At 68.4% G+C, this 225001-nt stretch carries 217 protein-coding genes, 2 tRNA genes and 7 pseudogenes (1 of these 226 cut by a window edge); 90 read left to right on the top strand and 136 right to left on the bottom strand.

Annotated features, from left to right (window positions below):
* Window positions 1-41: 41 nt before the first annotated feature.
* The 4 genes from ppk2 to JHW48_RS09100 all read right to left on the bottom strand — a co-directional run bounded on the left by ppk2 (window position 42) and on the right by JHW48_RS09100 (window position 4202).
* Window positions 42-923: a polyphosphate kinase 2 gene (ppk2, locus tag JHW48_RS09115; RefSeq protein ID WP_119886233.1), complete on the bottom strand. Its 882-nt coding sequence runs from the start codon at window positions 921-923 to the stop codon at window positions 42-44.
* A 3-nt stretch (window positions 924-926) separates the two neighbouring features.
* Window positions 927-1853, bottom strand: a complete 927-nt coding sequence (locus tag JHW48_RS09110; RefSeq protein ID WP_119886232.1) for a homoserine O-succinyltransferase — start codon at window positions 1851-1853, stop codon at window positions 927-929.
* 1 nt (window position 1854) lies between these two features.
* Window positions 1855-2718 (bottom strand): ATPase, encoded by an 864-nt coding sequence (locus JHW48_RS09105; protein ID WP_119886231.1) that lies wholly within the window; start codon window positions 2716-2718, stop codon window positions 1855-1857.
* A gap of 281 nt (window positions 2719-2999) precedes the next feature.
* Window positions 3000-4202, bottom strand: coding sequence for an OmpP1/FadL family transporter (locus tag JHW48_RS09100; protein WP_119886230.1), 1203 nt, complete (start codon window positions 4200-4202; stop codon window positions 3000-3002).
* A 212-nt stretch (window positions 4203-4414) separates the two neighbouring features.
* Between JHW48_RS09100 and guaB the strand changes: the two genes are divergently transcribed.
* Window positions 4415-5863 (top strand): IMP dehydrogenase, encoded by a 1449-nt coding sequence (guaB, locus tag JHW48_RS09095; RefSeq protein ID WP_119886229.1) that lies wholly within the window; start codon window positions 4415-4417, stop codon window positions 5861-5863.
* Between the two features lie 118 nt (window positions 5864-5981).
* Here the strand turns inward: guaB and JHW48_RS09090 are convergent, their stop codons facing one another.
* Complete coding sequence (locus JHW48_RS09090) at window positions 5982-7370, bottom strand: ferredoxin reductase family protein (RefSeq protein WP_147388093.1); 1389 nt, start codon at window positions 7368-7370, stop codon at window positions 5982-5984.
* A 131-nt stretch (window positions 7371-7501) separates the two neighbouring features.
* Between JHW48_RS09090 and JHW48_RS09085 the strand changes: the two genes are divergently transcribed.
* Together JHW48_RS09085 and JHW48_RS09080 are read left to right on the top strand one after the other, a co-directional pair.
* Entirely contained in the window at window positions 7502-8230 is a 729-nt protein-coding gene (locus JHW48_RS09085; protein ID WP_240637842.1) for a cytochrome c oxidase assembly protein, read from the top strand.
* Window positions 8227-8724 carry a CopD family protein gene (locus JHW48_RS09080; protein ID WP_119886227.1) on the top strand — a complete coding sequence of 166 codons (498 nt, stop codon included), beginning with the start codon at window positions 8227-8229 and terminating at the stop codon, window positions 8722-8724. The genes JHW48_RS09085 and JHW48_RS09080 overlap by 4 nt, the downstream gene beginning before the upstream one ends.
* An 8-nt stretch (window positions 8725-8732) precedes the next feature.
* On the opposite strand, the gene JHW48_RS09075 is transcribed toward JHW48_RS09080, so the two are convergent.
* Window positions 8733-9254 (bottom strand): DUF2231 domain-containing protein, encoded by a 522-nt coding sequence (locus tag JHW48_RS09075; RefSeq protein ID WP_119886226.1) that lies wholly within the window; start codon window positions 9252-9254, stop codon window positions 8733-8735.
* Window positions 9255-9317: 63 nt separating this feature from the next.
* On the opposite strand from JHW48_RS09075, the gene coxB reads away from it, so the two are divergent.
* The 5 genes from coxB (at window position 9318) to JHW48_RS09050 (ending at window position 16292) form a co-directional block, all read left to right on the top strand.
* Entirely contained in the window at window positions 9318-10010 is a 693-nt protein-coding gene (coxB, locus tag JHW48_RS09070; RefSeq protein ID WP_240637841.1) for a cytochrome c oxidase subunit II, read from the top strand.
* Window positions 10007-12565, top strand: coding sequence for a cytochrome c oxidase subunit I (locus tag JHW48_RS09065; protein ID WP_119886224.1), 2559 nt, complete (start codon window positions 10007-10009; stop codon window positions 12563-12565). The genes coxB and JHW48_RS09065 overlap by 4 nt, the downstream gene beginning before the upstream one ends.
* Complete coding sequence (locus tag JHW48_RS09060) at window positions 12565-12876, top strand: hypothetical protein (protein WP_119886223.1); 312 nt, start codon at window positions 12565-12567, stop codon at window positions 12874-12876. Before JHW48_RS09065 ends, JHW48_RS09060 begins: the two co-directional genes overlap by 1 nt.
* Window positions 12877-12973: 97 nt before the next feature.
* Window positions 12974-14122 (top strand): RsmB/NOP family class I SAM-dependent RNA methyltransferase, encoded by a 1149-nt coding sequence (locus JHW48_RS09055; protein ID WP_119886222.1) that lies wholly within the window; start codon window positions 12974-12976, stop codon window positions 14120-14122.
* 58 nt (window positions 14123-14180) lie between these two features.
* Window positions 14181-16292: a hybrid sensor histidine kinase/response regulator gene (locus JHW48_RS09050; RefSeq protein ID WP_170152286.1), complete on the top strand. Its 2112-nt coding sequence runs from the start codon at window positions 14181-14183 to the stop codon at window positions 16290-16292.
* Here JHW48_RS09050 and JHW48_RS09045 read toward each other — a convergent pair.
* A pseudogene (locus JHW48_RS09045) lies at window positions 16289-16931 on the bottom strand (integrase core domain-containing protein); the annotation flags it as partial. The gene JHW48_RS09050 and the pseudogene JHW48_RS09045 overlap by 4 nt on opposite strands.
* A 10-nt stretch (window positions 16932-16941) precedes the next feature.
* Between JHW48_RS09045 and JHW48_RS09040 the strand changes: the two are divergent.
* A pseudogene (locus JHW48_RS09040) lies at window positions 16942-18107 on the top strand (IS3 family transposase).
* 30 nt (window positions 18108-18137) lie between these two features.
* On the opposite strand, the pseudogene JHW48_RS09035 reads toward JHW48_RS09040, so the two are convergent.
* Together JHW48_RS09035 and JHW48_RS09030 are read right to left on the bottom strand one after the other, a co-directional pair.
* Window positions 18138-18593, bottom strand: a pseudogene (locus tag JHW48_RS09035) (transposase family protein); the annotation flags it as partial.
* A 148-nt stretch (window positions 18594-18741) separates the two neighbouring features.
* A pseudogene (locus JHW48_RS09030) lies at window positions 18742-19939 on the bottom strand (IS3 family transposase).
* 145 nt (window positions 19940-20084) lie between these two features.
* On the opposite strand from JHW48_RS09030, the pseudogene JHW48_RS09025 reads away from it, so the two are divergent.
* Together JHW48_RS09025 and JHW48_RS18665 are read left to right on the top strand one after the other, a co-directional pair.
* Window positions 20085-20906 (top strand): annotated as a pseudogene (locus JHW48_RS09025) (IS5 family transposase).
* Between the two features lie 44 nt (window positions 20907-20950).
* Entirely contained in the window at window positions 20951-21319 is a 369-nt protein-coding gene (locus JHW48_RS18665) for a hypothetical protein (protein WP_147388138.1), read from the top strand.
* A gap of 89 nt (window positions 21320-21408) precedes the next feature.
* Here JHW48_RS18665 and JHW48_RS09015 read toward each other — a convergent pair.
* Window positions 21409-22166, bottom strand: a protein-coding gene (locus JHW48_RS09015; protein ID WP_119887477.1) for an IS5-like element ISPaes2 family transposase whose coding sequence is annotated in 2 segments (ribosomal slippage) — window positions 21409-21842 and window positions 21842-22166 — 759 coding nt in all. Because the reading frame shifts where the segments join, the coding sequence is not laid out codon by codon here.
* A gap of 191 nt (window positions 22167-22357) precedes the next feature.
* Between JHW48_RS09015 and gph the strand changes: the two genes are divergently transcribed.
* Together gph and JHW48_RS09005 are read left to right on the top strand one after the other, a co-directional pair.
* Window positions 22358-23023: a phosphoglycolate phosphatase gene (gph, locus tag JHW48_RS09010; RefSeq protein WP_119887476.1), complete on the top strand. Its 666-nt coding sequence runs from the start codon at window positions 22358-22360 to the stop codon at window positions 23021-23023.
* A 55-nt stretch (window positions 23024-23078) separates the two neighbouring features.
* Entirely contained in the window at window positions 23079-23507 is a 429-nt protein-coding gene (locus JHW48_RS09005) for a protein tyrosine phosphatase family protein (RefSeq protein WP_119887475.1), read from the top strand.
* A gap of 3 nt (window positions 23508-23510) precedes the next feature.
* Here the strand turns inward: JHW48_RS09005 and JHW48_RS09000 are convergent, their stop codons facing one another.
* The 5 genes from JHW48_RS09000 to JHW48_RS08980 form a co-directional block, all read right to left on the bottom strand.
* Window positions 23511-23855, bottom strand: a complete 345-nt coding sequence (locus JHW48_RS09000; RefSeq protein ID WP_240637952.1) for an arsenate reductase family protein — start codon at window positions 23853-23855, stop codon at window positions 23511-23513.
* A 143-nt stretch (window positions 23856-23998) separates the two neighbouring features.
* Complete coding sequence (locus JHW48_RS08995) at window positions 23999-25303, bottom strand: DUF3422 family protein (protein WP_119887473.1); 1305 nt, start codon at window positions 25301-25303, stop codon at window positions 23999-24001.
* 124 nt (window positions 25304-25427) lie between these two features.
* The gene (locus JHW48_RS08990) at window positions 25428-26870 is read right to left on the bottom strand and encodes an NAD(P)(+) transhydrogenase (Re/Si-specific) subunit beta (RefSeq protein WP_119887472.1); all 1443 of its coding nucleotides are present in this window, start codon (window positions 26868-26870) and stop codon (window positions 25428-25430) included.
* A gap of 10 nt (window positions 26871-26880) precedes the next feature.
* Window positions 26881-28455, bottom strand: a complete 1575-nt coding sequence (locus JHW48_RS08985) for a Re/Si-specific NAD(P)(+) transhydrogenase subunit alpha (RefSeq protein ID WP_119887471.1) — start codon at window positions 28453-28455, stop codon at window positions 26881-26883.
* A gap of 198 nt (window positions 28456-28653) precedes the next feature.
* Entirely contained in the window at window positions 28654-29277 is a 624-nt protein-coding gene (locus JHW48_RS08980) for a hypothetical protein (protein ID WP_205961976.1), read from the bottom strand.
* Between the two features lie 182 nt (window positions 29278-29459).
* Between JHW48_RS08980 and pepN the strand changes: the two genes are divergently transcribed.
* On the top strand, window positions 29460-32033 hold the full coding sequence (pepN, locus tag JHW48_RS08975; RefSeq protein ID WP_272835582.1) for an aminopeptidase N: 2574 nt from the start codon (window positions 29460-29462) through the stop codon (window positions 32031-32033).
* A gap of 16 nt (window positions 32034-32049) precedes the next feature.
* Complete coding sequence (locus JHW48_RS08970) at window positions 32050-32961, top strand: 1-acyl-sn-glycerol-3-phosphate acyltransferase (RefSeq protein WP_240637946.1); 912 nt, start codon at window positions 32050-32052, stop codon at window positions 32959-32961.
* Here the strand turns inward: JHW48_RS08970 and proB are convergent.
* Window positions 32958-34073: a glutamate 5-kinase gene (proB, locus tag JHW48_RS08965; protein WP_205961972.1), complete on the bottom strand. Its 1116-nt coding sequence runs from the start codon at window positions 34071-34073 to the stop codon at window positions 32958-32960. The two genes, JHW48_RS08970 and proB, sit on opposite strands and share 4 nt — an antisense overlap.
* A complete protein-coding gene (gene obgE / locus JHW48_RS08960; protein WP_119887423.1) occupies window positions 34061-35095 on the bottom strand; it encodes a GTPase ObgE in 1035 nt (344 codons plus the stop codon). Before obgE ends, proB begins: the two co-directional genes overlap by 13 nt.
* Before the next feature lie 109 nt (window positions 35096-35204).
* Here obgE and JHW48_RS08955 point away from each other — a divergent pair, with 109 nt between their 5' ends.
* The 3 genes from JHW48_RS08955 to eno all read left to right on the top strand — a co-directional run bounded on the left by JHW48_RS08955 (window position 35205) and on the right by eno (window position 38681).
* Window positions 35205-36590 (top strand): protein adenylyltransferase SelO, encoded by a 1386-nt coding sequence (locus tag JHW48_RS08955; protein ID WP_119887422.1) that lies wholly within the window; start codon window positions 35205-35207, stop codon window positions 36588-36590.
* A gap of 75 nt (window positions 36591-36665) precedes the next feature.
* A complete protein-coding gene (locus tag JHW48_RS08950; RefSeq protein ID WP_119887421.1) occupies window positions 36666-37346 on the top strand; it encodes an endonuclease/exonuclease/phosphatase family protein in 681 nt (226 codons plus the stop codon).
* 60 nt (window positions 37347-37406) lie between these two features.
* Window positions 37407-38681, top strand: coding sequence for a phosphopyruvate hydratase (gene eno / locus JHW48_RS08945; protein WP_119887420.1), 1275 nt, complete (start codon window positions 37407-37409; stop codon window positions 38679-38681).
* 30 nt (window positions 38682-38711) lie between these two features.
* Here eno and JHW48_RS08940 read toward each other — a convergent pair whose 3' ends face one another.
* Window positions 38712-40124, bottom strand: a complete 1413-nt coding sequence (locus tag JHW48_RS08940; protein ID WP_119887419.1) for an aminotransferase-like domain-containing protein — start codon at window positions 40122-40124, stop codon at window positions 38712-38714.
* A 237-nt stretch (window positions 40125-40361) separates the two neighbouring features.
* On the opposite strand from JHW48_RS08940, the gene JHW48_RS08935 reads away from it, so the two are divergent.
* Complete coding sequence (locus JHW48_RS08935) at window positions 40362-41480, top strand: TRAP transporter substrate-binding protein (RefSeq protein ID WP_119887425.1); 1119 nt, start codon at window positions 40362-40364, stop codon at window positions 41478-41480.
* A 54-nt stretch (window positions 41481-41534) separates the two neighbouring features.
* On the opposite strand, the gene JHW48_RS08930 is transcribed toward JHW48_RS08935, so the two are convergent.
* The 5 genes from JHW48_RS08930 to cobU form a co-directional block, all read right to left on the bottom strand.
* On the bottom strand, window positions 41535-43322 hold the full coding sequence (locus JHW48_RS08930) for a TRAP transporter large permease (protein WP_272835581.1): 1788 nt from the start codon (window positions 43320-43322) through the stop codon (window positions 41535-41537).
* Window positions 43319-43948, bottom strand: coding sequence for a TRAP transporter small permease subunit (locus tag JHW48_RS08925; protein WP_119885447.1), 630 nt, complete (start codon window positions 43946-43948; stop codon window positions 43319-43321). Before JHW48_RS08925 ends, JHW48_RS08930 begins: the two co-directional genes overlap by 4 nt.
* A 105-nt stretch (window positions 43949-44053) precedes the next feature.
* Window positions 44054-44776, bottom strand: coding sequence for an adenosylcobinamide-GDP ribazoletransferase (locus JHW48_RS08920; protein WP_240637741.1), 723 nt, complete (start codon window positions 44774-44776; stop codon window positions 44054-44056).
* Window positions 44769-45722, bottom strand: a complete 954-nt coding sequence (gene cobT, locus JHW48_RS08915; protein WP_119885449.1) for a nicotinate-nucleotide--dimethylbenzimidazole phosphoribosyltransferase — start codon at window positions 45720-45722, stop codon at window positions 44769-44771. The genes JHW48_RS08920 and cobT overlap by 8 nt, the downstream gene beginning before the upstream one ends.
* Window positions 45709-46239, bottom strand: coding sequence for a bifunctional adenosylcobinamide kinase/adenosylcobinamide-phosphate guanylyltransferase (gene cobU / locus JHW48_RS08910; protein ID WP_119885450.1), 531 nt, complete (start codon window positions 46237-46239; stop codon window positions 45709-45711). The genes cobT and cobU overlap by 14 nt, the downstream gene beginning before the upstream one ends.
* A 131-nt stretch (window positions 46240-46370) precedes the next feature.
* Here cobU and JHW48_RS08905 point away from each other — a divergent pair, with 131 nt between their 5' ends.
* The 6 genes from JHW48_RS08905 to JHW48_RS08880 all read left to right on the top strand — a co-directional run bounded on the left by JHW48_RS08905 (window position 46371) and on the right by JHW48_RS08880 (window position 53893).
* Window positions 46371-47972: a peptide ABC transporter substrate-binding protein gene (locus tag JHW48_RS08905; protein WP_119885451.1), complete on the top strand. Its 1602-nt coding sequence runs from the start codon at window positions 46371-46373 to the stop codon at window positions 47970-47972.
* A gap of 81 nt (window positions 47973-48053) precedes the next feature.
* Window positions 48054-48977 (top strand): oligopeptide ABC transporter permease OppB, encoded by a 924-nt coding sequence (oppB, locus tag JHW48_RS08900; RefSeq protein WP_119885452.1) that lies wholly within the window; start codon window positions 48054-48056, stop codon window positions 48975-48977.
* Between the two features lie 4 nt (window positions 48978-48981).
* On the top strand, window positions 48982-49908 hold the full coding sequence (locus JHW48_RS08895) for an ABC transporter permease subunit (protein WP_419182380.1): 927 nt from the start codon (window positions 48982-48984) through the stop codon (window positions 49906-49908).
* 1 nt (window position 49909) lies between these two features.
* On the top strand, window positions 49910-51022 hold the full coding sequence (locus JHW48_RS08890) for an oligopeptide/dipeptide ABC transporter ATP-binding protein (RefSeq protein WP_119885453.1): 1113 nt from the start codon (window positions 49910-49912) through the stop codon (window positions 51020-51022).
* Window positions 51019-52041, top strand: a complete 1023-nt coding sequence (locus JHW48_RS08885) for an oligopeptide/dipeptide ABC transporter ATP-binding protein (RefSeq protein WP_119885454.1) — start codon at window positions 51019-51021, stop codon at window positions 52039-52041. The genes JHW48_RS08890 and JHW48_RS08885 overlap by 4 nt, the downstream gene beginning before the upstream one ends.
* 1 nt (window position 52042) lies before the next feature.
* Window positions 52043-53893, top strand: a complete 1851-nt coding sequence (locus JHW48_RS08880; protein ID WP_119885455.1) for an ABC transporter ATP-binding protein — start codon at window positions 52043-52045, stop codon at window positions 53891-53893.
* On the opposite strand, the gene JHW48_RS08875 is transcribed toward JHW48_RS08880, so the two are convergent.
* Complete coding sequence (locus JHW48_RS08875) at window positions 53890-55266, bottom strand: GntP family permease (RefSeq protein ID WP_119885456.1); 1377 nt, start codon at window positions 55264-55266, stop codon at window positions 53890-53892. The two genes, JHW48_RS08880 and JHW48_RS08875, sit on opposite strands and share 4 nt — an antisense overlap.
* A gap of 68 nt (window positions 55267-55334) precedes the next feature.
* A tRNA-His gene (locus JHW48_RS08870) sits at window positions 55335-55411 on the bottom strand.
* Window positions 55412-55512: 101 nt separating this feature from the next.
* Here JHW48_RS08870 and JHW48_RS08865 point away from each other — a divergent pair.
* Window positions 55513-55722 carry a DUF6324 family protein gene (locus JHW48_RS08865; protein WP_119885457.1) on the top strand — a complete coding sequence of 70 codons (210 nt, stop codon included), beginning with the start codon at window positions 55513-55515 and terminating at the stop codon, window positions 55720-55722.
* Here the strand turns inward: JHW48_RS08865 and JHW48_RS08860 are convergent.
* Window positions 55703-56164 carry an MmcB family DNA repair protein gene (locus JHW48_RS08860; protein WP_119885458.1) on the bottom strand — a complete coding sequence of 154 codons (462 nt, stop codon included), beginning with the start codon at window positions 56162-56164 and terminating at the stop codon, window positions 55703-55705. The genes JHW48_RS08865 and JHW48_RS08860 overlap by 20 nt on opposite strands.
* A gap of 99 nt (window positions 56165-56263) precedes the next feature.
* Here JHW48_RS08860 and JHW48_RS08855 point away from each other — a divergent pair, with 99 nt between their 5' ends.
* Entirely contained in the window at window positions 56264-56611 is a 348-nt protein-coding gene (locus tag JHW48_RS08855) for a RidA family protein (RefSeq protein WP_119885459.1), read from the top strand.
* Here the strand turns inward: JHW48_RS08855 and lpxB are convergent.
* The 8 genes from lpxB to JHW48_RS08815 form a co-directional block, all read right to left on the bottom strand.
* Window positions 56595-57749, bottom strand: a complete 1155-nt coding sequence (gene lpxB, locus JHW48_RS08850; RefSeq protein WP_119885460.1) for a lipid-A-disaccharide synthase — start codon at window positions 57747-57749, stop codon at window positions 56595-56597. The two genes, JHW48_RS08855 and lpxB, sit on opposite strands and share 17 nt — an antisense overlap.
* 63 nt (window positions 57750-57812) lie before the next feature.
* A complete protein-coding gene (locus tag JHW48_RS08845; protein WP_119885461.1) occupies window positions 57813-58619 on the bottom strand; it encodes an LpxI family protein in 807 nt (268 codons plus the stop codon).
* Window positions 58616-59404, bottom strand: coding sequence for an acyl-ACP--UDP-N-acetylglucosamine O-acyltransferase (lpxA, locus tag JHW48_RS08840; RefSeq protein ID WP_119885462.1), 789 nt, complete (start codon window positions 59402-59404; stop codon window positions 58616-58618). Before lpxA ends, JHW48_RS08845 begins: the two co-directional genes overlap by 4 nt.
* Window positions 59397-59873 carry a 3-hydroxyacyl-ACP dehydratase FabZ gene (gene fabZ / locus JHW48_RS08835; RefSeq protein WP_119885463.1) on the bottom strand — a complete coding sequence of 159 codons (477 nt, stop codon included), beginning with the start codon at window positions 59871-59873 and terminating at the stop codon, window positions 59397-59399. Before fabZ ends, lpxA begins: the two co-directional genes overlap by 8 nt.
* A gap of 61 nt (window positions 59874-59934) precedes the next feature.
* On the bottom strand, window positions 59935-62013 hold the full coding sequence (locus JHW48_RS08830; RefSeq protein WP_119885464.1) for a hypothetical protein: 2079 nt from the start codon (window positions 62011-62013) through the stop codon (window positions 59935-59937).
* The gene (locus JHW48_RS08825) at window positions 62010-64754 is read right to left on the bottom strand and encodes a DUF4159 domain-containing protein (RefSeq protein WP_119885487.1); all 2745 of its coding nucleotides are present in this window, start codon (window positions 64752-64754) and stop codon (window positions 62010-62012) included. Before JHW48_RS08825 ends, JHW48_RS08830 begins: the two co-directional genes overlap by 4 nt.
* Complete coding sequence (locus tag JHW48_RS08820) at window positions 64754-65641, bottom strand: DUF58 domain-containing protein (RefSeq protein WP_119885465.1); 888 nt, start codon at window positions 65639-65641, stop codon at window positions 64754-64756. Before JHW48_RS08820 ends, JHW48_RS08825 begins: the two co-directional genes overlap by 1 nt.
* Complete coding sequence (locus JHW48_RS08815; RefSeq protein ID WP_119885466.1) at window positions 65638-66645, bottom strand: AAA family ATPase; 1008 nt, start codon at window positions 66643-66645, stop codon at window positions 65638-65640. Before JHW48_RS08815 ends, JHW48_RS08820 begins: the two co-directional genes overlap by 4 nt.
* 64 nt (window positions 66646-66709) lie before the next feature.
* Between JHW48_RS08815 and JHW48_RS08810 the strand changes: the two genes are divergently transcribed.
* The 9 genes from JHW48_RS08810 to metK all read left to right on the top strand — a co-directional run bounded on the left by JHW48_RS08810 (window position 66710) and on the right by metK (window position 74845).
* Window positions 66710-67255 carry a DUF1285 domain-containing protein gene (locus tag JHW48_RS08810; RefSeq protein WP_119885467.1) on the top strand — a complete coding sequence of 182 codons (546 nt, stop codon included), beginning with the start codon at window positions 66710-66712 and terminating at the stop codon, window positions 67253-67255.
* Window positions 67255-68025 (top strand): hydroxypyruvate isomerase family protein, encoded by a 771-nt coding sequence (locus tag JHW48_RS08805; RefSeq protein ID WP_119885468.1) that lies wholly within the window; start codon window positions 67255-67257, stop codon window positions 68023-68025. Before JHW48_RS08810 ends, JHW48_RS08805 begins: the two co-directional genes overlap by 1 nt.
* 82 nt (window positions 68026-68107) lie before the next feature.
* Window positions 68108-68239 carry a hypothetical protein gene (locus tag JHW48_RS08800; protein WP_272835580.1) on the top strand — a complete coding sequence of 44 codons (132 nt, stop codon included), beginning with the start codon at window positions 68108-68110 and terminating at the stop codon, window positions 68237-68239.
* A 9-nt stretch (window positions 68240-68248) separates the two neighbouring features.
* A complete protein-coding gene (locus JHW48_RS08795; RefSeq protein WP_119885469.1) occupies window positions 68249-68428 on the top strand; it encodes a hypothetical protein in 180 nt (59 codons plus the stop codon).
* A 29-nt stretch (window positions 68429-68457) separates the two neighbouring features.
* Window positions 68458-69138: a hypothetical protein gene (locus JHW48_RS08790; RefSeq protein WP_119885470.1), complete on the top strand. Its 681-nt coding sequence runs from the start codon at window positions 68458-68460 to the stop codon at window positions 69136-69138.
* Between the two features lie 366 nt (window positions 69139-69504).
* Window positions 69505-71325 carry a translational GTPase TypA gene (gene typA, locus JHW48_RS08785; RefSeq protein WP_119885471.1) on the top strand — a complete coding sequence of 607 codons (1821 nt, stop codon included), beginning with the start codon at window positions 69505-69507 and terminating at the stop codon, window positions 71323-71325.
* Window positions 71326-71553: 228 nt separating this feature from the next.
* Window positions 71554-72213, top strand: coding sequence for a TetR/AcrR family transcriptional regulator (locus tag JHW48_RS08780; RefSeq protein WP_119885472.1), 660 nt, complete (start codon window positions 71554-71556; stop codon window positions 72211-72213).
* Between the two features lie 66 nt (window positions 72214-72279).
* Window positions 72280-73665 carry an adenosylhomocysteinase gene (ahcY, locus tag JHW48_RS08775; protein WP_119885473.1) on the top strand — a complete coding sequence of 462 codons (1386 nt, stop codon included), beginning with the start codon at window positions 72280-72282 and terminating at the stop codon, window positions 73663-73665.
* 4 nt (window positions 73666-73669) lie between these two features.
* On the top strand, window positions 73670-74845 hold the full coding sequence (metK, locus tag JHW48_RS08770) for a methionine adenosyltransferase (protein ID WP_119885474.1): 1176 nt from the start codon (window positions 73670-73672) through the stop codon (window positions 74843-74845).
* A gap of 34 nt (window positions 74846-74879) precedes the next feature.
* On the opposite strand, the gene JHW48_RS08765 is transcribed toward metK, so the two are convergent.
* Together JHW48_RS08765 and JHW48_RS08760 are read right to left on the bottom strand one after the other, a co-directional pair.
* Window positions 74880-75236 carry a DUF4870 family protein gene (locus JHW48_RS08765; protein WP_205961865.1) on the bottom strand — a complete coding sequence of 119 codons (357 nt, stop codon included), beginning with the start codon at window positions 75234-75236 and terminating at the stop codon, window positions 74880-74882.
* Window positions 75233-75703: a type II toxin-antitoxin system RatA family toxin gene (locus tag JHW48_RS08760; protein WP_119885475.1), complete on the bottom strand. Its 471-nt coding sequence runs from the start codon at window positions 75701-75703 to the stop codon at window positions 75233-75235. The genes JHW48_RS08765 and JHW48_RS08760 overlap by 4 nt, the downstream gene beginning before the upstream one ends.
* Before the next feature lie 70 nt (window positions 75704-75773).
* On the opposite strand from JHW48_RS08760, the gene JHW48_RS08755 reads away from it, so the two are divergent.
* The 5 genes from JHW48_RS08755 (at window position 75774) to JHW48_RS08735 (ending at window position 81270) form a co-directional block, all read left to right on the top strand.
* A complete protein-coding gene (locus JHW48_RS08755; RefSeq protein WP_119885476.1) occupies window positions 75774-75956 on the top strand; it encodes a hypothetical protein in 183 nt (60 codons plus the stop codon).
* A gap of 258 nt (window positions 75957-76214) precedes the next feature.
* Window positions 76215-76793 (top strand): YqaA family protein, encoded by a 579-nt coding sequence (locus JHW48_RS08750; RefSeq protein WP_119885477.1) that lies wholly within the window; start codon window positions 76215-76217, stop codon window positions 76791-76793.
* Window positions 76790-77284, top strand: coding sequence for a disulfide bond formation protein B (locus tag JHW48_RS08745; protein WP_119885478.1), 495 nt, complete (start codon window positions 76790-76792; stop codon window positions 77282-77284). The genes JHW48_RS08750 and JHW48_RS08745 overlap by 4 nt, the downstream gene beginning before the upstream one ends.
* A gap of 137 nt (window positions 77285-77421) precedes the next feature.
* Window positions 77422-80118 (top strand): DNA gyrase subunit A, encoded by a 2697-nt coding sequence (gene gyrA / locus JHW48_RS08740; protein ID WP_119885489.1) that lies wholly within the window; start codon window positions 77422-77424, stop codon window positions 80116-80118.
* A gap of 63 nt (window positions 80119-80181) precedes the next feature.
* Window positions 80182-81270: an AI-2E family transporter gene (locus JHW48_RS08735; protein ID WP_240637744.1), complete on the top strand. Its 1089-nt coding sequence runs from the start codon at window positions 80182-80184 to the stop codon at window positions 81268-81270.
* A 4-nt stretch (window positions 81271-81274) separates the two neighbouring features.
* On the opposite strand, the gene JHW48_RS08730 is transcribed toward JHW48_RS08735, so the two are convergent.
* The 4 genes from JHW48_RS08730 to JHW48_RS08715 form a co-directional block, all read right to left on the bottom strand.
* Window positions 81275-83770: a DUF3772 domain-containing protein gene (locus JHW48_RS08730; protein ID WP_119885479.1), complete on the bottom strand. Its 2496-nt coding sequence runs from the start codon at window positions 83768-83770 to the stop codon at window positions 81275-81277.
* A gap of 8 nt (window positions 83771-83778) precedes the next feature.
* Window positions 83779-84810 carry a cysteine synthase A gene (locus tag JHW48_RS08725; RefSeq protein WP_119885480.1) on the bottom strand — a complete coding sequence of 344 codons (1032 nt, stop codon included), beginning with the start codon at window positions 84808-84810 and terminating at the stop codon, window positions 83779-83781.
* An 83-nt stretch (window positions 84811-84893) separates the two neighbouring features.
* Complete coding sequence (locus JHW48_RS08720; RefSeq protein WP_119885481.1) at window positions 84894-85964, bottom strand: NUDIX domain-containing protein; 1071 nt, start codon at window positions 85962-85964, stop codon at window positions 84894-84896.
* Window positions 85961-86812 (bottom strand): hypothetical protein, encoded by an 852-nt coding sequence (locus JHW48_RS08715; RefSeq protein WP_119885482.1) that lies wholly within the window; start codon window positions 86810-86812, stop codon window positions 85961-85963. The genes JHW48_RS08720 and JHW48_RS08715 overlap by 4 nt, the downstream gene beginning before the upstream one ends.
* A 109-nt stretch (window positions 86813-86921) precedes the next feature.
* Between JHW48_RS08715 and JHW48_RS08710 the strand changes: the two genes are divergently transcribed.
* Together JHW48_RS08710 and JHW48_RS08705 are read left to right on the top strand one after the other, a co-directional pair.
* A tRNA-Ser gene (locus tag JHW48_RS08710) sits at window positions 86922-87011 on the top strand.
* 92 nt (window positions 87012-87103) lie between these two features.
* Entirely contained in the window at window positions 87104-87403 is a 300-nt protein-coding gene (locus JHW48_RS08705) for a DUF6538 domain-containing protein (protein ID WP_336390877.1), read from the top strand.
* A 3-nt stretch (window positions 87404-87406) separates the two neighbouring features.
* Here JHW48_RS08705 and JHW48_RS08700 read toward each other — a convergent pair.
* Window positions 87407-88164, bottom strand: a protein-coding gene (locus tag JHW48_RS08700; protein ID WP_119885484.1) for an IS5-like element ISPaes2 family transposase whose coding sequence is annotated in 2 segments (ribosomal slippage) — window positions 87407-87840 and window positions 87840-88164 — 759 coding nt in all. Because the reading frame shifts where the segments join, the coding sequence is not laid out codon by codon here.
* A gap of 145 nt (window positions 88165-88309) precedes the next feature.
* Here JHW48_RS08700 and JHW48_RS08695 point away from each other — a divergent pair.
* From JHW48_RS08695 to JHW48_RS08685, 3 genes and pseudogenes are all read left to right on the top strand, one after another.
* Window positions 88310-89941 carry a terminase large subunit gene (locus tag JHW48_RS08695; protein WP_119885485.1) on the top strand — a complete coding sequence of 544 codons (1632 nt, stop codon included), beginning with the start codon at window positions 88310-88312 and terminating at the stop codon, window positions 89939-89941.
* A gap of 156 nt (window positions 89942-90097) precedes the next feature.
* Window positions 90098-91290: pseudogene (locus JHW48_RS08690) on the top strand (IS5 family transposase).
* Between the two features lie 172 nt (window positions 91291-91462).
* A pseudogene (locus JHW48_RS08685) lies at window positions 91463-92241 on the top strand (integrase core domain-containing protein).
* A gap of 10 nt (window positions 92242-92251) precedes the next feature.
* On the opposite strand, the gene JHW48_RS08680 reads toward JHW48_RS08685, so the two are convergent.
* From JHW48_RS08680 to JHW48_RS08655, 6 genes are all read right to left on the bottom strand, one after another.
* Window positions 92252-92986 (bottom strand): COG3904 family protein, encoded by a 735-nt coding sequence (locus JHW48_RS08680; RefSeq protein WP_119887925.1) that lies wholly within the window; start codon window positions 92984-92986, stop codon window positions 92252-92254.
* A 4-nt stretch (window positions 92987-92990) separates the two neighbouring features.
* A complete protein-coding gene (locus JHW48_RS08675; RefSeq protein WP_272835852.1) occupies window positions 92991-94184 on the bottom strand; it encodes a hypothetical protein in 1194 nt (397 codons plus the stop codon).
* A 209-nt stretch (window positions 94185-94393) separates the two neighbouring features.
* The gene (locus tag JHW48_RS08670) at window positions 94394-95167 is read right to left on the bottom strand and encodes a Crp/Fnr family transcriptional regulator (RefSeq protein ID WP_170152216.1); all 774 of its coding nucleotides are present in this window, start codon (window positions 95165-95167) and stop codon (window positions 94394-94396) included.
* 214 nt (window positions 95168-95381) lie between these two features.
* Window positions 95382-96395: a GGDEF domain-containing protein gene (locus tag JHW48_RS08665; protein WP_119885059.1), complete on the bottom strand. Its 1014-nt coding sequence runs from the start codon at window positions 96393-96395 to the stop codon at window positions 95382-95384.
* Window positions 96395-96961, bottom strand: a complete 567-nt coding sequence (locus JHW48_RS08660; RefSeq protein ID WP_119885060.1) for a heme NO-binding domain-containing protein — start codon at window positions 96959-96961, stop codon at window positions 96395-96397. Before JHW48_RS08660 ends, JHW48_RS08665 begins: the two co-directional genes overlap by 1 nt.
* 70 nt (window positions 96962-97031) lie before the next feature.
* A complete protein-coding gene (locus JHW48_RS08655) occupies window positions 97032-97322 on the bottom strand; it encodes a DUF3572 family protein (RefSeq protein ID WP_170152217.1) in 291 nt (96 codons plus the stop codon).
* 109 nt (window positions 97323-97431) lie between these two features.
* Between JHW48_RS08655 and JHW48_RS08650 the strand changes: the two genes are divergently transcribed.
* The 3 genes from JHW48_RS08650 to JHW48_RS08640 all read left to right on the top strand — a co-directional run bounded on the left by JHW48_RS08650 (window position 97432) and on the right by JHW48_RS08640 (window position 99953).
* Entirely contained in the window at window positions 97432-98817 is a 1386-nt protein-coding gene (locus tag JHW48_RS08650) for a diguanylate cyclase domain-containing protein (protein ID WP_119885061.1), read from the top strand.
* A gap of 66 nt (window positions 98818-98883) precedes the next feature.
* Window positions 98884-99291 (top strand): DUF983 domain-containing protein, encoded by a 408-nt coding sequence (locus JHW48_RS08645; RefSeq protein WP_119885062.1) that lies wholly within the window; start codon window positions 98884-98886, stop codon window positions 99289-99291.
* Entirely contained in the window at window positions 99234-99953 is a 720-nt protein-coding gene (locus JHW48_RS08640; RefSeq protein ID WP_119885063.1) for an NUDIX domain-containing protein, read from the top strand. The genes JHW48_RS08645 and JHW48_RS08640 overlap by 58 nt, the downstream gene beginning before the upstream one ends.
* Window positions 99954-99956: 3 nt before the next feature.
* Here JHW48_RS08640 and JHW48_RS08635 read toward each other — a convergent pair whose 3' ends face one another.
* The 8 genes from JHW48_RS08635 to JHW48_RS08600 all read right to left on the bottom strand — a co-directional run bounded on the left by JHW48_RS08635 (window position 99957) and on the right by JHW48_RS08600 (window position 109298).
* Window positions 99957-100727: an enoyl-CoA hydratase-related protein gene (locus tag JHW48_RS08635; protein WP_119885064.1), complete on the bottom strand. Its 771-nt coding sequence runs from the start codon at window positions 100725-100727 to the stop codon at window positions 99957-99959.
* Between the two features lie 68 nt (window positions 100728-100795).
* Window positions 100796-101257, bottom strand: a complete 462-nt coding sequence (locus JHW48_RS08630) for a cytochrome c-type biogenesis protein (RefSeq protein ID WP_119885065.1) — start codon at window positions 101255-101257, stop codon at window positions 100796-100798.
* Window positions 101254-103221 (bottom strand): heme lyase CcmF/NrfE family subunit, encoded by a 1968-nt coding sequence (locus JHW48_RS08625; RefSeq protein ID WP_119885066.1) that lies wholly within the window; start codon window positions 103219-103221, stop codon window positions 101254-101256. The genes JHW48_RS08630 and JHW48_RS08625 overlap by 4 nt, the downstream gene beginning before the upstream one ends.
* 102 nt (window positions 103222-103323) lie before the next feature.
* Window positions 103324-103860: a holin family protein gene (locus tag JHW48_RS08620; protein WP_119885067.1), complete on the bottom strand. Its 537-nt coding sequence runs from the start codon at window positions 103858-103860 to the stop codon at window positions 103324-103326.
* Window positions 103851-104462: a holin-associated N-acetylmuramidase gene (locus JHW48_RS08615; protein WP_119885068.1), complete on the bottom strand. Its 612-nt coding sequence runs from the start codon at window positions 104460-104462 to the stop codon at window positions 103851-103853. The genes JHW48_RS08620 and JHW48_RS08615 overlap by 10 nt, the downstream gene beginning before the upstream one ends.
* A 94-nt stretch (window positions 104463-104556) precedes the next feature.
* Entirely contained in the window at window positions 104557-105006 is a 450-nt protein-coding gene (gene ccmE, locus JHW48_RS08610; protein WP_119885118.1) for a cytochrome c maturation protein CcmE, read from the bottom strand.
* A 25-nt stretch (window positions 105007-105031) separates the two neighbouring features.
* The gene (locus JHW48_RS08605) at window positions 105032-105844 is read right to left on the bottom strand and encodes a glutamate racemase (RefSeq protein ID WP_119885069.1); all 813 of its coding nucleotides are present in this window, start codon (window positions 105842-105844) and stop codon (window positions 105032-105034) included.
* 64 nt (window positions 105845-105908) lie between these two features.
* Window positions 105909-109298, bottom strand: coding sequence for an indolepyruvate ferredoxin oxidoreductase family protein (locus tag JHW48_RS08600; protein WP_119885070.1), 3390 nt, complete (start codon window positions 109296-109298; stop codon window positions 105909-105911).
* Between the two features lie 161 nt (window positions 109299-109459).
* Here JHW48_RS08600 and JHW48_RS08595 point away from each other — a divergent pair, with 161 nt between their 5' ends.
* The 5 genes from JHW48_RS08595 to JHW48_RS08575 all read left to right on the top strand — a co-directional run bounded on the left by JHW48_RS08595 (window position 109460) and on the right by JHW48_RS08575 (window position 114962).
* Window positions 109460-110365, top strand: a complete 906-nt coding sequence (locus tag JHW48_RS08595) for a LysR family transcriptional regulator (protein WP_119885071.1) — start codon at window positions 109460-109462, stop codon at window positions 110363-110365.
* A 312-nt stretch (window positions 110366-110677) separates the two neighbouring features.
* The gene (purL, locus tag JHW48_RS08590) at window positions 110678-112858 is read left to right on the top strand and encodes a phosphoribosylformylglycinamidine synthase subunit PurL (protein ID WP_119885072.1); all 2181 of its coding nucleotides are present in this window, start codon (window positions 110678-110680) and stop codon (window positions 112856-112858) included.
* Window positions 112855-114000 carry a bifunctional 2-C-methyl-D-erythritol 4-phosphate cytidylyltransferase/2-C-methyl-D-erythritol 2,4-cyclodiphosphate synthase gene (locus tag JHW48_RS08585; RefSeq protein WP_119885073.1) on the top strand — a complete coding sequence of 382 codons (1146 nt, stop codon included), beginning with the start codon at window positions 112855-112857 and terminating at the stop codon, window positions 113998-114000. Before purL ends, JHW48_RS08585 begins: the two co-directional genes overlap by 4 nt.
* Window positions 114001-114003: 3 nt before the next feature.
* Window positions 114004-114495: a phosphatidylglycerophosphatase A family protein gene (locus JHW48_RS08580; protein ID WP_119885074.1), complete on the top strand. Its 492-nt coding sequence runs from the start codon at window positions 114004-114006 to the stop codon at window positions 114493-114495.
* On the top strand, window positions 114492-114962 hold the full coding sequence (locus JHW48_RS08575; RefSeq protein WP_119885075.1) for a CinA family protein: 471 nt from the start codon (window positions 114492-114494) through the stop codon (window positions 114960-114962). The genes JHW48_RS08580 and JHW48_RS08575 overlap by 4 nt, the downstream gene beginning before the upstream one ends.
* Here the strand turns inward: JHW48_RS08575 and JHW48_RS08570 are convergent.
* The 11 genes from JHW48_RS08570 to JHW48_RS08520 all read right to left on the bottom strand — a co-directional run bounded on the left by JHW48_RS08570 (window position 114959) and on the right by JHW48_RS08520 (window position 124706).
* The gene (locus JHW48_RS08570; protein ID WP_119885076.1) at window positions 114959-115999 is read right to left on the bottom strand and encodes a threonine aldolase family protein; all 1041 of its coding nucleotides are present in this window, start codon (window positions 115997-115999) and stop codon (window positions 114959-114961) included. The genes JHW48_RS08575 and JHW48_RS08570 overlap by 4 nt on opposite strands.
* Window positions 115996-116436 carry a YcgN family cysteine cluster protein gene (locus tag JHW48_RS08565; RefSeq protein WP_119885077.1) on the bottom strand — a complete coding sequence of 147 codons (441 nt, stop codon included), beginning with the start codon at window positions 116434-116436 and terminating at the stop codon, window positions 115996-115998. The genes JHW48_RS08570 and JHW48_RS08565 overlap by 4 nt, the downstream gene beginning before the upstream one ends.
* Window positions 116436-117365, bottom strand: a complete 930-nt coding sequence (locus JHW48_RS08560; protein ID WP_119885078.1) for a bifunctional riboflavin kinase/FAD synthetase — start codon at window positions 117363-117365, stop codon at window positions 116436-116438. The genes JHW48_RS08565 and JHW48_RS08560 overlap by 1 nt, the downstream gene beginning before the upstream one ends.
* Before the next feature lie 31 nt (window positions 117366-117396).
* A complete protein-coding gene (locus JHW48_RS08555; RefSeq protein WP_119885119.1) occupies window positions 117397-117840 on the bottom strand; it encodes a MaoC family dehydratase in 444 nt (147 codons plus the stop codon).
* Between the two features lie 106 nt (window positions 117841-117946).
* Window positions 117947-118816, bottom strand: coding sequence for a TIGR01459 family HAD-type hydrolase (locus tag JHW48_RS08550; protein ID WP_119885079.1), 870 nt, complete (start codon window positions 118814-118816; stop codon window positions 117947-117949).
* Complete coding sequence (locus tag JHW48_RS08545) at window positions 118816-119733, bottom strand: manganese-dependent inorganic pyrophosphatase (RefSeq protein ID WP_119885080.1); 918 nt, start codon at window positions 119731-119733, stop codon at window positions 118816-118818. Before JHW48_RS08545 ends, JHW48_RS08550 begins: the two co-directional genes overlap by 1 nt.
* Before the next feature lie 134 nt (window positions 119734-119867).
* Entirely contained in the window at window positions 119868-120377 is a 510-nt protein-coding gene (locus JHW48_RS08540; RefSeq protein WP_119885081.1) for a CarD family transcriptional regulator, read from the bottom strand.
* Window positions 120378-120639: 262 nt separating this feature from the next.
* Entirely contained in the window at window positions 120640-120978 is a 339-nt protein-coding gene (gene fdxA / locus JHW48_RS08535; RefSeq protein WP_119885082.1) for a ferredoxin FdxA, read from the bottom strand.
* A 57-nt stretch (window positions 120979-121035) separates the two neighbouring features.
* Window positions 121036-121311, bottom strand: coding sequence for an RNA-binding S4 domain-containing protein (locus JHW48_RS08530; protein WP_119885083.1), 276 nt, complete (start codon window positions 121309-121311; stop codon window positions 121036-121038).
* A 1-nt stretch (window position 121312) separates the two neighbouring features.
* Window positions 121313-124189: a helicase-related protein gene (locus tag JHW48_RS08525; protein WP_119885084.1), complete on the bottom strand. Its 2877-nt coding sequence runs from the start codon at window positions 124187-124189 to the stop codon at window positions 121313-121315.
* Between the two features lie 10 nt (window positions 124190-124199).
* Window positions 124200-124706 carry a tetratricopeptide repeat protein gene (locus JHW48_RS08520; RefSeq protein WP_147388045.1) on the bottom strand — a complete coding sequence of 169 codons (507 nt, stop codon included), beginning with the start codon at window positions 124704-124706 and terminating at the stop codon, window positions 124200-124202.
* A gap of 130 nt (window positions 124707-124836) precedes the next feature.
* On the opposite strand from JHW48_RS08520, the gene JHW48_RS08515 reads away from it, so the two are divergent.
* Together JHW48_RS08515 and JHW48_RS08510 are read left to right on the top strand one after the other, a co-directional pair.
* The gene (locus JHW48_RS08515) at window positions 124837-125121 is read left to right on the top strand and encodes an SCP2 sterol-binding domain-containing protein (RefSeq protein WP_119885086.1); all 285 of its coding nucleotides are present in this window, start codon (window positions 124837-124839) and stop codon (window positions 125119-125121) included.
* 5 nt (window positions 125122-125126) lie between these two features.
* Window positions 125127-126065 (top strand): alpha/beta fold hydrolase, encoded by a 939-nt coding sequence (locus JHW48_RS08510; protein ID WP_119885087.1) that lies wholly within the window; start codon window positions 125127-125129, stop codon window positions 126063-126065.
* A gap of 7 nt (window positions 126066-126072) precedes the next feature.
* Here JHW48_RS08510 and JHW48_RS08505 read toward each other — a convergent pair whose 3' ends face one another.
* The 4 genes from JHW48_RS08505 to alr all read right to left on the bottom strand — a co-directional run bounded on the left by JHW48_RS08505 (window position 126073) and on the right by alr (window position 129711).
* Window positions 126073-126963, bottom strand: coding sequence for a hemolysin family protein (locus tag JHW48_RS08505; protein ID WP_119885088.1), 891 nt, complete (start codon window positions 126961-126963; stop codon window positions 126073-126075).
* Complete coding sequence (gene ybeY, locus JHW48_RS08500) at window positions 126960-127457, bottom strand: rRNA maturation RNase YbeY (protein WP_119885120.1); 498 nt, start codon at window positions 127455-127457, stop codon at window positions 126960-126962. Before ybeY ends, JHW48_RS08505 begins: the two co-directional genes overlap by 4 nt.
* Window positions 127450-128526, bottom strand: a complete 1077-nt coding sequence (locus JHW48_RS08495) for a PhoH family protein (RefSeq protein ID WP_119885089.1) — start codon at window positions 128524-128526, stop codon at window positions 127450-127452. Before JHW48_RS08495 ends, ybeY begins: the two co-directional genes overlap by 8 nt.
* A 168-nt stretch (window positions 128527-128694) precedes the next feature.
* The gene (gene alr, locus JHW48_RS08490) at window positions 128695-129711 is read right to left on the bottom strand and encodes an alanine racemase (RefSeq protein ID WP_119885090.1); all 1017 of its coding nucleotides are present in this window, start codon (window positions 129709-129711) and stop codon (window positions 128695-128697) included.
* 135 nt (window positions 129712-129846) lie between these two features.
* Here alr and JHW48_RS08485 point away from each other — a divergent pair, with 135 nt between their 5' ends.
* From JHW48_RS08485 to JHW48_RS08455, 7 genes are all read left to right on the top strand, one after another.
* Entirely contained in the window at window positions 129847-131379 is a 1533-nt protein-coding gene (locus JHW48_RS08485) for an acyl-CoA carboxylase subunit beta (RefSeq protein ID WP_119885091.1), read from the top strand.
* A 193-nt stretch (window positions 131380-131572) separates the two neighbouring features.
* Entirely contained in the window at window positions 131573-131725 is a 153-nt protein-coding gene (locus JHW48_RS08480; RefSeq protein WP_170152219.1) for a hypothetical protein, read from the top strand.
* Window positions 131726-131824: 99 nt separating this feature from the next.
* A complete protein-coding gene (locus JHW48_RS08475; protein ID WP_119885092.1) occupies window positions 131825-132238 on the top strand; it encodes a hypothetical protein in 414 nt (137 codons plus the stop codon).
* Window positions 132239-132365: 127 nt separating this feature from the next.
* Complete coding sequence (locus tag JHW48_RS08470; protein WP_119885093.1) at window positions 132366-132605, top strand: hypothetical protein; 240 nt, start codon at window positions 132366-132368, stop codon at window positions 132603-132605.
* Window positions 132606-132671: 66 nt separating this feature from the next.
* Window positions 132672-132884, top strand: coding sequence for a hypothetical protein (locus tag JHW48_RS08465; RefSeq protein ID WP_170152220.1), 213 nt, complete (start codon window positions 132672-132674; stop codon window positions 132882-132884).
* 125 nt (window positions 132885-133009) lie between these two features.
* Complete coding sequence (locus JHW48_RS08460) at window positions 133010-135055, top strand: acetyl-CoA carboxylase biotin carboxylase subunit (protein ID WP_119885094.1); 2046 nt, start codon at window positions 133010-133012, stop codon at window positions 135053-135055.
* Window positions 135052-135408: a hypothetical protein gene (locus JHW48_RS08455; protein ID WP_119885095.1), complete on the top strand. Its 357-nt coding sequence runs from the start codon at window positions 135052-135054 to the stop codon at window positions 135406-135408. Before JHW48_RS08460 ends, JHW48_RS08455 begins: the two co-directional genes overlap by 4 nt.
* A 4-nt stretch (window positions 135409-135412) precedes the next feature.
* Here the strand turns inward: JHW48_RS08455 and JHW48_RS08450 are convergent, their stop codons facing one another.
* Entirely contained in the window at window positions 135413-135799 is a 387-nt protein-coding gene (locus JHW48_RS08450) for a DUF4174 domain-containing protein (RefSeq protein WP_119885096.1), read from the bottom strand.
* 47 nt (window positions 135800-135846) lie between these two features.
* On the opposite strand from JHW48_RS08450, the gene JHW48_RS08445 reads away from it, so the two are divergent.
* A complete protein-coding gene (locus tag JHW48_RS08445; protein WP_119885097.1) occupies window positions 135847-136509 on the top strand; it encodes a hypothetical protein in 663 nt (220 codons plus the stop codon).
* Here the strand turns inward: JHW48_RS08445 and JHW48_RS08440 are convergent.
* A complete protein-coding gene (locus JHW48_RS08440; RefSeq protein WP_119885098.1) occupies window positions 136475-136672 on the bottom strand; it encodes a hypothetical protein in 198 nt (65 codons plus the stop codon). The two genes, JHW48_RS08445 and JHW48_RS08440, sit on opposite strands and share 35 nt — an antisense overlap.
* A 108-nt stretch (window positions 136673-136780) precedes the next feature.
* The gene (locus JHW48_RS08435; RefSeq protein WP_119885099.1) at window positions 136781-137350 is read right to left on the bottom strand and encodes a DUF4174 domain-containing protein; all 570 of its coding nucleotides are present in this window, start codon (window positions 137348-137350) and stop codon (window positions 136781-136783) included.
* Window positions 137351-137407: 57 nt separating this feature from the next.
* Between JHW48_RS08435 and scpA the strand changes: the two genes are divergently transcribed.
* Together scpA and JHW48_RS08425 are read left to right on the top strand one after the other, a co-directional pair.
* Window positions 137408-139540, top strand: a complete 2133-nt coding sequence (scpA, locus tag JHW48_RS08430; RefSeq protein ID WP_119885100.1) for a methylmalonyl-CoA mutase — start codon at window positions 137408-137410, stop codon at window positions 139538-139540.
* A 74-nt stretch (window positions 139541-139614) separates the two neighbouring features.
* Window positions 139615-140904, top strand: coding sequence for a homoserine dehydrogenase (locus tag JHW48_RS08425; protein ID WP_119885101.1), 1290 nt, complete (start codon window positions 139615-139617; stop codon window positions 140902-140904).
* A gap of 72 nt (window positions 140905-140976) precedes the next feature.
* Here the strand turns inward: JHW48_RS08425 and JHW48_RS08420 are convergent, their stop codons facing one another.
* Complete coding sequence (locus tag JHW48_RS08420; protein ID WP_119885102.1) at window positions 140977-141903, bottom strand: class I fructose-bisphosphate aldolase; 927 nt, start codon at window positions 141901-141903, stop codon at window positions 140977-140979.
* 200 nt (window positions 141904-142103) lie between these two features.
* On the opposite strand from JHW48_RS08420, the gene JHW48_RS08415 reads away from it, so the two are divergent.
* The gene (locus JHW48_RS08415) at window positions 142104-142346 is read left to right on the top strand and encodes a hypothetical protein (RefSeq protein WP_119885103.1); all 243 of its coding nucleotides are present in this window, start codon (window positions 142104-142106) and stop codon (window positions 142344-142346) included.
* On the opposite strand, the gene JHW48_RS08410 is transcribed toward JHW48_RS08415, so the two are convergent.
* Window positions 142340-143542 carry a phosphoglycerate kinase gene (locus JHW48_RS08410; RefSeq protein WP_119885104.1) on the bottom strand — a complete coding sequence of 401 codons (1203 nt, stop codon included), beginning with the start codon at window positions 143540-143542 and terminating at the stop codon, window positions 142340-142342. The two genes, JHW48_RS08415 and JHW48_RS08410, sit on opposite strands and share 7 nt — an antisense overlap.
* Window positions 143543-143698: 156 nt before the next feature.
* On the opposite strand from JHW48_RS08410, the gene JHW48_RS08405 reads away from it, so the two are divergent.
* From JHW48_RS08405 to JHW48_RS08390, 4 genes are all read left to right on the top strand, one after another.
* A complete protein-coding gene (locus JHW48_RS08405; RefSeq protein ID WP_119885105.1) occupies window positions 143699-144205 on the top strand; it encodes a peptidylprolyl isomerase in 507 nt (168 codons plus the stop codon).
* Window positions 144198-144827 (top strand): peptidylprolyl isomerase, encoded by a 630-nt coding sequence (locus JHW48_RS08400; RefSeq protein WP_119885106.1) that lies wholly within the window; start codon window positions 144198-144200, stop codon window positions 144825-144827. Before JHW48_RS08405 ends, JHW48_RS08400 begins: the two co-directional genes overlap by 8 nt.
* Before the next feature lie 83 nt (window positions 144828-144910).
* A complete protein-coding gene (locus JHW48_RS08395) occupies window positions 144911-147451 on the top strand; it encodes a putative PEP-binding protein (RefSeq protein ID WP_119885122.1) in 2541 nt (846 codons plus the stop codon).
* Window positions 147452-147721: 270 nt separating this feature from the next.
* Window positions 147722-148381, top strand: coding sequence for a cell wall hydrolase (locus JHW48_RS08390; protein WP_240637703.1), 660 nt, complete (start codon window positions 147722-147724; stop codon window positions 148379-148381).
* 6 nt (window positions 148382-148387) lie between these two features.
* On the opposite strand, the gene JHW48_RS08385 is transcribed toward JHW48_RS08390, so the two are convergent.
* From JHW48_RS08385 to JHW48_RS08360, 6 genes are all read right to left on the bottom strand, one after another.
* Window positions 148388-148906, bottom strand: coding sequence for an N-acetylmuramoyl-L-alanine amidase (locus JHW48_RS08385; protein ID WP_119885107.1), 519 nt, complete (start codon window positions 148904-148906; stop codon window positions 148388-148390).
* A 170-nt stretch (window positions 148907-149076) separates the two neighbouring features.
* Window positions 149077-150207 (bottom strand): flavodoxin-dependent (E)-4-hydroxy-3-methylbut-2-enyl-diphosphate synthase, encoded by a 1131-nt coding sequence (ispG, locus tag JHW48_RS08380; RefSeq protein WP_119885108.1) that lies wholly within the window; start codon window positions 150205-150207, stop codon window positions 149077-149079.
* Window positions 150208-150267: 60 nt separating this feature from the next.
* Window positions 150268-150921: a thiamine diphosphokinase gene (locus tag JHW48_RS08375; protein WP_119885109.1), complete on the bottom strand. Its 654-nt coding sequence runs from the start codon at window positions 150919-150921 to the stop codon at window positions 150268-150270.
* Window positions 150918-151127: a DUF2842 domain-containing protein gene (locus tag JHW48_RS08370; protein ID WP_119885110.1), complete on the bottom strand. Its 210-nt coding sequence runs from the start codon at window positions 151125-151127 to the stop codon at window positions 150918-150920. Before JHW48_RS08370 ends, JHW48_RS08375 begins: the two co-directional genes overlap by 4 nt.
* A gap of 85 nt (window positions 151128-151212) precedes the next feature.
* Window positions 151213-152505 (bottom strand): adenylosuccinate synthase, encoded by a 1293-nt coding sequence (locus tag JHW48_RS08365; RefSeq protein ID WP_119885111.1) that lies wholly within the window; start codon window positions 152503-152505, stop codon window positions 151213-151215.
* Window positions 152506-152667: 162 nt separating this feature from the next.
* Window positions 152668-152886, bottom strand: coding sequence for a SlyX family protein (locus JHW48_RS08360; RefSeq protein ID WP_119885112.1), 219 nt, complete (start codon window positions 152884-152886; stop codon window positions 152668-152670).
* Between the two features lie 58 nt (window positions 152887-152944).
* On the opposite strand from JHW48_RS08360, the gene hisS reads away from it, so the two are divergent.
* From hisS to hisG, 3 genes are read left to right on the top strand one after another with little or no spacing between them, the layout of a single operon-like run.
* A complete protein-coding gene (hisS, locus tag JHW48_RS08355) occupies window positions 152945-154426 on the top strand; it encodes a histidine--tRNA ligase (protein ID WP_119885113.1) in 1482 nt (493 codons plus the stop codon).
* A complete protein-coding gene (locus JHW48_RS08350; RefSeq protein WP_419182379.1) occupies window positions 154423-155484 on the top strand; it encodes an ATP phosphoribosyltransferase regulatory subunit in 1062 nt (353 codons plus the stop codon). Before hisS ends, JHW48_RS08350 begins: the two co-directional genes overlap by 4 nt.
* Window positions 155481-156155 (top strand): ATP phosphoribosyltransferase, encoded by a 675-nt coding sequence (gene hisG, locus JHW48_RS08345; protein ID WP_119885114.1) that lies wholly within the window; start codon window positions 155481-155483, stop codon window positions 156153-156155. Before JHW48_RS08350 ends, hisG begins: the two co-directional genes overlap by 4 nt.
* On the opposite strand, the gene ccoS is transcribed toward hisG, so the two are convergent.
* The 6 genes from ccoS to JHW48_RS08315 form a co-directional block, all read right to left on the bottom strand.
* Window positions 156152-156313, bottom strand: coding sequence for a cbb3-type cytochrome oxidase assembly protein CcoS (gene ccoS / locus JHW48_RS08340; protein ID WP_119885115.1), 162 nt, complete (start codon window positions 156311-156313; stop codon window positions 156152-156154). The two genes, hisG and ccoS, sit on opposite strands and share 4 nt — an antisense overlap.
* Window positions 156313-158472 carry a heavy metal translocating P-type ATPase gene (locus tag JHW48_RS08335; RefSeq protein ID WP_419182378.1) on the bottom strand — a complete coding sequence of 720 codons (2160 nt, stop codon included), beginning with the start codon at window positions 158470-158472 and terminating at the stop codon, window positions 156313-156315. The genes ccoS and JHW48_RS08335 overlap by 1 nt, the downstream gene beginning before the upstream one ends.
* Complete coding sequence (locus JHW48_RS08330) at window positions 158469-158933, bottom strand: FixH family protein (RefSeq protein WP_119887278.1); 465 nt, start codon at window positions 158931-158933, stop codon at window positions 158469-158471. Before JHW48_RS08330 ends, JHW48_RS08335 begins: the two co-directional genes overlap by 4 nt.
* Complete coding sequence (gene ccoG, locus JHW48_RS08325) at window positions 158930-160348, bottom strand: cytochrome c oxidase accessory protein CcoG (RefSeq protein ID WP_119887279.1); 1419 nt, start codon at window positions 160346-160348, stop codon at window positions 158930-158932. Before ccoG ends, JHW48_RS08330 begins: the two co-directional genes overlap by 4 nt.
* 68 nt (window positions 160349-160416) lie before the next feature.
* The gene (locus JHW48_RS08320) at window positions 160417-161316 is read right to left on the bottom strand and encodes a nickel/cobalt transporter (protein WP_119887280.1); all 900 of its coding nucleotides are present in this window, start codon (window positions 161314-161316) and stop codon (window positions 160417-160419) included.
* Window positions 161313-161981, bottom strand: coding sequence for a DUF1007 family protein (locus tag JHW48_RS08315; RefSeq protein WP_119887281.1), 669 nt, complete (start codon window positions 161979-161981; stop codon window positions 161313-161315). Before JHW48_RS08315 ends, JHW48_RS08320 begins: the two co-directional genes overlap by 4 nt.
* A gap of 120 nt (window positions 161982-162101) precedes the next feature.
* Between JHW48_RS08315 and JHW48_RS08310 the strand changes: the two genes are divergently transcribed.
* From JHW48_RS08310 to parE, 3 genes are all read left to right on the top strand, one after another.
* Entirely contained in the window at window positions 162102-163079 is a 978-nt protein-coding gene (locus tag JHW48_RS08310; RefSeq protein WP_240637936.1) for an alpha/beta fold hydrolase, read from the top strand.
* Between the two features lie 64 nt (window positions 163080-163143).
* Window positions 163144-163794 carry a glutathione S-transferase family protein gene (locus JHW48_RS08305; protein ID WP_119887282.1) on the top strand — a complete coding sequence of 217 codons (651 nt, stop codon included), beginning with the start codon at window positions 163144-163146 and terminating at the stop codon, window positions 163792-163794.
* A gap of 76 nt (window positions 163795-163870) precedes the next feature.
* Window positions 163871-165832 carry a DNA topoisomerase IV subunit B gene (parE, locus tag JHW48_RS08300; RefSeq protein ID WP_119887289.1) on the top strand — a complete coding sequence of 654 codons (1962 nt, stop codon included), beginning with the start codon at window positions 163871-163873 and terminating at the stop codon, window positions 165830-165832.
* Here parE and JHW48_RS08295 read toward each other — a convergent pair.
* Both JHW48_RS08295 and hemF read right to left on the bottom strand, forming a co-directional pair.
* A complete protein-coding gene (locus JHW48_RS08295) occupies window positions 165829-166545 on the bottom strand; it encodes an AbiU2 domain-containing protein (protein WP_119887283.1) in 717 nt (238 codons plus the stop codon). The two genes, parE and JHW48_RS08295, sit on opposite strands and share 4 nt — an antisense overlap.
* Before the next feature lie 6 nt (window positions 166546-166551).
* Window positions 166552-167409 carry an oxygen-dependent coproporphyrinogen oxidase gene (hemF, locus tag JHW48_RS08290; protein WP_205961964.1) on the bottom strand — a complete coding sequence of 286 codons (858 nt, stop codon included), beginning with the start codon at window positions 167407-167409 and terminating at the stop codon, window positions 166552-166554.
* Between the two features lie 70 nt (window positions 167410-167479).
* On the opposite strand from hemF, the gene JHW48_RS08285 reads away from it, so the two are divergent.
* Window positions 167480-167890: a hypothetical protein gene (locus JHW48_RS08285; RefSeq protein WP_119887284.1), complete on the top strand. Its 411-nt coding sequence runs from the start codon at window positions 167480-167482 to the stop codon at window positions 167888-167890.
* Here the strand turns inward: JHW48_RS08285 and JHW48_RS08280 are convergent.
* Genes JHW48_RS08280 through clpS form a run of 3 tightly spaced genes read right to left on the bottom strand, consistent with a single transcriptional unit; the run spans window position 167887 to window position 170010 of the window.
* Window positions 167887-168690 carry an SDR family NAD(P)-dependent oxidoreductase gene (locus tag JHW48_RS08280; RefSeq protein ID WP_119887285.1) on the bottom strand — a complete coding sequence of 268 codons (804 nt, stop codon included), beginning with the start codon at window positions 168688-168690 and terminating at the stop codon, window positions 167887-167889. The two genes, JHW48_RS08285 and JHW48_RS08280, sit on opposite strands and share 4 nt — an antisense overlap.
* A complete protein-coding gene (locus JHW48_RS08275; protein ID WP_119887286.1) occupies window positions 168687-169688 on the bottom strand; it encodes a class I SAM-dependent methyltransferase in 1002 nt (333 codons plus the stop codon). The genes JHW48_RS08280 and JHW48_RS08275 overlap by 4 nt, the downstream gene beginning before the upstream one ends.
* Window positions 169689-169692: 4 nt before the next feature.
* Window positions 169693-170010 carry an ATP-dependent Clp protease adapter ClpS gene (gene clpS / locus JHW48_RS08270; protein ID WP_119887287.1) on the bottom strand — a complete coding sequence of 106 codons (318 nt, stop codon included), beginning with the start codon at window positions 170008-170010 and terminating at the stop codon, window positions 169693-169695.
* A gap of 352 nt (window positions 170011-170362) precedes the next feature.
* On the opposite strand from clpS, the gene JHW48_RS08265 reads away from it, so the two are divergent.
* The 4 genes from JHW48_RS08265 (at window position 170363) to JHW48_RS08250 (ending at window position 175207) form a co-directional block, all read left to right on the top strand.
* On the top strand, window positions 170363-171937 hold the full coding sequence (locus JHW48_RS08265) for a D-alanyl-D-alanine carboxypeptidase family protein (RefSeq protein ID WP_419182415.1): 1575 nt from the start codon (window positions 170363-170365) through the stop codon (window positions 171935-171937).
* Window positions 171938-172234: 297 nt separating this feature from the next.
* On the top strand, window positions 172235-172789 hold the full coding sequence (locus tag JHW48_RS08260) for a GbsR/MarR family transcriptional regulator (protein ID WP_119886338.1): 555 nt from the start codon (window positions 172235-172237) through the stop codon (window positions 172787-172789).
* A gap of 11 nt (window positions 172790-172800) precedes the next feature.
* Complete coding sequence (locus JHW48_RS08255; protein WP_119886337.1) at window positions 172801-174189, top strand: cytochrome ubiquinol oxidase subunit I; 1389 nt, start codon at window positions 172801-172803, stop codon at window positions 174187-174189.
* Between the two features lie 7 nt (window positions 174190-174196).
* Window positions 174197-175207: a cytochrome d ubiquinol oxidase subunit II gene (locus tag JHW48_RS08250; RefSeq protein WP_119886342.1), complete on the top strand. Its 1011-nt coding sequence runs from the start codon at window positions 174197-174199 to the stop codon at window positions 175205-175207.
* A gap of 36 nt (window positions 175208-175243) precedes the next feature.
* Here JHW48_RS08250 and ychF read toward each other — a convergent pair whose 3' ends face one another.
* Window positions 175244-176341: a redox-regulated ATPase YchF gene (gene ychF / locus JHW48_RS08245; protein WP_119886336.1), complete on the bottom strand. Its 1098-nt coding sequence runs from the start codon at window positions 176339-176341 to the stop codon at window positions 175244-175246.
* Between the two features lie 143 nt (window positions 176342-176484).
* Between ychF and trpA the strand changes: the two genes are divergently transcribed.
* From trpA to JHW48_RS08225, 4 genes are all read left to right on the top strand, one after another.
* Entirely contained in the window at window positions 176485-177282 is a 798-nt protein-coding gene (gene trpA / locus JHW48_RS08240; protein WP_119886335.1) for a tryptophan synthase subunit alpha, read from the top strand.
* 3 nt (window positions 177283-177285) lie between these two features.
* Window positions 177286-177768, top strand: a complete 483-nt coding sequence (locus tag JHW48_RS08235; protein WP_119886334.1) for a GNAT family N-acetyltransferase — start codon at window positions 177286-177288, stop codon at window positions 177766-177768.
* A 141-nt stretch (window positions 177769-177909) separates the two neighbouring features.
* Window positions 177910-178575: a molecular chaperone DjiA gene (locus JHW48_RS08230; protein WP_240637853.1), complete on the top strand. Its 666-nt coding sequence runs from the start codon at window positions 177910-177912 to the stop codon at window positions 178573-178575.
* Between the two features lie 37 nt (window positions 178576-178612).
* Window positions 178613-178966, top strand: coding sequence for an AAA+ family ATPase (locus tag JHW48_RS08225; RefSeq protein ID WP_119886332.1), 354 nt, complete (start codon window positions 178613-178615; stop codon window positions 178964-178966).
* Here the strand turns inward: JHW48_RS08225 and JHW48_RS08220 are convergent.
* The 9 genes from JHW48_RS08220 to JHW48_RS08180 all read right to left on the bottom strand — a co-directional run bounded on the left by JHW48_RS08220 (window position 178963) and on the right by JHW48_RS08180 (window position 191135).
* On the bottom strand, window positions 178963-180870 hold the full coding sequence (locus tag JHW48_RS08220; protein ID WP_119886331.1) for a 3'-5' exonuclease: 1908 nt from the start codon (window positions 180868-180870) through the stop codon (window positions 178963-178965). The genes JHW48_RS08225 and JHW48_RS08220 overlap by 4 nt on opposite strands.
* Entirely contained in the window at window positions 180867-181232 is a 366-nt protein-coding gene (locus JHW48_RS08215) for a response regulator transcription factor (RefSeq protein WP_119886330.1), read from the bottom strand. The genes JHW48_RS08220 and JHW48_RS08215 overlap by 4 nt, the downstream gene beginning before the upstream one ends.
* Window positions 181225-181728, bottom strand: a complete 504-nt coding sequence (locus JHW48_RS08210; RefSeq protein WP_119886329.1) for a hypothetical protein — start codon at window positions 181726-181728, stop codon at window positions 181225-181227. The genes JHW48_RS08215 and JHW48_RS08210 overlap by 8 nt, the downstream gene beginning before the upstream one ends.
* On the bottom strand, window positions 181725-183536 hold the full coding sequence (locus JHW48_RS08205) for a DUF294 nucleotidyltransferase-like domain-containing protein (protein WP_119886328.1): 1812 nt from the start codon (window positions 183534-183536) through the stop codon (window positions 181725-181727). The genes JHW48_RS08210 and JHW48_RS08205 overlap by 4 nt, the downstream gene beginning before the upstream one ends.
* Before the next feature lie 67 nt (window positions 183537-183603).
* Window positions 183604-185415 carry a sodium:solute symporter family protein gene (locus tag JHW48_RS08200; protein WP_119886327.1) on the bottom strand — a complete coding sequence of 604 codons (1812 nt, stop codon included), beginning with the start codon at window positions 185413-185415 and terminating at the stop codon, window positions 183604-183606.
* A 10-nt stretch (window positions 185416-185425) separates the two neighbouring features.
* Window positions 185426-185683 (bottom strand): DUF4212 domain-containing protein, encoded by a 258-nt coding sequence (locus JHW48_RS08195; protein ID WP_119886326.1) that lies wholly within the window; start codon window positions 185681-185683, stop codon window positions 185426-185428.
* Window positions 185684-185806: 123 nt separating this feature from the next.
* On the bottom strand, window positions 185807-187762 hold the full coding sequence (acs, locus tag JHW48_RS08190; RefSeq protein ID WP_119886341.1) for an acetate--CoA ligase: 1956 nt from the start codon (window positions 187760-187762) through the stop codon (window positions 185807-185809).
* Window positions 187763-187942: 180 nt separating this feature from the next.
* Window positions 187943-189460, bottom strand: a complete 1518-nt coding sequence (locus JHW48_RS08185) for a SulP family inorganic anion transporter (RefSeq protein WP_119886325.1) — start codon at window positions 189458-189460, stop codon at window positions 187943-187945.
* Between the two features lie 97 nt (window positions 189461-189557).
* A complete protein-coding gene (locus JHW48_RS08180; protein WP_119886324.1) occupies window positions 189558-191135 on the bottom strand; it encodes a lysine--tRNA ligase in 1578 nt (525 codons plus the stop codon).
* Between the two features lie 89 nt (window positions 191136-191224).
* On the opposite strand from JHW48_RS08180, the gene JHW48_RS08175 reads away from it, so the two are divergent.
* Entirely contained in the window at window positions 191225-191647 is a 423-nt protein-coding gene (locus JHW48_RS08175; RefSeq protein ID WP_119886323.1) for a tellurite resistance TerB family protein, read from the top strand.
* Here JHW48_RS08175 and JHW48_RS08170 read toward each other — a convergent pair.
* From JHW48_RS08170 to JHW48_RS08160, 3 genes are all read right to left on the bottom strand, one after another.
* The gene (locus tag JHW48_RS08170; protein ID WP_272835578.1) at window positions 191644-193032 is read right to left on the bottom strand and encodes a D-alanyl-D-alanine carboxypeptidase; all 1389 of its coding nucleotides are present in this window, start codon (window positions 193030-193032) and stop codon (window positions 191644-191646) included. The genes JHW48_RS08175 and JHW48_RS08170 overlap by 4 nt on opposite strands.
* Window positions 193029-193622, bottom strand: coding sequence for a nicotinate-nucleotide adenylyltransferase (locus tag JHW48_RS08165; RefSeq protein ID WP_119886321.1), 594 nt, complete (start codon window positions 193620-193622; stop codon window positions 193029-193031). The genes JHW48_RS08170 and JHW48_RS08165 overlap by 4 nt, the downstream gene beginning before the upstream one ends.
* 68 nt (window positions 193623-193690) lie before the next feature.
* On the bottom strand, window positions 193691-195289 hold the full coding sequence (locus JHW48_RS08160; protein ID WP_119886320.1) for a bifunctional metallophosphatase/5'-nucleotidase: 1599 nt from the start codon (window positions 195287-195289) through the stop codon (window positions 193691-193693).
* Window positions 195290-195439: 150 nt separating this feature from the next.
* Between JHW48_RS08160 and JHW48_RS08155 the strand changes: the two genes are divergently transcribed.
* Both JHW48_RS08155 and JHW48_RS08150 read left to right on the top strand, forming a co-directional pair.
* Window positions 195440-195772, top strand: a complete 333-nt coding sequence (locus JHW48_RS08155; RefSeq protein WP_119886340.1) for a DUF952 domain-containing protein — start codon at window positions 195440-195442, stop codon at window positions 195770-195772.
* A complete protein-coding gene (locus tag JHW48_RS08150) occupies window positions 195772-196830 on the top strand; it encodes a quinone-dependent dihydroorotate dehydrogenase (RefSeq protein ID WP_119886319.1) in 1059 nt (352 codons plus the stop codon). The genes JHW48_RS08155 and JHW48_RS08150 overlap by 1 nt, the downstream gene beginning before the upstream one ends.
* On the opposite strand, the gene cysE is transcribed toward JHW48_RS08150, so the two are convergent.
* The 31 genes from cysE to JHW48_RS07995 form a co-directional block, all read right to left on the bottom strand.
* Window positions 196827-197630: a serine O-acetyltransferase gene (gene cysE, locus JHW48_RS08145; RefSeq protein WP_205961908.1), complete on the bottom strand. Its 804-nt coding sequence runs from the start codon at window positions 197628-197630 to the stop codon at window positions 196827-196829. The genes JHW48_RS08150 and cysE overlap by 4 nt on opposite strands.
* 107 nt (window positions 197631-197737) lie before the next feature.
* Window positions 197738-198448: a DUF2793 domain-containing protein gene (locus JHW48_RS08140; protein ID WP_272835577.1), complete on the bottom strand. Its 711-nt coding sequence runs from the start codon at window positions 198446-198448 to the stop codon at window positions 197738-197740.
* Window positions 198438-202319, bottom strand: coding sequence for a baseplate multidomain protein megatron (locus tag JHW48_RS08135; protein WP_119885734.1), 3882 nt, complete (start codon window positions 202317-202319; stop codon window positions 198438-198440). Before JHW48_RS08135 ends, JHW48_RS08140 begins: the two co-directional genes overlap by 11 nt.
* A gap of 24 nt (window positions 202320-202343) precedes the next feature.
* Window positions 202344-202772 (bottom strand): NlpC/P60 family protein, encoded by a 429-nt coding sequence (locus JHW48_RS08130; protein WP_119885735.1) that lies wholly within the window; start codon window positions 202770-202772, stop codon window positions 202344-202346.
* Complete coding sequence (locus JHW48_RS08125; protein WP_119885736.1) at window positions 202765-203598, bottom strand: DUF2163 domain-containing protein; 834 nt, start codon at window positions 203596-203598, stop codon at window positions 202765-202767. The genes JHW48_RS08130 and JHW48_RS08125 overlap by 8 nt, the downstream gene beginning before the upstream one ends.
* Window positions 203595-204227 carry a DUF2460 domain-containing protein gene (locus JHW48_RS08120; RefSeq protein WP_119885737.1) on the bottom strand — a complete coding sequence of 211 codons (633 nt, stop codon included), beginning with the start codon at window positions 204225-204227 and terminating at the stop codon, window positions 203595-203597. Before JHW48_RS08120 ends, JHW48_RS08125 begins: the two co-directional genes overlap by 4 nt.
* Window positions 204228-204241: 14 nt before the next feature.
* Window positions 204242-204871 carry a phage tail tape measure protein gene (locus JHW48_RS08115; RefSeq protein WP_119885738.1) on the bottom strand — a complete coding sequence of 210 codons (630 nt, stop codon included), beginning with the start codon at window positions 204869-204871 and terminating at the stop codon, window positions 204242-204244.
* On the bottom strand, window positions 204864-205106 hold the full coding sequence (locus tag JHW48_RS08110) for a rcc01693 family protein (RefSeq protein ID WP_119885739.1): 243 nt from the start codon (window positions 205104-205106) through the stop codon (window positions 204864-204866). Before JHW48_RS08110 ends, JHW48_RS08115 begins: the two co-directional genes overlap by 8 nt.
* A complete protein-coding gene (locus JHW48_RS08105; protein WP_119885740.1) occupies window positions 205103-205417 on the bottom strand; it encodes a gene transfer agent family protein in 315 nt (104 codons plus the stop codon). Before JHW48_RS08105 ends, JHW48_RS08110 begins: the two co-directional genes overlap by 4 nt.
* Window positions 205417-205830 (bottom strand): phage major tail protein, TP901-1 family, encoded by a 414-nt coding sequence (locus JHW48_RS08100; RefSeq protein ID WP_119885741.1) that lies wholly within the window; start codon window positions 205828-205830, stop codon window positions 205417-205419. The genes JHW48_RS08105 and JHW48_RS08100 overlap by 1 nt, the downstream gene beginning before the upstream one ends.
* Before the next feature lie 12 nt (window positions 205831-205842).
* Entirely contained in the window at window positions 205843-206262 is a 420-nt protein-coding gene (locus JHW48_RS08095; RefSeq protein WP_119885742.1) for a DUF3168 domain-containing protein, read from the bottom strand.
* Window positions 206259-206597, bottom strand: coding sequence for a head-tail adaptor protein (locus JHW48_RS08090; protein WP_119885773.1), 339 nt, complete (start codon window positions 206595-206597; stop codon window positions 206259-206261). The genes JHW48_RS08095 and JHW48_RS08090 overlap by 4 nt, the downstream gene beginning before the upstream one ends.
* Window positions 206597-207211 carry a head-tail connector protein gene (locus JHW48_RS08085; RefSeq protein WP_119885743.1) on the bottom strand — a complete coding sequence of 205 codons (615 nt, stop codon included), beginning with the start codon at window positions 207209-207211 and terminating at the stop codon, window positions 206597-206599. Before JHW48_RS08085 ends, JHW48_RS08090 begins: the two co-directional genes overlap by 1 nt.
* Before the next feature lie 190 nt (window positions 207212-207401).
* Complete coding sequence (locus JHW48_RS08080) at window positions 207402-208565, bottom strand: phage major capsid protein (protein ID WP_119885744.1); 1164 nt, start codon at window positions 208563-208565, stop codon at window positions 207402-207404.
* A 110-nt stretch (window positions 208566-208675) separates the two neighbouring features.
* Entirely contained in the window at window positions 208676-209206 is a 531-nt protein-coding gene (locus tag JHW48_RS08075; RefSeq protein ID WP_119885745.1) for an HK97 family phage prohead protease, read from the bottom strand.
* Between the two features lie 3 nt (window positions 209207-209209).
* Window positions 209210-209440, bottom strand: coding sequence for a GTA head formation protein, RCAP_rcc01685 family (locus tag JHW48_RS08070; RefSeq protein ID WP_119885746.1), 231 nt, complete (start codon window positions 209438-209440; stop codon window positions 209210-209212).
* Between the two features lie 4 nt (window positions 209441-209444).
* Window positions 209445-210629, bottom strand: coding sequence for a phage portal protein (locus JHW48_RS08065; protein ID WP_119885747.1), 1185 nt, complete (start codon window positions 210627-210629; stop codon window positions 209445-209447).
* A gap of 79 nt (window positions 210630-210708) precedes the next feature.
* Window positions 210709-211965, bottom strand: a complete 1257-nt coding sequence (locus JHW48_RS08060; RefSeq protein WP_119885774.1) for a DNA-packaging protein — start codon at window positions 211963-211965, stop codon at window positions 210709-210711.
* Window positions 211966-211999: 34 nt separating this feature from the next.
* Window positions 212000-212407 (bottom strand): permease, encoded by a 408-nt coding sequence (locus JHW48_RS08055; protein ID WP_119885748.1) that lies wholly within the window; start codon window positions 212405-212407, stop codon window positions 212000-212002.
* A 222-nt stretch (window positions 212408-212629) separates the two neighbouring features.
* On the bottom strand, window positions 212630-213265 hold the full coding sequence (locus JHW48_RS08050) for a phosphoribosylanthranilate isomerase (RefSeq protein WP_240637790.1): 636 nt from the start codon (window positions 213263-213265) through the stop codon (window positions 212630-212632).
* A gap of 4 nt (window positions 213266-213269) precedes the next feature.
* The gene (locus tag JHW48_RS08045) at window positions 213270-213668 is read right to left on the bottom strand and encodes a lipopolysaccharide assembly protein LapA domain-containing protein (RefSeq protein WP_119885750.1); all 399 of its coding nucleotides are present in this window, start codon (window positions 213666-213668) and stop codon (window positions 213270-213272) included.
* A 25-nt stretch (window positions 213669-213693) separates the two neighbouring features.
* The gene (gene ihfB, locus JHW48_RS08040) at window positions 213694-213978 is read right to left on the bottom strand and encodes an integration host factor subunit beta (protein ID WP_119885751.1); all 285 of its coding nucleotides are present in this window, start codon (window positions 213976-213978) and stop codon (window positions 213694-213696) included.
* Window positions 213979-214190: 212 nt separating this feature from the next.
* Entirely contained in the window at window positions 214191-215870 is a 1680-nt protein-coding gene (gene rpsA / locus JHW48_RS08035; protein ID WP_119885752.1) for a 30S ribosomal protein S1, read from the bottom strand.
* A gap of 188 nt (window positions 215871-216058) precedes the next feature.
* Entirely contained in the window at window positions 216059-216850 is a 792-nt protein-coding gene (locus tag JHW48_RS08030; protein ID WP_119885753.1) for a metallophosphoesterase family protein, read from the bottom strand.
* 1 nt (window position 216851) lies between these two features.
* Entirely contained in the window at window positions 216852-217808 is a 957-nt protein-coding gene (locus JHW48_RS08025) for a diacylglycerol/lipid kinase family protein (protein ID WP_119885754.1), read from the bottom strand.
* A 58-nt stretch (window positions 217809-217866) separates the two neighbouring features.
* On the bottom strand, window positions 217867-218067 hold the full coding sequence (locus JHW48_RS08020; protein ID WP_119885755.1) for a formate dehydrogenase subunit delta: 201 nt from the start codon (window positions 218065-218067) through the stop codon (window positions 217867-217869).
* Window positions 218057-218881, bottom strand: a complete 825-nt coding sequence (gene fdhD / locus JHW48_RS08015; protein ID WP_119885756.1) for a formate dehydrogenase accessory sulfurtransferase FdhD — start codon at window positions 218879-218881, stop codon at window positions 218057-218059. Before fdhD ends, JHW48_RS08020 begins: the two co-directional genes overlap by 11 nt.
* 3 nt (window positions 218882-218884) lie before the next feature.
* On the bottom strand, window positions 218885-221818 hold the full coding sequence (gene fdhF, locus JHW48_RS08010; RefSeq protein ID WP_119885757.1) for a formate dehydrogenase subunit alpha: 2934 nt from the start codon (window positions 221816-221818) through the stop codon (window positions 218885-218887).
* Window positions 221815-223332, bottom strand: a complete 1518-nt coding sequence (locus JHW48_RS08005; RefSeq protein ID WP_119885758.1) for a formate dehydrogenase beta subunit — start codon at window positions 223330-223332, stop codon at window positions 221815-221817. Before JHW48_RS08005 ends, fdhF begins: the two co-directional genes overlap by 4 nt.
* On the bottom strand, window positions 223329-223802 hold the full coding sequence (locus tag JHW48_RS08000; RefSeq protein ID WP_119885759.1) for a formate dehydrogenase subunit gamma: 474 nt from the start codon (window positions 223800-223802) through the stop codon (window positions 223329-223331). Before JHW48_RS08000 ends, JHW48_RS08005 begins: the two co-directional genes overlap by 4 nt.
* Window positions 223803-223886: 84 nt before the next feature.
* A complete protein-coding gene (locus tag JHW48_RS07995; RefSeq protein ID WP_119885760.1) occupies window positions 223887-224768 on the bottom strand; it encodes a LysR family transcriptional regulator in 882 nt (293 codons plus the stop codon).
* A 62-nt stretch (window positions 224769-224830) separates the two neighbouring features.
* Between JHW48_RS07995 and JHW48_RS07990 the strand changes: the two genes are divergently transcribed.
* A protein-coding gene (locus JHW48_RS07990; RefSeq protein WP_119885761.1) for an alpha/beta fold hydrolase crosses the window boundary here: on the top strand, window positions 224831-225001 show its beginning. It continues 480 nt past the right edge of the window; the window shows 171 of its 651 coding nt (coding positions 1-171); the start codon lies at window positions 224831-224833; its stop codon lies off the right edge, out of view.

The raw sequence follows: 225001 nt of genomic DNA, 5'->3' as shown, positions 1-225001 counted from the left end.
TCTGGTCCCGCTTCTGGCACGGCGCGGCGGTGCCGCCAAGATCAGTCGCGCAGCAGCTCCGGGCCGCCGGCGATGGCGGGGTCGATGGCGCCGATCGCGTCCCGGTCCTTGCCCGCGTAATCCACCGCCGTCAGGATGGTCTGGATCGCCGCGATGCGCGCGCGGCGCTTGTCGTCGGACCGGATCACCGTCCACGGCACCAAGGGGCTGTGCGATCGCTGCAGCGTGTCGCGGATGGCCGTGCTGTAGTCGTCCCATTTCGCCAGCCCGTCCACGTCGATCCCGCTCAGCTTCCATTGCTTCAGGGGGTCGGCCTCGCGGTCCAGGAACCGGCGCAGCTGTTCGGCGCGGCCCACGTTCAGCCACAGCTTGACCAGGATGATGCCGTCATCGACCAGCATCTGTTCGAACCCCGGCAGCTGGCGGAAGAAGGCCGCGCGCCGCGCCGCGTCGACAAAGCCGAAGACATGTTCGACCACGCCGCGATTGTACCAGCTGCGGTCGAACAGCGCGATCTCGCCCTGCGCGGGCAGGCGTTCGGCATAGCGCTGGAAATACCACTGGCCGGCCTCGCGTTCGGTGGGCTTGGGCAGGGCCACGACATAGGCGGAACGCGGGTTCAGGTTGTCGCGCACCCGGTCGATGGTGCCGCCCTTGCCGGCCGCGTCGCGCCCCTCGAAGACGACGACGACGCGCTTTCCGGTCTCGATCACATCATGCATCATCCGCACCAGCTGCAGCTGCAGCTGGTCCATCCGGGCATCGTATTCGGCCCGGTCCATGCCGGTGGCATAGGGATAGTCGGGGTCGGGAATGTCGCGCGGCCCGGCGGCCTCCAGACGCGCGCGCAGCGCGGCGGGGGCCGCGTCGCGCAGATAGTCGGTGATGCGGCCGACCAGCGGCATCAGGGGGTCGCCCGCCATGCCTCAGCCCTCGCCGATGCGCGAGATGTCGTACCAGGTGGTCTGGTAGATCTCGTTGATCCAGTTGCCATAGAGGAGATGCGCATGGCTGCGCCAGCGGTTCGAGGGCATCCGCGCCGGGTCGTCGTCGGGATAGTAGTTGCGCGGCACCGCGATGGGTTTTCCGGCCTGGGCGTCGCGGTCGTATTCCTCCTTCAGCGTGGTGCTGTCATATTCGAAATGGTTGAAGACATAGAGCGCGCGATGCCCCGGATCGGCCAGCAGGCAGGGCCCCACATCCGCGCTGGCCAGCAGCGTGGTCAGGGCCGGGCGGGCATCGACATCGTCCTGTCGCACCTCGGTCCAGCGGCTGACGGGGACCAGCACCTCGTCGGAAAAGCCGCGCAGATAGGGCGATGCGGGGGCCAGGTTCTGATGGCGGAAACAGCCGAAGGCCTTTTCGGGCAGGGGGTGCTTGGGCAGGCCGTGGAAATGCCAGGCCATCGCCATGCCGCCCCAGCAGACGCCGAAGGTCGAATGGACATGGGTCCGGGTCCAGGCGAAGACGCGGGTCAGCTCGTCCCAATAGGTGACCTGGTCGAAGGGCAGATGTTCGATGGGCGCGCCGGTGATGACCAGGCCGTCGAATTTCTCGCCCGTGGCCTCGACCTCGCGGAAGGGGCGGTAGAAGCTTTCCAGATGGCCGGCGGCGGTGTTGCGGCTTTCATGGTCCGACATGCGGATCAGCTGAAAGTCGATCTGCAGCGGCGTGGCGCCGATCAGCCGGGCGAACTGGTTCTCCGTCTGGATCTTCTTGGGCATCAGGTTCAGCAGGCCGATCCGCAGGGGGCGGATGTCCTGGGTCGCGGCGCGGCCGGGCGACATGACCATGACGCCTTCGTCGGACAGGATGCGATAGGCGGGCAGGCTCTCGTTCAGGGTGATGGGCATGTCAGGCCTCCTTGCGCGCGATGGCCTGCGCGATCAGGTCGGTGAAATCCTCGGGGCTGCGGACCTGGGCGACCTCCTCGGCCAGGACGGTGACGCCGCGCCGCGCCATGGCCTCGTAGCGGGGCTGGCGATGGGCGAGGGCGCGGGCATAGGTCCAGCGGATGAAGTCGTCGGGATTGACCTGGTCGGGCTCCAGCCCCTTTTCGACGCGATAGGCGATCCAGGCGCGTTCCAGGAATTGCGGCTGATAATACATGGGTTTGGGGGCGCGGTCGAAGCGGCGGACCAGTTCGGCGGTATGTGCGTCGCTGCCCTTGATCCAGACCAGCAGCAGGTCGCGTTCCAGCGCGGCCAGGACCGGATCGTCGGGATCGGCCGGGTCCACGACCTCGCAGATCGAGCCGCCGCTGTCACAGACGAAATGGGGCAGGGCATAGATGTCGTGGGCACGTTCCATGAAGTCGCGCGTGTCCAGAAGGGCCGCGATCTCGGCCCGGCGGTGCTGGTCCTGGCGGCGGCAATAGTCGTCGAAGGGCAGGCCGCCGCGCGAGGGGCTGCCGGGTTTGCCCAGATAGGTAGACAGAGGGGCCAGGTTGTCGAAGGTGATGTTCGAGGCGATGTAGACGCTGTCCGACATCAGCAATTCGCGCAGAAAGGGGACCTTCATCGCCTCGCGCTTGAAGTTGTCGGCGATGTATTCGCCCATGTAGCGGGTGCCGATGCGGTAATCGACGCTGTAGTGAAACCAGTCGCCCGTCCCGCGTAGCATCGAGGCGAGATAGGTCTTGCCCAGGCCCGACATGCCGAACAGGACCACCCGGCGGCTGGTGGCGGAACGCCAGTCCTCTGCGCTGCGATAGATCATGGGGGTCCTTCCTGCCTGTCCGGGCCCCTTAGGTAATCCGGCGCGGGCGGCAAGGAAAGGCCCCAGCACCACCGCCCCGATTGCGTCCCGCGACGGCCGGGGGGCCGGCCCCCCGGACCCCCCGCTGCCGTGATCGGGGCGACGGGGCGGAGTGCCCCGCGCAGGGGCTCCGGGGGGGAGCGAACTCCCCCGGCCACCGCCCCCGGCAAGGTCCCGCGGGTGGAACGGAACACGGCCCCGCCATGGATGGGGGGGCCGTTTGGTCGCGAAAGGGTCGTCCGTCAGAACCGGTAGCCGACGCGCACGCCGATGCCCAGGGCGTCGCTGCCCTCCATCCGCGCGCGGGCGGTGTCGGGGGTGCCCGTCTCGGGGCTGGCATCGCCCAGCTTGGTGTAGTTGATGCCCGTCGTGACCCGCAGCGGTCCCTGGTTGTATATAGCGGCCAAGGTGATGCCGCGGCGCCCGTTGGTCGGGGCCAGGGGCGAGACCAGGTCATCGCCCTTCTTCTCGAAGGTGAAGGCGGCCGAGCCGGACCAGGTCTCGTTGAACTGGCGGCCGACGCCCAGGGTGTAGGTCGTCGTGTCCTCCAGCTCGACCAGCCCGCCGCCGGTCACCGCGACGAAGCGTTCCGGATCGACGCGGAAGGCGCTCCATTCCACCCAACGGACCGAGCCGAAGACCAGCGTGCCGGGCGCCACGCCCGACTGGAAGTCCAGGTTCCAGCTTTTCGGGGTCGAGACGGTCAGGGTCGACGTCCCCTCCAGGAGCGGCAGGGCCGGGATCGGGCCGGGCCCGTCGGGATCGACCAGCGGGCCGGTCTCGCGGATGCGGAAGTCGTGATCGACCTTGGAATTGTAGGTCAGGGCCACGCGCGCCGCAATCGCGGGCAGCTCGTAGGCCGCGCCTGCGACGAAGCCGGTCGCGGTGTTGGATTCCAGCACCACGTTGTAACCTTGAACCCCTCCAGAGCACGGCGTTGGAAGCAACGGGTTAGAGTATGCACATCCGTTCAGCGTCACCTCGCCATCGGCGCGCGAGCCGCGCAGGCCGCCATGGACCGAGAAATTGTTCTGGAACTGATACCGCCCGATCGCCGTGAAGGTCGTCGAATCGACCCGCGCCGCGGTGCCGCCCAGAAGGACCGAGCCCTCGTCCTCCGGGTTCGGCGGAAAGCCGGGCTGGGTGGGATAGCGGATGTCGGCGCCGAAGGGCTGCTCGATGATGATGGCGCCCGAGATGCCGGGCGTGAACTGGTGCTTGTAGGCCAGACCCCCGAAGCCGTAGCCCTGCGCCACGTCGCCGGTGCGGAAGCCCGCGGTGTCGCGGCCCTCGACCGTCGGATCGACGCCGCCGAAGCTGAGCTCGACGTAGTTGCCCTGTTCGAACAGCGGCGCCAGCGATTGGGGCGCGCGTTCGATCCCCCCGGCCAGAACCGGGGCCGTCCCCAGCAGCAGCGCGGCGGTGCCCGTGATTGCGAATTTCATGTTGTCCTCCCTCGGTCGGGCCTTACCGCCCCCCTGATCCCACCCTAGCGCGGGAAATCCACCGATCAATTGTCTGATCAAGCTGACGTTACGTTCGCGTCACCGACCCTGCGCGGGCGTTGCGCCGCTGCAACGGCTGCCTGCGGGCTGGACAAAGCGGACGGTCCGTGAAAGGGGAAACTGCCAAACGAGATTGCCGCAAGGACACCCCCATGCAGATTCGTGAGGCTCTTACTTTCGACGACGTGCTTCTGGTTCCGGCCGCCTCGACGGTGCTGCCGTCGACAGCCGACGTGACCACGAACGTCACCCGCACCATCCGGATGAACATCCCGCTGCTGTCCTCGGCCATGGACACGGTCACCGAAAGCCGCATGGCCATCGCCATGGCGCAGGCGGGGGGCATGGGCGTCATCCATCGCAACCTGACCATCGACCAGCAGGCCGCCGAGGTCAGCCGCGTCAAGCGGTTCGAGAGCGGCATCGTCTATGACCCGATCACGCTGCGCCCCGACCAGACCCTGGCCGATGCCAAGGCGCTGCAGGACCGCTACAACGTCACCGGCTTTCCGGTGGTGGACGAACAGGGCCGCGTGCTGGGCATCGTGACGAACCGCGACATGCGGTTCGCCAGCGACGACCGCACCCCGGTCCATGCGATGATGACCGGCGACAACCTGGCCGTCCTGCGCGAACCCGCCGACCGGGCCGAGGCGATCAGCCTGATGAAGTCGCGCCGCATCGAAAAGCTGCTGGTCACCGACGGGCAGGGCAAGCTGACCGGCCTGCTGACGCTGAAGGACACCGAAAAGGCCGTCCTGAACCCGCTTGCCTGCAAGGACGATCTGGGCCGGCTGCGCGTGGCCGCCGCATCGACCGTGGGCGACGAAGGCTTCGAGCGCAGCCAGGCGCTGATCGAGGCCGGGGTGGACATGGTCGTCATCGACACCGCGCATGGCCATTCGGCGGGCGTCGCGCGGGCGGTGGAACGGGTCAAGGCGTTCTCGAACCAGGTTCAGGTCGTGGCGGGCAATGTCGCCACCGCCGAGGCGACGCGCGCCCTGATCGGCGCGGGCGCGGATGCCGTCAAGGTCGGCATCGGGCCGGGCAGCATCTGCACCACCCGCATCGTCGCGGGCGTGGGCGTGCCGCAGCTGACGGCGATCATGGATGCGGTCTCGGGCGCGGACGGGGTTCCGATCATCGCCGATGGCGGGATCAAGTATTCGGGCGATTTCGCCAAGGCCATTGCCGCCGGCGCCAGCTGCGCCATGGTCGGCAGCGCCATCGCCGGGACGGATGAAAGCCCGGGCGAGGTCATCCTGTATCAGGGCCGCAGCTTCAAGTCCTATCGCGGGATGGGGTCCCTGGGGGCGATGGCGCGCGGTTCCGCCGATCGATATTTCCAGAAGGACGCCGCCAGCGACAAGCTGGTCCCCGAGGGGATCGAGGGCCAGGTCCCCTACAAGGGATCGGCGGGTGCGGTCGTGCATCAGCTGGTCGGCGGTCTGCGCGCCGCCATGGGCTATACCGGCTGCGCCACCGTCGAGGAGATGCGCGCGAATTGCCAGTTCGTACGCATCACCGGCGCGGGGCTGAAGGAAAGCCACGTCCATGACGTGCAGATCACCCGCGAAAGCCCGAACTACCGCCTCGGCTGACGGATCCTGCTGCTGCCCGTCACACGGTGGGCAGCAGCCAGGCAAACCCCGCGGCGAAAGCCAGGGCCAGGGTGAAGATCATCGCGGCCAGCGCGCGGGCAAGCAGAGGTCTCATGGGTCACACCATCTCGAAGATTTCGCTGTCGATGCGCGCCAGCGGCACGCCCTTGTCGCGCAGGGCCTTGCGCACCGCCTCCAGCATCGGCGCGGGACCACAGAGCATGTGGGGCCAGTCGCGGCTCTCGTCGGGCAGCAGATCGGCCAGCAGATCGGCGTCGATCATCCCCTCGCGCGTCTCGTGGTCTTGGGGCGGCCAGTCATCCTCGGGCGGGTCTTGGATGACATGGATCACGCGCAGGTCGATGTCCCGGGCGATGCGGCGCAACTCCTCGCGGAAGGCGATCTCCTCCCAGTCCTTGCTGGCATAGAGCAGGATGACCGGCCGCGGGTCGCGGCGTTCCTGCAACGCATGCAGGTTCGCGATCAGCGGCGTGATGCCCACCCCGCCCGCGATCATCACGAAGCCGCCCGAATCCGCCTCGCGATCGATCGAGAAGGTGCCATAGGGCCCGTCGACATAGGCGATGGTGCCCTCGGGCGTTTTGGACAGGCGTTCGCTGTCATCGCCCAGAGGCTTGATCGAGATTGACAGCTCCGGCCCCTTGTCGGGCGCGGTCGAGATGGTGAAGGGATGTTCACGCAGCGCGAAGGGCGATGTGCCGACGGCCAGCCAGGCGAACTGGCCCGGGCGCCAGCCGGTCAGGGGCCGTCCCTCGGGGCGCAGGACCAAGGTGCGCACACCGTCGCCCTCGTCGCGGTTCTGGACCACGCGCCAGGGGTTGCGCCATTGCTGCCACGGGCGCCACAGCCGGGTCCAGGCGATCAGGCCCAGCCAGGCCAGCGTCGCGCCCAGCCACAGCCCGCGCGTGCCGTCGCGCCCGGTGAAATGGCCCGCGCCCAGCACGTGCCAGATTGCCGCACCAAAGCCCAGCAGTGCCAGCGCGACATGCAGCCTGCGCCACCACAGATAGTCCAGCCCCAGCCTCTGGCGCAGCTCCGAGCTGGCGACCAGCGCCACGAAGCAGCCCATCGCGACGCGGCCCGCCGTCATATGCGGTTCGGCATGCATCGGGTTCAGCACGCCCAGATCGTCCTGGTGCCAGATATAGAGGATGGCGAAATGCCCCAGCATCAGCGCCACCAGTCCCCAGCTGAGAAAGCGGTGGAACACCACCACGATATCGGCCCCGAACGGGTGCAGCAGCGGCTTGATCCGACCGGTCAGCGCGAATTGCATCCCCGCCAGAGACAGGGCCGAAAACCCCAGCCCCAGTGAGAAATCGCGCAGAAAGCCCCGTGCGGCGGGCGGGTCGCCCGCCAGGATCACCACGAAGGGCAGGGCGATCAGGATGACCGCCAGCAGGATCCACGCGATGGCGCGGCTCCATACGGCAAGGTCATGGTCCTCGGGGCGGATATGGCGGGCCGGATGGGCGTGCTGGGTCATGCCGCCCAACGTGGCGGGGCGGGGCCGGTTCCACGACCTTTTGCCGCGCGTGGAACCCACGCGGGAACAGGGGGTTGCACCAGTGACCCCGCAGGCTGGCGGGGACGTGACGACAGGGACACCATGCAGACATGACCGACGCGCCGATGCCCTATTGCGGCCCCGCGCCAGTTCCCGGCGACCTCTGGTCCAGCTGGAACCTGGATCCGATCCTGATCGCCGGGCTGGCGGTCTTTGGTGCCGTGCTGTTCTGGCGCGCGGGCCCGGGCGACCGGGGCATGGCCGCGGTGGCGATGGCGGGGCTGATCGCGGCCTTCGTCTCGCCGCTCTGCGCGCTGACGGTGGCGCTGTTTTCGGCAAGATCGGCGCATCACCTGATCCTGATCACCGCGGTCGCGCCCGCGCTGGCGGTGGCCTGGCCCATCGCGCGGCGCATCCCCGCGCGCCTGTCGCTGGCCGCGCTGAGCGTGGCGATGATCGCGTGGCACCTGCCTTCGGTCTATGCGGCGATGTGGGGGTCGGACCTGATCTATTGGCTGCTGCAGGCGGCGATGCTGCTGCCGGCCTGGGCCTTCTGGTCCAAGGTGTTGGCGCGCGGCGCATCGTCGTCCGAGGCGCTGTCGGGCGCGCTGATGGTGGGCAGCCTGGCGGGGGTGATGGGCTTGCTGGGCGCGGTGCTGACCTTTGCCCCGGGTCTGCTCTATCTGCAGCATGTGGATGGGGCGATTGCATGGGGCATGACGCCCTTGGCCGACCAGCAGCTGGCCGGGCTGATCATGTGGGTGCCGGGCTTCGTGCCGCTGGCGGCCTTGGCGGGGCTGATGCTGCGGCGCGGCTGGCTGGCGGAGACGCGAGCATGATCGCGGCGCTGAAATATCTGCATCTGGCGTCGATGCTGTGCTGGGTCGCGGCGATGATCGCGCTGCCGCTGCTGCTGAGCTTTTACGGCAACACCTGGCGCACGAACCATGGTGGCGAGAAGCGCCAGGCCCGCTATGCCGAATTCCGGCTGATCACCCATTACGGCTATATCGCCTTCGCGACGCCCGCGGCGGTGATCTCGATCGCGGCGGGCACGGCGCTGATCTTTGCGGCGGATGTCTATGACCTGTGGTTCGCGGCCAAGCTGGCGCTGGTCTCCGGGATGGCGCTGGTCCATGCTTGGATCGGGCATTTCGTGGTCATGTCGGCCGAAAACCGGGGCATCGACAAGATGCCGTCGCCGCTGATCGCCCTGGGCCTGGGAATCCCGCTGATGGCGGGGGTGCTGTGGCTGGTGCTGGCCAAGCCCGAACTGGCGGGCCTGGCCGACTGGCTGCCGCAATTCATGCTGCAGCCGAGGGGGCAGGAGTGATGATCAGATCATGTTCCGCTCGGGCGCTTGGTGCCGATCTGATAGTCGAAGACCAGCTTGCCGCCATGCCAGCCGGTGATCCCCGTCATCAACGCCGCCAAGGCCGAGATCATGATGCCCCAAGGCAGGACCGCCTCGACCGGGTCGTTCAGCCGGAAGCCCCAGTTCAGGCCCAGGACCGACAGCAGCATCACCGCCAGGATGAAATGCGTCCAGCTGGCGCTGCGGATGCGGATGCCGGGCACCATCAGCAGCTCGACCGTGCCGGCGATGCCCGCCAGCACCCCCATGACGAAGCCCACCCCGCTGGCCCAGAGCGCGACGCGCGGCCAGAATTCATCGGCGGTCAGCCAATACATCCCGTCCACCGCCAGGACCGAGAAGGCCAGGGCGATCGGAAAGGCCACCATCATCGCGTGCAGCGGGTGGCCCGAGATCGCGATCTTGGTCTCGGTATCGTCGAAGGCGACATGCTCCTCGATCGGGTCGGTCAGGCGGCGCCTTTGTTTCCACGTATATTTCCCGCGCATCTGAGGTCCCTTCTGCTACGCAATCAGTTCCATAAGCCCGCATCTTTGCTGGCGGTTCCGCTGTTGGCCGCCTGTGGCGGCCCGCTGAGCACCCTGGACCCATCTGGCCCGGCGGCGCGCCAGATCGCAACCCTGTGGTGGGTGATGCTGCTGGGCAGCGCCGCGATCACGCTGCTGGTGGGGGTGATGATCTGGATGGCCTTCCGCCGCCATGCCGACCCGGACGCGCCGCGCGAGCGTTCGGCGCGGTTCTGGATCTTTGGCTGGGGCCTGGGCTTCACGTTGACGGTGCTGACGCTGCTGCTGGGCTATGCGCTGTTCGTGGGCGAGCGGATGCTGGCGCGCGACGACGACACGATCCGCGTCGGCGCCGAGGCCCGGCAATGGAGCTGGAGCTTCGTGCAGCCCGACGCCACAGGCCAGCCCGTCACGACCGAGGGTGTCCTCTATGTCCCCGCGGGCGAGCCCTTCGACGTGGCCATCACCGCGCAGGACGTGATCCACAGCTTCTGGGTGCCGCAGCTGGGCGGCAAGATGGACGCCATTCCGGGCCGCACCAACCTGCACCGCCTGATGGTCGAACAGCCCGGCACCTATGAGGGCCTCTGCGCGGAATTCTGCGGCATCGGCCATAGCGGGATGCGCTTTCTGGTCGTGGCCTATGACCCGGCGCTGCCCTTGCCCGAATTCCTCGATGCCGACCAGCTGGAGCTGGCCGCGCAGGACGACATGACCGCCCAGGAGACCCGCCCATGACCGACGCCACCCATTCCGGCACGGCCTCCGGCGTCCTGCCCGACGGCACCGCCATCGACCGCGCGGATATCGCAACGAACCCCCCGCAGCGCGCGCTGCACCTGCATCGCGAGCTGGACCGGGTCTGGGCGGACCTGCCCGGCTGGCGGGGGTTCTTCACCTCGGTGAACCACGGCACGATCGGGCTGCGCTTCATGGCGACGTCCTTCGTCTTTTTCGCGATCGGCGGCGTTCTGGCCATGCTGATCCGTGCCCAGCTGGCCACCCGCGAGGGGGCCTTCCTGGACACGGATCTGTACAACCAGATCTTCACCATGCACGGCACGATCATGATGTTCCTGTTCGCCATCCCCATGCTGGAAGGGCTGGGACTGTGGCTGTTGCCAAAGATCCTGGGCGCAAGGGACATGGCCTTTCCCCGGCTCTCGGCGCTTGGTTATTTCTGCTATCTGTTCGGCGGATCGGTGATCGTTCTGTCGCTGCTGTTCGGGGTGGCGCCGGATGACGGCTGGTTCATGTACACGCCGCTGTCGGACCGGACCCACTCGCCGGGCGTGAATGCCGATGTCTGGCTGCTGGGCGTGACCTTCGTCGAGATCAGCGCCATGGCCGCCGCGGTCGAGATCACCGTCACCATCCTGCGCTGCCGCGCGGCGCATATGCCGCTGACCCGGATGCCGCTGATGGGGTGGTATCTGCTGGGCACCAGCGTGATGATGCTGGTGGGCTTTCCGCCGCTGATCCTGGGATCCATCCTGCTGGAGGTGCAGCGCGCCTTCGACTGGCCCTTCTTCGACGTGGCACGGGGCGGCGATCCGCTGCTGTGGCAGCACCTGTTCTGGCTGTTCGGCCATCCCGAGGTCTATATCATCTTCCTGCCCGCCGCGGGTGCGCTGTCGACGATCATTCCGGTCCTGTCGCGCACGACGATCCTGGGCTACGGCGCCATCGTGGCGGCGATCATCGGGCTGGTCTTTCTGTCCTTCGGGCTGTGGGTGCACCACATGTTCACGGTGGGCATCCCGCATATGGCGCTGGCCTTCTTCAGCGCCGCATCCGCGCTGGTGGCGGTGCCGACGGCGGTGCAGATCTTTGCCTGGATCGGCACGATGTGGGACGGCAAGGTGCAGATGCGGCTGCCGATGCTCTATGTCATGGGGTTCTTTGCGACCTTCGTGATGGGCGGGCTGACGGGCGTGATGCTGGCCATGGTGCCCTTCAACTGGCAGGCCCATGACACGGCCTTCGTCACGGCGCATCTGCATTACGTGCTGATCGGCGGCTTCGTCTTTCCGATGCTGGCGGCGGTCACCTACTGGATGCCGCTGATCTGCGGGCGCTGGCGCATCCGCGGCCTGGGCGAGGCGGCCTTCTGGCTGATCCTGATCGGGTTTCACGGCACCTTCTTCCTGATGCACCTGACGGGCCTTCTGGGCATGCCGCGCCGCATCGACGTCTATCCGGGCAATCCGGAATGGGAATGGCTGAACCTGACCTCCTCGGTCTTCGGGATGATCCAGTCGGCGGGCTTTGCGCTGTTCGCCTTCGACATCATCATGCAATGGCTGTTCGGGCGGCGCAGCTGGCGCAACCCGTGGAAGGCGCCGACGCTGGACTGGGCGATGCCGGTGCCGTCGCCCTCCTACAATTTCGCCTCGTTGCCGGGGCCGCGCCAGCCCGACGCGGATGCGATCCTGCCCTTGGCGCGGGGCGAGGGGTTGCTGCCCGGCGCGCCGCGCGGCCTGCGCGAGACCTTGGTCGTCGAGCCCGCATCCGGCCGACCCCAGCATGTCGCGGTCCTGGCCACGAACACGGCCCTGCCGGTCCTGACATCGGCCGCGATCGGCAGCTTCTTCGGCGCGATGCTGCTGGGGTTCTATTGGCTGGCGCCCTTGGGCATCCTGGCCACGATCATCGTCGCATGGCGGTGGGGGGCGATCATGGGATCGACCGAGGATCGGGCGCCCGCGCAGGTGGCCCCGGACCTGCATCTGCCGCTGCATTTCCAGGTCCGCAACACGCTGGCCCTGACGGGGGCGGTGGCGCTGCTGGTGGGGGATGCGACGCTCTATGCCTCGCTGCTGTTCGGGGTGGGCTTTCTGACGGTCGTGGCCCCCGGCTGGCCCGCCCCGCCGAGCGGGCTGGAGATGCCGGTCCTGGTCGCGGGGCTGGCCGCCGTCGCCGCGATGGCGGTCGGATCGGTCGCCGCCCGTCTGGCCGAGGCGAACCGCGCCCGCCCCTCGGGGCATCTGTGGACGCTGGTCGGCACCGGCATGGCGGTCCTGGCGCTGGTCATGCTGGGCGTGGTGGCGATGGGCCTCGATGATCCGACGCGTCATGCGCGCGACGCGCTGCGCGGTGTGGTTGTCGGCTTTGCCGTGGCGCATGGGGTGATCGCTGGCCTTTTGGCGCTGCGGTCGCATCTGGACCACCGGCAGGGCCGGGTCGGGGCGAACCGCTATGGCGCGATCCCGGGATGGCGGCTGTTCCAGGACTTCTGGCTGGCGACCTCGGCCATCTCGCTGGCGGTGGTGCTGGCGCAGGAGGTGCTGTGATGGGATGGGTCGCGCGCGCGCTGGCAGGCCCGACCCTGTGGGCGGTGCTGTTTTCCGTGGTCTATGCGCTGCACGGGACGGGCTGCAACCTGGGCTGGACGGACCGGTCGGTGCTGTTCACCGATCTGCATCATGCGGCGATGTGGGTGGCTTGGGGGTTGGGGCTGGTCCTGCACGGGGCGCTGGTGGTCACCATGCCAAAGGGGCAGGAGGGGCGGCGGCGCTGGATCATCGTGGCGGGGGCCTGGATCGGCCTCGTCTCCAGTGTCTTTACGCTGTTTCCGGTCATCGCGACGTCCACCTGCTTCTAGATTGAGGATGGGGCCGCCCCTGTGCTAGGGCGGCCCCATTCCATCGGTCAGAGGGTCGGGTCATGACGCAGAACCGCCGCAGCGCCGGGGCCGGGCCGTGACCCCCGGCGCGCGCATCGCCGCAGCCATCACCGTGCTGGACGCGATCCTGTCGGGGCAGGCGGCCGAACGGGCGCTGCTGCGCTGGTCGCGGGCCAGCCGCTTTGCCGGATCGGGCGACCGGGCGGCGCTGCGCGACCTGGTCTTCGGCGCGCTGCGCAGGCGCGACAGCCTGGCCGCGATGGGCGGGGCGATGACGGGCCGGGGGCTGATGATCGGCCATCTGCGCGCGGCGGGGATCGACCCGGCCACGGTCTTCACCGGCGAGGGCCATGCGCCCGCGCCCCTGACCGGGGCCGAGGCCGCGGTGCAGCACCCCGATCCCTTGCCCGACGATCTGCCCGATTGGCTGCGCCCGGTTTGGGGCGCCTCGCTCGGGGCGGATGCGGGGGCGGTGGCCGCCGCGATGACCGATCGCGCGCCGGTCTGGCTGCGCGTGAACCCCCGGCGCGCCACGCCCGAGGCCGCCGCGCGCGCCCTGGCCGATGAGGGGATTGTCACCGAGCCCGCCCCCGATCTGCCCGGCGCCTTGCGCGTCACCGCGAATGAACGCGCCGTCGCGCGCTCGCAGGCCTATCGCGACGGGCTGATCGAGCTGCAGGACCTGTCGCCGCAGCGCGCCTGCGCGGCGCTGGCGCTGGATGACGGGATGCGGCTGCTGGATTACTGCGCGGGCGGGGGCGGCAAGGCGCTGGCCTTGGCCTCGCGCCAGCCGGGGATGCAGGTCGAGGCGCATGATGCCGATCCGCGGCGGATGACGGATATTCCCGCGCGCGCGGCGCGGGCGGGGCTGCGGATCACCGTGACGCAGGCGCCGCGGGGGGATTTCGATCTGGTCGTAGCGGATGTGCCCTGTTCGGGGTCGGGGACGTGGCGCCGGACGCCCGACGCGAAATGGCGCCTGACCCCGCAGGCCCTGGGCGACCTGCAGGCGCTGCAGGCCCGGATCCTGGACCAGGCGGCGGGGCTGGTCGGGCCGGGCGGGCGGCTGGCCTATATGACCTGCTCGCTGCTGGATGGCGAGAATGGCGACCAGGTGCAGGACTTCCTGGCGCGGAACGGCGGTTTCCGGCGGCTGGATCAGCGGCGCTGGACGCCCTTGGACGGCGGGGACGGGTTTTTCATGGCGGTCTTGGGCAGAAATTAACGCTATCTTAAGCATGCCGGGCTATGTCTGGGGAAACGGGCGGGCAAGGAAGGCTGTGATGGCGCATCTGGATGATCGGGCGGGATTGCCGCGTTCGGCGCTGGCGGCGCTGCCGGTGCTGCTGGCGCCGATGGCGGTCGGGGCAGGGGCCTTGGTCGCCTATCCCGAGGCGGTGACGGGCAAGGCCGCGGTGCTGGCCTCGACCGTGGCGGTGGCGTGGTATCTGATGGGCGGCGCGGTCAGCCTGGGACATCTGTCGCGCGGCGTGGCCGCACGCCGGGCCCTGCGCGCCATCCGGGGCGAGGTCGCCGCCGCGCCCGAGCCGATCTGGCTCTGCGACGATAACGGGCAGGTGCTGTTCCAGAACGCCGCCGCCCAGGACGAGTTCGAGGATCTGACCGGCCGTCCGATCCTGGCCCTGATCGCCCGGCTGCGCGCCGATGCCGAGGGGCAGCTGTCCGAACTGACCGCCCGGGCCATGCGCCACGGCAATGCCGATCTGGAACTGGCCGAGGGCGAAGTGCTGTCGCTATCCTGCCTGGCCGATGCGCCGCTGCAGATCTGGTCCTTTCAGCGCGCGGGCATCCAGCCCGACGGGTTCGAGCTGGCGGCCGCGATGGAGGATGACCAGCCCCAGGACGAATTCGACGCGATCCCCGTGGCGATGCTGCGCTTGGCCGCGGATGGGCGGATCCACCGTGCGAACGCCGCCGCGCGCCAGCTGCTGGACGGGCTGATCGCCGAGGATGAGCGCAGCCAGAACCTGGCCGAGCTGCTGGAGGGTCCGGGCCGACCGCTGGCCGGATGGCTGGCGGACCTGGCCGCCGGGCGCGGGGCCAAGGGGACCGAGATGCTGCGCCTGCGCCATCCCGACAGCCGCCAAGGCGAGATGCGCGACCGCCATTTCCAGCTGTCCATGGCGCGCGACCCGTCCGAGCTGGGCCAGCTGATCGCCGTCCTGCATGACGCCAGCGCGCTGAAGACGCTGGAGGCGCAGTTCGTCCAGAGCCAGAAGATGCAGGCCATCGGCCAGCTGGCAGGCGGTGTCGCCCATGATTTCAACAACTTGCTGACCGCGATCAGCGGGCATTGCGACCTGCTGATGCTGCGCCATGACAAGGGCGATCCCGACTATGCCGATCTGGACCAGATCAGCCAGAACGCCAACCGCGCCGCCGCCCTTGTCGGCCAGCTGCTGGCCTTCTCGCGCAAGCAGACCCTGCGGCTGGAGACGATCGACCTGCGCGATACCTTGGCCGACCTGACCCATCTCTTGAACCGTCTTGTCGGCGAGCGGGTGGGCCTGTCGGTGACCTACGACCCCGTGCTGCGCGCGATCCGCGCCGACAAGCGCCAATTGGAGCAGGTGATCATGAACCTCGTCGTGAATGCGCGCGATGCGATGCCGCAGGGGGGCGACATCTCGGTGCGGACCGAGAACGTCCACTTGACCGAGGCGATGAGCCGCGACCGCGTGACCCTGCCAAAGGGCGACTATGTCCGCATTTCGGTCGCCGACATGGGCTGCGGGATCGCGCCGGATCACCTGGGCAAGATCTTCGAGCCGTTCTTCACCACCAAGCGCGTGGGCGAGGGGACGGGCCTGGGCCTTTCGACCGCCTATGGGATCGTCAAGCAGACGGGCGGTTTCATCTTCTGCGACAGCACCGTGGGGCAGGGCACGACCTTCTCGATCTACTTCCCCGCCCATGCGCGAGTGACCGCCCTGGCCGAGCGGATCCCCGCGCCGCGCCCCGCGCCCGAGCTGGCCGCAGGTCCCAAGGGCACCGTGCTGCTGGTCGAGGACGAGGCCCCCGTCCGCGCCTTCGCCGCCCGCGCCTTGCGGCTGAAGGGTTACGAGGTGCTGGAGGCCGATTCAGGCGAGGCTGCGCTGGCCATCCTGAACGAGAAGGGCGCCGCGGTGGACGTCTTCGTGACCGATGTGGTGATGCCTGGGATGGATGGCCCGACCTGGATCCGCGAGGGCAGAAAGATCGTCCCCGAGGCACGGGTGATCTTCATGTCCGGTTATACTGAGGACATCTTTATCGACGGGCAGGTCCCGGTTCCGAATGCTCAGTTCCTTGCTAAACCTTTCACATTGAATGAACTTTTGGGCGTAGTAGCCGTGAAGTTTGCGAGCGGGCCTGAAAGTGCGACATCTCACTAGTTGTTCAGTCCCAGCATCTGGCGGATCGGGTTGATGATGAATCTGTCAGGCTCTGAAGTCCATACCTTGCGGATGTATTCGTAGGGTGTGAGGCCGTTCAGGGTCTTGAGTCTGCGGGCGAAATTGTAAGCTGCAATGAAGTCGGCGAGGTGCGCGCGCAGCTGGTCGTGACTGGCGTAGTGATAGCGCTTGAGTGTCGCGTCCTTGATCGTGCGGTTCATTCGCTCGACCTGGCCATTTGTCCACAGGTGGTTGGGCTTGGTCAGGCGGTGTTCGATACCGCTAGACCATTGTCCTCGGACCGTTGGCGGACAAGGTCTCGCCCTCGCAGATCATGTCGAAGCGCATGGGCCGGGAATAAGGCGTCTTCCGGTTGCAAGGCTGCTCTGCGAACTGGATACCGTTGTCGGTCAGGATCGTATGGATGCGGTAAGGCACGACGTCCAGAAGGTGCTCCAAGAACTCCCAAGCGGTTTTCCTGTTGGCCTTTTCAACCAGTTGAACGACGGCAAACTTGCTCGTGCGGTCAATGGCTACAAAGAGGAAGAGCTTGCCCTCGGCCGTCTGCACCTCGGCAATGTCGATATGGACCTGCATCGGTTTCGTTCCGGTCTTTTGAGAGCGATAGTCGCCATCAATAAGACCGGATATGGCAGCGATACACAGCGACGAGTTCAAGCGGGATGCGGTTCGCATCGCGCTTACCAGTGGCCTGACACGGCGTCAGGTTGCATCTGATTTGGGGATCGGGCTTTCGACGCTCGGCAAGTGGGTTCGGGCGGTTTCGGAGAAAGCCAAGGTGCCCTCGCAGGATGCCGGTCTTCTGCGCGAGAACGAGCGGCTTCGCAAAGAGAACCGCATTCTCCGGGCGGAGAGGGAGGTGCCAAAAAAGCGGCGATGTTCTTCGCGGATCAAAGGCCGTGAAGTTTCAGCATATTGACGAGTATCGCGGCCCCCTGACCCGTAGCCATCTGTGCCGCCTGATGGGAGTTTCGGAACGCGGGCTTTATGCCTGGAAGCACCGGCCTCCATCGCATCGCCAGCGGCGCGACATGGTGCTCTTGGCTCATATCCGCGATCAGCATCGGTTAAGCCTGGGCAGCTAGGGCCGACCACGGATGACCGAGGAGCTGAACGAGCTGGGCATCCGCGTCGGCCAGCGCCGTGTGGGCCGTCTGATGCGCCAGAACGGCATCCAGGTCATTCGCAGCCGAAAGTTCAGGCGCACCACCGACAGCGATCACGCCTTCAACATCGCGCCCAATCTCCTGCAGCAGGATTTCACGGCGAGCGGGCCGAACCAGAAGGGGGCTGGTGACATCACCGTCGCCATTGTCGCTCGGACCGATGGCGCAACAATGGCGACTCTGGACGCGCGAGGGGCGGGTTTATCTGGCCGTGATCATCGATCTCTTCTCAAGGCGGGTCGTGGGCTGGGCCATCAGCAACCGCATGAAGCAGGATCTGGCCTTGCGGGCCCTGAACATGGCGATCGCGATCCGGAGGCCACCGCCAGGTTGCATTCATCACACGGATCGCGGGTCGCAATACTGCGCTCACGACTATCAGAAGCTGCTGCGCAAGCACGGGTTCAAGGTGTCGATGAGCGGGAAGGGCAACTGCTATGACAATTCTGCCGTCGAGAGCTTCTTCAAGTCGCTCAAGGCCGAACTCGTCTGGCGCCGCAACTGGCAAACCCGTCGCGAGGTCGAGATCGCCCTCTTCGAATACATCAACGGCTTCTACAATCCGCGCCGGAAACACTCAGCCCTCGGCTGGAAATCACCCGTGGCCTTCGAACAAAGGGCCGCTTAACATGAGCGCCTGACCGGAACAGAGGCGGCGCAGGTCCAATACGGAAAAACCGATCGGGTAGCGCTTGAACTTCGCACGCTTGAGCTTGTCACCGCCCACGTCCGGCAGTCGCGAGATGCCATGCCGCTGCGGGCATCGGTACAGCGCCGAGCGCGTCAAATGCGGGATCGAGGGCTGAAGTGCGTATAGGCAGTGGTCCAGCGGCAGCAGCGTATGGCGCCGAAACGCGACGATTGCTGCTTCCTCGGCCTCACTCAAGACCGTGGAGCGCGGTTCCTTTTGGCCCGGTCTTGAGGTCCTCGACCGTTTGGCGCTTGCTCCACTTCGCGACGGTCTTGGGATTCATGCTCAGCTCCCGGCTCAGTTGCGCGCGCGAAGCTTGCGATCATTCGGGCCAAGCCTTCGGACCGATGGCGAGCCGGCCCTCATTATTGCAGCTCTGACAGCGTGCGTGGTCGTGGCGCTCCCGTGACGAACTCGTCCCATAATGCCTCCTTCCATTCCCACGAAAGGATTGCACCATCAAACCGTGGGATCAAACAACTAAGCTCCAGACCCATTGATCCTACGGTCTCTAAGTGATTCTGGCTTTGCATGGAAACCTAATTGATGAGCGACTGACTGGCCATTGGTCTTAATAGCCCCGTGTTTCTCGGACGCTTTCACGTCTCATGATCTGCCGTCGCTCGAACTCCGCGGGCGACAGCATTCCGTTTCTCGCGTGCTTGCGCCTCGGGTTGTAGAACATCTCGATGTAATCGAACACGTCCTGCCTGGCGTTTTCGCGCGTCCGGTAGGTCCTCCGCCTGATCCGCTCGCGCTTGAGCAGGTTGAAGAAGCTCTCCGCAACGGCATTGTCATGGCAGTTGCCGCGGTGGCTCATCGAATGCTCAAGATTGTGTGCGCGCAGAAACGCAGCCCAGTCCATGCTGCTCAACTGACTGCCTTGGTCCGAGTAGATCAGCACCTTGTTCTTAGGCCTGCGCCGCCAGACAGCCATGAGCAGGGCCTGCAAGACGACATCTGTCGTCTGACGGCTTTGCATCGACCAGCCGACCACGCGCCGGGAATACAGATCGATGACGACCGCAAGGTAAGCAAAGCCCTCCTGCGTCCGGATGGAGGTGATGTCGGTCACCCAGACCTTGTCCGGGGCCTCGACATCAAACTGCCGGTGGCGGGTGCTATCGACCACGACCGACGGCTTGCCGCCCTAACTGCCGGGGCGGCGCTTATAGCCGATCTGCGCCCTGATTCCCGCAAGCTGCGCCAGTCGGGAAACGCGGTTCGGACAGATACTCTCGCCCTGTTCGACCAGATCGTCATGCCGCTTGCGGTAGCCATAGACCTTGCCGCTCTCCGCCCAAGCCATCTGCAGCAGCTTGGTCTGGCGCCTGTCTTCCTGCGCCCGCTGGCTCACCGGTGTCTTCAGCCACGCGTAGAACCCGCTCGGCTGGATGCGCAGGCACCGGCACATCGCCCGAACCGAAAACTGGCCCCGATGCTCGGCCACGAACGCCGTCGCCATCGGGCTCGAACCAATGGCGCTCCTATGGCTCCACTCACTTTGCATCCCTGGCGAAATACGCGGTGGCCTTTTTTAAGATGTCACGCTCCTCGGACACCCGCACCAGCTCCCGCTTCAGTCGCCGGATCTCGGCATCCTTCTCTTTGTCACCCGACACTGCCTTCGCGAACTTGCGCTTCCAGGCATAGAGCGAGTGCGTGCTCACACCGAGCCGCTCTGAAACCTCCTTCGCCGGATAACCCCGTTCCGTGATCTGCGCGACAGCATCGCGCTTGAACTCGTCCGTGAAATTACCTGTGCCCATCATGGCCTCCTTGCCTCAAAGTTAGCGAAGAAAGCGTCCAGGAAACATGGGGCTATTCAGCTCAGAAACACAACCCGATCAGTAGGCTCTGTTGACAAAAGGGATTCACACCGCAGCGTGGGCGTGATTCAAGCTGGTATCTGCAATGGAAGCCAGCTTGGCACGAGACCTGATGTCGGATGAGGAATGGAAGTTCTTTGGACGGTTCATCCTGACAGTCCGCGCCCCGAACGGACGCAAACCTACCAACCACCACCTTGTTCTTGATGGGATTTTCTGGATCGCGCGCACGGGCTCTCCCTGGCGCGATCTGCCGGAAGGGTTCGGGAAGTGGTCAAGCGTCTACCGCCAGTTCCGGCGTTGGACGCTGGCGGGGCTCTGGGAGCAGATCATGGACGCCCTGAACGAAAGCGGCGCGGTCCCGCATGCACTGCAAATGATCGACAGCACCGTGGTTCGCGCCCATCATCAGGCAGCGGGCGCAAAAGGGGGCTGAGCCATGAGGCGCCACTGGTTCAAGCCCATGGCGAAGGCGACAGGGTTTTGGCCGTTCGCGTGGTGGCTTCACGACCAAGATCCACCTCCTCGTCAACGCAGCAGGGCTGCCTATGAGGACGGAGATCACCGCCGGGCAAACCTCCGACTATCTCGGCTTCGATCTGGTCATGGCCGACAATCTGCCGACACCAAGTGTTCTGCTGGCCGACCGAGGCTATGACGCTGACAGCATTCGAAAGTCCATGGGAAAACGCGATGTCTTGCCCGTCATCCCCATGCGCAAATCGCGAAAAAAGCGCATTGCCGTCGACCGGTCCTTGTATCGTCTTCGAAACCTTGTGAACGGTGCTTCAACAAGCTCAGGAACGCCCGCCGCGTTGCCACCCGTTACGACAAGACTGCGGAGAGCTTCCTAGGCTTCATCGATATCACGTCGATACGCCTTTGGGTCCGCCATTTGTTAACATAACCTAGAAACGGATCAAAGCTTAAAAAGCGCCAGATCCGGCCTAAATGATGGGAAGCACCTACGCTTGCTGTCGTGAACCTGCCCTCGGCATTCCGCATCTTGCAGCCGAACGAGCGTTCGAACTTACGAATGCGGTCCGCCATCTGTCAGGCAATGTTATTGCTGGTAGTGTCATTGTCCTCGGACCCGGTGACACTGCCCCCTTCGAGCATGAGCTGCCGGAAACGCCACTGCAGGTTCGGCTCAGCAGGGTTATGGCGCGCTACAATCGAAATGCTGGCACGATCACCCTGCGTCTCTTCGACAATCTACCGCTTTTCGAGGGTTGTCCGGCACTGTCGACGGCCGCCATCGCGGAAGATTTCGATATCAGACAAAATAGAACCCACCGCGAAGACTATAAAGGGGTATAGTCTGTATTATGTATCATTACCGGTAGGCTCAGGACTTCGGTAACGGGGTTGTCTCAGTCAAGCGGTTTAGGCTCCAGACTCATTAAGTTTCACAGCCAGAACAAGACGGTTGCGGCGAGCATGATCGCTGAGAAGAACGTTTCCGGGCAGCGGTCATAACGGGTTGCGACGCGCCTCCAGTCCTTCAGACGTCCGAACATGATTTCGATGCGGTTACGCCTTTTGTAACGCCGCTTGTCGTATTTGACGACCTTCTTGCGGGACCTCCGTCCGGGGATGCAAACCTTTATCCCCTTGTCTTTCAAAGCGTCTCTGAACCAATCAGCGTCGTAGCCCCTGTCGGCCAGAAGCCACTCAGCCTTCGGCAGGCTGCCCAGCAGCGCCGCCGCGCCGGTGTAATCGCTAACCTGGCCGGCCGACATGAAGAACCCGATCGGCCGCCCCTTCGCATCGGCGACAGCGTGCAACTTGGTGTTCATACCGCCTTTGGTGCGCCCGATCTGGCGCCCGCGCCCCCCTTTTTCACCCCAAGGCTCGAGGCCGTGCGGTGTGCCTTGAGATAGGTCGCGTCAATCATGATCGTCTTGTTCTCGGCGCTCTCGGCGGCAAGGCCGACCATGATCCGGGCAAAAACCCCGTTATCGCTCCAGCGCTTCCAGCGGTTGTAGAGGGTTTTGGCCGGGCCGTATTCCTTCGGCGCGTCACACCACCGCAACCCATTACGATTGATGAAAATTATGCCGCTGAGAACGCGACGATCATCGACCCGGGGCTTGCCATGGCTCTTGGGAAAGAACGGTTTCAGACGCTCCATTTGGGCGTCGCTCAGCCAGTAAAGATTACTCATCGATCAGGTCTCCTTGAGGAGCCTGAATCATGCAAAGACCGTAAGATCAATGGGTCTGGAGCCTAGGGCCTTCGTCTATGTATTTAGTGCCTTCAAATTATCGGTATTTCCTGATGTTGTGAAAGTGACGCAGCTCCTCCTCTGGGAGCAGATGACCTGCCATGACGCGATAGTAGAAAGGCCCCCTGACGATGCCCAACCCCTGCCCCATCGTTCTGGACCTCGACGGCACGCTGATCGACAGCGCGCCGGATATCCATGCCTGCGTGAACGCGGTCCTGCGGCAGCATCGGATCGCGCCGCTCGGCCTGCCCCGGGTGCGCAGCTTCATCGGCGGCGGGGTCGAGCTGCTGTGGTCGCGCATCATGGCCGCCTGCCGGATCGATCCGGCGCATCGGCCCGAACTGATCGCGGCCTTCATGGCGCGCTATCACGACGCGACGGCGCTGACGCGGCTGTTTCCCGGCGTGACCGAGGCCTTGGGGCGGCTAGCCGATGACGGGCACCCGCTCGGGATCTGCACGAACAAGCCGATGGGGCCGACGCGCCATGTGCTGCAGCATTTCGGGTTGTCGCAGCTGTTTCCCGTGGTCATCGGCGGGGACACGCTGCCGAAGCGCAAGCCCGATCCTGCACCGCTTCGGCTGGCCTTCGATCAGTTGGGGGGACCGGGCCTCTATGTCGGCGACAGCGAATTCGACGCCGATTGCGCGGCCGCCATGCCAGCGCCCTTCCTGCTCTTCACCGGCGGATATCGGCTGAAGCCGGAGGCCGAACTGCCCCATCTGGCGGCCTTCGACCGGTTCGAGCAGCTGCCCACCTTGGTGGCCGATGCGGCGATGACGCGACCGGCTTGACAAAAGGCTGGGAAAGACGGCACTTCGAACCCGTTCCGACCTGAAAGGCCAGCCGATGGATTTGCGTCAACTCAGCCCGACATTGGCGGTCTCGCCGCAGATCCAGCCGCAGGACCTGCCCGCGCTGGCCCAAGCCGGATTCAAGGTGCTGGTCAACAACCGCCCCGATGACGAGGTCGGCCCCGAGATCGACCATGACGTGATGGCCCAGGCCGCCGCGGATGCGGGGATGCGCTATCACTACCTGCCCTTCCATCCGGGCCAGATCACCCCCCAGCTGATCGCCGAATTCGGCGAGGCGACAGCGGGCCAGGCGCCGGTCATCGCCTATTGCCGGTCAGGCAACCGCTGCACGGTCCTCTGGGCGCTGAACCAGGCCGGCCGCATGCCCGAGGAGGAGATCCTGCAGACCGCCGATCAGGCCGGATACGACCTGACCGGCATCCGCCCGCTGATCGCCTCGCTGGCCAGCCGCAAGGCGTGACGGTCAGGCGGGCACGCCGAAGGCGCGCTTGACATTGGCCGTCCAGCCCAGGGTCCTCTGATCGCCCGCGCGGATCGCCGGGCGCTTCATGACCGATGGCTTGTCGCCCATCATCGCGACCGGATCGGCGGCGCGCTCCTCCTCGGACATGCCGCGCCAGGTCAGGCTGGCCCGGTTCACGATCTTGTCGCCGAAATCGCGGACCAAGGCCGCGCGTTCGTCGCGGTCCAGCGGCTCGGCCTGGACGTCGCGGAAGGTCACACTCCAGCCATGCTCCTCCAGCGCGGCCTGCGCCTTCTGGCAGGTCGAACAATGGGCCAGGCCGTACATGGTCAGGGTCTTGGACATGGCGCGCCTCAGATGAAGGGGACGAAGGGGACGCCGCAGGCCGACAGGCCAAGGGTCGCCAGCAGGGCAAGGGTCAAGCGCATCGGGTCATCCTTTCATGCGGGTCTGCGCCCGTTATTGCCAGCCGCGCGGGCGTCGACAAGTCAGATCTCGTCATCATGGGGATGGTGCAGGCGCTTGCGGATGCGGCGCATCGCCCACCAGACGGCCAGGATCACCGGCGGCGTCAGCACCGCCACCAGCAGGGCCTTGTCCACCCCCCCTGCCCCCGCCACCGGCGCCAGCGCATAGCCCAGCAGCCCGAGCGCGTAATAGCTGATCGCCACGACCGACAGCCCCTCGACCGTGTGCTGCAGGCGCAGCTGCAGGTCGGCGCGGCGGTCCATGCGATGCATGATCTTCTGGTTCTGGGCGCTGCGTTCCACATCGACGCGGGTGCGCAGCAGCTCGGCCGCGCGGGCGGTGCGTTCCAGCATCGTGCCCAAGCGCCGCTCGGCCGATTTCGCGGTGCGCATCGCGGGCTCGTAGCGGCGGCGCATGAATTCGGTCAACATCTGCAGGTCCATGAACCGTTCCTCGCGCAGGGCCGCGATGCGGTCATGCACGATCGCCTCATAGGCGGCATTCGCGCCGAAGCGGAAGGAATGCTGGACCGCCTGCGCCTCCAGCCGGGTCGAGACCGCCAGCAGATCGTGCAGCAGCTGATCGGCGGGGCGCGCATCATCGGCCATGGATGCCAGGATCGCGGTCAGCTGCGGCTCGAGCTCGTTCAGGTGCCGTGTCAGGTCGCGAGCGCGCCCCAGCCCCAGCATCGACATGGCACGATAGGTCTCCAGCTCGACCAGGCGGTGGACCAGCCGGCCCACGCGGCTGTCCGAGGTGCCGGGCCGGACAAAGACCGCAAAGCGCATCCAGCCATCCGCATCGATCCGGAAATCCCCCGCGATCAGCGCCGTGCGGTCCAGGACCCAGATCGCGGCCAGGCTGTCGGGGGCGAACCAGCCCGCCATCCGCTCGCGCGCCTCGGCCGGATCCTCGGGCAGCAGGTCCACCTGGACCATCACCGCCGCGATGCGCCGCCCCGGCGCGGCCTGCTGCCAGCCCTCGGCAAAGATCGCCGCAGCCGAGGGGTCGAACGGCCGGATCGGCAGGCCCGGCACGGTGGCCATGTAGGACACGAATTCCGTATGGCTTTCCCATTTCAGCGCATGCCGCCCCAGCACCCCCTGGTAATGGCTGCCGGAGGGATCGGGGCGCGGGCCGCCATGGCGTTCGACCAGCTCCTCCAGATGGGCCATGTCCAGGTCGGCATCCCGATTGGCGGCGTCGCGCGGCTCCTTGAAGGCCACGAAGACGGCGGTCCCGGGGGCGGCCAGCCGCGGCGAGGGCCGGGCATGCAGCTCATTGGCCAGCGCATAGCGCAAGGGATGTTCGGTGGCCGGGCTCATCGCATTCCCCCTGTGACGGTGCCCGATGATCGGCCAGGCCCGTGGCCGCGCGCAAGGCCCCCGGATGAAAAAAGGCCCGCCGGTTGGGTGAACCGGCGGGCCTTCCATGCGACGGTCTCGCGGATCAGTCGACCATGGGCAGCAGCTTGTTGATGCTGTCCTTCGCATCGCCATAGAACATCCGCGTGTTCTCCTTGAAGAACAGGGGGTTCTCGATCCCGCTATAGCCGGTGCCTTGGCCGCGCTTGCTGACGAAGACCTGCTTGGCTTTCCACACCTCCAGCACCGGCATGCCGGCGATGGGGCTGTTCGGATCGTCTTGGGCCGCGGGGTTCACGATGTCGTTCGACCCGATGATGATGACGACATCGGTCGAGGGGAAGTCCTCGTTGATCTCGTCCATCTCCAGTACGATGTCATAGGGGACCTTGGCCTCGGCCAGCAGCACGTTCATGTGGCCCGGCAGGCGTCCGGCGACGGGGTGGATGGCAAAGCGCACCTCCTTGCCCGCGGCGCGCAGCTTGCGGGTCAGCTCGCTGACCGCGCCCTGGGCCTGGGCCACGGCCATGCCGTAACCCGGAACGATGACGACGCTGTCGGCCTCGTTCAGGGCGGCGGCCACGCCATCCGCGTCGATGGCCACCTGTTCGCCCTCGATCGCAGCGGCGGGGCCGGTTTCTCCGCCAAAGCCGCCCAGGATAACGCTGACGAAGTTGCGGTTCATCGCCTTGCACATGATATAGGACAGGATCGCCCCCGAGGACCCGACCAGTGCCCCCGTCACGATCAGCAGGTCATTGCCGAGCGTGAAGCCGATCGCCGCGGCCGCCCAACCGGAATAGCTGTTCAGCATCGACACCACGACCGGCATGTCCGCGCCGCCGATGCCCATGATCAGGTGATAGCCGATGAAGAAGGCCAGGAGCGTGATGACGATCAGCCAGAAGATCGCCGGCCCCGTGCCGGTGAAATAGAGCACGCCCAGCAGGATCGACAAGGCCAGCGCGCCCGCGTTCAGCATATGCCCGCCGGGCAGCTTCTTGGGCTTGCCGTCCACGCGGCCCGACAGCTTGCCGAAGGCCACGACGGACCCGGTGAAGGTCACCGCGCCGATGAATACGCCCAGGAACACCTCGATCTTCAGCATGGCGATCTCGGCCGGGGTCTTGTCGGCCAGCAGGGCGGCGAAGCCGGTCCAGACCTGCTCGACCCCCTCGGCGCGGGCGCGCAGCACGCGGCCCAGCTCGATCTGGGCGTTGAAGCCGACGAAGACCGCGGCCAGGCCCACCAGCGAATGCATGGCTGCGACCAGCTGGGGCATCTCGGTCATCTGGACACGCTTGGCGATCAGCCAGCCCGCGGTGCCGCCGATGGCGATCATCACGACCGACAGGAACCAGTTGCCCGCGCCCGGCCCGAACAGCGTGGCGATGACGGCCAGCGCCATGCCCGCGATGCCGTACCAGATGGCGCGCTTGGCGCTTTCCTGTCCCGACAGCCCGCCCAGGGCCAGGATGAAGAGGACCGAGGCGACCACATAGGCCGCAGTGGTGAATCCGTATTCCATTCCTGTCCCCTTACGACTTCTGGAACATGGCCAGCATCCGGCGCGTGACCAGGAAGCCGCCAAAGATGTTGACGCCCGCCATCAGCACGGCCAGCGCGCCCAGCAGCACGACCCACCAGGACCCCGACCCGATCTGCATCAGCGCGCCCAGGATGATGATGGAGCTGATCGCGTTGGTGATCGCCATCAGCGGCGTGTGCAGCGAATGGGCGACGTTCCAGATCACCCGGAAACCGACGAAGCAGGCCAGCACGAAGACGATGAAATGCGACATGAAGCTGGCCGGCGCCACCAGCCCGATCAGCAGCAGCAGCAGGCCGCCCCCCACCAGCAGCTTCAGCTGGTTGGCGGTGTCGGCCTTGAAGGCCGCGGCCTCGGCAGCGCGACGTTCCTCCGGGGTGGGGGCCTTCTTCTTCTCCTTGGGCTTCTGGGCCGCGATGGCTGCGACCTTGGGCGGCGGGGGCGGCCATGTCACGTCATGGTCATGGACCACGGTCGCGCCGCGGATCACGTCATCTTCCATGTTGTGATGGATGACCCCGTCCTTGCCCGGCGTCAGGTCGGCCAGGAAATGCCGGATGTTGTTGCCATAGAGCTCGGAGGCCTGCGCCCCCATGCGCGAGGGAAAGTCGGTATAGCCGATGATGACCACGCCGTTTTCGGTCACGATGCGCTCGTCCGGCACGGTCAGGTCGCAATTGCCGCCCTTTTCGGCCGCCAGATCGACGATGACGCTGCCCTGCCGCATCGCGGCGACCATGTCCGCGGTCCACAGCTTGGGCGCGTCGCGGCCCGGGATCAGCGCCGTGGTGATGACGATGTCCATCTGGGGGGCCAGCTCGCGGAACTTGGCCAACTGCTTTTCGCGGAATTCCGGGCTGGAGGGCGCCGCATAGCCGCCCGTCGCCGCACCGTCCTGCACCGGTTCGTCGAATTCCAGAAAGACGAATTCCGCCCCCATGGATTCGATCTGCTCGGCCACCTCGGGGCGCACGTCGAAGGCATAAACCTGCGCGCCCAGGGACACGGATGCCCCGATCGCCGCCAGGCCCGCGACGCCCGCGCCCACGACCAGCACCTTGGCCGGGGGCACCTTGCCCGCCGCGGTCACCTGGCCGGTGAAGAAGCGCCCGAAATTGTTCGCCGCCTCGATCACCGCGCGATAGCCCGCGATATTGGCCATCGAGGACAGCGCGTCCATCTTTTGCGCCCGGCTGATCCGGGGCACCATGTCCATCGCGATGGCGGTGATGCCCTGATCCTTGGCCTGCGCCAGCAGATCCGCGTTCTGCGCCGGATAGAAGAACGAGATCACCGTCTGACCCGCGCGCATCTGCCCGATCTCGGCCTCGGTGGGCTGGCGCACCTTGGCCAGCACGTCCACCGCGCCGATCAGCGCCGCCGCATCGGGCAGGACGGTGACGCCCGCCTGGCGGTAATCCTCGTCGCGGAACCCGGCCCGCGCGCCGGCGCCGCTTTCCACGAAGACCTCGTGCCCCAGCTTGCCGAGATGCCCGGCCGAGGCCGGGGTGACGGCCACCCGCGCCTCGTTCTCGAAGCCCTCTTTCAATGCGCCAATCTTCATGGCTTCCAATGCCCCCCGGATGGTTGTTCTCGCAGTTGCAGAAGACATAGCACCACGAAAGAATGTTTCACAAGTCCGCCCTCGATATGGCGTGACGTAAGCGCGACCAAGGTCGGAACGTTCCGATCCATGCGCCGGACGTGAAAAGGCCCGGATGCGGCTGCATCCGGGCCTGTCTGGATCGGGCGTGGTGCCGGATCAGTTGGCGGGCGTCGTCGCCGGGGCGGGGCCTGCATCCGGGGTCGCGGCACCGGTGCCGGGCGCGGCCGAGGTGGTGGGTTCGGTCGCATCCGTGCCGGTGGCCGGGGCGGCCGTGTCAGCGGGCGCTTCCTCGATGGTGATCGCCTCGTCAACCGGATCGGCCGCGGGGGCCTCGGTCGCGGGGGTCTCAGCCGCCGGTGCTTCGGTCGCGGGCGCCTCGGTCGTCGTATCGGCCGCGGGCGCTTCGGTCGCCGGTGCTTCGGTGGCGGGCGTCTCGGTCGCCGGTGCGGGGGCCGGAGTCACGGGATCGGTGGTGGTGTCCTCGGTCTCGACCTCGTCCGTGCCGGTGGCGACGGGATCGGTGGCCGGGGGCGTGCCGGTGGTCGTCACGGTGGTCGTGTCGCCTTCGACAACCGTCGAATCATCGGTCATGAAGCGCTGCAGAACGAAATAGGCCAAGGCCAGCGCCAGCAAGACGCCGATGATCAGCGGCAACGCCGAGGACTTGCGCTCGACCGGCTCGACATAGGTTTCACGCTGTGCGGACTGGGTGGGATCGACCGGTTCGACCGGATCGACGGGCTGGCGCGGACGGTTCGGATCGTTGGGATCGTAGCTCATGCTGGGCCTCCAATTCTGCTTGTCTTTTGACCGGGTTAGCTTGCAGTCCTTGGCGCGTCACCGCCCGGCTGTCAATGCCGAGCCCCGATGCCCCGCCTTGCGAGCCGGCGTTCAGGCGATTAACACAGGGGAAAGGCCGGGGTTCCGCCCGACGGCCGGATTTTTGAGGAAAGGCGCTGACCATGTCCGCGACGAAACCGCAGCCCGTCCAATATCTTGCCGATTACAGACCCTGGCCGTTCCTGCTGTCGCAGACCCGGCTGGACATCACCCTGAGGCCCCGCGGAACCACCGTGCGGGCCGAATTGCACCTGGCCCCGCGCGACGGCGTGGTGGACCTGGAACTGGATGGCGGCAAGGGGCTGGATCTGGTCTCGATCGGCATCGACGGGCGGCCCCTGGACCCCGCCCATCAGCGCCGCGACGACGAAAGGCTGACCATCGCGGCGGCCGCCCTGCCCCGCGGCCCCTTCGTGCTGACCACCGAGGTCCGCATCGACCCCGAGGACAACACCGCCTTCGAGGGGCTCTATCTGTCCGGCGGGATCTTCTGCACCCAATGCGAGGCCGAGGGCTTTCGCCACATCACCTTCTATCCGGACCGCCCGGACGTGATGACGGTCTTTCACGTCACCTTGCACAGCGACCTTCCCGTGCTGCTGTCGAACGGCAACCCGGTCGCGCAGGCACCCGGACGCGCCGAATGGCACGACCCCTGGCCCAAGCCCAGCTATCTGTTCGCGCTGGTCGCGGGGGATCTGGTCGCGGTCAGCGACCGCTTCACCACCCGGTCGGGGCGGGACGTGGCGCTGAATGTCTGGGTCCGGCCCGGCGATCAGGGCCGCGCGGGATTCGCGATGCAATCGCTGATCCGGTCGATGGAATGGGACGAAAAGGTCTATGGCCGCGAATATGACCTGGATGTGTTCAACATCGTCGCGGTCGATGATTTCAACATGGGGGCCATGGAAAACAAAGGGTTGAACATCTTCAACTCGAAACTGGTCCTGGCCTCGCCCGATACTGCGACCGATACCGATTACGAACGGATCGAGGCGGTGATCGCGCATGAGTATTTCCACAACTGGACCGGCAACCGCATCACCTGCCGCGACTGGTTCCAGCTCTGCCTCAAGGAGGGGCTGACCGTCTATCGCGACCAGCAGTTCACCAGCGACCTGCGTTCCGCCGCGGTCAAGCGGATCGAGGATGTCCGAACCCTGCGCGCCCGCCAGTTCCGCGAGGATCAGGGCCCCCTGGCCCATCCGCCCCGGCCCGACCGCTACGAGGAGATCAACAATTTCTACACCGCCACGGTCTATGAAAAGGGCGCCGAGATCATCGGCATGCTGCGCGCCCTGGTCGGGCCCGAGGCCTATGACCGCGCGCTGACGCTCTATTTCGACCGACATGACGGCCAGGCCGCCACGATCGAGGATTGGCTGGCGGTCTTTCAGGACGCCACCGGCCGCGACCTGACCCAGTTCAAGCGCTGGTACACCGATGCCGGCACCCCCGTCCTGACGATGGAGGAGGACTGGGCCGATGGTCGCCTGACTGTCAGCTTCACCCAATCGACCCCGCCCACCCCCGGCCAGCCCGACAAGCCCGCCCGGGTGATCCCCATCGCCCTGGGCCTGATCGCGCCTTCGGGCGCCGAGATCCTGCCCACCACCCTGCTGGAGATGACGGAGGAACGGCAGGATTTCACCTTCGACGACCTGCCCGAGCGGCCGGTCCTGTCGGTGCTGCGCGGTTTCTCGGCCCCGGTGATGCTGCGCCGCGTGCTGGACGACCGGACGCGGGCGTTCCTGCTGGCCCATGACACCGACCCCTTCGCCCGGTGGGAGGCGGGGCGCGAACTGGCGCTGTCCGCCTTGGGCCAGATGGCCACGGGCGGGCAGGCGGGCGCGGATTTCGTCGATGCGATCGGCGCGCTGATCGCCGATGACGCCGCCGATCCGGCCTTCCGCGCCCTGTGCCTGGCCCTGCCATCGGAGGACGAGATCGCGACCCATCTGGCCGACCGCGACCTGACCCCCGATCCCGACGCGATCCATGCCGCGCGCGAGGCCTTGGCCCAACGCATCGCCCAGACCCATCAGGGCCTGCTGGCGGCGGTCTATGACGCGATGACGGTGGACGGCCCCTATTCCCCCGATGCCGATGCGGCGGCGCGGCGGTCGCTGCGCATCGCGGCGCTCGGCCTTCTGAACCGCATCGACGGCGGCGACCGGGCCGAGGTGCTGTTCGGCATCGCCTCGAACATGACCGAACGCATGGCGGCGCTGACCTGCCTGATCCGCATCGGCCGCGGCACCGCCGCCCTGCGCATGCTGGAGGAGGAGTTCGGCGACAACCGCCTGGTCATGGACAAGTGGTTCGCCGTCCAGGTCATGGCCGCGCCCCCCGACCGGGCGGTCGCGGTGGCCCGGGACCTGTCGCGCCGGGCGGATTTCGACTGGCGAAATCCCAACCGCTTCCGCGCGCTGCTAGGCGGGCTGGCGGCCAATCACGCGGGCTTTCACGCGGCCGACGGGACGGGCTATGCCTTCACCGCCGACTGGCTGATGCGGATGGATGCGGCCAATCCGCAGATCGCGGCGCGCATGTCCACCGCCTTCGAGACCTGGCCCCGCTATGACGCCCCCCGGCGCGCCCATGCGCAGGCCGCGCTGGAACGGATTGCCGCGGTCGAGGGTTTAAGCCGCAACACGCGCGAGATGGTGTCGCGCATGATCGCCGCCGGTCGGTGATTTTTGGGGGGATGTCATGTCCGAAAACCTGTCCGCCCGCGCCGAGATGCAGGCGCGCCTGGACCCGCTGATCGCCGAACGGGCGCCCTGGCTGTTCTCCGGTCGCCTGCATCACCGCGCCGCACGCCATGCGATGATGGCGCTGCTGCGCTATCCGCGCACCGTCCAGCTAGGGGCCGAGTTCCGTGACCTGCCCTCGGCCGAGATCTTTCGCCGCATGTCCGAGATGATCGTTCGCGACCTGACCGTCGAGGGGCTGGAGCATATCCCCGCCACGGGCCCCGCCCTGATCGTCGCCAACCACCCGACCGGCATCGCCGACGGCATCTTTCTGAACGCGGTGATCTCGCAGCTGCGCGACGATCTGTTCATCTATGCCAATCACGACATGGTCCGGGTCCTGCCGCAGATGATCGACATGATCGCCCCCGTCGAATGGCGGGTCGAAAAGCGCAGCCATGCCAAGACCCGCGCGACGATGGACTACACCCGCGACGCCATCATGGCGGGGCGGATCGGGCTGATCTTTCCCTCGGGCCGACTGGCGAAACGCCGCGGCCTGACGCTGACCGAGCGTCCCTGGATGGCCAGCGCGGCGATGATCGCGCGCAAGTTCGACCTGCCGGTGATCCCGCTGCGCATCCGGGCGCGCAATTCGGGGCTGTTCTATCTGTTCGACAGGCTGCATCCGACGCTGCGTGACGTGACGCTGTTCAACGAGGTGCTGAACAAGTCCCAAGCCAGCTATCGCGTGACCATCGGCGCGCCGATCCCCGCCGCCGAGCTGCCGCGCAGCAGCGACGAGGCGATCCTGGCGCTGCGGGATCATGTGCTGTCCCTGCCCGCGCCGGGCCCCGCCGCCGGGCATCTGGGCCCCGCGCGCAGCTGGCTGCGCCGTCAGCTGGCCCCCACGCCGGTGCGCGGCTAGGTCACCATGTCGTCGCGATGGACCAAGGCCGCGCGACCGGGATAGCCCAGGATCGTCTCGATTTGGGCGCTGTGATGGCCGGCGATGCGCCCCGCCTCGTCGGCGGTATAGCGCGTCAGCCCCGTGGCCAGCCTTTCGCCCCCCGGCCCGGTGATCGCCACCGGATCGCCGCGGCCAAAGGCGCCCTCGACCCGGGTGATCCCGGCGGGAAGCAGCGATTTGCCATGCGCCAGCGCGCGGGCGGCGCCGTCATCGACATGCAGCACGCCCTTGGGCTTCATTGCCGCGATCCAGCGCTTGCGCGCCAGCTGGGGGTCGGCCTCGGGCAGAAACCAGCTGGCCCGCGCGCCTTGGGCCACGGCGGTCAGCGGGCGCAGGACCGATCCTTCGGCGATGGCCATGGCGCAGCCGCCCGCCACGGCGGTGCGCGCGGCCATTAGTTTCGTCTTCATCCCGCCCTTGGACAGGCCCGAGACCGGGTCCCCGCCCATCGCCTCGATCTGGGGCGTGATCGCCTCGATCACCGGCAGGTGCCGCGCCGAAGGGTCGGTCTTGGGATTGGCAGTATAAAGCCCGTCCACATCCGACAGCAGCAGCAGCTGATCGGCCCCGCAGGTCACCGCGATCTGGGCGGCCAGCCGGTCATTGTCGCCAAAGCGGATCTCATCGGTGGCCACCGTGTCGTTCTCGTTCACGATGGGCACGACGCCCAGGGACAGCAGCGTCTGCATCGTGGCGCGGCTGTTCAGGTAGCGGCGGCGGTCGGCGCTGTCCTCCAGCGTCAGCAGGATCTGGGCTGTGGGCACGCCATGGGGCGCCAAGGCCTCCTCATAGGCGCGGGCCAGGCGGATCTGGCCCACGGCGGCGGCGGCCTGCGCCTGTTCCAGGGGCAGCGCGCCGGGCGCCAGCCCCAGCACCCGCCGCCCGAGCGCGATCGACCCCGAACTGACCAGCACCACGTCGCAGCCCCGCGCCCGCCACGCGGCCACGTCGTCGCACAGCCCCCGCAGCCAGTCGCCGCGCAGCCCGTCCGGCCCAACCAGCAGCGCCGATCCGATCTTGACCACCAGCCGCCGCGCGGCCTCCAGCCGGGGCGCGGTCACGGCTGCCAGGTTCCTTCCGGCGTCTCGGATGGCGCCGGCGCGCGCGAGGGCGCGACATGGGACCAGAGCGCGCGCAGCACCTCGGTCACCCCGGTCCGCGCCACGCCCGACATCAGCATGACCGGATGGCCCAGCTCGGCCTCGACCTGGGCGCGGCGTTCGGCGATCTCGTCATCGTCCAGCGCGTCGATCTTGTTCAGCGCGGTCACCCGGGGCTTGTCCATCAGGACGGGGGAATAGGCCTCCAGTTCGGTCAGGATGGTGCGCGCATCCTCGGCCGCGGTCTCGGAGGTGCCGTCGATCAGGTGCAGCAGCACGCGGCTGCGTTCGACATGGCCCAAGAACTGGTCGCCCAGGCCCCGGCCCTCGCTGGCGCCCTCGATCAGGCCGGGAATGTCGGCCATCACGAATTCATGCCCGTCTACCCCCACGACGCCCAGATTGGGATGCAGCGTGGTGAAGGGGTAATCCGCGATCTTGGGCCGCGCGTTCGACACCGCAGCCAGGAAGGTCGATTTCCCGGCATTGGGCAGACCCACCAGCCCCGCATCCGCGATCAGCTTCAGCCGCAGCCAGATGGTGCGCTCGATCCCCTCCTGGCCGGGATTGGCGGTGCGCGGGCTGCGGTTGGTGGCCGACTTGAAATGCAGGTTGCCCCAGCCCCCGTTGCCGCCCTTGGCCAGCAGCACGCGCTGGCCGACCTCGGTCAGGTCGGCGATGACGGTCTCCTCGTCCTCGTCCAGGATCTCGGTGCCGACGGGGACGCGCAGGACCACGTCATCGGCGGATTTGCCGGTCATCTGGCTGCCCATGCCGTGCTGGCCGGATTTCGCGAAGAAATGCTGCTGATAGCGGAAATCGATCAGCGTGTTCAGGCCCGGCACCGCCTCGGCCCAGACATCGCCGCCGCGGCCGCCGTCGCCGCCGTCCGGGCCGCCATATTCGATGAACTTCTCGCGCCGGAAGGACACGCAGCCCGCGCCACCCCCGCCCGAGCGGATATAGACTTTGGCGAGGTCGAGAAACTTCATGGCAGGGCTCCTTTTGCGGCAGCGGATACGCCCTTGCGGATCGTGGCGCAAGGGCGGCGGTCTGGCAATGCCGCAGCGGCTGCCTATGTTTGGATCAAAGGAGACCGCCATGATCCGTTTCGACAACAGCTATGCCCGGATGCCGCAGGGGTTCTTTCAGCGCGTGGACCCGGTGCCGGTGCGCGCGCCGCGCCTCTTGGCACTGAACGCCCCGCTGGCCGCCAGGCTGGGGCTGGACGCGGATGCGCTGGATGCGGCGATGCTGGCGGGCAACACCGTCCCCGAAGGCGCGGCCCCCCTGGCCCAGGCCTATGCGGGCCATCAGTTCGGCGGCTTCGTCCCGCAGCTGGGCGACGGCCGGGCGGTCCTGCTGGGCGAGGTCGTGGCCCCCGACGGGGCGCGCTTCGACATCCAGCTGAAAGGGTCGGGGCCGACGCCCTTCTCGCGCCGGGGCGACGGGCGGGCCTGGTTGGGGCCGGTCCTGCGCGAATACCTGGTCAGCGAATACATGGCCGCGATGGGCGTGCCCACCACCCGCGCCCTGGCCGCCGTGGCCACGGGCGAGACGGTGCTGCGCGAAGGCCCCCTGCCCGGCGCCGTCCTGACCCGCGTGGCGGCCAGCCATATCCGCGTGGGCACGTTCCAGTATTTCGCCGTGCGCGGCGATACGGATGCGCTGGCGGCACTGACGGATCACGTCATCGCCCGGCATTACCCGGATGCGGACGGGCCCTTGGCGCTGCTGGATGCGGTGGTGGCGGCCCAAGCCCGCACGGTGGCGCGCTGGATGGGGCTGGGCTTCATCCACGGGGTGATGAACACCGATAACATGGCCATCTCGGGCGAGACGATCGATTACGGCCCCTGCGCCTTCATGGACGGCTATCACCCCGGCACGGTCTTCTCCTCAATCGACCGCCAGGGGCGCTATGCCTGGGCCAACCAGCCCAATATCGCGGTCTGGAACCTGGCCCAGTTCGCCACATGCCTGATCCCCCTGATGGGCGAGGAAGGCCCCGCCGTCGAGGCCGCGACCGAGGCCGTGCACCGCTTTGCCCCCCTTTATCAGCAGGCCTGGATGGAGGGGTTCGGCGCCAAGCTGGGCATCGATGGCGACGCGCATCGCCCGGTGATCGAATCGCTGCTGCAGATGATGGCCGTCCAGCGGGCCGATTTCACTCGCGTCTTCGCCGGGCTCGCCTGCGGGACGGCGCGCGACGAATTCACCGACCGCGGGGCCTTCGATGACTGGGCGCGCGGCTGGCGGGCGCTGGATCCCGACCTTGGCGCGATGGCCCGCGCCAATCCGCGCCGCATCCCGCGCAACCACCGCATCGAACAGGCCATCGCCGCCGCCGTCGCGGGCGATATGGCCCCGTTCCAGCGGCTGTCGCAGGCGCTGATCCACCCGCTGGAGGATCGCGCCGAATGGGACGACCTGGCCCGCCCGCCCTTGGCCGGCGAAGCGGTGCATCAGACCTTTTGCGGCACCTGAATGGCGGCGCGGTGAACCCGCCCTTGCGGTTGCCGCGTTCCTGTCCATGATCGCCTGCAAGACCGCGGAGACCGGATGCTGAAGCTCGCCAGCTACAACCTGCACAAATGCCGCGGCATGACCGGCCCGCATGCACCCGAACGCAACCTGGCCGTGATCCGCGCGCTGGACCCCGACATCATCGCCCTGCAGGAGGTCGATTTCCGCTATGGCGTCCGCCCCGAGGCCCTGCCGCGCAAGCTGATCCAGGCCGAGACGGGGCTGGTCCCCGCCGACATCTTCGGCACCACGGAAAGCAGCCTGGGCTGGCACGGCCAGACCATCCTGATGCGCCCGCATCTGGCTGCGCAGGCGGTGCTGCGCCGCCTGCCTTTGCCGGGGCTGGAGCCGCGCGGCGCCATCGCCCTGCGCCTGCCGGGGCTGACGGTGATCGGGGCGCATCTGGGCCTGGCGCGGTCCTCGCGCCGCGCGCAGCTGGCGCGGATCACCGCCCAGGCCGCCCGCATCGCCGAGGATCACATCGTCCTGATGGGCGATTTCAACGAATGGCGCGACGACCGGGGCCTGGAATCGCTGGCCGGGTTCCGGGTGATCGCGCCGGGGCCCTCCTATCCCGCGCCCCTGCCCCAGCTGCGGCTGGACCGCATGGCGCTGACGCGCAATCTGGACGTGCTGGAAACGGGCGTCTTCACCCAGGCCGGCGCGCGCGAGGCGTCGGACCACCTGCCGATCTGGGCGCGCATCAAGCTGCCGTGATCATTGCGGAACCGGCCCCGCGCCGCTAACAAGGCGCCGAGCATCAACCGGAGTGCCCCAATGACCGCCATCATCGACATCTTCGCCCGCGAGATCCTGGACAGCCGCGGCAACCCGACCGTCGAGGTCGACGTCACGCTGGAGGACGGCACGATGGGCCGCGCGGCGGTCCCCTCGGGCGCATCGACCGGCGCGCATGAGGCGGTGGAAAAGCGCGACGGCGACAAGGCGCGCTATATGGGCAAGGGCGTGCTGGAGGCCGTGGCCGCCGTCAACGGCGAGATCGCCGAGAACCTGGTGGGCGAGGACGCGACCGAGCAGCGCGCCATCGACACAATGATGATCGAGCTGGACGGCACCCCCAACAAGGCGCGCCTTGGCGCGAACGCCATCCTGGGCGTCTCCATGGCGGTGGCCAAGGCCGCGGCGGATGCGACGAACCAGCCGCTCTATCGCTATGTGGGCGGCACGGCCGCGCGCATCCTGCCGGTGCCGATGATGAACATCATCAATGGCGGCGAACATGCCGACAACCCGATCGACATCCAGGAATTCATGATCATGCCCGTCGCCGCGGAAAACATCCGCGAGGCCGTGCGCATGGGATCCGAGATCTTTCACACGCTGAAGAAGGAGCTGTCGGCGGCGGGCCTGTCCACCGGCATCGGCGACGAGGGCGGCTTTGCCCCGAACCTGTCATCCACCCGCGACGCGCTGGACTTCATCCTGAAGGCCATCGAGAAGGCCGGCTACAAGCCCGGCGACGACATCATGCTGGCCTTGGACTGCGCCTCGACCGAATATTTCAAGGGCGGCAAGTACGAGATGAAGGGCGAGGGGAAATCCCTGTCGCCATCCGAGAATGTCGATTACCTGGCCGCGCTGTGTGACGCCTATCCGATCCTGTCGATCGAGGATGGCTGCGCCGAGGATGACTGGGACGGCTGGAAGATGCTGACCGACAAGCTGGGCGACCGCATCCAGCTGGTGGGCGACGATCTGTTCGTGACCAACCCCCGCCGCCTGGCCGAGGGCATCGAGAAGGGCTGCGGCAACAGCCTGCTGGTCAAGGTCAACCAGATCGGCACCCTGTCGGAAACGCTGGACGCGGTGCGCATGGCCGACCGCGCGGGCTTCACCAGCGTGATGTCGCACCGTTCGGGCGAGACCGAGGATGCGACCATCGCCGATCTGGCCGTCGCCACCAATTGCGGTCAGATCAAGACCGGCTCTCTGGCCCGGTCCGACCGGCTGGCGAAATACAACCAGCTGATCCGCATCGAGGAGATGCTGGGCGCCACCGCGGAATATGCGGGCCGGTCGATCCTGCGCTGAGACTTGGGCGGCCGGGGCGATCCGGCCGCCTCAATCCCCCGCATCGGGGGATGACGCCACCAGCTGCGCCAGGCTGCGCAGCGCGACCTCCAGCCGGTCGCGCGGCATCCGGCAGTTCAGCGCGATGCGCACCCCCTGGGGCAGCGCCACGCCCTGCCCCGCGAAATCCGAGGCCGGGCGCACGATCACCCCCGCCGCCGCCGCCCGCGCCACGAAATCCACCGCCTGCCAGCGCGGCGGCAAGGGCAGCCACAGCACCGGCACGCCGGGCTGGCTGCGCAGGCCCGCCCCGCCCAGGATGTCCTGGGCCAGGGCCAGCCGATCCTCGACCAGCGCCTGCACCTCGACCGCGATCCGCGCCCCGTCGCCCGACCGCAGCAGCCGCGTGACCAGCCCGGTGATCGGCTGCGACAGGCCCATATGGCTGTGCTGGGCGGCGACGCGGCCCGCCTGGCCCATCCCCTCCGGGCAGAGCAGGATGCCAAATCGCAGCCCCGCCGCGATGATCTTGGACAGGCTGGTGACATGCCAGACCCGTTCCGGCGCCAAGGCGCGCAGGCTGGGGGGCATGCCCGCCCCCGGCGCGGGGGCATAGCATTCATCCTCCAGGATCTGCAGGTCATGGCGGCGGGCGACGGCGACGATGGCGGCGCGGCGATCCTCGCCCATCCCGGCCAGGGTCGGGTTCTGGGCCGATGGCGTCAGGCAGACCAGCCGCGCGCCGCTGGCCCGCGCGACCCGGTCCAGCGCCTCGGGGACCATGCCCTGATCGTCCAGCGCCACGGGCAGCGTGCGCGCCCGCATCAGCCGCGCGGCATGGGCGATGCCGGGATAGGTCAGCGCCTCGACCATGACCTGCGGCGCCTGATCGGCCAAGGTGATCGCCATGACCAACGTGATCGCGTGCTGGCCGCCATGGGTCAGGACCAGATCCCCGCGCAGCACCGGCCCCAAGGCCCGCCCGCCCAGCCAGTCCGTCGCCGCGTCCCGGCAGTCCTGGTCGCGGCTCAGCGGCGTGTAATCCAGCAGATCGGCATCCAGATCGGCGGCCAGCGCCGTCAGATGCCGCGCCAGGACCCGCGCCTGCCCGCAATCGGGCAGCTGCGGGATGCGCAGATCCACCAGGTCCGACTGGCCCGCCGGATGATCCAGGCTTTCATAAAGCAGCGGCTGCGGTGCAGGCCGCGGCGGCCGGGGCGCGGCGATGAAGCTGCCGCGCCCGACATGGCTTTCGACCACGCCCTCGGCCGCGGCGACCTGATAGGCGCGCGCCACCGTGCCGGGCGTCACCTTCAGCCGCCAAGCCAGATCGCGCATCGGCGGCAGGCGCGTCCCCGGCGCCAGCTGGCCCGACCGCGCGGCCTCGCGCAGGGCATTGGCCAAGGCGCGGAACTTGGGGCCGGGCTGGCCGGTCAGGTCGGGCTGCCAATCCTCGATCCCCATCTGTGGTTCCTTTCCGTGGGCTGTCAGCCTTGTGTTAATGCGCGGGAAATGCGGGCACAATCACCCGCCGCCCGCGCCGTGCCCCGGACATGCGAAAATATCGTCGGCGGAAAGGCGCTCGGCACTCGACAGATCGGGAACCGGGGCTAAACTGCCCCGCATGCCGGGCGGGCAGACCAGGGGTCAGAGGGGCCCCCCGCCCCGAGCGGAGGAGAAAGAATGACTGAACGCAAACCGCTGGACCGCCGGTCCTTTCTGACGCGCGCCTCGATCGGGGGTGCGGCCGCGGCTGCAGGGACCGTGCTGGCGGCCCCCGCCATCGCGCAGGAGGCGCCGCAGATCACCTGGCGCATGGCCTCCAGCTTTCCCAAGTCGCTGGACACCATCTATGGCGGCGGCGAGGAGATGGCCGAACGCCTGGCCGAGGCCACCGATGGCCGCTTCCAGATCCAGGTCTTCTCGGCGGGCGAGATCGTCCCCGGCCTCGACGCGATCAACGCCACCGGCGACGGCACGGTCGAATGTTCGCATTCGGTGGGCTATTACAACTGGGGCCGCGACCCGGCCTTTGCCTGCGGGGCGGACCTGCCCTTCACCTTCTCGGCCCGGGCCAAGAACGCCTACAACTATCACGGCGGCGGCATCGACCGCTACAACGAGTTCCTGGACCAGTACAACCTGATCAGCTATCCCGGCGGCAATACCGGCGTGCAGATGGGCGGCTGGTACCGGCGCGAGATCAACAGCCTGGCCGACCTGCAGGGGCTGAAGATGCGCATTCCGGGCCTGTCGGGCCGGGTGCTGGAAAAGCTGGGCGTCGTGCCCCAGCAGATCGCGGGCGGCGACATCTATCCCTCGCTGGAACGCGGCACGATCGACGCGGCCGAATGGGTCGGCCCCTATGACGACATCAAGCTGGGCTTCCAGCGGGTCGCGCCCTATTACTACTATCCCGGTTTCTGGGAGGGCGGCCCGACGGTCAGCTTCTTCGTGAACAAGGGCCAATGGGACCAGCTGCCCGAGGGCTACAAGTCGGTCTTCCGCACCTGCGCGCAGGCCGTGGACCAGAACATGCTGGCCAAGTACGACTATCTGAACCCGACCGCCCTGAAGGAGCTGGTGGCCACCGGCGCCCAGCTGCGGTCCTTCAGCGAGGAGATCCTGGAGGCCTCGTTCCAGGCCGCCCAGGAGGTCTATGCCGAGGTCTCGCAGGAGAACGAGTCCTTCAAGACCCAGTACGAGGCGATGCTGCAGTTCCGTGACGACTGGTATCTATATCAGCAGACGGCGGAATACACCTTCGACACCTTCATGATGATCCAGCAGCGCAATGGCGGCCTGGTCAGCGAAGGCTGATCGCGCGTCACCGAATGCCAAGGGGGCCGGCGATCGCCGGCCCCCTTTTCCGTGTCAGTTTCCACCCAGACCCGGCGGCGGGCCGCCCAGGCCCAGCCCGCCACCCAAGCCACCGCCCGGCGCGGGGGCCGCGGGCGTGGCGGGGCTGGCCGGCTGGCCGAAGGGCGATCCGCCCAGCCCCCCGAGCGTGCCGACGCCGCTGCCCCCTTGGCTGGCCCCGCTGCCGCCCAGGCCCCCCGATGCGGGGATCTGGATGCGGATGGTGGACGTATCGACCGCCGGGCCGCGGTAATGCATGACCATGCGGGGCATCATCACCACCGCCGCGATCATCACCAGCTGCAGCCCCACGAAGGGCACCGCCCCGCGATAGATGTTCAGCGTGGTGATCGCGTCCATCATCTTTCCCGTGACCTTGTCGCGGTATTCCCGGCGCGGCGCGACCGATCGCAGATAGAACAGCGCGAACCCCACCGGCGGCGTCAGGAAGGATGTCTGCATCGTCATCGCCAGGATCACCCCGAACCAGACCAGATCCACCCCGAGCGCATTGGCCGCCGGGATCAGCAGCGGCACGATGACGAAGGCCAGCTCGAAGAAGTCCAGAAAGAAGCCCAGCACGAAGATGATCAGGCAGGCAAAGATCAGGAACCCCGTCTGCCCCCCGGGCAGCGCCGTCAGCAGGTCGCGCACCCAGATATGGCCGTTGACCGAATAATAGGTCAGCGAAAAGACCGTGGCCCCGATCAGGATGAACATCACGAAGGCCGACAGCTTGACCGTCGACAGCAGCGCCTGGTTCATCACGTCGAAGGACAGGCGCCGCTTGGCCGCGGCCAGGGCCATGGCGCCGACGGCACCCATCGCGCCGCCCTCGGTGGGCGTGGCGATGCCCAGAAAGATGGTGCCCAGCACCAGAAAGACCAGCGCCAGCGGCGGGATCATCACGATGATCACCTGCCGCGTCATCGGCGACAGGATGTTCGTGCCCAGTCCCCGGTCCAGCAGCGCCAGGACCAGCAGGACCAGCACCGCGCAGGCGGCGGCCCAGATGCCGGCATTGGCGATGCCCGCGCCCTCCATCCAGGCGCGGCCCAGCCAGAAGGCCGCGACGCCCAGCACCGCCACCGCGACCAGCGACCAGCCGCCCGATCCCAGCATCCGCGCCTCGGGCGGCAGGGCGGGCATGGCCCGGGGCCGCAGCAGCGACAGGACCAGCACATAGGCCATGTAGACGCCGACCAGCGCCAGCGCAGGCACCATCGCGGCGCGGTACATGTCGCCCACCGACCGGCCCAGCTGATCGGCCAGCACGATCAGCACCAGCGAGGGCGGGATGATCTGCGCCAGCGTCCCCGAGGCCGCGATGACCCCGGTCGCCAGGCTCTTGTCATAATTGTAGCGCATCATGATCGGCAGTGAGATCAGCCCCATCGAGATGACCGAGGCCGCCACCACCCCGGTCGTCGCCGCCAGCAGCGCACCGACCAGGATCACCGCATAGGCCAGGCCCCCGCGCACCGGGCCGAACAGCTGGCCGATCGTGTCCAGCAATTCCTCGGCCATGCGGGACCGTTCCAGGATGATGCCCATCAGGGTGAAGAAGGGGATGGCCAGCAGCGTGTCGTTGCGCATCACGCCGAAGACCCGGTCGCCGAGCGCGCCCAGCAGGTTCCAGCCCAGGTTCACCTGGTCCGACAGCGGCGTCAGGAACACCCCGAAAAAGAAGAACAGCAGCCCGTTGGCCGCCAGCGCGAAGGCGATCGGATAGCCGAACAGCAGAAACGCCACCATCGAGAAGAACATGATGGGCGCAAGGTTATGGGCGATGAGGTCGATCACGCGCGGCTCTCCGGGTCGTCGTGGCGGTTGGTCCCGGCCAGGTCGTGATCGCGGGCGGCGGTCATCAGCCCGGCCTCCTTGCCGGCGGCGTCATGGGGGTTGGTATGGTGATGGGGGTCGGGGATCAGGCCGCGCATGACGGCGATCTTCTTGATCAGCTCGGACAGGCCCTGGATGAACAGCAGCGCGAAGCCCAGCATCAGCACGCCGCGTGCGGGCCACAGCATCAGCCCGCCCGCATTCATCGAGATCTCGCCCCCGCGCCAGCTGCGCAGGAAGACGGGCCAGGTCAGATACAGCATGATCGTGGTGAAGGGCAGCAGGAAGAACAGCGTGCCGATCAGGTCGATCCAGTGCTGGACCCGGCGCGACCAGCGGCCATAGATCACGTCAATGCGGATATGCTCGTTCTCCAGCAGCGTCCAGGCGGCGGCCAGCATGAAGGCGCCGCCGAACAGATACCACTGCGCCTCCAGCCAGGCGTTCGAGGACAGGCTGAACAGCTTGCGCGAGATGGCGTTTCCGGCGCTGACCAGGATGGCCAGCAGGATCAGCCAGGCCACCGACCGGCCGATCACGGTTGTAAGGCGGTCGATGCCGCGCGACAGGGCCAGCAGGCCGCCCATGTTATCCCCTCCCTCAGAACGCCGCCCGTGTTGGTCCGGGCCAGCGCGTCCAAGCGGTATGGTGCAGGCCGGGGCGTCGGGTCAAGGATTTCCGCCGCGCTGACGCTAGGTCGAGAGGGCCATGCCGACCAGCGCCGCCGTCTCGGCCGACAGGATCGCGGCGCCCAGCACGTCGCCCGTCTGACCGCCCAGCAGGCGCCGCGCCCGCAGCGCCACCGCCAGCCCCGCCAGCGCCCCCGCGACCACCCCGGCCAGGCCCGCGACAGGCCCCGGCGCGGTCAGGATCAGCGCCGCCGCGCCGATCACCAGCGCCGCCGCCACGGCGCGAAAGGACGGGCGCCCGGCGCCATGGCCCAGCCCGTCGCCCCGCGCCGGGGGCAGGCCGCGCATCAAGGCCACCGGCACCGCCCGCCCGAAGGCCGCCGCGCCGATCAGCGCCCATGGCCCGACCGCCGCCAGCGCCGTCAGCCGGATCGCCAGCGCCGCGACCAAGGCCGCCGCGCCAAAGCTGCCGATGGTCGAATCGCGCATGATCCGCAGCCGGTCCTCGGGCGTGCGCCCGCCGCCCGCATCGGCGAAATCGGCCAAGGCATCCTCGTGCAGCGCGCCGGTCAGCCAGCAGATCAGCGCCAGCGTCAGCGCCGCGGGCAGCAGCCCCGGCCCGGCCAGCGCCATGGGCGCCACGGCCAGCGCCGCGACCGCCAGGCCCGCCAGCGGAAAGGCCCAGGCCGCATCGGCCAGGGGCAGGACGCGCGGCGGCAGCCATCGGCCCAAGGGCAGGCGCGTCAGAAAGACCAGCGCCAGGATCAGCTGATGCAGCCTAGCCAATCCCGGCCTCGGCAAAGGTGGCCATGCCGTCATGGCATTCCAGCGCCGCGCGCAGCACCATCAGGGCCACAGCCGCGCCCGTGCCCTCGCCCAAGCGCATGTCCAGCGACAGGACGGGGCGCATGGCCAGGGCGGCGATCAGGCGGCGGTGGCCCGGCTCGGCGCTTTCATGGCCGATCAGGCAATGCTCCAGCGCCTGCGGGTCGTCGCGGGTCAGGACCGCCGCCGCGGCGGTGCAGATGAAGCCGTCCAGGATCACCGGGATGCGCAGGTCGCGCGCGCGCAGGATCGCGCCGCAGATCGCCGCCTGTTCGCGTCCGCCAAAGGCCAGCAGCGTGTCGCGGGTGGTGACGGTGACATGGCGGGCCAGCCCTTCGGTCACCACGCGCTGCTTGGCGGCCAGCATCGCGCCATGGGCGCCGGTGCCGGGGCCGACCCAGTCCTCGGCCCGGCCGCCGAAGCTCGCCGCCGCCAAGGCCGCCGAGACGGTGGAATTGCCGATCCCCATCTCGCCCAGCAGCAGGATCTGGGCATCAGGATCCACCGCATCCGCGCCGCGTGCCATGGCCGCGTCCAGCTCGGCCCCGGTCAGGGCGGGGCCTTGGGTGAAATCGGCGGTGGGGCGGTCCAGATCCAGCGCCTCGACCTGCAGGCGGGCATCCGCCGCGCGGCAGAGCTGGTTGATCGCCGCCCCGCCCGCCGCGAAATTGGCGACCATGGCCGCGGTCACCTGCGGGGGAAAGGGCGTGATCCCTTGGGCCGCGACGCCGTGATTGCCCGCAAAGACCAGCGCCTGCGCCCGGTCGATCCGCGGCCGCGCCCGGCCCTGCCAGCCGGCCATGAAGACGGCCAGCTCCTCCAGCCGGCCGAGCGATCCCTGCGGCTTGGTCAGCTGGTCCTGGCGCGCGCGGGCGGCATCGGCCGCTTCCGTATCAAAACTCGTCATCGAAATCGTCCTTTCGGGGTTTCAACCGCAGCGGCAGTCCCGCCACCGCCATCCAGACCTGGTCTGCCGCCTGCGCCACAGCCTGATTCATCCGCCCGTGATCGTCGCGGAAGCGGCGGGCCAGCGCATTGTCGGGAACGATTCCCTGACCCAATTCGTTGGTGACCAGGATAACAGGACAGGACTGCTGACGTAACGTCACCACCAGCGCGCCAAAATCCGCCGATCCCATCGCATTCGCCATCCATAGCGTCAGGCAATCGACCAGCCGCACCCCCTGCCCGTCCGTGCGCACCAGCGCGCCTGCCAGGTCCAACGGCTCGTCGACCGTGGTCCAGGACCCGCCGCGACGGTTTTGATGTTCGAGGATTCTTTGCGCCATCTCGGCATCGCCCGGCTGTGCGGTGGCGATATAGATCAGGGGCATTGCATGGCGTGCAGCCAGCCGTTCGGCCAAGGCCGACTTGCCCGACCGCGCGCCCCCGGTCACCAGCGTGATCTGTCCCCGATCCTTCATGCGCGCCTGTTTTCCACAGCCGCCCGCCGGGGGCCAGCGTGAAACGCCGCTTGCCGAGCCGCGCGCTTTCAATAAACCTGCGCTCCATTCCGGTGCGACACGACACCGACACACAACTTGGAGGAGTTGGGATGACCAAGTTTCTTGCGACGACCGCGCTGATCGGCGCGCTGGCCATGCCCGCATTCGCGGTCGAGGTGGCCGAGGGCGACACGCTGGCCGAAAACCAGTATTTCAACTACTGGCTGCTGGACGCGATCAAGTCGCTGGACCCGGCGCTGAACACCGATGTCGAAGGCTCGGCCTCGATCCGGTCGCTGTTCGAGGGGCTGATGAACGAGGACGCGCAGGGCGAGATGGTCCCGGGCGTGGCCGAAAGCTTCGAGGTCAGCGATGACGGCCTGACCTATACCTTCACGCTGCGCGAGGCCAACTGGTCGAACGGCGAGCCAGTGACGGCCGAGGATTTCGTCTATGGCTGGCAGCGCGTGGTCACGCCCGAGACGACCTCGGAATATGCGTGGTACATGGAGCTGATGAACGTGGTGAACGCCACGCAGATCGTCGCGGGCGAGATGGACCCGTCGGAACTGGGCGTGCGCGCCGTGGACGACCGCACCTTCGAGGTGACGCTGACCACGCCGACGCCCTTCTTCATCAACACCCTGTCGCATGTGACGACCTTCCCGGTGCCCCGCGCCGTGGTCGAGGAACATGGCAATGCCTGGACCCAGCCCGGCAACATCGTCGGCAACGGCGCCTATACGCTAGCCAGCCACAATCTGGGCGTCGAGATCGTCTTCCAGAAGAACCCCGAATACTGGGACGCCGACAATGTCGTGATGGAGACCGTGCGCGGCATCACCGTCAATGACAGCAACGTCGCCCTGACCCGCTATCAGGCGGGCGAACTGGACCGCGTGCAGATCCCGGCCGGCCAGTATCCGCGCCTGGCGCAGGAATCCCCCGACGAGGCGATCTCGGTCCCGCGCGGCTGTTCCTATGCCTATGTGTTCAACCTGTCGGACAAAGGCCCGGAGGCCCTGAAGGACCAGCGCGTGCGCGAGGCGATGGCCCTGTCGCTGAACCGCGAGGTGATGGTCGACCAGATCCTGCAGGGCGGCCAGCGCCCGGCCTATAGCTGGACCCATTGGGCCATCGCGGGCTTTGCCGAACCCTCCGAGACCTTCGAGGACATGCCCTACGAGGATCGCGTGGCCCGCGCGCGCGAATTGCTGGAGGAGGCAGGCTACGGCCCGCAGAACCCGGTGCGCCTGTCGCTGCAGTACAATACCGACGAAAGCCACCGTCTGCTAGCCGTCGCGGCCCAGCAGTTCTGGCGCCCGCTCGGCATCGAGGTGACGCTGAACAACGTCGAATGGGCCGTCCATACCGACCGCCTGCAGAACCAGGACTTCGAGATCGCGCGCTATGCCTGGTGCGCGGATTACAACGAGGCCTCGACCTTCCTCGACTGGTTCCGCACCGACGGCTATAACAGCGGCAAGTGGTCCAACGCGGAATTCGACGAATTGCTGGTCGAGGCCCGCACCGCCGATGACACCGCGCCGCTCTATCAGCGCGCCGAGGAGATCCTGGCCGAGGAGGTCCCCGCGGTCTGGGTCTATCACTATTCGCTGAACGAGATGATCAGCCCCGCGATCAAGGGCATCCCGCGCGAGAACCTGCTGAATACCTGGTACGCGAAAGACCTTTATCGCGTCGAGCAGTAAGCGCATCATCGCGCATGAACGGGCCGGGGCGGTTCGCTGCCCCGGCCTTTGGTATTCACATCCGCAGGAAAGGTCCCCCGCGTGTTCGCATTCATCCTGCGGCGGCTGGCCGTGGCTATTCCCACGCTGCTGCTGCTGATCATCTTCTCGTTCATCCTGATGAGCGTGGCGCCCGGCGGCCCGTTCACCGGGGAACGTGCCCTGCCGCCCGCCGTGCTGGCCAACCTGGAGGCGCAATACGGGCTGAACGACCCGCTCTGGCTGCAGATCTGGAACTATCTGGTCGCGGTGGTCGTGCATTTCGATTTCGGCCCCAGCTTCGTCTATCCCGACCGCAGCGTGAACCAGCTGATCGCCAACGGCTTTCCCGTGACGCTGACCTATGGCGGGACCTCCTTCGTGGTGGCGGTCGTGACCGGCGTGGCCTTGGGCGTCGCCGCGGCGATCTGGCACAATACCTGGCTGGATTACCTGGCCGTCGGCATCTCGATCGGCGCGCAGGTGCTGCCGAACTTCGTCATGGCGCCGCTGCTGGTTCTGGTCTTCACGCTCTGGTACCGGCTGCTGCCCGGCGGCGGGTGGTCGTTCAACGATCCCAGCTTCTGGATCATGCCGGTGATCGCGCTGTCGACCAGCTACATGGCGTCCATCGCGCGGATCACCCGGTCGTCGATGTTGGAGGTGCTGGGTTCGAACCACATCCGCACCGCGCGCGCCAAGGGGATGCCCGAACATCGCGTCATCCTGCGCCATGCGCTGAAGCCCGCGATGCTGCCGGTGATCAGCTATCTGGGGCCGGTCTTCGTGTCGATGATCACCGGGTCGGTGGTCATCGACATCTATTTCTCGACCGGCGGCATCGGCAAGGCCTTCGTCGATTCCGCGCTGAACCGCGATTATGCGGTGATGATGGGCGTGACGATCCTGATTGGCGCGCTGACCATCCTGTTCAACCTCATCGTCGACGTGCTCTATGCATGGATCGACCCCAAGATCAGGTACTAAGGTCATGGTGATCGATCAACAGAAGATGCAATCCCTCTCGGCCCGCATGGTCGAGGCCGAGGTCAAGGGCCGCAGCCCCTGGGCGGACGCCCGCAAGCGGTTCCTGCGCAACAAGGCCGCGATGCTGGGCCTGACGATCCTGGTCCTGGTGACGCTCTTCGCGGCGCTTGGCAACCTGGTCGCCCAATGGTCGGGCGAGGAGCTGGATTTCAGCATCATGGGCCGGGTGGCCGAACTGGGCGGCCCGTCGCTGTCGAACGGCCATTACTTCGGCACCGACAATCTGGGTCGTGACCTCTTCGCGCGCACCGTGCAGGGCACCCAGATCAGCCTGATGGTGGGCGTCGTGGGCGCCGCCATCGCGGTGATCGTCGGCACGCTCTATGGCGCGACGGCGGGCTATGTCGGCGGGCGCACCGACCAGATCATGATGCGGGCGGTCGATATCCTGATGTCGATCCCCTACATGTTCGTGCTGATCCTGCTCTTGGTGATGTTCGGGCGGTCCATGTCGATGCTGTTTCTGGGCATCGGCCTGATTTCCTGGCTCGATATGTCGCGCATCGTGCGCGGCCAGACGCTGTCCTTGAAGAACCGCGAATTCATCGAGGCGGCCCGCGCCACCGGCGTGTCCTCCTTCCGCATCATCATCCGCCATATCGTCCCGAACCTGCTGGGCGTGGTCGCGGTTTATGCGACGCTGCTGGTGCCGCTGATGATCCTGACGGAAAGCTTCATCAGCTTTCTGGGCCTTGGCGTGCAGGAACCGCTGACAAGCTGGGGGGCGCTGATCTCGGAAGGCGCGGGCACGATGAATTACGGCACGCTGTGGCAGCTGGCCTTCCCGCTGTTCTTCTTCGTCATCACCCTCTTCGGGTTCTTCTTCGTGGGCGACGGCCTGCGCGATGCCCTCGACCCCAAGGAGCGCTGACATGGCCCTTCTCGAACTGCGCGGCCTGTCGGTCCGCTTCCAGACCAACGATGCCGAGGTCCGCGCCGTCAACGACGTCAACCTGTCGGTCGATGCGGGCGAGACCTTGGGCATCGTCGGCGAATCGGGCAGCGGCAAGTCGCAGCTGTCCTTCGCGATCATGGGCCTGCTGGCGCGCAACGGCGCGGCCTCGGGCAGCGTTCGCTTCGACGGGACCGAGATCCTGAACGCCGCCCCCAAGGTGCTGAACCGCATCCGTGCGGAAAAGATCGCGATGATCTTTCAGGACCCGATGACCTCGCTGAACCCCTATATGCGGGTGGCCGACCAGATGGCCGAGGTGCTGACCCTGCACAAGGGCCTGTCCAGGCGCGAGGCGGTGGCGGAATCGGTGCGCATGCTGGACGCGGTCCGCATCCCCGATGCCAAGGGCCGGGTGCGGCTTTATCCGCATGAATTCAGCGGCGGGATGCGTCAGCGCGTGATGATCGCGATGGCGTTGCTGTGCCGCCCCAAGCTGTTGATCGCGGATGAGCCGACGACCGCGCTGGACGTGACCGTGCAGGCCCAGATCATGGCGCTGCTGTCGGATCTGCGGCGCGATTTCGGCATGGCGATGATCCTGATTACCCATGATCTGGGTGTCGTGGCCGGGTCCTGCGAACGCGTGGCTGTGATGTATGGCGGCCGCATCCGGGAAACCGGGCCGGTGCGCCCGATCTTCGCCGATCCCGCGCATCCCTATACCCAGGGCCTCTTGGACGCGATCCCCCGCGTCGATCAGGATGACGAGGAGCTGCGCGCCATTCCCGGCCAGCCGCCCAACATGTCGCGCCCGCCCTCGGGCTGCGCCTTCGAGCCGCGCTGCCCCTATCGCGGCCCCGATTGCGCTGTGATCGACCCCCCGCTGGAGGATTTCGCCCCCGGCCGTGCCCGCGCCTGCTTGGCGCCGCTGGACCAGATCCGCGCCCGCCGCATGCAGGCCGACCCGCAGCCCGACCTGGTCGCTGCGGGCGACGCGGGCCTGCCCGACGAACACCTGCCAGATGGCGCCGTCGCCGGTGCCGGTGCCGCCGGCGCCACGCCCACCCCCGGACCCGAGGCCAAGCCATGAGCGATCTTCTGACCGTGCGCGACCTGCGCGTCACCTTCCAGATCCGGCGCGAGGGCGCGATGCCTTGGTCCGCGCCCCAGCCCCTGCGTGCCGTGAACGGCGTCGATTTCGCGCTGGCCCCGGGCGAGACCTTGGGCGTCGTCGGCGAATCCGGCTGCGGGAAATCGACCTTGGCCCGCGCCCTGATCGGGCTGGTTCCGGCCACCGGACAGGCGGAATGGATCGACGGCAAGGACCTGCTGGCGATGACGCCCCGCCAGATGATGGCCTATCGCCAGGACATCCAGATGGTCTTCCAGGACCCGCTGGCCAGCCTGAACCCGCGCATGACCGTGGGCCAGATCATCGCCGAGCCTCTGACCACGCACCGCCCCGACCTGCCCCGTGCCGAGGTCCGCGACCGGGTCAAGGCCATGATGGAAAAGGTCGGCCTGCTGCCCAACCAGATCAACCGATACCCGCACGAATTCAGCGGCGGCCAGTGCCAGCGCATCGGCATCGCCCGGGCCCTGATCGTGGAGCCGAAGCTGATCATCTGCGACGAGCCGGTCTCGGCGCTGGATGTCTCGATCCAGGCGCAGGTGATCAACCTGCTGATCCGCCTGCAAAAGGAGCTGGGCCTGGCGCTGATCTTCATCGCCCATGATCTGTCGGTGGTGAAGCATATCAGCGACCGGGTCATGGTCCTCTATCTGGGCAAGGTGATGGAGACAGGGCCGGTCGCCGCGCTCTATGGCGCGCCGCAGCATCCCTATACGCAGGCGCTGCTGTCGGCGGTCCCGGTCCCCGACCCGACGATCGAGGCGGAAAAGACCATCGTGCCGCTGAAGGGCGACCTGCCCTCGCCCATGAACCCGCCCTCGGGTTGCGTCTTCCGCACTCGCTGCCCCCGGGCCGAGGCGCGCTGCGCGGCCGAGGTGCCGGTGCTGGCACCCGGCGATCATCAGGTGGCCTGCCATTTCCCCGGCCCCCTGACCGAGGCCGAGATCGCCCGCGCCCGCCGGACCGAGGCCGCCTGAGATGCCGCCCGACGCGCCGAAATCCCCCGACTTTTCGGCGCGTTGGGCGGCCTTGCGCAACATTCCGCCCTTTCTGGCGATGGTCTGGCGGGCCGCGCCGGGCCTGACCTTGGCCATGGTCGCGCTGCGCCTGATGCGCGCGGTGATGCCGGTCGCGATGCTGTGGATCGGCAAGCTGATCATCGACCAGGTGGTGGCCCTGTCCGGCACGCCCGGCCCCGAGACGCTGCGCGACTGGTGGGACAGCGGGCTGGCCGATACGCTGATCTGGCTGGTTGCGCTGGAGCTGGGGCTGGCCGTGGCGCAGGACGTGCTGGGCCGGCTGGTCGCCTATGTCGATGCGCTGCTGCAGGAAAAGCTGGTCATCGACATCTCGATCCGGCTGATGGATCATGCGGCGGGCCTCGACCTGGCCAGCTTCGAGGATGCCAGCTTTCAGGACCGCCTGGACCGCGCCCGCCGCCAGACCATGGGCCGCATCCCCTTGGTCAATCAGGTCATGCAGCAATTGCAGGACGTGGTGACGGTGGCCAGCTTCGCGGCGGGGCTGATCCTCTACAATCCCTGGCTGGTGGTGCTGCTGGCGGTCGCGCTGATCCCGTCCCTGCTGGGCGAGATGCATTTCAACGCCCGCAGCTATGCGCTGAACCATGCCCGCGCCGCAGACCGGCGGGAACGCGACTATCTGCGCATGATCGCGGCCACGTCGGAAACCGCGAAAGAGGTGAAGATATTCGGCCTAAGCCCTTGGCTGCGCGACAGATATCTGACGCTGGCCCGCCGCTTCTATGTCGAGAACCGCGCGATCCAGCGCCGCCAGCTGTCGGTCATGGCGGTGCTGACCGCGCTTGGCACGCTGGCCTATTACGCGGCCTTCCTGTGGATCATCGCGCGGACGCTGACGGGCACGCTGACGCTTGGCGACCTGACCTTCCTGTCGGGCAGCTTCCTGCGGCTGCGCGGCCTGCTGGAGGGGCTGCTCTCCAGTTTCTCCAGCATGGCGGGACAGGCCATGTATCTGGACGACCTGTTCGATTTCTTTACCGCCGTCCCGGCCATCGCCTCGAAGCCGGATGCCATCCCGGTGCCGGTGCCGATCCGGCAGGGCTTCCGCTTCGAGGATGTGGGCTTCCGCTATCCCGGCCGCGAGGCCTGGGCCGTGCGGCACATGACGCTGGATCTGCACGCGGGGGAGACCGTGGCGCTGGTGGGCGAGAACGGCGCGGGCAAGACCACCATCGTCAAGCTGCTGGCGCGGCTCTATGACCCCGACGAGGGGCGGATCACGCTGGATGGGCGCGACCTGCGGGATTATGACCTGGAGGAGCTGCGCGCGGCGATCGGGGTCATCTTTCAGGATTTCGTCCGCTATGCGGTGACGGCGGCGGAAAACATCGCCATCGGCCGGATCGACGAGCGCGAGGATCGCCCGCGCATCACCGCCTCGGCCGAACGGGCGCTGGCCGATCAGGTCATCGCCAAGCTGCCCTTGGGCTATGACCAGATGGTCGGCAAGCGCTTTGCCCGCGGGCTGGACCTGTCGGGGGGCGAATGGCAGAAGCTGGCCATCGCGCGGGCCTATATGCGCGACGCCCAGCTGCTGGTCCTGGACGAACCCACCGCCGCCTTGGATGCCCGCGCCGAATACGAGGTCTTCCAACGCTTCCGCGACCTGACGCAGGGGCGGATCGCGCTGCTGATCTCGCACCGGTTTTCCAGCGTGCGGATGGCCGACCGGATCATCGTGCTGGAGGGCGGGCGCGTCCAGGATCAGGGCACCCATCAAGAATTGCTATCCCGGCCAGGGCGTTACAGGGAACTGTTCGAATTGCAGGCCCAGGGCTATCGCTAGAGGACGCTGCCCAGCAGGATCACCAGCACCGTCGCCAGGACCGGGATCAGCACCGCGACGACGAAGATGTCGGCATAGCTCTTGCGATGGGTCAGCCCGCAGATCGCCAGCAGGGTGATGACCGCCCCGTTATGGGGCAGCGCGTCGAACCCGCCCGAGGCCAGCGATGTGACCCGGTGCATCAGCTCCATGCTGACGCCTTGGGCCTGGCCCATCTGGGCGAATTGCGCGCCCAGGGTGTCCAGCGCGATGGACATGCCACCCGATGCCGATCCGGTGATCCCCGCCAGCACGTTGACCGCCACCGCCAGCGAGGCCACCGGATTGCCGGGAAAGAGGCCCAGCACCGCATCCCGGATCACCAGAAAGGCGGGCAGCGAGGCGATGACCGCGCCATAGCCCACCTCGGAGGCCGTGTTGAAGATCGGCAGCAGCGCGCCGATCGTGCCCGCATTGACGCTTTCGCGCAGATCGGTGAAGCGCCGGAAGTTCAGCGCGATGGCCAGGCAGATCGAGGCGACCAGCGACAGGATGATCGCCCAGATCCCCGCGACGGCCGACAGGTCGGTCTCGCCATAGTGCGGCAGGGCCAGGTAATCGGCCTGCATGGCGGGAAAGACCAGCCAGGTCAGCGTGGCGTTCAGCGCGATCACCGTCACCACCGGCAGGATCGCGATGGCAAAGGGCGGCAGGTCGCTGTCCTCGGGCAGGGTCGCGTCGGCGGCGGTGGCGGGGTGGTCGCCATACCCCTCGCCCCGGGCGGCGCGCACCCGGCGGTTCAGCCAGATCGTCCCGCCCGCCAGCATGATCCCCCCCGCCAGCAGCCCGTAAAGCGGCGCGGCAAAGACATTGGTGCCGAAGAAGGGCATCGGGATGGCGTTCTGGATCGCGGGCGTGCCCGGAAAGGCCGTCATCGTGAAGGTGAAGGAGCCGAGCGCGATCGAGGCCGGCAGCAGCCGCTTGGGGATGTCGGCGCGCCGGAACAGCGCGCTGGCGATGGGATAGACCGCGAAGGCCACCACGAAGAGCGACACGCCCCCATAGGTCAGCACCCCGCAGGACAGCACCACCGCCAGGATCGCCCGATCCGGTCCGAGCCGCGCCATGATCCATTCCGCGATGGACCGCGCCGCCCCGCTGTCGGCCATGATCTTGCCGAAGATCGCCCCCAGCATGAACAGCGGGAAATAGGTGATGACATAGCCGCCGAGCGACCCCATGAAGACCTGGGTATAGGTCGCCAGCAGCGGGATCCCCCCCGACATAGCCACCGCCAGCAGCGACAGGATCGGCGCCAGGATCAGCACGTTGATCCCGCGATAGGCCAGATACATCAACAGGATGAGTGAAAGAAATATTCCCGCGAGGCCCATCGGCGCATCCCCTGCAACATGATCGCGGGGACCGTTTCAGGCCGCGGGCGGGGATGCAAGGGGGGAAGTGGTACCGCCTCCCCGGCTTGAACGGGGGACCTCTAGATCCACAATCTAGCGCTCTAACCAACTGAGCTAAGGCGGCACAGGGCGGTTCTTTAGCCCCCGCAGCGGCCGGTTGCAAGCCCCGCTTGCCGTGAAATTGCGTCCGCGATACAGAAAGTTCTGACGCGAAAGGACAAGACCATGGGCATCAACAGCGAAAGCGACATCACCGCGAACCTGCAGATCGGGCCGACCGACCTGGGCATGGTGCGGATCTACATCCAGGGCGAGGGCGTGGACCTGCCCATGGATTTCGACCCCGAGGAGGCCGCCGAGATCGCCGAGGAGCTGATGGCCGCCGCCGAGGCCGCCCGCGCCATGGGCGGCAAGCCTAAAAAGCCCCGGCGCTGAAGGCCTCCGGGTCGGTCAGCGCCTGCAGGCGCAGGGCTGCGGCGCGGGCGATGTCGCGCTGCAGCCGGGCGCGCCGGGCCGCGGCCAGCCGGGTTTCGGGGGCCATGCGGATGATCTCGGCCCCGAAGGCGTCGGCCTGGATCAGGCCGGTATCCCCGGGCAGCAGATCGGTCGGGAAATCCCCGTCCACCGCCCAGAAATAGCGGTCGCACCATTCCAGATAGCCCTGCCATTTGCGGTCGGCGCGGAAATCCGCCCGGCCGCTCTTGCATTCGACGATCCAGACCTCGCCCTTGGGGCCAAGGCCGATCACGTCCACGCGCAGCCCGCGCGCGGGGGTGAATTCGGTCAGCACGGCGTGATCCAGGCTGCGCATCAGGCGGCAGACGCCGCGCGCCAAACGCTGGCCCGGCATGGGGGGCAGAAGGGCGGGTTCGGACATGGCGCGCAGCCTAGAACACAGCGGGAACGCCCGCAACCCGCCTTGCCGCCGCCGGACCGCGCGTATAGCCTGCCGCCCGACCCAAACAGGAGAAAGAACATGAGCGACATCAAGCGTCTGGAAACCGGCACCCGCATGAGCCAGGCGGTCATCGCCAACGGCTTCGTGTTCCTGGCGGGCCAGGTGGGCGAGCCGGGGACCTCGGTGACCGACCAGACCCAGGCCATCCTGGCCCAGATCGATTCGCTGCTGCAGCAGGCGGGGACCGACAAGACGCGCATCGTCTCGGCCCAGATCTGGATGGCCGACATGGCCGATTTCGCGGAAATGAACGCGGTCTGGGATGGCTGGGTGCCGCAGGGCCACGCCCCCGCCCGCGCGACCGGCGAATCGGCCTTGGCGACCCCCGACTACAAGGTCGAGATCATCGTCACCGCGGTCCTGTGACCGCCTGAATGACCGAGCGCGCCGCGCGAAGGCCCGGCGCCTCGCCCCCCCGCCCGAGGCGGTCCATCGTCAGGTCCATCGCCTCCAGCTGGGCCTTGCGCCGGGGCGGATCCTCCAGCGCGGCTTGCAGCGCTTGGGACAGCGGCCCGGGCTGGCAGGCCCGGCCCAGGAATTCGGGCACCGCGCGGGTCTCGCTGACCAGGTTCACCAGCGTCACCGTGTCGGTCCGCAGCAGCCAGCCGATCACCACCCGCGACAGGGGCGCCATGTCATAGCCGATGACCATGGGGATGCGGTTCGCCGCCAGCTCCAGGCTGACCGTGCCGGATGCGGCCAAGGCCAGGTCGGCGGCGGCGAAGGCCGCGCGTTTCTCGTCCGCCTCCTCGATGACGATGGGGGCGGTGGGCCAGCGGCGGGTCATGTCGCGCACCATGCCCGACACGCCCGGCACGGTGGGCAGGACGACGCGGATCTCTGGGACGCGGTCGCGCAGGCGCATCAGCGCCTCGTCGAAGCGCGGCCCGAGGCGCGCGACCTCGCCGCGCCGCGACCCGGGCAGGCACAGGACCACCGGCGCATCCGCGTCGATCCCGTGGGCGTTGCGGAACAGCCGCGCCCGGTCCGGCCCGTCCACGGCGGCGGTGGCGACGGGATGGCCCACGAAATCGCAGGTCATCCCCGCGGCCTGCATCAGCGGCGGCTCGAAGGGCAGGATGGCCAGGACGTGATCGACCACCTGCGCCATCTTGGCCGCCCGCCCCGGACGCCAGGCCCAGACCGAGGGCGCGACGTAATGGATAGTGCGCAGGTCGGGCCGCTGCGCCCGGACCAGCCGCGCGACGCGCAGCCCGAAATCCGGGCTGTCGATGGTGATCAGCACATCGGGCGCGGCCTCGATCACGGCCTTGGCGGTCTGGGCAATGCGGCGCTTGAGATGGCGGTATTTCGGCAGCACCTCCCACAGGCCCATGACGGACAGCTCGTCCATCGGGAACAGGCTGTCCAGGCCCAGGGGCTGCATGGCGGGGCCGCCCACGCCCGCGAATGTCGCATCCGGGTCCAGCTGCGCCAGCCCCGTCATCAGGGCCGCGCCCAGCTGGTCGCCCGAAGCCTCGCCCGCGATCAGGAAATAGCGCATTGGGACCCGTCCTGCTGTCGTCGCCCTATGGGTATCGGCCGGGGCACCGATGGGCCAGCGGATTCAGCCCGCCGCATCGTCCGGCATCGGCGCGGCCCAGAGAAACAGCCCTGCCGCCTCGGCCCGCGCCTGCATGGCGGGCAGGTCCAGCGCGATCACCCGGCCCGCCTGCCACGCGATGCCCGACAGGCCCGCCGCCGCCGCCTGATCGACGCTGTCGGGACCCAGGGTCGGCATGTCGATGCGCAGGTCCTGGCCGGGCTTGGCCGCCTTGCAGAAGACGCCGCCCCGCCCCTCGGGCCGGGTGCGGGCCACGAAATCCAGCATCGCCGCGGTGCCGGGCAGGGTCTCGATCGCCAGGCACAGGCCCTTGGCGACCACCGCCCCCTGCCCGATGTCCAAGGGGCCCATATGGCGCAGGATCCGCGCCGCCTGATCCACGTCGCGGCGGTCGCACGCCTCGGGGATGCCCGCCCAATGCCCCTCGGCCGGGACCAGATCGGGCGCGATCTGGGGGACCGAGGCGATCTGCAGGTCGTTCTCCTCGAAGATGTCCAACACGGTGCGCAGCGCGGCATCGTCGCCCGACTGCATCGCGGCCAGGATGCGCGGCACCAGCGCCGCCGTGCGCGGATCGAAGAGGTCCGGGTCCAGGCGCGGCCGCCGGATCGCGCCGGCAAAGATCACCCGCGTCACGCCCCGGTCATGCAGCGCATCCAGAAAGGGCACCAGCCGTTCCAGCCGGAAAGGCTGTGCCGCGAGGCCCTCGGGGGAGAAACCCTCCAGCGCATAGACCAGCGGATCGTCCAGCCGGGCGGCGATGGCCGGGGCCAACGCGCCCTGGCCCGCGATGACGGCGATACGGCTCATGCGAAGCGCGGCGGCAGAAAGCTGCGGTCGGAAGGGCCCAGGATGAAGTCGATCACGTCGCGTTCCATGGGGCTGGGATCGGCGGCCTCGCGCGCGCGGGCGGTCTCGCGCATGGCGCCGCCGGCCAGGGCGGACACGAGGCCCCGCAGCGCCGCGATGTCGGCGCGGGTGGCGCCGCGCCGCTTCAGGCCCACCAGGTTCAGCCCGTCCAGATGGCCGCGCGGCCCCTGCACCAGGCCATAGGGGATCACGTCCGCCGTCACCATGGTCACCGCGCCGATCATCGCGCCGCGCCCGATGCGCACCCATTGATGCACGCCCGACAGCCCGCCCACGATCACGTCATCCTCCAGCGTGCAATGGCCCGCGATGGCCACGCTGTTGGCCAGGATCACCCGGTCGCCGATGCGGCAGTCATGGCCCACATGGCTGGAGGCCATGAACAGCCCGTCATCGCCCACCCGCGTCAGCCCGCCGCCCCCGGCCGTGCCGGGATTCATGGTGACATATTCGCGGATGCGGTTGCGGGCGCCGATCTCCAGCCGGACATCCTCGCCGCGGAACTTCAGGTCCTGGGGCACCTCGCCGATGCTGGCAAAGGGAAAGATCACCGTTTCCGCCCCGATGACCGTGTCGCCGGACACGACCACGTGGGATTTCAGTTCCACCCCGTCGTCCAGCCGGACCTTGGGTCCGACGACGCAGAAGGGCCCGATGCGCACCCCGTCGCCGATCTGGGCGCCGGGCTCGATCACGGCCGAGGGGTGGATCAGGGCATCAGCCATCCTTGCGGGCCATCATCGCCGTGTATTCCGCCGTGGCGCAGACCTGGCCGTCGACCATGGCCGTGCCCTCGAACTTCCAGATCTTGCCGCCGCCGCGGATGGCGCGGCAATGCAGTTCCAGCACGTCGCCGGGCACGACCATGCGGCGGAACTTGCATTTGTCGATGCCCATGAAATAGGTCAGCATCTCCTCGTCAACGACGTTCATGCTGATGCCCACGACGACGGCGGCGGTCTGGGCCATCGCCTCGATGATGGTGACGCCGGGCATGACCGGCTGATTGGGGAAATGGCCCTGGAAATGCGGCTCGTTCGAGGTGACCATCTTGATGCCGACGGCGCTTTCGAAGGGGACGATGTCGCGCACCTTGTCGATGAACAGGAACGGATAGCGATGCGGAATGATCCGCTTGATCAGCGACAGGTCAGCCTCGGTATAGGGGGCGGGATTGCGCGCGTCGTCAGCCATTTGCGTTCCTTCAGGCGGTTTGGATCGGGTTACCAACCGGGGCCGCGGATGGCAAGCGCGGTCAGGCCCGGCGGCGGCCCTCGGCCAGCCAGCCGGTCAGGATCAGCCCCGCGATCAGCATCAGCCAGGCCCAAGGCGGCAGGACGGGCCGGCGTTCCAGCCCCGTGACGGTCGCGGCCTCGCGCGCGGTGACGCCGATCCAGGGGCCGGACAGGGCGCTGCCGCTGGTGGCGCGGCCCGCGCGGACCTGCCGCAGGTCGGGGATGCCGTCCGACAGCCGCGTGACCGACCCGCCCGAGGCCGCGACCAAGGGCGCCAGCAGCGGCGCATCGGCGACCGTCTCCTCGAATTCGCGCGGCGCCGCGGGCCCGAGCGCCAGGACGCGGCTGATCCCCCCCTCCTCCAGCCGATAGAGGCCGGGGCCGGGCGCGGTCCAGTCGGCGGTCAGCCGGCCCGGGCCCTGCGCCTCCAGCGGCAGGTCGGTTACCTGGCCGTCGGGATGGGTGATCCGCAAAGGCCCGGTCCGGGGCTGCATCGTGCGGCGGGTGAAACGCACCGACAGCCCGTCGCGGATATCGGCCAGCAGGGCCTCCTCCTCCAGGTCGGGTTCCTTCATCGACCAATGGGCGATGCGGCGCAGCAGCTCCAGCTGCGGGCCGCCGCCCTCGAAGCCGCGCCCCCACAGCCAGACCTGGTCCGAGGTCATCAGCGCCACCCGCCCCTGGCCCACCCGGTCCAGGATCAGCAGCGGGCTGTCCCCCGCCCCGGTCATCGCGACCTGGGCACCGGGCTTGGGCGTCACCTCGGCCATGCGCAGCCAGCGGCCCCAATCGGGGTCGTCGCCCTGCCCGCCCGGCAGGCCCGCGGTGACCGGATGGCGGCGCCCGTCATCGGTCAGGCGCGGCAGAAACGGCTCCTCGATCACCCGGCCGGTGGGGCGGGCGGGCAGGATCGGACCCAAGGGCGACAGGTTCAGGCTTTCGACCGATGCCATCTCGGGGCCGGCCGAGACCAGGATCGCGCCGCCCTGTTCGACATAGCGCGCGATGTTCATGTAGTAATCGGGCGGCAGGATGCCCCGCACGCTGTAGCGGTCGAAGATGATCAGGTCGAAATCGTCGATCCGTTCCAGAAACAGCTCGCGCGTGGGAAAGGCGATCAGCGACAGCTCGTTCACGGGCACGCCGTCGAACTTGTCGGGCGGTCGCAGGATGGTGAAATGGATCAGGTCCACCGCCGCGTCGGATTTCAGCAGGTTGCGCCAGGTGCGTTCCCCGGCATGCGGCTCGCCCGAAACCAGCAGCACGCGCAGCCGGTCGCGCACGCCGTTGATGCTGACGGCGGCGGCGTTGTTGCGGGTTGTCAGCTCGCCCTCCACCCCGTCCAGCTCGATCTGGACGACGTTCTGGCCGGCATGGCCGATGGTCACCGGCAGCTCCAGGCTGGTGTCCAGGGGGACGGCCACGGTCACCGGATCCTCGCCATCGACCGACAGGCGCAGATCGACCCCGCCCGCGCGGGCGGAGGGGGGGACGGCGCCCTGATCCTCGATGCGCAGGCGGATGGTGACCTCCTGCCCGATCAGGCCGAAGGCGGGGGCCTCCTCGATGACCAGGCGGCGGTCCCAGTCCCCGGGCTGGCCGGTCAGCAGGACATGCAGTGGCGCGGGCAGGTCCTCGGGCAGCATGGGCGCGTCATGCAGGCGCCCGTCGGTAACGGCGATCACGCCCGCCAGACGCCCCTCCGGCTCGGCCGAGACGGCGCGGGCGATGGCCCCGCCCAGCTGCGTGCCGTCGGGATCGTCGCCCAAGGTCACGCGGCGCAGCTCGGTATCGGGCAGGGTCGCGGCGGCGGCGGCGATGCGGTCCACCGCGCGGTCGGTCTGGTCGCCGCGCCCGGGCAGGTCCTGGCTGGCCGACCGGTCGTCCAGCAGGATCACGATATCCGACAGGCCCGCGCGGGTGCCGATCTCGACCGCGGGACCGGCCAGGGCTAGGGCCGCGGCCAGCCCCGCCAGCCCGCGCCACGCCCAGCCCCGCAGCCCGCGCCACAGCGCGAAGCCCGCGACCAACAGGGCCAGCCCCGCCAGCGCGGCGATCGCCCACCAAGGCAAGGCCGGGTCGAAACGCAGCTGGGTCATCGCGACAGGGCCTCCTCGTTGCGCAGCCGGTCCAGCAGCGCGGGCACATGCACCTGGTCGGATTTGTAGTTCCCGGTCAGCACATACATGATCAGGTTGACGCCGAAGCGGGTCGCCATCTCGCGCTGGCGGTCGCCCTCCCCCCCGCCGGAGCCGATGGGAAAGGCGGGATAGCCATCATCGTCCACCGCCCAGGCCTCGGCCCAGCTGTTGCCGCCGATGATGACCGGGCTGACCCCGTCATTCAGCTGGCGGAAAGGCATGCCCGCATCGGCGGTGGCGCCGACCGGGGGGGCCTCGACCCAGACCGGGTTGCCCTGCCAGCGGCCGGGGAAATCCTCCAGCAGATAGAAGGTGCGGGTCAGGACGTGATCCTCGGGCACGGGCGCCAGGGGCGGGATGTCCAGGGGCGCGGCCAGCCGGCGCAGCGCCTGCGACATGTCGGGGCCGCCCACCCCCGCCACATCCCCGTCGCGCGTGTCGAAGAGGATCATCCCCCCCGACCGCAGAAAGGCGTTCAGCCGCAGATAGGCGCGCGGGCCGGGCGGCAGCTGCGCCTCGGTCACGGGCCAATAGAGGAAGGTCAGCAGCGACAGGTCGTCGGTTTCCAGATCGACGCCGATGGGGCGCCCCGGCTCGACCGAGGTGCGGCCCCGCAGCGCCAGCGACAGCCCCCAGAGCCCCTGTTCGGACGCCTGGTCGATGCGCGGATCGCCGGTCTGGACATAGGCCAGCGCGACCTCGGCGGCGGCGCGCATCAGGTCGGAGTCCAGCTCCTGCGCCTCGGCCCGCGGCAGGGGCGTCAACGCCAGGATCAGCAGCGCCGCCGCCATGCGCCGCCCGCGCCCCAGCATCGCCGATGCCAACGCATCCACCGCCAGAAGGATCGCCGCCGCCGCCAGCAACAGGCCCTTGAGGTCGCGCCCCGGCCCGGTCCGGGCGCTTTCCACCATGGCGCCGGGCCATTCGGCCAAGGCGATGGGTCCGCCCGCATTCAGCGCCTGCTGGCGTTCGCCCGCGGCATAGATGCCTGCGGGGCGGTCGGGTCCGGGGCCTTCGGCCATCAGGTCGGCCGCGACGGGCGACAGGCCCTCGGGGTCGTTGGGGCGGCCGAAGCCGTCCAGCACCAGACGCGGCGTCCAGAAGGGCCGGTCGCGATCCTCGGCCGTGGCCTCGGTGGGGGACATGCGGGCGGTGGCGACCAGACGCTCCATCATCTGGACGAAGAGGCCTGACAGCGGCAGGTTCGACCATTCCGCATTGGCCGTGACATGGATCAGCACCACCTGCCCCGCGCCAAGCCGGTCGCGGGTGATCAGCGGCGTGGCATCCGACAGGGCGGCGATCGTGCGCGCGCCCAGATCGGGGCCGGGCTGGGCCATCAGCTGGGCGCGCACCGTCACGTCATCGGGGATGGCCAGCCCCGCAAAGGGACCGTCCGCCGCAAAGGGCGCCAGTCCGCGCGGATCGCCCCATGACAGCGCGCCGCCGATGTCGCGCCCGCCCTCGCGCAGCGCGACGGGCAGCAGCGCCTCGTCCTGCAGGCGGTCATAGCCCGCCATGCGCGGCCCGGCAAAGCGGATCAGCAAGCCCCCATCCTGGACCCATCGGGACAGGTCCTCCGCCTCGGCCAGCTGGACCTGATCGGCCAGCACGATCACATCGGGCGCCGTGTCCAGCACATCGCCGAGCGCGCCCTCGACCAGGTCGGTGCTGGGGGCCAGGGCCTGGCGCAGGTAATGGGTCTGGGCCAGCAGCTGCTGCCCCTCGGCCAGGGGGTCGCCGACCAGCGCGACCTTGCGGCGGCGCACGCGGTCATCGGCCAGCACGACGGCCCCGGCATGGGCCTCGCCCTCGACCTGAAAGCGGGTGATGCGGTTGCGCAGCTCGGGCGGCAGGTCGATGGCGACGGGGCGGCGGGCGACGCCGTCCTCGCTGCGCGGATCGCCGGGGGTCAGCCGCGCCAAGGGACGTTCGATCCCCTGCGGGTCGGGGCCGATGGCCAGGATCGCGGGGGCGGCCTCGTCGGTCTGGGACAGGGTCAGCGAGGGCGTCTCGCCCCCCTGCAGGGTCAGGCTGCGCAGGGGGCGCGCGGGCGGGACGACGGTGACGGGGCCCAGATCGCTGAGCGCCTCCAGCCAGGCCGCGCGGTGCGGGTGATCGGTGCCGTCCGCGATCCAGAGCGTGGTCAGCGCGCCCTGGGGCCGGTCGGCCAAGGCCGCGCCCGGATCACCGGGCAGGCCCGTGGCCCAGGCCGCGGGCTGGGCGCCGCGCAGGCCCGACAGCCAGTCCGTCCCCGCCCGGAACGCCACCGGCCCGGTGGCGGGCCGGGCATCGGCCAGGACCAGCGCCGCCGGACGCCCGTCGCGCGCGGCATCCGTCAGCGCGCGTTCGGCCCGCATCTGGCGCGCCGACCAGTCGGGGGCGGCGGCAAAGCCCGCATCCAGCACCACCAGCAGCGGACCGTCCGCCGGGGCCTGGACCACGGGGCGCCAGACCGGCCCCGCCAAGGCCAGGATCAGCGCCGCGATCGCCGCCAGCCGGATCAGCAGCAGCCACCACGGCGTGCGCTGCGCGACCGGGTGGCGGTCGGCCAGCCCGGCCAGCAGCGCCACGCCCGGAAAGACCACCCGGCGCGGCGCGGGCGGCATCGCGCGCAGGATCACCCACAGCACCGGCAGCGCCACCAGCGCCGTCAGCAGCCAAGGCGCCGCAAACCCCAAGGGCCCCAGCAGCAGCATCAGCGCGCCCCCAGCAGCAGCCACAGCCCCGAGAGCGCGTCCTGCGGCGGCTGATCCGTGCGATGCATCGCATATTGCCAGCCCGCCCGGCCCGCCTTGTCGCGCAGCCAGTCCTGCCGTTCGGCCAGCCGCGCCAGATAGGCCGCGCGCAGCCCGCCCGCATCGCGGCTGTCATGGCGCATCCCGCCCGAGGCGGAGCGGAACTCCACCGCGCCGTCATAGGGGAATGTGACCTCGTCGGGGTCCAGCACCTGCAGCAGGATGCCGGTCACGCCCATGCCCGCGGCCTGGCCCAGCAGGGCCTCCAACCAGGCGGGGTCGGTCAGGAAATCCGATATCAGCACGACCCGCTGATGGGGCCGCAGCGCGCCGGGGGGCGGGCTGTCGCCGTCGGCTTGGGCGCGGGCGGGGCGCGCCAGGTCCTGGGCCAGGCGGTCGGCCTGCAGGCGGCCCGCGCGCGGCGGCTCGCCCAGAAGGCCCACGCGTTCGCCGCCGCGCAGCATCAGCATGCCCAGGGCCAGGGCCAGCACGGCGCCACGGCCGCCCTTGGCGGGCCGGTCGGGGCCGCCGGTGAAATCCATCCCCTGCCCCGCCGACAGCCAGATCGCGGCGGCCTGCGCGGTCTGCGCCTCGCGGTCGCGCACGAAGCGCGCATCCGACCGTGCCGATCGCCGCCAGTCGATGCTGCGCGCGCCGTCGCCGATGCCCGCGGGGCGGTATTGCCAGAAATCCTCGCCCGGGCCGGCGCGGCGCAGGCCATGGGCGCCGGGGGCCACCATCGCGGCCAGACGCTCCGCCGCCAGGATCAGCGCGGGCAGATGCGCGGCGACATCCTCGGCCCCGGCGCGCAGATCGGCAGGGCTCGGATCGGCAGGGGGCGGGGTCATGCGGCGCGACGCGCCCCGAGGCGGTCGTCCAGCAGGCGCGCGATCACCGCGTCCAGCGTCTCGCCCCGCGCGCGGGCCGCGAAGGTCAGCGCCATGCGGTGGCGCAGGACCGGGGCCGCCATCGCGGCCACATCGTCCAGCGTCGGCGCGAAGCGGCCGTTCAGCACCGCCCGCGCCCGGGTGACCAGCATCAGCGCCTGCGCGGCGCGCGGGCCGGGACCCCAGGACAGGGTGTCGGCGACGAAGCCCGCAGCCTCGGGCGCGCCGGGGCGGGCGGCGCGGACCAGGTCCAGGATCGCCTCGACCACGGCCTCGCCCACGGGCATGCGGCGGATCAGGCGCTGCGCCTCGATCAGCCCCTGGGCGTCGAAGGCCGCATGCGGGACCGCATCCTCCAGCCCGGTCGTGGCGACCAGGATCTCGCGTTCGGTGTCGCGGTCGGGATAACCGACCTCGATCTGCAGAAGGAACCGGTCCAGCTGCGCCTCGGGCAGCGGATAGGTGCCCTCCTGCTCGATCGGGTTCTGGGTGGCCAGGACGTGGAAGGGCCGGCCCAGGGGACGGTGTTGGCCGCTGATTGTGACCTCGCGTTCCTGCATGGCCTGCAGCAGCGCGGATTGGGTGCGGGGGCTGGCGCGGTTGATCTCGTCCGCCATCAGCAGTTGGGTGAAGACCGGCCCCTCGATGAAGCGGAAGGCGCGGCTGCCATCGGGCCGCGCGTCCAGCACCTCGGAGCCCAGGATGTCGGCGGGCATCAGGTCGGGCGTGAACTGGATGCGCTGGCTGTCCAGGCCCAGCACGGTGGACAGCGTGTCGACCAGCATGGACTTGCCCAGCCCCGGCTGCCCCACCAGCAGCGCATGCCCCCCCGCCAGGATCGCGGCCAGCACCTGTTCGACCACGTCATGCTGGCCCACGAAGCGGCGTTCGGTGCTCAGGCGCGCCTCGGCCAGCCGGTCGGCCAGGGCGCGGACCTCGGTCACCAGATTTTCGTCCGACGTCATGACAATGCCCTTCCGCTGCTTTATGCAGAAGCATAGGCAACCGGGGCGGAGGCGACCAGATCGAATGGCGGAAAACGGTGACAAAAGCGTGAGTGCCGAGGGGCTGGCCGAGGCCGCGGGCCGGGCCGCCAAGGGCGGGCTGCCGCCAGTGCATCTGTGGAACCCCCCCTATTGCGGCGAGATGGACCTGGAGATCCGCGCCGATGGCAGCTGGTGGCACGAGGGCACGCCCATCGGCCGCCCGGCCATGGTGCGGCTGTTCGCGGGCATCCTGAAGCGCGAGGGGGACCGGTTCTTCCTGGTCTCGCCGGTCGAGAAGGTGGGCATCCGGGTCGAGGACGCGCCCTTCCTGGCCATCGACGCGCAGATCGAGGCCGGGCGCATCACCTTCACCACCTCGGTGGGCGACAGGGTGACGGCGGGGCCGGACCATGCGATCATCATGCGCGGGACGGGCGACGCGCCGCGTCCCTATGTCCATGTGCGCGCCGGGCTGGAGGCGCTGATCGACCGCAAGACCTTCTACCGCCTGGCCGAGGCCGCGTCCGAGAGGCCGGACGGGCGCCTGGCCGTCACCTCGGACGGCTGCGATTTCGGACTGGAGCCCTGATGCCGCGCATCGCCGCCAATCTGACCACGCTGTTCACCGAACTGCCCATGCTGGACAGGTTCGCGGCGGCGGCCGATGCGGGCTTCGAGGGGGCCGAGATCCTGTTTCCCTATGACATCGCCGGGCCGCAGCTGGCCCGCGCGGCGGCGGCGGCGGGCCTGCCCATCGTGCTGATCAACGCGCCGCCGCCGAACTGGGCGGGCGGGCCGCGCGGCTTTGCCGCCGTGCCGGGGCTGGAGGACCGGTTCCGCCGCGATTTCGAACGCAGCCTGCGCGTGGCCGAGGCGCTGCGGTCGCGCCACATCCATGTCATGGCGGGCCGCGCCGAAGGCCCGGAGGCGCTGGACACGTTGGTCCGCAACCTGGCTTGGGCCGCCGAGCGCGCGCCCCATGCCAGCCTGACCATCGAGCCCGCCAGCCCCCGGTCCATGCCGGGATCCTTCCTGACCGATTACGGCACCGCGCTGGAGGTGATCGGGCGGATCGGCGCGCCGAACCTGGGGCTGCAGCTGGACATGCACCACGCCCTGTCGATCACCGGCGATCTGGCCGCCTGCTGGGACGACGTGGCGGCGGTCACCCGCCATGTCCAGATCGCCGGATGGCCCGCCCGCACCGAACCCGACCCGCAGGCCGCGCCCTTGGCGGGCCTGCTGGCGGCACTGGTTGCCTCGGGCTATCGCGGCTGGATCGGGGCGGAATACGACCCCACCCGAACGACGCAGGCGGGGCTGGGCTGGCTGGACCGGCTGCGTGGCGTGGTCGCCTGACCCCGCGGCGACAGGGCTGCAACGGGCGAAGGATTTGTTTCTGAACGCGGAACCCCTTCCCGCCTGATCCGTTGCAGTCTCGATGCGTCGCGATGTCGCCCCTCTGGCGGCACGGGACCCGGACAAGAAGGGAAAGCACATGAATTCTATCATCTATATCGTCGGCCTGGTGGTCGTTGTCCTGTTCGTCCTGTCGTTCCTCGGCCTGCGTTGAGGAGGGATCATGAACGAAATCCATGAACCCGCCGGGGGCGGGCGCAACAGCCACGTCGACTGGCCGGCAGTTTTCGCCGGTGCGGTCATCGCGGCGGGTGCGTCGATCGTCTTCACCGGCTTCACGGCGGCCATCGGTCTGGGATCGGTCTCGGCCGATCCGGACCGGGGACTGGGACATTCGCGCTGATCCTGGTCGGCCTGTTCGCTTTCCTGGCGATGCTGGCGGTCTATGGTCTGGGGGGCTATGTCGCCGGCCGGATGCGCCGCCGCACCTCGACCTCGGAGGACGAGATCGAGGCCCGTGACGGCATCCACGGCCTGACGGTCTGGGCCATCGGCATCCTGATCTCGGGCGTGCTGGCGGGCAGCGTCATCGGTGGCGGCATCCGCGCCGCGGGCAACGCGGCCTCGACCGCGGTCGAGGCGACAGGCGCTGCCGTGGGCGGCGCGCTGCAGGGCACGGGCCAGCTGGCCGGTGGCGTGATCGGCGGCGTGGGCCAGGTGGCTGGCGGTGCGATCAGCGGCGTGGGTCAACTGGCCGGCGGCGCGGCCAGCGGCCTGTCCGAGGCCGACGGCCCGGATGGCGGCAACCCGCTGGACTACATCACCGACCGCTTCCTGCGTGGTCAGGAAGCCGCCGGCGAGGAGTTCTCGGACGAGGCGATCCGCCGCGAGCTGACCGCCATCGCGGGCCAGTTGCTGCGCACGGGCGAGATCCCGGACGAAGACCTGGACTACATGCGTGACGCGCTGGCCGCGCGGACCACGCTGACCCCGGCCCAGATCGACGCCCGCGTCGAGCAGGTCGTGGACCAGGTCAACACGCTGCGGACCGAGGCCGAGACCCGTCTGACCGAGGCGCAGGCCCAGGCCGACGAGGCGCTGGCCGCAGCCTAAGCCCAGGCCGCCGAGCTGCGCGCCGAGGCCGAGCTGCGCCTGCAGGAGGCCCAGGAGGCCGCCATCGACGCCGCCGAATCCGCCCGCCGTGGCGCGGTCTGGTCGGCGCTGTTCCTGGCGGTGTCCTCGCTTATCGCCGGTCTGGCGGCATGGATGGGCGCTATCAAGGGTGGCCAGGACCGCGACGCCGGTCGCATCTGGGCCGGTCTGACCCGCACCCGTCGCTGAGGCGACAACCGAACGCCAAGCCTGAAGGCCCCCGACCCTGCGTCGGGGGCCTTTGCCATGCGAGACGCGCAATTGCGGTCTGGCCTTTGGGGCCCCGATCCGCTAGGGGACCGGCGAAACCTCTGGATCAAGGCCCTCATGGATATCCGCAACATCGCCATCATCGCCCACGTCGACCACGGCAAGACCACCCTTGTGGACCAGCTGCTGCGTCAGTCGGGGTCCTTCCGCGAAAACCAGGCCGTCGCGGAACGCGCGATGGACAGCAACGACATCGAACGCGAACGCGGCATCACCATCCTTGCCAAGGCGACCTCGGTCGAATGGAAGGGCACGCGCATCAACATCGTCGACACGCCCGGCCACGCCGATTTCGGCGGCGAGGTCGAGCGCATCCTGTCGATGGTCGACGGCGTCTGCCTGCTGGTCGATGCCGCCGAAGGCCCGATGCCGCAGACGAAATTCGTGACCTCCAAGGCGCTGGCGCTTGGCCTGCGCCCCATCGTGGTGCTGAACAAGGTCGACAAGCCCGCCGCCGAACCCGACGACGTGCTGAACGACGTGTTCGATCTGTTCGCGAACCTGGGCGCCAATGACGAACAGCTGGACTTTCCGCATGTCTATGCCTCGGGGATCGGCGGTTGGGCCGATGCGACGCTGGACGGCGAACGCAAGGACATGTCGGCGCTGTTCGACCTGATCCTGCAGCATGTCCAGCCGCCCAAGCAGGTGGCGCGCGCCGAGGAACCCTTCCAGATGCTGGCCACCACGCTTGGCGCCGACCCCTTCCTGGGCCGCCTGCTGACCGGCCGCGTCGAGGCGGGCACCGCCAAGGCCGGCGACACGCTGAAGGCCCTGTCGCGCGACGGCGAGCGGCTGGAGCAGTTCCGCATCAGCAAGATCCTGGCCTTCCGCGGCCTGACCCAGACCCCGATCGACATGGCCGAGGCCGGCGACATCGTGACCCTGGCCGGCATGTCCAAGGCCACCGTGGCCGATACGCTGTGTGCGATGGAGGTGGACACCGCCCTGCCCTCGCAGCCGATCGACCCGCCCACCATCAGCGTCACCTTCGGCATCAATGACAGCCCGCTGGCCGGTCAGGACGGAAAGAAGGTGCAAAGCCGCGTCATCCGCGAGCGCCTGATGAAGGAGGCCGAGGTCAACGTCGCCATCAAGGTCGAGGACACGCCGGGCGGCGAGGCCTTCGTCGTCTCGGGCCGGGGCGAATTGCAGATGGGCGTCCTGATCGAGAACATGCGCCGCGAGGGCTTCGAGCTGTCGATCAGCCGCCCGCGCGTGATCTTCAGCGAGGAAGACGGCCAGCGCATGGAGCCGATCGAGGAGGTCATCATCGATGTCGACGACGAATATACCGGCGTCGTCATCGAGAAACTGACCGGCGAGCGCAAGGGCGACCTGGTCGACATGCGCCCCGCAGGCACCGGCAAGACCCGCATCATCGCCCATGTCCCCGCCCGCGGCCTGATCGGCTATCAGGGCGAGTTCATGACCGACACGCGCGGCAACGGCGTGCTGAACCGCATCTTCCACGGTTGGGCCCCCTACAAGGGCGCGATCCAGGGCCGCCGTCAGGGCGTCCTGATCAGCATGGAGAACGGCGTCAGCGTCGCCTATGCCCTGTGGAACCTGGAAGAGCGTGGCAAGATGTTCATCGGCGCGCAGGAACAGCTCTATACCGGGATGATCATCGGCGAGCATTCGCGCGACAACGACCTGGAGGTGAACCCGCTGAAGGGCAAGAAGCTGACCAACGTCCGCGCCTCGGGCACGGACGAGGCGGTGCGCCTGACGCCGCCGGTCCGCATGTCGCTGGAGGAGGCCATCGCCTATATCAACGATGACGAGCTGGTCGAGGTGACGCCCAAGAACATCCGTCTGCGCAAGCGGCACCTGGATCCGCACGAGCGCAAGCGCGCCTCGCGCAGCGACGCCTGAGCGGGCGATAAACGTTAAAACTGTACACGGTCCGGTTGCGTCATGCAGCCGGACCTGTCGTTTTAGGCATGTCGCCTATTTGACACAGCGTGGTAATGTCACTGTACGGCCCGGTTCATCTGCGACCCTGGCCGGCCGGATTTGGAACCGACTGTATTGGCCCGTCACATGCGTTTTGACTCTTCCGCTTTTGTCTTGCCCAACCAAGCAACGGATCGGATCACCGACATGCCACATGCCATCTTGCATCACGATCCGCGCACCCTGCATGAGCGCATCCTCAGCACCGCGTTGATGCTGGTCGAGACATGCCAGACCCGCCCGCCCTGCCGCAACCAGGTGGCGCGCATCCTGGGCGAGCCGGTCGAACGCATCCACAGGGTCTTTCCCGACGACCGCGCGCTGCTGGTGGCGGGGGTCGAACAGGCGCTGGTCCTGTTGATGGACGGCTGCACGCGGGCGGTGGTCCGGGTCTCGCCCGACGATCCGGTGGCGCAGTTCATCGCCTTGGGCGACGCCTATCTGGATTGGGCCGCGGCGAACCCGACGCAGTTCCGTCTGGTCTCGGACTGCCAGATCGTCAATGCGGCCGAGGTGCCGCGCCTGCGCCGCTATCTGGAATCCCTGGACGAGTTGATGGTGCGCATGCTGACCCGCGCGCGTGACGATGGCCGCCTGCATCCGCAGGAGGATATCCCCCTGCTGGTCCTGTCCTCGCGCTGCTTCGCCGCAGGCTCGGCGCGGATGATGGTCGAGGGGCGGATGCCCGGAAAATCGGACGCCCATTCGCTGGATCTGGCCAAGTTGTTGATCCGCGACTTCGTCCGCCGTATTGCCCGCAGCAGCCAGGGCAATGGTAAACCGCGCGGGAACCCTGAGGCGGTTTAGACCCTTTCGGTGTGCGAGGGCATGGGCTATCCCGGTCCCAACCCGTGATTGACCGAAAGAGCAGCCGTGACCGATTACATCATCAAGGACATCGCCCTGGCCGAATTCGGCCGCAAGGAACTGGACATCGCCGAGACCGAGATGCCGGGCCTGATGGCGCTGCGCGCCGAATATGGCGAGGCCAAGCCCTTGGCGGGCGCCCGCATCGTCGGCAGCCTGCACATGACCATCCAGACCGCCGTGCTGATCGAGACGCTGACCGCGCTTGGCGCCGATGTGCGGTGGGCGTCCTGCAACATCTATTCCACCCAGGACCATGCCGCCGCCGCCATCGCCAAGGCGGGCGTGCCGGTCTTTGCCATCAAGGGCCAGAGCCTGGAGGAGCATTGGGACTATCTGGACCGGTCCTTCCAGTTCCCCGAGGGTCCGAACCTGATCCTGGACGATGGCGGGGACGCGACGCTCTATATCCTGCTGGGCGCGCGGGCCGAGGCGGGCGAGGATGTGATCCCCGTCCCGCAATCCGACGAGGAGGCCGTCATCAAGGCTCAGATCGCCAAGCGCCAGGAACAGTCGCCCGGCTGGTTCACCCGCATGCGCGACCAGATCGTTGGCGTGTCCGAGGAGACGACGACCGGCGTGCATCGCCTCTATGACCTGATGAAGAACGGCCAGCTGCCCTTCCCCGCCATCAACGTCAATGACAGCGTCACCAAGTCGAAATTCGACAACAAATACGGTTGCAAGGAATCGCTGGTCGACGGCATCCGCCGCGCGACCGACGTGATGATGGCCGGCAAGGTCGCGGTCGTCTGCGGCTATGGCGATGTGGGCAAGGGCTCGGCCGCGTCGCTGCAGGGTGCGGGCGCCCGCGTCAAGGTGACCGAGGTCGATCCGATCTGCGCCCTTCAGGCCGCGATGGACGGGTTCGAGGTGGTGACGCTGGAGGATGTGGCCGCGAGCGCCGACATCTTCATCACCACCACCGGCAACCGCGACGTGATCCGGCTGGAGCATATGCGCGAGATGAAGGATATGGCGATCGTCGGCAATATCGGCCATTTCGACAACGAGATCCAGGTGGCGTCCCTGCGCAACCACAAATGGACCAACGTCAAGGACCAGGTGGACATGATCGAGATGCCCTCGGGCAACCGCATCATCCTGCTGAGCCAAGGCCGCCTGCTGAACCTGGGCAACGCCACCGGCCACCCGTCCTTCGTGATGTCGGCCAGCTTCACCAACCAGGTCCTGGCCCAGATCGAGCTGTGGACCAAGGGCGACGAGTACAAGCCCGGCGTCTATATCCTGCCCAAGCATCTGGACGAGAAGGTCGCGCGGCTGCATCTGGACAAGATCGGCGCGAAGCTGTCGACGCTGTCGCCGGAACAGGCGGCCTATATCGGGGTTACGCCCGAAGGCCCCTTCAAATCAGATCATTACCGGTATTAAGCGCATGACAGAATACAGCACCTTCACCTCGGAATCCGTGTCCGAGGGGCATCCCGACAAGATCGCCGACCAGATCAGCGACGCGATCCTGGACGCCATCCTGGCCGAGGACCCGCGCGCCCGCGTCGCCTGCGAGACGATGGTCAAGACCGGCGTGGCGATCATCTCGGGCGAGATCACGACCAGCGCATGGGTGGATCTGGAATCCATCGTGCGCGGGGTGATCAACGATATCGGCTATACCAGCAGCGATGTGGGCTTTGACGGGGCGACCTGTTCGGTGATCAACATCATCGGCAAGCAATCCCCCGAGATCAACCAGGGCGTCGACCGCGAAAGCCTGGAGGAACAGGGCGCGGGCGACCAGGGCCTGATGTTCGGCTATGCCAGCGACGAGACCGACGTGCTGATGCCCGCGCCGATCACCTATGCCCACCGGCTGGTGGAACGCCAGGCCAAGGTGCGCCGCGACGGCACGCTGGACTGGCTGCGCCCCGACGCCAAATCGCAGCTGACCCTGCGCTACGCTGCCGATGGCCGCCCCGAGGCGATCGAGGCGGTGGTGCTGTCCACCCAGCACAATCCCGACATTGCCTTGGCCGATCTGCGCGAGGCCGTGATCGAGGAGATCATCAAGCCCGTCCTGCCCGCCGAATGGCTGGCCGACACGAAATATTTCATCAACCCCACGGGCAAGTTCGTTATCGGCGGTCCGGTTGGCGATTGCGGCCTGACCGGGCGCAAGATCATTGTCGACAGCTATGGCGGCATGGCCCGTCACGGCGGCGGCGCGTTTTCGGGCAAGGACCCGTCCAAGGTGGACCGCTCGGCCGCCTATGCGGGTCGGTGGGTCGCCAAGAACATCGTGGCCGCGGGCCTGGCCCGGCGCTGCGAGATCCAGGTCAGCTATGCCATCGGCGTGGCCGAGCCAACCTCGATCAGCCTGAACTGCTTCGGGACCGAGACGGTGCCGGTGGACCGCATCATCGCCGCCGTGCGCCGGGTCTTCGACCTGCGGCCCTTCGCGATCATCCGGGAGCTGGACCTGCTGCACCCGATCTATCGCCCGACGGCCAGCTATGGCCATTTCGGGCGCGAGCCCTATGCGCTGGCCGGGGCGACGGCCTTCAGCTGGGAACGGACCGATCGCGCGGAGGCGCTGCGCGACGCCGCATCGTGATCAAATGGGCCGCCCCTCGGGGCGGCCTTTCGCATCAATAGGCCATCATGCCCAGATAGCGCGTGCCCGTCACCGGTTTGCCGTCATTGGCCAGCAGAAAGCCCGAGATCACCCGCACCAGCCCCCAGACCGTCAGGAAGGCCCAGATCAGCACGCCGATCCCGATCAGCATGGTGACCGCCGCCAGCAGCGCGATGGCCAGGCTGATCCAGAAGGTGCGGATCTGAAAGGTCAGATGGCTGTCCAGCACCGCATCCCGGCCGCGCGAGAAATAGGCATAGACCAGACCCGCCAGCGCGGTGATCGCCACCAGATAGCCGATCGCATAGAGGCCATAGACGATCTTGGCCGGGGTCAGGTTGCGCTCCGGGGCGTCGGGCATCATGGTCATGGCGTCTCTCCGTAGAGTTTGCGGGCGCGATCCTCGAAGGCGCGGACGATGCGGCGCATCGCCTCGTTGAAGACGACGCCGATCAGCCGCTGCAGGATCGCATTCTTGAATTCGAAATCGACGTAGAAATCGACATGGCAGCCACCCTCGGGCCGGTCCTTGAAGGACCATCCGCTGCGCATGTACTTGAACGGGCCGTCCAGATATTCGGTGTCGATCTTCAGACGGCCATTCGCATCCTCGGGCCACAGCACGACGCGGCTGCCGAATTTCTCGCGAAAGACCTTGAAGCTGATGACCAGATCGGCTGCGATCTCCTCAGCCCCGTCGGGGCGGGTCTGGCGCGAGCGGATGCGCGCCGCGCTGTTCCAGGGCAGGAATTGCGGGTATTTGTCGATATCGGCCACCAGGTCATACATCTGGCGGGCGCTGTAGGGCAGATTTCGGCTATCCTGGTGATGCGGCAAGGGCGGGCTCTTGAGTTTCGGCGCGGCGTCTGGTTCGAATCACAGCAGGACTTAACAGGCGGGGCACGCGATGAACAACCTGATCTGGCTGATCCGGGCGGCCAAATGGTCGCGCAGACCGCCAAGCGCCAAGATGGTCAAGCTGGTCTTCGCGATCATCGGCGCGGGGTTGCTGCTGCTGGCGCTGGAACGGTTCGGGCTGTGGCCCGAATGGGCGATGATGGACCGCCGTCCCCCGCGCCTGCCGCATTAGTCGCGGGCGGAGGGAACCTTGGCCGCGCGCCGTTTCGGCGCACCGATGGCCAAGGTGATGGCGAAGGCCGTCATCAGGCCTGCAAAGGTCAGGATCAGGGACATGTCTTCCTCCGAAGGCGGCTGATGGGGTGTCGTCTGCGGTCCAACGCCGATGGGCCGGATATGTTCCGGGTCACAGCATCGCGATAGGCCGCCCTGGCCCTTGACGCGCCCGCGCGTGCGGGATCATACGGGCGCAACGGGACAAGGGGCGGACATGCTGCGCAGGCTTTACGACTGGACGATGGGGCTTGCCGGACGGCGCCAGGCGGAACCCGCGCTGTTCTCGGTCAGCTTCGTCGAAAGCTCGGTCTTTCCGATCCCGCCCGACGTGCTGATGATCCCGATGGTGCTGGCGCGCCGGTCGCGGGCCTTCGTGATCGCCACGATCGCCACGGTCGGGTCGGTTCTGGGCGCGCTGCTGGGATACTGGATCGGCGCGGTGCTGATGGATTCCGTGGGCCAATGGGTGCTGACGGCCTATGGCAAGCAGGATGCCTTCGACCAGCTCTCGGCGCGGTTTTCGGAATTCGGGATCTGGGCGGTGCTGATCGCTGCGGTGACGCCCTTTCCCTTCAAGGTCATCACGCTGTTTTCAGGGGCCGCGGGCCTGTCGCTGCCGATCTTCATCGTGACCTCGATCATCGGGCGGTCGCTGCGCTTCTTCATCGTGGCGGGGCTTTTGTGGAAATTCGGCGAACCGATCCGCGACTTCATCGAACGCAGGCTGGGGCTGGTCTTCACCCTGTTCTGCGTGGCGCTGATCGGGGGCTTTGCCCTGCTGAGGTTCCTGTGACCGCCCGCGCGCTGGCCCTCGCGGCGGGGGCGGGATCGGCGCTGCTGCTGATCGCGGCCTTGGGGTTCCAGGCGGCGGGCTATGCGCCCTGCGAGCTGTGCGTCCTGCAGCGCTGGCCGCATGTCGCGGCGATGGCGGTGGCGGGGCTGGTCTGGCTGACGGGCCGGGTGCGGGCGCTGGCGGTCCTGGGCATGGCGGCCGCGGGCACCGCGATGGGGCTGGCCATCTATCACGTGGGCGTCGAGATGACCTGGTGGGACGGCCCCCAGCATTGTTCCGGCGGCGTGGGCGATCTGGCCCGGCTGTCCACGGCGGAACTGATGGCGCGGCTGCAATCGGCCCCCGTGATCCGCTGCGACGAGATCGCGTGGAGCTTTCTGGGCGTCTCGATGGCGGGGTGGAACGCGGTCCTGTCGGGGGGGCTGGCGGTCCTGTGGGCAATGGCCGCGATCCGCGCGGCGCAAACCCCCGTCCGGGGCCGGTTTTCCTGACCTTGGGGGCGGGGCGCGATTGCCCCCCGGTGATGGCTCGGCTATACCGAACCCCAACAAGATGTTGAGGAATACCCGTGGCCGACACCCCAGAAGACGATCTGCCCGAAACCCCGGATGATGGCGCCGAAACGCGCATGGTGATGGCCCATGACGGGCCGGTGATCGACATCAGCGCCGAGATGCGGACATCCTATCTGGACTATGCCATGTCGGTCATCGTCAGCCGGGCCCTGCCCGACCTGCGCGACGGGCTGAAGCCGGTGCATCGCCGCATCCTCTATGCGATGAACGAAAGCGGCAACACCGCCGACAAACCCTATCGCAAATCGGCCCGCGCGGTGGGCGACGTGATGGGGAAATACCACCCCCATGGCGACAGCGCGATCTATGACGCACTGGTGCGGATGGCGCAGGACTTCTCGATGTCGCTGCCGCTGCTGGACGGTCAGGGCAATTTCGGCAGCATGGACGGCGATTCCGCCGCCGCCATGCGCTATACCGAAGTGCGCATGGAAAAGGTCGCGAATTTCCTGTTGATGGACATCGACAAGGACACGGTCGATTTCCAGGACAATTATGACGGCAAGGACAGCGAGCCGACCGTCCTGCCCGCGCGCTTTCCCAACATGCTGGTCAACGGCGCGGGCGGCATCGCGGTCGGCATGGCCACCAACATCCCGCCTCACAATCTGGGCGAGGTGATCGACGCCACGCTGGAGCTGATCGCCGATCCCGACCTGCCGACCGAACGCCTGCTGGAGATCATCCCCGGCCCCGATTTCCCGACCGGCGCCACGATCCTGGGCCGGTCCGGTTCGCGCAAGGCCTATCTGGAGGGTCGCGGCAGCGTCATGATCCGCGCCAAGACCCATATCGAGGAGCCGCGCAAGGACCGCTTCGCCATCGTCGTGGACGAGATCCCCTATCAGGTGAACAAGTCCGTGCTGATCGAACGCATCGCGGAGCTGGCCAAGGAAAAGAAGGTCGAGGGGATCTCCTCGGTCCAGGACGAATCCGACCGCCACGGCGTCCGCGTCGTGGTCGAGCTGAAGCGCGACGCGACGCCCGATGTGGTGCTGAACCAGCTGTTCCGCTTCACCTCGCTGCAGACGACCTTTGGCTGCAACATGCTGGCGCTGAACGGGGGCAGGCCCGAACAGCTGGCGCTGCGCGACTTCCTGACCCATTTCATCACCTTCCGCGAGGAGGTCGTCGCCCGCCGTACCGCCTATGAGCTGCGCCGCGCCCGCGAACGCAGCCATGTGCTCTGCGGTCTGGCTGTGGCGGTCAGCAATGTCGACGAGGTCGTGGCCACCATCCGCAGCAGCGCCGACGCCCCCGAGGCCCGCGCCCGCCTGATGGAGCGCCGCTGGCCCGCCCATGACATCGTCGAGTACCTGCGCCTGATCGACGATCCGCTGCATCCGGTGAACGAGGACGGCACCTACAACCTGTCCGAGGTTCAGGCCCGCGCCATCCTGGAGCTGCGCCTGCAGCGCCTGACCCAGCTGGGCGTCAAGGAGGTCACGGACGAGCTGCAGACCCTGGCCGACAGCATCCGCGAATATCTGGCGATCCTCGCCTCGCGCGACCGGATCATGGGCATCATCGCCGACGAGCTGCGCGAGGTGCGCGACGCCTTCGCCGTGCCGCGCCGCACCCAGATCGTGGACTGGTCCGGCGACATGATGGACGAGGACCTGATCGAGCGCGAGGACATGGTCGTGACCATCACCTCGGGCGGCTATATCAAGCGCACCGCGCTGGCCGAATTCCGCGCGCAGCGGCGCGGCGGCAAGGGCCTGTCCGGGATGGCCACCAAGGAAGACGACGTGGTGACCACGCTCTTCGTGGCCAACACGCATACCGAACTGCTGTTCTTCACCACCGACGGCATGGTCTATCGCATGAAGACCTGGCGCCTGCCGCTTGGCGGGCGGACCTCCAAGGGCAAGGCGATCGTCAACATCCTGCCCATCGATGCGGGGGTCAGCATCGCGGCGCTGATGCCGGTCGATGCGCCGGTGACGGAATGGGACGATTACCAGGTGGTCTTCGCGACATCCCAAGGCGATGTGCGGCGCAACGCGTTGTCGGATTTCACCACCGTCAAGTCGAACGGCAAGATCGCGATGCGCCTGCCCGAGGGCGTCAGCCTGGTCGGCGTGCGCATGGCGACCGAACAGGATGACGTGATGCTGCTGACCGCGATGGGCCGGGCGATCCGCTTTCCGACCACCGCGGTGCGGGTCTTCAAGGGCCGCGATTCCACCGGCGTGCGGGGAATCCGCCTGGCCGATGGCGACAGCGTCGTCAGCATGGCCGTCATCCGCCATTTCGAGGCCGATTCCGGCGAACGCGCCGCCTATCTGAAGATGCGCCGCGCGGTCGCGGGCGCACTGGATGACGGGGCCGAACCCGACGAGGACGAGGATGCCGTCGAAGGCAGCATCACCCAGGAACGCTATATCGAGATGTCGGCGGCCGAGGACCTGATCCTGACCATCACCGCAAAGGGCGCGGGCAAGATCAGTTCCAGCCACGATTACCCGGTGCGCGGTCGCGGGGGTCAGGGCGTGATGGCCATGGACCGGGCGATGCGGGGCGGCGCGCTGGTCGCCAGCTTCCCGGTCGAGGGTGATGACCAGATCATGCTGGCCACCTCCACCGGCCAGTCGATCCGGGTGCCGGTCCAGGGGATCAGCTTCCGATCTCGCAGCGCGGGGGGCGTCAAGGTCTTCAACACCAGCAATGGCGAGGTCGTCGTCTCGGTGGCGCGCATCGCCGAACAGGGCGACAGCGAGGCATTGACCGAGGACGGCCAGGACTGACACCATCTGATCCCGATCCCGCGCCGCGGGATCGGGTTTTTCCTTTCGGCGTGGGGACCGGGTTTGGACCAATCGAATGAAACGGTGCTGCGGGAACGGTTGCAGACCGGGTTTCTGGGCATCATCGCCTTTTCACTGCTGCTGTTTCTGCTGGTGCAGGCCCGGTTCATCCTGATCGCGCTGGCCATCGCCATCATCCTGTTCTCGCTGACATCGGATGCGATCCATGCGATCTCGACCCGGCTGAAGGTGCCGAACTGGCTGGCGACGACGCTGGCGCTGATCGGCATCGCGCTTGGGCTGATGTGGATATCGACCACCATCCTGGCCCAGGTGAACGAGATCGTGTTCCTGGCCATCACCTATGCCGAACGCGCCCAGGCCGCCCTGCCCGCCCTGACCGAAAGACTGGGCCCCGAGGCGCAGGAACGCATCATCACCGCGCTGACGAATTTCAACATCACTGGCTGGATCCGGTCGCTGGCGGGCCAGGCCTCGGGCATCCTGTCGGGCAGCGTGCTGGTCATTTTGTTCGTGGGCTTCATGTTCGCCGAACAGGTCTGGTTCCCCGTCAAGATCGAACGCCTGACCGAGGATCCGGACCGCGCCGCGCGGGTGCGCCGGATCATCACCTCGATCATGCACCGGGTGAACCGCTATCTGGTCGTCAAGACGGCGGTCAGCGCGGTGACCTCGGCGCTGGTCTGGGGGATCTTTCAACTGGCCGGGCTGGAGCTGGCGGCGGCGGTGGCGATCCTGACCTTTATCTTCAATTTCATCCCCTCGGTCGGGTCGATCGTGGCGACGGTCATCGCGACGATCCTGGTCTTCGTGCTGTCGGGGGACACGACGCTGACCTTGGTGATCGGGCTGTCTCTGACGGCGGTGCAGTTCATCATCGGCAATGTGCTGGACCCGATGCTGCTGGGCCAGACGCTGCGGCTGTCCAGCTTCGGCATCATCCTGTCGCTGGCCTTCTGGGGGGCGGTCTGGGGGGTGCCGGGCATGTTCCTGGCCGTGCCGATCATGGTGGCGCTGATGATCGTCTGCGCCCATATCCCCTGGCTGCGGCCGGTGGCGATCCTGCTGTCGCGCGAAGGCCTGCCCGATGACGGCAGCGGCGACCCGGACGAGACCCGGATCGCCGCCTGATCCCCTAGCCTTCGTGCGAGGCGTCGGGCATCGAGCCCTCGCCCGCCGCATCCGGCAGGTCCACGCCCCCGTCCCCGTCGTCGCGCAGCAGGCGCGGGTCGGGGCGTTCGGTGGTCGATGCCTTTTCGCGCATCGCGGCGGGTTGCTGGGAATGGCCCGGCAGCGCCTCGGGGTTGCGCAGCCAGATGTCGCGCTGCGCGAAAGGGATCTCGATCCCCTCATCCGCGAAACGCGCGGTGATCGCATGCAGCAGGTCCGAGGTGACCCCCAGCCCCGTGCCCACATCCGCCAGGATCGCCCGGATCTCGAAATCCAGAGCGTCCGCGCCCAGGCTGCGGAACAGCACGGCGGGCGGCGGGTCGATGGCGATCAGGGGGTGATCCTCGGTCACCTCGCGCAGGATGCGTTCGACCTTGCGCGTGTCGCTGCCATAGGCGACGCCGACCGGGATGATGATGCGCCCGATCTTGTTGTGGCGCGTCCAGTTGGTGACCGGCTGGCTGATGAGGTCGCTGTTGGGGACCACGACTTCGGTCCGGTCGAAGGTCTCGACCAAGGTGGACCGGACCGAGATCTTCTTGACGATCCCCTGTTGGCCGCCCGCGCTGATCCAGTCGCCGACGCTGACCGGGCGTTCGATCAGCAGGATGATCCCGCTGACGAAGTTCGACACGATGTTCTGCAGGCCGAAACCGATGCCGACGGACAGGGCACCCGCGACGATGGCGAATGCCGACAGGTCGATCCCCGCCGAGGTGATCGCCATCAGCGCCGCCAGGAAGATCCCGACATAGCCCAGCCCGGACACGATGGCGTTCTGGCCGCCCGGATCGATCCGGGTCTTGGGCAGGATCGAGTTGCGGAACGCCCCCTGCACGCCGCGCGTGACCATATAGCCGATCGCGAAGATGATCAGGAAGGTCAGGATCGCGCCGGGCGACAGGGACACCCCGCCCAGGCTGATGCCTTGGCGGAAGCGCAGCCAGTATTCCGACAGCTCGGTCGTGCTGGCGCCCCAGATGATCAGGAACAGCGGCACCGAGGCGATGACCAGCGCAAAGCCCACCAGCAGCGGCGCAAGGCCGTCGCGCGCGCCCTCGGCCCCGCGCTGGATCATGTTGGACACATCCGCGATGAAGTCCTGCAGCAGGATCAGCAGACCCACCAGCGCCAGCGAATAAAGCCAGGGCCAGACCATCAGGTTGCCCAGGTTCACATAGCCCACCGCCGTGACGACGACCGCCAGCGGCCCCAGGAAACGCGTCAGCACGCCCGCCCAGGACACGATCCATTCGCGATAGGACAGGTCCTGGGTCACCGCCTCGCGCGTGACGCGGCGCAGGATGTTGCCAAGCCGCATCATCGCCAGCGCGGCCAGCACGATCAGCACCAGGTGATAGACCCCGGCCGACGGGTCGGTGAACTGGACCGGCACGCGGCCGACCTGCGCCTCGCCCTGTTCGTAAAGGCCCGACAGCGGCAGCATGGCGCGCGACAGGATGTGGTGGACGGCCATGATGACCGCCAGCACCCGCACCATCCGCCCCGCCGAGACGCGCGAGGCCTCGGTCATCTGCAGCGAGGTATAGGCGATGGCCTTGCGCGGGAAGAGCGCGGTCGCCATCCAGTGGCCGCCGAAGATGATCACCGCCGCCACCGGCAGCGCGTTCAGGAAGGGTGTGGCCCAGGGACCGGGCAGGCCCGTGGCCTGGATCGCGCTGATCGCCAGATAGATCCCCGCCATCGGCACCGCGATCTGGCCGAGCGAGACGCCAAAGGCCAGCACCGCCTTGGTATGTTCGGTGGCGCGATGGGACAGGCGGCTTGGCAGGTTCTCGATCCAGGTGCGCGCATAGGTCAGGATCAGCAGCGCCACGATCAGATAGGCGGCGACCTGCGGCAGGCGCGGGCGCAGTTCGGCCCAGGTCTCGGGGGTGGCGTCCTGGCCCGAGACCTCGTTGGCCACGCCCTGCAGCAGGGCGATGCCGTCATTCGTGGCCTCGGCCCAGGATCCGGGCAGCAGCGGCGAAGGCGTCTGCTTGGCCAGCTCCAGCGCTTGGCGCTGGCGCATGATCTCGTCGATCTGGCCGATGATGGCGCTGGCACGGCTGGCGGCCTCGGTCGCGGCCAGGCGCGGGGCCTGGGCCGCGGCCAGCTGGCGGTTCAGCTCGGCACGGCGATCGGCGATCTCCTCGGGTTCGGTCTCGCCCTCGGCGGGCGCGGGGCCGAGCGACTCGATCTGGTTGCGCAGCGTGGCGATGCGTTCGGCATTGACGTTCTGACCGGCCTGGAACTGGTCGCGCCAGTCGACGATGCGGGCGCGGTTGCGGGCCAGCGCCTCGTTCGTGGCCTGCGGGTCGATGGTCAGCGCCTCGGCGCGTTCGGCGACCAGTTCCCAGGTCTGGTAGTTCGGGCCGCCCGCGGGCTGTTGCTGGGCCATGACAGGCGCCGCCGTCAGGGCCAGCAGCGCCACGAGCAATGTCGCAATCAGATGTCGCATGAAACCTTTCAGTCTTCGTAAACCTTCGGCAGGTCCGGCGCCTGCCTGGTCAGCCAATCGGGAACCGGCAGGCCCTTGGCCCGCAGAAACTCCGGATTGAATAGCTTGGTCTGGTACCGGGTGCCATAGTCGCACAGGATCGTGACGATGCGGTGGCCGGGGCCCATCTCGCGCGCCATGCGGATGGCACCGGCGACGTTGATGCCCGAGGATCCGCCCAGGCACAGACCCTCGTGCTTCAGCAGGTCGAAGACGATGGGCAGCGCCTCGGCATCAGGGATGCGCCAGCTGAAATCGGGGGTGAAGCCTTCGAGATTGGCGGTGATGCGCCCTTGGCCGATCCCTTCGGTGATCGAGGAGCCGGGGCTGTCGAATTCCCCGGTCGTATAGAAGGAATGCAGCGCCGCCCCCTCCGGGTCGGCCAGGCCGATCTTGACGCCCTTGGGCTGCAGCGCATCGGCCACCCCCGCCAGCGTGCCGCCCGACCCCACCGCGCAGATGAAGCCGTCGACCTTGCCGCCGGTCTGGTCCCAGATCTCGGGGCCGGTGGTCTCCACATGGGCCTGACGGTTGGCCGTGTTGTCGAACTGGTTGGCCCAGATCGCGCCATTGGGTTCGGTCCGCGCCAAGGCCTCGGCCAGGCGGCCGGAATAGCGGACATAGTTGTTGGGATTGCGATAGGGCGCGGCCGGAACCTCGACCAAGGTGGCGCCGGCCAGGCGCAGCATGTCCTTCTTTTCCTGGCTCTGCGTTTCCGGGATCACGATGACGCTGCGAAAGCCCATCGAGGCGCCGACCAGCGCCAACCCGATGCCGGTATTGCCGGCCGTGCCCTCGACGATGGTGCCGCCGGGCTTCAGCAACCCGCGCGCCACCGCGTCCTTGATGATATAGAGCGCGGCGCGGTCCTTGACCGACTGGCCGGGATTCATGAATTCGGCCTTGCCGAGGATCTCGCAGCCGGTTTCCTCGCTGGCGCGGTTCAGGCGGATCAACGGGGTATTGCCGATCGCGTCGGCCAGATCAGTACAAATTCGCATGGCGATCGACCTTCCATCCCTGTGGGGTTTGTCTGTCGCGAATACCTACACGCCCCACGCTTGGCGGGGCAACCCCACCGCCATCAGGAACCGCCGGGGCCGGGCGCCGGTTCCACGCCCAGATCGGCCGCCCGCGCATCCAGCCACAGCGACAGCGCGATCAGCGGGCCATTGGTGATCCGGCCCGCCGCGACCATGGCCGACAGATCCGCCCGGTCCATCAGATGGCCGCGGATATCCTCGGATTCGCTGTCCAGCCCGTGGATGCCCGCCGTCCCGTCGGGCAGATCGGCGATGCCGACATAGTGGAACAGGAATTCGCAGACCGCGCCGGGGCTGGGATAGGCGTCGAAGGCATGGATAAGGCGGCGCAGGTCCAGCCCGGCCTCCTCGCGGGCCTCGCGCGCGATGGCGGCCTCGGGCGTCTCGCCCGCATCGACGCGCCCGGCGATGGGTTCCAGCAGCCAAGGCTGGGGATCGCCCCGCATGGCGGGGGCAAAGCGGAACTGTTCGATCACCAGCACCCGGTCGCGCCGCGGGTCCCAAGGCAGAAGGACCGCGGCATCGCCCATCAGGAAGGCCTCGCGCGTCATGGGGGCGCTGTGGCCGCCCCGATGCAGAGCATGGGTCAGACGGCGTTCCTCGACCGCGAAATAGCCCGCAAAGCGCGGGCGGCGGTCGATCACGCGGACCGCGTCCCCCGCGCGCCGGGCCACGACATCGCCGCCCGAATGGCACCGCCCCTGTGCCCGCAGCCGCGAGGCCGCCCAGATGCCGATCATTGGCAGCCGCCATGCAAGATGTTCCGCCGGGTGATCCCCCGCGTCGATGATCTGGCGCGCGATCTCGGCGGCCAGGTCGGGATCGGGGCGGGCCGCTTCCGTGGTACCCTGCCCCGCCACGCCCAGGACCTGCCGCCCCTGCCAGTCCACCGGCCGCAGATCCATCACCTGCGCATAGCGCGCGAGCGACGCATTGCCCTGAACCTCGACGCCCGCCAGCGCGCCACCCGGACCAATCGCGGGCCAGCTGTTGCGATCCACGCCCCAGAGGCCGCCGCCCGTCAGCCGCCCCGCCAGCGTCACGGGCCGCCCCTCCAGCCCCAAGGCCTCCAGCATCGGCGGCATGGCCAGCAGGCCGACCACGGTGATCACAGCTGCTGCCCCTCGACCCGCAGGGCGGCGGCCAGGCCCATGTCAAAGGCGGTCTGGCCGAACAGGGCGTCAAAGCCCGAAAACAGCAGGCGCGACAGCAGCCGCCCCTCGGCCGAAGCCGCGAACTCGGTATAGGCGCGCAGCTCCTCATCGCTCAGCGGGCCGTAGGCCAGGGTCAGGAAGGCATGCAGCCATTCCGTCGTCTCGGCCTCGATCTGGTCGCGCTGCGCCCAGGCATCGGCGACGATCTCGCGCGGGTCGGGCGGCATGGCATAGCCGCCGCCTTCGGCGAAACCGCGCGAAAAGCCGATGACGGCGTTCATCCCCCCCGCGACATTGGGCCCGATCAGGTCCGCCGCCCGGATCAGATCGGCGATCTGGCGGCCCCGCGGCGTGTCGCGCGTCAGAAAGGCGGTAGCGCGGGCATCGGCATCCAGATCCTCGTCCAGCATGGCCAGCCGGGCCGAGGTCTCCAGCCGCAGCACGCGCTGGCCCAAGGGGGATGCGTGAAACGCCATCGCCTGCGCCAGCAGCCCGGGCTCGGCCCGCTCCAGCGCGGGTCGGACGCCATCCAGGAATAGGGCCCGCATCCGTGCCGGTTCATGGATCCGGGCAACCGTATCGGACCAGGGCGGGCCGGCACCCTCGATCAGCCCCTCGGCCTCCATGCGCCGCGCCTCGCGCAGCGATTCCTCGCGCAGGACCGGCATCAGCTCCGAGAGCTGCAGCAGGTCCCACAGCCGCTCCTCCACCGGCGCCTCGGCTTGGACAAGGGTCATAGTGTCGGGCCCCCGCCCCTGCGCGGGGGCGCAGGCCAAGGCCCCCATCAGCCCAATGATCATCAGCATGCCGCGGCCTTTCGGGAAAATTTCGATGCGTCGGGATTTTTTCGGTCAAACCCCCTTGCGCTTCAACCCCCACCCGTCTAATTCCGCGCAACCACACCGAAAAAAGCGCGGAGAGGTGCCGGAGTGGTCGAACGGGGCGGTCTCGAAAACCGTTGAGCCTGCAAGGGTTCCGTGGGTTCGAATCCCACCCTCTCCGCCATACATCCCACATGTTCATGATATTGCTGAAAAGCCTTGTTTTACAGGCCCGTCAGCTACAAAACCTGCTACAAAACGGGGTTCGGCAAAATCATGAAACACGTCCAACACGTCCGTGGAAAGTGGGTCGCGCGCATGACCGTGCCGACCGAGTTGCGTGACGTGCTTGGGATGCGCGAACTGGTCGCCCCCCTGGGCGGTGACAAGAAGGAGGCCGAGCGCAAAGCGCTGGTCGTCCTGAACCGCTTCCACGCGATCCTGGAGCAAGCGCAAGAGGCCGTCGCGGCGAACCGCCCTTCCCTCTCGACCGCCGCTAAAGCCCACTACCGCGCCGAACTGGCGAACGATGACAAAGGCCGTGCAGTCAGGCACCCTAGACTCCAGACTCATTAAGTTTCACAGCCAGAACAAGACGGTTGCGGCGAGCATGATCGCTGAGAAGAACGTTTCCGGGCAGCGGTCATAACGGGTTGCGACGCGCCTCCAGTCCTTCAGACGTCCGAACATGATTTCGATGCGGTTACGCCTTTTGTAACGCCGCTTGTCGTATTTGACGACCTTCTTGCGGGACCTCCGTCCGGGGATGCAAACCTTTATCCCCTTGTCTTTCAAAGCGTCTCTGAACCAATCAGCGTCGTAGCCCCTGTCGGCCAGAAGCCACTCAGCCTTCGGCAGGCTGCCCAGCAGCGCCGCCGCGCCGGTGTAATCGCTAACCTGGCCGGCCGACATGAAGAACCCGATCGGCCGCCCCTTCGCATCGGCGACAGCGTGCAACTTGGTGTTCATACCGCCTTTGGTGCGCCCGATCTGGCGCCCGCGCCCCCCTTTTTCACCCCAAGGCTCGAGGCCGTGCGGTGTGCCTTGAGATAGGTCGCGTCAATCATGATCGTCTTGTGCTCGGCGCTCTCGGCGGCAAGGCCGACCATGATCCGGGCAAAAACCCCGTTATCGCTCCAGCGCTTCCAGCGGTTGTAGAGGGTTTTGGCCGGGCCGTATTCCTTCGGCGCGTCACACCACCGCAACCCATTACGATTGATGAAAATTATGCCGCTGAGGACGCGACGATCATCGACCCGGGGCTTGCCATGGCTCTTGGGAAAGAACGGTTTCAGACGCTCCATTTGGGCGTCGCTCAGCCAGTAAAGATCACTCATCGATCAGGTCTCCTTGAGGAGCCTGAATCATGCAAAGACCGTAAGATCAATGGGTCTGGAGTCTAGGGCTTGATCCGGTCAGCCGTGCCCGACTTGGGACCGCAGCACCGGATGATGACGACGACAACCCGCTTGCGGTGCGCTGATGACCGCCAGCACCTTCCCCGCCTGGATCAGCGACGCCAGCACCATCCATGACCCTCTGGGGCATGGTGATCGTGCGGTGACGTTTCTGCGCCGCCTGCGCCATCCGAACGCAGATAACACCAACCACGCGCCCGGCCCGAACGTCATCACCCACCCGCGCGCCTTTCAGCTTCACCCGTGGCAGGAAAGGATCGTTCGGCGCATCTATGGCCCGCGCCACCCGGACGGCAGCCGGATCGTCAAGACGGTGTTCCTGATGCTGCCCAGGGGGAACCGAAAAACCTCTCTGGCCGCTGCCCTGTCACTCTTGCACCTGTTCGGGCCAGAGACCCGGCCCGCCGGTCAGGTGATCTTTCAGGCCAGCATCGGTTTTCGCGAGGCCGCCAACATCATCCGCGAGGATAAGCGTCTGTTGAACGCGGTGACGATCCGCGACGCCTTCAACAGCAAGAAGCAGATCACCTTCCCCAAGAACGGATCGACCCTGACCGCACTTGCCAGCGATGGCGGTGCCGCGCACGGCCTGACACCCAGCTTCACCCTGATTGATGAGGTCCACGCCTGGCGGGGTCGCGACCTGTGGAAAGCGATCAAAAGCGGTCAGGCCAAGACCGACGACACGCTGATGGTGATCGCGACGACCGCCGGGCGTGGTGCCGAAGGACTAGCCGCCGACCTCTTCGCCTATGCCCGGCGCGTTGCCACAGGCGAGGTTAGCAACCCCGAGTTTCTGCCGGTCTTGTTCATGGCCGAGCCGGATGACGACTGGCAGAATGAGGCGACATGGTTCAAGGCAAACCCCGGCCTGTCCTTCGGCTTCCCGTCCATGTCCGGCTTGCGCGCGCTGGCGAAAGAGGCCGAGGGCAATCCCGCCGAACTTGCCAGCTTCAAGCAATTCAACCTGAACATCTGGCAGGCGAACAGCCGCGACCCGCTGTTCGATCTGCTGACCTATGACAGCCGTCAGCTTGACGATGACGAGGCCGATCTGGAGGCACTGCCTGCCTATGTCGGCGTGGACATGTCCGTGTCGGGCGACCTGACCGCCGTCAGCATCGCGTTCCGGCATGATGATGGTCAGATCACCCTTCGGTCGCGGGTGTTCGTTCCTGGTGACGAACTGCGCCTGCGTGGTGATCGTGACGGCGCACCCTATGAACGCTGGCGCGACGATGACCTGATCACGGTCTGCCCCGGCCCGATCATCGACAATGACATGGTGGCCGATCATGTCCGCGACCTATGCGCCCGCTATGACGTGCATGAGATCGCCTTTGACCCGCACCTTGCGCGCGTCACCATGCAGCATCTGCATGATGATGGTCTGCCCGTCTTTGCCTTTCCCCAGCGACCGCTGACCATGGGCGTGGCCGCTGGTGATCTTGAACGGATCGTCACCGGCAAGCTGGTTCGCCACAACGGCGACTCGGTGTTGCGCCATCACTTTGAGAATGTCGTCACGAGCCGCAACCCGACCAGGGGTCTTGTCCGCATGCACAAGGCGCGCACGGCCAGCCGCATTGATGCCGCTGTCGCCTCTGCGATGGCCGTCAGCCGGGCCGTGACCGCCCATGACACCAAATCCCGATACGACAGCCCGGACGTTCTGGGCCTGACGATCCTTCAATAGTGAAAGAGTATTAGAATGACTCTCGAACAGACCGGAATGCTGGTCAAAATCGAAGCCCAGGTTGCCAAATGGGAGCGCGACCTGAACCGCGCGAACCAATTCCATCGCCGCGCCAGCGAACAGCTTGAGCGCCGGGCCAAGCAATCGGCCGACCGAATGGCCGCCACCGACGCCAGCCGGTGCAGGTCCAGTTCGCTGTTCAGCTATGTCGATCTGGAGGACCGAATCCCTACGCATCACCCGCTGCGGAAGATCTGGCAGGTGGTGAATGACGCCCTGGCGAGCCTGGATGCGGATTTCAGCGCGGTTTACGTCGACTTTGGCCGCCCCTCGATCGCGCCGGAGCGGCTGATCCGGGCCAGTCTGATCCAGATCCTGGTCTCGATCCGGTCCGAGCGTCAGCTGATGGAGCAGATGCGCTACAACCTGCTGTTCCGTTGGTTTGGGGGCCTCGGGATCGACGACGCCGTATGGGTCCCCACCGTCTTCTCCAAGAACCGTGATCGGCTTCTGAACTGCGAGATGTCGCGCAAAGCGATGTCTGCCATTCTGGCGCATCGCGAGGTGGCGCCGCTTTTGTCGGATGATCATTTCGCTGCGCGGTCCTTTGGCTCTTGGTCGATGGCACTTTGGTCCAGGCTTGGGCGTCGATGAAGAGTTTCCGGCCAAAGACCGAGGGCATGCAGGGCGACGATGATCAGGGCGAGCCACCTGCCCTTGACGCTGCCGCCGATGACCAACCCACCCTGCCAGAGACCGAACCGATGCCCCGCACCAGACCCGGCCACCGCAATGCCGAAGTCGACCTCAGGGGCGAGAAGCGCTCGAATGCGACCCATGCCTCTACGACCGATCCGGACGCGCGGCTCTGCAAGAAAGCGCCTGGCACCGGGGCAGCACTGTGCTTCATCGGTCATGCTGTGATGGAAAACCGCAATGATTTCATCGTCCAGGCGGATCTGATCCGCGCGACTGACCGTGCTGAACGCCAGGCGGCAATGGATATGATCAACCGTCACTCCCCGGGCTCGACCCGACGGCTGACGCTCGGCGCCGACAAGGGATATGACGCGGCACAGTTCGTCGTCGATCTGCGGCAGGCCTGCATCACCCCACATATCGCACAAAAATCGTGTCATTCAGCAATCGACGGGCGCACCATCAGGCGCAAGGGCTACGCCCTGTCCCTCAGGCACCGCAAACGGATCGAAGAGGCTTTTGGCTGGGCCAAAACCATCGCAGGCGCCGCCCAGACTGCCTACCGCGGCATCGAGCGCGTAAGAGCGAGCTTCATAATGGCGCTTGCCGCCGGAAATCTCGCCAGACTGCCGAAGCTGCTCGCAGCATGAGCAGAAGACGCGGTCGCAGAGCGGCCAAGGCCCGCCCCTAGTTGTTTGATCCCACGGTTTGATGGTGCGACCCTTTTTCAGGAATGGAAGGAAGCATTATGGGCCAGGTTCGTCACGGGAGCGCCATGAGCACGCACGCCGTCAGAGCTGCAATAATGAGGGCCGGCTCGCCATCGGTCCGAGGGCTTGGCCCGAACGATCGCAAGCTTCGCTTGCGACGTTGAGCCGGGATCTGGGGATCAACCCGAAGACGGTTGCGAAATGGCGCAAGCGCCAGACGGTCGAGGACCTCAAGACCGGGCCGAGAGAACCGCGCTCGACGATCCTGACCGAGGCTGAGGAGGCGACCATCGTCGCTTTCCGACGGCACACGCTGCTGCCGCGGGAGTTCAAGCGTGAAGCAAACGATCCGGGGGATCGTTTGTAGCGCAGAACGCCTCTATGCCCTGCAGCCATCCATCCCGCACGTGACACGCTCAGCGCTCCATCGGTGTCTGCAGCGATGAGCCATTGCGGCGCCACCGGTTCAAGCCCGATGGCGAGGAGCATTCAGTTCGCCGAGCAGCCCCCGGAACCGCAACACCGTTTATTCTCGGCCCATGCGCTTCGACATGATCTGCAAGGGCGAGACCTTGTCCGCCATTGGTCCGAGGACAATGGTCGAGCGGTATCGAACATCGTCTCACCAAGCCAAACCACCCGTGGACCAACGACCGGGTCGAGCGAATGAACCGAACGATCAAGGACGCGACCGTTAAACGCTTCCATTACGACGATCACGACCAGCTCCGCACTCACCTCGCCGACTTCATGGCCGCTTACAATTTCGCCCGCCGGCTCAAGACCCTTGGAGGGCTCACACCCTACGAATACATCCGCAAGATCTGGACATCTGAGCCAGACAGATTCATCCCAAATCCGATCCAACAGATGCCGGGACTGAACAACTAGCAGTAAGTCGTCACCCCTCGGCCGTGGTGGTCAGGCGCAGCTCGGCCATCAGGTCGGGCTCCAGCACATTGATCTCGGCGGGGGGTGTGCGCAGGGCGTGAGTCATCAGGCGCAGATCGACCCCCATCTGGACCAGGTATTCCATCACCCCCGCCTGCGCGCGCTGCAGGTCGCTGACCGCCATGAAGGCCGGCAGAAAGGTGTTCTGGCCGAAATAATGCTGGTGCACGCCGACCACGCCGCCGGTCTCGACCCGGCGCTCGGTGCCGCCGGCCAGGATATAGGGGCAGGCCGACAGGCAGACGGCCCCGTCCTCGACCCGCGTGGTCAGGGCCGCGCCGCGGATCGTCCGCCCGATCGCCACCGCGTCCGAGACCGACCCGCCGGAGCTGTCCAGCGCCACCTGCACCGCGACCGGACGCGCCCGGTCCAGCCATTCGACGAAACGGTCCGCATCGCCCGGCGCGATCTGGCCGATGATGCGGATGCGGTCATCCTCGACATCGAATTGCAGGCGCTCGGGCATCTGGCGCATGGCGGGGGCGCCGGGCCGTGCGGGGTCGGCGGGGCGCAGGTCGGGGCGATAGGGGCGCACGTTCGGCCCTTGGGCGGGCGGGGCATAGAGGCCCGGCGCCGCCGATCCCGGGGCGCGCCACAGGTCCAGGCCCACGATCAGCCCCGCCATCAGCACCTGCGACAGCAGCACCGCCCGGATCGCCCGCTGCGGAGAGGAGAGCAGCCGCACCGGCTCAGCCCCTGCCGTCGCGCGGCGACGCGCCCTGTTCGGCCTGGCGCAGCATGTCGGATGCGATCAGCGCGGCGCGCAGCTCGCCCACGGTCATGCGGTCGTCGCTGTGCCCCTCGCCGCGCCCGGCGCGGATCGCGGCCTGGACCACCATGATGATGAAGACCAGCACCGCCGGCAGCAGGTCGATCGAGATCGCCCCCGCCCAGGCCGGCACGAAGTTGCGCGCATAGGTGATGACCGCATCCGCCGCCGAAAGCGGGGTATAGAGCGCCTCGTCCGGGTCCGGCAGGGCCATGACCTCGGCCGCGGCGCGGTCCAGGGTCTGGGCGCGCTGTTGCACCAGGCCCAGCACCGCGTTGATGGTGGATGTCTGGCCCGCCCGGGTCGCGGCGGTGGCGCCGTCCAGCTCGGGCAGGATCACCGCATCCGACAGGTCCTGCGCCGCACGGCTGACCAAAGGCGCGGGGTTCAGCTGGCGCAGCTGGGTGATCAGGCCCGCCAGCTCGACCGCGTCGCTGGAAAAGCGCACGGTGCGGTCCTGCAGCGGCCCCGGCTCGACCGAGATGCCGCGCATCCGCGACAGGATCGCGTTGCCTTGCGCGAAGGTCTGGTCGATCGGGGCGTCGACGCCGGTCAGCTGATCCTCCAGCGCCTGCAGCTCGGCCTGTTTCTGGATCAGCACGCGGAACACCGCGCCGCGGCCGGAAAAGCCCGACAGCGTGCCGCCGGCCTCCTGTTCGGACAGGTCGGCAAAGCTCTGGCGGACGCGGGCCACGTCGCGCGACAGCGACTGTCCGGCCACCGCATTGGCATGGGCGCGTTCCAGCGAGGTCTGATAGTTCTGGACCGTGGTCGCCATATGCGTCTCGACCGCCGCGCCCCCGGCCAAGGCGGCGGCGTTCAGCCATGAGGACATGGCGATGATCGCCAGCGAGCCCAGCACCATGGTCAGCATCAGCCCGATCCGAGAGGCCGCCGAGCGCACCGCCGGCAGCAGCCGCAGCAGATAGGACCAGAAGACGAAGATCCCCACCGAGACGGCGATCGAATAGGCCAGCGCCGCGAAGGTCGTCCACAGGCCCGGATCGTCCAGCAGCGTGCGCACGCCCAGATAGGTGTAGATCCCCGATGCCGCCGACAGCACGCCAAGCGCGGTCGAGGTGAAGCTGTCCAGCCAGTCCAGGTGCCGTTCCAGCTCGCGCGCATAGCGGTCGCCGCGCGGCCCGTGGGCAGGTCCGCTTGACGCGGGTCGGGGCTGGGTGGCTCGGTCCGGGGCGCGGGGCCTGCGATGCGTCGGGAACGGCGGCGGGGTCGGGGGAATGCGACATGCGGGCTCCGGTCAGGGGTCCGGGCTCAGATAGCGCAAATGGCGCCCGTTCTCAGCCCCCGATGCGCGGGCTGCGGTCACACCTTCGGCATATGCGGGCCGGTCGCGGCCTCGTCCAGCAAGATCTGCTCGCCCCCCGGGCGGGCGGCCTGCAGGCGGTCGCGGTCCAGGATGCGGATGGCGCCGCGCCCCATCTCGACCACGCCATCGGCGCGCAGCTGCGACAGGGTCTTGTTCACGGTCTGGCGCGAACAGCCCGCGAATCCGGCCAGATCGGCCTGGCTCAGCGCGACCTCGGGCGTGTCGGGGGTTGTCATGGACAGCAGGTGGATGCGGATGCGGTCCTCGGCATCATAGAACATCGCCACGGAATGCTGGCGGTTGTCGCGCGTCAGGCGGTCGTGGAATATCCCCGCGAAGTTCCGCATCAGCAGGTCCGCGGGCAGGTATCGCAGGATCAGCCCCGCATCGAACAGCATCACCGTCGTGTCGCGCAGGGTCGTGCAGTTGGCCGCGCAGGTCCGGCCCGAGAACTGCTCGACCTCGCCCAGAACCTCGCCGGGCTGGGCCAGATGGGCCAGGACGCGGTTGCCGTTGATGTCGATATAGCTGACCTCGATCCGGCCGCGCAGGATCAGATATCCCCATTCGGCGGGCTCGCCCTGACGCAGCAGGGTCAGGGGCTTGCGGAATTGCTGGATGCGGGCCTCGGACAGCATCGCGGCCATCGCCTGATCCGTCATGCCCCGCAGCAGCGCCGGGCGGGTGCGCTGCAGCACGCCCAGCCAATCGGTCGCCTGCGCAGAACGCCGCGCGGGTGCCGCCTCTGCCTGTTGGATCTGGCCGTCCATCGTCCCATCCGCCCTTGGTCCTGTTCCGACTATAGCGTCGACATTTCCATATGACAGACAAAAAACCGGCCCGCCCCGCCATCGCGAGGGGGCAGACCGAGGGTGCATGAAACACTAAACGGAAACCGTGAACACACCCTCGGTCGGCATCCCAACCCTAGCGCGGGGGATGCGGCGGGTTGTCGCTTGCGCGACAGACCGGCGATCTTTTCGGTCAGGCGATCCGCGCGCAGCCGCGCCCGGCCTCCTTCGCCCGGTAAAGCTCGGCATCCGCCAAGGCCAGCAGCGCGATCGGGTCCGTCGTGCCGCCGGGGGCCCAGATCACCACCCCGAGGCTGGCCGAGACCTTCAGCACCCCCAGTTCGGGCGGAGAGAGGTCGCCCACCGCCCGGATGATGCGCTGCGTCAGCTGCTCCAACCCCGCGCGCGAGGTCATGCCCTTGACGATCATGACGAATTCGTCGCCACCGATGCGCGCGGCCGTGTCCGCCTTGCGGATCTGGGACCGCAGGACCGCCCCCACGGCCCGCAGCAGGTCGTCGCCCGCTTGGTGGCCCAGGCTGTCATTCACCTGCTTGAAATGATCGAGGTCCAGATGGATCAGCGCAAAAGGCAGCGGGCAGGTCTCGGGGCGGTCCATGGGGCTGCGCAGCGCCCGGTCCAGCGCGATCTCCAGCCCGCGGCGGTTGAAGAGGCCGGTCAGCGGATCGGTTTGCGCTTGCTGCAGCGCGACCTCGCGCGATTGGGCCAGCTGGTCGTTGAAGCGCGACAGCTCGGTCAGGACGGCGCGATTGGCCTCGTGCAGGAACAGCAGCTCCATCGCCAGCTCGGAGGGGGCGAAGTCGTCATCGGTCAGATCCGCCGCGCGGATCGCGCGGTGCAGCCCGATCCCGAAGCCCAGATTGACCAGCATCGTGCCGTCGCCCATCCGCACCCCGTGGCCGCGCAGCACGACATCCGGCGTGGCCACCACACGCAGGAACAGGCGCAGATGCCGGTCCACCGCCGCCCGGATCGCGGCCAGCGAACAGGGCCCCTGCCCCGGCCGCGCGCAGGCCAGATGCTGGGCCAGATGCCGGTCGGGTGCGCCGCCCGCATCCCCCGCCACGCCCGGGACCAGCTTGGCCAGCGTCCGTCCCACCGACAGGACGCGCCCCGCATCGTCCAGCCACAGATGCATGGGCAGCAGGTCCTGCAACGCCCGCGGGTCCAGCCGCGCCTCGGGCATCACAGCGGCACCCCGGGCTGGGCCTGGGCGTCCAGCGTGAACAGCCGCCCCTCGGCGAAGCGCTCGTCCCAGATGTCGATGCGGATCATCCCGTCCTCGACCGAGATCAGCGACAGCGCGCCGTAATCGTCGGCCATGCCGCGGATCAGGCCGACCAGCAGGTTCTGCCAGACCTCGTCGGGTTCGGGGAACTGCAGCCAGACCGCCTGTCCCTCCGCCTCGACCTGCAGCCTGGGCAGGACCAGCCGCGGCAGGACCAGATGCGCGCGGCCCGGCAATTCGTCCAGCCGCAGCAGGAAGTCGCGGAAATCCCGCCCCGAGAAGCGCAGCAGCCGCCGGATCGGCTCGACCCGGGTCATCCAGGCGCCCAGATCCTCGAACATCTCGGATCGCGGCTTGGCCAGCCGGAAGGCGGCGCGATCCAGCGCCTCGGTGCCGAAGGTCGTTCCCGACCCCGACAGCAGGCTGTCCGCCGCGATCGCGTCATCCACCACGGCCGCGACCAGCGCATCCCCATATGTCGATCGCAGGAATTCCTCGATCGCGCGATTGACCAGACCGTTCATGTCCACCTCGATTCGAAGGTCAGACTAGTCCCTGGTCGTAAAGAAAACGGAAATTCGCGGCGAAAATCCGCTAGTCGGCCGCCCAGCCATAGCTGCCCGGTCCCGACAGCGCGGTGCGCGCCGCCATGATGTCCTGGGGACGCAGCCCGAGCGCCGCGGAAAAGCGCAGGATCCGGTCGTCATCCTCGGCGATGAAATCCAGCAGGAACAAGGCGATGTCGGGCCGCTGCGCCAGGTTGCGCAACTCCGAGGCCTGCAGTCCCGATGTGCCCAGGAAACCCGCCACATCCTCGGGGCGCTCGGCCATCTCCAGAAGGATCCGCATGGCCAGATCCGATGCCCGATCGGCGGAAAACCCCATGATGCCCTCTCCTGTCGCATTTTCGTAAGGCGCAGAGGCCAAAAAACTCTTTATTAAGCATTTGAGGCTACAGTTAAACTCGGATTCTCTCGATTTTCTGGATGGACCCATGACTGCGCGCATTGTGCTTGCAGAAGGTATCGCGTCAACGCGCATCACACTCAAGGTGCGGCTCGCGGCTGCGTGCTATGATGTGGTCGCAGTATCTTCGGCTGCAGAAGTCTTTGGCCAGTTTCACGATGCCCCCCCCGAGATCATCGTTATCGGGGGCGGTTTGCCTGACATGGAAGCAGTTGATTTGTGCCGTCAGATCACGCGCGATCAGATAAGTGCGGAAATTCCCGTGATCATGTTGGTCGACATCGATCACCGGCTGGCCGCGCTGCAGGCCGGCGCGACGGCCACGCTGGAGCCGGATGTGGACGACCAGATGCTGATGGCGCGCATCCGCAACATCCTGCGCGATTCGGACCTGCCCGAGAAACAGGCCGGCATGGCCGAACAGGCGGCGGGCTTCACCCATGCGGCCAGCCCGCTGATCGCGCTGGTGGCCGACAATCCGGGCCGCGCGCAGCGCTGGCGCCAGATGCTGTCCGGCCGGATGTCCTGCCGGTTCGAGATCCGCGACGCGGACGAGGCGCTGGCGGCGGCGACCAAGGGGCGGACGGCGGATCTCTATGTCATCTCGGCCGATATCCGGGGGCGCGGCGACGGGCTGCGGCTGCTGTCGGAACTGCGGTCGCGCCAAGGGTCGCGCGATGCGGGCTTCGTCATCGCGATCGCCCCCGACCGGGCCGAGCTGTCGGCCATCGCGCTGGATCTGGGCGCGGGCGAGGTCATCCCCGAGACCCTGGGCAGCGAGGCCGCGGCCCAGGCCGCCGCCATGTCGCTCAAGGTGCTGCTGTCGCGCAAGTCGCGGTCCGACCAGCGCCGCGCCGACATGCAGCAGCAGATGCTCTGGGCGATGACCGATCCGCTGACCGGGCTGCACAACCGCCGCTATGCGCTGCCGCGGCTGCGCGACATCGCCCAACGCGCGGCGGGGGACCGGCGGGCCTTTGCGGTCTTCGCCATCGACCTCGATCATTTCAAGACGGTCAACGATTCCCACGGCCACACGGCCGGCGACGCGGTCCTGGCCGAGATCGCGCAGCGCCTGCAGGACTGCATCGGCGGCGCGGGCATCCTGGCCCGCATGGGCGGCGAGGAGTTCATGGCCGTGATAGACGACTGCCCGCCCGATGCGGCGCGTCACCTGGCCGAACGCCTGCGCCGCTGCGTCCAGGCCCGCCGGGTTGCGCTGCCGGCCCTGTCGGGGGGCGGGGCGATCCGGGTCACCGCCTCGGTCGGGGTGGCCTGCATCCTGCCGGGCGAGGATATCTGGCCCGACCATCTGGCCCGCATCGCGGTCGAACGGGCGGACCGCGCCCTGCTGGCGGCGAAATCGGCGGGGCGCAACTGCGTCGTCGCCGATTGCCCCGACCGTGCGGCATAGGGGCCCCTTTCCAGCCGCCGCCCGAATGCCTTACTGTCAGGGTGACAGCCGCGCAGAGGACAGGTCATGACCGCAATGCCCGCCACCCAGACCGAACGACCCACCGGCCAGGCCATGCTGCGCGGCGCGCGCGGCCGCTGCCCGGCCTGCGGCCAGGGGCGGCTCTTCAGCCGCTATCTGAAGGTCGCCGACGACTGCCCCGATTGCGGCGAGGCGCTGCATCATCAACGCGCCGATGACGGGCCGGCCTATCTGACCATCCTGATCGTGTCGCATCTGGGGGCGCCGATCCTGCTGGCCTCGTTCATGCTGTGGCGGCCAAGCGCGATGACGATGATCCTGGCCTTCGGGATCGGGGCGATCGTGATGTCGCTGGCGATGCTGCCGGTCATCAAGGGGGGCATGGTCGGCCTGCAATGGGCGCGGCGGATGCATGGCTTCGGCGGCCGGTCCAGCAGCGGCGTCGGCGCGTGACCGAGGTCCGCCCCGCGGCCACCATTCTGGTCATCCGCCGCGACGGCGACGGCCCGGCGGTCCTGATGGGCATGCGCGGCGCCTCGGCGGTCTTCATGCCGTCGAAATTCGTCTTTCCCGGCGGCGCCGTCGATCCGGAGGACGGCGATGTCCGGCTGGCCCGCCCGCTGGCCGCCGCCTGCCGCCAGCGCCTGTCGGATGCGGGCCTGCCGCCCGACACCATCGCCGCCGCCGCGCTGCGCGAATTGGCCGAGGAGACGGGCCTGCTGATCGGCCGCCCAGGCTCCGCCCCCGAAGGCTGGCCCGGCCATCGCGGCGCGGGGCTGGCGCCCGATGCGGGCGCGCTGACCTACCTGTTCCGCGCGATCACCCCGCCGGGCCGGCCGCGCCGGTTCGACGCGCATTTCTTTCTGGCCGATGCCGCCGACATCACCGGCGATCCCGACGATTTCAGCGCCGCCTGCGACGAGCTGTCCCATCTGCGATGGGTGGCCCTGGATCAGGCGCGGTCGCTGGATCTGCCCTTCATCACCGAGGTCGTGCTGGCCGAGCTGGCGCAGATGATCCGCGACACGCCGCGCGACCATCCGCTGCCCAAGCCCGCGACGGTGCCCTTCTTCGACAATCGCGGGCCGTCGCCGGTCTTTCGCCAGATCGCCTGAGGGTCAGGCGCCGCGAAAGACGGGGCGGCGCTTTTCCAGAAAGGCGGTGACGCCCTCGACGAAATCGGCGCTGCGCCCGGCCTGACCCTGCAGGCGGGCCTCCAGTTCCAGTTGCGCGGAAAGGTCGTTGGCGGTGGCGGCGGCCAAGGCCTCGCGGATCGACAGAAAGGCTCCGGTCGGGCCCTGCGCCAAGACACGGGCGCGGTCGCGGATGACGCCTTCGAAGTCGGCATCCGGGACGGCCTGCCAGATCAGGCCCCAATCGGCGGCCTGTCGCGCCGGGACGGGTTCGGCGAACAGCATCATCCCCATGGCGCGGGCATGGCCCACGGCGCGGGGCAGGATCCAGGTGCCGCCCGCATCCGGGATCAGCCCGATCCGGGTGAAGGCCTGGATGAAGCTGGCGCTTTCGGTGGCGATCACCACATCGGCGGCCAAGGCCAGGTTTGCCCCCGCCCCCGCCGCGACCCCGTTCACCGCCGCGATCACCGGCACCGGGCAGGTCGTGACGGCGGCCAGCATGGGTTCGTATTCGTCGCGCAGCGTCGCCTCCAGATTGGCGGCGGCGGCGCGGTCGGTCAGGTCCTGGCCCGAACAAAAGCCCCGCCCCGCCCCGGTCAGGACGACCGCCCGCACCTCGGGCGCCAAGGTGGTCAGCGCCTCGGTGATCTCGGCCCGCATGCGGCTGTTCAGGGCGTTCATCACCGCCGGACGGTTCAGCGTCAGCGTGGCGACGCCATCCTCGACCTGAAACTGGATGGTCTCGAAATCCATGCAATCCTCCCTTGGCTCTAGGGCCGGATCATGCAGGAAAACGCCCCGGGGAAAAGCGCGACCCCGCGTCAGCCGTCGCGCATGATCTCGGCCAGGCGGCGGCGCTCATCCTCGGACAGGTCCTCGACAGCGGGGGCCGGGCGGTTGCGGTTGCGCAGAAACAGCCCCGCGGTGATCAGCGCGACCAGCGCCATCAGCGGCCCCGCCCACCACAGGATCAGGTTCGCCCCGCGGGCCGGCGGCTCGAACAGCACGAATTCCCCGAAACGGTCGGCCACGGCCTCGACCACCTCGCGGTCGCTGTCGCCCGCCACCAGACGCTCGCGCACATAGAGCCGCAGGTCGCGGCTGATGGGCGCGTTGGATTCGTCGATATTCTCGCCCTGGCAGACCGGGCAGCGCAGCTTCTGCGAGATCTCGCGCGCGCGGGATTCGAGGCCCGCATCCGCCAGGACCTCGTCGGGCTGGACGGACCAGGCGGGCGGGGCGATCAGAGCCAGGATCAGCGCGACGCGTGCCAGCCGGGTCATTCGGCCGGCACCGCATCGTCGCGGCGCGGGGCGCGGGCCGCGCCCGCCGCCACCCGGTATCGCCGGTCGGTCAGGCTGATCAGCCCGCCAAGCGCCATCAGGATCGACCCCGCCCAGATCCAGTTGGCGAAGGGCTTGACATAGGTGCGCACCGCCCAGCCCCCGTTGGGCTGTTCATCCCCCAGCACGGTATAGAGATCGCGCCAGAACCCGTAATTGATCGAGGCCTCGGTCGTGGGCATGTTCTGCACCGGATAGACCCGCTTTTCGGGGTTCAGCATGGCGACCGGGCGGCCGTCGCGGGTCGCCTCGATCTGCGCCATCTGCGAAAAGTAGTTCGGCCCGTCCACCCGATCGACCGAGCGCAGCACCAGGTCATAGCTGCCGACGCGGAACGGCTCGTCGATCTGGGCGACGCGCACGTCCTCGACCTGCCAGGCCTGGATCAGCGCCACCGCGATGAAGGTGACCCCCAGCCCCGCATGGGCCACGGCCTTGCCCCAATCGGCCCGCGGCAGGCGCAGCAGGCGCGCGGGCCCGGAATTGCCGGTCCGCAGCCACAGCTCGGACAGCGCGCCGAAGATCAACCAGGATCCCAGCCCCGCCCCGATCACCGCCAGCCCGCTATTGCCGGTCGAGACCGCGAAGACCAGCACCATCACCGCCGCCGTCAGCACCAGCGCGCCGCGCAGCGGGCGCAGGGTGCGGCCCAGCTTGGCGCGTTTCCACGGCATGATGGACCCCAAGGGCAGCGCCAGCGCCAACACGATCATGAAGGGCGTGAAGGCCTGGTTGAAGAAGGGCGGCCCCACCGACAGCACGCGGCCCCAGACCATCTCGGCGATCAGCGGCCACATCGTGCCGATGAAGACGACGAAGCAGGACACGGCCAGCAGCACGTTGTTCAGGACCAGCGCCCCTTCGCGGGACACGGGCGCGAAGACGCCCTTGGCCGTCATCTCGGCCGCGCGGAAGGCATAGAGCGTCAGCGCGCCGCCGGTGAAGAAGACCAGGATCGCCAGGATGAAGATGCCGCGTTCGGGATCGTTGGCAAAGCTGTGGACCGATGTGATCAGCCCCGAACGCACAATGAAGGTCCCGATCAGCGAAAAGCCGAAGGCCATGATCGCCAGCAGGATTGTCCAGCTTTTCAGCGCCTCGCGCTTTTCGACGACGATGGCAGAATGCAGCAGCGCCGCGGCCAGCAGCCAAGGCATGAAGCTGGCATTCTCCACCGGGTCCCAGAACCAGAAGCCGCCCCAGCCCAGCTCGTAATAGGCCCACCAGGACCCGAGCGCGATGCCGATGGTCAGAAACACCCAGGCCGCCAGGGTCCAGGGCCGCACCCACCGCGCCCAGGCCGCGTCCACCCGCCCCTCGATCAGGGCGGCGACGGCAAAGCTGAAGGCCATCGAAAGGCCCACATAGCCCAGGTAGAGGAACGGCGGATGGAAGGCCAGGCCCGGATCCTGCAGCAGCGGGTTCAGGTCGCGCCCGTCGAAGGGCGGGTTGCCCATGCGCCAGAACGGGTTCGAGGTGAAGATGATGAAGGCGTAGAAGGCCGCGCTGACCGAGGCCTGCACCGCCAGCACCCGCGCCTGCAGGCTGGGCGGCAGATTGCCCCCGAACAGCGCCGCCGCCGCCCCGAACAGCGCCAGGATCAGCACCCAGAGCAGCATGCTGCCCTCGTGATTCCCCCAGACACCGCTGATCTTGTAGATCAGCGGCTTGCTGGTATGGGAATTGGAATAGACCAGCTGGACCGAGAAATCCGAGGTGACGAAGGCGATGGTCAGCGCCGCGAAGCTGACCGCCATCAGCAGCAGCTGCGCCAGCGCCGCCGGTCGGGCGCTGTCCATCCAGCCGTACCAGCCCTTGGCGGCACCGACCATGGGCACGGTCATCTGATAGATCGACACCATGAAGGCGAGGATCAGGGCGAAATGGCCTATTTCAGCGATCATCTGCGGGCAACCTCCGTTGAGGCGCCAGCATAAGGACGGGCCGAAGGCGGGGAAACCCCTCCCTTCGGCCCATCGGTTCAGTTTCGCGTGCCGGGCTGCGGCCTAATCGCGCAGCGTGGCCGCCCAGTCCCGCAGGGCGGCATTGTCGGCGAAGGCATCGTCGGGCCGGACGGTCGGCGCGGCGGGCGCCGGAGCGGTGCCAGGGACGATGGTCGTCTCCTCGGTGATGCGGGCGGGCCAGACGCGGTGGCGGAAGTGATGCGCCTCGCGCGCGCCGAAATAGAACCCCACGATCGCCCCCAGCAGCCACCAGAGCGGCTCGGGCACCCGCTGCAGCCCGTCCATGCGCAGCCCGAAGCCCGCGGGCTCGACCATGGCATAGATGAACAGCCCCATCGTCCCCAAGGCCAGCAGCGGACGCGGCAGGCGGTTCAGCCCGTTCACGAACCCGTCGAACCAGCCCTGCCGGGGGATCATGAATTCCTGGCCGTGCTGGCCGATGGCGCGGGCATAGGCCTCCTCGTCCAGCTCCATCCGGCGGGTGGCGTTCTGGGTGAAGACCTCGGCCATGCCGGTGGCGGCCTGGCCCAGGGCGGTGACGGTGGGGGCGACCCCCAGGATGCGTCCGATCATGCCCATTTGGCGGTCCTCGCACGGTGTTCGGCGGCGCTCAGGTGGTAATGCGGGGCGATGAATTCCTCGGCCCGGGTGATCCAGCCGCCCTTGCCGCCGGCCTTGGTGCGGGCGAACTTGCGGCTGGCGGGGCGCTGATCGGCCAGCGCATAATAGTAGTTGCGCCGCGCGATCCCATAGGCATCGGCCAGGTGGCGCGGCGCGGCCTCGGCCGCGTCACGGGCGGCGGCGATGGTGCGCGGGCCAATCACCCCGTCATCGGTCGCGGGAAAGCCCATCCGCGTGATCAGCCGCTGCAGGATCTTGACCGCGTTGGCGCCCGCATTGACATACATGTCGAAGACGCTGGCCTGCACCGGTTCCGGCAGTTCGGCCAGGCGCGGGCGGCGAAAGTAATGTTCGACGAAGATCTGTTCGGCCTGGGCGCGGGTCAGGGCGCGGACATCGGCCGCGTCGATGCGCCCGTCGCGGTTTACGTCCATTCCCAGGCTGCGCAGGGTGCCGATGGTGACCCCGTGATTGGTGGCCCCGCCGGGATCGTCGGGATCGTTGACGAACCCCCCTTCGCGCGCGACGATCTCGCGCGCAATCCGTTCGACGCTGTGCATGGTTCCCCCGATGGCTGCTGCGGCCGGGATGCGGCCGTGACGGGGAATGCTGGACCGCAGCCTTTAACGCGCCGTTAACCCTGCGCGCGTTGCGTCAGCCGTTGGGGTCTTGGTAGTGGCCGGTGGCCTTCAGCGTCTCGACCACCTCGCGCGGCATGTAGGTCTCGTCATGCTTGGCCAGGATCTCGCGCGCCTCGAAGCGGCCGTCGCGATACCAGCCCTTGGCGATGGTGCCCTGGCCTTCGCCGAACAGGTCCGGACGCGGCGATCCGCCGACATAGGTCACCGGGATCTCGGCCGCGCCGTCGGTGATGACGAAATCGAAGGCCACCCCTTCGAGGTTGCGGATCGAGCCTTCCTTGACCAGGCCGCCCAGCTGGAAGAACTCGTCCGGTTCGGGCGCCGCCTCGCTAACCTGGCTGGGCGAGCGATAGAGGTTGATGCCGTCGCTGAAGCCATAGCCGATCAGCCCCACCGCCACGACCAGCGCCAGCGCCCCGGCCGCCAGGACCTGGATGCGGCGCTGCTTCTTCAGGGATTTCATGCCGGCCATGGGGCCCTCCTCTGGTTCAGGCGGCGGCGAACCGGATCGGGCGCCGCATGAACTGCGTCGCCTTGCCCGAGACGCGGTCCGGGTCGCCCGTGGTCAGATAGTGCGATTGCGTGCCCGGCCCGACGAATTCGGGCCTGCGGGTCAGATAATCCGCCAAGCTCTCGGCGACCAGCCCCGCCTGGCTGAAGACCGTGACATCGGGCCCGAGCGCGCGCTGGAACGCGTCCTGCATCAGCGGGTAATGCGTGCAGCCCAGAACCGCGGCCTCCGGGTGGGGCATCCGGCGCTTCAGTGCCTCGACATGGCTGGTCACCAAGGCCTCGGCCAGGATTTCATCACCCATTTCAATGGCATCGACGACGCCGCCGCAAGGCTGCGCCTCGACGTCGACGCCCACGGCGCGAAAGGCCAGCTCGCGCTGGAAGGCGCGGCTGGCGACGGTCGCGGGGGTCGCGAACAGCGCGACGTTGTTCACGGCCACGCGACGGGGCGGCGAATTGTCGCCCCAGGCCCGTTCGGTCAGCGCCTCGATCATCGGGACGAAGACGCCCAGCACGCGCTTGTCGGCGGGCAGCCATGTCTCCTGCATGCGCTTCAACGCGGCGGCGCTGGCCGTGTTGCAGGCCAGGATCACCAGATCGCAGCCCTCGGCCCAGAGCCGTTCGACCCCCCGGCAGGTCAGGTCGAAGATGTCGTCCGCCGTCCGCACGCCATAGGGCGCATGGGCATTGTCGCCCAGATAGACCAGCGGCAGGTCGGGCAGGCGCGCGGCGATGGCCTGATGGACGGTCAGCCCGCCCAGACCCGAATCGAATACACCAACCGCCATGTGAACCCTCCGCCCGCGTGGCGCCCTTCATAGGACGCCACGCATGATTTGAAAATGATTCAGATCATTCAGCGGCTTCACGGATGGGTGCGTGGCCCGACCGGAACTGGGCCAGCAGCTCGGCCCGCCGGGCGGCCGCGCGTTCGGCGGCGGCGGCCTTGACCGGGCCGAAGCCGCGCACCGATTGCGGCAGCTGGGCCAGCTCCAGCGCGACGGGCATGGTGTGATCGGTGACGCCGGCAAAGATCTCGGCCATGTCGGCCTCGAATTCGCGGATCATCGCGCGTTCATGCCGCCGTTCCGCCGCATAGCCGAAGACGTCCAGCGGCGTGCCGCGCAGCCCCTTCAGCGCGGCCAGCACGCGAAAGGCGCGGAACATCCACGGCCCGAATTCGCGCTTGGCCGGGCGGCCATCCGCATCCTTGCCCGGCAGCATCGGCGGGGCCAGGTGCAGCGACAGGCGGACATCGCCCTCCCACCGCTCGGCCACTTGGGCGGCGGTGGCCAGATGCAGCCGCGCGACCTCGTATTCGTCCTTGTAGGCCAACAGCTTGTAATAGCTTCCTGCGACGGCGTCACGCAGCTGGGCCGGGGCCTGATCGACCAGCTTGCGGAAGCGTCGCGCCAAGCGGCGGCCCTGATAGCCGACCAGCCGTTCCTCGCGCAGCGCGACGGGATCGGCGGGGATCTGCGCCACGGGGGCTGGCCTGCGGGCCTGATCGGGAAAGGCCATGGCCCACCGCCCGATGCGGAAGGCGCGCTGGTTCGCCTCGACCTGGGCGCCGTTCAGGCGGATCGCGTCCAGGATCGCCGCCTCGGACAGCGGGATCAGCCCCTGCTGCCAGCAGGCTCCCAGCACCAGCATGTTGGAGAAGATCGAATCCCCCAGCATCCGCAGTGCCAGGTCATTGGCGTCGAAGAACGCCACCCGGTCCGACAGCCGCGCCTGCAGCGACATGCGCAGCCGGTCCGAGGGCACACGGAAATCGCGGTCGCGGGTGAAATCGCCGGTGATGATCTCGTGATCGTTGACCACCGCGCCGGTCCGGCCGCGGGTCATCAGGCCCACGGTCTTGGCCCCGGCGGACACGACCAGATCCCCACCGATCACGCAATCGGCCTCGCCCGTCGCCACGCGGATGGCGGTGATGTCCTCGGGGCGTTCGGCCAGGCGCAGGTGGATATGGACCGCGCCGCCCTTCTGGGCCAGGCCCGCCATCTCCATCATGCCGGCGCCCTTGCCGTCCATATGCGCGGCCTGGGCCAGCACCGCGCCCACGGTGACGACACCGGTGCCGCCCACGCCGGTGATGACGATGTTATGCGTGCCCCGGATCGCGGGCAGCGCGGGATCGGGCAGCGTAGGCAGATCGAAGGCCTCGGCCTTGGGGCGGCGCAGCGTGCCGCCGCGCACCGATACGAAGCTGGGGCAGAAGCCCTTGACGCAGCTGTAATCCTTGTTGCAGCTGGATTGCTCGACTTGGCGCTTGCGGCCCAGATCGGTGTCCAGCGGCACGATCGACACGCAGTTCGACTGGACCGAGCAATCGCCGCAGCCCTCGCAGACCTCCGGGTTGATCCAGATGCGGCGATCGGGGTCGGGGAACTGGCCCTTCTTGCGCCGCCGACGCTTTTCCGCCGCACAGGTCTGGATATAGAGGATCGCGCTGACCCCCTGGCGCGTCTCCAGCTCGCGCTGGACGGCCATCATCTGCGACCGCTCCTCGATCCGCATGCCGGAGGGGTAATGCGCGGGATCGACCTCCTCCTTTTCGTCATGCACGACGATCACCGGATCGACGCCCATGGCCTGCAATTCGCGGGCAATCTGGGGCGCGGTCAGCCCGCCCTCGTTCGGCTGGCCACCGGTCATCGCGACGGCATCGTTATAGAGGATCTTGTAGGTGATATTGGTCCCCGCGGCCAGCGCCGCACGGATCGCCAAGGACCCCGAATGATTATAGGTTCCGTCGCCAAGGTTCTGAAAGACATGGGTTCTTTTGCTGAACGGCGCCTCGCCGATCCAGTTCGCCCCCTCGCCGCCCATATGGGTGAAGCCCTCGGTCTCGCGGCCCATCCACTGGACCATGTAGTGACAGCCGATCCCCGCATAGGCGCGGCTGCCCTCGGGCAGACGGGTCGAGCTGTTATGCGGACAGCCCGAACAGAACCAGGGCGTGCGGGTCGCGATCTCCGGGGCGTTGTCGTTGCGGCGCACCTCGGCCAGCCGGGCCAGGCCCGCGCGCACGGCCTCGGTGCCGCGGCCCTCCTCGACCAGGATCGCGCCGATCTTCTGGGCGATCATCACCGGGTCCAAAGCGTAGCGGGTGGGGAACAGCTCCTCTCCCGTTCGGTCATGCTTCCAGCCATGGACGCGACGGCCCCGGCGGTTGTCGAAGATCGCCTCCTTCAGCTGGACCTCGATCAGCTTGCGCTTCTCCTCGACGCAGACGATCAGTTCCAGATCCTCGGACCATTCCTGGATGGATTTCATGTCCATGGGCCAGGTCTGGCCGACCTTGTAGGTGGTCAGGCCCAAACGCTCGGCCTCGGTCTCGTCGATGCCCAGAAGCGACAGCGCATGGACCAGGTCCAGCCAGTTCTTGCCCGCCGCGACAAAGCCGATCCGCGCCCCGGACCGGCCCCAGACCCGGCGGTCGATGCGGTTGGCGCGGGAAAACGCCTCGGCCGCCCACCGCTTGTGGTCGATCATCCGCGCCTCCTGGGCGACGGGGGTGTCGCCAAGCCGGATGTTCAGCCCGCCCTCGGGCAAGGCACGCTCGGGGGTCACGAACTGCATGCGGAACGGATCGCCGTGGACCACCGCCGTCGCCTCGACCGTGTCCTTCATCGTCTTCAGACCCGTCCAGACCCCCGCATAGCGCGACAGCGCGAAACCATAGAGGCCGTAATCCAGGATCTCCTGCACGCCCGCCGGCGACAGCACCGGAATATAGGCGTCGATCATCGCCCAGTCCGACTGATGCAGCACGGTCGAACTTTCGCCCGTATGATCGTCGCCCATCGCCATGACCACGCCGCCATGGCGAGACGAGCCGGCCATGTTGGCATGGCGCATCACGTCGCCGGTGCGGTCCACGCCCGGGCCCTTGCCGTACCACAGCGCGAAGACGCCGTGGTGGCGCCCCTCGCCACGCAACTCGGCCTGCTGGCTACCCCAGATGGCGGTGGCGGCCAGATCCTCGTTCAGGCCGGGCTGGAACCGGACCTGCGCCGCCTCCAGGCGCTTGGCCTCGCGCATCATGGCCAGATCGACACCGCCCAGGGGCGATCCGCGATAGCCGGTGACCAGCCCCGCCGTGTCCAGCCCCGCCGCTTTGTCGCGTGCCGCCTGCATCAGCATCAGCCGCACCAATGCCTGGGTTCCGTTCAACAAGACGTGGGTCTTCGACAGATCGAAACGATCCGCCAAGGTGAATTCATGGCTGCTCATGGCTGTGTCCTCCTGTGCCTTGCGGCTCCCCAAGGACAGTATAGGTCAGAATGGCTGACTAAAGAACCAAAAAATCGGTGCTTGACGAAGCGATCAACGATCCGCAGTTGGAAGGAAAGGTCTGCAAATCGCGCATGGCTGACAGGGCAGGAATGTAAAGGATGGATTGGGACAAGCTCAGGATCTTTCACGCGGTCGCGGATGCGGGCAGCCTGACCCATGCCGGCGACGTGCTGCATCTGTCGCAATCCGCCGTCAGCCGCCAGATCCGCGCGCTGGAGGAATCGCTCGGCACGACCCTGTTTCACCGCCATGCGCGGGGGCTGATTCTGACCGAACAGGGCGAATTGCTGTTCGAGGCGACGTCCTCTATGTCGCGCAAGCTGGACAGCGCCTCGGCCCGCATCCGCGACAGCGAGGAAAACGTCTTCGGCGAATTGAAGGTCACGGCCACGGTGGGCTTCGGCACGCTGTGGCTGGCCCCGCGGCTGGTCAAGCTCTATGAGAAATTCCCAGACCTGCGCATCGACCTGCTGCTGGAGGAACGCGTGCTGGACCTGCCCATGCGCGAGGCGGACGTGGCCATCCGCATGAAGGAGCCCAGCCAGTCCGACCTGATCCGCCGCCGCTTGCTGAACATCCGCATGCGGCTCTATGCCAGCCCCGACTACATTGCCCGCAACGGCGCGCCCGAAAGCCTGACCGACCTGGCCGCGCATCGGCTGATCTGCCAGAAGCCCGATCAGCCCCAGGTCGCCGCCGGCGCCCGCCTGGTGCAGGAGCTGATGGCCCAGAATGTCGGATCGACCCTGACCGTGAACAACTATTTCGGCGTGCTGCAGGCGGTGCTGGCCAATCTGGGCATCGGCGTGCTGCCCGATTACCTGACCGCCGACCATCCCGATCTCGTGCGCGTCTTTCCCGACACGGAATCCGGCGAGGTGCCGGTCTTCCTTGCCTATCCCGAGGAACTGCGCCAGACCCGCCGCGTGGCGGTCTTCCGCGATTTCGTGCTGGAGGAGATCCAGGCCTATCGCCGTTTCCAGAGCGAGGCCGGCCAGCTCTGACCTGCCCGTTCCGGTGGCAGACCGGCCCCGGATCGGCAGATTTCAGCCCAGGGTTGTAGCCATTACGCCACTGCATGGCCGATATGCTGCGGATGCAGCGCGGTTTATCTTGAACCGTTCACAAACTGCACATAGATCGGGCTTAGAAGGCGAACGCGAGCTTAGCGGCTCATCACCTTCTACCTCCCTGTTGGACTTAGGCCGGGCCTCGTGCCCGGCTTTTTTTTGTCGCGCGCCCGGGTCGTGCGGCCTTTCCATGCGGGCCTGCAGCGCCTAAAAGGCGCGTGATTTCATGCGCAGGAAGGGCCCATCATGCAGGAACCGCAGGTCACACCGGAACTGATCGCCGCGCACGGGCTCAAGCCCGACGAATATGACCGCATCCTGCAGATCATCGGCCGCGAACCCAGCTTCACCGAACTGGGCATCTTCAGCGCCATGTGGAACGAGCATTGCTCCTACAAATCGTCGAAGAAATGGCTGCGCACCCTGCCGACCGAGGGTCCGCAGGTCATCTGCGGGCCGGGCGAGAATGCGGGCGTCGTGGATATCGGCGACGGCCAGGCCGTGGTCTTCAAGATGGAGAGCCACAACCACCCCAGCTATATCGAGCCCCATCAGGGCGCCGCGACCGGCGTGGGCGGCATCCTGCGCGACGTCTTCACCATGGGTGCGCGGCCCATCGCGGCGATGGATGCGCTGTCCTTCGGCCTGCCCAGCCATCCCAAGACCGCGCATCTGGTCAAGGGCGTGGTCGAGGGCATCGGCGCCTACGGCAACGCCTTCGGCGTGCCCAATGTCGGCGGCGAGGTGCGTTTCCACGAAAGCTATAACGGCAACTGCCTGGTCAACGCCTTCGCGGCGGGCCTCGCGGATGCGGACAAGATCTTCTATTCCGCGGCCTCGGGCGTCGGAATGCCGGTGGTTTACCTTGGCGCCAAAACCGGCCGCGACGGCGTCGGCGGCGCGACCATGGCCAGCGCGGAATTCGACGACACGATCGAGGACAAGCGCCCCACCGTCCAGGTCGGCGACCCCTTCACCGAAAAATGCCTGCTGGAGGCCTGTCTGGAGCTGATGGCCTCGGGCAGCGTGATTTCCATTCAGGACATGGGTGCGGCGGGCCTGACCTGTTCGGCGGTCGAGATGGGCGACAAGGGCGGCCTCGGCATCAAGCTGACCTTGGACCACGTCCCGCAGCGCGAGACGAACATGACCGCCTATGAGATGATGCTGTCGGAATCCCAGGAACGGATGCTGATGGTCCTGAAGCCCGAAAAGGAGGCCGAGGCCCGCGCCATCTTCGAGAAATGGGACCTGGATTTCGCCATCGTGGGCGAGACGATCCCCGAGGACCGCTTCCTGATCCTGCATGGCAATCAGGTCATGGCCGACCTGCCGCTGTCGAAACTGTCCTCCTCGGCCCCGGAATATGACCGCCCCTGGGTGGAAACCCCGCCCGCAGGCCCCGCGCCCGATCTGCCGCAGATCGCGCCCATCGCGGCCCTGCGCGCCCTGATCGGCAGCGTGAACCACGCCCACAAGGCCTGGGTCTGGGAACAATACGACACGCAGGTCGGCGCCGACACGATCCGCCGCCCCGGCATGGGCGCGGGCGTGGTGCGTGTCCATGGCACCCGCAAGGCGCTGGCCTTCACCAGCGACGTGACGCCCCGCTATGTCCGCGCCAACCCCTATGAGGGCGGCAAGCAGGCCGTGGCCGAGGCCTGGCGCAACCTGACCGCCGTGGGCGCCCTGCCCTTGGCCACCACCGACAACCTGAATTTCGGCAATCCCGAAAAGCCCCAGATCATGGGGCAGCTGGTCGGCGCCATCAAGGGCATCGGCGATGCTTGCCGGGCGCTGGACTTCCCCATCGTCTCGGGCAACGTCTCGCTTTACAACGAGACCGACGGCACGGGCATCATGCCCACCCCCACCATCGGCGGGGTCGGGCTGATCGCGGATCTGGACGACATCATCGCGGGCCTGCCGCAGGATGGCGACGTGGCGCTGGTCATCGGCGACACGGCCGGCCATCTGGGCCAATCCGCCCTGGCCTATGAGGCCTTCGGGATCGAGACCGGCGACGCCCCCCCCGTCGATCTGGCCGCCGAGCGTCAGCATGGCGAATTCCTGCGCGCGAACCGCGCCCATCTGGCTGCCGCGACCGACCTGTCCGATGGCGGCCTGGCCTTGGCCGCCTTCGAGATGGCCGAGGCGGCAGGCATCGGCATCACCCTGGACGACGCCGACATCGCGCAGCTCTTTGGCGAGGATCAGGCCCGCTACCTGGTCGCCTGCCGCCCGGATGCTGCCGATGCGCTGGTCGCGACGGCCGGGGATGCGGGCGTGCCCGTCCACCGCGTCGGCCGCTTCGGCGGCGATGCGGTGCGCTTCGGCGGCGATGCGGCGCCCTTGGCGGACCTGTCGCAGCTCTATCGCTCGGCATTCGCCGATGCGATCGGCGGCGACATGCCCAATCACGCATGACGGTCCGCGCGCCTGCGGGCTTTGCGGCGCTGATCACGGCGGCGGGACGGGGCATCCGGGCGGGCGCGGGCCAGCCCAAGCAATGGCGCGACCTGGCCGGCCGCCCGGTGCTGGATCACACAATCCGCGCGTTTTCGGGCTTTGAGCGGATCGTGCTGGTCGTGCATCCTGATGACATGGACCACGCCATCAACCGCTATGGCGGGGCGGTCACGCTGGTCGCGGGGGCCGACAGCCGCGCCGCCAGCGTCCGCGCGGGCCTGACCGCGTTGGAGGGTCAGGCCAGTCATGTCCTGATCCATGACGGCGCCCGTCCCCTGGTCCCCGATGCGGTGATCGCGGGCGTCATCGCGGCCCTGCAGGACGGCGCGCAGGCGGCGGCCCCGGCTTTGCCCGTCTCGGACGCGCTGTGGCGGGGCGACGGGGGGCGCGTGACGGCGACCACCCCGCGCGACGGGCTGCATCGCGCGCAGACGCCCCAGGGCTTTGCCCTGCCCGTCATCCTGGCCGCGCATCGCGACCATCCGCTGCAGGCCGCCGATGACGTGGAACTGGCCTTGGCAGCCGGGGTTGAGGTTGCCATCACCCAAGGTGCCGAAGACAACCTGAAGATCACCTTTCCCGACGATTTCACGCGCGCCGAGCGCATCCTGAGGACCGATATGGATATCCGCCTTGGCAATGGTTACGACGTGCATGCCTTCACCCAAGGCGATCATGTGACGCTCTGCGGTGTGCGCGTGCCGCATGATGCGGCCCTGCTGGGTCATTCGGATGCGGATGTGGGGATGCACGCGCTGACCGATGCCATCTATGGCGCGCTGGCACAAGGCGATATCGGGCGGCACTTCCCGCCCTCCGACCCGCAATGGAAGGGCGCCGACAGCGCGATCTTTCTGGCCCATGCGGCGACGCTGGCCCGCGACAAGGGCTATCGCATCGCCAATGCCGACGTGACCCTGATCTGCGAGGCGCCCAAGATCGGCCCCCATGCCGCCGCCATGGCCCACCGCCTGTCCCAGATCATGGGGCTGGAGGAATCGCGCATCAGCGTCAAGGCGACCACATCCGAACGGCTCGGCTTCACCGGGCGGCGCGAGGGGATCGCGGCGATCGCGACCGCCGCCCTGATCAAGGAATAGGCGATGGACAGGATCATCTGCACCTGGTTCGGCGCGGGGCTGCTGCGCCCCGGCCCGGGCACCTGGGGATCGGCCGTCGCGGTGGCGATGGGGCTGCTGCTGCACCGGATCGGGCATTTCCCGCTGCTGGCCCTGGCCACCGGGCTGGTGATCCTGCTGGGGTTCTGGGCCGTGCCGCGCTACACCGCCGGGATGACCGATCCCGACCGGTCCGAGATCGTCATCGACGAGGTCGCGGGCCAGTGGCTGGCACTGATGTTCCCATCCTTCGGCTTCTGGTACATGGGGCTGGGGCCCGACAACTTCCCTTGGCCCGGATGGGTCGCGGCCTTTGTCTTCTTTCGGCTGTTCGACATCTGGAAGCCGTGGCTGGTGGGCCGGGCCGACCGCCGCCATGACGCGCCCGGCGTGATGCTGGACGACCTCTGGGCGGGGATCTTCGCGGGCATCGCCACGATGATCGCCGCCGGTCTGGCCCATGGGGTGCTGATGTGAGCGCGGCGGCCGCGGTCCTGGATGCGGCGCGGCTGCGCGGCATCACCATCGCCACTGCGGAAAGCTGCACGGGCGGGCTGATCTCGGCCGCGCTGACCGAGGTGCCGGGATCATCGGATGCCTTCGACCGCGGCTTCGTCACCTATTCCAACGCCGCCAAGACCCAGATGCTGGGCGTCACCGCCGCCGCGCTGGAGGCCCATGGCGCCGTCAGCGAGGAGGTCGCCGCCCAGATGGCCGCAGGCGCGCTGCGCGGATCGCAGGCCGGTGTCGCGGTCTCGGTCACCGGGATCGCCGGTCCCGGCGGGTCCGAACACAAGCCCGAGGGCCGGGTCTGCTTCGGCATCGCCGACCCCTTCGGCACCCGGACCGAGACGGTGGAATTCGGCGCCATAGGCCGCCGCCAGGTCCGCGACGCGACGGTGGAGCATGCGCTGAACCTGCTGCTGGACGCGCTGCGGCCCTAGCCGCGCAGCAGCGCCGCCATGGCCGTCACATCGGCCTCGGGCGTGTCCCAGGCACAGACCAGCCGGATCGAGACCTGATCGGCCGTCTCGGCCGACTTGTCCGGCCAGAGGTGATAGAGCGCCCCCGCCTTGCGCGCCCGCGCATGGGTCGCGGCCGCAATCGTCGCAAAGACGCCGTTCGACAGCACCGGCTGATCCAGCCGGCCGCCGCCCTCGATCACCGCGCGGCCAAGGGCCTGGGCCTTGGCATTGGCCCCGCGCGCCAGATCCAGCCACAGCCCGTCGCTGGCCAAGGCCAGCATCTGCGCCGCCAGATAGCGGTTCTTGGACAGGACATGCCCGGCCTGCTTGCGGCGATAATCGAAATGCGCCGCCCGCGCCGGATCGAAGAAGACCATCGCCTCGGCCGCCATCGCGCCGTTCTTGGTTCCGCCCAGGCACAGCGCGTCGACGCCCGCCCGCCATGTCAGATCCGCCGCCGAACAGCCGAGCGTCGCCACCGCATTGGCAAAGCGCGCCCCGTCCATATGCACCGGCAGACCCGCATCATGGGCGATCCGCGACAGCGCCGCGACCTCGTCCGGGTCATAGACCGTGCCCCATTCGGTCGCATTGGTGATCGACAGCAGCGCGCTCAGCCCGCCGTTCAGCCCGACGCCCGCGCCGATCCGCAGCGCATGGTCCAAGGACCGGGGGTCCAGCTTGCCGCCCGCCCCCGGCAGGGTGACCAGCTTGGCACCGTGCGAGAAGAACTCGGGCGCATTGCATTCGCTGGTTTCGATATGCGCATCCGCATGGCAATAGATGCGCCCGAAGGACGGGGCCAGCTGCGCGCAGACCAGGGAATTGGCCGCCGTGCCCGTGGCCACGAAACGCACCACGGCCTCGGGCGCCTCCAGCAGGTCGCGGATCGCGGCCTCGGCCCGTTCGGTCACGGGATCGGCGCCATAGCCCATCACCGCGCCGGAATTGGCGGCGACCAGCGCCTCGATCACGGCGGGATGGGCGGCGTATGAATTGTCCGATGCGAAATTCACGACAGATCCTCGATGATGTGGTCTTCCCAATCGTCCTCGCTCACGGTCAGTTCGCTGACCGTCCAGCCGCGCACGCTGGCCCCCGCCGCATGGACGCTTTCGGGATCGCCCGAGATCAGATGGTGCCAGTCGAACAGCGGCCGCCCTTCGTGCCGCAGCCGATAGGCGCAGGTCGCGGGCAGCCACCATGCGATCTGGGCGATCTTGGCAGGGGTCAGCACCACGCAATCGGGCACGAATTCATGCCGGTTGGGATAGCTGGAACAGCGGCAGGCCTGCCCGTCCAGCAGCTTGCAGGCGACGCGGGTGAAGGCCAGCTCGTTCGTGTCCTCGAACTCGATCTTGTTCAGGCAGCATTTCCCGCAGCCGTCGCAGAGCGCCTCCCATTCCGGACCGGAGAGGGTGTTGAGGGGCTCCTCCCAGAAGCGCCGCCGCATCAGCGCCCCGACAGCAGGCGGCGCGCCTCGGCCCCGTCCTGTTCCATCTGGGCGATCAGCGCCGGGATGCCGTCGAACCGGGCCTCGTCGCGCAGGAAATGCACCAGCGCCACCGACAGATGCTGACCATAGAGGTCGCCCGAGAAATCGAACAGATGCACCTCCAGGTTGGCGGCATTCTCCCCGAACATCGGCCGCACGCCAAGCGAGGCGACGCCCTGACAGGACAGCCGGTCCGGCCCGGTCAGAACGTCGACCAGCACCGCATAGACCCCGAGCCGCGGCAGATGCAGCCCCGCCATGGACATGTTGGCGGTGGGCCAGCCCAGTTCGCGGCCGCGTTTCTCGCCATGGATCACCTCGCCCTCGATGCGGTGCCAATGGCCCAGCATGCGTTCGGCGTCATGGGGGCGTCCCTCGGCCAGGGCGGTGCGGATCGCGGTGGAGCTGTATTCCCCCTTGGACGGGCCGACCAGCGGCACGACCGTCACCCCGAAGCCGAAGCGGCGGCCCAGTTCGACCAAGGTCTCGGCGGTGCCGTGGCGGTTCTTGCCGAAACAGAAATCCGCGCCGATGGTCACATGGGCGATGCCCAGCCCCTCGGCCAGCACCTCGCGGGCAAAGGCCTCGGGCGTCAGGCCCGCCAGCAGCGCGCCGAAGGGCAGCTCATAGAGCTGCGCCACGCCGAGCCGCGCCAGCCGGTTGGCCCGCGCCTCGGGGTTCATCAGCCGGAAGGGGGGCGCGTCGGGGGCGAAATATTCGCGCGGATGGGGTTCGAAGGTGACGACCCCCAGGGGCGCGTCGCATGCGGCGCGGGCCGCGTCGATCACGGCCCGGTGGCCCTTGTGGACGCCGTCAAAATTGCCCATGGCGACAGAGGCGCCCCGCGCCTCGGTCGGCAATCCGGTCCAGTCGCGATGGATCTGCAAGGGGCCCCCATGGGGCGCCCGATGCGCCCCGTCAGTCGAACTTGCGGCTTGGGGCCAGCACGACCGCCTCGCCTTTCAGCACGACCGTATCGCCCACGAGGCAGCGGGTTGCAAGCGTCACCCGCCGTTTCGCGTGATCGATGGCATCCACGCTGACCTCGGCCCGGACCATGTCGCCGGGACGCACGGGGGCCATGAATTTCAGCGTCTGGCCCAGATAGACCGTGCCATGCCCCGGCAGCTGTTCGCCGATCACCGCGGAAATCAGCCCCGCCGTCAGCATCCCATGCGCGATACGCCCCTCGAAGATCGTGTCGCGCGCGTAATCGTCGTCCAGATGCACCGGGTTGTGATCGGTCGAGACCTCGGCGAACAGCTGGATGTCGTGATCGGTCACCTGCTTCTGAAGGTGGCGCATCATGCCCACCTCCAGATCCTCGATCACGATCGTGCCGCGTGGGAAATTATCCAGCATGTCCCTGTCCATCCGATGTCGCACCCCTTCGGGTGCTGCATAGCAGCATTCGGACCGGTCAGCAACAAAATATCCCCGTTCGATACTTTGGTAGAATAAAGTTGCCTCAGCGTAGGCGACCGATGGCCAAGGTCGGGGACCGGCCCTGATGATCCAGCCATTCGGCCAGCATCGCGGCATCGGGTGCCTCGACATCCGGGCCGAAGGCATCGGCCGCCAGCCCGCCGGTGACGAAAAGCGAATCGATGCCCTGCGCCTCGGCCCCGGCGATGTCGGTGGCGATCCCGTCGCCCACCGCCAGGATACGCGCATCCGCGCCCAGCCCCATCAGCGCCCGCGCCCGGTCATAGATCGGCCCGTGCGGCTTGCCGTAGTAAAGTGTGCGCCCGCCGAGCGTCTCATAGAACTGCGCCAGCGCACCCGCGCAATAGATCCGGGTCTGGCCCAGATCGACCACGATATCGGGATTGGCGCAGAGCATCGGCAGATCGCGCGCCGCCGCATCCTCGAACCGCTCGCGGTAATCCTCGGGCGTCTCGGTGGCCTCGTCGAAGGGGCCGGAGGCGACGATCCCCTCGGCCTCGGCCAGGGGCACGCTGGTGACCGAGGGGGCGTCGCGATGCTCGGCCGGGATGTCGGTGAAGAAGGGCAGGTCCTTCTCGATCCCGATATGCCACAGGCGGCGGCCCACGGCGCCGCGGAACATCGCATCCTGCGCCGCGTCGCCCGAGCTGACCACCAGGTCCCAGGCATCGCGGGGCACGCCCATGCGGTCCAGCTGGGCCACGACATACTGGCTGGGCCGCGGCGCATTGGTCATCAGGCAGACCTGCCCGCCCTGCCGGCGAAAGGCCTGCAGGGCCGCGACGGCCACCGGATAGGGCTGTTTGCCATTGTGCAGACAGCCCCACAGGTCGCAGAACAGCGCGTCATAGCCGGCCGAGACCTCGGCCAGCCCGGAGATGATGCGCGTCATCAGACCGCCAGGACGGGGATGATCTGTTTCTTGCGGCTCATGACGCCGGGCAGCACGACGCTGTCGCCGGTCACGGTCACACCGAAGCTGCGTTCGGCCACCGACTTGACGAAGTCGTTGGGCACCAGCAGCGTCGCCTCCTCGCGCAGGATGTCGACCACAAACAGCAGCACCTCGTCGGCGCCGTCCTCGGCCGCGACGGCGGGCATGGCGGCCATCAGCGCGGCCTTGCGGTCCAGCAGGACCTGCGGCGCCGTCGTCTCCAGGACCGAGACGCGCAGCTGCTTGCCGCCCAGCTCGTATTCCTTGCTGTCCATCTTCAGCAGGGCCGCGTCGCTGAAGGCGCTGACATCGGATTTGGCGGCGAACATCTCGGATGCGAATTCGGCGATGTCGACGCCCAGATCGGCGGCCAGCTTCTCGGCCACGGCGCGGTCATGGGGGGTGGTGGTCGGGCTGCGGAATTCCAGCGTGTCCGACAGGATGCAGGTCAGCATGGCGCCCTTGATGCCCTCGGGGGCGCGGGCAATGTCCTCGCCCATCAGGTCATGCATGATGGTCGCGGTGCAGGCCAGCGGGCGGATGGTGATGTTGATCGGCGCGCGGGTCTTGATGCCGCCGGCCAGCAGGTGGTGGTCGATGATCTCGATCACCTCGGCCTGGTCCAGGCTGGCGGGCAGCTCGGCGGGGTTGTTCGTGTCCACGATCACGCAGCGGTCGCCCGCGGCCACGTCGTCGATGATCTGCGGCTTGTCCAGGTTCCAGCGCGACAGCATCCAGGCGGCTTCGGTATTGGGTTCGCCCTGCAGGACGGCCTGGGCCGGGGTCTGGCGGACCTCGTTCAGATACCAGGCCCAGATGATGGGCGAGCCGGTGGAATCCGTGTCGGGGGAAGTATGGCCGAAGACCTTGATCATGATGCGCCTCGAAAGCTGGGGTTCTGCGCGGGGTTATAGGTTCCGGGCCCCCGCTTGTCCACGACCCGCACATGACCCCGGACATGACAAGGGGCGCCCCGTCGGGACGCCCCTGCCTGATTGATCGGCCGGGATCAGGCCGCGCGCGAGGTCAGCACGTCCTCGACGCGCTTCTGGGCGCCGCCCTCGTCCAGGCCGCCCACGGCCGCGACCTCGCGGGTCAGACGGTCCAGCGCCGCCTCGTAAAGCTGGCGTTCGGAATAGGACTGCTCGCGCTGGTCGTCGCTGCGATGCAGGTCGCGCACAACCTCGGCGATGGACATCAGGTCGCCCGAATGGATCTTCTGTTCGTATTCCTGAGCGCGGCGCGACCACATGGCGCGCTTGACGCGGGCCTTGCCCTTCAGCGTCTCCAGCGCGCGGTCGATCAGGTCGGGGGATGCCAGGCTGCGCATCCCGATCTCGCTGGCGCGGGCGGTCGGCACGCGGAGCGTCATCTTGTCCTTGTCGAACGAGATGACGAACATCTCCAGCCGCAGGCCCGCGACCTCCTGTTCCTCGATCGAGACGATGCGACCCACGCCATGGGCGGGGTAGACGACGAAATCATCGGGGCGGAATTCGTTCTTCTTGGTCTTCGACATCTGGCTTCCTCTGACATGTGCCCGAAGGACGGACACAAAGGGCCGCAGGGGGGCTGCGCCACCCTCGGTCCATTTTCGATCATCATTGGCGTTCCCGGTCCGGCAGAGGATCGGGATGCAGCAGCATGGCGGCACGACCGCATGTCGCGCCTTGGCCTTACTATAACACAAAAATGACACGGAAAAAAGCGCCGCCTTCAGGGGCGGCGCGATGCACGGAAGGTCGTGATTTCAGACCCCCGCGCCGCAATGCGGGCGCGAATCAGTCCCCGGCGCCAGGCGCCTCCGAGAAGTACTTGTCCAGCTTGCCGTCCTGGCCGTCCATCTCGGCGGCGGTGGGCAGCGGGTCCTTCTTGCGGGTGATGACGGGCCACATCTCGGAATATTTCCGGTTGAATTCGACCCATTTGTCCATGTCCGGCTCGGTATCCGGGCGGATCGCGTCGGCGGGGCATTCCGGTTCGCAGACGCCGCAATCGATGCATTCGTCGGGATGGATGACCAGCGTGTTTTCGCCCTCGTAGAAACAGTCGACGGGGCACACCTCGACGCAATCGGTGTATTTGCACATGATGCAGTTGTCGGTCACGACATAGGTCATCGGGGCGCTCTTGTCTTGGATCGTCGGCCTGTCACCTAGACATTCCCGGCGGATCAATCAACCCGTCTGATCCTCGCGATAGAGCATCTGCGCCTCGGCCGCGGGTCCGCGGCGTTCGCCCAAGGCCAGGACGGTCACCATCCGCACCTGGCCATAGGCCGATATGGTCAGCGCGTCGCCCGGCCTGACCGCCCTGCCCGGCTTGCGGCAGGGCTGGCCGTTGATGCGGATGCCGCCGCCCTCGATGCGGGCGGCGGCCAGGCCGCGGGTCTTGAAGAAGCGCGCATGGCAGAGCCATTTGTCCAGCCGCAGCGCGCCGGCATCATCCGTCAAGTCAGCCCTTGTCCTTCAGCTGCGCCAGGATCGCGAAGGGGCTGTCGGGATCGGCCTTCTTCTCGGGGCGCGAGGAGAAGGTCTTGGGACTTTGCGGCGCAGGCTTGCCGCCCTTCTTGCCGGCGAACTTGCCGCCGGGCTTTCCGGCGCGGTCGCGGCGTTCGCCCTGGGGGGCGTCCTTGCGGGGGCGTTCGCCTTGGGGCGCAGCCTCGCGGCGCGGGCCGCGGCGTTCGCCCTGGGGGCGGTCGCCTTGGGACTGGTCCCCTTGCGGGCGGCGGTTGCCGCGCGGACGGGGCGCCCAACGGAAGGTGTAGAACTGCTCCATCTCGGGCGCGGCGGGCTCGGCATCGGCTTCGGGGGCCTCGCCTTCGGCGGCGCGTTTCTCGGCCTGCTCGGCCTCCCATTTGGCGCGGGTCTCGGCGGCCAGGACCGATTCCTCCTCGGTCAGGGGGGCGTCCGATCCCTCACCCTCGGGGGCGGGGCTGACCACGGGGGTCTCGACGGGTTTGACCTTGGGGCGTTCGCCCTTTTCGGCGGCATAGCCCAAGCCCTGCATCAGGCCCGCAAACTGTTCCAGCGTCATGCCGGTGATCGACAGCATGTCGGGATTGGCCTCGAAGCCGCCGCGCGTGTCCTGGGCGCGCAGCAGGTCGGCCAGACGTTCCAGCATGTCGATGCGGATCGCGCGGTCACCTGCCGGGCGATAGCCCGACAGCGCATAGACCCGGTCCGGCACGACCGGCAGATGCGGGATGGTGACCAGCCCCGGCGGCGGGCTTTCGGGGAATTCCAACAGACCCTCGTGCAGCGACCACAGCACCAGGCGCAGGCGCGTCGGCGCGGGCTTCAGCAGCGCGGGCAGAAAGATGGTGAACTGGCCGAATCGCACGCCGTGCTTGCGCAGCGCGCCGCGGGCGTCCTGGTCCAGCTCCTTGACCTCGGCGGCGATGGTGTCGCGCTGCAGGATGCCCAGGCCCTCGACCAGGCGGAAGGCGAAGCCGCGGGCCAGGCCCGTCAGCGTCTCGTCGCGCTGCAGCGCCAGCAGCGGCTCGAACAAAGCGGCCACCTTGCGGTCGATGAAATGCTGGGCGCGGCGGCGGACCTTGTCGGCGATCTCGGTGCCGGCCTCCTCGTCGACGAAGACCTCGACGCCGGGATGCAGCGGGTCGGAACCCTTGACCAGCTTGCCCACCGCCTGGTCGCCCCACATCAGGCCGCCCTGTTCGGTATAGTCCATTTCCGTGTCGGGCGCGTTGTAGAAGCGGTCGGCGCGCAGATGGAATTCGGGCCGCAGCGCGTCATAGCTGGCGCGGTTCAGCATCCTGGCCTCGTCCGCCGATGCGGTCTGGTCGGGGCGAAAGCGGAAGCCCTCCAGACGGCCGGCGAATTCGCCCTCGACCGTCACTTCGCCCTTGTCGTTCACTTCGGCCACCAGGCTCTCCTTCTGCTTGAGCCGGCGCAGAAGCACGGATGTGCGCCGGTCCACAAATCTTTGGGTCAGGGCAGCGTGCAACGCGTCCGACAGGCGGTCTTCTACAGCGCGCGTTTCCCCGCGCCAATGCTTTTCGTCCGCCACCCAGCCCGTTCTTTGCGCGACATAGGTCCATGTGCGGATATAGGCCAGCCGTTTCGAGATCGCGTCGATATCGCCCTGCACGCGGTCGATGCGTTTGACCGCGCGCGCCAGCCAATCCGACGGGATATGCCCATCCTGCAGGAAACCGAAGATCCGCGCCAGCAAAGTCGCATGCTCCATCGCGGAAATGCCGCGGAAATCGGGCACGCGGCACACGTCCCACAGCAGGCGCACATCCTTGCCGCCCTGCACGCGGTCGCGGATCTCGGGCAGTTCGCGCAGGATCTTCAGGGTGGCGACGTCATCGGCCTCGCGCCCCCGGATCAGCGATTCATGGCCGGGCGCGGCCTCCAGGCTTTCGATCAGCCGGTCGATGCCGCCGAATTCCAGCCGCCCGTTGCGCCAGATCAGGCGGCTGATCGGCTGGAAGCGGTGGTTCTCCAGCGCGTCGATCAGCCCGGGGTCCAAGGGCTCGGCCTCGCCCGTCACGCCGAAGGTGCCGGATTCGGTGTGCCGCCCGGCGCGGCCCGCGATCTGGCCCATCTCGTGCGGGAACAGGGGCCGGACCCGCTTGCCGTCGAACTTGTGTGTGGCGCTGAAGGCCACATGCTTGATGTCCAGATTCAGGCCCATGCCGATGGCGTCGGTGGCGACCAGGTAATCGACCTCGCCATTCTGATACATCTCGACCTGGGCGTTGCGGGTGCGGGGCGAGAGCGCGCCCATCACGACCGCGCAGCCGCCCTTCTGGCGCCGGATCAGCTCGGCCATGGCATAGACGTCATCCACGCTGAAGCCCACGATGGCGCTGCGGGCGGGCATGCGCGACAGCTTCTTGGACCCCGCCCAGGACAGGGTCGAGAACCGCTCCCGCCGTTCGAAATGCGTCTCGGGGACCAGCGCCGCGATGGCCGGGCGCATCGTGCCGCTGCCCAGGAACATCGTCTCCAACGTGCCGCGCATATGCAGCAGGCGGTCGGTGAAGACATGGCCCCGCTGCGGATCGGCGCAGAGCTGGATCTCGTCGATGGCCACGAAATCGGTGGCGATGTCGGGCATGGCCTCGGTGGTGGCGACCCAGTACTGGACGCGGTCGGGGATGATGCGTTCCTCGCCGGTGACCAGCGCCACGACGGAGGGGCCGCGCGCGGCCACGATCCGGTCATAGACCTCGCGCGCCAGCAGGCGCAGCGGCAGGCCGATCACGCCGGATCGGTGATTGAGCATCCGCTGGATGGCGTAATGCGTCTTGCCCGTGTTGGTGGGCCCCAGGATGGCGGTGATCCGCCCGCGCGTCGTCATTGTCATGGCCTCAGATATCGGTGCCGATGCGGCGGCGTTCCAGACGGGCCTGCCCGTCGATCGCCTCCTGCTGGTTGGGATGGATGGCCAGGCTGGCGCGATAGGCGGCCAAGGCGCGGGCGTCGTCGCCCATCTCCTCCAGCATGGCGCCCAGCTGGGTCAGGGCGGCGAAATGCCGCGGCTCCAGCTCCAGCGTGCGGCGCAGGTCGGCCAGGGCGGGGCCGAACTGGCCCGTCATGGCAAGGGCCGCGGCGCGCGCCTGAAAGCCCGCGGCGAAATCGGGGGCGTGATCGGTCAGCGCGGTCAGGTGGCCGATGGCGGTCTCCAGATCGCCCGCATCCATCGCCGCCTCGGCGCGTTGCAGCAGCAGATCCATCGCGGCCGAGCCCGATCGCGACCATTCGCGCAGGATGTCGGCCTCGGCGATGCGCCAGGCCTGGCCCTGCGGATCGGCCAGCCGCGCGAAGGCCTCGTCCAGATCGGCCGCGGCCAGGCCGCCGGCGCTTGCAATGATCATGAAAATCGTCAGAACCTTGTGACGCAATGCCGTGACGGCATGGTGGAAAACGAAGCGGGGCCGGTTCATACCGATCATGTAACCCGGCCCGCCGGTCGGGCGCCAGACAAAGCGCAGCAGGAGACGTGAAATGAGCGAAGTCGTGACCAAGGCCGTGGCGGCCCTCAGCCAGAAGATCGACAGCTTCGACAGCACCGCGAAATTCGTCATCAAGGACGAAGGCGCGATCATGATCGACGAAGCCGGCGTCCGCGAGGGCGATGACGAGGCCGACGTGACCCTGACCGCCACCCGCGAGGTGTTCGAGGGCATCATGAACGGCGACGTGAACCCCGCCACCGCCTTCATGACGGGCAAGCTGAAGATCGACGGCTCGATGGGCGTCGCGATGCAGCTGGGCCAGAAGCTGTCCTGATCGCGGTGCGGCAGGCCCCGTTCCATCAGCTGGCCGACGACCATTCGGCCCCGGCGCGCGCCTTCTGGGCGCGGGCCGATGACGGGGTCACGCTGCGCATCGCGCATTGGTCGGCCGGGGACGCGCGCGGCAGCGTGCTGCTGTTCCCCGGCCGCACCGAATATATCGAGAAATACGCCCCCGTCGCCCACCGCCTGATGGCCGAGGGCTACGACGTCCTTGCCATCGACTGGCGCGGACAGGGCATGTCGGACCGGCTGCAAGCCAATCGCCGGCCCGGCCATATCGGCGAATGGTCCGATTACCAGCGCGACGTGGTCGAGATGCTGGTCACCGCCGAACAGCTGGACCTGCCCCAACCCTGGCATCTGCTGGCCCATTCCATGGGCGGCTGCATCGGGCTGGCGGCGCTGGAACAGGGGCTGCCGGTGCGCAGTGCGGTGTTCTCGGCGCCCATGTGGGGGATCAACCTGCGCCGCATGCAGCAGGGCCTGGCCTTGGGCATCGCCTATCTGGCGGGGCGCGTGGGCCGGGGCGGGCTGGCCGCGCCCGGCAGCGGGGGCGCGCAGACGACCTATCCGCTGGATGAAAGCTTCAACGCCAACCTGCTGACGCGCAACGGCGACGAATGGGCGCGCCTGGTGCGCGAGGCCGTGGCCTGGCCCGACCTGACCATCGGCGGGGCCAGCTTCGATTGGGTCGGCCGGGCGCTGAATGAATGCACCCGCCTGTCACGCATCCCCTCGCCCGAGGTGCCGATGCTCGTCTCGGTCGGGTCCGAGGAAAAGGTCGTGTCCCAGGCCGCGATCCGCGACCGGGCCGCCCGCTGGCCCCAAGCCGAGCTGCTGGAGATCGAGGGCGCGCGCCACGAGATCCTGATGGAAAGCGACGCGATGCGCGACCTCTTCTGGGAGGCGATGCTGGCCCGCTTCGAGGCCAGCTGAGGCCCCGTCACTCCTGCCGGTCGGACGGCGTCGCCACGCTCGGCATGCGCAGGCGCACGCGTTTCAGGCGGCGGGGATCGGCATCCACGATCTCGAATTCCGCGCCCGAGGGATGGGCGATCACCTCGCCCCGCAACGGCACCCGGCCTGCCAGCATGAAGATCAGACCGCCGAGCGTGTCCACATCCTCGTCATCCTCGCCGATCAGCTGCAGGCCGGTCTCGGCCTCCAGATCCTCCAGCGCGGCGCGGGCCTGGACCAGCCATTGGCCGGTCTTTTCGTGGATCCACAGGCCGCCCTCGACCTCGTCATGCTCGTCCTCGATCTCGCCGATGACCTGTTCGATCAGATCCTCGATCGTGACCAGCCCGTCCACGCCGCCATATTCGTCGATGACCAGCGCCATATGGATGCGCTTCGTCTGCATCTGCTGCAACAGCACCCCGATGGGCATCGAGGGCGGCACATAGAGCAGCGGCCGCAGCATCGGGCGCAGGGTGAACTTGCCCCCTGCCCCGAAGCCGTGCTTCAGTGCCAGGTCCTTCAGGTGGATCAGCCCCTGCGGGCTGTCCAGCGTGCCGCGAAAGACCGGCATGCGTGAAAATCCGTGTTCGCGGAACATCGCGACCAGATCCTCCAGCGAGACATTGACCGGGGCCGCCACGATCTCGACCTTGGGGATGGCCACGTCATCGACGCGCATCCGGCGCAGGTTCACCAGACCGGGCTTGTGGGGGTCGGCATGGTCGGCCGATTCGCGATCCCCCTCCTGTTCGGAGCCCGTCAGCGCGGACAGGACCCGACCGAAAAATCCGCGGCCCCCGCCGTCGCGGCCATCCTCGGCCGGGGGGGGCGCCTCATCCAGCGCGGTGGCGGATAATCGGCTTTCGGAATTCATCGGTCTTTCTCCTCATAGGGGTCGGGAATGGACAGGGTCGCCAGGATGGCGCGCTCGGTGCCCTCCATCCGTTCGGCATCCGGGTCGGTCTGGTGGTCATAGCCCAGCAGATGCAGGGTCGCATGGACCAGCAGATGCAGGACATGATGGTCGAAGGGCTTGCCTTGGGCGCGGGCCTCGGCCTGACAGGTCTCGAAGGCGATGGCGATATCGCCCAGCTCCTCCTCGTCGGGCAGGTCGGGCATGGCGCCGGGGGCGTGGTCGGCATGCTCGACCGAGGGCCAGGACAGCACGTTGGTCGCGCGGGGCTTGCCGCGGAAATCCGCGTTCAGCGCCGCGATGCGGGCGTCGTCGCAGCCCATGACCACGACCTCGCCGCCCATGTCATGCCAGTCCAGCGTGGCCGTGACGGCGCGGGCCGCCAGATCTTCCAGTCCGGCGGCCTGCCATCTCTCATCCTCGATGACGCAATCGGCGGTGGTCTCGTCAGGCATCTTTTCCAAATGCGCGGCGGGGAACGTATTGGCCGCGCTGCTCCTGTTGATCGCCGCGGGCCAGTGCCGCGACTTCCTCGGCGTCATACGCCTTGATGATGCGCGCGACAAGCGGGTGGCGCACGACGTCATCGGCCGTGAAATAGCTGAAGCTGATGCCCTTCACGTCCTTGAGGATCTTTTCGGCATCGACCAGCCCCGACTGCATCCCGCGCGGCAGGTCGATCTGGGTGCGGTCGCCGGTGATGACCATGCGCGAGCCTTCGCCAAGCCGCGTCAGGAACATCTTCATCTGCATGCTGCTGGCATTCTGCGCCTCGTCCAGCACGACGAAGGCGCGCGACAGGGTGCGGCCGCGCATGAAGGCCAGGGGCGCGATCTCGATGCGCTTTTCCTCGACCAGCTTCTGCATCTGCTTGGCGGGCAGGAAATCGTTCAGCGCATCATAGAGCGGCTGCATGTAGGGATCGACCTTCTCCTTCATGTCGCCGGGCAGAAAGCCCAACCGTTCCCCGGCCTCGACGGCGGGGCGAGACAGGATGATCTTGTCCACATGGCCGCCGATCAGCATGGTCACGCCCACCGCGACCGCCAGATAGGTCTTGCCCGTGCCCGCGGGGCCGATGCCGAAGGCCAGCTCGTTCTGGAACAACGACCGGACATAGGCCTTCTGCGCGTCCGTGCGCGGCTCGACCGACTTCTTGCGGGTGCGCAGCTCGTAATTGCCCTGCGCGAACATCTCCAGCTGTTCGGCGGGGGTCACGTCGGCGGCAGGCTCGACCCCCATGCGCAGGGCGGCCTCGACCTCGGCCGGGGTGACGGGGCGGTTCTGCTCCAGCCGGGCATAGAGGCCCCGCAGCAGGTTCGCCGCCTCGGCCTGGGCCTCGGGGCCGCCCACGACGGCCAGCTGGTTGCCCCGGCGCAGGATATGGACGCCGAGCGCCTCCTCGATCCGGGCCAGGTGGCGATCGCTGGCCCCGCACAGGTCGATCAGCAGCCGGTTGTCGGGAAATTCCAGCAAGGTTTCGTTGGACGGCGTGGTGACGGGTGGCGTCGGTGTCAGGCCCAAATCTTTCTCCTGCTCAGGCGTCTGAGGTCATGGTGACAAGCCCGCGGCCCCACTGCAAGGGCGCAGTTCGGGGCCGGTGGCCGGATTTGCCCACCTGAAGGGCAGAACCGTCACCACCATGTAAAAGTTGCGTGACGCTTCGGCAAAACCCGCGCCTGGCTGCCCGTTTCACACCCAGCTGCGATCATAGCGCAGCCCGAGCGAGGTCAGCACCTCGTATCCGATCGTGCCCGCCCGGTCGGCCAGCGCGTCGATGCCCTGATGCGGGCCGATCAGGTCCAGCCGGTCCGGCACCGTATCCAGGGCCGAGACATCGACCGTGATCAGGTCCATCGACACCCGCCCGACGATCGGGCAGGCCACGTCGCCCGCATGCATCGCGATGCCCGATCCCGACAGCGACCGCAGGATGCCGTCGGCATAGCCCGCATCCACCGTCGCGATCCGACAGTCGCGATCCGCGTGCCAGGTCGCGCCATAGCCCACCATCTCGCCCCGCCGGACGGTGCGGGTCTGGATGACGCGCAGCGACAGGCGCACCACCGGGCGGGCATCGGCAAAGGGCATCCCGCCATAAAGCCCCACCCCCGGCCGCACCATGTCGAAATGGTAGTCCGGCCCCAGCAGGATGCCCCCCGTCGCCGCCAGCGACCGCGGCACGCCGCAGCCATCTGTCATCGCCCGGAACGCCGCCAGCTGCGCCGCATTGGCGGCATGGTCGGGTTCATCCGCGCAGGCCAGGTGCGACATGATGAAGGCGGGACCGGCGGCCAAGGCCTCGTCGCGGATGGCGGCCCATTCCTCGGCCTCCATCCCAAGGCGGTTCATGCCGCTGTCCAGCTGGATCGCGAAGGGCTGGCCCGGGCGCATGGCGCGGTCGCGAAAGAACTGTTCGGGGCTGTTCAGGACCGGGGTCAGGCCGGCCAGATACGCCCCCGCCATATGGCCCGACAGGATGTTGATGCGCGCATCATCCGGCAGCAGCGCCCGGATCGCCCGCCCCTCGCGCGCCAAGGCCACGAAGAAATCCCGCACCCCCGCCGCATAGAGCGCGGGCGCGATCCGTTCGGCCCCCAGACCATAGGCATCGGCCTTGACCACCGCCGCCGCCCGCGCGCCGGGCGCCTTGGCCGCCAGCGCCGCGTGATTGGCCAAGACGGCCCCGATATCGATCTGCAACCCCATCGCGCGACCCCTCGGCTTTGCAATATTTCACTTTGCTGGACACTTGCGCGGCGTAGTTTGCAAATTTACCCGAATTTGCTTTGCTGCACCTGCATCCCGGTCTAACTTTCCCCGATATCCGAACGGGAGGGCGCGATGAAGGACATTCTGCAGCAGCTGGAAGAACGGCGCGAGCAGGCCCGCCTTGGCGGCGGCCAGCGGCGCATCGACGCCCAGCACGCCCGCGGCAAGCTGACGGCCCGCGAACGCATCGACCTGCTGCTGGACGAGGACAGCTTCGAGGAATTCGACATGTTCGTCGCCCATCGCAGCACCGATTTCGGGATGCAGGACGACCGCCCCTATGGCGACGGGGTGGTGACGGGCTGGGGCACGATCAACGGGCGCATGGTCTATGTCTTCAGCCAGGATTTCACCGTCTTCGGCGGATCGCTGTCGGAAACCCATGCCCAGAAGATCTGCAAGATCATGGACATGGCCATGCAGAACGGTGCCCCCGTCATCGGGCTGAACGATTCGGGCGGCGCCCGCATCCAGGAGGGGGTGGCAAGCCTTGCGGGCTATGCCGACGTGTTCCAGCGCAACATCATGGCGTCGGGCGTGGTGCCGCAGATCAGCGTCATCATGGGCCCCTGCGCGGGGGGCGCGGTCTATTCGCCGGCGATGACGGATTTCATCTTCATGGTGCGCGACACGTCCTACATGTTCGTGACCGGGCCGGATGTGGTCAAGACGGTGACGAACGAGGTCGTCACCGCCGAGGAACTGGGCGGCGCGTCCACCCATACCAGGAAGTCGTCCGTCGCCGACGGCGCCTTCCAGGACGATGTCGAGGCGCTGTCGGAAATCCGCCGCCTGTTCGACTTTCTGCCCCTGAACAACCGCGAAAAGGCGCCCACCCGCCCCTTCTTCGACGAGCCGGGCCGGATCGAGCCCAGCCTCGACACGCTGATCCCCGACAACCCCAACCAGCCCTATGACATGAAGGAGCTGATCCAGAAGGTCGCGGATGAGGGCGATTTCTACGAGATTCAGCGCGATTTCGCGGGCAACATCATCGTGGGCTTCATCCGCATCGAGGGCCAGACGGTGGGCGTGGTCGCCAACCAGCCGATGGTGCTGGCGGGCTGCCTGGACATCGACAGCTCGCGCAAGGCGGCGCGTTTCGTGCGGTTCTGCGACGCCTTCGAGATCCCGATCCTGACGCTGGTGGACGTGCCGGGCTTCCTGCCCGGGACGGGGCAGGAATATGGCGGGGTCATCAAGCACGGGGCGAAACTGCTCTTTGCCTATGGCGAGGCGACGGTGCCCAAGGTCACGGTCATCACCCGCAAGGCCTATGGCGGCGCCTATGACGTGATGGCGTCGAAACACCTGCGCGGCGATTTCAACTATGCCTGGCCCACGGCGGAAATCGCGGTGATGGGCGCCAAGGGCGCGGTCGAGATCCTCTATCGCAGCGAACTGGGCGATGCGGACAAGATCGCGGCGCGCACCAAGGATTACGAAGACCGCTTCGCCAACCCCTTCGTGGCCGCCGAAAAGGGCTTCATCGACGAGGTGATCCAGCCCCGTTCGACGCGCCGCCGGGTGGCCCGCGCATTCGCCAGCCTGCGCGGCAAGAAGCTGGCGAACCCGTGGAAAAAACACGACAACATTCCGCTCTAGGACGAAGCATGCACAAGGTCGTGAATGATGCAGCCGGGACACAGGGGGCCGCCGCTTTGGCGGGGGTCGCATCGCATCCCTGTCTGACCGGACCCCGCGCGGCTATCATTCGCCCCAGGACGGCCGATCAACAGGCCGCCCACAACCCGAGCAGCCGGGCCGTTTCGTGCCCGCCCTACAGGAGCCTCTTTCCATGTCGAAAAAAATCGTCCTCGGCCTCGTGCTGGTTTCCGCCTTCGCCGCCTGCCAGCGCCAGCAGCCCAACGACGTCTTCGTGCCGACCGCGCCCGCGGCCCAGATGGGCAACCCGGTCACGACCGAGCCCGTCTATCGCGGCAAGTTCTAAGACCCGCCCGACACGATCATTCGCGCGCGGGCGGACAGCCTGCCCGTGCGCAGACCTGACCGCGGACCGGCCCGCGCGCCCCAGCACAGGGGCACAGCCATGCTGAAGCATCGCGGCTTTCCCGGTCGCCTTCCCGGCACCGATTTCCAGTTCACCATCCGGCGCGAGAATCGCAAGAAGGGCGCGACGCCCATCACGCGGCGCGAACGATTCAAGGACCGCCGCCCGGCCGACAAGCGCGCCGATGCGGGGTTCCTGTCGGCGCTGATCGCGCATTTCGGCGACGAACCGTTCGTGCGCGGCAACCTGGATGCCGGGCGCCTGTCCTGGCTGATCGGCCGCGAGGTCAAGCCCGTGGGCGATTTCGACCCCGCCGATTACGAGCAATTGCTGCAGATCGACATGCGCGAGGCCGAGGCGGCCTTCCCCGAGCTGTTCGCCCAGGACGAGGCCCCGGCCTTCGACTGGAACGACGCCGAGGATTGGGACGTTGACGAGGACGACGAGACCTGATGGGCAAAGCTGCGCCGAACCCCTTGAAGTCACAGGCATGTCAGTTTGACGCGGGGTGCGGCTGTGCGATAACCCGTCGGCACACGCAACAGGCCCGGCCCCGGGCCAATAACACAGGCACTATATCATGCAGAAATCGATCTCTCTCCGTCTGGCCGGTCTGGCCATCGTCGCCGCCGGCCTGTCGGCCTGCGCCCCCGGCTATCAGGGTGGCGGTCTGTCGCCGGACGCGCAGCGCGCCGCCGGTGGTGCCGTCGCCGGCGCCGTCGTGGCCCGCGCGCTCAATGAAAACGTGGCGACCGGCGCGGCCATCGGCGCGACCGCCGGTGCGCTCTGCGACGACGCGGGCGTCTGCGTCCGCCGCTGATCGGGCTGAACCAATCGGGCGGGGACGCGGTTGTGCCTCCGCCATATCAAAGACAGGAATTCGACCATGTCCAAATACCTCGCCATCTTCGCGCTGGTCGGTGCAACCGGCGTCGCCGGCTGCACCCAAGGCATCAACCCGACCGACACTGACCGCGCGCTCATCGGCGCCGGCGTCGGCGCGACCGCGGCGTCGGTCAGCGGCCGCAACGTCGTTCGCGGCGCGGCCATCGGCGGTGCTGCCGGCGCGCTCTGCGACGACTTCCGCCTGTGCCAGTGATGCACTGAACCTGTCCGGCCGGCCCTCGGGCCGCCGGAACGCTGCCGATGCCGCCCAGGATGCCTTGCGCATCCTCGGGCGGTTTTTTCATGTCTGAGGGCCAGCACCAAGGCTGGGGGGGACCCATGTTCAAGAAGATCCTGATCGCCAACCGGGGCGAGATCGCCTGCCGCGTCATCAAGACCGCGCGCCGCATGGGCATCGCGACCGTCGCCGTTTACTCCGACGCCGACCGCAACGCGCTGCATGTGCGCATGGCCGACGAGGCGGTCCATATCGGCCCCTCGCCCGCCAACCAGTCCTATATCGTGATCGACCGCATCATGGACGCCATCCGCCGGACCGGCGCCGAGGCGGTCCATCCCGGCTATGGCTTTTTGTCGGAAAACCGCAAGTTCGCCGAGGCGCTGGAGGCCGAGGGCGTGGCCTTCATCGGCCCCCCCTCGGGCGCGATCGAGGCGATGGGCGACAAGATCACCTCGAAGAAGCTGGCGCAGCAGGCCGGCGTCAGCACCGTGCCCGGCCATATGGGCCTGATCGCGGATGCCGAGGAGGCCGTGCGCATCAGCGCGGGCATCGGCTATCCGGTGATGATCAAGGCCAGCGCGGGCGGCGGCGGCAAGGGCATGCGCATCGCCTGGAACGACGACGAGGCGCGCGAGGGGTTCCAGTCCTCCAAGAACGAGGCCGCCAACAGCTTTGGCGACGACCGCATCTTCATCGAGAAATTCGTCACCCAGCCCCGCCATATCGAGATCCAGGTGCTGGCCGACCAGCACGGCAATGCCGTCTATCTGCATGAGCGCGAATGCTCGATCCAGCGCCGCAACCAGAAGGTCATCGAGGAGGCGCCCTCGCCCTTCCTGGACGAGGCCACGCGCGCGGCCATGGGCCAACAGGCCGTCGCCCTGGCCAAGGCCGTGGATTACACCAGCGCCGGCACGGTGGAATTCATCGTCGACGGCGATCGCAACTTCTATTTCCTTGAGATGAACACCCGCCTTCAGGTCGAACATCCCGTGACCGAGCTGATCACCGGGGTCGATCTGGTCGAACAGATGATTCGCGTCGCCGCGGGCGAGCCGCTGCCCTTCGCGCAATCGGACCTGAAGATCACCGGATGGGCGATGGAAAGCCGCCTCTATGCCGAGGATCCCTATCGCAACTTCCTGCCTTCGATCGGGCGGCTGACGCGCTATCGCCCGCCGGTCGAGGTCGCGGCCGGGCCCATGCTGTCGCGCGGCAAGTGGCTGGCCGACGGCGCCCCCACGGGGGTGGCCGCCGTCCGCAACGATACCGGCGTCTATGAGGGCGGCGAGATCAGCATGTTCTACGACCCGATGATCGCCAAGCTGTGCACCTGGGCCCCCGATCGCGGCCAGGCGATCGAGGCGATGCGCACCGCCTTGGACGAATTCGAGGTCGAGGGTATCGGCCACAACCTGCCCTTCCTGTCGGCGGTGATGGACCATCCGAAATTCGTCTCGGGCGACATCACCACGGCCTTCATCGCCGAGGAATATCCCGAAGGCTTCCAAGGCGCCGCCCTGCCCGATGACGAGATGCTGCGCATCGCCGCCGCCGCCGCCGCGATGCATCGCGTGGCCGAGATCCGCCGCGCCCGCATCAGCGGGCGGCTGGACAATCACGAACGCCATGTGGGCGAGGATTGGGTCGTCTTTGCCGACCGGCGCGAATGGCCGGTGCGCATCGGCGCGGATCGCGACGGGGCGGATGTGACCATCGCCGACCGCCGCATCCGGGTCGAGGGCGAATGGCGCCCCGGCCAGTCCCTGGCCCGGCTGGAGGTCGATGGCCGCCCGCTGGTGATGAAGGTCGACAAGATCCCCGCCGGGCTGCGGCTGCGGACGCGCGGCGCGGATCTGGCGGTCCATGTGCGCCGCCCGCGCGCCGCCGAACTGGCCCGCCTGATGCCCGAAAAGCTGCCGCCGGACACGTCGAAATTCCTGCTCTGCCCGATGCCGGGGCTGGTCGTGTCGATCAACGTGGCCGCGGGCGACGAGGTCCAGGAGGGTCAGGCCCTGGCCACGGTCGAGGCCATGAAGATGGAGAACATCCTGCGCGCGGAACGCCGCGGCACGGTGAAATCCGTTAATGCCGCCCCGGGCGAAAGCCTGAAGGTCGATGACATCATCATGGAGTTCGAATGACCCGCGCCGCCCTGCCCGCCTATCTGCTGGCTTCCGTCACCGGCCTGGCCGGGATGACGGCGGTCCTGCCGGTGGCGGGCGGGGCGACCATGCCTTTGGGCGGGACCGACCTGCCCTTGGCCTATGTGCTGCCGCCGCTGGTCGGTCTGGCGCTGTTCCAGCTGGTCTTCGGCGCGGTGACGGGTCGCTGGCGGGGGCTGCGCTTCTGGGCGGTGGGCCTGCCGGTCACGGTGGCGATCTGGGGTGCGGGGCTGGTCCTGATGCTGGGCGGCCATGTGACGCCGATTCAGGCGCTGGCCGGGGTCAGCGTGGCGCTGCTGCTGGCGGGCCTGCTGGCCGGAGGGGCGCGATGACCGGCTACCGCGTCTCGCGCCGGCGCATGGGCATGGCGTCGATCAGGCCGATGATCCGGTCGGGATCGACCATGCCCGCCTCGGACATCTTGACGCCGCCATCCTTGCCGATCAGCAGCACCTGCAGATCCGACCCGTCGCGCAGCCGCGCCGCATCCGGCCCGTCGGTCAACAGGACCACCTCGCGATCCGCCAGCGCGGACGAGGCCGCCTGGAACGCCGCGATCTGGTCGCGGACCCGGTCGGGCAGCCCCAGGATGACGACCGGCCGCGCCTGCCAGCGCAGGTCCTGCAGCAGGGCATCGGTCAGGGGCGTCACCGGCAGTTCTCCCGCCGCGGCGGGCAGGGCCGCGACGATGGCGCCGAGGGTGGTCATGGTCTTGCGGGTCATGGCGGGCCTCCTGCCAAGGGGACGCGCGGGTGCGCGGATGGGTTCCCATGCCGGGTGCTGAGGCCTGGTTCAGCCCGCAGGTGCTGCAGGCGGTGGTGGCGGGGCTGTTCCTGGCCACCGGCTGGATCGTGGCCGCCGCCCAGACCCGCCGCCGCGACGCCGCCCTGCGCCAATCGCGCGAGGATGACCTGCAGCGCGCCCTGCTGGCCGAGATCCGCGCCCATGTCTTCGCGCTGGAACAGCAGGCCCCCTCGCCCGAGGATGCGCAGGCGCTGATCGCGCGCATCGCTGCGGGGCGCTTCGTGCCCTCGCTGCCCCAGCAGGCCAATGACCGCATCTTTGCGGCGGTGATCGCGGATATCCATATTTTGCCCGCGCCGGTGATCGATCCGGTCGTGCTCTATTACCGGCTGCTGTCGATCATGGGGTCGCTGGCGACGGATCTGCGGCGCATCGCGCGCCATGACGGCCAGCGCGCGGCCCAGATGATGGCGGATTACCTGTCGCTGATGGACGAGACGCGCGAGACGGGCCTGCATGCGATGCGCGTGCTGACCGCCAGCCTGCGTGGCGGCGCGGCCGAGGTGGAACGGATGCTGGATGCCGACGAGGCGGCGGCTGCGGCTGCGATCGCGGCGCGCCTGCCGGGGGATCTGGCGGCGCTGCGCGATCGGCTCAATAGCCGATCTTCGGACCCGAGAGGCCGGTGATGGGACGCAACCCGATGGCCCGGACGATTTCATTGGCGCGGCTGACGGCGCCGGGCTTGGCGTCGCTGCGGACCGGGGCATCGGCCCGGCGCGGCTGCGCGGTCTTGGGCGGCAGGGCGGATGCAGCGGGCGCGGCGCTGCGGTCTGCACGCGGATTGGCCATGATCGAACCCTTTCTGCTGGCGGGCGGCATGCCCGGCTGTTCCCATGATATAGGGAACGCCCGCCAAATCCACAAGTTTCAGGCCCCGCGCACGGGGTTCCGCGGCGATCAGTTGATGACGCCGCCGCGCCCGACCTCCTGCCGGCGCAGGGGCAGCCTGTCGATGGCGCGGCCGATCTCGCGCACGTCCCAAGGGCTGGGGCGGCGGATCTTGACCTGGCCGTCCTTGTCGATCAGCACCAGGGAGAACCCGCTTGGCCGCAACTGCTGGCGCCAGACGGAATTTGCGGCCGGGTCGGTATCGGTGATCACCACCACGTCGCGCATCGCCAGCGCCGCCGATTCGCGGCGCAGCGCCTCCAGCTGCCGCATGAAGGCCGGGTCGCCCGGCGTGTCGGCAAAGACGACCACGGGCCGGCCGGACCACAGGTATTCCTGGGGGCTGGCCTCCTCCGCGCCCAGGATCGGGGCGCCGTCCGGGGTCTGCGACATCGCGTCGGCCTCGGTCGCCTCGGCCTCCGGGACGGGGGCGGGCGTGCTGTCCGCCACCGGGGGCAGCCGCGCCGGGTTCCGCTGTGGCACGGCGTCGCGGGTGGCTGCGGCATCGGGCACGGGCGCGTCGCGACCCGGCCCCATGGCGGCGACCGCCATCGCGAATATCAGGAATTTCAACTTCATCGGCACCTCGTCATGTCTGGAATATAGGGCAGGACGCGCCGCGGGAAAGGATGGATCATGACAAAACCCACTCTGGACGACTGGCGCGCGCTGGCGGCGAAGGAACTGAAGGGCCGCGACCCCGACAGCCTGACCTGGGACACGCTGGAAGGCATCGCGGTCAAACCGCTCTATACCGAGGCCGATACCCAAGGGCTGGACCATCTGGGCGGCCTGCCCGGGCTGGCGCCTTTCACCCGCGGCCCGCGCGCGACGATGTATGCGGGCAGGCCTTGGACCATCCGCCAATATGCGGGCTTTTCCACGGCCGAGGAATCGAATGCGTTCTATCGTCGCGCCTTGGCCGCGGGCCAGCAGGGCGTGTCGGTGGCCTTCGATCTGGCGACCCATCGCGGCTATGACAGCGACCATCCCCGGGTTGAGGGCGATGTGGGCAAGGCCGGCGTCGCCATCGATTCGGTCGAGGACATGAAGATCCTCTTTGACGGCATCCCGCTGGATCAGGTGTCCGTGTCGATGACCATGAACGGCGCCGTCATCCCGATCCTGGCCAATTTCATCGTCACTGGCGAGGAGCAGGGCCATTCCCGCGCCGTCCTGTCCGGCACGATCCAGAACGACATCCTCAAGGAGTTCATGGTCCGAAACACCTATATCTATCCGCCCGAACCCAGCATGCGGATCATCGCGGACATCATCGAATACACGTCGGCCGAGATGCCCAAGTTCAACTCGATCTCGATCTCGGGCTATCACATGCAGGAGGCCGGGGCGAACCTGGTGCAGGAGCTGGCCTATACACTGGCCGACGGGCGCGAATATGTGCGCGCGGCGATCGCGGCGGGCATGGATGTGGATGCCTTCGCGGGGCGGCTATCCTTCTTCTTTGCCATCGGCATGAACTTCTTCATGGAGATCGCGAAACTGCGCGCCGCCCGCCTGCTGTGGCACCGGATCATGTCGGAATTCGAACCCAAGAAGCAGGGCAGCCTGATGCTGCGCACGCATTGCCAGACCTCGGGCGTCAGCCTGCAGGAACAGGACCCCTATAACAACGTCATCCGCACCGCCTATGAGGCAATGTCGGCGGCGCTCGGCGGCACGCAATCGCTGCACACGAACGCGCTGGACGAGGCCATCGCGCTGCCCACAGATTTCAGCGCCCGCATCGCGCGCAACACCCAGCTGATCCTGCAGGAAGAGACGGGCATCACACATGTCGTCGATCCACTGGCCGGGTCCTACTATATCGAGAGCCTGACGGCGGAACTGGCTGACAAGGCCTGGGCGCTGATCGAGGAGGTCGAGGAGATGGGCGGCATGACCAAGGCCGTGGCCTCCGGCATGCCCAAGCTGCGCATCGAGGAAACGGCCGCCCGGCGCCAGGCCCTGATCGACCGGGGCGAGGACGTGATCGTCGGCGTCAACAAGTATCGCAAGGACCGCGAGGACCCGATCGACATTCTGGACATCGACAATGTCGCCGTCCGCGACAGCCAGATCGCCCGCCTGCAACGCATCCGCGAGACACGCGACGAGGATGCCTGCAAAGCGGCGCTGACCGAGATCACCCGCCGCGCGCGTGAGGGCGGCAACCTGCTGGAGGCCGCCGTCGAGGCCGCCCGCGCCCGTGCCACAGTCGGAGAGATCAGCATGGCCATGGAAGATGAATTCGGCCGCCACCGCGCCGAGGTCCGTACGCTGGCAGGCGTCTACGGTGCCGCCTATGAGGGCGACGAGGGCTTCGCCCAGATCCAGCGCGACGTCGAGGCCTTCGCCGAGGAGGAGGGCCGCCGCCCCCGCATGCTGGTCGTCAAGATGGGCCAGGACGGCCATGACCGCGGCGCCAAGGTCATCGCCACGGCCTTCGCCGATATCGGCTTCGACGTCGATGTGGGCCCGCTGTTCCAGACGCCCGAGGAGGCCGCCCAGGACGCCATCGACAACGACGTGCATGTGGTCGGCATCTCCAGTCAGGCGGCGGGTCACAAGACCTTGGCGCCCAAGCTGATCGAGGCCCTGCGCGCGCAGGGCGCGGGCGAGGTGCTGGTCATCTGCGGCGGCGTCATCCCCCAGCAGGATTACGACTTCCTGCGCCGCGCGGGCGTCAAGGCGATCTTCGGGCCGGGCACCAACATCCCCTCGGCCGCCGCCGACATCCTGCGCCTGATCCGCGAGGCGCGCGGCTGACCGGTGGGCGGTTGCGCGTTGCATGACGGCCCGGGGCAGGCTAACACCCGCGAAATCAAGGATGAGAGGAACCCATGTCGTCCCCCCTCCGCCTCGGCATCGCCGGGCTTGGCACCGTCGGGATCGGTGTCGTCAAGATCGTCCAGAAACACGCCGAGCTGCTGGCGCTGCGTTCGGGACGCCCCGTGGCCATCACCGCCGTCAGCGCGCGCGACCGCATGAAGAACCGCGACGCCGACCTCTCCGCCTATCGGTGGGAGGCCGACCCCATGGCCGTCGCCACCGCCGATGACGTCGATGTCTTCATCGAGCTGGTCGGCGGCGATGCCGGCATCGCCCGCGACAGCATCGAGGCCGCGCTGCGGTCCGGCAAGGACGTGGTCACCGCCAACAAGGCGCTGCTGGCCATGCATGGCCAGGACCTGGCCGCCCTGGCCGAAAGCCTGGGCCGCGTGATCCGCTTCGAGGCCGCCGTGGCGGGCGGCATCCCGGTCATCAAGTCGATGACCGAAAGCATGGCCGGCAACCGCATCACCCGGGTGATGGGCGTGATGAACGGCACCTGCAACTACATCCTGACCCGCATGGAAAGCGCGGGCCTGCCCTACGAGGCGGTCTTCGAGGAGGCCCGCCAGCTGGGCTATCTGGAGGCCGACCCGACCCTGGACGTGGGCGGCATCGATGCGGGCCACAAGCTGGCGATCCTGTCGTCGATCGCCTTCGGCACCCAGGTCAATTTCGACGCCGTCGAGATCGAGGGGATCGAGCGCGTCAGCATCGACGACATCCACCGCGCCCGCGACATGGGCTATCGCATCAAGCTGCTGGGTGTCGCGCAGATGACCGCGCGCGGGCTGGAACAGCGCATGTCCCCCTGCCTCGTGCCCGCCGACAGCCCCCTGGGGCAACTGGTGGGCGGCACCAACATGGTGGTCATCGAGGGCGACAGCGTCGGCCAGATCGTCCTGCGCGGCGCGGGCGCGGGCGAAGGTCCGACCGCCAGCGCCGTGATGTCCGACATCGTGGAAATCGCCCGCGGCGTGCGCCTGCCGGTCTTCGGCCAGCCCTCGTCCTCGCTGGTCGCGGCCCAGCCCGCCCGCACCGCCGTTCCCGCCGCCTATTACATGCGGCTGGAACTGCAGGACAAGCCGGGCGCCTTGGCCAAGATCGCGACGGTCCTGGGCGATGCCGGCATCTCGATCGACCGGATGCGCCAATACGGCCAGCACAGCCCGGCCAGCGTCCCGGTCCTGGTGGTCACCCACAAGACCACGCCCGAGGCGATCGATTATGCCATCGAGGCCCTGCCCCGCACTGGCGTCCTGGTCAGCGACCCGGTCGAGCTGCGCATCGAGGAGGTGTGACAAAGGGGGCCACCGGCCCCCTTTCCCATGAAAAGGCGTCGCGCACCCTTGGGGGCGCGTCCGCAAGGTCGCTCAGGCGCCCTTGTAAATGTCGACCAGCTTGCCCAGCATGTCCAGCGCATCCTCGCGCGAGCGCTGAAAGCTGTTGCGCCCGATGATGGACCCGTTGCCACCGCCGTCGCGGATCGCGCGCGCATCGTCATAGACCGCATCCGCGCCCTTCGCCGCCCCGCCCGAGAACACCACGATCCGGCGCCCGCCAAAGCTCGCCTCCATGCAGTGGCGCACGCGGGCCGCCTGCGTGGCGATGTCGATGCCCTTCTCCTCATAGACCTTCTTGGCCTCGGGCAGCATCAGGTGGTCGGTGGACAGCTTGATCTTGATGATATGCGCGCCGATCAGCGCCGCGATCTGTGCCGCATAGGCCGCCACGTCGATCGCCGTCTCGCCGTCCTTGCTGATCGCCTCGCCGCGCGGATAGGACCAGATGACGGTCGCCACGCCCTTGGCGGCGGCCTCCTTGCGCATCTGGACGATCTCCTCGAACATGTCCAAGGCCATGTCCGACCCCGGATAGATCGTGAAGCCGATCGCCGCGCAGCCAAGGCGCAGCGCGTCATCCACCGATGCCGTGATTGCTTGGTTCTTGCCCGCCGTGCCCGACATCAGGCTGTTGGCGCTGTTGACCTTCAGGATGGTCGGGATCTGGCCCGCGAAGGTGTCCGCCCCCGCCTCGATCATGCCCAGGGGCGCGGCATAGGCGTTCAGCCCAGCATCGATGGCCAGCTGGTAATGGTAATGCGGGTCATAGCCCGCCGCATTGGGCGCGAAGGACCTCGCCGGGCCGTGCTCGAAGCCCTGATCCACGGGCAGGATGATCATCTTGCCGGTGCCGCCAAGCCTGCCGGTCATCAGCATCCGCGCCAGCTGGGCCTTCACGCCGGGGGTCTCGCCTTCGTAATTGGCCAGGATGCGGCGCACCGTATCGGTCATCTGCATGACATCTCTCCTCATGGTATGGGGGGTGGATAGCACGCGCCCCGGTCACGGCAATGCTGGTTACGCTAACAAAATCAGCCGCATGCGAATGCCCGCCGCGGCGCGGTGAAAACCCTTAAAATGCAATGCGCATCCCGGTCGAATTTTCGCCGAATTGTCGGCATCATGACCCCAGGGCCGATGCCCGGAAAGGATGACCGATGTCGATCTTGCCGACCCAACCGCTTGCGCCGCCTTTGCCGGTCGGCCCCGTCCAGCCGCTGGACCCGCCCGCGCGCAGCGGCGATCAGTCCTTTCAGGACGGTACGCGCGAACGCACCACCCCGCCGATGAGCTATTGGCAATGGCTGCGCACCATCTCGGCCTATCAGGCCGAGGCGCGGGCCCATCAGGCGCCGACCACCGGCCCGGAACCAGACGGGACCGCGCCGCAGGATCAGTGACGCGCGGCCTCCAGCGCGGCGACGCCGGGCAGGGTCTTGCCCTCCATCCACTCCAGGAAGGCGCCCCCCGCGGTCGAGATGAAGGTGAAATCGCCCGACACCCCGGCCTTGTTCAGCGCCGCCACCGTGTCGCCGCCGCCCGCGACCGAGACCAGCGTGCCCGCGCGGGTCAGGTCGGCCGCGGCCCGCGCCGCCGCCGTCGTCGCCTCGTCGAAGGGCGGGATCTCGAAGGCACCCAGGGGGCCGTTCCAGATCAGCGTCTTGCAGGCGGTCATCGCTTGGGTGATCGCCTCGACCGTCTCGTGGCCGGCATCCAGGATCATCGCATCGGCCGGGCATTGATCCACGGGCAGGGTCTCGGATTCCGCGCCCGCCTTGAATTCCCGCGCCACGACGATGTCCTTGGGCAGGTGGATGCGGCAGCCGGTCTCCTCGGCGCGGGCCAGGATGGCGCGGGCGGTCTCGGCCATGTCGCGCTCGGCCAGGGATTTGCCGACCTCGACCCCCTGGGCCACCAGGAAGGTGTTGGCCATGCCGCCGCCGATGACCAGGTGATCGACCTTGGCCACCAGGTTCGTCAACAGCTCCAGCTTGGTCGACACCTTGGCCCCGCCCACGACCGCCATGACCGGGCGCTGCGGATCGCCCAGGGCGGCGTCCAGCGCCTTAAGTTCCGCCTCCATCAGGCGGCCCGCGCCCGCATGCAGCAGCCGCGCCAGACCCTCGGTCGAGGCATGGGCGCGATGGGCCGCGGAAAAGGCGTCGTTGATATAGACCCCGCCAAGCGCCGCCATCGAGGCGGCGAAGGTCGCGTCATTGGCCTCCTCGCCCGCATGGAAGCGGGTGTTCTCCAACAGGCCCACCTGCCCCGGCTTCAGCGCCGCCACGGCGCGTTTCGCCGGGCCGCCGATGCAGTCCTCGGCAAAGACGACCTCCTGGCCCAGGGCGGCCTCCAGCGCGGGGACGATCTGGCGCAGGCTCATGGCATCGACGCGCTGGCCCTTGGGGCGGTCGAAATGCGCCAGCAGGACGGGGATGCCGCCCTTGGCCTGGATGTCCTTGACGGTGGGCACGATCTTGTCGATGCGGGTCGTGTCGGTCACGCGCCCATCCTCGACGGGGACGTTCACGTCGACACGCGTCAGCACGACCTTGCCGTCAAGCTCCAGGTCGTCGATGGTGTTGAACTTGGCCATGTCGCATCCTCGTATCCATTGGTTGCGAACTTGTCCCGCACGGCGCGGCCAACGTCAACCGCCGCTTGGGCAAAGCCCCGCCGTCACGGTTTCGCGCGTTGCCCTTCGCCGCCCGAGCCCCTAGATCAGGGGACGAACCAGGCAAAGGAGGGCCTCATGGCCGATATCAAGGACCCGGAAAACACCATCATCATCACGCTCAAGGACGGCCCCGTCGTCATCGAGCTGCTGTCCGACGTGGCACCCAAGCATGCCGCGCGCATGAAGGAACTGGCCCGGGCCGGCGCCTATGACAATGTCGCCTTCCACCGCGTGATCGAAGGTTTCATGGCCCAGACCGGCGATGTCGCCAACGCGAACATGGAAAAGGACTACAATCCCGGCCGCGCGGGCACGGGCGGGTCGGACCTGCCGGACCTGCCGGCGGAATTCTCCAAGCTGCCGCATGACCGGGGCACCTTGGGCGCCGCGCGCTCGCAGAACCCCAACAGCGCGAACAGCCAGTTCTTCATCAACTTCAGCGACAACCATTTCCTGAACGGCCAATACACCGTCTATGGCCGCGTCATCGAGGGGATGGAGCATGTCGACAAGATCGCCCGCGGCGAGCCGCCGGTGAACCCCGACCGCATGATCAGCGTGAAGGTGGCCGCCGATGCGTAACCTAGTCCTGATCCCCGCCTTCGTCGCGCTCGGCGCGACCGCAGCCGCCGCCCAGACCGCCAACCCGCAGGTCGAGGATACGGGCGGGCCGAACATGGTGATCGAGGTCGCCGATGCCGAGGGCAATTCCAAGGGCACGATGGTCCTGGACCTGCGCGAGGACCTGGCCCCCAACCACGTCGCCCGCCTGGTCGAGCTGGCGGAACAGGGCGCCTATGACGGCGTCGTCTTCCACCGCGTGATCGAGGGCTTCATGGCCCAGACCGGCGATGTGGCTAATGGCCGCCATGACGGCGACACCTCGATGGCCGGCATGGGCGGGTCCGACCTGCCCGACCTGCAGGCCGAGTTCAGCGATGCGACCTTCGATCGCGGCACGGTCGGCATGGCCCGCGCCATGGACCCCAACAGCGCCAACAGCCAGTTCTTCATCGACCTGGCCCCCGCGCCCTTCCTGGACGGCGAATATACCGTCGTGGGCCAGCTGATCGAGGGCTGGGACGTGCTGGACGCCATCAAGCGCGGCGACGCCTCGGCCAATGGCGCCGTCGAGGATCCGGACTACATGCTGTCGGTCACCATCCAGACCGGCGACGAGGCGGAAGAGGAATCCGAGGGCTGATCCATCGGGTTTGACGAAAAGGGGGCCTCGGCCCCCTTTTTTCGCGCTTGCGGCATGACGCGGCGACCGCCATGCTGCGGCGGATGAACATGCACGACATCAGCGAGGCCACCCAGATCACCCCTTCGGGGCGGATCGACCGCGCGCGGCACGGCTGGCGCGCCAAATGCCTGCAACGGCTGATCCGGATGGAGCTGCCGGTCCCGCGCAGCTTTGCCATATCGTCGGACATCGTGCGGATGATCGCCCAAGGCCGCCGGGTGCCGCCCGACGCGCTGCGTGACATCTTCCACGGCAGCGGGCTGGTCAGCGTGCGCCCCTCGGCGGTGATGCCGGAATGGGGGGGGCCGGGCACGGTGCTGAACGTGGGCATCAACGACGCGCTGCATGCCCGCCTGACCGACCATATCGGGCGCGAGAACGCGGATGCGGTCTATCTGTCCTTCGTCCAGAGCTATGCAATCCATATCGCCCGGCTGGATCCAGACATGTTCACCCAGGACGGGCCGGATGCGCTGGCCGAGGCGCTGCGGCTCTATCGCGACCAGACGGACGAGGCCTTTCCCCAGGATCCGGCCGAACAGCTGTCCGAGGTGCTGCGCAGCATGGCGCGGGCCTGGGACGGCCCGACCGCGCGGCTGCTGCGCCAGGCCAAGGGTGCCCCCGCCCACGCCCCCCTGGGCCTCGTCGTGCAGGAGATGGCGCTGGCGCTCGGGCCCGGGCTCTGCGGGACGGGGACGATCCAGTTCATCGACCCGGTGACCGGCACGCCCCGCGTCACGGGCCGCTTCCGCGGCCAGCATCACGGCGGCGCGGTGGGCCAAGGGGCCGAGACGCTCTATCTGACGCGCGACGATCGCGGCCCCGCGCTGGAGGATACCGCCCCCGAGATCTTCGCCGATCTGGTCCGCTTTGGCATCGCCGCCCGCGAACGCCTGCGCGAGGAGATGCAGATCGAATTCGTGGTGACCGGCGGGCGGATCAGCGTGATCGACGCGACCCGCGTGGCCCGCGGCAGCCGCGCCGGCGTGCGCATCGCCGTCAGCCTGGCCCGCGACGGCATCATCCCCCCGGAGGAGGCGCTGATGCGCGTGGAACCCCGCGCCCTGGCCGACCTGCTGCATCATCAGGTGGACCCGCGCGCGCCCCGCGACGTGATCGCCCGCGGCATCGATGCCAGCCCGGGCGCCGCCACCGGGCGCATCGTCTTTTCCGCCACCGCCGCCCAATCGGCCCAGTCCCGCGGCGAGGCCTGCGTGCTGGTCCGGCGCGAGACCGTCCCCGAGGATATCCGCGGCATGCATGCCTCGGTGGGGGTGCTGACCGAACGCGGCGGCACGACCAGCCATGCGGCGGTGATCGCCCGCGGCCTGGGCCTGCCCTGCATCGTCGGCGCGACCGGCCTGACCATCGACCCGCGCGCCCGCACCCTGCGCATCGGCACCCGGACCCTGGCCGAGGGCGACGAGATCACCATCGACGGCAGCTCGGGCGAGGTTCTGGCGGGGGCTGCGACCCTGCTGCCGCCCGCGCTGGACGACGCCTTTACCCAGCTGATGGACTGGGCGGCCGAGGCCGGGGGCCTGGGCGTGCGCGCCAATGCCGACACCCCCGAGGATGCCGAGACCGCGCGCCGCTTCCAGGCCCAGGGCATCGGCCTCTGCCGCACGGAACACATGTTCTTCGATGCCGACCGCCTGCCCGCCATGCGCGAGATGATCTTTGCCGACACGCCCGAGGATCGGCGCCTGTCGCTGGACCGCATCCTGCCGATGCAGCGCCAGGACTTCACCCGCCTGTTCGAGATCATGGCCGGCCTGCCCGTCACCATCCGCCTGTTCGATCCGCCTTTGCATGAATTCCTGCCCCATGACCGCGAGGGGCTGCGGGAACTGGCCGAATCGATGGACCTGCCTTTGTCCGACGTGACCCGCCGGGTCGAGGCGCTGTCGGAATTCAACCCGATGCTGGGGATGCGGGGGGTGCGCCTTGGCATCACCATCCCCGAGATCTACGAGATGCAGGCCCGCGCCATCTTCGAGGCGACGGTCGATGCCAGCCGCCGCGGCGCCCCCGTCGTCCCCGAGATCATGATCCCCCTGGTCAGCGCCATGCGCGAGGTCGAGCTGGTCAAGACCCGCGTCGATGCCGTCGCCGCCGCCGTGCGCAACGAACGCCGCACCGATTTCACCTATCGCTTGGGGGTGATGGTCGAAACGCCCCGCGCCGCCCTTCGGGCGGGCGACATCGCCGCGCATTCGGCCTTTCTGTCCTTCGGCACGAACGACCTGACCCAGATGACCTATGGCCTGTCGCGCGACGATGCGGGGCGGTTCATGGGCACCTATGTCGGCCAAGGCGTCTATGCCGAGGATCCGTTCCACGTCCTGGACCGCGACGGCGTGGGCGAGCTGATCCTGACCGGCGTGCAGCGCGCGCGCGAGACCAAGCCCGGCATCACCATCAGCGTCTGCGGCGAACATGGCGGCAATCCCGAATCCATCGCCTTCTGCCATGATGCCGGGGTGGACTATGTGTCCTGTTCGCCCTTCCGCGTGCCGGTGGCGCGACTGGCCGCCGCGCAATCGGCGATCCGGGGCGGCGCGATTCCCCCGTCGCAGTGATTCTCAACCGCAAGTTGTTGATCTGACAGGGCGGGCGCGCACGCGCGCAAGTTGAACCGTGCAGTTTCACGCCGAAACCCGCTTTGGGCTTCGGCGGATTATGGCCGGAATCAGCCGGGTTTCATCCCCTGCCCTACCTCACGGCCTTGTTGGGTGGAAGCCCGCATCGGGAAAAATCTATCCACTTTGCCAGATCACCCGGCCAGGCGGTCTGCTCCTGCCGGCCGGGCGTTAAGGCCCCGTTCAGGGGCGTAATGTATAGGTTCGTATATGCCCAAGCTGCTTCACCGGCTGGCGCACATCTGCTTCTGTGCCGCCATCGCCACGCCCCTTTCCACGCTGAGCGCCGCCGCCGGGGGGAACGGCTCGCTCTTTTCGGCCGAAACGGGGATGTTCGGCGCCATGCAGGCCGCCAACATGCCCCGCCCGACGCCGCTGCTCTATACCGACGCAGCCCCGGCGCGGGTCAAGATCGACCATGACGAACCCGTCGAACAGCTTCACCTTGCCAGCACCGGTAACGCCGCCCGCAGCAGCTTTTCCCGTGCTGACCTGGAATGCATGGCCGAGGCGCTCTATCACGAGGCCCGCGGCGAAGGCACCCGCGGCCAGCAGGCCGTGGCCGAGGTCATCCTGAACCGCGTGGACAGCCGGGTCTTTCCGTCCTCGGTCTGCGGGGTGATCAACCAGCCCAGCCAGTTCAGCTACACGATCGGCGGCGCGAAACCGATCCGCAACCGCGCCGCCTATCAGCGCGCCGTGGCCATCGCCCAGGACGCGCTGTCGGGCGCGCCGCGCCAGCTAACCGGCGGGGCCACCTATTTCCACACGCCCGCCGTCAACCCGGCCTGGGCCAACCGCTTTCAGCGCACCGTCCAGATCGGCCGCCACATCTTCTATCGCGGCAACCAGCGCGTCGCGTCGAACTGACCCGGATCAGCGCGCGCGGCGCATGACCAGCCCCGCCAGCAGGCCGGCGATCGCCACCCAGAAGCCGCCCGCGGGCCGCGCCACCACCTCCGGGACCGGCGCGTTGACCGCCGCCCACCAGGCGCCAACGTCAAAGCCCGGGCATTGCGTGGCCCCAAGATCGCGATGCCCGACCGGCGCGGCGCCCGGGTGCCGCGCCAGCAGGTCGCGCAGCAGGGCGACGGTCGCGACTTTCTGCGCCTCGGTGCGGTTGTCGATCCCGACATTCGGCCCGGTGGCGCGCTCGACGCCGCCCACACAGCAGATCCCGATACTCCCGCTGTTATACCCCGAGACATGGGCGCCTTGGACATGGTCCGGCCGTCCCTTCTCGACCCACCCGTCGCGGCGGATGACATAGTGATAGCCTATGCTGGCAAAGCCCCGCGCGCGGTGCATGCGGTCGATCTCGGCCGCACCAATATCCTGATCGGGATAGGTCGCGCTGTAATGCAGCACGATCCGGGTGATGGGGCTGTTGGTCATGGCGGCCTCCTGGCGCTGCGTGAAACTGGCGCCGGGAGTCCGCGGAAAAACGGTTAACGAGGTTTGAGGCCAGCGGACGTTGCGCGATCAGGCCCCACGCAACGCACAATGGGGCCCGGTGCCTTGTCCTTTTCGCGACTGCCGCATCCTGGATCGGATGCGGCGAAGCGTCATTCCGCCGCGGTCTGCGCCCCGGCTTCGCGGTCCAGCGCCTCGGCGCGCTCCTCGACCAACTGGACGATATGGTCGATCATCTGGTCGTTGGACAGCTTGTGGCTCTGCTTGCCGGCCATATAGACCATACCCGACCCCGCGCCGCCGCCGGTGAAGCCCAGATCGGTCATCAGCGCCTCGCCCGGCCCGTTCACCACGCAGCCGATGATCGACAGCGACATGGGCGTCTTGATATGTTCCAACCGCTGCTCCAGCGCCTCGACGGTGCGGATCACGTCGAAACCCTGCCGCGCGCAGCTGGGGCAGCTGATGATCTGCACGCCCCGCGTCCGCAGCCCAAGCGATTTCAGGATCTCGAAGCCGACCTTGACCTCCTGCACGGGATCGGCCGACAGGCTGACCCGGATCGTGTCGCCGATGCCCATCCACAGCAGGTTGCCCAGACCCACGGCCGATTTCACCGTGCCGCCGACGAATCCGCCCGCCTCGGTGATGCCCAGATGGATCGGCGCGTCGGTCGCTTCGGCCAGCATCTGATAGGCCGCAGCCGACAGAAACACGTCGCTGGCCTTCACGCTGATCTTGAATTCGTGGAAATCGTTGTCCTGCAGGATCTTGATGTGGTCCAGCCCGCTCTCGACCATGGCATCCGGGCAGGGCTCGCCGTATTTCTCCAGCAGGTGACGCTCCAGCGACCCGGCATTGACGCCGATGCGGATCGAACAGCCGTGATCCTTGGCCGCCTTGATGACCTCGCGCACGCGGCTCTCGTCGCCGATATTGCCGGGATTGATGCGCAGGCAGGCGGCGCCCGCCTCTGCGGCCTCGATGGCGCGCTTGTAGTGGAAATGGATGTCGGCCACGATCGGCACCGGGCTTTCGCGGCAGATCTCGCGCAGGGCACGGGTGGTCTCCTGGTCGGGGGCGCTGATGCGGACGATGTCGGCACCGGCATCGGCGGCGGCGATGACTTGGGCCAGCGTGGCCTTGACGTCATGGCCGTCGGTGTTGGTCATGGTCTGCACGCTGATCGGGGCATCCCCGCCCACGGGGACGTTGCCGACCATGATCTGGCGCGACTTGCGCCGTTCGATGTTGCGCCAGGGACGGATCGGGTTCAGCGACATGGAGGACCTCCGGGGTTGGCCCTTCAGATAAGCGATGCAGGGCCGGACGGCAACCGCCGCTTAGCCGCGGACCGCCCCCAGGACCACCTCCAGGCGGTCGCGCGGCAGCATCAGCAGGACCGGCCCCGCGATCTCCAGCGTCACGGGGCCCAAGGCCCGGTTCGAAGTGCCGACCCGCCCGTCGGGCGCCAGCGCGATCCCGTCGATGGGCCATTCCAGCCCCGTGCTGGTGCCGCGCGCCGGCCCCATCGGAAACAGCGAGACCCGCGTGCCCGGCGCCAGGTCCAGCGACAGCCGCGGCGGGCAGGCGATGATCACGTCGTCCGATGCCAGCATGACCACGCCCGGACCGGCCTGAACAAGCACCGTCAGCGCCGCCAGGCTGTGATCCAGCCGCAGCCCGGCAAAGCCCACCGCCATGACCAGCGGCGCGTCGATCCGCTGCAGGCATTTGGCGAAATCGGTGCTGTCCTGTTCGGCCACATGCAGGATGCGGCCGGGGTCCAAGGCCATGCGCGCGGCGGGCGATACGCTGTCCAGATCGCCGATCAGCCAGTCCGGCGCATGGCCCAGGGCGATGGCCCGGTCCGCGCCGCCATCTGCCGCAACCAGCAGCGGCGCGACCGCCCGGGCCGCTGCCAGATCGCCGGGCGCGACCGCACCGCCGCCGATGACGGTGACGCCCCGCGGATGACGGACGGGCGCCGCGCTCACCCCTTGCCGACGCCGCGGAAGACCGCCTTGAACGGCAGGGCCCACAGAACGCCCAGCACGACATAGATCAGCAGCTCGACCCAGAAGGGCTGGCGGCCAAAGCGCGCATCCATCCAGTTCATCAGCGTCACCGCGACGACCACGTAAAGCGGCATCAGCACGACCAGGATCAGGATGGACAGGCGCTTGCGGGTCTTCAACTGCATGGGATCGGGGCCTTTACATGGGGCGGCACGCGACGCCCAAGGGGGTGCGGGGGACAGGATGTCCCCCGCGCGTCGCGGGACGCAATCAATCCGCGAAGGGATCGGTGACCAGGATCGTGTCGTCGCGCTCCGGGCTGGTCGAGAGCATCGCGACCGGGCACTGGATCAGTTCCTCGACGCGGCGCACATACTTGATCGCGGCGGCGGGCAACTCGGCCCAGCTGCGGGCCCCGGCGGTGGATTCGGACCAGCCCTCCATCTCCTCATAGATGGGGCGCACCCGGCCCTGCAGCGCGGCGGCGGTCGGCAGATAGTCATAGCGGACTCCGTCGATCTCGTAGCCGGTGCAGATCTTCAGCGTCTCGAACCCGTCCAGCACGTCCAGCTTGGTCAGCGCGATGCCGTTGACGCCGCTGATCGCGCAGGTCTGGCGCACCAGCACCGCATCGAACCAGCCGCAGCGCCGCTTGCGGCCCGTGACGGTGCCGAATTCATGGCCCCGCTCGCCCAAGCGCTGGCCGTCGGCATCGTCCAGCTCGGTCGGGAACGGGCCTTCGCCCACGCGGGTCGTATAGGCCTTGACGATCCCCAGCACGAAGCCGATCGCCCCCGGCCCCATCCCCGTCCCGCTGGCCGCAGCCCCCGAGGTCGTGGTCGACGAAGTCACATAGGGATAGGTCCCGAAATCGATGTCCAGCAGCGACCCTTGGGCGCCCTCGAACAGGATGCGCTTTCCGGCCTTGCGGGCATCGGCCATGATCTTCCAGACGGGCTGGGCATAGGGCAGCAGCTTGGGCGCCACCTCCATCAGGCGGGCCTTCAGATCGGCGCGGTCGATGGGCGTGGCGCCCAACCCCTTGCGCAGCGCGTCGTGATGGGCCAGCAGGCGGTCCAGGCGCGCGTCCAGCGTCTCCTCATCGGCCAGGTCGGCCACGCGGATGGTGCGGCGGCCGACCTTGTCCTCATAGGCCGGGCCGATGCCGCGGCCGGTGGTGCCGATCTTGGCCTTGCCCGCGGCCTCCTCGCGCAGCTTGTCCAGGTCCTGGTGCAGCGGCAGGATCAGCGGGGTATTCTCGGCGATCATCAGGTTCTCGGTCGAGATCCGGACGCCCTGCCCCGCCAGCTTGTCGATCTCCGCAAACAGCGACCAGGGGTCCAGCACGACGCCGTTGCCAATCACCGCCAGCTTGTTCTGGCGCACGATGCCCGAGGGCAGCAGCGACAGCTTGAACACCTTGTCGCCGATCACCAGCGTGTGGCCGGCATTGTGGCCGCCCTGGAAGCGCGCGATGACGTCGGCGCGTTCCGACAGCCAGTCGACGATCTTGCCCTTGCCTTCGTCGCCCCACTGGGCGCCGACAACCACAACATTGGCCATGAGCGATCCTTTTCGTTGTCCGAAGCTCTTTTCGCCTCGGCATTAACGCATCGCGCCCGGCGGGGAAAGCGGCTTTGTCGGGACCTTGCCGGGGGGGGGTGGCCGGGGGCGCTTCGCCCCCCGGACCCCCCGAGGGTATTTTCACAACGGAGAAACCGGACGCTACCAGTGTGGCGGGCGTTGGTCGGCCAAGGCGACGCTGCCGGGGGCGTCGGCCTGGCGTTCGGCCTCGGCCAGGGTCAGGCGGTCGACGCGGGCGGTGAGGCGGGCCAGGTCGCGGTCTTGGCGGGCGATCACCTCGGACAGGTCCTCGGTCAGGCGGGTCATGTGGGCCAGCGTCTCCTCCAGCTGATGCAGGCGGTTTTCCTGATCCTTGTCCATGTCGTCACCTTCCGTTACAGCGGCGCCTGAATATGGGCCCGAAAAGGCGATCGATACCATGGCAAAAGACAAGAAGCAGCCCCGTCCCAAGGCCGAGACGCCCAAGGGGTTCCGCGATTACTTCGGCGCCGACGTGACCGAGCGTCGCGACATGCTGGACCGCATCGCCGCCATCTATCACCGCCATGGCTTCGACCCGCTGGAGACCAGCGCCGTCGAGACGGTCGAGGCCCTGGGCAAGTTCCTGCCCGATGTGGACCGCCCCAATGCCGGCGTCTTTGCCTGGCAGGAGGAGGCGGTGCCCGGCGGCGGCACGGCGGGTGACTGGCTGGCGCTGCGCTATGACCTGACCGCGCCCTTGGCACGCGTCGCGGCGCAGTATCGCAACGATCTGCCCAGCCCCTATCGCCGCTATGCGATGGGGCCGGTCTGGCGCAACGAAAAGCCGGGTCCGGGGCGGTTCCGGCAGTTCTATCAATGCGATGCGGATACGGTGGGGTCGGCCTCCGTCGCGGCGGATGCCGAGATCTGCGCCATGCTGGCCGATGCGCTGGAGGCGGTGGGCATCGCACGCGGTGATTATCTGGTGCGCATCAACAACCGCAAGGTCCTGAACGGCGTGCTGGAGGCGGCCGAGGTCCGCGAGGATCAGGCCGAGGACGTGCTGCGCCAGATCGACAAGTTCGACAAGGTCGGCCGCGAGGGCGTGCTGGCCCTGCTGACCACGGGCCGACTGGACGACAGCGGCGCGCGGATCGACGGCGTGGGCCTGACCTCGGACCAGGCCGCGCCGGTTCTGGCCTTTCTGGAGGCCAAGGGCGCGGACAATGCCGCGACGCTGGACAATCTGGCGGCGGCGGTCGGCGGATCGGCCATCGGGGCCGAGGGCGTGGAGGAGTTGCGCCAGATCGCCGACATGCTGGCCGCGATGGGCGTGGCCGAGGATCGCGCGGTCATCGACCCCTCGGTCGTGCGGGGCCTAGGATATTACACCGGGCCGGTCTTCGAGGCCGAGCTGACCTTCGAGATCCTGGACGAAAAGGGCCGCAAGCGGCAGTTCGGGTCAGTCGCGGGCGGCGGGCGCTATGACGGGCTGGTGGAACGTTTCACCGGGCAGAAGGTGCCTGCGACCGGCGTCAGCATCGGCGTGGACCGCCTGCTGGCCGCGCTGCGGGCCAAGGGGCTGGGCGGGGCCGACAGCGCGGGGCCGGTCGTGGTGACCGTGATGGACCGCGACCGAATGGGCGACTATCAGGCCATGGCCGCCGATCTGCGCGCGGCGGGCATCCGGGCCGAGGTCTATCTGGGCAACCCCAAGAACTTCGGCAACCAGCTGAAATACGCCGACAAGCGCGGCGCGCCCGTGGCGATCATCCAAGGCGCGGACGAGGCGGCGCGCGGCGTCGTTCAGGTCAAGGACCTGGTCCTGGGCGCCCGGATCGCGGCCGAGGCCTCGGTCGAGGAATGGAAATCCCAGCCCGCCCAGACCGAGGTCGCCCGCGCCGATCTGGTCGCCGAAGTCCGGCGCATCCTGTCATGATCCCCAAGCAGGCCAAGCAATCCGTGGGCCAGCGCCTGCTGGCGCGCTTTCGCGACGCGGGCGCCGAGGAGATCGCGCCCGACATCCTGCTGCCCGCGGGCGACCTGCTGGATCTGTATGGCGAGGATATCCGCGCCCGCGCCTATGTCACCCAGGACCCGATCCGGGGCGAGATGATGCTGCGCCCGGACTTCACCGTGCCGGTCGTCCAGGCGCATATGTCGAACGGGGCCGAGCCCGCCCGCTATTGCTATCTGGGCGAGGTCTTCCGCAAGCAGGACATGGGCGATACCCGCCCCGAGACGCCGCGCGACCACGAATACCTGCAATGCGGGTTCGAGCTGTTCAGCCGCGACCCCGCTGCCGATGCCGAGGTCTTTGCGCTGTTCCACGACGCGCTGGCGCCCTTGGGCCTGCAGGCGCAGACGGGCGACATGGGCCTGCTGCTGGATGCGGTGCGCGGCCTGCCGCTGACCCAGGCCCGGGCCGAGGCGCTGATGCACCATATCTGGCGGCCGGGCCGCTTCGCGCGCATGCTGGCGCGGTTCTCGGCCCCCGCCGTGGCGCGCGATTTTCCCGAAGGCCCCGCCCCCTGGGCCGGGATGCGGACCGAGGAGGAGATGATCCGCCGCATCGCCCGGCTGCGCGGCGACGCCGCCGTGGCCCCCCTGCCCCCGGCCTGGAGCGAGCGTCTGGACCGCCTCTTCGCGCTGCGCGCCCCCGCGCCCGAGGCCCTGCCCGCCCTGGCCGACCTGGCCCGCGACATGCCCGCCATCGCCCCCGCCGTGGCTCGCATCCGCGCGCGGTTCGATGCCATCGCCGCCTGCGGGATCGACCTGGGGGCGGTGATCTTCGATGCCAGCCACGGGCGCATGACGATGGAATATTACGACGGCTTCACCTTCAGCTTTCTGGCCGACCGGGCGGGCTGGCCGCCGGTCGCATCGGGCGGGCGCTATGACGCGCTGACCCGCGTCTTGGGCCGCGGGCGCGAGATCCCGGCCGTGGGCGGCATCATCCGCCCCGGCCTCGTCGCCGAACTGGAGGGGCGCGCATGATCCGGCTCGGCGTGCCGTCCAAGGGGCGGCTGATGGAACAGACCTTCGACTGGTTCGCGGATCGCGGCCTGCGCCTGTCGCGCAGCGGCTCGGACCGCGAATATGCGGGCCGCGTGGACGGGATCGAGGGCATGGCCCTGGTCCTGCTGTCCGCGGGCGAGATCCCGCGCGAACTGGCCGCCGGCCGGATCGAGCTGGGCGTGACCGGCACCGATCTGGTGCGCGAGAAGCTGGCCGGCTGGCGCGACGTGGTGACCGAAGTCGCGCCGATGGGCTTCGGCCATGCCGACCTGATCCTGGCGGTGCCCGAATGCTGGCGCGATTGCCGCGATCTGGACGACCTGGCCGCCATCGCCCGCGATTTCCGCGCCGAGCACGGGTTCCGCCTGCGCATCGCCACGAAATACCACCGCCTGGTCCGCGCCTGGCTGGCCGCGCATGAGGTCGCCGATTACCAGCTGGTCGACAGCCAGGGCGCGACCGAGGGCACCGTCGCCAACCAGACGGCCGAGGCGATTGCCGACATCACCTCATCGGGCGAGACGCTGCGCGCCAACAACCTGCGCATCCTGGACGCGCCCCCGATCCTGCGTTCGCAGGCGACGCTGTTCGCCGGGCGCGCCGCCGACGGCCCGGCGCTGCGCGCGGTGCTGGACCGGCTGGCGCTCTAATCCGGCGGGGGGCGGTCGTCCCACCGGTCGGACAGCACGCGCTGGCCGTCGCCGTTCGGATCGTCGAACTGGCGGTGGCGCAGCGCCCAGAGGAACGCCCCCAGCCCCACCGCCCCCAGCCCGAGCGAGACCGGTATCAGGATCGCCAGGATGTCCATCAGCGATCCCCCCGGTCCAGCCGCAGCGCGTTCAACGTCACCGTGACCGAGCTGATCGACATGGCCAGCGCCGCCAGCAGGGGCGTCGCCAGCCCGATCAGCGCCACCGGCACCGCCACCACGTTATAGCCGAAGGAGATCGCGAAATTCTCGCGGATGCGGCGGGTGGACTGGCGCGCGACGCGCAGGGCCTGGGCCACGGGGGTCAGGTCCTGGCCCGTCAGCACCATGTCGCTGGCCACCCGCGCCGCATCCAGCGCGCTGGCGGGCGAGATCGAGGCATGGGCCCGCGCCAGCGCCGCCGTGTCGTTCAGCCCGTCGCCCACCATCAGGACCCGCGCGCCCGCATCCGACAGGGCGGCGATCATCGCCTCCTTGCCGGCGGGGTCGATGCCCGCATGCCATTCCGCGATGCCCAGCTGGCCCGCCAGATCCGCCACCGGCGCGGCGCGGTCGCCCGACAGCAGGATCACCCGCATCCCCTGCAGCCGCAGCCGCGACACGCATTCCCCCGCGCCCGGCCGCAGCCGGTCCTGGAAATCCAGCCGCAGGGGCGCATGCCCCGGCACCGAAAGCCAGGTCTGCAGGCCCGCACCCGGATCCTCGGGGCAGCCCAGCCATTCGGCACGGCCAAGGCGCGCGGGCCCGTCCGGGGTGGTGCCCTCGATCCCCAGGCCCGGATGCTCGCGCAGATCGGTCAGGGCGGCGGGGACGGTCCCCTCCAGCGCCGATGCCAAGGCGCGGGCCAGCGGATGGGCCGATCCCTTGGCCAAGGCCAGCGCCACGGGCCGCAGCGCGGGCGGCACCGCATCGGCATCGACCAGGCGCGGCATGCCCATGGTCAGCGTGCCGGTCTTGTCGAAGACCACCGTGTCGGTCTGGGCCAGACGTTCCAGCGCGGTGCCGTCCTTGATCAGCAGCCCGCGCCGGAACAGCCGCCCCGATGCCGCGGTGACGACCGCGGGCACCGCCAGCCCCAGGGCGCAGGGACAGGTGATGATCAGCACCGCCGCCGCGATGTTCACCGCCACGCGCATGTCGCCCGTGGCCCAGAACCAGCCCGCGAAGCTGGCCGCCGCCAAGGCATGGACCGCGGGCGAATAGCCCTTAGCCGCGCGTTCGGCCAGCGAGGTATAGCGCCCGCGCGCGGTCTCGGCCGCCTCGACCAGGGCGGTCAGCCGCGCCAGCGAGCTGTCGGGGCCCGCCGCCGTCACGCGCAGGATCAGGGGGCCGGTCAGGTTCACCTCGCCCGCCGACAGGGCCATGCCCGGGGCCGTGGGCACGGGCAGCGTCTCGCCCGTCAGCAGGGACCGGTCGATCTCGGACCGGCCGTCGGTCACGATGCCGTCGGCCGGCACACGGTTGCCCGGGCGCAGGCGGATCATGTCGCCCGCGCGCAGCTCGGCCACCGGCACGACCCGTTCGACCACCCCCGACAGCAGCGTGGCGCGCGGCACCTCCAGCGCGGTCAGCTCAGCCGCGGCGGACCGGGCGATTGCGCGGGTGCGATGGTCCAGATAGCGCCCGATCAGCAGAAAGAAGCACAGCATCACCGCCGCGTCGAAATAGGCGTGATGGCCGGAATGGGCGGTCTCGAACAGGCTGATGGCGCTGGCCAGGATCAGCGCCAGCGAGATCGGCACATCCATCCCGAGCCGCCCGGCCCGCAGCGACCGCCAGGCGCTGGCGAAAAAGGGCGTGCCCGCAAAGGCCACGGTCGGCAGGGCGATGGCCGCGCTGACCCAGTGGAACAGGTCGCGCGTGGCCGCATCCGCCCCCGACCAGACGGCGACGGACAGAACCATGATGTTCATCATCGCAAAGCCCGACACGCCGATCCGCATCAGCAGGTCGCGCCCCGCCCGGTCGGCGGTGGTGCTGGCCAAGGCGTCGGGGTCCAGTTCATGCGCAGGATGGCCCGCGCGGGCGAGGCAAGCGATCAGCGCATCGGGCGACAGGCCCGGCGCATCGACCGTGACCCGGCGCAGCGTCAGGTTCACCCGGGCCGATCGTACGCCCGGCAGCGCGCTCAGCGCCTCCTCGACCTGGGTGATGCACAGGGCGCAATGCGCGTCGGGCAGCGACAGGATGATGCGGTCGGGGGCGGCGTCGCAGGCCGGGCAGGCCCCAAGCCGCGGCTGATGCAGGATCGCGGTCACGGGCGGCCCCCCACATGCAGCTGAATGCGCTGGCGAAAGGCGGTGCCGTCGGCGGCCTCGGCCCGCAGATCGGCGTTCCAGTTGCCCGGCGCCGGGGCCAGCGCCGCATGCCAGAGGCCGGGGCCCAGGGGCTCCAACCGGGCGGGCATGTCGCTGTCGCGATAGGTCGGGCGGCGCAGCACCATCTCCAGGCTGCGCGGCGCGACGCCCAGGCCCGCCGCATCGGTGATGCGCAGGCGCAGGCCGGTGGCGTCCTGGTCCAGATCGACCTGCCAGCCCAGGGCCTGCTGGGCATCGCGATCCGCCTGGAAATGCTGGGACGCGATATAGGAGCTGGCGGTCTCGGTCCCCGGAAAGCTGGCGATCGCGTTGAAGGCCATGACCAGGTTCACGCCGATGATCAGGCCGAATGCGGTCAGGGTGATCGCCAGCACATGCCGGCCGGTCAGTTCGCGGGTCATCTTGCTTGCCTTCCATGAAAGATGGTGTCGATCCGGCTGTGGGCGGGGCCGTCCAGGTCGCGCACGGTCAGCGCCAGGCCGGTGATGCCCCCTTGGGCCAGGTCGCTGCCCGGCGGTGCGGTCAGATAGACGCGCTGCGTCAGGCTGCGGTCGGGGCCGACGGTGATCTGCGCATCGGCTGCGTTCTCCACCGCGATCTGCGCCTCGGCGCCATCCAGCCCCAGCTGGAAGGTCGCGGCATGGTGCTGCTTGTTGCGCAGCCGCAGCTCATAGGCGTTGCGCACCGACCCGTCCGACAGGGTGACGAAGACCGGGTTGCGGACCGGGGCGACGGTCATCTCGACCGGGGCGCGGGTCAGGATGGCCGCCGCCAGCAGCAGCCCCGCCCCCGACCACAGCCCCGCATAGAGCAGCGTGCGCGGCCGCAGGATGTGGCGCAGCATCGGGCGGCGCGGGCGGCCGGCGCGCTCGGCGGTCTCGTCGCTCAGCGCCAGATAGGCGATCAGGCCGCGCGGGCGCCCGGTGCGGTCCATCATCTGGTTGCAGGCATCGATGCACAGCGCGCAGGTGATGCATTCCAGCTGCTGGCCGTCGCGGATGTCGATGCCCGTGGGGCAGACGCTGACGCAGGCCATGCAGTCGATGCAGTCCCCCGCCCCCGCGCCCTTGCCGCGCGGCTCGCCGCGCCAGGCGCGATAACCGACGGTCAGCGTGTCCTCGTCCATCATCGCGGCCTGGATGCGCGGCCAGGGGCAGGCATAGATGCAGATCTGTTCGCGCGCGAATCCACCAAAGACGAAGGTCGTCGCGGTCAGCACCCCGATCGTGGCCCAAGCGATCGGATGGGCCTGCAGCGTCGCCAGATCGCGCAGCAGCGTCGGCGCATCGGTGAAATAGAACACCCAGGCCCCGCCCGTCGCCGCCGCGATGACCAGCCATGCGGCCCATTTCGCGACCCGCAGCACCGCCTTGCGCGGCCCCCAGGGGGCGCGGTGCAGGCGGATGCGGGCGTTTCGGTCGCCCTCGATCAGCCGCTCGACCCAGATGAACAGATCGGTCCAGACCGTCTGCGGGCAGGCATAGCCGCACCAGACCCGCCCCAGCACCGCCGTGAACAGGAACAGCCCCAGCCCCGCCATGATCAGCAGGCCCGCGACGATGTGGAATTCATGCGGCCAGATCTCGATCCCGAAGAAGAAGAACCGCCGCCCGGCCAGATCGACCAGCACCGCCTGGTCGGGCATGTCCGGCCCGCGGTTCCAGCGGATCCACGGCGTGACGTAGTAGATGGCCAGCGTCACCGCCATCACCGCCCATTTCAGGCTGCGGAACGGACCGCTGACGCGTTTGGGAAAGATCGGCTCGCGCGGGGCGTAGAGCCCCGGCGGGGCCGGATCGGGGGCGGGGGTGGTCATGGCAGGCTCCTGTTGCGCCTGCCGGGTCTAGGGCGCGGCGGGGGCCCGCGCCTTGACCTGGATCAAGATCACCGCAGCAGCACCGCCAGCGACACGGCCGCGATCAGCGCGCCCGCCCCCAGCTGCATCGTGCCGGGCAGCCAGCGCGCCGCCTGCGCCATGGGCCCGGTCCGGGGGACCAGCGACAGGCTGCCGCGCCGCGCCCAGACCGCCAGCCCCGCCACCGCCACCGTGACCAGCGCGGTGCCCAGGCCCATGGCCACCGTCCCCGCCATGCCGATGCCGAAGATCCCCATCCGCCATGTCAGGATCAGCAGGAACAGCGCCCCCGTGCAGGGCCTCAGCGCGATGCTGCCCACCACCAGCAGCCCGTCGCGCAGGCTGCGGGTTTGGGCGACCTGGGCGGGGGTCGGGCCATGGGCATGGCCGCAGCCGCATCCGTCATGATGGTGGTGATCGTGGCGATGCGCCCGCGCCTCGGCCCGCAGCATCCGCAGGCCCCGCCAGCCCAGCCACAGCCCCACCGCCGCCACCATCGCCGTGCTGAGGCGGACCATCGCACCCTCGGACAGGTCGGTCAGCGTCTCGCGCCCCAGATCCAGGATCGCGATGCCGCCCGCCACCAGCACGATCGCCGTGCCCGCCTGCGCCAGCGACGCCGCCAGCGACAGCCCCGCCAGCCGCATCATCGGCACCGACGATCCGAATCCATAGCTGCCGATCACCACCTTGCCATGCCCCGGTCCCACCGCATGGGCGACCCCATAGGCAAAGCACAGCCCCAGCAGCGAGGCCACGGCCCCCGGCTCGCCCGCGCGGAGCGCACGCAGCGCCCCCGCCATCAGGTTCTGGGCCGTGCGCTGCTGTTCGGTGGCCCATCGTTCCACCCCGACCAGCCCGCCGGACATCCACAGGGCCGCCAGGATGACGGCGACGATCAGCCCGGTCAGGGCCAGCGCGCGGTTCATGGGGCCCCCTCGCATTGGACATGGACGGCATCGGCCCCGATCGAGCCGATATCGACGACCAGCATCTCCTGTTCGGCCTCGGTGGCGATGCCGCTGTCCAAGGCATCGGCCACGGCGCGGGCATAGGCATCGGCGCTGGCGAAGGGATCGCCCGGGCGCAGATCGGCCGCGCAATCGGCCCCCTGGATCACGGGCGTATCCGGGATGGCGAACTGGACGTAGAATTCCGGGTCATAGACCTGGACCAGCAGCGGCAGCGCCCCGTCCAGAGGCGCGGCCAGCGGGCGCACATGGCGCGAGACCAGCCGCCCGTCGCGGTAATCGGCGCCGAAATCGCGCGGCGCCTGCAATGCGACGCGCCGCCCCTCGACCCCCAGATAGAGGCGGCCGTCAAAGCCCTCCTCCCAATCGGCGTCGAAATCCTGGATCGCGGCCTGTTCCTCGGGCGTCAGCACCCCGTCGCCATCGGGGTCGAGGCCCATGTCCTCGATAATCAGGAAGGAATAGAAATCGTCGTATTCCCATTCCACCGCGACCTCGGACAGCCGGCCCTGGTCGTCATAGACCAGCGACAGGGCGGCATCGATGAAGACATGCGGATGGGCCAGCGCCCCGCTTGGCAGGGCCGCCATCGTCACAGCAGCGAGAGTCGGTCGCAGGGTCATCACGGGGCACCTTGGCAATCCGGGCGTGCCCAGTTACGCGCATGGGGCCCGCCATGCAAATCACCGCTGCGCCAGCGGATCGCGGCGGGGCGGAACGGACGGACAAAAGGGGCGCTGCGGATGCGGTTCACGGGTGGCATGGGTGGCCGGGCGATGCTGGGCATGGCGGCGCTGGCGGTTCTGGTATCGGGCTGCGGCGCGCTGATCGACGCCCGCGCCACCGCGCGCGAGACCGCCTTCGAGACCGAATTCCCCCCCACCGGCCAGCTGATCGAGGTGAACGGCACCACCGTGCATGCCCATGTCGCGGGCCGGGGGCCGGACCTGATCCTGCTGCACGGGGCCAGCGGCAGCAGCCGGGATTTCACCTTCGACCTGGTGGCGCGGCTGCAGGACCGATACCGGGTCATCGCCTTCGACCGGCCGGGGCTGGGATGGACCGATCCGATCGGGCCGCAGACCCAGAACCCCATCGCCCAGGCCGAACATCTGCGCGCCGCGGCGGACCAGCTGGGCGTGCGCGATCCCATTGTCCTGGGCCACAGCTATGGCGGGGCGGTGGCGCTGGCCTGGGCGATGCGCGCGCCCGATCGGACCCGCGCGCTGGTCGTCGTCTCGGGGGCGACCATGCCTTGGCCGGGGGACATGACGGGGTGGTATGCCTTCATCTCGACGCCCTTGGGGGACCGGGTGGGGCCGCCCCTGCTGACGGCCTTCGCGCCACTGTCGCTCGGGGACCGGATCATGGCGGGGATCTTTGCGCCCCAGCCCGTGCCCGCGGGCTACGCAGACCACATCGGCGTAGGGCTGGCGGCGCGGCGCGGCAGCTATCGCGCGAATGCCGCCCAGATCACCCAGCTGCGGCCCTATCTGCGGGCCATGGCGCCGGGCTATCCGCGCCTGACCCTGCCGGTCGAGGTGATCCACGGCGCCGCCGACACCATCGTGCCGCCCGACATCCATGCCCTGCCCCTGTCGGACGCGCTGCCCGATGCGGCGCTGACCATCCTGCCGGGCCAGGGGCACATGCCCCAGCACGGCGATCCGCAGGCCATCGTCGACGCCATCGACCGCGCCGCCGCCCGCGCTCCGCGCTGAGGGGTCTTGCAGGATCGGCGCCCCCGCCGCATCGTGTCCCCTGATCCGAAGCAAGGGGGCCAACATGCTGATCATCCACGGCGTCACCCGGTCGCGCGCCTCGCGCGTGATCTGGCTGTGCCACGAACTAGACCTGCCCTACCGGCAGGAGCCGGTGATCCAGGCCTATCGCATCGCCGAGACCGACCCCCGGCCCAGCACCCGCAGCCCGGATTTCCTGGCCCTGTCGCCCGCCGGTGCCATCCCCGTGATCGAGGACGAGGGCCTGGTCCTGTCCGAATCGCTGGCCATCACGCTGCATCTGGCGCGCAAGCACGGCACCAGCGTCGGCCCGCAGGACTACGCCGAGGACGCGCTGATGGGCCAATGGTCCTTCTATGGCGCCACCGCGATCGAGCCCGACGCGCTGACCATCCTGATGCTGCATAATCGCGGCGCGCTGCAGGATGGCGAGGATGCAGGCATCGTGGCCGAGGCCGCCGAACGCCTGGTCCGGCCCCTGAAGGTGGTCGAGGATCACTTGGCCATCCACGCCTATCTGGTCGGCGGCCGCTTCACCGTGGCCGACCTGAACCTGGCCGAGGTGATCCGCTATGCCCAAGGCCATGACGCGCTGCTGCAGCCCTTTCCCGCGATCCGCGCCTGGCTGTCGGCCTGCCAGGACCGCCCGGCATTCCAGCGCATGTGGCAGATGCGCGAGGCTGAACCCGCCTAACGCGGGGGCGCGCCCCCTTGCCGCCCGCCCCCACCGCATGAGATAAGCCCCCATTTCCGAACCTGTGGGACGAGTGATGGCCGACGACCTTCTTTCCGGCAATGCCGCCAGCGACGCCTATTCCGCATCCTCGATCGAGGTGCTGGAGGGGCTGGAGCCCGTGCGCAAGCGCCCCGGCATGTATATCGGCGGCACCGACGAACGCGCGCTGCACCATCTGGTGGCCGAGATCCTCGACAACTCGATGGATGAGGCCGTGGCCGGCCACGCCACCCGCATCGAGGTCGAGCTGGCCGCCGATCACAGCGTCACCATCCGCGACAACGGCCGCGGCATCCCCATCGACCCGCATCCCAAGTTCCCCGGCAAATCCGCTCTGGAGGTGATCCTGTGCACGCTGCATGCGGGGGGCAAGTTCTCGGGCGATGCCTACCAGACCTCGGGGGGGTTGCACGGGGTCGGTGCCTCGGTGGTGAACGCGCTGTCCGACAGCATGGTCGTCCAGGTCGCCCGCAACCGCGAGCTGTTCGAGCAGCGTTTCTCGCGCGGGATCCCGCAGGGGCCGGTCGAACGCGTGGGCGCGGCCCCCAACCGGCGCGGCACCACCGTGACCTTCCATGCCGATGAACAGATCTTCGGCCATCACCGCTTCAAGCCCGCCCGGCTGATCAAGATGGTGAAATCCAAGGCCTATCTGTTCAGCGGCGTCGAGATCCGCTGGAAGACCGAGATCGACGACGGCGAGACCCCGCGCGAGGCCGTCTTCCATTTCCCCGGCGGCCTGGCCGATTACCTGTCGGAGACGCTGTCGGGCGCCAGCACCTATGCCGAACGCCCCTTTGCCGGCAGCATCGATTTCAACGCCAAGTTCGGCGTGCCGGGCAAGGTCGATTGGGCGGTGAACTGGACCCCCGCCCGCGACGGCTTCATCCAGTCCTATTGCAACACCGTCCCCACGCCCGAGGGCGGCACGCATGAGCTGGGCTTCTGGACCGCGATCCTGAAGGGCATCCGCGCCTATGGCGAACGGGTCAGCAACAAGAAGGCCGCCCAGATCACCCGCGAGGACCTGGCCGTGGGCGGCTGCGCGCTGGTCAGCTGCTTCATCCGCGAACCTGAATTCGTGGGCCAGACCAAGGACCGCCTGGCCACGACCGAGGCCGCCCGCCTGGTCGAGGGCGCGGTGCGCGACCATTTCGACAACTGGCTGGCCTCGGACACGAAATCGGCGGGGGCGATCCTGGACTTCCTGATCCTGCGCGCCGAGGAACGCCTGCGCCGTCGCCAGGAAAAGGAGACCGCGCGCAAGACCGCCACAAAAAAGCTGCGCCTGCCCGGCAAGCTGGTCGATTGCAGCGCCACGAACCGCGACGGCACCGAGCTGTTCATCGTCGAGGGCGATTCGGCGGGCGGGTCCGCCAAGATGGCCCGCGACCGCCGCACCCAGGCCCTTCTGCCCCTGCGCGGCAAGATCCTGAACGTGCTGGGCGCGGCCTCGGCCAAGATGGGCGCCAATCAGGAGATCAACGACCTCTGCCAAGCGCTCGGCGTGCAGATGGGGTCGCGCTTCAACATCGACGATCTGCGTTATGACAAGATCATCATCATGACCGATGCCGATGTGGACGGCGCGCATATCGCCTCGCTGCTGATGACGTTCTTCTTCACGCAGATGCGGCCGATGATCGACAAGGGGCATCTCTATCTCGCCTGCCCGCCGCTCTATCGTCTGACCCAAGGGGCGCAGCGCCTCTATGTGTCGGATGACGCGGAGAAGGACCGGGCAATGGCGCGCGGCCTGGGCGGGCGCGGCAAGATCGACGTGCAGCGCTTCAAGGGCCTGGGCGAGATGGACGCCAAGGACCTCAAGGATACCACGATGGACCCCGCCTCGCGCAAGCTGATCCGCGTCAGCATCGACGATGACGAGGGCGGAGAGACCGGCGATCTGGTCGAGCGCCTGATGGGCAAGAAGCCGGAGCTGCGGTTCGAGTATATCCAGGAGAACGCGCGGTTCGTGGAGGAGCTGGACGTTTAGTCCGGCTCCGGTCGGGGCTGCAGCCAGGCGGGAAAATCGTCCTCGGGCTGCGGCAGTGCCCCTTGGGGCGGGGTGTCGACAAAGCGCTGGACGAACGCCGCCCGAACCGCCTTGCGGGCATCGTTTCCCAGAAGCAGCGACCTGAGAAAGTCGATCTCGTGATGATCGTCGGGCGGCCAGACGATCAGATGGATCTGAAACTCCGCCTGATGGATGCGGGCAAGAAGGTCCCCCATCCGCAGAAGGATCGCCCTGATCCCTCGTGGATCGACCCAACCGACCTGTGCGCCGTTCCGCAGCGCATCGACATCCGTATGGGCAAGATGCTTGTCGCGCCGATCCCGGAGTGACCTGGCCCTGTCACGCAGCATCTGGAGTTCCGCACCGTAGGCCTGCCGGTTATCCGATGTCGGCAAGGTGTCGATCAGCAGCGCGAATGTCAGGTTCCGCGACGGCCGCCGGGACGGCTTGGCCGGATCGAGCAATCGGCAAATCCCCAGGACGTTCGCGTCGAAGAGCGTGTCCTGAATGACCTTGGCGACAGGTCCGGAAGCCTCGTTCAGGATGCCGATGCGTCGTGCATCGCCGAAAAGCCCGTCATAGATCCGGTCCTGCATCATCAAATGCGCCAGACTGACATGACAATACGCGGCAACGGCCTTGGAGATATCGGCGCCTTCGAGGTCGTCGATATGCTCCCAAGGACGGTCCATAGTCCCTCACACCCATTTCGCCAGCGGCGGCAGCGACATCAGCACCGCGTCGGCGTTATGGCCCGTCTCCAGCCCGAACTTGGTGCCCCTGTCGTAGACCAGATTGTATTCCGCATAGAGGCCGCGATGGATCAGCTGGGCGTCGCGGTCGGTTTCCGTGAAGGGGCGGGTCATACGAGCCTCGGCCAGGGGCAGAAAGGCGGGCAGGAAGGCCTCGCCCACGGCGCGGGTGAAGGCGAAATCGGCCTGCCAGTCGCCGGTGTTCAGGTCGTCATAGAAGATCCCCCCTACGCCCCGCGCACGCCCACGATGCGGGATGAAGAAATACTCGTCCGCCCAGGCCTTGAACCGGTCGTAGTAATCGGCCCCGTGCGGCGCGCAGGCCGCGCGCAGGGTGTCGTGGAAATGCGCCGTGTCATCGGCATATTCCAGGCAGGGGTTCAGGTCCGATCCGCCGCCGAACCACCACGCCCCTGGCGTCCAGAACATGCGCGTGTTCATGTGCACCGCCGGTGCATGCGGGTTCTGCATATGCGCGACCAGGCTGATCCCCGAGGCCCAGAAGCGCGGATCATCCGCCATGCCGGGCACGCCGCGGGCGGCCATCGCGGCCTGGGCGCGGGGCGCCAGGGTGCCGTGGACCTCGGACCAGTTGACGCCGACCTTCTCGAAGGCGCGGCCGCCGCGCAAGACCGACATCAGCCCGCCGCCGCCGTCATTGTCGCGCAGCGTCGGCGTGACCTCGAACCGGCCCGGGGCGGCGCCACCGGGGGCGCGATCCTCCAGCGCCTCGAAGGCGGTGACGATCCGGTCGCGCAGGGTGCGGAACCAGTCGGCGGCCTGGCGGCGTTCGGTTTCCATCATGGCCTCATTCGTGATTTGCATCGGGGCGCCGAAGGCGGCAACCATGGCTCGACTGATAAAGAGAGCCGCCATGCGCCGCAACACCGCCCTTGCCCTGACCATCCCCCTGCTGCTGGCCGCCTGCGGCACGCCCCAGGACCGCTGCATCGCCCGCAACACCGCCGAATTCCGCAGCGTCAACGCCCTGCTGGCCGAGGTCGAGGGCAACCTGGCCCGCGGCTATGCCTGGGGCGAACGCCAGGTGGTGCGCCCGCGCCTGACGCGCTGCGACACCGTGACCCGCGACCGCGAGGGCCGCGCCGTCATCACCAGCCACAGCTGCTGGCGCGACGAGATCGACGTGGAACGCTACCGCATCCCCATCGACCCGGCGGCCGAGGCGCGCAAGCGCGACGGGCTGGCGGAACGGCGGGCGGCGCTGGCCTCCGGGGCGAACCGGGCGGTGGCTGCCTGCCGCGCGGCCTATCCCGAAGGCGCCTAGAGGATCTGGGCGGTCACCGGGTCGGCCAGGCTGCGGCCGCCATCCACGGTGATGATCTGGCCCGTGACGAAGCGCGCCCCGTCGCTGCAGAGGTAATGCACCGTCTCGGCGACCTCGTCGGCGGGGGCGATGCGGCCCAGGGGCGTGCCCGCGATGATCTGGGCGCGCTTCTCCGGGGTCTCCTTGAGGGCGCATTGCAGTTCGTGCGACATGACAGAACTGAAGCTGACGCCGTTCACGCGGATGCGGTGGGGCGCCAAGGCCAAGGCCAGCCCGCGCGTCGCCTGTTCTTGGGCCGCGCAGGCGATGGAATAGCCCAGCATCGAGGGCACCGGCCGCCGCGCCGCCAAGGTCGAGATGTTGACGATCGCCCCGGCCTGGCCGGACCCGGCCTCGCCCTCGGCCTGGCGGATCATGCGCTTGGCGACCATCTGCGACAGGCGCAGGCCCGCCTGCATGTTCTGGCGCATCAGCTCGTCCATGACATCCATATCCGTGTCCAGGGGGTCGCTGCCCCGCACGAAGCGATGGGCGTTCACCAGGATGTCCACCCGGTCGAAGGCGTCCAGCGTGGCCGAAAGCAGGTTCGCCATGGCCAGCTTTTCGGACATGTTGCCGATGAAGGGCCGGACCTGGCCCTCGGCCTCGTAATCCGACACGACCGAAGTCAGCGCGGCCTCGTCGCTGTCGGCGAACATGACCTGCGCGCCGCGTTCGGCCAGATGGCGGGCGATGGCCAGGCCGATGCCGCGGGCGGCGCCGGTGACGATGGCGGTCTTGCCTTGGATGGACAGGGTCATCGGCGCGCCCCGCGGGCGGTGCCGCGCAGGGCGGCGGTCGCCTCGATTACCTTGAAGCGTGTGTCGCCCCCGATCTCCTGCACCTGGCCGAAATGCTGGGCCAGCACGGATTCATAGGGCAGATGGCGGTTGGCGACCATCCACAGCCGCCCCGCTCCGGTCAGGATCCGCGCCGCCGTCGCGATGAAGGCCGCCCCGAGCCGCGGATCGGCGCGCCGCCCCTCGTGGAAGGGCGGGTTCATGATGACGCCGTTCACCGGCTCGCGCAGGGCGAAGTCGCGCGCATCGGCCCAGTGGAACCGCGCCCGCGGGTCGGTCACGTTGCGCCGCGCGGAGTCCAGCGCGGCGTGATCGGCCTCGACCAGATGCAGCTCGGTCACGCCGGGGCGCGCCAGGGCCTGGGCCGACAGCCAACCCCAGCCCGCGCCCAGATCCACGATCCGCGTCGGCAGCTTGGGCGGCAGCGCATCGGCCAGCATCCGCGAGCCCGGGTCGATGCCGTCGGCGGAAAACACACCCGGCAGGGTGACGAAGCCCGGCGCGACCTTGCGCGCCCGCGCCTGCCAGTCCTGGGGCAGCCCGCCCTGCGGCGGGTCCAGGCGAAAGATCTTGCCATGCGCCTTGCTGATGACGTCGCTGACCTGGGCCAGGCCGCGCAGCTCGCGCAGCAGGGAATCCACGCCGTCGGTCTTTTGACCGTCGACCCAGATCGCGCCGCCCGGCGCCAGCAGGGACTGGGCCAGGAACAGGCGCGCGCGGGCATCGGCCTTGGCGCGCGGCAGGCGGACGACCGCATGGTCGAAGCCGGGCTGCGCCTCGGTCACGACGCGAAAGCCGCGCTGGTCCAGCGCGTGATGGTCGGGCCAATGGCCCTGCAGGATCGTCAGGCGGTCGCTGTCGAAGGAGGACAGGTCATCATCGGCGCCGGCGCCGATGAACAGCACCCGGCCCCCGGGATGGCCGTCCGGAAAGGCCAGGTCCAGTCGTGATTGGGTCACGCGATTACTCTTTTTCCATGGTGCATTGCAGGGGATGCTGCTGGCGGCGGGCCAGTTCCATCACCTGGGCGACCTTCGTCTCGGCCACCTCGTGCGAAAAGACGCCCACCACCGCCACGCCCTTGCGATGGACGGTCAGCATGATCTCGATGGCCTGGGCATGGGTCATGTGGAACAGCCGTTCCAGCACATGGACGACGAATTCCATCGGCGTAAAGTCGTCGTTCAGCATCAGGACCTTGTACATCGGCGGCCGCTGCGATTTCGCACGCGGCTTGACGGCAAGGTCGGATTCGTCCGAGGGCTTTTCGGGTGCGGTCATCCAGTGCGTCATCGGGCTTTCGGTCGTTCCTGAATGCTGCGGCTGTCGATGGCGCGCCGGGCGCCCGTCGCTGAAATATAGCGCAACCGCGCGCGGATGAAAGCCCCCCGGCCCGGATGGTTCCATCAACCCCGTGGCAAATTAGCGCGATTGCCCGGTTTCCTGATGTTTGTCCCCGTGCTATTGTCACTTCATTAACGACGGGCATGCGACAAACGACATGTCCGCTTGAGGCAGAGAGACAGCGACAGTGACCCGAATCCTTCCCGCCCTCCGGCTGCTTTGCCATGCCGTCCTGGCCGTCGTCCTCTTGGGCAGCGCGGCATCGGCCGCGCCTTTCGCGGCCTATGTAATGGATGCCCGCACGGGCCAGCCGATCTATCGCCAGAACGCCGACACCCGGCTGCATCCCGCATCGCTGACCAAGATGATGACGCTCTACATGGCCTTCCACGCCATCGAACGCGGTCAGGTGCGGCTGGATTCGCGCTTCACCATCTCCAGCCATGCGGCGAACCAGCCGCCCTCAAAGCTGGGCCTGCGCGCGGGCCAGCAGATCGAGCTGCGCTATCTGATCCGCGCCGCGGCGATCAAGTCGGCCAATGACGCCGCCACCGCAATCGGCGAGGGCCTGGCCGGGTCCGAGGAGGCGTTCACCCGCCAGATGACCCAGATGGCCCAGGCCATCGGCATGAACAACACCCAGTTCCGCAACGCCCATGGCCTGACCCAGCAGGGTCATTATTCGACCGCCCATGACATGAGCATCCTGGGCCGCCACCTGTTCTATGATTTTCCGCAGTACTACAACCTCTTCTCGCGCCGCTCGGCGGATGCGGGGATCGCGCAGGTCGCCTCGACCAACCGCCGGTTCCTGGACGCCTATCAGGGCGCTGACGGGATCAAGACGGGCTATACGCGGGCCGCGGGCTTCAACCTGACCGCCTCGGCGCAGCGCGGCAACAAGCGCCTGATCGCCACGGTCTTCGGCGGCACCTCGACCGCGCATCGCAACCAGGTGATGGCCGAACTGCTGGACAGCAGCTTCCCCCGCATCCCCGACCGGGTGCGCGAGGTCCGTCCGCAGCGCCCGCGCATGCTGGTCCAGGCGACCACGCGCCGCGCCCAGGTCGAACCCAGCCCCGCCGCCACCGCGCCCGAACCTCAGCGCCTGGTCCTGCAGGCATCGCCCCCGCCCTCGACCCGTCCGGCGGCGGCCTCCAGCCTGCTGGCCACGCCCCCTGCCCCCGCGCCGGTGGACCTGACCGAGGCGCTGCGCCAAGCGGGCGCCACCACCGCGGCCCCGCCGCCCGCCAGCATCGCGCTGGCGGTCAGCTCGCGCCCCCGCGCCCGGCCCGGCACCGCCGCCAGCCCCGCGGCGATCGAAAACGCCATCGCCAATGCCGTCGCCTCGGATGAGGCACCGCCTGCCGCGGCCTCGGCCAGCCTGGCGGCCCCGGTCCTGGCGGCATCGGCCCGGCCCACGCCCTCGCCCCGCCGCAGTGCCAGCATCGCGGCCGTGATCGAACCCGAAGCCGCGGCACCCGCGCCCGCGGTCACCCCGGGCAGCCTGTCGCTGGACGTCTCCTCGGCGCCGCGCCCGCGATCCGAGACGGTGATCTTGGCCGCGATGGGCGAGGGCGATCTGGGCAACCCCGAGGCGCTGGAGGTCGTGCGCCGCCCGACCGACAGCGGCCGCCATTGGGGCGTCTCGCTCGGGCTGCACACATCCCAGGTCGAGGCCGACCGCCTGTTGGTAGGCCTTGCCCTGCGCGACGGCGCGGTCTTCGGCGGCGCGCGCCGCCATGTCGCCAACACCGCCCGCGGGTGGGAGCCGCAATTCGTGAACCTCAGCAAGGGCCATGCCGAACTGGCCTGCGAGCGGATGCGCAGCCGGTCCCAACCCTGCCAGGTCATCGGCAACTGATCCCTGAACAGGCCCTGCCCCGCGCAGGGCCTTTTTCGTGGGGCGTCGTGCCATCTGCCGACCCGCCGCCGATCCCGAAATCCATGTGACATCACTCCACCGACGCGACGTTCGGCCCCGCGATCAGGTCGCCCTATCCTCAGCCCGGCACTGCGGGCCCTGATCGGCGCTGCCTGCGCGCACAGGTGGGACGGCATGCCGCGCCCCCGGATCTGATGCGACAACCCGCCCGGTTGGACCCGGCGCCGCTTTCCTTATGTTAATTTCAGAAAAAACTGAAACAACGGAAACGCGCGAATGAACATATCTGCCCTCCGCCAGGAATTCATCCTGCATTTCGGCGAAATGGGGTCGCGGTGGGGCATCAACCGCACCGTGGGCCAGGTCTATGCCCTGCTGTTTCTGGCCGATGACCCGCTTTGCGCCGACGAGATCGTCGCGGCCCTGGGCTTCTCCCGCTCCAACGTCTCGATGGCGCTGAAGGAGCTGCAAAGCTGGAACCTGGTCCGCCTGCGCCACCGGCCCGATGACCGGCGCGAATTCTTCGCCACCCCCGACGACCTGTGGGAGATCGTCCGCACCCTGATCGCCGAACGCCGCAAGCGCGAGATCGACCCGACGCTGACCAAGCTGCGCGAGCTGTCGATGACCGAACCCGACGCCGCCGATGCCGCCGCCCATGCCCGCATCGCCGAACTGCGCGAGCTGATCGAGCAGATGACCCGCTTTCACGACGACCTGGCCCGGTTCGAGACGGAACGCCTGATCGCCCTTCTCAGCATGGGCGCGAAACTGGGCCGCATCGTCGACGGCGCGGGCCGCCTGATCCCCATCCGCAGACAGAAACCCTGAAAGGCCCCCTCATGGACCCGCTGATCCTGTCGCGAATCCAGTTCGCGGCCAACATCTCGTTCCACATCCTGTTCCCGACCATCACCATCGCCCTGGGCTGGGTGCTGCTGTTCTTCAAGCTGCGCTTCAACCGCACGGGCGACGAGAAATGGATGGACGCCTATCGCTTCTGGGTGAAGGTCTTCGCCCTGTCCTTCGCGCTCGGCGTGGTGTCGGGCATCACCATGTCCTTCCAGTTCGGCACCAACTGGCCCGGCTTCATGGAGGCCGTGGGCAATGTCGCGGGCCCGCTGCTGGCCTATGAGATCATGACGGCCTTCTTCCTGGAGGCGGCGTTCCTGGGGATCATGCTCTTCGGGTTCCGCCGCGTGCCGGGCTGGCTGCATACCGGCGCGACGGCGCTGGTGGCCTTCGGCACGACGCTGTCGGCCTTCTGGATCCTGGTCCTGAACAGCTGGATGCACACCCCCGCCGGATACGAGCTGCGCGACGGCGTAGTCCATGCGACTGACTGGTTCGCGATCATCTTCAACCCCTCGATGCCCTACCGCTTCGTGCATATGCTGCTGGCCTCGGGCCTGACCGTGGCCTTCCTGATCGCGGGCTTCTCGGCCATCCGCTGGCTCTGGGGCGACCGCAGCGCCGAGATCCGCGCCACCCAGCGCTTCGGCGCCTGGATGGGCGCGATCCTGATCCCGATGCAGATCTTCGCGGGCGACATGCACGGCCTGAACACGCTGGAGCATCAGCCCGCCAAGGTCGCCGCGATGGAGGGCAACTGGGAGACCCAGGGCCGCGTGCCGCTGGTCCTGTTCGCCCTGCCCGACGAGGCCGCGCGCGAGAACCGGGCCGAGATCGCGATCCCCGGCATGGCGTCGCTGATCCTCAAGCACGACCTGGACGGCGTGGTGCCGGGGCTGAACGATTTCGTGGCCGCCGACGGCAGTATCGAACACCCGCCCGTGGCGCCGGTCTTCTTCTCGTTCCGGGTGATGGTGGGCATCGGCTTTGCGATGCTGGCTTTGTCCTGGTCCTCGCTGTGGCTGATGCGCAAGAAGCGCGGCGGCGTCGAGGGTCTGCCCAAGCCCTGGCTCTATGCCTTCGTCGGCATGGCGTTCTCGGGCTGGGTCGCCACCTTGGCGGGCTGGTACGTGACCGAGATCGGGCGTCAGCCCTGGCTGGTCACGGGCGTGCTGACCACCTCCGAGGCGGTGGGCCCGGTCACCGGCGGCATGGTCGCCACGACCCTGACGGCCTATCTGGCGGTCTATGCGCTGCTGATGGCGGCCTATCTGGGCACGCTGACCTATCTGGCCCGCAAGGCGGCGCGGCACGACCCCCTGTCCCCCGCCATCCCCAAACCCGATGCCGGCGTGCGCGCCCTGCAACCCGCGGAGTGACCCCATGATGACCCTGTTCGGAGACCCCGCCATCTGGCTGCCCTTCGCCTTTGCCGCGCTGATGGGCCTGTCGATCCTGGTCTATGTCGTCCTGGACGGCTTCGACCTGGGCGTGGGGCTGCTGTTCCCCTTTGCCGAACCGGCCGAGCGCGACCGCATGGTCGCCTCGATCGGCCCCTTCTGGGACGCGAACGAGACCTGGCTGGTCATGGCGATCGGCATTCTGCTGGTGGCCTTTCCCGTCGCCCATGGGATGATCCTGACGGCGCTCTATCTGCCGGTGGCGGTGCTGCTGATCGGGCTGATCGCCCGGGGCGTCGCCTTCGAGTTCCGCGTCAAGGCCCCCACCCGCCATCGCGGCGCGTGGAACCGCGCCTTCTTCGGCGGCAGCCTGGCGGCGTCGCTGGCCCAAGGCTTCATGCTGGGCCTCTATGTCACGGGACTGCAGCTGGGCTGGGCGAACATCGCCTTCGCCGCGCTGACGGCGGTGTTCCTGACCGTGGGCTTCAGCTTCATCGGCGCGGTCTGGCTGATCGCCAAGACGGATGGGGACCTGCAGCGCAAGGCCGTCCATTGGGCGCGGCGCGGCATCTGGGGGATGGTCGCGGGCATCGCCGCCATCTCGGCCGCGACGCCCCTGGTCAGCAGCCGCATCTGGGACAAGTGGTTCACCTGGCCCGAGATCGTTTGGCTGTCGCCCCTGCCGATCCTGTCGGCGGTGCTGATCGTGGTCTTGTGGCGGCTGCTGGCCCGGATGCCGCTGCCGGGCGACCGGTGGGCCTGGGCGCCCTTCGGGATCGCGACGACGCTGTTCGTGATGGCCTTCGGCGGGCTGGCCTACAGCTTCTATCCCTATGTGGTCCCCGAACAGGTGACCATCTACGAGGCCGCCGCCGCGCCCGAAAGCCTGATCATCATCCTGGTGGGGGCGCTGGTCGTGCTGCCGGTGATCGTGGCCTATTCGATCCTGGCCTATACCGTCTTCCGCGGCAAGGCGACCGAGCTGACCTATTACTGAACGAAAAAGGCGGGCCCCCGGGCCCGCCTTTCCGCATCACCCGTTGAACAGGAAATGCAGGACGTCGCCGTCCTTGACCTCGTAGGTCTTGCCCTCGACGCGCAGCTTTCCGGCCTCGCGCGCGCCCGCCTCGCCCTTGCCCGCGACGTAATCGTCATAGGCGATGGTCTCGGCCCGGATGAAGCCCTTCTCGAAATCGCCATGGATCACGCCCGCCGCCTGCGGGGCCAGCGTGCCCTTGGTGATGGTCCAGGCGCGCGCCTCCTTGGGGCCGACGGTGAAATAGGTCTGCAAACCCAACAGGCCGTATCCGGCGCGGATCAGACGGTCCAGCCCCGCCTCCTCCAGCCCCATCTCGCCCAGGAACATCTGGGCCTCCTCGGCGTCCAGCTGGCTGATCTCCTCCTCGATGCGGGCCGAGATCACCACATGGCCCGCGCCCTGCGCCTCGGCCATCTCGCGCACCTTGTCGGAGAGGGCATTGCCGTTCGCGGCCTCGTCCTCGGCCACGTTGCAGACATAGAGGACGGGCTTGGCGGTCAGCAGCTGCAGCATGTCCCATGCGCGGCGGTCGTCGTCCGCGACCGCGATCGTGCGGGCGGGCTTGCCCGCCTCCAGCGCGGCCAGCGCCTGTTGCAGCAGGCGCTGGTGGTCGGCCGCATCCTTGTCGCCGCCCTTCAGCTTACGCGCCAGGTTCGCCAAGCGACGCTCGATGGATTCCATGTCGGCGATCATCAGCTCGGTCTCGATCACCTCGGCATCGGCCAGGGGATCGACGCGGCCTTCGACATGGGTGATGTCGCCATCCTCGAAACAGCGCAGCACATGGGCGATGGCGTCCGTTTCGCGGATATTGGCCAGGAACTGGTTGCCCAGACCCTCGCCCTTGCTGGCGCCCTTCACCAGGCCCGCGATGTCCACGAAGGTGATGCGGGTGGGGATGATCTGCTTGCTGCCCGCGATGCCCGCCAGCCTGTCCAGCCGGGGATCGGGGACCGCGACCTCGCCCACATTGGGCTCGATCGTGCAGAACGGAAAATTCGCGGCCTGTGCGGCGGCGGTCTTCGTCAGCGCGTTGAACAGGGTCGACTTGCCCACGTTCGGCAAGCCCACGATCCCCATGCGAAAGCCCATCTCAGCACCCTTTCCCGTCTGAATATCCCGGGCCTGTTACGCGCCCCGCGCGGCCAAGTCCAGCCTTGCCCGGATTGCGCCCCGCCCCCATGCGGGCTAGTGCTGGGCGCGACATTTGCGGGGCCGGACAAGGCGGGGATCACATGACCAGAATCGACGACAGGTTTCAGGCGCTGAAGGCCGAGGGCAAGAAGGCCTTCGTGGCCTATATGATGGCATCCGACCCCGATGACGCGACCGCGCTGGAGATCATGCGCGGCCTGCCCGAGGCAGGCGTCGACATCATCGAGCTGGGCATGCCCTTCACCGATCCCATGGCCGATGGCGGCACCATCCAGGCGGCGGGCCAGCGCGCCCTGGCCCAAGGCGGCAGCGTCAGCCGCACCCTGCAAATGGTGCGCGATTTCCGCCAAGACGACGGCACGACGCCGATCGTGCTGATGGGCTATTACAACCCGATCTATGCCCGCAAGGGCGGCGTGACCCAGTTCCTGGCCGATGCGGTCGAGGCGGGCGTGGACGGGCTGATCATCGTCGACCTGCCCCCGGAGGAGGATGACGAGCTTTGCGTGCCGGCCACCGCGGCGGGGCTGAACTTCATCCGCCTGGCCACGCCCACCACCGATGACCGGCGCCTGCCGGCGGTGGTCAAGAACACCTCGGGCTTCGTCTATTACGTCAGCGTCACGGGCATCACCGGCGGCCCCGCCGCCAATGCCGCCGAGGTCGCCCCGGAGGTCGCGCGCATCCGCGCCAAGGCCGGCCTGCCGGTCGTCGTGGGCTTCGGCATCTCGACCCCGGAGGCCGCGCAGCAGATTGCATCCGTGGCCGATGGCTGCGTGGTGGGCAGCGCCATCGTCAATCAGATCGGCGAGGGCCGCCCGGTCGCCGAGATCCTGGGCTTCGTCCGCGACCTGGCCGCGGGCGCCCATCGCGGCTGAGCCGTGGTCCCCGCCCCCGCCACGGCGGATGACATCCCCGGCATCGCGCGCATCTGGAACCGGATCGTGCGCGAGACGACCATCACCTTCTGGCCCGAGGAACGCAGCCCGGACCAGATCGCCGCGCTGATCGCCGAACGCCCGGCCTTTCTGGTCCTGCGCGACGCGGACGGGGTGGCGGGGTTCGGCACCTACAGCCAGTTCCGGGGCGGGACCGGCTATGCCCGCAGCCAGGAACACACGATCTATCTGGACCAGGACCGGCGCGGCGCGGGGCTGGGCCGCATCCTGCTGCGCGCGCTGGAGGATCACGCCCGCGCCCGCGGCGCCCGGGTGATGATCGGCGGGATCACCGGGTCGAATGACGGATCCATCGCCTTTCACCGGGCCATGGGCTATGCCGAATGGGGGCGCATCCCGGCGGCGGGGTGGAAGTTCGGCGCCTTTCACGACCTTGTGCTGATGGGGCGCGATCTTTCGGCCTGACCGGCGCGCGGGGCGGCATTGCGCCCCTATCGCAGGGCCAATTTCGGCGCTAACCTTGCAGGCATGAACTGCTGCCACGATCCCCGGACCTGTGCCGGTCCCTGCCCCGAACTTCCCAAGCCACGCAGCTTCTGGCAGCGCATGGCCGACCGAATCGTGGCATTCCTGTGGACCAACCGCCCGGCCACCCCGCCCGAACGCTCGGTCGCCTTCACCATCGCGGTGATCGCGCTCGGGGCCAAGCTGGCCAAGGTCGACGGCACCGTCGCCCGGTCCGAGGTCGCGGCCTTCCGCCGGGTCTTCATCATCCCGCGATCCGAGGAAAAGAACGCCGCCCGCGTCTTCGACCTGGCACGCCAGGACGTGGCGGGCTTCGATGCCTGGGCGCACAAGATGGCGTCGATGTTCAGCCCCGGCGACCCGGTCCTGCTGGACGTGCTGGAGGGGCTGTTCGTCATCGCCGTGGCCGATGGCGCCCTGCATGAGGCGGAGGTGATCTTTCTGGACGAGGTCGGGCGCATCTTCGGCATCAGCCCCGACCAGATCGCCGCGATCCGCCGCCGCCACGATACGGGCACGAACTGCCCCCCCTGCGAGGTTCTGGGCGTCGCCCCCGACACCCCCCTGCCCGAGGTCAAACGCCGCTGGCGCGAGCTGCTGCGCGAAAATCACCCCGACCGCGCCATCGGCCGCGGCCTGCCCCCCGAGGCGATCCGCCTGGCCGAGGCCCGCACCCGCCGCCTGAACGAGGCCTGGGAAAGCTATCGCCAGCGTTACCGCGGCGGGGTCCAGATCGGCGCCGCCTGACCTTGCGGCGCGCCGCCCCGCGCCCCATCTTCAGGCGATGAAAGCCCTGATCGCCCCCGCCCTGATCCTGACCCTGCAGGCAAGCCCCCTGGCCGCGCAGGAGGCCCCCGGCTTCTGGGACCGCGGCATGGGCCTGATCGAGCGGTTCTTCCGCGATGCACCGCCCGAGGCCCCTCCGGGCGACAGCCTGGCCCAGACCCTGCGCCAGATGGGCCCGATCCTGCGCGACATGGCGGCCCAGGTCGATGACATCCGCAATTATCAGATGCCCGAACGCCTGCCCAATGGCGACATCCTGATCCGGCGGCGCGAGGGTGCCCCGCCGCCGCCGCCTTTGCCCGAGGGCCCCGCGACCGGGCCTGAATTCGACGGCCCCTCGATCGAGCTCTAGCGCGCGGGATCCAGCAGGTTCGCGTCCGCGATCAGGCGGCGGTGGCGGCGCGCCTGAATCAGCGCCTCCTCGAACAGGGTGATGCCCTTGGCCTCCAGCGCGGGGACCAGGCGCAGGAAAGCCTCGGCCGTGGCGATGGTGTCGCCCATTGCGGTATGGCGCGCCTCGGCCGGGATGGTGATGCCGAGCCGTTCGGTCAGCGCATCCAGCGAATGGACCGCCGACTGGCCCCAGATCATCGCTGACAGGGCCACCGTGTCCAGCACCCGGTTGTCGAAACGCGCCCCGGTCTCGGCCTGGGCGCGGCGCAGGAAGCCCATGTCGAAGGGCGCGTTATGCGCGACCAGCACCGCATCGTCGCAGAAATGCTGGAAGGCCGTCAGCGCGGCCGCCAGGTCCGGGGCATCAGCCACCATCGCATCGGTGATCCCGTGGATCGCGGTCGAGGCGGGCGGGATCGGGCGGCCGGGATTGACCAGCGTCTCGAACCGCTCGCCGGTCAGCCGGCCGCGGGCCAGCCGCAGCCCGGCGATCTGCACGATGCGGTCGCGGTCGGTCAGGCCCGTCGTCTCGGTGTCGAAGACCACACAGGTCAGATCGGCCAGCCGCGACGAGGCCGCGCCCCGCCCCGCCAGCGCGAAGTCATAGGTGACGCCCGCCCCCTCCTGCGCGTCGGGGGCCATGGTCAGGGGCATGACCAAGCGGGCGGTCGCGCCCTCGGTTTCGGGCCAGATGCCGGTGCCGTGGATGGCCAGGATCTCGGCCCCGGAGGTGGTGGGCTGGCCCGGATCGGGCGCGTCGGTCAGCCAGGATTCCAGCCGGTCGATGGGCACGGGCGCGCCCTGCCATTCCAGAAGCAGGCCCAGCTGATCGCCTTGGTCGGGCCGCACCCGCAGGACCGGATCCAGGCCCGCATCGCGCAGCCGCGCATCCAGCGCCAGCAGCAGCGCGTTCACCGCCGCCGCATCCACCGCCAGGATGACGGGGGGCGACTCCTCCATCCGCAGGCCCGCGCCCAGCTCGGCCAGGGATGCGGTGGCCGCGGGCGCGTCGCTGGCCAGGATCTGGGACAGGTGCCGCGTGGCCTGGGCCAGGCCCTGCCCCTCGGCGCGGATGGCCTGGGCCAGGGCCTCGGGGATGGGGCCGTCCAGCGCGTCCAGCATGGGCACCAAGGTGGCAGCGTGACGGCGCAGCGCCTCCAGCGTCTGGCGCGGCGCGGGCCGTTCCACCGCCCGGTCGCGCAGGATCAGCAGCAACCCGCCCTCGTCCTGGCCGGTCATCGCACGCAGCCGACCCGACAGGCGCATCCCCTGCGCGGTCAGGCAGGTCAGGTCCGTGGCCGCAGCCCCCGCCGCCAGCCGCTGACGCGCCGCGACCAGCGCCCCCGTTTGCAGATGCCGGTCCAGCGCCCGGTCCAGCGCCAGACCCGGCAGCAGCCGCGCCGCGCTGGCATTGTAGAAGATCACCCGCCCCTGCGCATCGGCCATGACCGCGCCCGCGCCGAAATCGGCCAAGATGGATTCCAGCCCCGCCTTTTCGCGCGCCAGCTCGGCCGCGTGGTCCTGAAGCGCGCGGGCTAGCGCCTCGTCCGAGCGTTGCCGGGCCAAGGCCGCGTCATGGGCGGCGGGGCCCAGATCGGCCAGATGGCGCGCCTCGGCCGCGTCGGGCAGATGCCCGGTGCGCAGCGCCCCCGCCAGCCGCTCGATCGGGCGGGCCAGGTTGCGGTCGAACAGATACCACAGCCCCGTCATCAGCCCGGCCAGACCGAAGCCCGCCAGCATCCCCCCCTGGACCAGCGCATCCACCCCCCCGGCCGAGGCGCGCCACAGCCCCGCGCCCGCCACGGCCAGCGCCGCCGCCAGCACGGCCGCGAACATCGCCAGGATGCGCAGGCGCAGGCTCATCCCGCCAGCAGCCGGGCCATCTCGGCGCGCAGCTCGGCCAGCTCGAAGGGCTTGGCGATGAACCCGTCCGCGCCGAGCGCGATGCCCTTGCGCCGTTCCACCACCGATCCGCGCGCGGTCATCATCAGGACCCGCACCCCGGCCAGGTCCGGATCGGCGCGCACGTCCTGCACGATCTGATAGCCCGAGACCTCGGGCAGCATCACGTCCAGCAGCACCAGGTCCGGGCGCGTCCGGCGGATGCGGTCCACCGCGCCTTGGCCCGTGGCCATCCGGTCATGCCGGTGGCCGTCGCGGGTCAGCAGGAAATCCAGCGCGGTGGCGATGTTGTCCTCGTCCTCGATCACCAGGATGTCAGCCATTGTCGGCTCCTTCGGGGCAGATGGCGGGAAAGGCGGGGTCGCCCGCGGCGGGCATCCAGTCGCCGCGCGCGGGCCGGACGCGGCCGCCGGCACAGTCGAAATCTTGCGGCACGATCACCGTCTGGCCGCGCCGTTCCACCAGCATGATCGGCGCGCGGCGGATGCCGTCGGGGGCGTCGCTGACCTGGGCGGGGTCCAGCGCGGCAAAGCGCACCTCGACCGGGGCCAGATAGGTCCAAGGGGCCCAGGGCTGGCTGGCCGTGCCCACCGCAAGGACCTGCGCGCCGTCGGGCAGGCTGGCCCGCGCACGGTCGTACCAAGCGTAATCGTTCCAGACCGAATAGGCGATCATCGCCAGCCCGATGCCCCCGGGCAGCAGCCAGGGCGCGGGCCGCAGCCCGGCCTTGCGCGCTGCGTGCATCCCCGCATAGAGCACCGCGCCCGCGCCGATCGCCACCGCGATCACCCCCAGCAGATCCTGCCCAATCCCCGTCATCCCAGCATCCCCTTGCCATGTCCCACCGCCGATTGCATGCCGCGCACCACGACGAAGGCATCGCGCAGATGGCTGCGTTCGAAATCCGACAGATCGGATGGCGACAGGTAATTGTCCGGCCTCCGCCCCGCCTTGACCAGATGCGCCTGGTTTTCCAGCCGCGCCAACTGGATCGTGTCATAGGCCGCGATCAGATCCCGCGCGCCGGAGCCCGAGATGATGCCCCGCGCCTCGGCATCCTCCAGCCGGGCGCGGGTGTTCACCGCCTGCAACCGCCCCTGCAGCGCATAGATCCGCGCCAGGTCCGTGACCGGCACGACGCCGTTATGCTTCATGTCGATATGGTGGCGATGTTCGCCATGGCGGATCGTGGCAAAGCCGCCGATCAGCCCCAAGGGCGGGCGATGTTTCATCGCGTTTCCAACCATATGGGCGACAAAGATCGAATTCTTCGAGGCCTCGGCCAAGGTGCCGCGCTGCAGCCCGTCCAGAAGCTCCGCCGCCCCCCCGATGGCGCGCAGGTCGAACATGACCGAGGCCAGCATCTGCGCCTCGGGGCTGGGATGGCGGGTCCAGTCGCGAAAATAGCCCTGCCAGACCTCCAGCGGCTGGCACCAGCGCGGATTGGTTGCCATCATGTCGCCCGGACAGCGGACATAGCCGCAGGCATCCAGCCCGTCGCAGACCCGCTGCGCCAGGCGGCGGAACCACGGATGGGCGGGATCGGCCTTGGGCGCCAGGATCAGGCAGTTGTCCTGATCGCTGACCCCGGTCTGTTCCTGGCGCCCCTGGCTGCCGCAGGCGGCCCAGCACCAAGGGGCGGGCGCAGGCCCCAGATCGGCCATCGCCATGTCCAGCAGGCGGCGCGTCACGGCATCGGTGATGTCGGTGATCATCCGGGTGACGATCTCGTGGCGCAGGCGGACTTGGACCAGCTGGACCAGCAATTCGGGGATGCGCGCGGTGATGCGGGCCATCTGGGCCACATCCTCGGCCTGGACGACCTCGCGGATCAGGCCGGCGGCGGATATGGCCTGCACGCGGGTCAGGTCGGTCTGGCTGATCATGCCGATGAAGCGGCCGTCATCGACCACCGGCAGATGCCCGATCCGCCGTTCCAGCATGATGGTCAGCACGTCATAGCCCAAGGCCGACGGCGCCAGTGTCACCGGGTCGGGCGTCATCACATGACGCACCGGCTGGCGCATGTCGCGCCCCTCGGCCACGACGCGGTTCGACATGTCGCGGATGGTCACCAGGCCCAGCAGGCGCCCGCCCTCGACGATGCCCAGGCTGCTGACGCGGGCATCGCGCATCAGCCGCGCCGCGTCGATCACCGGCAGGTCGGGCGCGCAGCTGACCGGCTTGCCCGACAAGAGTTCCCCCACCTTCAGCCGGGCCAGGTCGCTGCCCCGGTCCACCGGCCCGCGCCCGCGGTCGAAGAACCGCGCCACCGCCCGGTATTCCGAAATCAGCCGCACCACCTGATCGCGGGGCAGCATCAGGATCACCGCATCCTCGGCCACGCGGGCGGTGGTCACCGCCACCCCGTCGCGCAACAGCCCGCGTTCGCCGAAGGAATTGCGCGGCCCCAGATGCGAGACGCTGTCGCCGTTTCGGTCCGTCACCTCGACCCGTCCCTGCTGGATCAGATAGAGGCCCGGCAGCCGGTCGCCATATTCATAGATCACGTCGCCCGCGGCGAACCGTCTGCGGCTGAAGGAACCGGCGACACGCGCCAGCTCGTCCCGCTGCAGGCTGTCATAGGGGTGCACGGTGGCGAGGAAATCGACCAGGTCGTCGGGCATCCGGTGCACCTTCGGGGGTTGGATGGGGATGCCGCGCCCCCGAAGGGGCGCGGCGGTCTTGTTGGGATCAGTGCGACACCGCACCACCCGCACCGCGCGGGACGCGGATCGATTCGACCAGCTCCTGCACATGCTCGGGCGGGCGCTTGCTGACGGCCGAGACACCGAAGGCCACCGCGAAGTTGATGATCGCGCCGATCGTCCCGAACGAGGCCGGCGAGATGCCGAACAGCCAGTTGTCGGGCGTGTCGGGCAGCATGTTCGTGCCGCCGATGAAGAACCATCCCTTGTAGGTGAAGATGTAGAGGATGGTGGTCAGCATGCCCGCGACCATGCCCCAGATCGCGCCTTCCTTGCCGACGCGGGTCGAGAAGATCCCCATCATCAGCACCGGGAAGATCGAGCTGGCCGCAAGGCCGAAGGCCAAGGCCACGGTCTGGGCCGCAAATCCGGGCGGATTGAGGCCCAGGATCGTCGCCACCAGGATCGACACGGCCATCGAGATGCGGGCGGCGTTCAATTCGCCCCGCTCGCTGATATTGGGCATCAGGGTGCCCTTGATCAGGTCATGCGACACGGCGCCCGAGATCGCCAGCAGCAGACCCGCCGCGGTGGAGAGCGCCGCGGCCAGGCCGCCGGCCGCCACGATGGCGATGACCCAGCCCGGCAGGTTGGCGATTTCCGGGTTGGCCAGAACCATGATGTCGTTGTTGACGGTGATCAGCTCGTTGCCGACCAGGCCCTGCTCCTCGATGATCGCGGCGACGGGGGCGTTGGCGGCACCGGCCTCGTTATAGTACTGGATCAGGCCGTCGCCGTTCTTGTCCTCCCAGTTCAGCAGGCCGGTCGCCTGCCAGGTGCGCATCCAAGCCAGATCGGGCGAGGTCTCGATCTCCTCCAGCGAGACGGCGCCCATGCTGAACGTGTCGCCCTGCTGGGCACCCGGCCACATGGTCGCGGTCAGGTTGAAGCGCGCCATCGAACCGACTGCCGGGGCGACGGTATAGAGCAGCGCGATGAAGACCAGCGCCCAGCCCGCGGATTTGCGCGCATCCGACACCTTGGGCACGGTGAAGAAGCGGATGATGACATGCGGCAGACCCGCCGTGCCGATCATCAGCGCCATGGTGAACAGGACCATGTCCAGCGTGCTGTTGTGATGCGCGGTATATTCGCGGAAGCCCAGATCGGTCACCAACCCGTCCAGCTGCGCCAGGAAGGCCGTGCCGGTCGGATCATGCGTGCCGAACAGACCCAGCTGCGGCAGGAAGTTGCCGGTCAGCTGCAGCGAGATGAAGATCGCCGGGATCGTGTAAGCCACGATCAGCACGACATATTGCGCCACCTGGGTATAGGTGATGCCCTTCATGCCGCCAAGCACGGCGTAGCAGAACACCAGCGCCGCGCCGATCCACAGACCGGTCGAGTTCGACACCTCCAGATAGCGCGAGAAGGTGACGCCCACGCCGGTCATCTGGCCGATCACATAGGTGATGGACACGATCAGCAGGCAGATCACGCCGATGATGCGCGCGGTCTGCGAATAGAAGCGGTCTCCGATGAATTCCGGCACGGTGAACTTGCCGAATTTCCGCAGATAGGGCGCCAGCAGCAGCGCCAGCAGCACATAGCCGCCCGTCCAACCCATCAGGTAGGTCGAGTTGTCATAGCCGGTGAAGGCGATCAGGCCCGCCATCGAGATGAAGGAGGCCGCCGACATCCAGTCGGCCGCGGTCGCCATGCCGTTCATGACGGGGCCCACGCCGCGGTTCGCGGCATAGAATTCCGCCGTCGATCCCGCGCGCGCCCAGATGGCGATGCCGATATAGAGCGCGAAGGACAGGCCGATGACGATCAGGTTCAGGGTGAATTGGCTCATGACCGGGTCCTCACTCGTCCACGCCGTATTCGGCGTCCAGACGGTTCATCCGCCAGGTGTAGAAGAAGATCAGCGCGATGAAGCACAGGATCGACCCCTGCTGGGCGAACCAGAACCCCAGATCCGTGCCGCCCACCGGGATCGACGCCAGAAGCGGCCTCAGGACGATCCCGAAGCCATAGGAGACCAACGCCCAGATCGCCAGGCAGATGTAGATGATGCGAAGATTGGCCTTCCAATACGCATTCGATGAGTATCTGTCACTCATGTCCTTGGGTCCCTCCCTGTTCAGACATGTCTGTCACTCCGCCCTCGTGTCGCATCGCCCTGACCCGGCGGCGGGGTCGGGCGCGTCATGCAGGGGCCCCGGGTCGCGGGGCCCCCGGATGGATCAGCCGCGATTCATGCGGTTGGCGATCAGGTCGTCCACGACCTCCGGCTCGGCCAGGGTCGAGGTGTCGCCCAGGCTGCCATAGTCGTTTTCCGCGATCTTGCGCAGGATGCGGCGCATGATCTTGCCCGAACGGGTCTTGGGCATGCCCGGCGCCCATTGGATCAGGTCGGGCTTGGCGATGGGGCCGATCTCGCTGCGGACCCATTTCTCCAGATCGGCGCGCAGCTCGTCCGAGGGCTCGACCCCGTTCATCAGGGTGACATAGGCATAGATGCCCTGCCCCTTCAGCGGATGCGGATAGCCCACGACCGCGGCCTCGGCGACCTTCTCATGGGCGACCAGGGCGGATTCGACCTCGGCCGTGCCCATGCGGTGGCCGCTGACGTTGATGACGTCATCGACCCGCCCGGTGATCCAGTAATAGCCGTCCTCGTCCCTCCGGCAGCCGTCGCCGGTGAAGTAATAGCCCGGATATTGCTGGAAATAGGCCTCCTCGAAGCGGGCGTGATCGCCCCAGAGGGTGCGCATCTGCCCCGGCCAGCTGTCGCCGATGCACAGGACGCCCTCGGCGGGATTGCCCTCCTGGATCTCGGCCGATGCCGCGTCCAGGATCACCGGCTTGACGCCGAAGAAGGGCAGCGTGGCCGATCCGGGCTTGGTCTCGGTCGCGCCCGGCAGGGGCGTGATCAGATGGCCGCCGGTCTCGGTCTGCCACCAGGTGTCGACGATGGGGCAGCGGCCCTTGCCGACATTCTCGTTGTACCAGTTCCAGGCCTCGGGGTTGATGGGTTCGCCCACCGTGCCCAGGATGCGCAGGGATGACAGGTCATGCGCCTCGACCGGCTCGGTGCCCTTGGCCATCAGCGACCGGATCGCGGTCGGCGCGGTGTAGAACTGGGTGACCTTGTGCTTGGCGCAGACCTCCCAGAAGCGGCCGGCATCGGGCCAGGTGGGCACGCCCTCGAACATCAGCGTGGTCGCGCCATTGGCCAGCGGACCATAGATGATGTAGCTGTGGCCGGTGACCCAGCCCACATCGGCCGTGCACCAGAAGACGTCGCCCTCCTGATAGTCGAAGACCATCTGATGGGTCATCGCGGCATAGCACAGATAGCCGCCGGTCGTATGCACGACCCCCTTGGGCTTGCCGGTCGAACCGGAGGTATAGAGGATGAACAGCGGATCCTCGGCCCCCATCGGACGGGGCGGGCAATCCGGGCTGACATGCTTCATCTGTTCCTTGACGTCGATGTCGCGGCCCTCGACCCAGGTGGTCTGGTCGCCGGTATGCTTGACGACCAGGCAGCGCACCTTGTCCGAACAATGCAGCAGCGCCGCGTCGGCATTGGATTTCAGCGCCGTGCGCCGCCCGCCGCGGGGGGCGGTATCGGCGGTGATCACGACCTTGGCGCCGCAATCATTGATGCGGTTGGCCAGCGCGTCGGGCGAAAACCCCGCGAAGACGATGGAATGGATCGCCCCGATCCGGGCGCAGGCCAGCATCGCATAGGCGGCCTCGGGGATCATCGGCAGATAGATCACCACCCGGTCGCCGCGCATCACGCCCTGGCTCAAAAGGACATTGGCGAAGCGGTTCACCTTTTCCGACAGCTCGCCATAGGTGATGGTCTGGGCGGGCGTCTTGGGATCGTCGGGCTCGAAGATGATCGCCGCCTGCTCGGCGCGCTTGGGCAGGTGGCGGTCGATGCAGTTGACGGAGGCGTTCAGCACCCCGTCCTCGAACCACTTGATGCTGACCTGGCCCAGGGTGAAATCGGTGTTCTTGACCTTGGTATAGGGCTGGATCCAGTCCAGCCGCTTGCCCTCGCGGCCCCAGAACCCCTCCGGGTCGTTCGTCGATTCGTCATAGAGGCGGGCGTAATCCTGCGGCCCCACATGCGCCTGTTCCAGGCCGGCCGGAACAGCGCGTTTCTGAACGTTTTCAGCGGTCATGACATCCCCCTCATCCTCGTCATGGCGGTGGTCTGCGCGCGGGGCCGACCCTGCGGCCCGGATGCAAACCATTCCTTGAGGGGTATGTTAATCACATTCGGGCCATCAAGTTAACCCGTTTTTTTAAAACGATAATTCAGTTAACTTATTCACTAGCTCCGTTTGCGTTTTGTAAATAATTCACAAGCGCGGGATGGATGCCGGCAGGCCGTGATCCAGATCGGCGGACAGCCCCGCCACGGCCAGCCCGGCCCCCTGCGCCCGCAGCCGCGCGGCCAGGTCCGCGATCATCTGCGCGCCGCTCGGGTCCAGCAGGGTCACCTGCGCCATGTCCAGGACCAGCAGGCGCGGGCGCGCGTCGATCCGGTCCAGCACGCCCCCGATCCGCGCGACAGACCCGAAGAAGACCGGGCCCGACAGATGCACGACCATCCGCCCGCCCGCCTCGCCCGCCGGGCGCGCCGGGGCCTCGGCCCGCCCGGCCCGTGCCATGCGCGCGACGAAGATCAGCCCGGCCAAACCCGTGCCCACCAGGATCCCGGTGATCAGGTCGACCAGCACGACCGTGGCGAAGGTCAGGCCCATGACCCCGGCCTCGGCCCGGTCGATGCGGGTCAGGGCGGTGATCGCGTGCCATTCGATCATCTTCCAGGACACGACCATCAACAGCCCCGCCAGACCCGCCAGCGGGATCGCCCCCACCACCGGCGCCGCGACCAGCAGAAAGACCAGCAGCAGCCCCGCATGGATCATCCCCGAGGCGGGCCCCCGGCTGCCGGCCTTCACGTTGGTGGCGGTGCGCGCGATGGTGCCGGTGGTGCAGAACCCCCCGAACAGCGCGGCGCCCAGATTGGCCGCCCCCTGCCCGATCAGCTCGTCATCCGGGCGCATGCGGCTGCCCGCCATCTGGTCGGCGACCATGGCCGACAGCAGCGATTCGATCGCCCCCAGCAACGTAAAGCCCAAGGCGAAGGGCAGCGCCGCCATCAGCAGCGCCGCATCCATCCGCGGCAGCTGGGGCATGGGCAGGCCGGTGGGCAGCGCGCCGAAACGGTCGGCCACCGTCACCACCGGCAGGACCTGGGCTGCCAGCATCGCGGCGATGATGCCCATCAGCATGGCTGGCAGGCGCGGCGCCATCCGGGTGCAGGCCAGGATCACCGCGACGGTCAGCGCGGCCACCGCCGCGGTCGCGGGCGACAGGCTGGCCCGCGCCGCCCACAGCGCCAGGAGCTTGGGGATCAAGGCGCCGGGCTCGGACCCGGTCAGGGTCAGGCCCAGCAGGTCGCGCAGCTGGCTGGCCGCGATGATCACCGCGATCCCCGCGGTGAAGCCCAGAATGACCGGATAGGGCACGAAGCGGATCGCGCCGCCAAGCCGGAACGCGCCCAGCAGGGCCAGCATCACCCCCGACAGGGCGGTGGCCATGATCAGCCCCTCGATCCCGATGGCCGCGACGCAGGCGGCGACCAGCACGATGAAGGCGCCCGCCGGCCCTCCGATCTGGTGGCGGGTGCCGCCCAGGGCGCTGACCAGGAACCCGCCCACGATGGCGGTGACCAGCCCACGATCGGGGCCGACCCCGCTGGCGATGGCGATGGCCAGCGACAGGGGCAGCGCCACGATGGCCACGGTCAGCCCCGCCTGCACATCCTTGGCGCTGATGGAAAGATCAAGAAAAGCGGGACGATAGCCCATGCGGCACCCCCATGAGACCGGGGCCGAGGTTGCCCCCGGCCCCGTCCCGCTGTCAACCTGTTGCGCTTGGGCGATAGCGCAGTAACGTCAATAATCGCTATGCGGCCAGCTTGCCCGCCAGCGCGCGGTCGATCAGATCGCGTGTCTCGTCAATGCCATAAAGCGCGATGAAGCCCCCGAAACGCGGCCCCTGATCGGCGCCCAGCAGCACCTGATAGAGCGCGGCGAACCAGTCGCGCAGCGGCTCGAAGCCGTGATCCTTGCCGACGGCAAAGACCATGGATTGCAGCGCCTCCGGGTCGGCGGGCTGGTCCCATGCGGCGAGACGGTCCGACAGGTCCTGCATCGCCGCCCGCTCGCGGTCGTCGGCCAGGCGGAACCGGCGCGCGGGCGCCACGAAATCGTCGAAATAGCGCAGCGCAAAGCCTGCCGCCTGGTCCAGGCCCGGATGCGTCTCGGGGCTGGCCTCGGGCGCATAGCGGCGGATGAAGCCCCAGAGCCCCTCCTTGCCCGTCTGACCGGCGACCGATGCCAGATTCAGCAGCATCTGGAACGGCACCACCATGTCGGATGCGGGAACCTCGCCGCCATGGATGTGCCAGACCGGGTTGGCCAGCTTCTGTTCCGGCGTCTGGTCGGGATAGGCGCGCAGCTGCTGGTGATATTCGTCGACCGCCTTGGGGATGACGTCGAAATACATCCGCTTGGCCGTCTTGGGCTTGAGATACATGAAATAGCTTAGGCTTTCGGTCGAGGCATAGGTCAGCCATTCGTCGATCGACAGCCCGTTGCCCTTGGACTTGCTAATCTTCTGCCCGTGCTGGTCCAGAAACAGCTCATAGGTGAAATGCTCGGGCGCCCGGCCGCCCAGGATGCGGCAGATCCCGTCATAGATCGGCGTGTTGGTGCTGTGATCCTTGCCGTACATCTCGAAATCGACATCCAGCGCGGCCCAACGGGCGCCGAAATCGGGCTTCCATTGCAGCTTCACATTGCCGCCCGTGACCGGCAGGGTGATCTCCTCGCCATCCTCGTCGAAGGTGATGGTCCCTGCCTCGGCATCGACATGTTTGATCGGCACATAGAGGACCCGCCCCGTCTTGGGGCTGATCGGCAGGAAACAGGAATAGGTCTGCTGCCGCTCCTCGCGCAGGGATGCCAGCATCACCTCCATGATCTTGTCATAGTTGCGTGCGGCGCGCAGCAGCACCTCGTCGAACTGGCCCGACTTATAGAATTCCGTCGCGCTGACGAATTCGTAGTCGAACCCGAACGTGTCCAGGAACCGGCGCAGCATGGCGTTGTTGTGATCGCCGAAGCTGTCATATTCGCCGAACGGATCGGGCACGGCGGTCAGCGGCAACTGCAGGTGATCCTTCAGCATCTCCTGGTCGGGGACGTTCTCGGGGACCTTGCGCATCCCGTCCAGATCGTCGGAAAAACAGATCAGCCGGGTGGGGATGTCGCTGATCTCCTGAAAGGCGCGGCGGATCATCGTGGTGCGCGCGACCTCGCCGAAGGTGCCGATATGGGGCAGGCCGGACGGGCCATAGCCCGTCTCGAACAGCACATAGCCCTTTTCGGGCGGCGCCTTCTCATAGCGTTTCAGCACCCGGCGCGCCTCCTCGAACGGCCAGGCCTTCGATTGCATCGCGGCATCGCGCAGGGTGGTCATGATCGCTTCTCCTGTTGAGGTCCGGATGGCTTATTGAAAGCGTCGCGCATCGTCAATAATTTGCGCCCGAACCCTTGCGGAGGACCGCCATGACGATCGACCTGCCTTCCCTGTCACCCTGCGACGCGCTGGTCGCGGTGATGGTGGCCGTTTCCGCATCCGACAGCACCATCCGCACCTCCGAACTGGTGGCGATCCAGCGGATGGTGGACCACGCGCCGGTCTTTGCCGAATATGACGACAGCCGCATCCGCGCGGTCAGCCAGACGGTGATGACGCTTTTCGACGAGGATGACGGGGTGGACGCCCTCTTCGGCCTGATCCGCGACGCCCTACCCGAGAAGCTCTACGAGACCGCCTATGCGCTGGCCTGCGACGTGGGCGCGGCCGACGGCAGGCTCTATGAGGGCGAGGTGGTGATGCTGGCCGAAATCCGCGACCAGCTGGACATCAGCCGCCTGCACGCCGCCGCGATCGAGCTGTCGGCCCGGGTGCGCCACATGACCGTCTAGGCCAGCCGCCCGGCAAAGGCGCCCAGCAGGTCGCGCTGGACCTCCTTGGCGCTGCGGGTCCAGGTGCTGACCCCGGCGGGCAGTTCCTGGCCGATGGCGCCCTCGCGCCGCGCCGCGTCGATGCAGAAGATCGCAAACACCCCCTCGTCCCCGCCCGCGGCGGTGACATAGCCCGCCAGGTTCGACACGAAGTTCAGCGTGCCGGTCTTGGCGGCCACCCGGCGGCGGGCCTCGGTCCCGGGCTCGTCGGACATGGGGTTGCGGCGCAGCAGCGGTGCCAGCGCCAGGTCGCGCCCCGGCCCGTCCAGGATGCGCGCCATGGCATAGGTGCCGATGCGGCTGGAATCGGTCAGGCCGGAATGATCCGACAGCCGCATCCCGCGGCCCAGATCGCCCAGCCAGTCCTGCATCGCCTGCCCCGACCCCGCCAGATCGGCCGCGCCGCTGGCATGCAGGCCCAAGGCCTCGGCGGTGATGTTCGTCGAATATCGCAGCATGTCGCGCAGCAGCGTGGCGACGGCGGGGCTGTCGTGATGGGCCAGGACGCGGCCCTCGGGCAGGCGGTCGATGATCTCGGGCGCGGGCAGCGCCAGGCCGCGGGCGCGGCACAGGGTCTGGAAGACGTCGCCGGCATAGAGTTCGGGCAGGCGCACGGGCAGCCAGCGGCTGCCGGCGCGGCCCATCGCGGCGCGCGACACGGTCCAGCTTTCGCGCCCCGGATCCTGGCGATAGGTGAAGAGCTGCGCGTGATCGCCCGGCGCGGCGGTGACGGTATAGGCGCGGGGCGACTGGCTGGCGGCGCGGGCCTCGACCTCCATGCGGTAATCGACGCCGACCCGCGACCATCCCAGATGCACGCGGTTGAAGTTCAGCATCATCCCGCTGATCGAGGGGTTGTAGGGCAGATGCTCGGCCTGTTCGCCCGCGATCCGCGCCAAGCCGGGCAGCGCGCCGCCCCAGACCGCAAAGCGCGCAGGCGCCGGATGGCCCGCCGATGCCAGATCCGCGGCCAGCTGCGCCAGCTCGTCCGTGGTCAGCACCGGATCGCCGCCGCCGACCAGAACCATCATGTCGCCCGACTGGATCACCTGGGTGCGGAACCGCCGGTCCGGCCCCAGCCTGTCCAGCGCATAGAGCGCGGTGATGGCCTTCATCGTGCTGGCCGGGGCCAAGGGAACCGCCGCCTGGCGCAGTGCCAAGGCCTCGCCCCCCGCCCGATCAGCGCATAGGAGACCCGCCCCGGCAGCCCCGCCCGCGCCACCACGGCGCGCGGATCGGGAACGGGCCGCGGGGGGCCGGATGTCCAGCCCCTGGGCCCGGGCGATGGCGGGGGCGGCCAGCGATGCGGCCATCAGGCCCAGTAGGTGACGGCGATTCAGGGTCATGGCATGGCCTCGCGCAGCGTGGTCGATGACAGGGGGGACATGGGCAGGTTCAGCAGCACCCATGCGGGCGGGCGCGCATCGGCCAGCAGGGCCGCGCGGGCCTCGGGCAGGCGCGCCGGGCGCAGGATGCCCGCCGCGACCGATCCCCGCGCCTGCAGCCGCGATCCGGGGCGGGCCATCACGGCGATGGGCAGGCTGGCCGCGATCTGGCGCCAGCGGTCCCAGTGATGGAACTGGACCAGGTTGTCCGAGCCCATCAGCCAGACGAAGCGCACCCCCGGATAGGCATGGCGCAGCGCTGCCACCGTGTCGGCGGTCATGCGCAGGCCAAGCTGCGTCTCCAGGTCGGTGACGATGATGCGGGGGTCGCGGGCCAGCCGCGCGGCCGTGTCCATCCGGCGGTCCAGCGGCGCGGGCCCGTGGCGCTTCAGCGGGTTGCCCGGCGTGACCAGCCACCAGACGCGGTCCAGCCGCAGGCGGCGCAGCGCCGCGCGGCTGATCGCCAGATGTCCGTCATGGGCGGGATCGAAGGACCCGCCCAACAGACCGATGCGCTGGCCCGGCCGCGCGAGGGGGAAGCCCGTTCTCATCCGGCCCGATTAGCGCAAGGCGCGGGGCGGGCCAAGACCCCCGGGGGTCCGGCCCGCCCCGCAGGCGTTCAGCGAACCTTGATCCGGCCGTCCAGATAGGGGGTATAGTCACCCTGTTCGGCCAGGTATTCGGCGAGCACCTCGGCCAGGTCGGGGCCGAAATCATAGGCGTTCTGCCCGTTCTCGGCAAAGACGTCATAGCCGTCGCCGCCCGCGCGCATGTAGTTGTTGGTGGCCACGCCATAGGTCGCGTCCATGTCGATCGCGACCCATTCGCCATCCGCCTGCACCATCACGTCGCTGATGCGCGAACCGGCATCGGCGGCGGGATCGACGGTGTATTGCAGGCCCGCCACCTGGGCGAAACGCCCGGCGGTCTCCTCGTAGCGGCTGGCGCCGTTCTCCAGCGCGGCGACGATGTCGGCACCGGTCAGCTCGAAGGTGGCCAGGGTGTTCTGGAAGGGCAGCACGGTATAGACCTCGCCCATGGTCACCTCGCCCTCGTCCAGCGAGGCGCGCAGGCCGCCGCTGTTCTGGATGGCGATGGTGACGCCCTGATCGGCCACGCGGTCGATCATCGCATCGGCGACCAGGTTGCCCATCTCGCATTCGCGGGCGCGGCAGTTGTTGCGGTCGCCATCCACCGGGGCCGAGGTGCGGGCCACGACCTGCTGGCGCAACTCGTCGATGGGCTGGGCCATCTCGGCCACGCGGGCGGCGATCGCCTCGTCCTCGGGGACCGAGGCATCCAGCAGGATCGGCTGGCCCTCGGCCGCGGTGACGTTGCCCTCGTCGTCGAAGGTCAGGGTCAGGTGGCCCAGATACTTGCCATAGCCATAGGCCTGCACGACCGGCACCTGCCGCCCGTCGGGGCCGTCGACCATGGTGGGATAGGCGCCCTGCGCGCCCTCCATCTCGCCCAGCAGGGTGTGGGAATGGCCGCCGACGATGGCGTCGATGCCCGACACCTCGGCCGCCAGCTCCAAGTCGCGGACATAGCCGACATGGGTCACAGCGATGATCTTGTCGACGCCCTGATCGGCCAGTTCGGCCGCGGCGGCGGCCAGCCCGTCGGCGTCATCGGAGAAGATGACGTTCGGGCCGGGCGATGCGGTCTCGGGCGTGTCGGTGGCCAGGGCCGCGACGATGCCCACGCGCAGATCGCCGATCTCGATCACGGCATGCTTGTCGACCTTGCCGGCCAGCACGTTGGATTGCGACACGTCGATATTGCTGGCCAGGACCGGGAAATCGACGCCATCGACCAGCACGGCCAGCCCTTCGGGGCCGTCGTCGAATTCGTGATTGCCCACCGCCATCGCGTCATAGCCGATGGCGGTCATGAACTCGACGACCTCCTCGCCCTTGTAGGTCGTGTAGAACAGCGACCCCTGATACTGGTCGCCCGCATCCAGCACGATGACATTGCCGCCATCGGCGGTGATCTGGTCGCGCAGCTCGGCGACCTTGGCGGCGATGCGCGCCACCCCGCCAAAGCATTCCTCGGCGGCCAGCTGTTCCTCGTTGCAGGTGCTGTCCGAGCTGTTGATCGGCTCGATCCGGCTGTGAACGTCATTGGTGTGGAGGATGTGCAGCACCGTTTCGGCCTGCGCGGTTCCGGCGAACAGCGCGATGGCAGATGCGGCGGCAAGAAGGCGTCGTTGCATGCCTGATTCCCTTTTTCGGCCCGTTGGTCAGCCCCGGCAGCTTGGCGCAGCCCGCCGCGGGGGTCAAACATTAGGCTGGTCTTTTGCCATGGGCAGATCACGGGAACATGACGGCTTGACCTGATGCATGGGGAAACGGCAAATGCGCCCATGCTGATCTACAAGGTCTTGCGCGGACCGGAATGGGCGCAACTGGAACGGGATGGGGAAACGCAGGGCGCGCCGGTCGATCTGGCCGACGGCTTCGTGCATCTGTCGACGGGGGAACAGCTGGGGGAAACCCTGGCGCGCCATTTCGCGGGCGAGGACGGGCTGGTCCTTCTGGCCTGCGAGGCGGAGGGGATGGGCGACGCCCTGCGATGGGAACCCTCGCGCGGGGGGGCGCTGTTCCCGCATCTCTATCGCCGGCTGCGGATGGACGACATCGCCTTCACGCACCCTATCGTTCTGCGCGACGAGCGGCACCTGACCGGGATCGAGTAATGAGCATGATCGAAAAGCTGGGCCTGGCCGCGCTGCACCGCCTGGACCCCGAACGCGCCCATGACCTGTCGATCAAGGCGCTGCAGCGCGGGCTGGTCCCGCTGGAGGGAGGGGCCGTCACCTCGGACCGGCTGCGGGTCGATCTGGCGGGGATTTCGCTGCCGAACCCGATCGGGCTGGCGGCGGGATATGACAAGAACGGGTTGGTCATCGCACCGCTGATGCGGTCGGGCTTCGGCTTCATCGAGATCGGTGCGGCCACGCCCCGCCCGCAGCCGGGCAACCCCAGGCCGCGCCTGTTCCGCCTGACCGGGCAGCAGGCGATCATCAACCGCTTCGGCTTCAACAACCAAGGCGCCGATGCGATCGGCCGTCGCTTGGCGGACCGCCCCGCGGGCGTGCCGGTGGGCCTGAACCTGGGCGCGAACAAGGACAGCGCCGACCGGGCCGAGGATTTCGCCCAGGTCCTGCGCATCGCGGGTCACAGCGCCGATTTCGTGACGGTGAACGTCTCCTCGCCCAATACCGAGAAGCTGCGCGACCTGCAGGGGGCCGATGCGCTGGCGGCGCTGCTGGACCGGGTGCTGGCCGCGCGTGACGGGCTGGCCCGCCGGGTGCCGGTCTTCGTCAAGATCGCGCCGGACCTCTCGGATGCCGAGATCGCGGATCTGGCCGCCGTGGTGCTGAACGCCCGCATCGACGGGGTGATCGCGACGAACACGACCCTGTCGCGCGACGGCATCCTGGGGCCGCATGCCGGTCAGGCGGGCGGGCTGTCGGGCAGGCCGCTCTTCATGCGCTCGACCCGGGTGCTGGCGCTGCTGCACCGTCAGACGCGGGGCGCGGTGCCGCTGATCGGCGTCGGCGGGATCGGTTCGGTCGATGACGTGTGGGAAAAGCTGCGCGCGGGGGCCAGCGCGGTCCAGATCTATTCGGCGATGATCTATCAGGGCCTGTCGCTGGCGCCGCGCCTGGCGCGCGGTCTGGATGCGCGCCTGCAGGACCAAGGCATGACCTTGGCCGAGCTGACCGGCAGCGGCGCCGCCGACTGGAGCTAGGGGTAGCTTTCCGCCCCCAGCAGGTGGTTCATGCTGTGCGAGGGTTCGGGACAACCCGCATCCCCGATCACGCGGGCCGGAACGCCGGCCACGGTCTTGCAGCGCGGCACCTCGTGCAGCACGACCGAGCCCGCGGCGATGCGGGAATTGTCGCCGACGCGGATATTGCCCAGGACCTTGGCGCCCGCACCGATCAGCACGCCGTCGCCGATCTTGGGATGTCGGTCGCCATCCTCCTTGCCGGTGCCGCCCAAGGTCACGGAATGCAGCATCGACACGTCGTTGCCGACTGTCGCGGTCTCGCCGATGACGATGGAATGGGCGTGGTCGATCATGACACCCGTGCCGATCCGCGCCGCCGGATGGATGTCCACCCCGAAGCATTCCGAGCACCGCATCTGCACGTAATAGGCCATGTCGCGGCGCCCCTGCCGCCACAGCCAATGCCCCATGCGATAGGCCTGCAGCGCCTGGAACCCCTTGTAGAACAGCACCGGCTGGATCAGTCGGTTGGTGGCCGGGTCGCGGTCATAGACCGCCATCAGGTCCGCCCGCGCCGCATCGCCCAGGGCGGGCATGTCGGCATAGGCCTGGTCGGCGATCTCGCGCAGGATCTGTTCGGACATCTCGCCCGAGGCCAGCTTCAGCGAAAAACGATAGGCCAGCGCGGCCTCCAGGCTCTGATGATGCATCAGCCCGGCATGGATCAGCGCGCCCAGCAGCGGCTCGCCCGCGACGGCGGCACGGGCCTCGTCGCGCAGCTGGGACCAGATCGCGTCGCGATCCAGCGAAAGCTTCATCTTGTCGGAATGCTGCATGTTCATGATGGGCCTGCCCGGTCGATCCTTGCCCCCTACATAAACCACAATGCGGTCGGGCGAAAGACGGGCAGGCCCCAACTGCGCCGTCAGGACGGCAGGCGCATCTCCAGGTAGTGGACGGCCAGCCTGATGCGCCCGCCGGTCATGGTGCCGCCCTCGGCGGTCACGATCAGCGGTTCGGGCTGATAATATGCCATCGGACTGCCCAGCATGCCCCGCGCCCAGGACCCCTCCTGCCGGCCAAGGCCTTGGCCAAAGCGGTTCAGCGCCCCCGACGTGCCGAGCCGCCATCCCGTCGCCGTCCCCGTCAGCGCCGCCGAGACCCGGCCCACCGCCCCGATCACCATCGCGCCGGGCGGGATGATCACGTCGGTGATCACGCTGCTGCCCGACCCCAAGGTGACCTCGCCCTCGGCCATGGCGGCGATCAGGCCCGATCCCGTGGCCCCCAGGCTCAGCGCGCCCGCCGCCCAATGGGCGCCGTCATGGATGGCCTGCACCCCGCGATCGGCGATGAAGGCCCGCATGCCCGCCCGCGGCGGCACGAAGATCCAGCCCCCGTTCGAGCCGATGGCGATGCGCCCGCCCTGCCCCGCCCAGGCACCCTGGGCTTCGGCGGGCACGCCCCAGCATTGCCCGTCCAGCACCGTCCCGGGCGGGGTCGCGGTCGAGACGCTCTCCAGCACCAGGTTGACCATCCCGTCCAGCCGCATCAGCGCCTCGTTGACGGTGACGTGCTTCTGCGCCTGCGCCGGTTGCAGCAGCGACATCTGCAGGCGCGTGGTTTCACTGGACATCGAAGTCTCTCCTTGCAAAGGGGCCGCGACCGAAGGTCTGCGACATCTGGGCCAGCTCGACCCGCAGGGGGCCGGGCTGCAACTGGGACCAGACCGCGTCGGGCACGGTCCAGCGGGTCGTCAGGGGCTGCGCCTCGGCGATCATCTGGCCGCCTTGCGACAGGCGCAGCAGATAGCGTTCGACCTCCTCGCCCAAGGGGATGTCGGCACCGTCCCAGCCATCGCCGTCGATGCGGCTGCGCCGGGTCCAGGATAGGTCCCGCCCCTGCAGCCGCAGATGGCAGGGCGCATAGGGGCGCAGCCCGATGCCCCGCGCCACCGTGGTCAGCGCGCGGTAACTGGCGTCGTCCGGCGATCGCATCGCCGGGCCCACGCGCCAGAACCGCTCCTGCCCGCGGGCCGATGGCGGCAGGTCCAGCTGGGTGATCCCGCCATCCAGCAACACGACCAGGCTGCCCTCGGGCCAGGCCTCGGGCATCAACGCGTCGGTGCCCGCCTGACCGCGCAGGCGGCCGCTGATCTCCCACAGGTTGGGGGCGACCAGCTCGGCCTTGGCGAACTGCATCACCTCCCACCGGTCGGTGGTGCCGTCGCCGATGGCCATGGCGTTGGCCCCCGACAGCAGTGCGCGCTGCGTCACCGATTGCAACGCGTCGTTCAGCAACCGCAGGCGCAGCGGCGCGCCGCGGTCGATCACCCCGGGCCGCGCCCGCCGCAGCGGCGTCACCGTCCGCCCGATCAGCGCGCGGCGCTGCATCAGGCGGTTTAACGCGAACCCACCCTCCGGATCGGCCGCGCCATAGGCGGCAACGGTTCGCGGCCAGGGATGCGCCGACACGGCCAGCCACGGCGCATGCGGCACCTCGCCCCCGCGCAGCAGCGGCAGGTCCATGATCACCGGAAAGACCGGCATGGGCGGCAGATAGCGCCCGATCCCGCCTTGGTCGTGATGCGACAGCCGCGGCGTATAGAGGCCCGGATCCACCCGCACCGCATCGACCGTCACCGCGCCCGCGCGCTCGACCCGGTCGATCCGCCAGCGCCGCTTCTCCTGACCCGGCATCCGGGTCACGATCACGTCGCCCGGCCCCAGATCGGTCCGCGACGGCGGCAGGGCGAAGCGCGCCGTGTCGCGCGCCAGCTCGGCCTCGGCGATCCAGCGATCGGCGATGGCGCGACCCTCGGGACGGGTCAGGACCATCGCGAATTCGCTCTCCGATACGGCGCGGCGGTCGGCATCGGCCAGGCTGGCCTCGGCGGTGGCCACGGCATAATCCCCGCCCGCCGCCACATGGCTCAGCCGCAACTGGCCCAGATTGGCCGCCTCGACCTGGCGCACCGTCTCGAAGCCCGACAGCTCGCCCGTGACGGCCAGATCGTCGGGACCGATGACCACGCGCGCCAAGCCGTCGCGCGACACGAAGCGCAGCATGCCGTCGCGTTCCACCGCGTCGAAGCCATGGGCCAGCATCAAGGGCTGCAGCGCCGCGCGGGCGGTCTCGTTGCCCTGCAGCGCATAGCCGCGCACCAGCCCCGATATCCGCGACACGTCCACATGCGCCAGACCCGCGCCGCGGCAGATGTCGCGCACGACCGCGCGCAGCGTCACCGCCCCCGCCCGGCCGTTCAGCCAATGCCCGCGATCCCAAGCAGGCCCGTCGGACCACAGATCCTGGCGCCCCGGAAAGGCCGGATAGGGCCGCGCGTCCCAGCACCAGACATGCGCCCTGTCCAGGTCGACCATCCGCACCCCGTCCGCATTGACGGGGTTGTTCTCGGGGTCGCGCCAATGCGCCATGGTCGCCTCGACATAGGCGGCCTGGATCGCATCGTCGCGCGTGCCGTTGGAATAATGCGGCAGCATGCTCTCCGAGGACATCGCATCCAGGAACTTGTTCGGCTGGTTGGTCGCCTTGTCCAGCGCCGCACAGCCGAATTCCGTGAACCAGACGGGCTTGGACCCCGGCACCCAATCCGTCGCCTCGGCATCGCGCAGCCCGCCGGGACGGTTGAAATGCTGGTTCTGCCACCAGCTCTTCAGATCCTTGTAGCGCCAGACCCAGGCCTCGTCGTAGAACCCGTCGGTAATCGGCGTACGGACCTGCGCGTCGCGATCGGCATCGCTGGCATAGTACCAGTCATGCCCCTCGCCCCCCGCGACATTGGCCTTCAGATAGTCGATATTGTCGATCCGGCCCCAGGATGCGTCCAGATGGTCGTCCCCGTCGCGCCAATCCGACAGCGGCATGTAGTTGTCGATGCCGATGAAGTCGATATTCGCATCCGCCCAAAGGGGGTCGAGGTGAAAGAACAGCTCGCCCCCGCCGGGGTGATGCCCGAAATATTCCGACCAGTCCGCAGCATAGCCGATCTTGACCGACGGCCCCAGGATCTGGCGCACATCGGCCGCCAGCTGGCGCAGCGCGGCCACCGCCGGATAGCTGTTGCCCGGCCCGCGGATCTGCGTCATCGCGACCATCTCGGATCCGATCAGGAAGGCGTCCATTCCCCCCGCCGCCGCGCAGACATGGGCGTAATGCAGGATGAACCGGCGATAGGACCATTCCTGCGGCCCGGAATAGGTGATCCGGTCGCCGTCCCGGCCGAAGTGATGCGCCTGCGCCTGGCCGAAGAACCGCGCGACCTGGGCCGCGGCCTCGGTCGTGCCGTCGGTCGTGTCGGGACGGCCCGGCGCGACGCTGGTGGTGATGCGGCCGCGCCACGGCATGACCGGCTGCTCGGCCGCGCCATAGGGGTCCGGCAGGGCGTTGCCGGCGATCTGCTCCATCAGGATGAAGGGATAGAAGATCGCCTTGCGCCCCGATGCCGCCAGCGCGCGCAGCCCCTCGATCACCGACTGGTCCGAAGGCGTGCCGCCATAGATGGGGCGACCGTCCTTGCGCGCCACCTCGCCCGCCTGCGCGCGGTCGATCCCGCCTGCGCGCCACGGCATCTCGGCCCCGTCCACCTCGCGATATTCGACCTTGGGCCGGACGGTGCAGTCGCCGATGCGCAGATCGCTGCCGAACCAGGACACGATCAGCGAGACCGAGCCCACATTCGGCAGCTCCCGCCCCATCACGTTAAGGGCGGCGGTGAAATCCGTGCCACCCATCGGGGTGTTCACGTTGAAGCTGCGGCTCTCGCCCAAATCGCCCGTCTCCGAGACGGCGGTGGTGGCCAGCGAATATTCCCCCGTCCCGGGGATCAGCGCCACCGCGCGCACGTCGCGCGGCAGGCCCGATCCGTCCCGCGCGGGACAGGTGACCTCGAAGCTCAGCTGCGGCATGCGGTTGCCCCACCGCTCCAGGCTCAGGTTCTCCAGCACGACATAGGCGATGCCGCGATAGGCCGGGGCCTCCTCGCCCTCATGCGCGAGGATGACCGGATCCGGCATCTGGTCCTCGTCGCCGCGATAGATGCGGATGTTCAGGTCGCGCTGCGCGACCTCCTCGCCATCGGCCCAGATGCGCCCGACCGACAGGATCGGCCCCTCGGCCACGGCCAGCGCGACCGACAGGCGATAGCTGACATGGCTGACCTCGGTGCGGGGGGCACCCTTGCCGCCGCCCTGGCTTTCGGTGCGGGTCACCTCCTCCAGAGGGGATGCCCAGATGACATGGCCGGGCATGCGCATCTGGCCCCAGATGCGGGGCACGGCCATGCCTTCGCCGGCGGTCTGGATGCGCAGCCGGTCGATGCGGCCGGTCTCGACCGCCTTGGTGCCGCCGCCCAGCAGGCGCTGGTCGATCGCGCGGCCCAGAACCGCACCGGCGGCCCGGCCCAGAACGGCCCCGGACACACCCAGCACCGTGCCGCCGAATCCCGCCCCAAGCGATGCGCCCACGGCAGACAGGACAATCGTGGCCATTCGGGCCTCCTTCGTTCGAATTTCTCAGGGAAACCGGAATCGCGCGACGATCCGGGATTGCCATGGCGGCGTCAGCGGGCTCTCGATGACGCCATGGCCCGTATAGGCATGCAGAAAACGCGGCGCCGCGCCGGTCACCGACAGAATGCCCAGATGCTTGGCGATGGCGCCCGCGCGCATGCGAAACAGCAGGACCTGCCCCGCCTGCCAAGGCGCCGCGTCCGGAACCGCGCAAAGGTGACGCGCCGCGGCATCCATCAGCACCTCGCGCGGGCCGCATTCCGCCCAGTCCTGGGTATAGGCGGGCGGCTCCTCGGGTTCCCGGCCATAGAGATCGCGCCAGATGCCGCGGATCAGCCCCAGGCAATCCGTCCCGCCGCCCCGCAGGCTGGCCTGATGGACATAGGGCGTGCCCAGCCAGCCGCGCGCGGCCTCCAGCACGCGGTCATCCACGGCTGCCCCCGATCCGCGGCGCCATCAGCCAATCCTCGGGCGGCAGATGCGGAAAGCCCCGGAAATTCGCATAGTTGCGGAACTTCAGCCGACAGGTCGCCCCGGCCTTGTCGCAGCCGGCGGTCAGGCGCACCCGGTCGCCCTGCGCGGGCGCGATCCCCAGATCGGACCACAGCTCGATCACCCGATGGCCGCCGGGGCGCGACCGGTCGTTCTTGATCATCCCGGTCAGGCCCTCGGCGGCCCCGGACAGGACGGTCAGGCTGCCCTGCTCGAACCAGGCCGCGTCGTAGGCGGGGAAACCGGCAAAGGTGAACAGCCGCGCATCCTCCAACCCCTGAACCTCGCGTTCGACCATCAGCGCCTCGGATGTCAGGTCGACCCGGCAGGCGGCATCGCCCAAGCGCGCATTGCAGCGCGGGTGATAGACCCGCCCCTGCGGCGCGTTCAGCGCATCAGACTGGCCGCGCAGCTCGGCCCGGAAGGCGCCATTGGCCCGCGACACCTCGCCGAGCGACCCGCGGAACACCATCCGGCGCAGGGTGACATCGGTCCAGTCCACCTCCCACATGCGCAGTTCGGCATCGTCCCACCGGCCGGCCATCAGGTCGCGCTCGGTGATGGCCTCGTCGTTCAGCGCGCCGACGGCCTCGCTGTTGTCGACCGACAGGCCCGTGCCCTGGACCAGGGCGCGCGCCGTCAGCCCGCGATCGGGGCGGAAGGTAACGCCGCCAAAGACCAGCCGGCGGTCGTGATCGGTAAAGCCCAGGGTCAGCCCGTCGGCGCGTCGCACCGACCAGGCGCGGGCAAGGGTCGTCGTGGTCATACGCGCACCTCGATCACCGGAATGTCGGGAACCTGGCCCGCCTGAAAGGACGAGACCGACACCGCGATGCGATCCGTGTCGAAGCGCACCGGCACGTCGAACTCGTATCCGGCGGTGATCTCGGCCCCGGTATCGGGTGCCTCGTGAAAGGTGATGCGGCCTATGCGGTGATCGACGACATAGTTGATCTCGGGAAAGACCTGCGCGCCGCCGATGCCCGCACGGACCGAACCCACCACCGGCTTGGCGATAGGCCGGTGATAGGTGCTGGCCCCCGACCGATAGGCCTTGGTCAGCGCAAAGCTGCGGGTGCGACCGTCACCAATCGCGATCACCTGATCCTCGAATCCCGGCGCGGCGGACGGCAGGCAGCTCTTGTGATCCGACCAGTCCTTCCAGCGGAACCCGTGCAGCTGGCCCGACCGCGCCTCGAAAAAGGCGATCACCGCCGCCAGATCGTCCAGCGACCGCAGCCCCATGCCCGCGTCGAAGCGGCGGCGCGCATGGGTCCAGGGCGTGTTGCGCTCCTCGAAGCCGCTGGCCATGGTGACGATCTCGGTGCGCCGCTCGGGGCCGCCGATCGCCCCGAAGGACAGGTTCGTGGGAAATCTTACCTCGTGAAAGGCCATGTTCGGCACCTTTCTCAGCTGTTTCGTTCGCCACGCGACAGCACGCGCGACATCTGGGCGGCGATCTGCGCCTGGCTGCGCTGAAAGCCCGCCACATCCGGGGTCTGGATGTTGAAGGTGACGTTCACCGCCCCGCCCCCGCCCGCGGCGGCCACCCCCAGCTTGCCGTCGGGGCCGCGGCGCAGCGGCATGATCGCCTCGGGGCCCGCCTCGCCCATCAGGCCCTGGCCGCCGCGCATGCCGAAACCGGTGGACCCGCCAACGACCTCGCCCGCCATGCTGCGCCCGCCGGCAAAGGCGCCGCCCTTGGCAAAGGGGGTGACCTGCCCGAACAGCCCGCCCATGATCGACCCCGCCATGGCGCGCTCGACCGGCTTCATGGCCATGCCATAGACCGTGTCGGCCAGCGACTTGCCCACCGAACGCAGCGCATCCGACAGCTTGTCGCCGTCCAGCACCAGCCCGTCGATCGCGCGCCCCAGGCCCCGCTCCAGCCCGGCGGTCAGGGTGCCGACCTCGCGGCCGGTCATGGCCATGGATTGCTGCAACCGGCCCAGCTCGGCCTGGAACTCGCCTGCGATCCGGGCGCTCTGGCCCAGATCCTCGTCCAAGCGGTCCAGCATGGACCCCGCCCCGCTACTCATCGACATGCTCGTTCTCTCCCTCGTCATCGGGTCGCAGCGCCGGGACCGGCGCATCGGGATAGCGGGCCGCCAGCGCGGCCAGCCGTTCGGCATTCATTCGCGGCGCGACCTGGCCCAGCCCGGCCATCAACGCCAGCTCGGCCGGGGTCAGGGACCAGAACCGGTCGGGATGCAGGCGCAGCGCCTGCATCCCGGCGCGCATCAGCCCCGGCCAGTCCAGACCCCCCGGCGTCATGCCAAGGGCCTGAAGGCCAAGGCCAGCAGGCGCGCGGCGATGCGGGCGGCCTCCAGCGGGCCGCCCTCGACCTGGACGGACAGCAGGTCATCTGCCCGCCCGTCCCACCCGCCGCCACGAAGACCCGCGACCAGGACCGCCAGGATATCGGCGCCCGAGAACCGGCCCTCGTCCATCCGGGCGACCAGCGCGGTCAGCCCGCCCTCGCCCAGGCCGGCCTCCATCTCGGCCAGCGCGCCCAAGGTCAGGCGCGCGACATGGGGCCGGCCGTCCAGCGTCACGCAGACCTCGCCGCGCATCGGATTGGCCATCACAGCGCCACGAAGCTGAGCGCCCCGGCCGAGGCCAGCGACATCTCATAGGTCGCCTCGCCGTCATGGGTGCCCGCATATTCCAGGCCGGTAATCTGGAACGGCCCCTCGACGCGCCCGAAATCGGGGATGATCACTTGGAACCGCGGGATCTCGCCGTCAAAGAAGATCTGGCGCGCCCGCCCATCCGTGGCCATGTCGCGAAACACCCCCGACCCGGCGATCGAGGCGGTCCGCACGCCCGCCCCGGCCAGCAGCTCGCGCCAGCCGCCCTCGCTCTCCAGGCTGGTGACATCGACCGTGTCGGCGTTGAAGGACAGGCGCGTCGCGCGCAGGCCCGCCACGGTCTCGAACGACCCATTGCCGGTCATGTCCATCTTGATCAGCAGATCGCGTCCGCTTTGCACTGCCATAATCCCGTCTCCTCAATCCAGGTCGATGCGCGCGCGAAAGGTCAGATCGACCTGCCGCGCCGCACCGTTCTTGATCCGCCGCGCGGTGGCGCGCAGAAACCACAGCCCCGCCAGACGGCCGCGCGACAGCGCCATGCCGCCCTGATCCAGGGCATCCGCCACGGCGACAGCGGCGGCCTTCAGCGCGCCGAAGCCCGCCGCGCCGTCGCTGCCTGCCATGACCGAGATCACGAATTCATGCCGCGACCCGCGGCCCGTCGCGTCCGATGCGTCGCGCACCTCCTCCGGGCCCAGGGACACGAAGATCCCGCTCGGGGCGGATGCGGGCATCGCGTCGAAGATCGCGTCGCCCACCATTCCGCCCAAGGCATCGTCGGCGCGCAGCCGCTCATAGACCGCCGCCTGCAGGGCCACTCCGGCGCCATAGCTCATGTCAGATCCTCCTCGCGGGCAAAGCAGTCCAGGCTGCGGCCAAGGGCATCCGCCTCGGCCACCGCCTCGATCAGGAACAGCCGCTGGCCAAGGCGCAGCCGCTGGCCGGGTCGGGGACGGCGCGGGTCGCCCACTGGGGCGCCGCGGGTGGTGATGCGCCATTGCACGACGCTGACCATGCCCGCGCCCATGCCCTGCTCGCGCCCCGACCGCGCATCCATCCGCGCCCAGATCCAGCCCAGCTGCCGCCAGACCAGGCGGTGGCCGCCCATTCCGTCGGGCTGCCGGTCCGATGTCTCCAGCGCCAGCCGGACGTTCATCCCGGACGCGGCCATCAGCGCCACTCCCGGCTGCCGCGCCCGGCCAGGGTGCGCACCGCGCGCCACCGCTCGATCAGCGCACTGACCCCGAAGGGCAGCGCATGCCCCCGCCCGTCCTGGCTGCGGTCGTCGTAATAGCGTGCCGCCAACAGCAGCACCGCCTGCGCCAGATCCGCGGGCACCTGGTCCCAGCTGGCGCCGAATCCCGCCGTGAAGGTCACCGTGACCATCCCGCGGCGCGGCACATGGGGCAGCACCACCCCGGCGGGCAGGATCACCGGGCGCTGCGCATCCGGCACCATCCGCCATGTCTCGGGCGGCAGGACGGTCACCGTCCCGGCCCCGTCGTCGATCTCGATCCGGTCGACCGAATGGACCGGCGCCAAAGGCAGCGCCTGCCCCAGCCGGTCGCGCCAGTCGTCCAGCTGCATCCGAAAGCGCCTGGTCAGCAGGACCTTGCCCGTCCGCCCCTCGATCGTGGCGATGGCAGCGCGCAGAAACCCGGCCAGGGCGGCCGTCTCGGCCGCGTCGTCGGGCCCGTCGAAGCCTTGGGCCAGACGCAAATGCGCGCGCAGGGCGGCCACCGGCAGCGCCTCCGCCGCGGGCGCCGTTTCCTCTATCAGCATCATGTTGCGAACCTCCCGTCCTGCCGTCCGCATGTTCCACCAGGGTCGGGGCCCCCGACCGGGGCCCCGCCGTCATCGCGCAGGGAAAAAGGGGACGCGTGGCGCACCGGCCATCAGCGCGCGCGGACAGATGCTTAACCGGAATGACCGGCGTTCCTGACGCGTCCCCTCCCTCACCCGATCCCTGGAGGGATCAGGTGAAGCGCAGCAGCTTGACGGCACGGAAGTCAGTGACCCCGCCGCCGACACGCTTGGTGGCATAGAACAGCACATGTGGCTTGGCGCTGAACGGGTCGCGCAGCACTCGCAGGTCGGGCCGCTCGACGATGGTATAGGCTGCACGGAAATCGCCGAAGGCCACCGCAAAGGCGCCGGCAGCGACATCGGGCATGTCCTCGCTGATGATGACCGGATAGCCCAGCAGTTGGGGCATCTGACCCACGGTCAGCGGATCGCTCCACAGGAAGCGGCCGTCGCCATCCTTCATCTTGCGCACGCGGGCTGCGGTCTTCGAATTCATCAGGAAGGCCGCATTGGCACGATAGCCCGCACCCAGCGCATAGATCAGGTCGATCAGCGCATCCATCGGCGCCGTCTGCAGGAAGTTCCCCGACGCACCCGTGCCCACGAAGCCGATCTGGCTGGTGGTCGCGGTGGCCTCCGGCGCGGTCGGATAGGACAGGATGCCGCGCGGCTTGTCCACGCCGTCGCCGCGGATGAAGGCAAAGGCCTCCGATCGCGCGAACTTGTCGGCGATGCGCTCGGCCAGCCAGCCCTCGACGTCGAAGGCCGCGTCGTCCAGCAGGCGCTGGCTGGCCTTGGGCATGGCCGACAGCTCGTGGACGGGGATGGCGATGCGGTCCAGCTGCGAATTGGCGGTCTCGACCGTGGTGGCCTCGGTCGCCCAGCCCGCGCCGGTATCGCCGCGCTCGACCAGGACCTCGTAGACGCTGCCCTCGATGGTCACGACATTGGCGACGCCCCGCAGCGAGGTCGTGGCGTTCAGCACGTTCTGCACCGTCTCGGCGACCTTGGGCGCGGCCAGAAAGCCGCCGTCGCTGACGACGCTCAGCGCCTTCTCCTCGATGACCAGGCCGCGCAGCCCGTCATCGTCGCCGCTGCGCAGATAGGCCCCGAAGGCCTTCTGATGGGGCACCTCGACCTCGGCCGTGGCGGAAAGGGGGGCGCGGCCCCGCAGGGCGGTCTTGCGGTCGATCATGGTCATACGCTCTTCCTGTGCTTTGAGCTTGGTCTGGATGTCTTCGCGGAAGCCCCTGAGTTCATTCACGAACCCCATCATGGCCCCCTTCAGTTCGGCGGACATGTCGCCGCCGCCAGCGGCCTTCACCTCGGTCATCGTCTTCTCCTCGTCAGGGTGATCGGGGCCGCGCCCCTGTTTCCGGGCCGCCCGCGGGCGGCGCCGAACCCGTGTCCCGGACCGGCTTGGCGCCGATCCGGGGAAAACCTCTATGCGCCGCGCAACGCGGCGGTGGCCTCGGCAAAGAACGCCGCCACCTCGCGCAGATCGTCGGCCTCCTTGCGGCCCACCTTGGCCTCGGGCAGCATCGGGAAGGTCACCAGCGACACCTCCCACAGCTCGACCTCGGCCAAGGCGCGGCGCCCCTTCTGGTCGCGCTCCGCCCGGATCGTGCGATAGCCGATCGACAGCCCGTCGATCGCCCCCGCCTGGATCAGGGCCGCGGCCTCGCGGGCCTGCGCTACCTCGGGCAGCAGCCGGCCCTTGACCCACAGGCCCTTCTCATCCTCGCGGATCTCGTCCCAGACGCCGATGGGGCGGGTCGGATCGTGCTGCCACAGCATCCGCACCTTGTCCCCCTTGGCCGCCAGCCGCGCCAGCGAGGCGGCAAAGGCGCCCCGCTGGACCGCATCCCCGCCCTGATCGGTCCGGCCGAACAGGCTGGCATAGCCCTCGATCACCTGCCCGTCGGACAGCACGGGCGCACCGCCCGCGAATTTCACCTCAAGCCCCGGAACCATCCCTCAGCCTCCTTTCGGCGCATATTCCAGAATTCCCTGGACGGCCTGGGTCAGGATCACGGCGACCACGCCATAGACCGTCATCCACAGCCGCCGCTCCAGCCCCTCGATCATCGCCTCGATGCGTTCCAGCCGCTTCTCGACCTGACCGAACTGCAGGGCCATGATCCGCTCCTGCGCGTCGATGCGCTGGTCGTGCCACAGCCCGTCCTTGACGAAACGCGACCCTTCCATCGCCTCATGCCTCGTCCAGAGGCGGCAGGCCCAAAAGGCTGCGCTTCTCGGCATCGGTCAGAAAGGACGCCGCCGCGACGCGGGCCCATTGCTGGTTGCGCTCCTCGGCCAGGGCGGGCACCTGATCGGGGTCGGGCCGCAGCTCGACCTCCGCGCCCAGATGCTCGGACATCCACCACGCGACCGATGCCGCCACCCGCGTCACCAAGGGCAGCACCGTCAGGCGATAGAAGGCCCGATGCGCCTCGGCATAATTTGCATAGGTCGCATCCCCGGGGATCCCCAGCAGCATGGGCGGAACCCCGAAGGCCAACGCGATCTCGCGCGCCGCCGACAGCTTGGTCTCGTGGAACTCCATGTCGGACGGGCTGAACCCCATGGGCCGCCAGTCCAGGCCCCCTTCCAGCAGCATCGGACGCCCCGCATTGCGCGCGCCCTGATGGTTCATCTCGATCTCGCCCACCAGGCGGTCATACTGCTCGGGGCTCAGCGAGCCATGCCCGTCCACCCCCTTGTAGATGATCGCCCCCGAGGGCCGCGCCGCATTGTCCAAGAGCGCCTTGGACCAGGCGCTGGCGCTGTTATGGACATCCAGCGCCACCGCGGCCGCCTGCATCGGCGACAATCCGTAATGGTCGTCCTGCGGGTGAAAGGCCTTGATGTGACAGATCGGATCAGGACTGCCCGTCATGTCGAAGCGGTGCTTGCGCCCCCCCACGGCATATTCATAGCCCACCGGCCAGCCATCCGCGCCGGGCACCACGCTCATCCGGTCGGACCGCAGCACGTGCAGCTCCTCCGGCAGGCCCGATGCGTCCAGCCCCACCGCCTCAAGGTATCCGTTCCCCGACAGCAGGATCTGCCCGAACAGCGCCTCGAACAGCTCGGCCCGCCCCTGCCCCGGATTGGGCCGCCGCAGCAGGTCCAGCACCGGATGCAGCTCATAGCGCCGCTCGCGGTCGCCGCAGACCAAGGGCACCGCCGCCGCCGCCTCGGCGATCAGCTTGACGCTGCGAAACCCGATCGGGTTGCCGACAAAGCCCCCCCGCGTCAGGCTGCCCGTGTCGCGGGCGGTCCAGACCGGACGCCCCGATCCGCTGGCAAAGGCGACCACACGCCCCGTGGCGCTGGCCTTTCTCTCCGGCACGGCGCCGGACGCGGCCTGCCGTGAAAATAGTCGAAACGCCATCCTCGTCTCCTTCATGCGGGCATGAAAAAGGGCCGCCCCATCGGGACGACCCTTCAACTGTTCCGAAATCTCCGGGGGGTTACAGCACCCGCATCCGGGGCCGCCGCCACCCGGCGGCAGGCTCGATCATCAATTCATGGACCGCCCAGACCAAGGCATCCAGCCGGTCGGGACTGCCCCGCCCCTCGAAGCCACGCACCGTCATCTGGCACATCTGATCCTCCAGCGCGCCCAGGCCCCGCAGATGCCGGACCCGCCCCTGCTCATAGAGCGCGGCGACAGGCTCCGCCCGCAGCCCCTTGCCCCGCGACGCCCTGAGCGCCTTGAAGGGCACCAAGGGGTCGATCTGGCGCACCACGCTCTCGACCAGATCACCGCCCTGGTTCACCTCGGCCACCAGCTTCTCGGCCCCGTGACGATCCATGGCGGCGATGGCGGCGCGGGCCCAATCGGTCGGCCCGCCCCGCACGCTGGCATCCTCCAGCACATAGGCGCGCCAATCCGCAGGCTCGCCCGAACAGCAAACCCCCGCGACGATGATGCCGCATTCGTCGCTGCCCTTGCCCCCTGTGACCGAAGGGTCCACCGCGACCACCACCCGGTCCATCGCGGGGGCCTTCGCGATGCGCGCCCCCTCGATCATGGCGGTGGTCCACAGCGCCCCCTCGACATCGTCCAGCAGCACACCGTCCAGCTCCTGCCGACCCAAGCGCGTCCCGCCATAGCGCGCCTCGACCTCGGCCAGAAAGCTCTCGGCCAGATAGGCACGGTTCGCATCCGTCGGCGCATGGGTGACGACCGTGCTGGCATTGCCCAGAATGCGCTTCAGCACCCCCACATTGCGCGGCGTGGTGGTCACGACCTGCTGGGGATGCTCGCCAAGCCGCAACGCGAATTGCAGCATGTCCCAGACATCCTCGGCCTTCTTCCACTTGGCCAGCTCATCGACCCAAGCGGCGTCGAACTGAGGCCCGCGCAAAGCCTCCGGCTCATGCGCGGAATAGACCGTGGCGGTCGCGCCATTGGCCCAGACCAGGCGCTTCCTCCCAGCCTCCCAGACCGGACGCCGATCGGGGGGCGAACAGGCCAGGATGCCGGATTCCCCGAACACCATGACCTCGCGCACCTGATCGAAGGTCTCGCCGACCAGCGCCAGACGATGGCACCGGCCGGGGGCGGCGGCGGTCGGCCCCTCGACCATGCGGCGCACCCATTCGGACCCGGCGCGGGTCTTGCCCGCGCCGCGCCCACCCATAATGACCCATGACTTCCAGTCGCCCTCGGGGGGCAGCTGATGGGGCAGTGCCCAGAACTCGAACAGCCAAGGCAGCGCCATCAGCGCATTCTCGGACAGATCGCCAAGGAAAGCCTCAACCTCCTCCGGCGCGGCGGAGGCAAGCCAGGCGGCGCCCGATCTCGTCTCGTGCGGCGTCAAGGTCGAGGGCACCCCCTCCGACGCCGCCCGCGATGTCCTTGCGAAGTTTGTCAACCTTGCTCCTCTCCGCCATCAGCAGCTGGACGGCCTCGCGGACCGTCTTCGCCGTCTCCATGGCCTTTTTCAGCTTAGCGGGATCGATCTCCCGCGCCTTGATGGTCTCCAGCTCGGCCTGATGTCCGCGCAGATCCTTCACATAGTCCCAGAACAGCCAGCGCAGGACGTCGATCTCGTCCTCGCCCTCGGCCATGTCGGGGATCCGCAGCCCCGCCCCTGGGGGCGATGCTCCGGCCATGAAAGGTCCTTCGGTTTCCCCGACCCCGCCCCACTCCATATCGTTCATGCGATCTGCCCCGCCTCGTGTCCTGTCCGCACGAGCCAAGAAACGAAAAAGCGACCTGGGGTTGCCCCCCGGCCGCTTGCCCACCTCTTCCAGCATGTAAATGTTCTACCTTGGAGCGTCCGCCAAGTCAATCGCTAAACCTGAACCTGCGCAAACACGCGAGAATATCTAACGATTACAACGAACAACCCCGCGCAACACCCAAGCGCACGCCGCGCAACATCACCCCCGCGCGGCCTCGAAAAAGGCGCGAATCCGGGCCTCGTCCTTGATCCCCGGCGCGCTTTCGACGCCCGAACTGACATCGACGATTCCCGCCCCGGTCAGCCGCACCGCCTCGGCTACATTGTCCGGCGTCAGCCCCCCGGCCAGCATCCACGGCCGCAGCCAGCGCCGCCCAACCAGCAGCCTCCAGTCAAAGGCCAGCCCGTTGCCACCCGGCAGCGCCGCCCCCGCGGCGGGCTTGGCATCCACCAGCAGCATGTCGGCCACGACCCCGTAATCCGTCAGCTGCCCCAGATCCTCCGGCCCGCGGATGCCCACGGCCTTCATCACCGGCAGGCCGTGACGCGCCTTGACCTCAGCCACGCGGGCCGGGCTCTCATGGCCGTGCAACTGGATCATGTCCAAGGGCACCGCCGCCAGAACCTCGTCCAGCAGCGCATCCGCCGGATCGACGAACAGCCCCACCTTGGCCACGCCCATCGGCAGATCGCCGACCAGCGCCGCCGCCTGATCCGCGGTCACCGCGCGCGGAGATTTGGGAAAGAACACCAGACCCACGAAACGCGCCCCGGCCTCGACCGCAACACGCAGATGCGCGCGGTCGCTCAGACCGCAGATCTTGACTTCGGCCACGGGATCAGCGGGTCGCAGGCAGGCCGGCGCCGGTCGGGGCGCCCGGTTTGGCCGGGGACGGCTGGTCCAGGATCGCCAGCACATCGTCGCGCGGCGCGGCATGCCGGTCGCGCAGATGATCCATCTCGCTCTGCAGCCGCTCGACCTCGGCATGGCGGCGGCGCGCCTCGCGACGGATATGCGCCTCGCGCATCCATTCCCAGATCAGCCCCGCCAGCATCCCCAAGGCAAAGGCCAGAAAGATCACCAGGAAGATCGGCAGCGTCACCGTCCAGGTCCCGCCCAGATAGGCCCCGAAATTCGCCGGAAAGGCCGACAGGGTCACCGGCCCGCGATTGGCCAACGCGACGGCCACCAGGATCAGCGCAAGCGCCGCGACAAAGATCAGACGAAGAAAACGCATCTTGTATCCTTAGAGGGGGGTTCGATCAGGCATCGCCGTTCAGTCGGTCGCGCAACAGCTTGCCGGTCTTGAAGAACGGCACATGCTTCTCCTCGACCTCGACGGATTCGCCGGTGCGCGGATTGCGGCCCACGCGGGAATCGCGCCGCTTGACGGAAAACGCGCCGAAACCGCGCAGCTCGACCCGGTCTCCACGCGACATCGCGTCGATGATCTCCTCGAAGACGGTATTCACGATCCGCTCGACGTCGCGACGGAACAGGTGGGGGTTCTCGTCGGATATCTTCTGGATCAACTCGGACCGGATCATGCTTTCCCCCAAATCGACGGTGTCATCCCTGCCGCCGCGTTGCCCGGCGGTGCCATACCGCCCTGTTTCCCGACAACGCCCGACGGAAGTCACTGGTTTCACAGCGTTGCCAGCTTTGCCTGCCCCGTGCAAGCACCCTACCCGGCAACAGGCATGAAAAAGCCCGCCCCGAACGCGTCGGGGCGGGCCGATCCTTCACCGGAATGCCCGGATCAGGTGTTGCGCTTCAGCGCGGCGCCCAGGATGTCGCCCAGCGATGCACCGGAATCCGAGCTGCCATACTGGTCGATGGCCTCTTTTTCCTCGGCGATCTCGCGTGCCTTGATCGACAGGCCCAGACGGCGGGTCTTGGTGTCCACGTTGGTCACGCGGGCATCGACCTTGTCGCCGACATTGAAACGCTCGGGGCGCTGGTCCTGACGGTCGCGGGCCAGGTCCGAACGACGGATGAAGGACTTCACGCCGTTGAACTCGACCTCGATGCCGCCATCCTCGATCGCGGTGACCTCGGCGGTGACGATGCTGCCGCGCTTCACGCCGTCGACGGCCTCGGCCATGCCCTCGTTCTCCAGGGCCTTGATCGACAGGCTGATGCGTTCCTTGTCGACATCCACGTCCTGCACGACCGCCTTGACGACGTCGCCCTTGCGGAAGTCCTGGATCGCGTCTTCGCCACGGGTGTCCCAGCTGATGTCGGACAGGTGGACCATGCCGTCGATATCGCCTTCGAGGCCGACGAACAGACCGAATTCGGTGATGTTCTTGACTTCGCCCTCGATGACGGTGCCCGAGGGATGGGTCTCGGCAAAGACTTCCCACGGGTTGCGCATGGTCTGCTTGAGGCCGAGCGACACGCGGCGCTTCGACTCGTCGATTTCCAGCACCATCACGTCAACCTCTTGCGAGGTCGAGACGATCTTGCCCGGATGGACGTTCTTCTTGGTCCAGCTCATCTCGCTGACATGGACCAGACCCTCGACACCGGCTTCCAGCTCCACGAAGGCGCCGTAATCGGTGATGTTGGTCACGCGGCCCTGATGGACCGAACCGATCGGGAACTTGTCCGCGACCGTATCCCACGGATCGGCCTGCAGCTGCTTCATGCCCAGGCTGATGCGGTGGCTGTCCTTGTTGATCTTGATGACCTGGACCTTGACGGTCTCGCCGATCGCCAGGATCTCGGACGGGTGGTTGACGCGGCGCCAGGCCATATCGGTGACGTGCAGCAGGCCGTCAACACCCCCGAGATCAACGAAGGCGCCGTATTCGGTGATGTTCTTGACCACGCCGTCGACCGTCTGACCTTCGGTCAGGTTGGCGATGACCTCGGCGCGCTGCTCGGCGCGGCTCTCTTCCAGGATGGCGCGGCGCGACACGACGATGTTGCCGCGGCGGCGATCCATCTTCAGGATCTGGAAGGGCTGCTTCAGACCCATCAGCGGACCGGCATCGCGCACGGGGCGCACATCGACCTGCGAACCGGGCAGGAAGGCCACGGCACCGCCCAGATCGACGGTGAAGCCGCCCTTGACGCGACCGAAGATGGCGCCTTCCACGCGCTCTTCCGCACCATAGGCCTTCTCCAGGCGATCCCAGGCTTCCTCGCGGCGGGCCTTCTCACGGCTGATCGAGGCTTCGCCACGGGCGTTCTCGACGCGGTCCAGATAGACCTCGACCTCGTCGCCGACGCTCAGGCTGGCTTCTTCGCCGGGATTCGCGAATTCCTTCAGATCGACGCGGCCTTCCATCTTGTAGCCGACGTCGATGATGGCCTGACCCGCCTCGATGGCGATGACACGGCCCTTGACCACCGAACCTTCGTCCGGCGTGTCGATTTCGAGGCTTTCATTCAGGAGGGCCTCGAATTCCTCCATGGTCGCTTTAGCGCACATGCGTGTTCAGTTTCCTTTATGTCTGTTTTCCGGCCTGACGGTTGGCTCCGCCGGTCTTTATGATGCCGTCACGGGCAACGGCAAAAGGTCGGGGCATCCGCCCGACCCGTTCCCTCTGCGGTCTGTCCTGACCATCTCGCCCATCAAAGCTGGCTTCCCCTACACCTTGCAGGGCGCGAATTCAACGCCTAAACGCGCCGCCACACGCCCGAGGCGCGGCTGTAGCGGCTGATCTCGGGCGCGTCGAACCCCTCCCGGTCCATCGGCGCGACATGGCGTTCAAGGGACAGTTCGGTGCCGCGGATGTCCAGCAGCACGAATTCGTTGCGCATGTCGCTGACCCGCGCGCACAGCGCCGTGCCGGTCTGGACCTGCAGCACGCGCGGATGCCGCCCTGTGGCCAGCAGCGCATCCACCGCCCAGCGATGCAGATGCCCCGTCAGGACCACATGCACCCCCGCCCCCTCCAACCGATAGAGCGCTTCGGTCGCCCGCCGCGCCAGCACCTTGTCCACCCGCGGCAGATGCTGCAGCGGATGATGCAGCGCCACGATATTGGTGCCCATCGGGTCGATCGTGCCGATCACGCGGCCGATCTCGCCGTCGCGGATCTTGCCGCGCTGCCAGACATAGGGATCGGCGCTGTTCAGCGCCATGACCCGCACATCCCCCACCCGCGCGGCGGGCGTCAGATCCGGCCCGAAATGCCGCTGGAACCCCGCAAAGGGCCAGAAGATCCGCGCGACCGGGTTCCAGGTCGGGACATCGTGATTGCCGGGCATCAGCATCATCGGCGCCTCGATCCGGTCCAGAAAGGCGCGCGCCGACCGCATCTGCCCCGGCGTGGCGCGATGGGTGATATCGCCCCCCACCACCACCAGATCGGGCCGCAACGCCGCGATCCGCGCCAGCAGCGGTGCCTCCAGCGCGCTGCGATGGAATCCGAAATGCAGGTCAGTCAGATGCAGGATCCGCGCCACGTCAGCCCTCGGGCCGTTCGGTCTTGCTGACCCCGTCGGCGGGCAGCAGCACCCGCAGCCCGTCATGGCGCACCACCAGCCGGAAGGGACAATCCAGTGTCGTCTTCTCGCCGTCATGGGCGACCAGCTGGCGTGATTTCGGCGTCTCGATCTGCAGATCGTCGGTCACGATCATCTCGAAATCGTCGTCCTTGGCGCTTTTCCCCATGGCCAGCCGCAAGGCCGACCGCATCAGCGGCAAAGGCTGGCGCGCCTTGGCGATCAGCACCGCGAACTCGCCCCGCCGGATGTCGCGCGCGCCCGCCAGACCGAAGCTCTCCAGCTGATAGGCGCTGCGGGCGACAAAGACCAAGGCGCTGGTATGGGTGCGCTCCCGGCCCTCGGCCCGCGTCACCAGCCGCATCGGCCGACGGAGCCGGGGCAGCGCGACCAGGACCGACCAATAGGCCGCGATCCGCGACCGCCCCCAGCGGCGATAGATCCCCTCGCGCGTATTCAGGATCTGGGGATAGGCGCCCAGACTGACATTATTCAGAAAGATCAGCCCGTTGATGTCGCCCACATCGACCGGCTCGACCCGCGCATCCAGGATCGTGTCCAGCGCGGGGTCGATCTCCTCGCCCACGCCCATGTCACGCGCGAAATAGTTGAAGGTCCCGCCCGGCAGGATGCCCATGATGACATCCGTGCCGGTCAGCGCGCCCGCCACCGCCGATTGGGTGCCGTCGCCCCCCGCCGCGATCACCAGGTCGAACCCCTCGCCCGCGACCTGCTTGGCCAGACGCGGCAGATCGCTGCCCTTGCGCGATTCCCGGATCTCCAGCGATCCGCAGGCCGGGCGCAGCCGCCGTTCCAGCGTGTCGTGCAATTCGCGATGCTTCTTCTTGCCCGATCCACGGTTCATCACCACGCAGACCCGGGCGCGGCCCAGGTCGAAGCGCTGTCTGTCATCGGTCATGAAGCTGTCCCCGCGATGCTTGCCCGGCCTCAACACCAAGGCCCCGGCGCGGGTTGCATCACAGCAGCCGCGCGGCCTCGACCACCGAGGGCTTCAGCCCCTGCCCGCCATTCTGCAGGAAGGTCAACAGCTGCGCCCGCATCCGCGGCTCCCAGTAATCGCGCAGATGGGCGGCGATGCGTTCCGCCGCCGCGCCCGGCTGGCTGTCGAAGAAGGTGGCGATCTGGTTGGCCATGGTGACCATCTTCTCAGGCGACATCGGATACCTCGGCGCGCAGCCTTTCAGGGTGACAGAACAGATCAAAGCCCTCGCCGCGCGCAAAGGCGGCCAGCGTGATGCCCGCCCCCTCGGCCAGGCGCAGCGCATGGGCGGTGGGGGCCGATACGGCGACGATCACCGCGCCCCCCGCCATGGCGCATTTCTGCACCATCTCGGTCGAGACGCGGCTGGTCAGCACGAAGGCCCCCCGCCCCGCATCGACCCCCTGCCGCGCCATCGCGCCGATCAGCTTGTCCAGCGCGTTGTGCCGGCCGACATCCTCGCGCGCCAGCACGATCCCCTGGCCGGGGATCAGGAACCCCGCCGCATGGACGGCCCGCGTGCGGTCATGCAGCGGCTGCCAGCCGCGCAGCGCATCCGTGGCCCCCGCCACCGCATCCGCATCCATGACCGGCCCCGCACCGCCCAGATCCGGCAGCGCGCGCAGCGCCTGATCCAGGCTGTCGATGCCGCACAACCCGCATCCCACCGGCCCCGCCATGAAGCGGCGCCGCGCGGCCAAGGCCTCAGCCCGGTCCTCGGCCAGCCACATCTGGACCTCGGCGCCCTTGGGATGGGCCAGAACCTCCAGCCGCGCGATCTGGGCGGCATCGGTCACGATCCCCTCGGACAGCGAAAAGCCCCAAGCGAAATCCTCCAGATCCGCGGGCGTGGCCATCATCACCGCCTGCGTCGTGCCGCCATAGACCATGGCCACCGCGGTCTCCTCGGGCAGGGTGCGGGTGACCGCGCTGCGATGGCCCGGGCGGACATGGATCGCCCGGGCGGCGACGGCGGGATCGGTGGGGGTCATCGGCTACTCCGCGGCTGGCATGACCCGCCGTGACATGTCGGCCTGCATCCCGTAACGTTCCTGCCAATCCGACGGACCATTCGAGGGGCTGACCTGCACGGCGGTGACCTTGTATTCGGGGCAGTTCGTCGCCCAATCCGAAAAATCGGTCGTCACCACGTTAGCCTGCGTCACCGGATGGTGAAAGGTCGTATAGACCACCCCGGGCAAGACGCGGTCCGTCACCGCGACCCGCAGCGTCGTCTCGCCCGAGCGGCTGGCCAGCCGCACCCAGTCACCCTCGGCGATGCCACGATTCTCGGCATCATGGGGGTGCATCTCCAACAGGTCCTCGGGATGCCAGGCGGTGTTGTCGGTCCGCCGGGTCTGCGCGCCGACATTATACTGCGACAGGATCCGCCCCGTCGTCAGCAGCAGCGGAAAGCGCGGCCCGGTCCGCTCGTCGGTAGGGACATATTCGGTGACCATGAAATGCCCGCGCCCCGCCTGGAACCCGTCCACATGCATCAGGGGCGTGCCCTCGGGCGCATCCTCGTTGCAGGGCCATTGTACGGAACCCAGCTCCTCCAGCCGCTCATAGGTCACACCGGCAAAGCTGGGCGTGGTCGCGGCGATCTCCGCCATGATCTGTGAGGGGTGGGTGTAATGCCAACCCGCCCCCATGGCATTGGCCAGCATCTGCGTGACCTGCCAATCCTCATACCCGTTGCGGGGTGCCATCACCCGGCGCACCCGGTTGATGCGGCGTTCGGCATTGGTGAAGGTGCCGTCCTTCTCCAGGAAGCTGGAGCCGGGCAGGAAGACATGCGCGTAATTCGCGGTCTCGTTCAGGAACAGGTCATGGACGATGACGCAATCCATCGCCGCCAAGGCCGCCGCGACATGCTGGGTGTCGGGATCCGATTGCAGGATGTCCTCGCCCTGGCAATAAAGCCCGCGGAACGTCCCCTCGACGGCGGCATCCAGCATGTTGGGGATGCGCAGGCCCGGCTCGGGGTCGATCTCGACCCCCCAGGCCTTCTCGAAGATCGCGCGCACATCGGGCAGCTTCACATGCCGGTATCCCGGCAATTCATGCGGAAAAGACCCCATGTCACAGGCGCCCTGCACGTTGTTCTGGCCACGCAGCGGGTTCACCCCCACGCCAGGCCGTCCGATATTGCCGGTCAGCATGGCCAGGTTCGCGATGGCCATGACGGTGGTCGATCCCTGGCTGTGCTCGGTCACGCCCAGCCCGTAATAAATCGCGCCATTGCCCCCCGTCGCGAACAGCCGCGCGGCGGCGCGCAGGTCGGCGGCGGGCACGCCGGTCAGCGCCTCGGTGGCCTCGGGGGCGTGGCGGGGATCGCGGATGAATTCGGCGAAATGCAGGAACTCGTTCCAGTCGCAGCGGTCGCGGATGAAACCCTCATCCATCAGCCCCTCGGTCACGATCACATGGGCCATCGCGCTGATGACGGCGACATTGGTGCCGGGGCGCAAGGGCAGATGATGATCCGCCTCGACATGGGCCGACCGCACGATATCGGTGCGGCGCGGATCGACGACGATCAGCCGCGCCCCTGCCCGCAGGCGCTTCTTCAGCCGGCTGGCAAAGACCGGATGCCCGTCCGTCGGGTTGGCGCCGATGATCAGCACCACATCCGTCTGTTCGACGCTGTCGAAATCCTGCGTCCCGGCGGATGTGCCGAAGGTCTTGCCCAGCCCGTAACCCGTGGGCGAATGACAGACCCGCGCACAGGTATCGGTGTTGTTGTTGCCGAAGACCGCGCGGGCCAGCTTCTGGACCAGATAGGTCTCCTCGTTCGTGCAGCGGCTCGACGTGATGACCCCCACGGACCGCCGCCCATGCCGCGCCTGGATCGCGCGCATGCGCTCGGCGGCAAAGGCCAACGCCTCGTCCCATTCGACCTCGCGCCACGGATCCTCGATCCGCTCGCGGATCATGGGCCGCAGGATGCGGTCGCGATGCGCGGCATAGCCATAGGCGAAGCGCCCCTTGACGCAGCTATGGCCGCGGTTCGCCTTGCCATGCTTCCACGGCACCATGCGCACCAGCTGATCGCCATTCAGCTCCGCCTTGAAGCTGCACCCGACCCCGCAATAAGCGCAGGTGGTGATGACCGACCGCGTGGGCGTGCCCAGCTCGGCCACGGATTTCTCCTGCAGGGTGGCGGTCGGGCAGGCCTGCACGCAGGCGCCGCAGCTGACGCAGTCGCTGGCCAGGAAATTCTCGCCCGCGACCGCCACGCGGCTGTCGAAGCCCCGCCCCTCGATGGTCAGGGCGAATGTGCCCTGCACCTCGTCGCAGGCGCGCACGCAGCGGGAACAGACGATGCATTTGCTGGGATCATAGGTGAAATAGGGGTTGCTGTCGTCCTTGGGGATGAATTGCGGATTGCCCGGCCCCGACCGCAGGGCGGCCTCGGATTGCGACCGCGCGCCGATGCCCTTCGGGTCGAAATGGTTCGCGCCGGGGGTATAGCGCATGTCGCGCAGACCCACCTGCCCCGCCGCATCCTGCAATTCGCAATCGCCATTGGCCGAACAGGTCAGGCAGTCCAGCGGATGGTCGCTGATATACAGCTCCATCACGCCGCGACGGATGCGGCGCACCTTCTCGGACTGGGTGCGCACGACCATGCCCTCGGCCACCGGCGTCGTGCAGCTGGCGGGCGTGCCGCGCCGCCCCTCGATCTCGACGACGCAGAGGCGGCAGGACCCGAAGGCCTCCAGATTGTCGCTGGCGCAGAGCTTCGGCACGCTGATCCCGGCCAGGATCGAGGCGCGCATCACCGACGTCCCCTCGGGCACCGTCACCGCGACGCCGTCCACGGTCACGGTGACCGGCGCGCCTGCGCGGGCGGGCGTGCCCAGGTCGCGATCATCCGAGATGTCCTGATCGGGACGATGGGTGGGGATGATGAAATCCTTCATTCCGCTGCCTCTCTCTGGGTCGCGAAGTCGTCGGGGAACCCGGTCAGCGCCGACAGGACCGGATAGGGCGTGAAGCCGCCAAGCGCGCAGAGCGAGCCGTCGCGCATCGTCTCGCACAGATCGGTCAGCAGCGGGATCGCGGCGGCGTCACCCGCGGCGATGCGGTCGATGGTCTCGACCCCCCGCACCGCGCCGATGCGGCAAGGCGTGCATTTGCCACAGGATTCCACCGCGCAGAACTCCATCGCAAAGCGCGCCATGGTCAGCATGTCGGCGCTGTCGTCAAAGACCACCAGCCCCGCATGGCCGATCAGCCCGCCCGCCGCGTCGAAATCCTCATATCCCATCGCTGTGTCGAATTTCGACACCGGCATATAGGCGCCCAGAGGCCCGCCCACCTGCACCGCCTTGACCGGCCGCCCGCTGGCCGTCCCGCCCGCGATGTCGTTCACGACCTCGCCCAAGGGCAGACCGAACGCCGTCTCGAACAGACCGCCCCGCGCCACGTTGCCTGCGATCTGCAAGGTCACGGTGCCGCGCGACCGGCCCAGCCCGAAATCGGCATAATATTGCGCGCTGCGCTCGAAGATCACCGGCACGGTGGCCAGGCTGATCACGTTGTTCACGACGGTGGGCTTGCCCAGAAACCCCTCCAGCGCGGGCAGCGGCGGCTTGGCGCGCACCGTGCCGCGCTTGCCCTCCAGGCTGTTCAAGAGGCTGGTCTCCTCGCCGCAGACATAGGCGCCGGCGCCCTTGCGGATCTCCATGTCGAAGGCCCGGCCCGATCCCAGCACGTCGGGCCCCAGCAGGCCGCGCGCCCGGGCGATGCGCACGGCCTCGGTCATGACGCGGATCGCGTCGGGATATTCACTGCGCAGATAGACATAGCCGCGCGTCGCGCCCACGCCCAGACCGGCGATCACCATGCCCTCGATCAGGGTGAAGGGGTCGCCCTCCATGATCATCCGGTCGGCGAAGGTGCCGCTGTCGCCCTCATCGGCATTGCAGACGATGTATTTCTGATCCGCCACCGCGCCCGCCACGGTCTGCCACTTGATGCCGGTCGGAAAGCCCGCCCCGCCGCGCCCGCGCAAGCCGCTGGCGGTGACCTCGGCCACGATCTCAGCGCCGTCCATGCCGATGGCGCGGTGCAGGCCCGCCAGCCCGCCATGGGCGGCATAATCGTCCAGATCCAACGGGTCGATCACCCCGCAGCGCGCGAATGTCAGCCGCGTCTGGCGGGCGAAGAAGGGAATCTCCTCGACCGGGCCATGCCCCTCCAGCGTCCCGTCCAGCAGCGCCGCCACATCGGCGGGCGCGACCGGGCCATAGGCCAGCCTCTGCCCGTCACGCTCGATCTCGACCAAGGGTTCCAGCCAGACCATCCCGCGCGATCCGTTGCGGATCAACTGCACGTCAACGCCCCGCGCGGCGGCCTCGCGCGCCACCGCCTTGGCCACGTCATCCGCGCCAAGCGCGCGGGCGGCGCTGTCCATCGGCACCCAGACCTTCATGCGCCCAGCTCCCGCACCAGCCGCTCGGGCGTGACGCGGCCGATCACCCGGTCGCCGATCATCGCCGCCGGCGCGCAGGCGCAGAGGCCCAGGCAATAGACCGGCTCGACCGTCACCGCGCCATCAGGCGTGGTGCCGTGCCAATCGACGCCCAACCGCACCAAGGTCTCGGCGGCCATGCCTGCCCCGCCCATCGCCTGACAGGCCTCGGCACGACAGATCTTCAGCACCTGCCGGCCCGCCGGATGGTCGCGGAAATCGTGATAGAAGCTGATGACGCCCAGCACCTCGGCCCGGCCCAGGTTCAGGATATCGGCCAGGACCGGCACGGCGGCGGCGGGCACATGGCCCCATTCCTCCTGGATCGCGTGCAGCATCGGCAGCAGCGGCCCCTCCAGCCCCGCCAAGGGGGTCACGAGGTCGCGGATGTCCCGGGGGTCGATATCGCTGGCTGGCGCGGCGTCACGCATGGCTGGTCCTTTTAATGTCGACCCAGTCAACGCGTCATTACACGCCAAATCAATATCGTTCTTCCGTCGGACGATAGGCCCAGCCTATCGAACCATGCGCCGCGCCTCGGTCAGCAGGGCCTCCAGCACGGGGGTATGCGGCTCGCGCCACGGCGCGATCAGGCCCACCGCATGGCCCGCGCCCGCATCCTGCAGCGGCACCAGCGTCAAGGGCTTGCCCTGCGCCAGAAACCCCGCGATGTCGCGCGGCAGGATGGTCAGCCAGCCCCCGGCCAGCACCTGCGAGACCAGCACCACCGTCGAATTGGATTCCACCGTGGCCAGTGGCGTCACCCCGGCCTCAGCCAGGCGGCGGTCGATGATGCGGCGGTTCTGCATGTCGGGGGTCAGCAGGCACAGCCGCTGGCCGTCCAGCGCCTGCCAGCCGATCCCCGCGCCCCCGGCCAGCGGGTGATCGCGGGGCGCGACCAGACAGTACCGTTCGTCATAAAGCGGCACCGCGCTGACCCGGCCCAGAGGTTCGTTGTCCAGATAGGAAATCCCGGCATCCACGGCCAGATCCTCGATCATCTGCAGGATCTCGGCCGAGCTGCGCGACAGGATCGTCAGCCCCACATTCGGATGCGCCGCCCCATAGCGCGCCGCCAGCCGCGCGGCCCAGGTCAGCGCCGTGGGCACGACCGCGATGCGCAGCCGCCCCGACAGGCCGTGGCGCGTGGCGCGCATCTCGTCGCGCAGCTGGCGGGCATCGCCCACGATGCGCCGCGCCCAGACCAGCGCCGCCTGCCCCTCGGGCGTCAGGCCGCCATAGCGCGATCCGCGAAAGATCAGCAGGACGCCCAGGGTTTCCTCCAGCTGCTTGATCCCGGCGGAGAGGCTGGGCTGGGTGATGCCCAGGGACGCGGCGGCGCGGCCGAAATGGCCCTCCTTGGCGACGGCCAGGAACATCTCCAGCTTGTCGATCATCGCGCGCCCCCCTGTGGGATCGCAGGTTGCACCGGGGCGCGGGTGGCTGCAAGTCTGGGGCAATGACGCGCATCCTGCTGATCCACGGCGCATGGCATGACGGCCGGTGCTGGGCCGGGCTGGCCGCCGCGCTGCGGGCGCGGGGCTGGGCGCCGGTCTGCCCCGACCTGCCGGGCGGGGCGGAGACGACGCTGCGGGACTGCATCGACGCGCTGCCCGACGCACCGGTGGTG

Origin of the sequence: Paracoccus aestuarii, assembly GCF_028553885.1 — a bacterium.
GTDB lineage: Bacteria > Pseudomonadota > Alphaproteobacteria > Rhodobacterales > Rhodobacteraceae > Paracoccus > Paracoccus aestuarii.
The sequence above is the reverse complement of the archived record's forward strand: the minus strand, read 5'-3'. Positions and strand labels throughout refer to the sequence as shown.

Bases quoted from the DNA above. Each gene is read 5' to 3' on its own strand.
- ppk2 (WP_119886233.1), bottom strand. From the start codon at position 923: ATGGCGGGCGACCCCCTGATGCCGCTGGTCGGCCGCATCACCGACTAT.
- JHW48_RS09110 (WP_119886232.1), bottom strand. From the start codon at position 1,853: ATGCCCATCACCCTGAACGAGAGCCTGCCCGCCTATCGCATCCTGTCC.
- JHW48_RS09105 (WP_119886231.1), bottom strand. From the start codon at position 2,718: ATGATCTATCGCAGCGCAGAGGACTGGCGTTCCGCCACCAGCCGCCGG.
- JHW48_RS09100 (WP_119886230.1), bottom strand. From the start codon at position 4,202: ATGAAATTCGCAATCACGGGCACCGCCGCGCTGCTGCTGGGGACGGCC.
- guaB (WP_119886229.1), top strand. From the start codon at position 4,415: ATGCAGATTCGTGAGGCTCTTACTTTCGACGACGTGCTTCTGGTTCCG.
- JHW48_RS09090 (WP_147388093.1), bottom strand. From the start codon at position 7,370: ATGACCCAGCACGCCCATCCGGCCCGCCATATCCGCCCCGAGGACCAT.
- JHW48_RS09085 (WP_240637842.1), top strand. From the start codon at position 7,502: ATGACCGACGCGCCGATGCCCTATTGCGGCCCCGCGCCAGTTCCCGGC.
- JHW48_RS09080 (WP_119886227.1), top strand. From the start codon at position 8,227: ATGATCGCGGCGCTGAAATATCTGCATCTGGCGTCGATGCTGTGCTGG.
- JHW48_RS09075 (WP_119886226.1), bottom strand. From the start codon at position 9,254: ATGCGCGGGAAATATACGTGGAAACAAAGGCGCCGCCTGACCGACCCG.
- JHW48_RS09065 (WP_119886224.1), top strand. From the start codon at position 10,007: ATGACCGACGCCACCCATTCCGGCACGGCCTCCGGCGTCCTGCCCGAC.
- JHW48_RS09060 (WP_119886223.1), top strand. From the start codon at position 12,565: ATGGGATGGGTCGCGCGCGCGCTGGCAGGCCCGACCCTGTGGGCGGTG.
- JHW48_RS09050 (WP_170152286.1), top strand. From the start codon at position 14,181: ATGGCGCATCTGGATGATCGGGCGGGATTGCCGCGTTCGGCGCTGGCG.
- JHW48_RS18665 (WP_147388138.1), top strand. From the start codon at position 20,951: ATGATGGGAAGCACCTACGCTTGCTGTCGTGAACCTGCCCTCGGCATT.
- gph (WP_119887476.1), top strand. From the start codon at position 22,358: ATGCCCAACCCCTGCCCCATCGTTCTGGACCTCGACGGCACGCTGATC.
- JHW48_RS09005 (WP_119887475.1), top strand. From the start codon at position 23,079: ATGGATTTGCGTCAACTCAGCCCGACATTGGCGGTCTCGCCGCAGATC.
- JHW48_RS09000 (WP_240637952.1), bottom strand. From the start codon at position 23,855: ATGTCCAAGACCCTGACCATGTACGGCCTGGCCCATTGTTCGACCTGC.
- JHW48_RS08995 (WP_119887473.1), bottom strand. From the start codon at position 25,303: ATGAGCCCGGCCACCGAACATCCCTTGCGCTATGCGCTGGCCAATGAG.
- JHW48_RS08990 (WP_119887472.1), bottom strand. From the start codon at position 26,870: ATGGAATACGGATTCACCACTGCGGCCTATGTGGTCGCCTCGGTCCTC.
- JHW48_RS08985 (WP_119887471.1), bottom strand. From the start codon at position 28,455: ATGAAGATTGGCGCATTGAAAGAGGGCTTCGAGAACGAGGCGCGGGTG.
- JHW48_RS08980 (WP_205961976.1), bottom strand. From the start codon at position 29,277: ATGAGCTACGATCCCAACGATCCGAACCGTCCGCGCCAGCCCGTCGAT.
- pepN (WP_272835582.1), top strand. From the start codon at position 29,460: ATGTCCGCGACGAAACCGCAGCCCGTCCAATATCTTGCCGATTACAGA.
- JHW48_RS08970 (WP_240637946.1), top strand. From the start codon at position 32,050: ATGTCCGAAAACCTGTCCGCCCGCGCCGAGATGCAGGCGCGCCTGGAC.
- obgE (WP_119887423.1), bottom strand. From the start codon at position 35,095: ATGAAGTTTCTCGACCTCGCCAAAGTCTATATCCGCTCGGGCGGGGGT.
- JHW48_RS08955 (WP_119887422.1), top strand. From the start codon at position 35,205: ATGATCCGTTTCGACAACAGCTATGCCCGGATGCCGCAGGGGTTCTTT.
- JHW48_RS08950 (WP_119887421.1), top strand. From the start codon at position 36,666: ATGCTGAAGCTCGCCAGCTACAACCTGCACAAATGCCGCGGCATGACC.
- eno (WP_119887420.1), top strand. From the start codon at position 37,407: ATGACCGCCATCATCGACATCTTCGCCCGCGAGATCCTGGACAGCCGC.
- JHW48_RS08940 (WP_119887419.1), bottom strand. From the start codon at position 40,124: ATGGGGATCGAGGATTGGCAGCCCGACCTGACCGGCCAGCCCGGCCCC.
- JHW48_RS08925 (WP_119885447.1), bottom strand. From the start codon at position 43,948: ATGGGCGGCCTGCTGGCCCTGTCGCGCGGCATCGACCGCCTTACAACC.
- cobT (WP_119885449.1), bottom strand. From the start codon at position 45,722: ATGACGAGTTTTGATACGGAAGCGGCCGATGCCGCCCGCGCGCGCCAG.
- cobU (WP_119885450.1), bottom strand. From the start codon at position 46,239: ATGAAGGATCGGGGACAGATCACGCTGGTGACCGGGGGCGCGCGGTCG.
- JHW48_RS08905 (WP_119885451.1), top strand. From the start codon at position 46,371: ATGACCAAGTTTCTTGCGACGACCGCGCTGATCGGCGCGCTGGCCATG.
- JHW48_RS08895 (WP_419182380.1), top strand. From the start codon at position 48,982: ATGGTGATCGATCAACAGAAGATGCAATCCCTCTCGGCCCGCATGGTC.
- JHW48_RS08890 (WP_119885453.1), top strand. From the start codon at position 49,910: ATGGCCCTTCTCGAACTGCGCGGCCTGTCGGTCCGCTTCCAGACCAAC.
- JHW48_RS08885 (WP_119885454.1), top strand. From the start codon at position 51,019: ATGAGCGATCTTCTGACCGTGCGCGACCTGCGCGTCACCTTCCAGATC.
- JHW48_RS08880 (WP_119885455.1), top strand. From the start codon at position 52,043: ATGCCGCCCGACGCGCCGAAATCCCCCGACTTTTCGGCGCGTTGGGCG.
- JHW48_RS08875 (WP_119885456.1), bottom strand. From the start codon at position 55,266: ATGGGCCTCGCGGGAATATTTCTTTCACTCATCCTGTTGATGTATCTG.
- JHW48_RS08865 (WP_119885457.1), top strand. From the start codon at position 55,513: ATGGGCATCAACAGCGAAAGCGACATCACCGCGAACCTGCAGATCGGG.
- JHW48_RS08860 (WP_119885458.1), bottom strand. From the start codon at position 56,164: ATGTCCGAACCCGCCCTTCTGCCCCCCATGCCGGGCCAGCGTTTGGCG.
- JHW48_RS08855 (WP_119885459.1), top strand. From the start codon at position 56,264: ATGAGCGACATCAAGCGTCTGGAAACCGGCACCCGCATGAGCCAGGCG.
- lpxB (WP_119885460.1), bottom strand. From the start codon at position 57,749: ATGCGCTATTTCCTGATCGCGGGCGAGGCTTCGGGCGACCAGCTGGGC.
- JHW48_RS08845 (WP_119885461.1), bottom strand. From the start codon at position 58,619: ATGAGCCGTATCGCCGTCATCGCGGGCCAGGGCGCGTTGGCCCCGGCC.
- lpxA (WP_119885462.1), bottom strand. From the start codon at position 59,404: ATGGCTGATGCCCTGATCCACCCCTCGGCCGTGATCGAGCCCGGCGCC.
- fabZ (WP_119885463.1), bottom strand. From the start codon at position 59,873: ATGGCTGACGACGCGCGCAATCCCGCCCCCTATACCGAGGCTGACCTG.
- JHW48_RS08830 (WP_119885464.1), bottom strand. From the start codon at position 62,013: ATGACCCAGCTGCGTTTCGACCCGGCCTTGCCTTGGTGGGCGATCGCC.
- JHW48_RS08825 (WP_119885487.1), bottom strand. From the start codon at position 64,754: ATGCTGCTGCTGGGGCCCTTGGGGTTTGCGGCGCCTTGGCTGCTGACG.
- JHW48_RS08820 (WP_119885465.1), bottom strand. From the start codon at position 65,641: ATGACCCCGCCCCCTGCCGATCCGAGCCCTGCCGATCTGCGCGCCGGG.
- JHW48_RS08815 (WP_119885466.1), bottom strand. From the start codon at position 66,645: ATGACGTCGGACGAAAATCTGGTGACCGAGGTCCGCGCCCTGGCCGAC.
- JHW48_RS08810 (WP_119885467.1), top strand. From the start codon at position 66,710: ATGGCGGAAAACGGTGACAAAAGCGTGAGTGCCGAGGGGCTGGCCGAG.
- JHW48_RS08805 (WP_119885468.1), top strand. From the start codon at position 67,255: ATGCCGCGCATCGCCGCCAATCTGACCACGCTGTTCACCGAACTGCCC.
- JHW48_RS08800 (WP_272835580.1), top strand. From the start codon at position 68,108: ATGCGTCGCGATGTCGCCCCTCTGGCGGCACGGGACCCGGACAAGAAG.
- JHW48_RS08795 (WP_119885469.1), top strand. From the start codon at position 68,249: ATGAACGAAATCCATGAACCCGCCGGGGGCGGGCGCAACAGCCACGTC.
- JHW48_RS08790 (WP_119885470.1), top strand. From the start codon at position 68,458: ATGCTGGCGGTCTATGGTCTGGGGGGCTATGTCGCCGGCCGGATGCGC.
- typA (WP_119885471.1), top strand. From the start codon at position 69,505: ATGGATATCCGCAACATCGCCATCATCGCCCACGTCGACCACGGCAAG.
- JHW48_RS08780 (WP_119885472.1), top strand. From the start codon at position 71,554: ATGCCACATGCCATCTTGCATCACGATCCGCGCACCCTGCATGAGCGC.
- metK (WP_119885474.1), top strand. From the start codon at position 73,670: ATGACAGAATACAGCACCTTCACCTCGGAATCCGTGTCCGAGGGGCAT.
- JHW48_RS08765 (WP_205961865.1), bottom strand. From the start codon at position 75,236: ATGACCATGATGCCCGACGCCCCGGAGCGCAACCTGACCCCGGCCAAG.
- JHW48_RS08755 (WP_119885476.1), top strand. From the start codon at position 75,774: ATGAACAACCTGATCTGGCTGATCCGGGCGGCCAAATGGTCGCGCAGA.
- JHW48_RS08750 (WP_119885477.1), top strand. From the start codon at position 76,215: ATGCTGCGCAGGCTTTACGACTGGACGATGGGGCTTGCCGGACGGCGC.
- gyrA (WP_119885489.1), top strand. From the start codon at position 77,422: ATGGTGATGGCCCATGACGGGCCGGTGATCGACATCAGCGCCGAGATG.
- JHW48_RS08730 (WP_119885479.1), bottom strand. From the start codon at position 83,770: ATGCGACATCTGATTGCGACATTGCTCGTGGCGCTGCTGGCCCTGACG.
- JHW48_RS08725 (WP_119885480.1), bottom strand. From the start codon at position 84,810: ATGCGAATTTGTACTGATCTGGCCGACGCGATCGGCAATACCCCGTTG.
- JHW48_RS08715 (WP_119885482.1), bottom strand. From the start codon at position 86,812: ATGCTGATGATCATTGGGCTGATGGGGGCCTTGGCCTGCGCCCCCGCG.
- JHW48_RS08705 (WP_336390877.1), top strand. From the start codon at position 87,104: ATGAAACACGTCCAACACGTCCGTGGAAAGTGGGTCGCGCGCATGACC.
- JHW48_RS08695 (WP_119885485.1), top strand. From the start codon at position 88,310: ATGACCGCCAGCACCTTCCCCGCCTGGATCAGCGACGCCAGCACCATC.
- JHW48_RS08670 (WP_170152216.1), bottom strand. From the start codon at position 95,167: ATGGACGGCCAGATCCAACAGGCAGAGGCGGCACCCGCGCGGCGTTCT.
- JHW48_RS08665 (WP_119885059.1), bottom strand. From the start codon at position 96,395: ATGCCCGAGGCGCGGCTGGACCCGCGGGCGTTGCAGGACCTGCTGCCC.
- JHW48_RS08660 (WP_119885060.1), bottom strand. From the start codon at position 96,961: ATGAACGGTCTGGTCAATCGCGCGATCGAGGAATTCCTGCGATCGACA.
- JHW48_RS08655 (WP_170152217.1), bottom strand. From the start codon at position 97,322: ATGGGGTTTTCCGCCGATCGGGCATCGGATCTGGCCATGCGGATCCTT.
- JHW48_RS08650 (WP_119885061.1), top strand. From the start codon at position 97,432: ATGACTGCGCGCATTGTGCTTGCAGAAGGTATCGCGTCAACGCGCATC.
- JHW48_RS08645 (WP_119885062.1), top strand. From the start codon at position 98,884: ATGACCGCAATGCCCGCCACCCAGACCGAACGACCCACCGGCCAGGCC.
- JHW48_RS08640 (WP_119885063.1), top strand. From the start codon at position 99,234: ATGGGCGCGGCGGATGCATGGCTTCGGCGGCCGGTCCAGCAGCGGCGT.
- JHW48_RS08635 (WP_119885064.1), bottom strand. From the start codon at position 100,727: ATGGATTTCGAGACCATCCAGTTTCAGGTCGAGGATGGCGTCGCCACG.
- JHW48_RS08630 (WP_119885065.1), bottom strand. From the start codon at position 101,257: ATGACCCGGCTGGCACGCGTCGCGCTGATCCTGGCTCTGATCGCCCCG.
- JHW48_RS08625 (WP_119885066.1), bottom strand. From the start codon at position 103,221: ATGATCGCTGAAATAGGCCATTTCGCCCTGATCCTCGCCTTCATGGTG.
- JHW48_RS08620 (WP_119885067.1), bottom strand. From the start codon at position 103,860: ATGGGCATGATCGGACGCATCCTGGGGGTCGCCCCCACCGTCACCGCC.
- JHW48_RS08615 (WP_119885068.1), bottom strand. From the start codon at position 104,462: ATGCACAGCGTCGAACGGATTGCGCGCGAGATCGTCGCGCGCGAAGGG.
- ccmE (WP_119885118.1), bottom strand. From the start codon at position 105,006: ATGAAATCCCTGAAGAAGCAGCGCCGCATCCAGGTCCTGGCGGCCGGG.
- JHW48_RS08605 (WP_119885069.1), bottom strand. From the start codon at position 105,844: ATGGCGGTTGGTGTATTCGATTCGGGTCTGGGCGGGCTGACCGTCCAT.
- JHW48_RS08600 (WP_119885070.1), bottom strand. From the start codon at position 109,298: ATGAGCAGCCATGAATTCACCTTGGCGGATCGTTTCGATCTGTCGAAG.
- JHW48_RS08595 (WP_119885071.1), top strand. From the start codon at position 109,460: ATGGATTGGGACAAGCTCAGGATCTTTCACGCGGTCGCGGATGCGGGC.
- purL (WP_119885072.1), top strand. From the start codon at position 110,678: ATGCAGGAACCGCAGGTCACACCGGAACTGATCGCCGCGCACGGGCTC.
- JHW48_RS08585 (WP_119885073.1), top strand. From the start codon at position 112,855: ATGACGGTCCGCGCGCCTGCGGGCTTTGCGGCGCTGATCACGGCGGCG.
- JHW48_RS08580 (WP_119885074.1), top strand. From the start codon at position 114,004: ATGGACAGGATCATCTGCACCTGGTTCGGCGCGGGGCTGCTGCGCCCC.
- JHW48_RS08565 (WP_119885077.1), bottom strand. From the start codon at position 116,436: ATGCGGCGGCGCTTCTGGGAGGAGCCCCTCAACACCCTCTCCGGTCCG.
- JHW48_RS08555 (WP_119885119.1), bottom strand. From the start codon at position 117,840: ATGCTGGATAATTTCCCACGCGGCACGATCGTGATCGAGGATCTGGAG.
- JHW48_RS08550 (WP_119885079.1), bottom strand. From the start codon at position 118,816: ATGACGCGCATCATCTCCGGGCTGGCCGAGGTCTCGGCCGGCTATGAC.
- JHW48_RS08545 (WP_119885080.1), bottom strand. From the start codon at position 119,733: ATGATCAAGGTCTTCGGCCATACTTCCCCCGACACGGATTCCACCGGC.
- JHW48_RS08540 (WP_119885081.1), bottom strand. From the start codon at position 120,377: ATGTCGAAGACCAAGAAGAACGAATTCCGCCCCGATGATTTCGTCGTC.
- fdxA (WP_119885082.1), bottom strand. From the start codon at position 120,978: ATGACCTATGTCGTGACCGACAACTGCATCATGTGCAAATACACCGAT.
- JHW48_RS08525 (WP_119885084.1), bottom strand. From the start codon at position 124,189: ATGACGACGCGCGGGCGGATCACCGCCATCCTGGGGCCCACCAACACG.
- JHW48_RS08520 (WP_147388045.1), bottom strand. From the start codon at position 124,706: ATGATCATTGCAAGCGCCGGCGGCCTGGCCGCGGCCGATCTGGACGAG.
- JHW48_RS08515 (WP_119885086.1), top strand. From the start codon at position 124,837: ATGAGCGAAGTCGTGACCAAGGCCGTGGCGGCCCTCAGCCAGAAGATC.
- JHW48_RS08505 (WP_119885088.1), bottom strand. From the start codon at position 126,963: ATGAATTCCGAAAGCCGATTATCCGCCACCGCGCTGGATGAGGCGCCC.
- ybeY (WP_119885120.1), bottom strand. From the start codon at position 127,457: ATGCCTGACGAGACCACCGCCGATTGCGTCATCGAGGATGAGAGATGG.
- alr (WP_119885090.1), bottom strand. From the start codon at position 129,711: ATGGGGTTGCAGATCGATATCGGGGCCGTCTTGGCCAATCACGCGGCG.
- JHW48_RS08485 (WP_119885091.1), top strand. From the start codon at position 129,847: ATGAAGGACATTCTGCAGCAGCTGGAAGAACGGCGCGAGCAGGCCCGC.
- JHW48_RS08480 (WP_170152219.1), top strand. From the start codon at position 131,573: ATGTCGAAAAAAATCGTCCTCGGCCTCGTGCTGGTTTCCGCCTTCGCC.
- JHW48_RS08475 (WP_119885092.1), top strand. From the start codon at position 131,825: ATGCTGAAGCATCGCGGCTTTCCCGGTCGCCTTCCCGGCACCGATTTC.
- JHW48_RS08470 (WP_119885093.1), top strand. From the start codon at position 132,366: ATGCAGAAATCGATCTCTCTCCGTCTGGCCGGTCTGGCCATCGTCGCC.
- JHW48_RS08465 (WP_170152220.1), top strand. From the start codon at position 132,672: ATGTCCAAATACCTCGCCATCTTCGCGCTGGTCGGTGCAACCGGCGTC.
- JHW48_RS08460 (WP_119885094.1), top strand. From the start codon at position 133,010: ATGTTCAAGAAGATCCTGATCGCCAACCGGGGCGAGATCGCCTGCCGC.
- JHW48_RS08455 (WP_119885095.1), top strand. From the start codon at position 135,052: ATGACCCGCGCCGCCCTGCCCGCCTATCTGCTGGCTTCCGTCACCGGC.
- JHW48_RS08450 (WP_119885096.1), bottom strand. From the start codon at position 135,799: ATGACCCGCAAGACCATGACCACCCTCGGCGCCATCGTCGCGGCCCTG.
- JHW48_RS08445 (WP_119885097.1), top strand. From the start codon at position 135,847: ATGCCGGGTGCTGAGGCCTGGTTCAGCCCGCAGGTGCTGCAGGCGGTG.
- JHW48_RS08440 (WP_119885098.1), bottom strand. From the start codon at position 136,672: ATGGCCAATCCGCGTGCAGACCGCAGCGCCGCGCCCGCTGCATCCGCC.
- JHW48_RS08435 (WP_119885099.1), bottom strand. From the start codon at position 137,350: ATGAAGTTGAAATTCCTGATATTCGCGATGGCGGTCGCCGCCATGGGG.
- scpA (WP_119885100.1), top strand. From the start codon at position 137,408: ATGACAAAACCCACTCTGGACGACTGGCGCGCGCTGGCGGCGAAGGAA.
- JHW48_RS08425 (WP_119885101.1), top strand. From the start codon at position 139,615: ATGTCGTCCCCCCTCCGCCTCGGCATCGCCGGGCTTGGCACCGTCGGG.
- JHW48_RS08420 (WP_119885102.1), bottom strand. From the start codon at position 141,903: ATGCAGATGACCGATACGGTGCGCCGCATCCTGGCCAATTACGAAGGC.
- JHW48_RS08415 (WP_119885103.1), top strand. From the start codon at position 142,104: ATGTCGATCTTGCCGACCCAACCGCTTGCGCCGCCTTTGCCGGTCGGC.
- JHW48_RS08410 (WP_119885104.1), bottom strand. From the start codon at position 143,542: ATGGCCAAGTTCAACACCATCGACGACCTGGAGCTTGACGGCAAGGTC.
- JHW48_RS08405 (WP_119885105.1), top strand. From the start codon at position 143,699: ATGGCCGATATCAAGGACCCGGAAAACACCATCATCATCACGCTCAAG.
- JHW48_RS08400 (WP_119885106.1), top strand. From the start codon at position 144,198: ATGCGTAACCTAGTCCTGATCCCCGCCTTCGTCGCGCTCGGCGCGACC.
- JHW48_RS08395 (WP_119885122.1), top strand. From the start codon at position 144,911: ATGAACATGCACGACATCAGCGAGGCCACCCAGATCACCCCTTCGGGG.
- JHW48_RS08390 (WP_240637703.1), top strand. From the start codon at position 147,722: ATGCCCAAGCTGCTTCACCGGCTGGCGCACATCTGCTTCTGTGCCGCC.
- JHW48_RS08385 (WP_119885107.1), bottom strand. From the start codon at position 148,906: ATGACCAACAGCCCCATCACCCGGATCGTGCTGCATTACAGCGCGACC.
- ispG (WP_119885108.1), bottom strand. From the start codon at position 150,207: ATGTCGCTGAACCCGATCCGTCCCTGGCGCAACATCGAACGGCGCAAG.
- JHW48_RS08370 (WP_119885110.1), bottom strand. From the start codon at position 151,127: ATGCAGTTGAAGACCCGCAAGCGCCTGTCCATCCTGATCCTGGTCGTG.
- JHW48_RS08365 (WP_119885111.1), bottom strand. From the start codon at position 152,505: ATGGCCAATGTTGTGGTTGTCGGCGCCCAGTGGGGCGACGAAGGCAAG.
- JHW48_RS08360 (WP_119885112.1), bottom strand. From the start codon at position 152,886: ATGGACAAGGATCAGGAAAACCGCCTGCATCAGCTGGAGGAGACGCTG.
- hisS (WP_119885113.1), top strand. From the start codon at position 152,945: ATGGCAAAAGACAAGAAGCAGCCCCGTCCCAAGGCCGAGACGCCCAAG.
- JHW48_RS08350 (WP_419182379.1), top strand. From the start codon at position 154,423: ATGATCCCCAAGCAGGCCAAGCAATCCGTGGGCCAGCGCCTGCTGGCG.
- hisG (WP_119885114.1), top strand. From the start codon at position 155,481: ATGATCCGGCTCGGCGTGCCGTCCAAGGGGCGGCTGATGGAACAGACC.
- ccoS (WP_119885115.1), bottom strand. From the start codon at position 156,313: ATGGACATCCTGGCGATCCTGATACCGGTCTCGCTCGGGCTGGGGGCG.
- JHW48_RS08330 (WP_119887278.1), bottom strand. From the start codon at position 158,933: ATGACCCGCGAACTGACCGGCCGGCATGTGCTGGCGATCACCCTGACC.
- ccoG (WP_119887279.1), bottom strand. From the start codon at position 160,348: ATGACCACCCCCGCCCCCGATCCGGCCCCGCCGGGGCTCTACGCCCCG.
- JHW48_RS08320 (WP_119887280.1), bottom strand. From the start codon at position 161,316: ATGAACCGCGCGCTGGCCCTGACCGGGCTGATCGTCGCCGTCATCCTG.
- JHW48_RS08315 (WP_119887281.1), bottom strand. From the start codon at position 161,981: ATGACCCTGCGACCGACTCTCGCTGCTGTGACGATGGCGGCCCTGCCA.
- JHW48_RS08310 (WP_240637936.1), top strand. From the start codon at position 162,102: ATGCGGTTCACGGGTGGCATGGGTGGCCGGGCGATGCTGGGCATGGCG.
- JHW48_RS08305 (WP_119887282.1), top strand. From the start codon at position 163,144: ATGCTGATCATCCACGGCGTCACCCGGTCGCGCGCCTCGCGCGTGATC.
- parE (WP_119887289.1), top strand. From the start codon at position 163,871: ATGGCCGACGACCTTCTTTCCGGCAATGCCGCCAGCGACGCCTATTCC.
- JHW48_RS08295 (WP_119887283.1), bottom strand. From the start codon at position 166,545: ATGGACCGTCCTTGGGAGCATATCGACGACCTCGAAGGCGCCGATATC.
- hemF (WP_205961964.1), bottom strand. From the start codon at position 167,409: ATGATGGAAACCGAACGCCGCCAGGCCGCCGACTGGTTCCGCACCCTG.
- JHW48_RS08285 (WP_119887284.1), top strand. From the start codon at position 167,480: ATGCGCCGCAACACCGCCCTTGCCCTGACCATCCCCCTGCTGCTGGCC.
- JHW48_RS08280 (WP_119887285.1), bottom strand. From the start codon at position 168,690: ATGACCCTGTCCATCCAAGGCAAGACCGCCATCGTCACCGGCGCCGCC.
- clpS (WP_119887287.1), bottom strand. From the start codon at position 170,010: ATGACCGCACCCGAAAAGCCCTCGGACGAATCCGACCTTGCCGTCAAG.
- JHW48_RS08265 (WP_419182415.1), top strand. From the start codon at position 170,363: ATGGATGCCCGCACGGGCCAGCCGATCTATCGCCAGAACGCCGACACC.
- JHW48_RS08260 (WP_119886338.1), top strand. From the start codon at position 172,235: ATGAACATATCTGCCCTCCGCCAGGAATTCATCCTGCATTTCGGCGAA.
- JHW48_RS08255 (WP_119886337.1), top strand. From the start codon at position 172,801: ATGGACCCGCTGATCCTGTCGCGAATCCAGTTCGCGGCCAACATCTCG.
- JHW48_RS08250 (WP_119886342.1), top strand. From the start codon at position 174,197: ATGACCCTGTTCGGAGACCCCGCCATCTGGCTGCCCTTCGCCTTTGCC.
- ychF (WP_119886336.1), bottom strand. From the start codon at position 176,341: ATGGGCTTTCGCATGGGGATCGTGGGCTTGCCGAACGTGGGCAAGTCG.
- trpA (WP_119886335.1), top strand. From the start codon at position 176,485: ATGACCAGAATCGACGACAGGTTTCAGGCGCTGAAGGCCGAGGGCAAG.
- JHW48_RS08230 (WP_240637853.1), top strand. From the start codon at position 177,910: ATGGCCGACCGAATCGTGGCATTCCTGTGGACCAACCGCCCGGCCACC.
- JHW48_RS08225 (WP_119886332.1), top strand. From the start codon at position 178,613: ATGAAAGCCCTGATCGCCCCCGCCCTGATCCTGACCCTGCAGGCAAGC.
- JHW48_RS08220 (WP_119886331.1), bottom strand. From the start codon at position 180,870: ATGAGCCTGCGCCTGCGCATCCTGGCGATGTTCGCGGCCGTGCTGGCG.
- JHW48_RS08215 (WP_119886330.1), bottom strand. From the start codon at position 181,232: ATGGCTGACATCCTGGTGATCGAGGACGAGGACAACATCGCCACCGCG.
- JHW48_RS08210 (WP_119886329.1), bottom strand. From the start codon at position 181,728: ATGACGGGGATTGGGCAGGATCTGCTGGGGGTGATCGCGGTGGCGATC.
- JHW48_RS08205 (WP_119886328.1), bottom strand. From the start codon at position 183,536: ATGCCCGACGACCTGGTCGATTTCCTCGCCACCGTGCACCCCTATGAC.
- JHW48_RS08200 (WP_119886327.1), bottom strand. From the start codon at position 185,415: ATGAGCCAATTCACCCTGAACCTGATCGTCATCGGCCTGTCCTTCGCG.
- JHW48_RS08195 (WP_119886326.1), bottom strand. From the start codon at position 185,683: ATGAGTGACAGATACTCATCGAATGCGTATTGGAAGGCCAATCTTCGC.
- acs (WP_119886341.1), bottom strand. From the start codon at position 187,762: ATGACCGCTGAAAACGTTCAGAAACGCGCTGTTCCGGCCGGCCTGGAA.
- JHW48_RS08185 (WP_119886325.1), bottom strand. From the start codon at position 189,460: ATGGGCTATCGTCCCGCTTTTCTTGATCTTTCCATCAGCGCCAAGGAT.
- JHW48_RS08180 (WP_119886324.1), bottom strand. From the start codon at position 191,135: ATGACCACCCTGCGCGATGCCGCGATGCAATCGAAGGCCTGGCCGTTC.
- JHW48_RS08175 (WP_119886323.1), top strand. From the start codon at position 191,225: ATGACGATCGACCTGCCTTCCCTGTCACCCTGCGACGCGCTGGTCGCG.
- JHW48_RS08170 (WP_272835578.1), bottom strand. From the start codon at position 193,032: ATGACCCTGAATCGCCGTCACCTACTGGGCCTGATGGCCGCATCGCTG.
- JHW48_RS08165 (WP_119886321.1), bottom strand. From the start codon at position 193,622: ATGAGAACGGGCTTCCCCCTCGCGCGGCCGGGCCAGCGCATCGGTCTG.
- JHW48_RS08160 (WP_119886320.1), bottom strand. From the start codon at position 195,289: ATGCAACGACGCCTTCTTGCCGCCGCATCTGCCATCGCGCTGTTCGCC.
- JHW48_RS08155 (WP_119886340.1), top strand. From the start codon at position 195,440: ATGCTGATCTACAAGGTCTTGCGCGGACCGGAATGGGCGCAACTGGAA.
- JHW48_RS08150 (WP_119886319.1), top strand. From the start codon at position 195,772: ATGAGCATGATCGAAAAGCTGGGCCTGGCCGCGCTGCACCGCCTGGAC.
- cysE (WP_205961908.1), bottom strand. From the start codon at position 197,630: ATGAAGCTTTCGCTGGATCGCGACGCGATCTGGTCCCAGCTGCGCGAC.
- JHW48_RS08140 (WP_272835577.1), bottom strand. From the start codon at position 198,448: ATGTCCAGTGAAACCACGCGCCTGCAGATGTCGCTGCTGCAACCGGCG.
- JHW48_RS08135 (WP_119885734.1), bottom strand. From the start codon at position 202,319: ATGGCCACGATTGTCCTGTCTGCCGTGGGCGCATCGCTTGGGGCGGGA.
- JHW48_RS08125 (WP_119885736.1), bottom strand. From the start codon at position 203,598: ATGACCACGACGACCCTTGCCCGCGCCTGGTCGGTGCGACGCGCCGAC.
- JHW48_RS08120 (WP_119885737.1), bottom strand. From the start codon at position 204,227: ATGGCCTTTCACGAGGTAAGATTTCCCACGAACCTGTCCTTCGGGGCG.
- JHW48_RS08115 (WP_119885738.1), bottom strand. From the start codon at position 204,871: ATGAGTAGCGGGGCGGGGTCCATGCTGGACCGCTTGGACGAGGATCTG.
- JHW48_RS08110 (WP_119885739.1), bottom strand. From the start codon at position 205,106: ATGACGCCGGGGGGTCTGGACTGGCCGGGGCTGATGCGCGCCGGGATG.
- JHW48_RS08105 (WP_119885740.1), bottom strand. From the start codon at position 205,417: ATGGCCAATCCGATGCGCGGCGAGGTCTGCGTGACGCTGGACGGCCGG.
- JHW48_RS08100 (WP_119885741.1), bottom strand. From the start codon at position 205,830: ATGGCAGTGCAAAGCGGACGCGATCTGCTGATCAAGATGGACATGACC.
- JHW48_RS08095 (WP_119885742.1), bottom strand. From the start codon at position 206,262: ATGAGCTATGGCGCCGGAGTGGCCCTGCAGGCGGCGGTCTATGAGCGG.
- JHW48_RS08090 (WP_119885773.1), bottom strand. From the start codon at position 206,597: ATGGCCGCGTCCGGGATGAACGTCCGGCTGGCGCTGGAGACATCGGAC.
- JHW48_RS08085 (WP_119885743.1), bottom strand. From the start codon at position 207,211: ATGATGCTGATAGAGGAAACGGCGCCCGCGGCGGAGGCGCTGCCGGTG.
- JHW48_RS08080 (WP_119885744.1), bottom strand. From the start codon at position 208,565: ATGACCGAGGTGAAGGCCGCTGGCGGCGGCGACATGTCCGCCGAACTG.
- JHW48_RS08075 (WP_119885745.1), bottom strand. From the start codon at position 209,206: ATGGTTCCGGGGCTTGAGGTGAAATTCGCGGGCGGTGCGCCCGTGCTG.
- JHW48_RS08070 (WP_119885746.1), bottom strand. From the start codon at position 209,440: ATGGAAGGGTCGCGTTTCGTCAAGGACGGGCTGTGGCACGACCAGCGC.
- JHW48_RS08065 (WP_119885747.1), bottom strand. From the start codon at position 210,629: ATGGCGTTTCGACTATTTTCACGGCAGGCCGCGTCCGGCGCCGTGCCG.
- JHW48_RS08060 (WP_119885774.1), bottom strand. From the start codon at position 211,965: ATGGCGCTGCCTTGGCTGTTCGAGTTCTGGGCACTGCCCCATCAGCTG.
- JHW48_RS08055 (WP_119885748.1), bottom strand. From the start codon at position 212,407: ATGAACGATATGGAGTGGGGCGGGGTCGGGGAAACCGAAGGACCTTTC.
- JHW48_RS08045 (WP_119885750.1), bottom strand. From the start codon at position 213,668: ATGCGTTTTCTTCGTCTGATCTTTGTCGCGGCGCTTGCGCTGATCCTG.
- ihfB (WP_119885751.1), bottom strand. From the start codon at position 213,978: ATGATCCGGTCCGAGTTGATCCAGAAGATATCCGACGAGAACCCCCAC.
- rpsA (WP_119885752.1), bottom strand. From the start codon at position 215,870: ATGTGCGCTAAAGCGACCATGGAGGAATTCGAGGCCCTCCTGAATGAA.
- JHW48_RS08025 (WP_119885754.1), bottom strand. From the start codon at position 217,808: ATGACCGATGACAGACAGCGCTTCGACCTGGGCCGCGCCCGGGTCTGC.
- JHW48_RS08020 (WP_119885755.1), bottom strand. From the start codon at position 218,067: ATGTCGCCTGAGAAGATGGTCACCATGGCCAACCAGATCGCCACCTTC.
- fdhD (WP_119885756.1), bottom strand. From the start codon at position 218,881: ATGACCCCCACCGATCCCGCCGTCGCCGCCCGGGCGATCCATGTCCGC.
- fdhF (WP_119885757.1), bottom strand. From the start codon at position 221,818: ATGAAGGATTTCATCATCCCCACCCATCGTCCCGATCAGGACATCTCG.
- JHW48_RS08005 (WP_119885758.1), bottom strand. From the start codon at position 223,332: ATGAAGGTCTGGGTGCCGATGGACAGCGCCGCCCGCGCGCTTGGCGCG.
- JHW48_RS08000 (WP_119885759.1), bottom strand. From the start codon at position 223,802: ATGCGTGACGCCGCGCCAGCCAGCGATATCGACCCCCGGGACATCCGC.
- JHW48_RS07995 (WP_119885760.1), bottom strand. From the start codon at position 224,768: ATGATCGACAAGCTGGAGATGTTCCTGGCCGTCGCCAAGGAGGGCCAT.